Raw genomic sequence first — 199696 nt, 5'->3', positions numbered from 1 at the left:
GACCTGCGCGATCTGGCACAACCGCACCATCGGCGCACCCATCACCAGGTCACTGATCGCCTACGACCACTGAGCCACATCGGAACTACTCGTCTAGGAGTGCCCCAGCTCCGCCGACGACTCGTCCTCCGTCACCGGAACCGACCCCGAGTCCGACGCCGGCCGCAGCGGGAACGGGTCCACCCGCGTCTCGTCGATCACCGGCGGAGCCGGCTGCGGCGGCTTCGGCATGACCGCGGCCTCGGAGTGGCCGCCGCAGCCGTACGCCAGCGACACGACCCGTCCGTCGGCCGGGGAGTACTCGTTGGCGCAGACGCCGAAGGCCTGGCCGAGGGAGCCGCCGATGCGCAGCAGGAAGCCACAGCTCACGCAGGCCGCGGGGGCCGCCTGGGCCATGGGGGTCTTGGGGCCGAACGCCTCCTCCCAGCGGTCGGCCGCGGTGTGCAGGCCGTAGCGGGACAGCACGCGCGCGCGGCGCAGGCCCAGCTCCTCGGCCACCGCGGCGATCGTGCCGCGGGTCGGGGTGGCCGGGAGACGCGCCGGGGGTTCCGCGGTGACCTCCGCGTCCTCCGCCTCGGCCAGCTCGGCCATCTCCGCGGAGACGACGGAGTTCGGCAGGGGCTCGTCCTCGCCGGTGTAGCCCGGCTCCAGCCGCAGATCGTCGGCGTCGGTGGGCAGCAGGTCGCCGGGGCCCATGTCGCCGGGGCGCAGGCGCTCGCTCCACGGCACCCACTCGGGCGCGAGCAGCGCGTCGGGGCCGGGCAACAGCACGGCCTCGTCCACCGTGACGATCTTCGCGCGGGACGCCCGGGCCACCGTCACGGCCCAGCGCCAGCCCCGGTATCCGAGCTCCTTGCACTCGAAGAAGTGCGTGACGACGCGGTCGCCCTCGGACACCAGCCCCACGTGCTCGCCCACGACCCCCGGCGCGGCGGCCTCCTCGGCGGCGGCCCGGGCGAGGTCGACGGCCTCGGCGCACAGACGGTCGGGGGTGCGGCTTCGCGTTGTCGCTGCGCTCACAGGTATCGCTTCTCTCCATACGCCGTCTCACGAGTGCGCCACTCCCAGCGCGGGGGCGGACGGAGCGGACCGGGGGACCGCGTCGACGTCCGCGCCGAATCGTGCAAGGGCGCGCCTGCACCATCCATTTTGCGGGATGGCTGGGATACGCACGCTACCTTCTCGCGTGCGCTCGGCCTACACCGACGGAGCAGTCCGCCGCTGCGCGGCGCCGCTTCGCGCCCGGCCGGCCCGGCGGCCCGGCCGCGAAGCGCACCGCCATACGCGCGGTAACCGCACTAGCCACCGCCTTATCGGGGCACTATGACAGTCGTGGCAGCCGCGAGGACGCCCCAGGGCACCACCGGGACCGGTGGGCCGAAAGGGGCCAAGGGGAGCAGTCGCGGGCCGGGCCGGACGGGCGGCCCGCTCCGTGCGGTCGGCCGTGCCCTGCACCTGCCGGTGACCGGAACCGCCCGCGGGATCCGCAGAGCCACCCACGCGCACGGCGCCGGTGAGTCCGGCCTCGGCAAGCTGATCGAACTGCACGGCGTGAACGGCGCCGGCGACGTCATGATCACCGTCGCGCTGGCGTCCACCGTCTTCTTCTCCGTGCCGACCGACGAGGCCCGGGGCCGGGTCGCGCTGTACCTGGCGATCACCATGGCGCCCTTCACGCTTCTCGCGCCGGTGATCGGCCCGCTCCTGGACCGCATCCCGCACGGCCGCCGGGCGGCGATGGCCGGGGCGATGTTCGCCCGGGCGCTGCTCGCGCTCGTGCTGTCCGGCGCGGTCATCACCGGCGGCCTCGAGCTGTACCCGGCCGCGCTCGGCGTGCTCGTCGCGTCGAAGGCGTACGGGGTGGTCAGAAGCGCGGTCGTGCCCCGGCTGCTGCCGCCCAAGTTCTCCCTGGTGAAGGCCAACTCACGGGTCACGCTGGGCGGACTGCTGGCGACCGGGATCGCGGCGCCGATCGGCGCGGGTCTGCAGCAGGTCGGGCCGCGCTGGCCGCTATACGGGGCGTTCGTCATCTTCGTGGCCGGAACGTTCCTGTCGTTCTCCCTGCCGCCGAAGGTGGACTCGGCCAAGGGTGAGGACACGGCGCTGCTGGCGGCGGACGAGCAGCATCTGCACGGGCCGCACCTGAAGCCGATCAAGCGTCCGGGGCTGCGCACGGTCGGCCCGGCCGTCACGCACGCGCTGGCCGCCAACGCCGCCATCCGCTGCCAGTCCGGCTTCCTGATCTTCTTCCTGGCGTTCCTGCTGCGCGAGCACCCGATGTCCGGGCAGAGCGCCGCGGTGTCGCTGGGGATCGTGGCCGTCGCGGCGGGCGCGGGCAATGCGCTCGGGACGGCGGTCGGGGCGTGGCTCAGGTCCCGGGCGCCGGAGATCATCATCGTGACGGTGGTGGCCTGCGTGGCGGGCGCGGCGGTCACGGCCGCGGTGTTCTTCGGGGCGGCCCTGGTGGCGTGCCTGGCCGCGATCGCCGGGTTCGCGCAGGCGCTCGCGAAGCTGTCCCTGGACGCGCTGATCCAGCGGGACGTGCCCGAACTGGTCCGTACGTCGGCGTTCGCGCGGTCGGAGACGCTGCTGCAGATGTCCTGGGTGGTCGGCGGGGCGATCGGCATCGCGCTGCCACTGAACGGCACGCTCGGCCTGGCGGTGGGCGCCGGGATCGTCGGCACCGGCTGGCTGACGACCGTGCGCGGGCTGGTCGGCTCGGCCCGGCGCGGGGGCGCGACGCGGCCGCGCGTGGCGTAACGGTACGGGCACGCCGTACCCCACATGGGAGGGCGGCCAGGCCCGCCCGATAGCCTTCGGACATGACCTCCCAGCGTTCCCGCCGCGCCGCAGCCGCTCTCGGCGCCGTTTCCGCCGGACTCCTCGTCCTGTCGGCCTGTGAAAAGCCGACGCCGATGGCCACCGTCACGTTCGGCAAGAACTCGGTCAGCTCCGAGGCCGAGTGCTACGAGGACGACCTCAGCCGCGAGCAGGCGACCAAGTGCGCCATGAAGAAGGCCTCGGAGACGATCAAGGTGGAGCAGGGCGAGACCCTGCGCATCGGCGTCGACCCGGAGGTCGCGGACCAGGGCTGGGCCCTGTGGATCAACGGCCAGCAGGCGACCGACACGTTCAACAAGACGTACTACGCCTTCCAGGGCGCGGACCTCTTCGCCAGCCAGCAGGGCCAGGCCCCGCAGAAGAACCTGTACATCAGCATCGTCGAGCAGAACGACTCCGGCTCGAAGTTCAAGGGCGTGTGGAACTTCAAGCTCGAGAACGCCGACGCCTGATCCGCCCGACGCCGATGCGCATCCTCGTGGCCACCGCCGTCCCGGCCGAACGGGACGCGGTGGCACGGGCGTTTCCGGGACCCGCACGAGAGGTCGTGCTCCCCGGAGCGGCCGTCCACCGCATCACCGGCGGCGGTCCCGCCCATCGGCTCACCGGCGGCCCCGACCTTCTGGCCGCCGGTGTGGGCCCCGCCCGGGCCGCCGCCGCCACCGCCTCGGCGCTCACCGCGGCCGCTGTCGACGGCCATCCCTACGACCTCGTCGTCTCCGCCGGGATCGGCGGCGGCTTCCTGCCGCACGCCCCCGTCGGCTCCCTCGTCGTCGCCGACGAGATCACCGCGGCCGACCTGGGGGCCGAGACGCCGGACGGGTTCCTGCCGGTGACGGACCTCGGCTTCGGAACCGTCACCCACCGTCCGCCCGCCGCGCTCGTACGGCAGGCCGTCGCCGCGACCGGAGCGCGGGCCGGGGCCGTGCTCACCGTGTCGACCGTGACCGGCACGGCCGCCCGCGCCGACGAGCTCCGCTCCCGCCACCCCACCGCCCACGCCGAGGCCATGGAGGGCTTCGGCGTCGCCGAGGCGGCCGCCGCGCACGGCGTGCCCGTGCTGGAGGTGCGCGCGGTGTCCAATCCCGTCGGCCCGCGCGACCGCGCCGCCTGGCGCATCGGCGACGCCCTGGCGGCCCTGACCGAGGGTTTCGGGAAGCTCGCGCCCGTACTGGAGAGTTGGACCCCACATGACCGGTGAGAAGCTGCAGATCGCGTACTCCCCCTGCCCGAACGACACGTTCGTCTTCGACGCCCTCGCCCACGGCCGCGTCCCCGGCGCCCCCGCCCTCGACGTCACCTTCGCGGACATCGACGTCACCAACGGCATGGCCGAACGCGGCGCGTTCGACGTGCTGAAGGTGTCGTACGCCGTACTGCCCTACGTCCTCGACGACTACGCCCTGCTGCCCTGCGGGGGCGCGCTGGGGCGGGGCTGCGGGCCGCTGGTGCTCACGCGGGAGGCCGACGTCGACCTGACCGGCCGTACGGTCGCCGTGCCCGGCGAGAGGTCGACGGCGTATCTGCTGTTCCGGCTGTGGGCGGCGGACACGCTGCCCGGCGGGGTCGGCGAGATCGTCGTCATGCCGTTCCACGAGATCATGCCGGCCGTGCGGGACGGCAAGGTCGACGCGGGCCTCGTCATCCACGAGGCGCGCTTCACGTACCGGAGCTACGGCCTGCACAAGCTCGCCGACATGGGCGAGCACTGGGAGCACACCACCGGGCTGCCGATCCCGCTGGGCGCGATCATCGCCAAGCGGTCCCTCGGCGCGGACACGCTGCGGCTGCTCGCCGACTCCATCCGTACGTCCGTACGAGCGGCCTGGGACGACCCGGAGGTCACCCGCCCGTACGTCATGGCGCACGCCCAGGAGATGGACCCGGCCGTCGCCGACCAGCACATCGGGCTGTACGTCAACGAGTTCACCGCCGACCTCGGCGAGGACGGCTACGCGGCCGTACGGGGTCTGCTCACACGTGCGGCGGCCGAGGGGCTGGTGCCGCCCCTCGGCCCGAACGCGCTGAGTTTCCGCTGAGGCGTTATACGTCCAGCTGGTCGGCGACCGCGCGCAGCAGGCCGGCGATCTTCTTGCCGGACGCCTTGTCGGGGTAGCGGCCCTTCTCGAGCATCGGAGTGATGTTCTCCAGCAGGGTCGTCAGGTCCTGGACGATGGAGGCCAGCTCGTCCGGCTTCTTGCGCTGGGCGGCGGCGACCGACGGGGTCGGGTCCAGGATGGTCAGGGAGAGCGCCTGGTCGCCGCGCTGCCCGGCGACCACCCCGAACTCGACGCGCTGTCCCGGCTTGAGCGTCTCGACTCCGGCGGGGAGGACCGAGGAATGGACGAAGACGTCACCGCCGTCGTCGCGGGAGAGAAAGCCGAAGCCCTTCTCGCTGTTGAACCACTTGACCTTGCCGGTAGGCACGTCTGTCCTCGTCCTCGTACTCGTCGGAAAACTGCTACGGAAACGGCTCTTGATAGCACTCGGGCGGGCCGTCGGGACCCGCCGGTTCCAAGGCTAATGCTCTTCAGGCCGGTGACAAGACGTCACCCGGTTGTTCCTTCGCGCTGGGAACTACCCTGGTCGGGTGCGTGACAAAACCCAAACGAATTCCGCCGCGCCCGGTGACCGTCTGATCCGTGCCGGTGCCATCGTCTTCTTCATCGGTGCGGTGGCCACCCTGGTCACGGTGGCACCGCTGTTCCTCGGAACGACGCCCTTTCCGACGTACATGTTCGGATTGAGCATGCTCATGGCGGTCGGATTCCTGATGGCCGGTGCGGGCGTGCTGCGCTCGGTCGCGGCCGGACGGCGTCAGGCGCGCGCCGGACGCTAGTTCCAGCCGTCCAGGTGGTCCGAGAACCACTGCGGGAATTCGCTCAGGTCGGTGAGGACGACATCGGCACCGGCCGTACGCAGTTCCTCGGCCGGGCACGGGCCGGTGGCCACCGCGACCGACAGGGCGCCCGCGATCCGGGCGCCGCGCACATCCCCGACGTGGTCGCCGACGTAGACGCCCGCGTCGTGCTCGCGCAGCGCCTCCGCCTTCTGCTCGGCCCACAGGTCGCCTATGACGGCGTCGGGCTCGATGCCCAGGTGGGCCAGGTGCAGCTTGGCGTTCGGCTCGTACTTGGCGGTGACGACGATCGCGCGCCCACCGGCCTCCCGTACGGCCGCGATGGCCTCCCGGGCGCCGGGCAGCGCGGGCGTGGCGGCGATGGCGATGCCCGGATACATCGCCCGGTACAGGTCGGCCATGGCCTCCACCCGGTCCGCCGGGAACCAGTGGACCAGCTCCTGCACGAGCGGCGGACCGAGCCGCGTGACCGCCAGGTCGGCGTCGATGTACGTCCCCGTCCGCTCGGACAGCGCCCGGTAGCAGGCGCGGATGCCGGGGCGGGAGTCGATGAGGGTCATGTCCAGGTCGAAACCGACGGTGGGCGCGGGCGGGGTCGTGAAGGCCATATGGGCCATTGTGCCCAGCCGGTACGACAGCCAGGCCTGTCTCCCGTGTGAGCCACTTCTGCGTCCGCCGAGCTGCCGCCTCCGCCCCGGCCGGGCTACCGCTGCCGCTGCGAGCGCCACACCAGGAACAGCGCCGAGGCCACCGCCGCGCCCCGCACCACCCACGGCCACGTCTCGGCGAACGCGTCGTTCATGTGCCCCTCGGGAATGGGCGTGCCCCAGCGGCCGTCGGTACGGCCCCACAGCCACAGCACACCGGCCGCGACCACGAGCCCCGGCAGGACGATGACCGCCCCCTTCCGCTCCGCCGGGGTCAGCCGGCGCGAGGTGTAGGCGATGGCCCAGCCGATCAGCAGCGCGAACCAGTTCCCGAGCACCGCACCCACCACGAGCAGCCCGGCCGCGAGCAGCAGCAGGGGGTTGCTCCAGCCGCCGGCGGACAGGCGCGGGAGGCGCCGGCGACGGCCGGCCGGAACCTCCTCGACCGCCTCGACGACCGGCACGGCCTCCTCGATCGCCGCCGGCCGCTGCTTCTGCTCCCCTTCCGTGTCCTTCCGGGGCGGGGGCTTGAGCAGCTCCGGGACCTCCACGCCGCCCACGAAGCCGGGAACCTCGTCGCCGATCCCGAAGGGACTGCTGTCCACCCGCCACCAGTCCGGCTGCGTGGCGCTGTCCCCCAGCTCGTGCGCGCCCGCCAGGTGCGGCGGGGACGGGGCGCCGGCGGCGGGCGGCTGCTCGGCGGGCCGCTCCGGGCGGGCCGGACGGGGACGCGGTACGACGCGCCGCAGGACGCCCTTGGTCCGCTCGCCGAGGTCCTGCCCTTCGCGGTCGCGCTGGGCGGGGACGGAGGTGGTGGCGGATGCGGAGTCGGATGCGGGTGCGGCCGGGGAGGTGCCGCTGTCGCCCGTGCCCGTGCCTGTGCCGTCGGCGGCTGCGGCCACGACCTCGTCGGGCGTGCCGAGCCGGTTCAGGATGCGGCGGACGGCGGCGGGGCTGTCGACGGGCGTCCTCGCCCGCCGCCGGTCGATCTCGTTGCGCAGCTCCGCGACCAGGCGCATGCGGGCGGACGACGGCAGCTGCCGCTGCTGTGCCACGTCGCCGACGCGGCTCAGATACTCGTAAACGACCTGGTCGCTCTCGATCCCCACGAAGTGCCCTCCGGGGCGGGTGCGTTGGACAACCGCGTGGGACGACGGTACCGCGAGCCGGTTCAGCCGACGTAACGCGCAAGCCGCGGGCAGACGTGCCGCCAGGGTCGGCACGGGTGGGCGCGGCGGTACCCCGCGGCGCCGGGCCGCACGGCCCACCCCGCCCCGGCCCCGACGCCGAGCACCTCACAGCAGCGCCCACCCCACCGCCGTACCCACCCGCTACCGTGGACCGGATGAGCACCGAGGAGACCCCCGCGGCCGCCCCCCGTTCCCTCGCGGAAGCGCTCCGCGCGCGCGACGACGCAGCCCTGGCCGCCCTCCTGCGCAGCCGCCCCGACCTCATCACCCCCGTCCCCACCGACCTCACCCAGCTCGCCACCCGCGCCGGCACCCGTGCCTCGGTCGTGCGCGCCCTGGAGCGGCTGGACCGGTTCGCGCTGCAGACCGCGGAGGCGCTGGCCTTGGCGGCGGACCCGGCGTCGTACGACGAGCTGCTCGGTCTCATGGCGGGGGACGAGCGGGACCCGGCCGTCGTCGGCGCGCTGCCGCACGCCCTCGGCACACTGCGCGAGCAGGCCCTGGTGTGGGGCGGCGACGACCGGTTGCGGCTGGTCCGCACCGCGCGGGAACTGCTCTCGCCGTCGCCGCAGCACCCTTCGCCGACCGGGCTCGGCCCCACCGTGCAGGAGGCCACCGCCGGTATGTCCCCGGGGCGGATCCAGGAGATCGTCACCGCCGCCGGGCTGCCCTCGACGCACGACTCGGTCTCCGCCGTGGCCGCCCTGACCGCCCTGTTCACGGACCGGGAGCGGATGGCCGCGCTGCTGGCCGGGGCGCCCGCCGAGTCCCTCGAGGTACTGGAGCGCCTGGTGTGGGGGCCGCCGTACGGTCAGGTCACGGCCGATCCGGCGCCCCGGCTGCGGTGGCTGCTGGACCGCGGGCTGCTGCTGCCGACCGCGCCCGGGACGGTCGTGCTGCCCCGCGAGGTGGCGCTGCATCTGCGGCGCGGGCGGGCGCACCGGTCGCCCGAGCCGGTGCCGCCGCCCGTCGAGGCCGCCGCCACGCATCGTCCCCAGGTGGTGGACGCGACCGCGGCCGGGCAGGCGTACACCGCGCTGGCGACCGTCGAGGAGCTGCTGAAGGACTGGGACGAGGGCGGTCCGGCCGTGCTGCGGGCCGGTGGGCTGAGCGTGCGGGACCTGAAGCGGACCGCCGTCGCCCTCGACGTGTCCGAGCCGGTCGCCGCGTTCTGGGTGGAGCTGGCGTACGCGGCCGGGCTGATCGCCTCCGACGGGGCCGCCGACGAGCGGTACGCGGCGACCCCGGCGTACGACGAGTGGCTTCAGCTGCCCGCCGCCGAGCGCTGGGCGCGGCTGGCCACGGCGTGGCTGGGGGCGACGCGGACGGCCGGGCTGGTCGGCGGGCGGGACGCGAAGGACCGTACGTTGTCGGCACTGGGGCCGGGTCTGGACCGTTCGGCGGCGCCCGAGGTACGGCACCGGGTGCTGACGCTGCTGGCCGGGTTGCCGGAGGGTTCAGCGCCGGCCGCCGAGTCCGTGCTGGCCCGGCTGCGGTGGGAGCGGCCCCTGCGCGGGCCGCAGAAGGACGACGATCTGCGCACCCGGCTCGCCCGGTGGACGCTGTCCGAGGCGGAGCTGCTGGGGATCACCGGGCGGGGCGCGCTGTCGACGCACGGACGGGCGCTGTTCGGCGCGCCCGCGCCGCACAGGCACGAGGAACAGCCACAGCAGCGGGAGACACCACCGGAGGGCCCCGGCGACAAGCTCCCCGTCCACCACCGGCCCACCCCGCCGCTCGCCGCCCTCTCCCCCACCGAGCAGGCCACCGCCTCCGCCACCGCCGCCCGCCTGCTCGCGCCGCTGCTCCCCGAGCCGCTGGACCACGTCCTGCTCCAGGCGGACCTGACGGCCGTGGCACCCGGGCCGCTGCGACGGCCGCTGGCCGACACGCTGGGCGTGCTCGCGGACGTGGAGTCCAAGGGCGGGGCCACCGTCTACCGGTTCACGCCCGGCTCGGTGCGGCGCGCCCTGGACGCCGGGCAGACCGCCGCCGACCTGCACGCCTTCCTCGCCGCGCACTCCCGTACGCCGGTGCCGCAGCCGCTGACGTACCTGATCGACGACGTGGCCCGCCGGCACGGGCATCTGCGCGTGGGCGCGGCCTCGGCGTATGTGCGCTGCGACGACGAGGCGATGCTGAACGAGATCCTCGCCGACAAGCGCGCCGCCGGCCTCGGGCTGCGCCGGCTCGCGCCGACCGTGTTGGCCGCGCAGACCGACCCCGCCGGGCTGCTGGAGGGGCTGCGGGCGATGGGGTTCGCGCCGGCCGCCGAGTCGGCGGAGGGCGACGTGCTCATCGCCCGGGCGCACGCCCACCGCACCCCGCCCCGTACGCCTCCCGAGCCGGTCCCGGAGGGCCCGCCGGTCCCCGACGACATCCTCCTCGCCGCAGCGGTCCGCGCCATCCGGGCGGGGGACCTCGCCTCCACCACCCCGCGCAAGCAGCCGGAGAGCTCCGCCGTGGCGGGCGGCGAGCTGCCGCGCACGGCCGCCGCCGAGACCCTCGCCACCATGCAGGCCGCCGTCCTGACCGGCGAGACCCTGTGGATCGGCTACGTCAACGCCGAGGGCGCCGCCAGCCAGCGCGTCATCGCCCCGATCCGCGTGGAGGGCGGCTTCGTGACGGCGTACGACCACACCGCTGACGAGGTCCGCACGTACCCGCTGCACCGGATCACGGGGGTCGCGGAGCTGGCCGACGACGATCACTGACGCGGCACCTGTCCGGCTTCCTCGCCCGGCTCACTCGTCCGGGTGTACGCCGGGCTTCATGCACGCCACGCCGGACAGTTCCCACCCTTGGGCGACCCTGCCGGGCGTGTCGCATTGCGTCGGGTGCCCCGGGGCAGCCACCGGGTGTCCTGATCAGGCCCGGGCCCCCACGGACCCGGGCGAGTGCAGCAGAAAGGAAGTCCCACATGCGTGCTGCCCGTCGTGTGGCCGCCGTCCTGACCGCCACCGCCGTGATGATCGGCGCGTTCGCCACGCAGGCCGCGGCGATCAGCATCGATGCCGCCGGGTTCGCCCTCCAGGTTCCGGCGCTCTGACCCGTCCCCGTGCGCACTCGGGCCGGCCCCGGCGCCCTGGGGCCGGCCCGCCCGCCGTGCACCGAACCGCGCCGTGTACCGAACCGATCCGTGTCCCGACCCCCCACCGCTCAGTACGTGAAAGGCCCTGACGTCCCTATGCGCTCCAAGCTCCGCTCCCACGCCATCGCCGTCTCCGCCGCCGCGCTGGTGACCGCGACCGCCCTCGTCGCGGCGCTCGCGCCCGAGGCGTCGGCGGCCCCCTCCGCGCCGCCGGTGCCGCTCCCGGTCGCCGGGGCCGAGTCTTTGGTCACCGAGGGGGTCACCATCGAGGGACCGCTGATCAACAATCTCGGTCTGCCCACGCTGCGGTAGCCCGGCGCATCCGGTAGCTGTCCCCGTCGATCCGCACGATGTCGGCGTGGTGGGCCAGCCGGTCCACCATCGCCGCGGCGGACGGGCCGCCGAACACCTCGTCCCAGTGGCCGAGCGGGCGGTCGCCGGTCACGAGCAGCGAGGCCCGTTCGTAGCGGTGCGCGACCAGCTGGAAGAAGAGCCGCGAGGCGTCCGCGTCGAACGGGACATAGCCGACCTCGTCGACGATCAGCAGCGGGTAGGCGTCGAGGGCGGCCAGCTCCTTGGCGAGCCGGCCGGCCGCCTCGGCCTCGGCCAGCCGGTCGGCCCACTCGGCGGCGGTCGCGAACAGCACCCGGTGGCCGGCCTCGCAGGCGCGTACGCCGAGGCCGATCGCGAGGTGCGTCTTGCCGGTGCCGGGCGGGCCGACGAGCACCGCGTTGCGGCGTGCGGCGACGAAGTCCAGCTTGCCGAGCCGGGCCACGGCCTCCCGGTCGAAGGAGCGGGGGTGGTCGGCGTCGAACTCCTCCAGCAGCTTCCGGGACGGGAACCCGGCCTCGCGGATCCGCCCCTCGGCACCCGCCTCCAGGGCGGGCGGGTTCGCCTGGGCCGGGATGGGCGCAGGGGGCGAAGGGGGCGCCGATGCCGGGGACTCGGGCTCGTGGCTCGTCCTGGCGGGGGCGTGTTCGGTCCGCGCGACCATCGGGCCCGACATGTAGGCCAGGATCGCCGCCGACACGATGAAGGCCATGTGGATCACCGTGCCCCACAGCAGGGAGTGCCGGGAGGTGTGGTCCACGTCCACGAACATCTGGAGCAGGTGCACGGAGGAGATGCCCACGATGGCCGTGGCCAGCTTCACCTTCAGCACGTTCGGATTGACGTGCGAGAGCCATTCGGGCTGGTCGCGGTGGCCCTGCAGGCCGATGCGCGAGACGAAGGTCTCGTAGCCGCCGACGATCACCATGATCAGCAGGTTGGCGATCATGACGACGTCGACCAGCTTGAGCACGGCGAGCATGACGTACGTCTCGGTGGCCTGCCCGGTCACGCACCGGACGATTAACTTCCACAGCTCGTTGAAAAACTTGTAGACGTACACGCCCTGCACGGCCACCAGACCGAAGTACAGCGGTGCCTGGAGCCAGCGGGTGGCGAACAGGGCGTAGCCGAGCGTGGCGGGCGGGGGCGGGGTACGCGTGGTGTGCTGCACGTCGGCCATTCTTCGGAGGAAACCGCCGTGCAGCTCAATCCGGGCCACTCCCAGGGATGAATAGACATCCTGTACGACCGGTGGCGGCGTCCCGTGGGTCCTGCGGGTGGCGCACACCACCCCGGCCTCCGCAAGGATCAGGCACACTGGACGTTTGGCCGCGCCGTCTGGCCTACGAAAGGGTGCCGCGCGTGAATGGTCCGCTCATCGTCCAGTCCGACAAGACCCTGCTCCTGGAAGTCGACCACGAGCAGGCCGACGACTGCCGTCGGGCGATCGCGCCGTTCGCCGAGCTGGAGCGGGCGCCGGAGCACATCCACACCTACCGGGTGACGCCGCTGGGCCTGTGGAACGCGCGGGCGGCGGGGCACGACGCCGAGCAGGTCGTCGACGCGCTCGTGCAGTACAGCCGCTACCCGGTGCCGCACGCGCTGCTCGTCGACATCGCCGAGACGATGGACCGCTACGGCCGGCTGTCCCTGGTCAAGCACCCGGCGCACGGGCTGGTGCTGACGAGCACCGACCGGCCGGTGCTGGAGGAGGTGCTGCGCTCGAAGCGGGTCGCGCCGCTGGTCGGCGCCCGCATCGACCCGGACACCGTCGCCGTGCACCCCTCGGAGCGCGGGCAGATCAAGCAGACGCTGCTGAAGCTGGGCTGGCCCGCCGAGGACCTCGCGGGGTACGTCGACGGCGAGGCGCACCCGATCGAGCTGCGCGAGGACGGCTGGGCGCTGCGGCCCTACCAGAAGCAGGCCGTGGAGAACTTCTGGCACGGCGGGTCGGGCGTGGTCGTCCTCCCCTGCGGTGCGGGCAAGACCCTTGTCGGCGCCGGGTCCATGGCGCAGGCGAAGGCCACCACCCTGATCCTCGTGACGAACACCGTCTCGGCCCGGCAGTGGAAGCACGAGCTCGTGAAGCGCACGAGTCTGACCGAGGACGAGATCGGCGAGTACAGCGGGACGAAGAAGGAGATCCGGCCCGTCACCATCGCCACGTACCAGGTGCTGACGACGAAGCGGAAGGGGATCTATCCCCACCTGGAGCTGTTCGACTCCCGGGACTGGGGGCTCATCGTCTACGACGAGGTGCATCTGCTGCCCGCGCCGGTGTTCAAGTTCACCGCGGATCTGCAGGCGCGGCGGCGGCTCGGCCTGACCGCGACGCTGGTGCGGGAGGACGGCCGCGAGTCGGACGTGTTCTCCCTCATCGGGCCGAAGCGGTTCGACGCGCCGTGGAAGGAGATCGAGGCGCAGGGCTACATCGCGCCTGCCGACTGCGTGGAGGTACGGGTCAACCTGACCGACGCCGAGCGGCTCGCGTACGCCACCGCCGAGGCGGAGGAGAAGTACCGCTTCTGCGCGACGACGGAGACCAAGCGGAAGGTCACGGAGGCGATCGTCCGCCGCTTCGCGGGTCAGCAGATCCTGGTGATCGGGCAGTACATCGACCAGCTCGACGAGCTGGGTGAGCATCTGGACGCGCCCGTGATCAAGGGCGAGACGTCGAACACCCAGCGGGAGAAGCTCTTCGACGCCTTCCGGGAGGGTGAGATCAGCGTGCTGGTGGTGTCCAAGGTCGCGAACTTCTCGATCGACCTGCCGGAGGCGACGGTCGCCATCCAGGTGTCGGGCACGTTCGGGTCGCGGCAGGAGGAGGCCCAGCGCCTCGGCCGCGTGCTCCGCCCCAAGTCCGACGGCCACCAGGCGCACTTCTACTCGGTGGTGGCACGGGACACGATCGACCAGGACTTCGCCGCCCATCGCCAGCGGTTCCTGGCGGAGCAGGGGTACGCGTACCGGATCATGGACGCGGACGAGTTGCTGTCGGAGCGCTGACCCGTTCGGTCACGTGCTGCGGACGTGACGTGCGGCGGGCCTCACGTGCGGCGGACGTCGCTTGCCGCGGACGTCACTTGCCGCGGACGTCACTTGCGGCGGACGACGCCCGCCTCCGCGCCGTACTCACCGAGGATGATCACGTCGAAGGCCGCGCCGGCGAACACCTTGACGGCACGCAGGACTTGGCCGAGGGGGTGGCGGTGGCCGCTCTGGAGCGCGGTCGCTCCGGAGGGGCCCGCGGGGGCTGGGGAAATGGTCGCTGCACTCATGTATCCATGATGGGTTTGGGTGCATAAGGAGGGCATCGGCCCAAGGGCCGAACCTCCGTACCGCGCTCGTACACCTGCGGACCGACCCCTTCCCCTCAGGGATGAGGCCCGCATCCCCTAGGGGGACGAGAAAACCGTTGGCCCCCGCCTCCCCGGCCGTCCTAGAATCTCCGCCCTTGCCCGCCTCCCTCGCGGAGTGCCGCCGGCCGGACGGAAACCGGCCGGCATCTCACTCGACCTTCCACGCAGCAGGTCCCCCGGAGGCACCCCCTTGTCCACGCCCGTCGACGACCCCCTCTCCCGCGAGCGCGCGCACCTTGCCGCGTCCCGGGCCGCCCTGCGCGCCATGCGCGAGGACGTCGAGTCCCTCGACATCAGCGACGTCACCGCGAACTGGGTCAACGCCGAGGCACTGGCCCACCAGATCGAGGAGCGCATCAAGGCCCTGGCCGACCTCAGCGACACCCCGCTGTTCTTCGGCCGGCTCGACTACCTGCGCGCACCCGGCGCCGAACAGGGCGAGGGGGCCGAGGGCGAGCGCTTCTACATCGGGCGGCGGCACGTCCACGACGCCGACGGCGACCCGATGGTCATCGACTGGCGTGCGCCGGTCTCGCAGCCGTTCTACCGGGCGTCCAAGAAGGACCCGATGGACATCGCGCTGCGCCGCCGTTTCGGCTACACGGGCGGCGAGCTCACCGCGTACGAGGACGAGCACCTCTCCGACCCGGCCGAGGCGGCCAAGGCCAGCAAGCTGCTCCAGCAGGAGATCGAACGGCCGCGCGTCGGCCCGATGCGGGACATCGTGGCGACCATCCAGCCCGAGCAGGACGAGATCGTCCGGGCCGGACTGGGCGGGACCGTCTGCGTGCAGGGCGGCCCGGGCACCGGAAAGACGGCCGTCGGCCTGCACCGCGTCGCCTACCTCCTCTACGCCCACCGCGAGCGCCTGGCCCGCACCGGCACCCTGGTCATCGGACCGAACCGCTCCTTCCTGCACTACATCGAGCAAGTCCTGCCCGCACTGGGCGAGTTGACGGTCGGACAGGCGACCGTGGAGGACCTGGTGGCCCACGTGGAGGTGCGCGGCACGGACGACGCCACGGCCGCCGTCGTCAAGGGCGACGCGCGGATGGCGCAGGTGCTGCGCAGGGCCCTCTACTCGCACGTGACGCTGCCCACCGAACCGGTCGTGGTCGTGCGCGGCTCGCGCCGCTGGCGGGTACCGGCGTACGAACTCGAGGACATCGTCCGCGAGTTGCTGGACCGCGGCATCCGCTACGGCGCCGCCCGCGAGGCCCTTCCGCAGCGCATCGCGCACGCCGTGCTGGTGCGGATGGAGCGCTCGGGCGAGGCGCCGGACGACCGGGTGCAGGACGCGGTGGCCCGCAACAGCGCGGTGAAGGCGGCCGTGAAGACGATCTGGCCGGCCGTCGACCCCGCGAAGCTGGTACTGCGCCTGCTGTCGGACGCGGACTTCCTCGCCGAACACGCGGCGGGCCTCCTCACCGGGGAGGAGCAGAAGGCGATCCTGTGGGCGAAGCCGGCGCGGTCGGTGAAGTCGGCGAAGTGGTCACCGGCGGACGCGGTGCTGATCGACGAGGCCGCCGACCTGATCCAGCGCACGCCCTCCCTCGGGCACGTGGTCCTCGACGAGGCGCAGGACCTGTCCCCCATGCAGTACCGGGCGGTGGGCCGCCGCTGCACCACCGGCAGCGCGACCGTCCTCGGCGACCTCGCCCAGGGCACCACGCCGTGGGCGACCCGCAACTGGCAGGAGGCGCTGACCCACCTGGGCAAACCGGACGCGGTGGTCGAGGAGCTGACGGCCGGTTTCCGCGTGCCGACGGACGTCATCACGTACGCCTCCCGGCTGCTCCCGCACATCGCCCCGGGTCTGACCCCGGTCGCGTCGATCCGCGAGAACCCGGGCTTCTTCGAGGTCCGCTCGGTCGGCGGCACCGCCGAAGTGGTCGGTGCCTGCCGCGAGATGCTGCGCAACGAGGGCTCCATCGGCCTGATCGCGGCCGACGCCCGGATCCCGGAGCTGGCCGGGGCCCTGACGGCGGCCGGGATCCCCTCCATCGGGCCGGGCGAGGAAACCACGCACGACACCCGGCTGGCCCTGGTGCCGGCCTCCCTCGCCAAGGGTCTGGAGTACGACTACGTGGTCCTCGACGAGCCCCAGGCGGTGGTCGACGGCGAACCGGACGAACGCACCGGCCTGCGCCGCCTGTACGTGGCCCTGACCCGAGCGGTGTCGGGCCTGGTCGTGACACATGCGGCGCCGTTGCCGCCTCAGCTGGCGTGAACGGGGCGGGCGGCCGGAGTCCGCGGCGGCCCCCCGCAGCGCCGGGTTGCGCACCCCACCCCGCCCCGGCCACGACCCCCGCACCCGTCAACCGGCATCCAGCACAGCCCGCCACTCCGCCACGGCCCCCGCCGACACCGGCCCCGCCCAACCCCCCGGCCGAGCCGCCCCGCCGATATGAAACGCGTCCACCCCGGCGGCCCGCAGCACCGGAACATGGTCGAGCCGCAACCCGCCCCCCACCAGCAGCTGTTGCTCGTACCCCGGCTCCCCCCGCCGCCCCGCCTCGGCGAGCAGCGTGGGGAGCCCGTCGTCGACACCGCCCGCCGCCCCGGCCGTGAGGTACGTGTCGAGCCCGGGCAGCCCGTCGAGCTGCTTGCGCAGCGCGTCCCGGTCGGCGGCCCGGTCGATCGCCCGGTGGAAGGTCCAGCGGCAGCCGCCCAACGCACCGACGACCCGCTCCACCGCACCCAGGTCCACGCCCCCGTCCGCGTCGAGGAACCCGAGCACGAACTCCTCGGCCCCGGCCTCCCGCAGCTCACCGACGGCCCCCACGAGCCGGTCGACATCGCCAGGGCCTCCCGCCGCGAACCCGTCCGCCATCCGCAGCATCACCCGCAGCGAGAGGTCCACGGCCCCGCGGATCCCGGCGACGGTCCCGGCCGACGGGGTGAGCCCGTCGGCCGCCATGTCGGTGACCAGTTCGAGGCGGTCCGCGCCTCCCTCCTGGGCGGCGACCGCGTCCTCCACGTCGAGGGCGATCACCTCCAGGACCGCACGCTTGCTCATGGGACCCCATTCATCGGCATCGGTCGGCGTTCGTCGGCGTTCACACGACGACTATAGGTCTAGTCCAATTCAGCCTACGCCTCCACGCCCGCCGGGCCCCGCTCACCCGAAGAAGCTCACAAGAAGCTCACCCGAAGATGTTGAGCTCTCGTTCCTCCACACCCGCCAGCTCGTACGAGGCCCCGGTCACCGGCCGGCCCGCGTACAGCCGTACGAGCGTGGCGGCGTCCCCGATGTACCGTGCGGGCGGCCGGTCCCCCGTCGCGTCCCCCAGCCGCAGCGGCTCGTCCAGGTCGTCGAGGTCGGCGTGCAGCGGCAGGTGCCCCTTCTCGCGGGTGACCTGGGCGAGGAGCGTCAGCGCGTACGGCAGGCTGTCCCCCGCGTACGCCCCCGGCTCCCCGAACGCCTCGCGCACGTCACCGGCATGCACCCACTCACCCAGCGCGACCGCGTCCAGCACTCCGCCCGCCTTGGCGATCACCGGCCCCGCCTCGGCCATCCCGCGCTCGAGCTCGTCGACGACCTGCGCGTTCGTCCAGCCGGCCCGCGCGGCGATGTCCCGGTCGTTCGACTCGGGCGAGAACACGCCCTCCTCGAACCGGCTCTCCACCACCCGGGTCAGCGCGGCCGAGCAGTGCGCCAGCACATCCCGCACGGTCCAGCCCGGACACGCGGCGACCGGCCGCGCGAAGTCCTCGTCGGGCCTGGCCCGCAGCAGCGGGATCAGCGCGTCACGCTCGCTGGTCAGGAGCCGCCCGGGCAGCTCGGGGTCGCGTACCTCGTGCACATCAGCAGGAGTCGTCATGCCTCCACGCTAGTGCTGACCCACTATGCCGTCTGTGTAAAGCCACGTGCATCCGCGATGACCTACGCACCGAAACAGTGCGAGCCGCCGTCCTGATGACAACCCGACCCAGAACCACCGCTACGTGCTCGACAACTCGCCTCCGCCTACCTGTTGTGCGGGAATGACGAGGTTCTCCGCGGCGGGCTCCCCAAGTCCGAACATCAGGTTTGACGACTGTGCAGTTCGCCGGTCGGACACCACGATCCCGCCGCGCCACTTGCCCGCCGGGTCCTGGTACCGGAACTGCAGCTTCTTCAGCCGCCTCCCGAACTGCTCCCTCAGCGGGCGATACGCGTCGTCGCAGTGCACGTTCCACGTCACATCGCTCAGGTAGGCGTGACAGGCGATCGGAAACAGCAGGGAGGAGACGACGAGGTCGGAGAGCTGGAGCAGCGTGTGAGTGTCACTGTGCCCGAAGACCGGTGACTCGATAACGCCCTTGAGACTGTCACCGCCCGCACGGTACTTGCGCGTCGTGACGCAGTGGACATTCGGTGCGTTCTTCGACTTGGTACGGCTGTCCAGGACCATGACACCACGCGAGTGACAGTCCAGCAGCTGGGCCTGGAACGTCTCGGTCAGGCTCCCGACCGAGGTGCTGTACACGCCGGTCTCATTGAAGGCGCGCCCCTCTTCCTTCACCCAGACGCGGGCCAGAAGGCGGGCTCCGTACTGCTCCAGCATGGCAAGAGCCGAGTCCAGGAGGAGCATCGCGGCCCGGCGCTCGTCACGGTTCCCCGCACGGATGTCCTTGCGGACGTCGGAACCCTTGATCTCCGTGTGAATCACTTCGGAGAGGTGGACAGCGCGGCGCAGCTGCGGCCGGTACCTCTTCTTGAGGCTCAGGAAGTCCCAGGTCATCCGCTTGATGTGGGAGTCGTGCACGGTGAAGCCACCGACGACGAGGACCGGCGGGGCGTCCGGTCTGGCGGGATCGAGAGTCTGGCCGTTACCCGCTTCGTCGATGTAGCACAGGTACAACGATCCCTCCTGGAAAGCACTCGGGCCGCCCCCGAAGGAGCGGCCCCAGGACCTGGTGCAGCCATATGCACCTTGTTTTGATTGCTACGGCCGATGCTGCCAAGGCAGCCGGGTGGCGGTCAAGGCGACCGTCACGCCATGTTGACGTCGGTTTTCGGTTAGTGACGACGGCTGGTGTGGTCGACGAAGGCGGACCAGGAGTCGGAGGACACGGTGAGGGAGCCTCGGCCGGTGTCCTTGGAGTCGCGGATGTGGACGGAATGGGGGAGAGCGGCGACCTCGATGCACTCGCCGCCTGCGCCACCGCTGTAACTGGACTTGAAGCAGGTCGCGGTCTGTGGTTGGTGACCTGTCTGGCAAGCCGGCTGTCCGTCGAGCCGCGGGGTGGGGGCCGTCCTGGCAAGACGGTACGAGCCGAGGTGGATCTTCGCGGCGACGTGCACGCGGCCGAGGGAGTCTCGGGCTGACCGGATGACCGTACGGTGGTGACGTGAGCGGTGCGGGCCCGGACCGAGGACTTCCGGGTGTCCTCCGTTTCGTCGTCGCTGTCACTGGTGGGTCGTAGGATCCCTGATGTGATTACGGGCGAGCTGAAGAGCAAGGTGGACCGCGTCTGGGACGCGTTCTGGTCGGGCGGGATCTCCAACCCGCTGGAGGTCATCGAGCAGATCACGTATCTGCTCTTCATCCGCCGTCTCGACGAGCTGCAGACGGTCAAGGACAGGATGGCCCGCCGGGGCATCCCGGACACCGACCCGTTCTTTGGTCCTGATCAGCAGCACCTGCGGTGGCAGAACTTCAAGGACGCCGAGCCGGCGCAGATGTACCGGACGGTCGCCGAGGAGGTCTTCCCCTACCTGCGCGCGCTCGGCGGCGAGGACTCCACGTACTCGCACCACATGAAGGACGCCCGCTTCACGATCCCGACGCCGAACCTGCTGTCCAAGGTCGTCCTCCTTCTGGAGGGCATCCCTATGCAGGACAAGGACACCAAGGGCGATCTGTACGAGTACATGCTCAGCAAGATCGCCTCGGCGGGCCAGAACGGGCAGTTCCGCACGCCTCGGCACATCATTCAACTGATGGTCGAGATGACGGAGCCGAATCCGCGCGACGAGATCTGCGACCCGGCCTGCGGCACGGCCGGCTTCCTGGTGGCCGCCTCGGAGTACGTGCAGCGCGTCCACAAGGACGACCTGGTCGAGGCCGACAACCAGCGTCACTTCAACAACAGCATGTTCCACGGCTTCGACTTCGACTCGACGATGCTTCGCATCGGCTCGATGAACATGCTCCAGCACGACGTGGCCAGCCCGGACATCCGCTACCGCGACTCGCTGTCCGAGGATGCGGGCAAGGACACCGCTCGCTATTCCCTGATCCTCGCGAACCCGCCCTTCGCCGGCAGCCTCGACTACGAGACGACGTCCTCGGAGCTGCTGAAGGTCGTCAAGACCAAGAAGACCGAGCTTCTCTTCCTGGCCCTCTTCCTCAAGCTGCTCAAGCCGGGCGGCCGAGCAGCGGTGATCGTCCCGGACGGCGTCCTCTTCGGCTCGACGAAGGCGCACAAGGAGCTGCGCCGCATGCTGGTCGAGGAGCAGAAGCTCGACGCGGTGGTGAAGCTGCCGTCCGGCGTCTTCAAGCCGTACGCCGGTGTCTCGACCGCCATTCTCTTCTTCACGAAGACCGACTCCGGCGGTACGGATGAGGTCTGGTTCTACGACGTCCAAGCGGACGGCTTGAGCCTGGACGACAAGCGCATGCAGCTGTTGCCGGATGACCGACTGGGCCCCCGCGCCACCGGCCTTACAGCCGAGGAGCACGTGAAGAACAACCTCCCCGACGTCCTGGCCCGCTGGAAGCGCCGCACCACGGACGAGCGCTCGCGTGCCCGGACGGAGCAGAGCTTTTGCGTCCCAAAGTCTGACATCGCCGCCCAGGGATACGACCTTTCCCTGAATCGCTACAAGGAGATCATTCATGAGAAGGTCGTGACGCGGCCGCCGCTGGAGATCCTGGACGACCTGGAGCGGTTGAACAAGGAGATCGAAGCGGGCATCGTGATGCTGAAGGAAGGGCTGGAAAAGTGACTTGGGAGAGCGTCCCCTTCCTGGAAGCGGCCCAGGATGTCTCCTCGGGCAACGCCAAGGTGCCGAAGTCGGAATATCTCCCATCCGGCGCCCTTGCTGTGGTGGACCAAGGGCAAGGGCTGATCGCTGGCTTCACCGACGACGTGCACCTGGTGCACAGGAGCACGCCCCCGGTTATTGTCTTTGGTGATCACACCAGAGCCGTCAAGTTCGTGGACTTCCCGTTCGCCATGGGCGCCGACGGCGTCAAAGTGTTGTCAGCACAGCAAGGATTCGACCCCAAGTACCTGTACTGGTTTCTGTCATCCGTCGACATCCCCAGCGCCGGATATTCTCGCCACTTCAAGTTCCTTAAGGACATCACGGTGGTCAAGCCGCCCCTCCAGGAACAGCGACGCATCGCCGCGGTCCTGGACCAGGTGGACGCCCTCCGGACCAAGCGCCGCCAATCCATCGCCCTCCTCGAGGACCTCGCCCAGTCCATCTTTCTCAACATGTTCGACAGGCAACCCAGCGGGAAGGGTCGCATGGTCAACTTGGACATGGTTCTAGAGAGGAAGCTCAGCAATGGCATCTCGCCGTCATCGCGGGGTGACGTGGAAGCCAAAGTGCTCACACTCTCCGCGGTGACTGGCGGCTCCTTCAACAGCTCGGCCTGGAAAGTGGGAACCTTCACCCAGGATCCGACTTCCACTTATGCCGTCACCAAAAACCTTTTCATGGTGTGCCGCGGAAACGGGAACAAAAGACTGGTCGGGAAGGGAGTTTTCGCCGACGCCAATATGGCCGACACGGTATACCCCGACACAGTCCTTGCCGCCCCAATTCGCCCAGACATGATCACTAGGGAGTACTTGACTCATGTATGGTCGACACCGCAAGTCCGGCAGCAGATTGAAAGCGCGGCCCGGACGACCAACGGCACATACAAGGTGAATCAAAAGACGATGGGTGCCGTTACCTTCTGGCTCCCCCATTCCCAGGAGCAGCATGCCTTTGTGCGCAAGGTGCTCGCCATCCGACAGGCGAAACGGCACAACGAGAGCCATCTCGCCGTCCTTGACGACCTCTTCCTTTCTCTTCAGCACCGTGCCTTCTCCGGCACCCTCTGGGATCATGAAGCCGCCGCGTAGGGCCTGACACGCCCGCGTACCGCAGCACCGACCGCACCACACCCGGTCGCCGACCGCCCGGCAACCACCCACTGGCCGGTCGGCGTCCAACCACCATCACATCACGTCACACAGGCCACTCAGCGCGTAGCAGCCAGGGAGGCAGCACGCGCTCACAGGGGGAAGGGACACAACTCGGTCATGGCCATAGAGCGGCACGACAACGGACAGGAGCAGGGGAAGAGCCAGGCCGAGCGGAGCCTGAAGGAAGCCCGGGACACCGCCGCCGCTCGCAACATCGGTCAGCCGCAGAGCAACTTCCACTTCCTCCGCGACGAGTGGCCCGCCCTCTACGACGAAGCCCTCCGTGCCGAGCGTCTCGCCTACGCGGACCCCCGTACCTCCTGCTTCTACGCCCGCCGTGTCCTTGAGCTGGCCGTGCACTGGATGTACGACAAGGACTCCGCGCTGCGCCCTCCGTACCAGAACGACCTGAGCGCGATGCTCAACGAGCCGAGCATGCGCAACCTGGTCGGGCCGACACTCAGCGCGAAGATGGACCTCATCCGGCGCCAGGGCAATTACGCCGTGCACCGCCCCACCCCCGTTCAGGCAAGGGACGCCGTACGGACGGTCGGCGAGCTGTTCCACGTCTTCTACTGGTTCGCCCGGACCTACGCGCCCGACCCGGCCAAGGCTCCCGCCCCCGGCGTTCAGTTCGACACCCAGCGCATTCCGCGTCCCGTACCGGCAGAGGTCAAGAAGCGCCGCCAGGCCGAGCTGAAGAAGCAGGCCGAGGAGGACCAGGCACGCTGGGACGCCCAGGCCAAGGAACTGGCCGAGGCGCGGGCGAGAGGCGAGAAACTCGCATCCGAGGTGGCCGAGCTGCGTGCCCGTATCACCGAGCTGCGCAAGGCCAACGAAGCCCGCCCCGACACCCACGACTACGACGAGGCCGCCACCCGCGACCTCTTCATCGACCTCCTCCTGAAGGAGGCGGGCTGGGATCTCACCGAGGAGCGCGACCGCGAGTTCCCTGTCGACGGTGAGCCTGGGGTGATCAGCAAGTCCGGCAAGGGCTACGTGGACTACGTGCTGTGGGGAGACGACGACCGGCCCCTGGCTGTCGTCGAGGCGAAGCGCACCCGCACGGACGCGCGTGCTGGCCGCCAGCAGGCCCAGATCTACGCCGACGTACTCGAAGCCAAGTACAACCAGCGGCCGGTGATCTTCTACACCAACGGTTACGAGACTTACCTCTGGGACGAGGGCAACGGCTACCCGCCCCGCAAGGTCCAGGGCTTCCGCACCAAGGACGAACTGCACTGGATGATCCGTCAGCGAGCCGGCCGACTCGCCCTGAAGTCGTCCAACGTCAACCAGAACATCGCGGGCCGCCCGTACCAGCTGCAGGCCATCCAGCGCGTCAGCGAGAGCTTCGAGAAGGAGAAGCGCCGCCGTGCCTTGCTGGTCATGGCCACCGGTACCGGCAAGACCCGCACCACGGTGGCCTTCGTCGAGCTGCTGCAGCGGGCTGGCTGGGCGCGTCGCGTCCTCTTCCTCGCCGACCGCCAGGCCCTCGTCACCCAGGCCGTGCGCGCGTTCAAGGAGCACCTGCCGAACAGCGTCACGGTCAACCTCCTCACGGAGAAGAAGACCGACGCCCACGTCTACGTCTCGACGTATCCGACGATGATGAACCTGGTCAACGAGATCACGGAGGACGGCCGCCGTCGCTTCGGGCCGGGCTTCTTCGACCTGGTCGTCATCGACGAGGCCCACCGCTCGGTCTACGACAAGTACGGCGAACTCTTCGAGTACTTCGACAGCTTGCTGCTGGGCCTGACGGCCACGCCCAAGGACGACGTCGACCACAACACGTACCAGCTGTTCCAGCTGGAGGACGGTGTCCCCACCGACTCCTACAGCCTGGACCAGGCTGCCGAGGACGGCTTCCTGGTGAAGCCGAACGTCGTCGACGTGCCCTTCGAGTCGCTCCGGCGCGGCTTCCGGTACGACGACCTCACCGAGGAGCAGAAGGAAGCCTGGGACAACCTGGAGTGGACCGAGGACGGTCAGATCCCCGACACGGTCTCCGCGGATGAGATCAACCGTTTCCTGTTCAACGCTCCGACCGTCGACAAGGCGCTCGAGGTTCTGATGCGGCACGGGCTGCGCGTCGAAGGCGGGGACCGGATCGGCAAGACGATCATCTTCGCCAAGAACAACAAGCACGCCCTGTTCATCGAGGAGCGCTACAACCTCCACTACCCGCAGGGCGCGGGGCACGACGCCCGTGTCATCACCTACCAGGAGAAGAACCCCCAGCAGCTCATCGACGATTTCTCGGACCCGGCCAAGGCCCCGGACATCGCCATCTCCGTCGACATGCTGGACACCGGGATCGACGTCCCCGAGGTGCTGAACCTGGTCCTGTTCAAGCCGGTGTACTCCCGTACGAAGTTTTGGCAGATGATCGGCCGCGGCACCCGCTTGTGCGAGAACATCTACGGCCCCGGCCGCCACAAGGACGGCTTCAACGTCTTCGACCTGTGCGGCAACGCCGAGTTCTTCAACCAGGATCTTGATCGTGCCCCGGCCCGGCAGGCTCCGACGCTCACCGAGAAGCTCCTTCAGCGCCAGCTCGACCTCATCCGGGCCCTGGACCGGCGTCAGGCTCCCGACCCCGCGCAGGACGCCGGTCCGGACGCCGCCGACACCGAGGCGTCCCTGCGCTGGGCCGTGGCGCATCGTCTCCACGACACCGTTCGGGGGATGAACCTCGACAACTTCCTCGTACGGCCGCACCGCCGTCATGTAGAGACGTTCGGCGGAGACTTCTCCGCCTGGCACCGCATCGACGACGACGCGGCTCACCTGCTGACCGAGGACGTCCTCGGCCTGCCGTCCGACTACTGGCCCGAGGGCGAGGACAAGGGCGAGGAGGCCAAGCGGTTCGACCTCCTCGCCTACCGCCTCCAGCTCGCCGCCCTGGAGGGTGGCTCCGACTACCCGCGACTGCGCGGTCAGATCCAGGAACTCGCCCAGGATCTCCTCGGCAAGACCAACATCCCGGTCGTCCGTGACCAAGCCCCGCTGCTGGAGGCCGTCATCGACGACGCGTGGTGGGAGAACGTGACCGTACCGATGCTGGAGCAGGTGCGACGCCGCGTACGCGGCTTGGCTCATCTCGTCGACGCGCCGGCCGCCCGGAAGATCGTGTACACGGACATAGCGGAAGAGCCCGGGGAACTGACGGAGGTCGAACTCAAGGGCCTACCCGTCGGCACGAACGAGGAACGCTTCAAGCAGAAGGCCCGCGCCTACCTCCAGAGCCACCGCGAGCAGGAAGCGGTCCGAAAGCTCCGCGAGAACGAGCAGGTCACGGCCGACGACCTCGCCACCCTGGAGGAGGTATTCCTCGCCGAGGGCATCGCCTCCGCCGAAGACCTTGAAGAGAAGCGCACGGCTGACGGCGGGCTCGGTGTGTTCCTGCGCCGGATCGGCGGCCTGGACCAGACCGCGGCGCAGGAGGCCTTCTCCGGCTTCATCGCCGACCATGACCTCTCCGCCGACCAGATCGACCTGGTCGGCCTCATGGTCCGATACGTCGCTGCGAATGGCCTGATCAGCATCCGCGACCTGTACGAGAACGCCCTTTTCAGCAGTCGCGGCCTCATCGACAGCTACTTCACCGACGACGAGATTGACGCTTTGGAGGTCGTCTTCCGAACACTGCGTGCACGCGCCGTTCCGGATGCCGGACTCGCTGCCTAAGAAGGCTCTTCCGGAGACACGAAACCGCGCGCACCAGGGAGAATGACCCCATGCCCGATCTCGACGCCCTGCGTGCCCGCTTCGTCCGCACCCTGGAAGCAGCCCGGGGCGGCCCCGGCGCCGGCCCGGACCCGGCGTCGCACCCCGACCCGACGCCGTACGCCGACAACCTGCTGGCCCGCTGGCAGGAGCCGCAGCGGCGCTACCACACGCTCACCCACCTCACGGCGGTCCTCGACCACATCGACGTCCTGGAGCGGTACGCGGCCGACCCTGACGTCGTGCGCCTGGCCGCCTGGTTCCACGACGCCGTCTACCTGCCCGACCGCTCCGAGAACGAGGAGCGCTCGGCCCGCCTCGCCGAACGCGCCCTGCCCGAGGCCGGGCTCTCCGGCGAGAAGACCGCCGAGGTGGCCCGCCTGGTCCGCCTCACCGTCACCCACGACCCGGCCGACGACGCCCCCGACGGCCAGGTCCTGTGCGACGCCGACCTGGCGATCCTCGCCTCGCCCCCGTCGTCGTACGCGGCCTACACCGCCGCCGTCCGCGAGGAGTACCACTTCGTCCCGACCGACGCGTTCCGCGCGGGACGTGCCGCCGTCCTGCGCCAACTGCTCGACCTGCCCCGGCTGTTCCACACGCCGCACGGGCGGGAGAAATGGGAGCCGACCGCGCGCTACAACATCAGGGCCGAGCTGGAATTGCTGACGTCACGCCCCCCGGCGGAGTAGCGTCGGAGGACCGCCCCTCACAGGAAGGATCACGCTCCGTGAGTGAACAGCCCGTCCAGCCGGAAGCGCCCGTCGAGCCACCGCCCATGCGGACCCTCGGCGAGGTACGGGCCGCCCTCGCCGCGGGGCTGGGCTTCCCCGGCGATCTCGCGCGCCTCGAGGCCGAACTCGCGGCCACCCTGAACCGCGTCGACTTCACAGACCTGCACGAAGTGACGGAGCTGATCGCGACCTATCGCGGCCACGTACTGACCCGCTGCGCCCCGGACTTCGAGGCGTCCCTTGCCGAAGGCGTGGAGCTGGCCCGGACCCTCAAGCGGGAGAGCCGCCGTTGAGCGAGCCCGTGGCCATCGTCGAGATCACGCATGCGGCCCGCAAGCGGCTGGACCTGCTCGGACGACCCGGCGCCGCATCAGCCGTCGAGGAACTGCGCGCAGAGCTGGAGCGGACGCCGGGCCTCGGGCGCCGCGTCCGCATTCTCGACGCGACGCGGAGGTCTGGGTGACACGCATCGAAGCCCGCGCGGACTGCCCCGCCCTGTCCGTGACGTACGTCTACCTGCCGCACCCCGCACCGCCTACCGGCGCCGTCGTGTCTGCCGTTCCGGATGACACCCGGGGCGACGATGCCTGAGCCGTCCGGCCGGTACCACACGATCCGCATATCCGCCGAGCGACTCACCCTCCACGGCCTCACCCCCGCGGCCGCGGCCGACCTGCGCGCGGGCGGAGACGGCGGCTTCACCTGGCTCACCGGCGGGCCGATCGAGGGCACCCGGGAGGGCGCGGGGATGGTGGTGAAGCAGTACGAGAGCGGGGTGTTGCGCCCCAAGTGGGGCATGTACGCGCTGGTCCGCCGCGAGGACGGCCGCGCGATCGGCGCCATGGGCTTCCACGCGGCCCCCGACGAGGACGGGCGGGTCGAGATCGGCTACGACCTCGTCGAGGGCGCCCGCGGCCGGGGCTACGCCACCGAGGCGCTGCGCGCGCTGTCGTCGTGGGCGCTGGCGCAGGACGGCGTACGGGCCGTGACCGCGGTCGTCGACCGGGCCAACGTCCCCTCACAGAAGGTCGTCACACGCGCCGGCTTCGCCCAGGTCGGCGAGGACGAGGAGCAGTTCGTCTACGAGCTGCGCGCGTCCCGGGATTGACCCCGCCCCGCCGGCGAACGCGCCCCTCCAGCTGACCGCGCCCGTGGGCTAACCGCGCCCCTCCAGCTGACCGCGCCCCTTCGGTCTGCGCAGCCCGGCCCCGTGCAGCAGCCGCACCACCTCGCGGCTGCTGACCTCCACGGCCCCGGCGCGCACCGCGTCGGCGTAGCGCTGGGCGGGGATGTCGTAGTGGTCGCGTTCGAAGGCCCGCCGGGGCACGCCGAGCCGTTCGGCGAAGGAGTGCAGTTCGTCATACGAGACGTCGCTGACCAGGTGGGACCACATCCGGCCGTGGCCGGGCCAGGTCGGCGGGTCGATGTAGATCGTCACCGGGGCCTCACGAGGGGGTCATCCCCGGGGTGGCCTCTCCCAGCGCCCCGACCGCCGCGACCTTCACGCCCGCCTTGTGGCACACCCAGTGAGGGTCGGGGCCGAGTTCGGGCTCGACGTCCAGCGCGTGCGGGTCGCCCGAGCCGCACACCGGGCACAGCGGCCAGCGGCCGTACCGCTCCAGCAGGGCGTCCTGCACGTCCTGTGCGACCAGCCCGGCGAGGTAGGCCGCGCCGTCCGGCCACTGTTCGACCCACCATCGCCGCTGGGCGACGGACTCCTCGACCAGGGACACCACATCCGCCTCGGCGACCTCGCGCGCGACCAGGTCGGCGAGCACCAGGGCGCGCGCCGCGTGCAACGCCTGCTCCAGGGGGCTGACGGGGTTGCCGATGGGATCCATGCACCCATTGTGCGCACTCTTGACCACAGCGCCGAGCCGAAAATATCTTTCAGATGTGACCCAGCATGTGAAGGAAATTTTCGCGAGTGAGCGCGGCGGCCCGGGTGGCGCGGGCGGCACACCCCCCGCGCCCGCCGCCCTCGCGGCCAAAGTCCGCACGCTGGCCCCGTCGATGACCCGTTCCATGCAGCGGGTCGCCGAGGCCGTCGCGAGCGACCCGGCCGGCTGCGCGGCCCTCACGGTCACCGGCCTCGCCGAACGCACCGGCACCAGCGAGGCGACCGTCGTACGCACCGCCCGCCTGCTCGGCTATCCAGGCTACCGCGACCTGCGCCTCGCCCTCGCCGGGCTGGCCGCCCAGCAGCAGTCGGGCCGGGCGCCGGCGATCACGACGGACATCGCGGTCGACGACCCGATCGCCGATGTGGTGGCGAAGTTGGCGTACGACGAGCAGCAGACCCTCGCCGACACCGCCGCCGGCCTCGACACAGCCCAGCTGGGCGCGGCCGTCACCGCGGTGGCCGGCGCCCGCCGCACCGACGTGTACGGCATCGGGGCGTCCGGCCTGGTCGCCCAGGACCTCACGCAGAAACTGCTGCGCATAGGGCTGATAGCCCATGCCCACAGCGATCCGCACCTCGCCGTGACGAACGCCGTGCAGCTGCGCTCGGGTGATGTGGCCATCGCCATCACGCACTCCGGGTCGACCGGCGACGTCATCGAGCCGCTGCGCGTGGCCTTCGAGCACGGGGCGACGACCGTGGCGATCACGGGGCGGCCGGACGGCCCGGTCACGCAGTACGCCGACCACGTCCTGACCACCTCCACCGCCCGGGAGAGCGAACTGCGCCCGGCCGCGATGTCGTCCCGGACCAGCCAACTGCTGGTCGTGGACTGCCTGTTCGTGGGCGTGGCGCAGCGGACGTACGACACGGCGGCACCGGCGCTGTCGGCGTCGTACGAGGCGCTGGCGCACCGGCACCGCAGCGCCGGGCGGTAGGCCGGAAGGTCGGTCGCGCAGTTCCCGCGCCCCTGGGCACGTTGTCCTGCCCCGCACTGCACCGCACTGCACTGCACCGCACCGCACCGCACTGGAAAGAAACCCGAGAGAGCGCCCCATGACCTCCACGTCCGATCCCCGTCACCTCAGAAGCGAGTTGGAGACCCTGACCACCGAGGCGTTCCGTCCCGAGCTCGCGGACATCGACCGGCTGCCCACCCTCGACATCGCCCGGCTCATGAACGGCGAGGACGCCACCGTGGCCGGTGCGGTGGCCGAGCGGCTTGAGGAGATCGCCGCCGCCATCGACGCCGTGGCGGACCGGATGGCGCGCGGCGGCCGACTGGTCTACGCGGGCGCGGGCACGGCCGGCCGGCTCGGCGTCCTGGACGCCTCCGAGTGCCCGCCGACCTTCAACACGGACCCCGCGCAGGTCGTGGGCCTCATCGCGGGCGGCCGGGACGCCATGGTCACCTCCGTCGAGGGCGCGGAGGACTCCAAGGAGCTCGCGAAGGCGGACCTGGACGCGCTGGAGCTCACGCCCGACGACACGGTGGTCGGCATCTCCGCCTCCGGCCGCACCCCGTACGCCCTCGGCGCGGTGGAGTACGCCCGCGCCCACGGCGCCCTCACGATCGGCCTGGCCTGCAACCCGGACAGCGCGCTGGCGTCCTGCGCCGACCACGGCATCGAGATCGTCGTGGGCCCGGAACTGCTGACCGGCTCCACCCGCCTGAAGGCCGGTACGGCGCAGAAGCTGGTCCTCAACATGATCTCGACGATCACGATGATCCGGCTCGGCAAGACGTACGGGAACCTCATGGTCGACGTGCGCGCCTCGAACGAGAAACTGCGCGCCCGCTCCCGCCGTATCGTCGCCCTGGCCACCGGCGCCGACGACGAGGAGATCGAACGCGCCCTGGCCGCCACCGACGGCGAGGTCAAGAACGCGATCCTGACCATCCTCGCCGACGTGGACGGCCCGACGGCCGCCCGCCTCCTGGAGCAGTCCGACGGCCACCTGCGGGCGGCACTGGTGACGGCGAGGCACTGAGCGTACACACCCGCTGGTGTGTACAGTTTGTCCATGGAGACGTACCCACTCGTGGAAGCTCGCAACCAGCTCGGTCAACTGGTCGGCCGTGTTCGGCACGGCCACGAGCACATCCTGATCAGCGAGTACGGCAAACCCGCCGCCGCCCTCATCCCCATAAGCGAACTGGAAGAGCTTCAGCGGTTGCGCGACGAGGCCGACATCGCCGAAGCGCGCGCGCGTGAAGCAGCTCCGTCCGGGCCCTCCATGCTGCACGACGAGTTCATGGCGCAATTGGAGGAAGAGGACCGCCGGGAGGCAGCTTCGTGATCTCTGCGGTGGTGTGGGAGCACCACGCCATGAACGAGTTCCGGCGCCTGCGCGTCATTGACCCGGTGGGTGCCAAGGCGACCGCGGCAGCCGTGCGCGCACTCGCCGACGATCCTCGTCCCGAGGCGGCCCGCGCACTGGGCACCTCCGGCTACTACCGACTGCACGTGGGCACTTGGCGAGTGCTCTACCGGCCGGACGGCGACACCGTCACGGTCTACGTGCTCAAGGTCGGCCGCAGCACCTGACCGCCGATCGTCACTCCGGCCCAGACCGCACAGCCTCGGCCACGGCCTGCCGGTGATCGCCGGCGGCCATGGCCGGGCACTGGATCTACGCCCTCAACCCCCGCTCCCGGTTGACCTGCCGCACACGCGCCCTCAGCTCCTCCGTCACCGGCAGCGAGCGCAGTACTTCCGCCAGGTGCTCGGCCGTCCGTACGTTGCACCGCCCCAGTTCCACCAGGGCGAACGGCTCGCTGCTCGCGCCGGTCACCGGATCGACGCCCAGCGACGGCAGCACGACACCGACTCCCGCCAGCGCGTTCCGCAGCGACTCCACGATCTCTTCGGTCGAGCGCACCTTTCCTTACCTCCACGCTGAGTTTGCGATTCACCACACAGCGTGGCCGCCCGGTGCCTAATCTGGCCATACACGGCACCCCAACAACCCCAGGTGTGCGACAGGGAGTTGCCCATGCCCGGACCCAGGGATCTCGACCCGTCCTCCTCACCTCGGGCCCTCCTGGGCGCCGAACTCCGCCACGCCCGCGAGAAGGCCGGCCTGAGCCAGGAGGAACTCGGCCAGCGGCTGTTCGTCAGCGGCTCGTTCATCGGGCAGCTGGAGGCGGGGACTCGGCGGATGCAGCCGGAGTACGCGCGGTTGCTGGATGAGGTGTTGGGGACGGGGGACTTCTTCTTGCGGAACTGTGGGGCGGCGGCGAAGTCGAAGTATCCGGAGCATTTTGCGGAGGCGGCTGAGGCGGAGACACAGGCAACGGCCATCAGGGAGTACGCATCGATGCTGATCCCCGGATTGCTCCAGACACCCGCCTACGCACGGGCCGTGAGCCGCGCTTACCTGCCGACAGCGACGGAAAAGACCATCGAGGAGCTGGTGACAGGCCGGATGGAGCGGGCCCGGATCCTGGACGATCCAACAAATCCCCTGTTGTGGACGGTGATTGACGAGGCGGCACTGCGCCGGGTGACGGGCGGGCCAGAGGTGATGGCGGAAGCTCTCCGCCACCTCATCGGCCTGATCCGCCAGAGCCGTGTCATCGTTCAGGTTCTGCCGTTCGACGCAGGAGCCCACCCCGGGATGCAGGGTTGCGTCAGGCTGATGGACTTCGAGGACGCCCCTCCCCTCGTCTATCTCGAAGGAGTGGACACCGGACGACTGGAGGACGACCCCGCCACCGTCGCGCGTTACAGGCTCTACTACGAGCTCCTCACGGCCTCGGCACTCTCGCCGGAGAAGTCCCTGGCCCTTATCGAGGCGATGGCGCAGGATTACGCCCATGAGGAACATCGTTGAGTACGACCTGGACGCGGCGACCTGGTACAAGTCCAGCTACAGCGGTGGCACCGGCGACAACTGCCTGGAAATAGCCCGCTGGCGCAAGTCGACGTACAGCCGCGGCTCTGGCGGCGACTGCCTCGAAGTAGCCGACGGCCACCCCGCCCTCGTCCCCGTCCGCGACTCCAAGAACCCCCACGGCTCGAAGCTCGTGTTCCGGGCCGGGGCCTGGGCCGCGTTCGTCGCGAACCTCAAGGACGGGGCCGCCTGAGCTTCGGGAACCGAGCTCCGAGCCCTCTTTTCAAGGAACGGGTGGGGGCCTCAACCCGCCCTCCCGCCCCGTGAGTTGACTTGACGCGTTCGGCTTGCCACACACAGTGACGGACCTCTAACGTGCCTCCATAAAGCAACAGCCCCCGCCCGGTGCTGCAACACCTGCGGGGGCTTAACCAACGAGATCGAACGGACCGATCCCATGGCTGAGGCCAACTTTAGTGCGCCCGCGCTGCCCGCGCACCCGCCCTCCCACCCGATGGCCAACCCGGGCTACGGCAAGCGCTCCGCCCCCGACCAACTCCCCCGCACCAACCACGACTTCGCCCACCTCCCGCCCCGCGAAGCCGCCATCGCCGCCTACCTGGACCGCCTCCCCGACGGCGCCGACATCTCCGTGAAGACGCTGGCCAAGCAGCTGCCGTACGGGCAATGCGCACTCCGCACCGCCCTCAACCGCCTCCAGGACGCGGGCCATCTGCGCCGGGGCCGGGAGTGCGTGACGTCGGACGACGGAAGTTCACGATGGGTCACCCGAACGTGGTTCTCCCGCACGGCACGCGACGATGACTGGTGGGCGGCCTTCACACGCGGCGACGTGGCGGAGCAGCAGGAGCCGCAGCAGGAGCGGCCCCGCGCCACCCGCTCCCGCGCCCACCTCCTCCTGGTCGCCCTCGGCCGCACCGCACCCGTCCTGTCCCTCTCCCAGGCCGACTGCGCAGCGCTCGCCCCGCTGGTCACGGAGTGGTTCGCGCGGGGCGCCTCGGAGGAGGACGTACAGCGCGCGCTCACGGCAGGGCTGCCGAGCCCCGTCCACCACCCGGCCGCCCTGGTCCGCAACCGCCTGACCAGCAAACTCCCGCCCCCACCCGCCCCGCGTCCGCCCCTGCGGGTCCTGGAGTGCGCGACCTGCGGTGCTCCGGGCCGCCCGGAGGCCCTACCAGGCGGCCGTTGCAGCGCGTGCCGAGGCGAACGCGCCCCCGCCCGCTCCAGTGCGCCGCTGCCCGCCCCCACGGTCCACGCCCGCGCGGCCGAGATCCGCGCCGCGATGTCCCAACGACGCCGAGAGAAGGAATCCGTATGACGGCTCCTACGGTCCGACGCCACCGCCCCGGGGCACGATGGGGGGAGGAGGCAACACCATGACCCCTGGCACCGCTGAACGCCCGCAGATGCCCATCGAGGACTTCGAGGAACTGGAGCGCCGGGCACCGGAGACCGTCCGGCTTGAGTACTTCAACGGAAAACTAGAGGTCAAGGCCATGCCGGACGGCAACCACACGTCGATCTTCATGTGGCTGCTGCGTCAGTGCCTACTGCAGCGCCCCGACCTGAACCTCGTGCCCGAATCCGGTGTCATGGCCGAGGCTGGTCGCAAGGGCCGAGCCCGAACGGACGGGACGCTGGCGCCGGAGGGCCACTTCAAGGGACACGGCGAGTGGTCCGACCCCGACGGTGCCCTGATGGCCGTGGAGATCACCTCCCACGACCTTGACACCGACCAACGTGACCGCATCGACAAGCCCATCGGCTACGCAGAGGCCGACATCCCCGTCTACCTCCTCATCGACCGCGACGACCACACCGTCACCGTCTTCAGCGAACCGAAGGACGGCCGCTACCAGCAGTCCTCCTCCCACCCCTGGGGCGCCACCGTCGAACTGCCCTCCCCCGTGCACATCACACTGGACACCGAAAAGCTCAAGGACTACGCCGACTGACGACAATCGAGACCATGAACCACGCCCAGCTCACCGCCCTCGGCCGTGCCCTGCGCCTCCTCGGCGAGCACGGCGAGGCCCTCACCGCCGACACGCCGGACGCCAAGCTGCACGAGGTCAAGGCGGACCTGCGGCGTGCCCTGGACCTGCTGGAGGAGAGCGTCACGACGACGGCCCCCAGTACGCGCTGCCCCGAACACCCCACCGGGCCGGTCGACGAAAGCGCCCCTGACCTGTGCCTGCTGTGCGAGACACGGCGGCGGGCGGCCCGGCGCGCCGAGTTCAACGGCCCGTCCCCACAGCCCCAGCCCACCGGACCCACCCCGTCCCGCTACGGCGTGCGCGGCGACCGCCCCCAGCCCCAGCAGCGCTGGCTGCCGGAGCTGTGGAACGGCCAGGCGTGGCAGCTGTGCGGCACCCCGCGCCGGGACCGCCGCGAGGCCGAGCTGTACATCGCCGCCCAGCGGCGCGGCCCCCGGCCCGCCATGGCGTACCGGCTCGTGCACGAGTTCACCGACTACGAGGTGCTGCGCGTGTGGGGCACGCCCGTGCGGGTCGACATCGAGCCGATGGGCAACCTGTAGGGACTCAGAGCCAGGGACCGCAGAGACTCAGAGCAGCGGGAGCTCCGGGAAGTCGTGCCCCTCCCACAGACGGCGCGAGGTCTCCTCGGGATACGCCGTGACGACCGGCTCCGCGTCCAGCACCTGCACCAGCCGCCGTTCGGTGTCGTACGCCGGCCAGCCCGGGTCGCCGCCGCGCGCGAACGCCGTCCAGGACGCCCGGAAACGGGACGACAGCGCCTCCGCCTCCGGCGACGACTCGACACCGGCGAACAACAGGGCCCCGAGGTCGGCCTGGTACGTGCCGAACAGCAGGGGGACGTCCAGGCCGTGGCAAGCGCCGAAGGCGCCGCCGTGGGCCGGGGCGGGCCAGGTCAGTTCGTAGACGTACGCGCGGCCGCCGCCCGCGATCTGTGCCTCGGCCAGGTGCAGCGACGGCATGTTGAACAGCCAGTCCGTCTGGACGCGTTCGTACAGCTCGCCCGGTGTCGCCTCCGGATACGCGGCGCGATAGGCGCGCTCCCCTTCCGGGCCGCCCGGGGCGAACAGGCGCAGGGCCGAGGCCGCCTGCTCGTCGGTGATCCGGCCGAGACGGCCGGCCATGGCGAGGAAGAGGCGGTATTCGTCCCGGTTGTGGCCGACGACCAGGTCGATGTCCCGGGCCGACCCGGACGCCAGCGCCTGCCAGGGGGTGGTGGGCAGCACCTCGCCGTCGACGACGGGAGAGAAAGGGGTCACCGTGGGCGCGACCTGCCCCCAGCGGTCCACGTACTGCCCCATCTTCGCGCTCAACGCCTGGCCGGTCGAGGTCAGTTGACGCGGGTCCACGGTAGCCAGGTCGGCGACCGTCGGCCGCAGCCCCGCCTCGGCGGCCAGGGCGGCCGCGATGTCCCGGGCCAGGGCATCGGAGAAGTACGTGCCGGGCACGCTCTGCGCGATCGCCCGCCCGAACAGCCCGGCCGCACTCGGCATGGCCATCAGCGCGGCGACCGACCCGGCGCCCGCCGACTCGCCGAAGACGGTGACCTGAGCGGGGTCGCCGCCGAACCCCTCGATGTTGTCCCGCACCCACTCCAGCGCGGCGACCTGGTCGAGCAGGGCCCGGTTGGCGGGCGCCCCGCCGATCCGGGCGAAACCCTCCACACCGACGCGGTAGTTGAAGGTGACGACGACCAGGTCACCGTCGCGGGCGATGTGCTGGGCGTCGTAGCCGGGACTGCCGGAGTGGCCGAGCTTGTAGGCGCCGCCGTAGATCCACACCATCACGGACCGGCGGGCCGCCGGGTCCGGGTCGGGTGTCCAGACGTTGACGGTCAGCCAGTCGTCGCCCTCGGGGGCGGACAGGACGGCGGTCCTGCCCGCGATGCCCAGGTCCTGCGGGGGCGGCGGGCCGAAGGCGTGGGCGTCGCGTACGCCGTCCCAGGGGGCCGCCGGCCGCGGCGCCGCGAACCTGGCCTCCCCCACCGGCGGCTCCGCGAACGGGATACCGCGGAACACCGCCAGCCCGTCCTCCCTGCGCCCGCGCACCGCACCGGCGGCGGTACGCACCACGGGCTCGGCGGCGTCGTCGGCCTTCGGCGGGCGGGACTCGGTGGTCGTCATCGCGGGCTCCTCGCTACGGGACGTCGGCGTGCCGTGCCGGTCGTGCCATCCGGCCATAGTGGGAGCCCACCATAATTGAGTGACGCAATTAAGAGGAGGCGGTTCCGGCCCGTCACCCCGTGATCCCGGACACGCCCGAGGGCGGCACCCCCTGCTTCCAGGGGGTGCCGCCCTCGGCACGGAAAGGAACGTACCGATCCCAGAGAGGATCAGAAGTCCATGTCACCGCCCGGCATGCCGCCGCCGGCCGGGGCCGCGGCCTTCTCCGGCTTGTCGGCGATGACGGCCTCGGTGGTGAGGAACAGCGCGGCGATCGACGCGGCGTTCTGCAGCGCGGAGCGCGTCACCTTGGCCGGGTCGATGATGCCTTCCTTGACCAGGTCGACGTACTCGCCGGTCGCGGCGTTCAGGCCGTGGCCCGGGGTCAGGTTGCGCACCTTCTCCACCACGACGCCGCCCTCGAGGCCGGCGTTGATCGCGATCTGCTTCAGCGGGGCCTCCAGCGCGATGCGCACGGCGTTGGCGCCGGTCGCCTCGTCACCCTCGAGCTCCAGCTTCTCGAAGACCTGGGAGGCCTGGAGCAGGGCCACGCCACCACCGGCGACGATGCCCTCCTCGACGGCCGCCTTGGCGTTGCGGACGGCGTCCTCGATGCGGTGCTTGCGCTCCTTGAGCTCGACCTCGGTGGCGGCACCGGCCTTGATGACCGCGACACCACCGGCGAGCTTGGCCAGGCGCTCCTGGAGCTTCTCGCGGTCGTAGTCCGAGTCGCTGTTCTCGATCTCGGCGCGGATCTGGTTCACGCGGCCCTGGACCTGGTCAGCCGAGCCGGCACCGTCGACGATGGTGGTCTCGTCCTTGGTGATGACCACCTTGCGGGCCTTGCCCAGCAGGTCGAGGGTGGCGTTCTCCAGCTTGAGGCCGACCTCCTCGGAGATGACCTCGCCGCCCGTGAGGATGGCGATGTCGCCGAGCATGGCCTTGCGGCGGTCGCCGAAGCCCGGGGCCTTGACGGCGACGGACTTGAAGGTGCCGCGGATCTTGTTGACGACCAGGGTCGACAGGGCCTCGCCCTCGACGTCCTCGGCGATGATCAGCAGCGGCTTGCCCGACTGCATGACCTTCTCCAGGAGCGGGAGCAGGTCCTTGACGTTGGAGATCTTGGAGTTCGCGATCAGGATGTACGGGTCGTCGAGGACGGCCTCCATACGCTCCATGTCGGTCGCGAAGTACGCCGAGATGTAGCCCTTGTCGAAGCGCATACCCTCGGTGAGCTCAAGCTCCAGACCGAAGGTCTGGGACTCCTCGACGGTGATGACGCCTTCCTTGCCGACCTTGTCCATGGCCTCGGCGATGAGCTCGCCGATCTGGGTGTCGGCGGCGGAGATTGAGGCCGTGGAGGCGATCTGCTCCTTGGTCTCGACGTCCTTCGCCTGCTCCAGCAGGGCGGCGGAGACGGCCTCGACGGCCTTCTCGATACCGCGCTTCAGGGCCATCGGGTTGGCGCCGGCGGCGACGTTGCGCAGGCCTTCCTTGACCAGCGCCTGGGCCAGGACCGTAGCGGTCGTCGTACCGTCACCGGCGACGTCGTCCGTCTTCTTCGCTACTTCCTTGACCAGCTCGGCGCCGATCTTCTCGTACGGGTCCTCGAGCTCGATCTCCTTGGCGATGGAGACGCCGTCGTTGGTGATCGTGGGCGCGCCCCACTTCTTCTCGAGGACGACGTTGCGGCCCTTGGGGCCGAGCGTCACCTTCACGGCGTCCGCGAGCTGGTTCATGCCGCGCTCGAGGCCGCGCCGCGCCTCCTCGTCGAACGCGATGATCTTGGCCATGTGAAGTGGTCCCTCCAGGACTGGGGGTGATTACTTCGGACCGCGCCCGCGCCCGCGACGGACGGCCCCGACCGGTGGTTCCTTGCCCCACCTGGCCCGTGGCCTCACCGACCCGGTCCTTACGTTGTCACTCTCACCTTCAGAGTGCTAACGCCAATGATTAGCACTCGGCATAGGTGAGTGCAAGCGGCTCTCGGTGTTCGGGCGGGGCGCTCAGCCCCGGGCGAACAGGGCGCGTCCGGCTCGGCGCCCGTCCCCGCGCAGGTCAGGTCACGCGCGGACTCCGCGCAGGCCGAAGGGCCCGTGCCCCGGGAGGCACGGGCCCTTCAGAGAAGACCGTTCGCTTGCGTTGGTCGCTGGTTCAGGCGGTGACGCGAACCATGTCGGCCTGCGGGCCCTTCTGGCCCTGCGAGATCTCGAACTCGACCCGCTGGCCCTCTTCCAGGGTGCGGTACCCGTCCATCTGGATCGCGCTGTAGTGGACGAAAACATCCGCACCACCGTCGACCGCGATGAAGCCGTACCCCTTCTCCGCGTTGAACCACTTGACGGTGCCCTGAGCCATGCCTAACTCCCCTATTACTGGCCCTTGCACAGATCCACACTTCGCGGATCCGGGTCAGACCTCACCCCCCACGGATTGGGGGCGTGCGCCGGAACGCGTCGACCGCGGCCGAATGTATCTGCCCAACTGCCGTCTGCAACAGGTCAGTCGGACGAGAATTCTGGACGTGCCCGGTCCGGAATGTGGCAAGAATTCGCCGTAATTCAGGGCAAGTCGGGCCACACAAAAGGCACATAAGCCGCGAAAGACGCCCACACTTTGGCTACATCTAGTCGGGCGTACGGCAGGAATTCAGGGTGCGCGACCAGCGGATCGGCATCGCGTTCCCCAACTGTACCGCGCTCAACCACACTGAATTGCCCCCTCCGCTTCTCTCACGGAGGGGGCAATTCGATGAACGCTCCGTCATTGTCGTTACCCATGGTAACGACGATGTTCGGTCAGCCGCCGGCCACGGCCGGAATGATGGACACTCCCGCACCCGCGGGGGTGGGCGTCTGCAGACCCTGCTCGAAGCGCACGTCGTCGTCGTTGACGTAGACGTTGACGAACCGGCGCAGCTTGCCCTGGTCGTCCAGCACCCGGGCGGCGATGCCGGTGTGGTTCTTCTCCAGGTCGGCGATGACCTCGGCGAGGGTCGCGCCCTCGGCGCTCACCTCGGCCTGGCCGCCGGTGTAGGTGCGCAGGATGGTGGGGATGCGGACGGTCACGCTCATGCGAGGCCAGCCTCTCGGAAGGAGTCCAGGGTCGGGCGGATGGTGGCGGTCAGGCCGGTGCCGGCCACCGCGTCGAGGGTCTTCAGGCCGTCGCCGGTGTTGAGGACGACCGTCGTCAGGGTCGGGTCGAGCAGCCCGTTCTCGATCAGCTTGCGCGTCACGCCCACGGTCACACCGCCGGCGGTCTCCGCGAAGATGCCCTCGGTCCGGGCCAGCAGCTTGATCGCGTCCACCACCTGCTCGTCCGTCACGTCCTCCACGGCACCGCCCGTGCGGCGCGCGATGTCCAGGACGTACGGCCCGTCGGCCGGGTTGCCGATGGCCAGGGACTTGGCGATGGTGTTCGGCTTCTGGGGGCGGACCACGTCGTGGCCGGCCTTGAAGGCGGTCGACACCGGTGAGCAGCCCTCGGCCTGCGCGCCGAAGATCTTGTACGGCTTGTCCTCGACCAGCCCGAGCTTGATCAGCTCCTGCAGGCCCTTGTCGATCTTCGTGAGCTGGGAGCCGGAGGCGATCGGGACGACGATCTGGTCGGGCAGCCGCCAGCCGAGCTGCTCGCAGATCTCGTACGTCAGGGTCTTGGAGCCCTCCGCGTAGTACGGCCGCAGGTTGACGTTGACGAAGCCCCAGCCCTCGCCCGCCGGGTCGCCGATCAGCTCGGAGCAGAAGCGGTTCACGTCGTCGTAGTTGCCCTCGATGCCGACGAGCTCGCCGCCGTAGACGGCGGCCATGACGACCTTGCCCTGCTCCAGGTCGTGCGGGATGAACACGCAGGAGCGGAAGCCGGCGCGGGCGGCGGCGGCGCCGACGGCACCGGCCAGGTTGCCGGTGGAGGAGCAGGACAGGGTGGTGAAGCCGAAGGCGCGGGCGGCCTCCAGGGCCTGGGCGACGACGCGGTCCTTGAAGGAGTGCGTCGGGTTACCGGAGTCGTCCTTCACATACAACCCGCCGGTGACGCCGAGCTCGCGGGCCAGGTTGTCGGCCTGGACGAGCTTGGTCCAGCCGGGGTTGAGGTTCGGCTTGTCGGCCACGTCGGCCGGGACCGGCAGCAGCGGCGCGTAGCGCCAGATGTTCGCGGGGCCCGCCTCGATCCGCTTGCGGAGTTCCTCGGTGTCGGCCGCCGACGTCACCCCGAACTCGTAGGCGATCTCCAGCGGGCCGAAACACTCCTCGCACGCGAAGACCGGTCCAAGGGGTACCCGGTGACCGCACTCCCGGCAGGAGAGAGCTGCGGCGGGGCCCAGGTCGACGGTCCGGGCGGTGGAGTCGGTGGTGCTTGCAACAGTCTGCACAGCCATGTGAGGCGAGGCCCTTTCTCCTCATCTTCCTCACGACGCATCTCGCCGTGAGACGGATTTGGCACCTTCCCTAGCCGGGAGCCTCGCGGAGCGATCAACACTGATCTACGAGAACCGGCTGGAGGGTTGCCGGGGCTTCATCGGGCCGTGTCCCTCTGCCCCTCTGGATGAGCTGTATGCGGTTGTTAACAGCGGCTGACCTCGGACATGCGATGGTCATCCGCGTTGTTCAAGACTGTAACCGACGGCCAGGACAGTTGAGAGAGTCGTCCGAACCGCGAGATGGATCACAGAGCGATCCTCGTGATCCGACACAGTGAGGAGCCGCAGACCGTGCTGGAAGAAGTCGAGCGCTGGCTGAGGACACGCTCCTGGTCCGTGACCGATCGCCCGCTCCACAGGATCCTGGCCGCCAAGCAGCGCACCGGCCAGACGGTCAGCGTCGTGCTGCCCGCGCTGAACGAGGAGGAGACGGTCGGCGACATCGTCGCGATCATCCGTCACGACCTCATGCAGCAGGTTCCTCTGGTCGACGAGATCGTGGTCGTCGACTCGGGGTCGACCGACCGTACCTCCGAGGTGGCCGCCGCCGCGGGCGCGACGGTGGTGCACCGCGACGAGATACTCCCGCGCATCCCGACCGTGCCCGGCAAGGGGGAGGTGCTGTGGCGGTCCCTGCTCGTCACGAGCGGGGACATCGTCTGCTTCATCGACGCCGACCTGAAGGAGTTCTCCTCCGACTTCGTCTCCGGGATCGTGGGCCCGCTGCTCACCGACCCGGACGTCGACCTGGTGAAGGGAATGTACGACCGTCCGCTCGGCGGCACCGCCGGGCAGGGCGGCCGGGTCACCGAGCTGATGGCGCGCCCGCTGCTGAACATGCACTGGCCGCAGCTGGCCGGTTTCGTGCAGCCGCTGGGCGGCGAGTACGCGGCCCGCCGCTCGCTGCTGGAGCAGCTGCCGTTCCCCGTCGGGTACGGCGTGGAGCTGGGCATGCTGGTCGACGCCCTGCACCTGGTGGGGCTGGACGCCCTCGCCCAGGTGGACGTGGGCGTGCGCAAGCACCGGCACCAGGACGGGCAGGCCCTGGGCCGGATGTCCGCCGCGATCTACCGCACCGCCCAGCTGCGGCTGGCCCGCGGCCATCTGATCCGGCCGTCGCTCACCCAGTTCGAGCGGGGCGAGGACGGTTTCGAGCCGCGCACGTACTCCGTGGACACCGAGGAGCGTCCGCCGATGGTGGACATCGCGGAGTACCAGCAGCGCAGGGCGGCGTGAGACACCCGCGTCCGGCTGTCTCGGCGATATCGGCTGTAGGTGATATCGGCCGTATACGGGGGCTCGTACGTTTGAGCGTTTCCGGGCCGGGCTAGGTTGAGGCGTATGGCTTCAACGAACGGTGCTGCGCAGGTACTGGTGGCCTCCAACCGTGGCCCGGTCTCGTACGAGGTGCGCGAGGACGGTTCGCTGCGCGCCAAACGCGGCGGCGGCGGGCTGGTGTCCGGGCTGTCGGCGATCGGTCCGGACGCGGGCGCGCTGTGGGTGTGCTCGGCGCTGTCCGACGGCGACCGGGAGGCGATCCGGCGCGGGGTCGGCGAGGACGGCGTGCGGATGCTGGACATCCCGGCCGACGTGCACGCCGACGCGTACAACGGCATCGCCAACTCGGTGCTGTGGTTCGTGCACCACATGCTGTACCAGACGCCGCTGGAGCCGGTCTTCGACGCGGAGTTCCGGCGCCAGTGGGCGTCGTACGAGCGGTACAACCGGGCCTTCGCCGAGGCGCTGGCCGAGGAGGCGGGGCAGGGTGCGGCGGTGGTGGTGCAGGACTACCACCTGACGCTGGTGCCGGGCATGCTCCGCGAGCTGCGCCCGGATGTGCGGATCGGGCACTTCTCGCACACGCCGTGGGCGCCGCCGGAGTACTTCCGGATGCTGCCCGACGACATCGCCGGGCAGGTGCTGCGCGGCATGCTGGGCGCCGACCGGCTGGGCTTCCTCACCCGCCGCTGGGCCGACGCGTTCACCGCGTGCTGCGAGCAGTTCGCGGGCGGGCTCGGCGGCACGCGGATCGGTGTGCACGGGCTGGGCGCGGACGCGGACTTCCTGCGCCGCCGCGCGCACGAGGCGGACGTCGAGGAGCGGATGGCGGCGCTGCGGGAGGAGATCGGCGAGGGCCGCAGGACGATCGTCCGGGTCGACCGGACGGAGCTGTCGAAGAACATCGTGCGCGGGCTGCTGGCCTACCGGCAGCTGCTCGACGCGCACGCCGAGTGGCGCGAGCGGGTCGTGCACGTCGCCTTCGCCTACCCCTCCCGCCAGGATCTCGCCGTCTACCGCGACTACACGGCCGAGGTGCAGCGGCTGGCGGAGGAGATCAACGAGCAGTACGGGACGCCGGGCTGGCGGCCGGTCGTCCTGCACCTGAAGGACGACTTCGCGCGCTCGCTGGCCGCGTACCGCCTGGCGGACGTGGCCCTGGTCAACCCCGTCCGGGACGGCATGAACCTCGTCGCCAAGGAGGTGCCGGTCGTCTCCGACCGGGGCTGCGCGCTGGTGCTGTCGCGGGAGGCGGGGGCGTACGCGGAGCTGGGCGAGGACGCGATCACCGTCAACCCGTACGACATCATCGGGACGGCGAAGGCACTGCACGAGGCCTTGTCGATGCCGCCGGAGGAGCGGGCGGAGCGCGCGAAGCGGCTGGCCGCGGCGGCGACCGCGCTGCCCCCGGGGCAGTGGTTCCTGGACCAGCTGGACGCGCTGAGGGGCTGAGGGCGCATGGGCCCAGGGGCGTGCGCCGGTGATCCGCGCGTGCGCCCGCGCTGTCGTGGATAGGCTCGCCGTATGGGCAGCCACACGGAATCCACGGAAGCCACGGACGAGATGGACCCCCTGCCGACGCCCGCCACGCGGGCCGGGCGGGACGGGCTCGACGCCCTCCTCGCGCGGCCGGGGAAGGCGCTGATCGGCCTCGACTTCGACGGCACGCTCGCGCCGATCGTGGCCGACCCCGAACAGGCCCGGGCGCACCCCGACGCGGTGCCCGCGCTCGCCGCGCTGGCCCCGAAGGTGGCCGCCGTCGCGGTGATCACCGGCCGCCCGGCCGGGGTCGCCGTACGACACGGCGGCTTCGCGGGCGTCCCCGGCCTGGAGCACCTCACCGTCCTCGGCCACTACGGCGCCGAACGCTGGGAGGCTGCCACCGGCGAAGTCACCGCTCCCGCCCCGCACCCCGGCGTCGCCGCCGTCCGCGCCGAACTGCCCGGGTTCCTCGATGGGATCGGGGCCTGGCAGGGCACCTGGATCGAGGAGAAGGGCCGGGCGGTGGCCGTCCACACCCGCCGGGCCGCCGACCCGCAGGCCGCGTTCGAGGCCCTGCGCGATCCCCTCACCGACCTGGCCACCCGCCACGGCCTGATCGTCGAGCCCGGCCGCATGGTCCTCGAACTGCGCCCGCCGGGCATCGACAAGGGCGTCGCCCTCCTGGACTTCGCCCGCGAGATCGGCGCCGGTTCCGTCCTCTTCGCCGGCGACGACCTCGGTGACCTCCCCGCCTTCGCCGCCGTCGACAAGCTCCGCTCCGACGGCACACCCGGCCTGCTCGTGTGCAGCGGCAGCGACGAGGTGACCGAGCTGAGGGCCCGGGCGGACGCGGTGGTGAACGGCCCGGAGGGGGTCGCGCGACTGCTGCGGGGGCTGGCGGCGCGGCTCAGCTGAGGAACTCTCAGCGTTCCGCGCGCCGTGCCTCCCGTACCCGCCGCAGGCGGTTCACCGTCACCGGGTCGAGGGCCAGGGCCCGGGGGTCGTCCAGGAGGGCGTTGAGGAGCTGGTAGTAGCGGACGGGGGCCAGGCCCAGTTCCTCGCGTATGGCCCGTTCCTTCGCGCCGGGGCCGGGGAAGCCGCGGCGTTCCAGCGCGAGGATGTCCTGTTCCCGCCGGCCGAGCCCCTCGGGCTTCTGCTCCTGCTCCATGCCAGGAACCGTAGCCCCCGCCACTGACACCGGGGACTACTGCTGCGCGCTCTCCGCCCGGTTCGCCGTCGCCTGGATCTGGCCCAGGATGCCCGAGGGGCTGCCGCCGGGGGCGACGGCCTTGCCGATCTGCTTCTTGATCTGGGCGCTGACCTCGGCCCAGGAGGTCTTGCCGACCGGGTAGAGCTCGGAGGACAGCAGTTCGTCGAGGAACGGCTGGAGGTCCCGGTCCTCCTGGGCCGCGGCCATGGTCTTCGACGCGGAGCTGGTGACCGGCAGCAGGTCGTACTCGCGGGAGAAGGCGACCACGTTCTTCTCGCTGTAGACGAAGTCGAGGAAGTCACCGATCTGCTCGCTGTGGCCGTTCTTCTTGAACGCCAGCATCCAGTCGGCGACCCCGAGGGTCCGCCTGCTCTCGCCGTCGGCGCCCGGCATCGGCACCATGCCGAACTTCACGCCCTTCTTCGCGGCCATCTTCATCAGGGAGGGATGGCCGTTGAGCATGCCGACGTCACCGTCCGCGAACGCGGCGAAGGCGTCGGCGCGGTTGAGCTCGCCGGGGGCGACCGGGCCGGTCAGGCCCTTGCCGACCAGCTCGTCCTTCAGCCAGGTGAACGTCCGGACGTTCTGCGGGGAGTCGATGCCGTAGGTGCCGATGTCGTCGGTGTAACCGCCGCCGCCGCTGAGCAGCCACTGCAGGGTCTCCGCCTGCGCCTCCTCGGGCCCGAGCGGCAGGGCGTACGGGTACTTCACCCCCTCCGCCTTGAGCGCCTGGGCGTCGGCGGCGAGTTCCCTCCAGGTCTTCGGCGGGGTGAGACCGGCCTCGGCGAACAGCGTCTTGTTGTAGAAGAGCACGCGCGTGGAGGAGGCGAACGGCATGCCGTACTGCACCCCGTTCACCTCTCCCGCGGTGGCCAGCTGCGAGACGAAGTCGGCCTGCACGGGTATGGAGAGCAGCTCGTCGGCCCGGTAGAGCAGGTCCTTGGCCGCGTAGTCGGCGTACGCGCCGATCTGCGCCAGGTCCGGCGGGTCTCCGGCGTCGACCATCTCCTTGACCTTGCGGTCGACGTCGTTCCAGGAGTGGACGCTGACGTCGATCTTCACTCCGGGGTGGTCGGCCTCGTACTCCTCGACGAGTTCGCTCCAGTACTTCTCGGAGCTGTTGGCCGCGCTGTCGCCGTAGTCGGCCGCGACCAGCTTCAGAGTCACGTCGTCCGAGGCGCCGGTGAGGCCGCAGCCACCGAGAACCGCCGTCATGCCCAGGGCGGACACCACCGCGATCATTCCTGTCCTACGCCGCTGCACCTTGTTGCCCCACATCTCGCTGTGCGAAAACGTTTCGAATCATCAGACATATTGCCGGACAAGGTCTACACCACATAAGTGGACTAGACCTCTCATGGGTCCCCGGGCCACACTGTTCCCGTGAGACATGTCATCGCCCTGGACGTGGGCGGCACCGCGATGAAGGCCGCCCTCCTGGGGGCGCGGGGCGAACCGCTGCACCGGGCGCGCCGGGCCACGGGGCGCGAGCGCGGACCGGAGGCCGTCGTCGCCGGCCTCCTCGACTTCGCCGCCGAGCTGCGGGCCCATGGCACCGACCGCTTCGGCGAGAGCGCGTCCGCCGCCGGCGTCGCCGTCCCCGGCATCGTCGACGAGGCGCGCGGCACCGCCGCCTACGCGGCCAACCTCGGCTGGCGGGACGTACCGCTGCGCGACCTGCTGGCGAAGCGGCTCGGCGTACCGGTCGCCCTCGGGCACGACGTGCGCACCGGCGGGCTCGCCGAGGGCCGGGTCGGCGCGGGCAGCGGCGCCGACCGGTTCCTGTTCGTGGCGCTGGGCACCGGCATCGCGGGCGCCATCGGCGTCGACGGCCGGGTGGAGGCGGGCGCGCACGGCTTCGCGGGCGAGATCGGCCACATCGTCGTACGGCCCGAAGGCACGCCCTGCCCGTGCGGGCAGCGCGGCTGCCTGGAGCGGTACGCGTCCGCCGCCGCGGTCGGCCGGGCCTGGGCCGAGGCCTGCGGGGACCCGGAGGCGGACGCGGCCGGCTGCGCCGAGGCCGTCCGGTCGGGGAACCCAGAGGCCGTACGGGTCTGGCGGGAGGCCGTCGACGCGCTCGCCGACGGGCTGGTCACCGCGCTCACCCTGCTGGACCCGCGCACCCTGATCATCGGTGGCGGGCTCGCCGAGGCCGGGGAAACCTTGTTCACACCCCTGCGGGAGGCCGTCCGGCAGCGGATCACCTTCCAGAAGCAGCCGTCGATCGTCCCGGCGGCCCTCGGGGACACCGCCGGATGCCTGGGCGCGGGTCTGCTCGCCTGGGATCTGGTGCACGCCACTGACCGCAAGGAGGAAACGGCCTGATGGCAACCCCCTCAGGGGCGCGGGGAACTGCGCGACCGACCACACACGACCCACACCCCACGACGGGCGGAACCCCCCTGGTGCTGTCCGGCGCCCACGTGGTCCTCCCCACCGGAACCGTCGACAACGGCCAGCTGGTCGTCGACGGCACCCGCATCACCAGCACAGCCCCGCGAAACGCCCAGGTCATCGACGCGACCGGCCACTGGCTGGTCCCCGGCTTCGTAGACCTCCACAACCACGGCGGCGGCGGAGCCTCCTTCACCTCCGGGTCGGTCGAAGACGTACTGCGCGGCATCCACACCCACCGCCTGCACGGCACCACCACCCTGGTCGCCTCGACCGTCACCGGCGACATGGACTTCCTCGCCCAGCGCGCGGGCCTGCTGAGCGAGCTGGCCGAGCAGGGCGACATCGCCGGCATCCACTTCGAGGGGCCGTTCATCTCGCCGTGCCGCAAGGGCGCGCACTCCGAGGAGCTGCTGCGCGACCCGGACCCGGCGGAGGTCCGCAAGCTGATCGACGCGGCCCGCGGTCAGGCCAGGATGGTCACGCTCGCGACCGAACTGCCGGGCGGTGTCGACTCCGTGCGGCTGCTCGCCGAGCACGGCGTGATCGCGGCGGTCGGGCACACGGACGCCACCTACGAGCAGACGCTGGAGGCGATCGAGGCGGGCGCCACGGTCGCGACCCACCTCTTCAACGCGATGCCGCCGCTCGGCCACCGCGCCCCCGGCCCGATCGCCGCCCTGCTGGAGGACGAGCGGGTCACGGTCGAGCTGATCAACGACGGCACCCACCTGCATCCGGCCGCCCTCCGGCTGGCGTTCCACCACGCGGGCGCGGACCGGGTCGCGTTCATCACCGACGCCATGGACGCGGCCGGTTTCGGCGACGGCCGCTACATGCTCGGCCCGCTGGAGGTGGAGGTCGCGGACGGCGTGGCACGCCTGGTGGAGGGCGGCTCGATCGCCGGCTCGACCCTCACCCTGGACCGCGCCTTCCAGCGGGCGGTGACCGTCGACGGGCTGCCGGTCGAGGACGCGGTCGCGGCCCTGTCGGCCACTCCGGCCCGGCTGCTGGGCATGGACGACACGATCGGCTCACTGGAGCCGGGCAAGTACGCCGACCTGGTGCTCCTGGACCAGGACTTCCAGCTCAGGGGCGTGATGCGCCGGGGCGAATGGGTGGTCGATCCCCAACTGGGCTGATCCGTCCCGCAGTAGAGAGACGGTGGCCGACCCGAGGACTGGGCCGACCGCCGTCTCTTTGGCATGATCGGGCTTTCGGAACGTATGGCAAGCGCATCAATCGGGGGAGGTCGGCCCAGGTGATCCTCACGGTCACGCTGAACACCGCTCTCGACATCACCTACCGCGTACGGGCCCTGCGGCCGCACGCCTCCCACCGTGTCTCCGAGGTCACGGAACGCCCCGGCGGCAAGGGCGTCAACGTGGCCCGGGTCCTCGCGGCGCTCGGGCACGAGGTGACGGTGACCGGTTTCACGGGCGGCACCACTGGACGCGAGGTCCAGGACCGGCTCACCGCGACCCCCGGGCTGGTGGACGCCCTGGTCCCGGTCACCGGCGCCACCCGCCGCACCATCGCCGTCGTCGACGAGCGGACCGGCGACACCACCCAGCTCAACGAGCCGGGCCCGGCGATCACCCCCGCCGAGTGGTCCGCCTTCCAGGAGGCGTACGAGGACCTGCTGGCCTCGGCCTCCGTCGTGGCGCTGTGCGGCAGCCTGCCGCCGGGTGTGCCGGTGGGGGCGTACGCGGGCCTGGTCCGGACGGCCAGGGCGGCCGGTGTCCCGGTCCTCCTGGACACGAGCGGCGAAGCCCTGCGCCGGGGCGTCGCGGCCCGCCCGGACATCATCAAGCCGAACGCCGAGGAACTGGCCGAGCTGACCGGCTCCCACGAGCCGCTGCGGGCCACCCTGGACGCCCGCCGGCGCGGTGCCCGTACCGTGGTCGCCTCGCTCGGCGCGGAGGGCCTGCTCGCGGCGACCCCCGAGGGCCGCTGGCGCGCCACCCCGCCCGCCCACGTCCGGGGCAACCCGGCCGGCGCCGGCGACTCGGTGGTCGCGGGCCTGCTGGCGGGCCTGGTCGAGCGGCTGCCGTGGCCTGACCGGCTGGCCAGGGCGGCAGCGCTGTCCGCAGCGACGGTGGCGGCACCGGTGGCGGGCGAGTTCGACCGGAGGACGTACGAGGAGCTGCTGGGGCGGGTGGCGGTTTCCGGGGAGGTCAGTGCGGCGTAGCGCCCGCCGACCTCAGTCCTTGACCTGGCCGGCCTTCAGCCAGAGCTGGTCCAGCAGGACGTTGCACTTGTCGCCGGGCTGGCAGGAGACCGAGATGGTGTTGGTGCCCTTGCTGAGGGAGGGCCAGGCGTAGGTCTGCGTCCAGCCCTTGGCGAAGTCGCCGTCCTTGGCACCGGTGAAGTTACCCATGTTCAGCGGACTGCCGAACTTCTTGCCGTTGACGGTGAGCGTCATCGACTGGTCCTCGTCGGCCGTGCTGTAGCGGGCGAAGACGGTGTAGACGCCGTCCTTGGGGATGCCGTTGACGGTCCAGGTGACGGTGGAGCCGACCTGGTTGAGGTTCGCCACGTAGATGCCGCCGTCGGACTGGGCGCCCTTGACGTCGGAGGCGAGGGTGGCGCCGCCGTCCAGGCGCAGCGCCTTCGCGTCGATCGCCGGCAGCTCGACCTGGTCGCCGTCGCCGTTCTTGCTCGCCGACGGGCTCGGCTCCGAGCTCTGGGACTGGCCCGGCGTGGCGCCGCCGGCCTGGGTACTGGTGTCGTCCTTGTCCTTCCCGCCGCCCAGCATGGCCACGCCGATGCCGATCACGACGGCGGCGACCACCGCGACCGCGCCGATCAGCAGGCCCTTGGTGTTGGGGCCCCGGCCGCGTCCGCCGCCCGGGCCGCCACCGCTGTACGCCGACTGCTGCGGGGCGGTGGGCGCGCCGCCGGGGAACGTCTCCGGGGCCGCGTAGTGCGCGTTCGGCCGGCCGTGGGCGCCCTGCGGCTGCGGCACCTGGCCGTACGGGGCGGTGGTCTGGCCGGCCTGGGGCTGCTGGCCGTACTGGCGCGTGCCGACCGTCCGCACCCGGTTGACCGAGTTCGGGTAGCCGTAGCCACCGGACGGCGGCTGGGCTCCGTTGGCCTGCCCGTCGGCGTAGAGATAGCCGAACGGGTCGTCGTCCTCGGGCGTGCTCGCGCCGTTGTTGCCGGGCGTCATCCCTTGGTCTCCTCAGTCAGGTGCGGTGCGGATGCGGTACGGGTGGTGAGAGGGCGAGCCTACCCGTTCCACGTGACCCAAACGGGTGACTCAGACCGCATCAGCTCGCTGACCTGGGGTTCACCCGGCGCGTCTGTGCTGTTTGGGACGAGATCGTTTCTCGACGTACATCCGTTCGTCGGCGGACTTCAACACTTCGTCCGCAGTCATGCCACAGTGTGCCCACCCGATGCCGAAGCTGGCGCCCACGCGGACGGCCCGTCCCTCGGCCCGGATGGGCTGGATGATCTCGTTGCGCAACCGGACCGCGAGGTCCTGGGCGTCGGCCCGGCCGAGGCCGTCGGCGAGGATCACGAACTCGTCGCCGCCGAGCCGGGCGACGGTGTCGCCGTCGCGCACCCCGTTGCTCAGGCGCCGGGCGACCTCGATGAGGACGGCGTCGCCCGCGTTGTGCCCGAACCGGTCGTTGATCGACTTGAAGCCGTCGAGGTCGCAGAAGAGGACGGCCAGGCCCTTGGTGCCGTCGTCGCGGTCACCGGCGGGGGCGACGGTGTGCACGTGGTGGTCGTAGGCGTCGTACGCCTCGGCGCCCGGCGGGAAGTCGAAGCCGTGGCCGATCGAGTCGAAGGCGGGGTGGCCGAAGGCCGCGTCCTGGGACTCGGCCTCGGCGGGGTGCAGCGACGCGGGGCGCTGGCACAGCCGGGCGGAGAGCCGGGCGCGCAGTTCGGCGGAGTTCGGCAGGCCGGTGAGGGAGTCGTGGGAGGCGCGGTGCGCGAGCTGGAGCTCGCGGCGCTTGCGCTCCTCGATGTCCTCGACGTGGGTGAGCAGGAAGCGGGGCCCGTCGGCGGCGTCGGCGACGACGGAGTTGCGCAGGGACACCCACACGTACGTGCCGTCGCGGCGGCCGAGCCGCAGCTCCGCCCGCCCGCCCTCGGCGGAGGTGCGCAGCAGCGTGCCTATGTCCTCGGGATGGACGAGGTCGGAGAAGGAGTAGCGGCGCATCGCGGAGGCGGGCCGGCCCAGCAGGCGGCACAGGGCGTCGTTGGTGCGCAGGATCCGGCCGTGCTGCTCGCCGCCCATCTCGGCGATGGCCATGCCGGAGGGGGCGTACTCGAAGGCCTGCCTGAAGCTTTCCTCGCTGGCCCGCAGGGCCTGCTGTTCGCGCTCCAGGCGGACCAGGGCGCGCTGCATGTTGGCGCGCAGCCGGGCGTTGCTGATCGCGATCGCGGCCTGGAAGGCGTACATCTGGAGCGCCTCACGGCCCCACGCGCCGGGGCGGCGCCCGTTGCGCGGCCGGTCCACGGACAGCACGCCGATCAGCTCGCCGGACGAGCCGCCGCCCTGCGGGCCCGGCGCGTACATCGGCGCGAAGAGCCGGTCGGAGGGGTGCCACTCGTCCTCGAAGCGGGGCGCGGGCCCGTCGGTGTACCACTGCGGGACGTCGTCGTCGTCGAGAACCCAGCCCTCGGTGTGCGGTATGAACACCAGGTCGCCCCACTGCTCGCCCATGCTCAGGCGGCGCTCCCAGGACTCGCGCGAGCCGACGCGGCCGGTGATGAGGGCCTCGGCGGCGGGGTTGCCGGCGAAGGCGGCGACGACCAGGTCGCCGTCGGGGCGTACGAGGTTGACGCACGCCAGCTCGTACCCGAGGGCGGTGACGACGCCGTCGGCGACGGTCTGCAACGTGTCCGCCAGGCTGCGGGCCGTGTTCATGTCGGCCATGACCTGGTGCAGTTGTCGCAGGGACGCAAGACGGACGTAGGGTTCCGACTCGGTCTCCATGCTCGCCCTCCCCCCGAGACCTCGCAGCGAATCAAGGGTTCTCATCGGCGTATCGTCGTAGCAGCTTCCCCGCCACTGAATCACAGCGCGCTGCTCACTCGGTACACAGGGTCAACAATTCCTGCCCCTTGTGACTCAAGTCACAGCTGAACGTGAACAATTGAGTGGAGTTTCTGCGTTCTCCCGATGCGTTTACTGAACGCAATTTTGTGGTGGTGTGCGGTGTGCGCCTGCCGTGCCGTCCGCGCCGCCTGCTGCTCCGCGGTTTCTCCGCCGACTTCTCCGCCGCGAGTCCTAGGTCCCCGCTCGGGCCGAGGTCCGATGCGGGGCGCGCGGGGCGGGGACTAGCGTTTCGAATGTGCCGAACACTCCGCCTGCCACGTCCCCGATGATCCCTCCGCCCGCCGCCGGGCATGCTGAGGGGGTGAGCAACGACGAGTTCCGCGCCGCCATGTCCCGGCTGGCCGCCGGCGTGGTCCTGGTGACCGCGCAGGAGCCACCGCTCGACCCGGACGACCCGCAGGCGCCGGGCGGCGAGGACGTCGGCATGACCGCCACCGCGTTCATGTCGGTGTCCCTGGACCCGCCGCTGGTGCTGGTCAGCCTGCGCGAGGGCTCCCGCATGGACGAGCTGCTCGAGGAGCAGCCCCTGTGGGCGGTCTCCGTCCTCTCCGAGAGCCAGCGGCACATCGCCGGCCGCTTCGCCATGAAGGGCCGCCTCAGCGACCGGCTGCTGTTCCAGGACATCCCGTACGTCCGCGGCGAGTACACGGGCGCCCCGCTGGTGGGAGGCGCCCTCGCGACCCTGGAGTGCCGCACCGAGCAGCGGGTGACGGCCGGGGACCACACGCTGGTGATCGGTCGGGTGCTCACGGCCCGGGTGCCGAGCGCGGACGGGAGGCCGCTGACGTATTTCCGGGGGCGGTACCGGCAGTTGGGGTGATGCGCGGCAGGCTCCGCCGCCCCGGTCGTGAAGTCCCTCGCCAGAGGCCAGACGGTCGGGGTGCCGGAGCCGTCCTGGAAGGGGTCGGTCAGAAGGGGACGACCAGGGTCAGAAGGGGACGATGTCGAGCCGGGCCACCCGCGCGGGGTCGGCGACGATGTCGACCACGGCGATGCGGTCCCGTACGAACGTGAAGGCCAGGGCCCGCTCCGGGCGGCCGTCGGCCAGGACCACGAGACCCATGGCGCCGTCGACCAGGGCGGGGACGGCGGTGCGTGCCAGGTGGGCGAAGCTCGCCGCGCCGGACGCCACCGCCGCCGCACCCGTGGCCACCCCGGCCTCGGTGCGGGCCACCACGTCCGGGTCGAGCACGGCCAGCAGCCCGTCGAAATCGCCCTCCCGCGCGGCGGCGAGGAAGGCGTCGACGATCCGCCGCTCGCGGACCACCGTGTCGGGCGCCGGGGCGCCCCGCACCCGGCGCCGGGCCCGGCTGGCCAGCTGCCGGGCCGCTGCCGGTGTCCGGTCCACGATGACCGCGATCTCCTCGTACGGCACCGCGAACAGGTCGTGCAGCACGAAGGCCAGCCGCTCCGCGGGCGTCAGCATCTCCAGGACGACGAGCAGCGCGGCACCGACCGAGTCGGTCAGCAGCGCGTCCTGCTCGGGCTCGGGGGTCATGCCCGCGGCCGGCGCGGGCGTGGTGGCCTCCAGCGGCTCCTCCGCGCGGGACCTGCGGGTGCGCAGCATGTCGAGGCAGACCCGGCTCACGACGGTGGTCAGCCAGCCCCCGAGGTTGTCCACCTCGCGGGCGTCGGCACGGCTCAGCCGGAACCAGGCCTCCTGGACGGCGTCGTCGGCCTCGGCGAGCGAGCCGAGCATGCGGTGGGCGACGGCCCGCAGGTGGGGGCGGTGCGCCTCGAAGCGCCGGGCGAGGAAATCGGTGTCGGTCGTCTGGTCGCCGGTCATCTGTCACAACCCCTCGTCGCGGTCCGTCCTCGCTCACCTGACGGACGGCGGGGCATGAATGTGACAGGGCGATGAGTGTGACCGGGCGATGAGTGTGACCGGGGATGAATGTGACAGCGGGGCCCACGTCCCCGCACCGGCGTCGCTACGTCCAGTCCCGCGCGGAGCGCCCCCGCTTGGTCTGCGAGCGCTGCTTCTTCTCCCGCAGCCGGCGCTCGTTGATGCCGCGCGGGATCCGGGTCGGCCTGCGCGGCTTGGGCGGGGGCGCGGTGGCCTCGGCGAGGAGCGCGGCGAGGCGTACGGCGGCGGCCTCGCGGTTGCGCCACTGGGAGCGGTGCTCGGAGGCGCGGACGGTGACGACCCCGTCGGACAGGCGCCCGGCCAGCCGCTCCAGTGCCCGCTGCTTCCACACCTCGGGCAGCGCCTCGGTCCGCGCCAGGTCGAACCGCAGCTCGACCTGGGTGTCACTGGTGTTGACGTGCTGTCCGCCGGGCCCCGACGACCGCGAGAAACGCCACATGAGCTCGGCCTCGGGAAGCGAGACGGAGCCGCGGACGACATAGGGACCGGACATGCCGTCCATGTTCCCGCCCGTGACCGGTTCACGTCACCCGAATATCCCGTACCGTGTCGTGCCGCCACCGCGTGCCACTCGGTTCGGTAAAGAAAGTAAAGACACGGGGAACCTTGGACACCCTCCACGGCGTTCATTGGGGTAGCTGTAGCTTCGTGCCCGTACGCAACGAGGGAAGGGACTCCCAACAATGGCTGTAAGCCTGTCCAAGGGTGGCAACGTCTCGCTCACCAAGGAGGCTCCGGGCCTGACCGACGTCACCGTGGGCCTCGGCTGGGACGTCCGCACCACCACCGGCACGGACTTCGACCTCGACGCCTCCGCGATCGCGGTCAACGCTCAGGGCAAGGTCTACTCGGACGCCCACTTCGTCTTCTTCAACAACAAGCAGACCCCGGACAACACGATCGTCCACACCGGTGACAACCGCACCGGTGAGGGCGCCGGCGACGACGAGGCGATCAACGTCAACCTCGCCGCCCTCCCGGCCGACATCGACAAGATCGTCTTCCCGGTGTCGATCTACGACGCGGAGAACCGCGGCCAGAACTTCGGCCAGGTCCGCAACGCCTACATCCGCATCGTCAACCAGGCCGGCGGCGCCGAGATCGCCCGCTACGACCTCTCGGAGGACGCGGCCACCGAGACCGCCATGGTCTTCGGCGAGCTCTACCGCAACGGCGCCGAGTGGAAGTTCCGCGCGGTCGGCCAGGGCTACGCCTCGGGCCTGGTGGGCATCGCCCAGGACTTCGGCGTCAACGTCTGACGGACGCCTACGCCGTAACTGGAGCCCCCGGTCGCCGAAGGACCGGGGGCTTCGGCGTCGCGGGTCCCGGACCGTGACGAGTCAGCGGGCCTGCGGCTTTCCGTCGCCGTACAGCCAGTCGGCCCAGATACGGTCGAAGTCCCTGTCCGGGGCCTGCATCTCCACGTACGCCGTGAAGTCCTCGGTGTCCACGGTGCCGTGGCGGTGGGCGGACGCCCAGCCCCGGAGGATGCCGAAGAAGGCGTCGTCGCCGACCGTCCGGCGGATTGTGTGGAGGACCATCGCGCCGCGCTGGTAGACGGGAGTGCCGGAGATCTCCGCGGCGCTCGTCGGCCTGGCGGGCGGGAACGCCCAGAGCTCCTCGTTCGCCTCGTCGGTGTCGAAGTAGTCGCCGTCGTAGAGGGCGTCGAAGGTCTTCTGCGCGGTGTCGCCACCGTGGTCCTCCTGCCACAGCCACTCGGCGTACGTGGCGAAACCCTCGTTGAGCCACATGTCCCGCCAGGTCTTCGGTGTGACCGAGTCGCCGTACCACTGGTGGGCGATTTCGTGGACGAGGGTCTCGGTGGCGGGGGCGCCGGGGAAGAAGGGCCGGGTCTGGGTCTCCAGGGCGTAGCCGGCGTCGCCCGGGCGGTCGACGACCGCGCCGACGGAGGAGAAGGGATACGGGCCGAAGTTCCGCTCCGCCCAGGCCATGACCTCGGGGATCTTCGCGAGCACCGCCCGGCTCGCCTCCGCCTGCTCCGGGTCGACGGCCGTGTACACCGGCAAGCCGTCCGCGGTGGCGGTGCGGGTGACGGCGTAGTCGCCGATCGCGACCGTGGCGAGGTAGCTCGCCATCGGCTCGGCGGTGCGCCAGGTGAACGTCGTCCGGCCCTTCCGGGTCGTCGCGCCGGTCAACTCCCCGTTGGAGACGGCCTGGAGCCCCTCCGGCACGGTGACGGCGATGTCGTACGACGCCTTGTCGCTCGGGTGGTGGTTGCCGGGGAACCACACCATCGACCCCGTCGGCTCGCCGAGCGCGAGCGCCCCGTCCGCCGTGCGCAGCCAGCCCTCCTCGGAGCCGTCCGGGTCGGTGATCGTCTCCGGGGTGCCGGAGTAGCGGACGGTCACGCGGAACGTCTCGTCGGCGTCGAGCTCCTCGCGCGGGCGGACGGTCAGCTCCTGACCGGCGCGGTTCCAGCGCGCGGCCTCCCCCTCGACGGTGACCTTCCCGACGTCCAGACCCTGGAGGTCGAGGTTCAGCGCGGACAGGTCCTGGGTCGCGCGGGCGGTGATCGTCGCGGTGCCGGTGAGGTGGTGCGCGCCGGGGTCGTAGGCCAGCGTCAGGCCGTAGTGGGTGACGTCGTAGCCGCCGTTGCCGGCCTTCGGGAAGTACGGGTCGCGTACGCCGGAGCCGCCGGGGGTGCCGTGCACTCCGCCGCCGCACGCGGCCAGGACTGCGAGGACGGCGGTGGTAGCGGTGGCGGTAGCGGTGGCGGTGGCGGTGGTGACGAGCGAACGGTGGAGGCGCACCCAGCGATCCTATGAAGCCGTGGGACGCCCGGGGGCTGTCCGAACGGCCGTGACACGGGGCCCGACGGCCGTGACACCATCACCCCCGTGCTCGACATCGGCTACGCCCTCTCCAACCGCTTCCCCGACCCGCCGCAGACCGACTACCGCCGGGCGGACGTCCACGCCCTGCGCCACGACCTGTTCTGCGGTGACGTCTACCTCGCCGACACCGAGTCGGACCGGGAGATTTCCACAGCCTGGGGATGGGTGCCGGTGCTCGACTTCGCGTGGGCGCTGTGCGACATCGTGGAACGCCTGGACCGCGACCCGGCGGGCTCCCGCGCCGCCCGCCCCCAGCGGGCGGAACTGGACTTCACCGAGTCGACCGACCGGCTGCTGTTCGAGCGCCGCTTCGGCTGGGTCGACATCGAGTCCGACTGGATGCCCGCGGAGGAACCTCCGCTGACCTGCTCCCACGGCGAACTCCGCCGCGAGGCCCGGGACTTCCTGCACGACCTGATCGCCGACCTGTGCGACCTGCACGAGGACCTGGCGGAGAATCCGGCGATCTGGACGCTGCAGGCCCGCTTCCCCAGGGTCCCGTGACCGCTTCCGGGCAGCACGGTGGGACCATCGCCCCTGAAGTGACGTGACACGGGGAGAGAGGACGAGCGTGGCCCACGGGCGTGTGACCTTCGAGATGAACTACAGGGTGAATCCGCCGGCCGTCGTACGCGACGGCCTACCGGGCCCGGAGGGCCTGTCGGTCCGGCTCTCCCGCAACGCCGACGGCCCCGCCCGGGACCGCCTCGACTCGGTCCGCGGCTTCCATCTCCTCGCCGAGGACAGCACCTACCTCGCCCGGCTGATCACCGAGCAGCCCCTCGGCTCCCGCCTGAGCGGACGCCCCGCCGTCTACCACGTCCTGGACCCGTACGACGCGCCGCTCGGGCGGATCACGCTCCGGCGCCGCCGGGCCTTGCGGTGGGGCCGGACGCGGTGGACCGTGGAGCCGGTCGCGGGGCCCGTCCTCCACGGCTATGTGGGCCGGTTGGTGTGGTGGGCGCTGTACTGGCCCTTCGGCCTGCCCATCCGTCTGATGCTGCTGCTCTGGGCCCTCCTGGGAGACACCGCCGACGACGGCTTCGGCCCGCCCCGGCGCATCATCTGGCGCGATCCCTCACGCCGGGCCCACATCGTATTCCGCGCGATAGCCGAGAAGTACGAGGTGCTGACCCCCGACCTGGACCCCCGCCTGGTCAACGCCCTGATAGGCCTCCACCAGAGCTTCGACCCCGACGAGCAGGCACGCACCGCGTACGGCTGGTATTAGGCACCGCCCTGGGCACCGCCCGTCAACGGAGCCGGCGGGCGATCTCCAGCCGCTCCTCTTCCAGAGGCCGGCCGTCCTCGATCTCCCACAGGCAGTTCTGCAGGACCCGGCCGAGGCTCCAGGCCCTGGCCCGCTCCCGGTCCAGACCCAGCACTCCGGTCATCGCGTCGAAGCGCCAGGGGATCTCGTCGGGGTCGAAGCGGTTGTACAGGGCGGGCAGGAGGTCGAAGCCGGGGTCGCCGGCCAGGGGCTTGGGGTCGATGGCGAGCCAGGGGGCGCGGTCGGCGGCCAGGACGTTCTCGTAGTGCAGGTCCCAGTGCAGGAGCCGGTCGCCGGGCTCGTCCACGACCTCGCGTACGGCGGCCGCGCAGTCGGCGATCAGACGGCGGGCCTCGGCGTCGGGCACGCGGTCCAGGGCCCACGGGGTCTGGTCCAGCATGGCCCGGGCGATGTCGCCGAGGCGGCGCAGGTCACCGGGGGCGGGGAAGGAGGTGAGGTGGGCCAGCAGTTCGGCGATGACGAGGGCGGCCGCGCGGGAGTCCGGCAGGTGCGACAGCATCCGGGCCGGGTCGAGGCGCTCCAGGAGCATGGTGCCGGTGGCCTCGTCGTGGTCGAGCAGGCGTACGGCACCGTCGCCGTTCCAGGCGCGCAGGGCGATCGGTTCGCCTTCGCTCTCCTCGTCGAGGAGTTGGAGCTTCAGCACGGCCGGGGTGTGGTCGGTGCGGCGGACGACCGGGAGGATCAAGGCGCTCACGCCGGACATCGACGGGCCGTCGAGGCGGAGGTTCCAGCGGTCGAGGAAGTCGGCCGCCAGGGCGGGCAGCCGGGCGACGAAGGACCGGCCCCGCGCTCCGTTGTACTTCTCCTGTGACGCCGCCAGTTCCCGGGGGATGTCGATCACCTGGCGCACGGTACCGGCGGGGGTCCGCCGGGTCATGCGATTATCCCGGCCATGAGCAGCTCGACCAGCAGTGTCGTCAACGGCGGCATCTCCTTCTGGTATGCGGACGACGGCCTTCCGGCGGTGCGGGAGCCGCTTGCCGGGGACGCCGCGGCCGATGTCGCGATCGTGGGTGGCGGGTACACGGGGCTGTGGACCGCGTACTACCTGAAGAAGGCGGCCCCCTTCCTCCGTATCACCGTCCTGGAGCAGAAGTTCTGCGGTTATGGCGCCTCCGGCCGCAACGGCGGCTGGCTGTACAACGGGGTCGCCGGGCGCGACCGGTACGCGCGGTCACACGGGCACGAGGCGGCCGTGCGGCTGCAGCGGGCGATGAACGACACCGTGGACGAGGTGATCCGGGTCGCGGAGGCGGAGGGCTTCGACGCCGGCATCCACAAGGGCGGAGTGCTCGAAGTGGCGCGTACACCCGCGCAGTTGGCACGGCTCAAGGCCTTCCATGAGGCGGAGGTCGCGTTCGGGGAGAAGAACCGGGAGCTGTACGACGCCCAGGAGACCGCCGAGCGGATCCGGGTGGCGGACGCGGTGGGCTCGTCGTGGACACCGCACGGGGCGCGCGTGCACCCGGTCAAGCTGGTGAAGGGGCTCGCGGCGGCGGTGGAGGCGCTGGGGGTGACGATCCACGAGTCGACGCCGGTGACGGAGATCCGGCCCAAGCACGCGGTGACGCCGTACGGGACCGTCCGGGCGCCCTACGTGCTCCGTTGCACGGAGGGGTTCACCGCCTCCCTCAAGGGCCAGAAGCGGACCTGGCTGCCGATGAACTCCTCGATGATCGTGACCGAGCCGCTGAGCGAGGAGCAGTGGGAGGCGGTCGGCTGGGCGGGCCGGGAGACGCTGGGCGACATGGCGCACGCCTACATGTACGCGCAGCGCACCGCCGACGGGCGGATCGCGCTGGGCGGGCGCGGGGTGCCGTACCGCTTCGGGTCGCGGACCGACCACGACGGCCGGACGCGGGCGGCGACCGTCGAGGCGCTGCGGGAGATCCTGACCGGCTTCTTTCCCGCGCTGGCCGGGGTGCGCGTCGAGCACGCCTGGTCGGGTGTGCTGGGCGTGCCGCGCGACTGGTGCACGACGGTCACGCTGGACCGGTCGACGGGGCTCGGCTGGGCGGGCGGTTACGTCGGGTCGGGCGTCGCCACGGCGAACCTGGCCGCGCGGACACTGTGCGATCTGGTGCAGCTGGACTCGGGGCAGGGCGGGCGGACGGAGCTGACCGAGCTGCCCTGGGCCGGGCACCGGGTGCGCAGGTGGGAGCCGGAGCCGCTGCGGTGGCTGGGTGTGCACGGGCTGTACGCCGCCTATCGCGCCGCGGACCGGCGGGAGCGTACGACGCGGCGTGCGCAGTCGTCGCGGCTGGCGCGGGTGGCCGACCGGATCGCCGGGCGGCACTGAGCCAGGAGGGTCCAGGGCCAGGGGGTCCAGAGCCAGGAGGTCGGGGAGGGACCCCGCGGTCCCGAGCGGTCCGTCGAGGTCCTCCCCGCCCCCTCAGGCCACCGATTCCGGCACCGGCGCACTCGCCGGGGCGCCGTGTTTCGGGGCCCTGGCCGTCACCATCAGGCCCGCGACCAGGCCCGCCAGCAGCATGATGCCGGCGGCCCACCAGAGGGCGACTGTGTAGCCGTGCACAAGGCTCTCCCGTACGACCTCGGCCCGCCGGGCCGGGTCGCGCAGGTGGGCGGCGACGTAGGCCGTGCTGCTCGTGGTGGCGATCGTGTTCAGCAGGGCCGTACCGATGGACCCGCCCACCTGCTGCGAGGTGTTGACGGTCGCGGAGGTCACACCCGAGTCCTGCGGGGCGACACCGGCGGTCGCGGTGGAGAAGACCGGCATGAAGGTCAGGCCCATGCCCAGGCCGATCAGGATCAGGGCGGGCAGGATGTCGGTGGCGTACGAGGAGTCCACCGTCATCCGGGTCAGCAGCAGCATGCCGCTCGCGGCCAGGACCATGCCGGGGGCCAGCAGCATGCGCGGGGGCACGTGCTGGAGCAGCCGGGCGGAGATCTGGGTCGAGCCGACGAGGATCGACGCGGTCAGCGGGAGGAAGGCCAGGCCCGTCCGCACGGGCGAGTAGCCGAGCACGGCCTGCAGGTAGTACGTCATGAACAGGAACAGGCCGAACATGCTGATGACGGCGAGCATCATGGTCAGGAAGCAGCCGGCGCGGTTGCGGTCCCGCACGATGTGCAGCGGCAGCAGCGGCCTGGGCACACGGGACTGCCACCACACGAACACCGCGAGAAGCGCGACGCCCACCGCGAACAGGGTCAGCACGCGCACGTCGGCCCAGCCCCGCGACTCGGCCTCGCTGAAGCCGTGGACGACGGCGACCAGGCCGCCGCAGCCGAGCAGCACACCGGGCACGTCGAGGCGGGCACCGGCGTGGCCCGGGCGGTCGCGCAGCAGGGCGAGCGCGCCGAGGACGGCGACGACCGCGATCGGCACGTTGACGTACAGGCACCAGCGCCAGCTCAGGTACTCGGTGAGCAGGCCGCCGACGATGAAACCGATCGCCGAGCCGCTGCCCGCCAGGGCGCCGTAGATACCGAAGGCCTTCCCGCGCTCCCTCGGATCGGTGAACGTCGTGGTGAGCAGGCTCAGCGCCGAGGGAGCCAGCACGGCGGCGAAGACGCCCTGGAGGGCGCGGGCCCCGAACAGCAGGCCCGGGGAGGTGGCCGCACCGCCGAGCGCGGAGGCGGCGGCGAAACCGGCCAGCCCGATGACGAACGTCCGTTTACGGCCCACCAGGTCGGCGATCCGGCCGCCGAGCAGCAGCAGCCCGCCGAAGGCCAGGGTGTAGGCGGTGATCACCCACTGGCGGTTGCCGTCGGTCATGCCCAGATCGCGCTGGGCGGAGGGCAGCGCGATGTTCACGATCGTCGCGTCCAGGACGACCATCAACTGGGCGAGAGCGATGACCAACAGGCCCCACCAGCGGCGGGGGTCGGCGTCCGCCGACGCGGCGGCCTCACCTGTCCGGGTGCCACTCATTTCGCCAGAAGACCATGAAAAGGGGCGTATCGCATCCTCGGGCGGCGCGGGCTCGCCCTTCCCGGTCATGGTGCCCGGTCACGGCTCGAGGACCACCTTCCCGGTCGTACCACGGGTCTCCAGGGCCCGGTGCGCGGCGGCGGCCTCGGCCAGCGGGAAACGCTGCACGGCCGGGGTGAGCCGACCCTCGGCGGCCTCGGCGAGAGCGCGCAGTTCGAGGGTGCGCACGGGGTTGGGGCCGCCGGCCTTCCCCATCATCACGGGGCCGAGCACCTGCTCCGAGACACCGTCGACGAGGTAGGGCTCGCCGTCGTGCAGACCCTCACCGGACCAGCCGAACACGATGTGCTTGCCGCCGGGCCCGAGCAGGGCGACGGCCTCGCGGGCCACGGCGCCGCCGACGCCGTCGAAGACGACGGTGGCGGTACGGCCGCCCAGGAAGGCACGGACCTTGTCCGGCCAGGACGGGTCCTTGTAGTCCACGGCGACATCGGCGCCGTTCGCCTGCACGCGCGCGGTCTTCTCCGGCCCGCCAGCGAGCCCGACGACCGTGGCGCCGGCGTTCTTGGCGTACTGCACGAGCAGGGTGCCGATGCCGCCCGCCGCCGCCGGGACGACGGCCACCGACTCCGGGCCGAGCTCGGCGAACTGCAGGATCCCCATCGTCGTCCGGCCCGTGCCGATCATGGCGACGGCCTCGGCGAAGTCCAGGTTCTCCGGGATCCCGTGGAGGCGGTCGGCGTCGGTGACGGCCAGTTCCGCATAACCGCCGGGCGCGAAGCCGAGGTGGGCCACGACGCGCTTGCCCAGCCAGCCGTCCGGGGTGCCCTCGCCGAGGGCGTCGACGACCCCGGCGACCTCCCGGCCGGGGATGGTGGGCAGGACGGGCGGCTCGGGCAGCGGGCCCCGCATGCCCTCACGCAGGGCCGTGTCCAGGAGATGGACGCCCGCCGCCCGGACGGCGACACGGACCTGTCCCGGGCCCGGCCGGGGATCCTCGACCTCCTCGTAGATGAGGTTCTCGGCCGGGCCGAACGCGTGCAGGCGGATGGCGTGCATGTGGGGTCCCCCTTCGCTTCTGGTGCGCTGTCGCAGCCCCACTCTTCGACCTCAAGCGCGCTTGAGGTCAAGCTGCCGCCTGCCCAGCGCCAGGGACACCGCGGTCAGGGCGCTGTTGAAGGAGACCTCCGACAGCACGCCGGGGGCGGCGACCTGGTCACCGGCGAGGTAGACGCCGTCACCGCGGTCGACGGCGGGCCGGTCGCGCCAGCTGGTGCCGGGCAGGTCGACAGCACCGGTACGCCCGTTCGCCACGGCCTCGCGCCGCCAGGTCACGCGCTCGCGCCAGCCCTCGAAGGCCAGATCGAGCAGCTGCTCCGCGCGGGCTACACCGTCGGCCTTGGACTCCCTTGCAACCGATGGGGATCTGACCCTGGATCAGCTGCTCTCCGGTCGGGGCGAGGGTGCGGTCCTGGGCGGTGAACCGCTCCAGCCAGCCGGGCGAGTCCAGGTCGGACACGGCGAAGGCGTCCCCGCGCCGGGTGCGCACGGCCAGGTCCGTTGTCGTGGGTACGACCGGCCGGGGCCACCGGGATGTGACATCGTCGACGTCTTCGCAGGTCAGGGCGCGTTGTCAGTGGCGGGGTGCAGCATGGGGGACATGGCGAGGCGAGCGGCGGGCGGTACGGGTGGTACGGGCGTGAAGGCGGCCCGGCGACCGGAGGTGCGGCTGCCACCCCTGGAGCCGTACGAGGGAGGCGAACTCGAACCGGACGGCGACTACGACGGCCTGGAGTTCCGCGCGGCGGACCTCACCCGCCACGACGGGGCCGGAGCCCGCTTCATGGACTGCGCGCTGACGGGCTGCGCACTGGACGAGACACGGCTGGCGCACGCCCGCATCCTGGACTCGACCCTCACCGGCATACGCGGCGTCGGCACCGACCTCACCGAGGCCACCCTGCGCGACGTCGAGCTCACCGACCCCCGCCTCGGCGGCACCCAGCTGCACGGCGCCGTACTGGAACGCGTCCTGATCCGCGGCGGCAAGATCGACTACCTGAACCTGCGCTCGGCCCGGCTGAGGGATGTCCTCTTCGAGGGCTGCGTCCTGGTGGAGCCGGACTTCGGCGGCGCCCGCCTGGAGCGGGTGGAGTTCGTGGACTGCGCCCTGAAGGGGGCGGACCTCACCGCGGCGACCCTGACGGACGTGGACCTGCGCGGGGCCGCTTCGCTGGAGATCGCGCGGGGCGTGGACCGGCTGGCGGGGGCGGTGATCAGTACGGCGCAGCTGCTGGATCTGGCGCCGGTGCTGGCCGGTCAGATGGGGATCAGGGTGGAGGGGTGACTCCGGGGGAAACCCCCATAGCCCCCAATATCAGGGAGAAGCCCAGGTCAGAATGGGTCTGACCTGGGCTTTTACGAGCCCCCTGTCGGATTCGAACCGACGACCTACGCATAACAGTTTCCGTACCCCGTAGGCGCCAAGAGTCGCTGTCGGTGGTAACAGCTGGTCAGACGGGCTCTTACCCCTTGGCTGCCCGACCGAGGGCGAACCGCAACTAGGACTGCAACTGCTCGCGCTCCCCCGACTCCGCCTGTCTGCCCCCAGCCACGGCGGCGCCGCCGGATGCTCGCAACACCGGACGGCGCCTTGATCCAGATCCTTCCTGATCAAGGAGTCCCGAGCAGGCCGCCCTCGCCCGCGCCACCTGGCGCCCGGCCGAACCGGCCCCGGTGCCGGTCCTGTTCGCCTGCCTGCTCGCCGCGTACGCGGTTCGCGACCGCGCGGCATGCGGCTCTTCGCCCACGCCATCGCGAAGCGGGGTGAGGGGCAGTGAAGCGTGATCCGCTGCTGTGGGGCGCGCCGCTCGCGGTCCTGGTCGTCCTCGCGAGTGCCGAGTACCAGCTGACGCGCGCCTGTGGCTTCGGCCCGTGGGTCGCTGCCGGGGTGCCGGCCGCGCTCGACATCTACAAGACCAACCAACAGGGGTGGGAGAGGGTTTAGCTGCATGGCACCCCCTATCCCTGTCTTTACTACGGCCGTAGTTCTCCGCAAGTGAGAACGGCCCCCGGACGCGTCACTACCGTCTCGGGGGCCGCCTTCCGTCCAGCGCCGCACGAGCGACGCGCCGGACAGAGCCCGGCCCGGCCGCTGCGCCTGGGGAAGGCCGAGCGACCGGACCGGGGGCCTTGTTCGTCGGGGGCCGCGGACGCACATCACGCGGCCCCCGCGCCTCCAGCCGCGCCCACCAGCCGTGCCAGCAGGGCGCTGGAGTCTCACCGGACGGCCGCCCCTGCGGGGGACACAGGCGCGGCCACCCTCCCGTCACCGGCATCGGCGCGCCGGTGACGGGGGCCTAAGTCGCAGCTTGCCCCGCTCGGGGAACGAGGCAGTCGGGCCGCGACGTGCCTGCCGCAGCTCCTCGGAGAGCTGGTCGGCCTCCTCGCAGGGGAGGTGGGCGTTCGCGCCGGTCTCGTCCACGGCCCGGCAGGTCGGGCAGGAGGCGCAGTGCTCCCCCAGGCGGCGGAGCGCGGCCTGCTGTGGAGTCTCGTCGGATGCGGTGACGAGCTGCCCGTGTGCGGGGCTCGAAGCCTGGTCCTGCCACGGCCATTCGGTACCGCTCATGACCGCCTCCGCGTTCGGCGTGGCTCGTGGTGGTTGCGGATCTCGACGTTGATGTCCGAGACACGCGACAGGTCCCTTCGCTCAGCGGCCTGGGCACGCTGACGAACCAGTGCCTGGCACACCCCGCAGTCGGCCGGGGGCGTCGGATCGTCGATCGGGAGGCCCAGAGTGATGGGCGGGTCCATGGTCGTCTTCATCCGAGGGCCTCCGCTGGGCCCGCTGGCCTCGTTACGGGGGTGCCACTGCGGACAGACGACGAAGTCGGCTTCGCGGTGACGGCGAGGATGCGGGCGATACGGTCGGCGCACGCCGCTTCGCTTCCAGCCTCACCGATCTCGTCGTCGAATCCGGTGACGTACCGTTCGTCTTTGAGAAAAATCTCTTCAGAGAGTCGGTTGTTCAGGGGGTTCGCCACGTCCAGCCGCATAGCGCTGTCGTCCACGGTGACCCGAAGACCGCGTTCCTCCAGGTGACCGGCGAGTCGTTGCAGGTTGTTGTTATCCACACGGAGACGATCCAACGGCGACCGTCGATGCGCGATATGACAACCTATGACACGGAGTTGATCATGCGGACGGTGGCGATCACGGGCACACGGAACACGGGGCACCGCAGCCTCGACGAATACGCCCGGCTCTTCGCCGACTACCTTGGGCCGTTCGCCAGCAGCGCGCACTTTTACATCGGCGGCGCCAAGGGCATCGACAGCCTCAGCCTGCTGTGGCTCGCCGGGAACACGACCGCCGACCTGACGATCGTCGTGCCCGGCACTGTCGACCAGCAGCCCGCTGAGGCCCGACAGGCGATCGCCCGCACGCGCGACCGGATCAAGGAGATCGTCGAACTCAGGGCATCGGAGCTGAAGTCGCCCGCGTACCACGCCCGGAACCGGTGGATGGTCGACCACGCAGGCCTGACCGTCGGCTTCCCGCACAGTACCGAGTCGTCATTGGGGACGTGGCAAACCCTCAGCTACACAGCGGATCAGGGGAAACCTCGGCTGATCGTGCCCGTGTAGCCGCCGTCTGCTGCACCATGTGCGGTATGGACGGCAGAGCCGCGGGGGCGGCACGGCTGAAGGCACTGCGGCATCGGCGCGGCCTATCGCTCGCAGCGCTCGCCCGCGCGCTCATCTCCCTCGCTGAGGAACTGCACCAGCCTGCCCTGCCGTCCGTGGCCAGCGTGCAGCGATCCGTCGCCCGCTGGGAGTCCCCGAAGCCGACGATGCCCGACGAGCGGTACCAGCTGCTCCTCGCTCACCTCTACGCGCGCACGCCCGCGGGTGAACTCTCGCTCGGCGCGGGATCCGACTTCGCCGAGTACCTGCACGCCCTCGGCCTCCTGGGGGAGAGCGAGCGGCGGACTGCGGAGCTGCGTAGCCTCATCCTGCGTGCCGCCACCGACGCAGGCGGCGGCATACTCGCTCTCCTCGCTCCGACCGTCCAGGCCGGGCTCGCTGCTGCCCTCGAGGACCCGGAGCAGACAGAGGAGGAGACCATCACGGGGTTGGCCTCCGTGGTGTCGGAAGTCAACGCGGAGGTGGGCAGTCTGCCCATGGTGCGGCTGCAACTGCTCCTCACCCCCGCCGTCGAGACGTGCCGGCGCCTGCTCGACGGCCCCGTACCCGAGCCGCTCGTCCCGCAGCTGCGGGACGTGGCGGTCGCCGCGGCGGCACTGGCCGGTCGGCTGGCCTTCGAGACGCGTGACGATGCAGCTTCCCGTGCCCTGTACGTGGAGGCGACGCGCACGGCGGGTCTGCTGGGCGGGTCGTGGCGGCAGGCCAGCGTGCACATGAGCCACGCCCTGGTGACCCTGTATTCGACGCAGGGCCTCGACGAGGCGCGGCACCTGGTCGACCAAGCCGTACGCACGGCTCGCTCGGGAGAGAGCACGCTTGTACGGGCGCGGGCGCACGCGTTGCAGGCGGAAGTTGCTGCGCGAGCCGGGCAGGAGCGGCAGGCTCAGGCCGCGCTCGGACTCGCCTGGTACGACATCGAGGCCGACCACACTGACGACCCCGCGCCCACGTCGTTCTCGTCTGGGCACCTGCGGGGATTTGAGGGTGTGTGTGAGCTGTACGTGGGGGACGCGTCCGTCGCGCACGACCGGTTCGCCCGGTCCACGGAGACGTTGTTGGCGCCGCGTGAGCAGGTTCAGCGGGCGATCGTCACGACGGACCAGGCGCTTGCCCGGATCCGGCTCGGGGAGCCACAGGCGGCGGCCGAGCTGCTGCACAAGTGCGTGGCCGCCGCGTCGGCGACGGGCGGCCGGGTGCCGGCACTTCGACTCCGCCAGGCGCGGCGGGAGCTCCGGCCGTGGCGGCGGGAGGGCTGGGTGGCCGACCTCGACGACCACCTCATGGATGCGCTCGGCGCGTGACCGGCGGTGGCTGGCCTTGTTCACGACTTTCGAGGCGGATGTACGCGACTTTGAGCAGCACGCCGACGTGAAGATGTTCGATGTTCATGAGTAACGACAGCACACATCGACTCGGGGTCGCAGCAGTCAGGTGGGCTGAGGGATCCCCGTGGCAGGTGATGGTGGTCGGGCGGCGTTCGCCGAGGCGAATCGCTCCATGCGCATTCTGATCATCACCGCCGGTTCACGGGGGGACGTCGCGCCCTACACGGGCCTGGGGCGACGCCTGCTGGACGTGGGCCATCAGGTCGCCGTGGCTGCTCACCCATCCTTCGAAGCACTCGTCGGCGGGTGCGGTATCGACTACCGGCCTGTGCCGGGAGACCCGCAGGGGCTGATCCAGGACTGGGCCCGGGCGATGTCGCGGGAGGAGACCCAGGCACTGACGAGGGCGTACGCGGACGGACTCGCCGATGGGGTGGCGGAGGCCGTGGCGGGCGGAGCCGACCTGCTACTCACGGCCTTCGGTCCGGCACCGCTCAGCCGGACAGCCGGCGAAGCGTTCGGCGTCCCCGTCATCGGCACCTACCTCGTACCGGCGTTCGCCACCGGACAGTTCCCGCTGCCCAACGCACGGAGCACCGATGGCCTGGGACCGGAGGACAACCTTGCCGCGGGCCGGGATGTGCTGAGGCGCGCGGAAGGGGTTTTCGCGGGCGCCGTCACCCGGCTGCGCGCCCACCTCGGGCTGCCCGCAGGCGAGCCCTTGGCACCGGTGGACATCCGGCCGGTCTTCCACGGCTTCAGCCCGCTGGTGGTGCCGCGCCCCGAGGACTGGCCGCCCTGGGCCGAAGTGGCGGGCTAATGGTGGCCCGCGCGGCCGGACGGCTGGCAACCCCCGGCCGAACTGGTCGACTTCCTCCAGGCCGGTCCGCCCCCGGTGTTCATCGGGTTCGGCAGTATGGCGGCGGGGCAGGGGGAACGGCTCAGTGAGCTGGTGGCCGGGGCGGTGAAGCGGGCAGGCGAGCGCGCGGTGGTGCAGGCGGGGTGGGCCAATTTGAGCGGCTGCGGCGCCGACGTCCTGGCCATCGGCGACGTCCCGCACGACTGGCTGTTCCCTCGCGTCGCCGCCGTCGTCCACCATGCCGGGGCGGGCACCACCGGAGCCGGACTGCGCGCCGGTGTGCCCGCTGTGCCCATTCCCGTCATGGCCGACCAGCCGTTCTGGGCGTCTCGGCTGTGCGAGCTGGGAGTTGCCCCGCGGCCTGTGCCGTTCCAAGGCCTCACAGCCGCAGCCCTCGGCAACGCGATCACGGCCTGCCTGTCCGAGCCGGCCCACCGCAGCCGCGCGGCCGAACTCGCCCACGGGATCGCTGCAGAGGACGGCACCGCTTCGCTGCTCGCCCGCATCGGCTCAGAGAGCGCCGGGTAAAGCCGCATCGCCGTGCTGCTGTGCCAGGCTGCCCGAGGCACTCTGCCGCATCCGGTGCTGCCGAAACGCGTGGACAATTCGAACGTCGCCGCGCCCCCAGCCGCCTCCCAAAGTCGTGAGCAAACGCTGCCCGAGTCGTGAACGTAGCCACGCCTCGGTCCTCGCGAATGATGCGGCGAAGCGGATGGGGGATGCGCTGTGGGGGTGAACGCTTCTGTCGCAACCAGCACTGCAACCAGGCGGAAAACAGAACAGCGGCTCCCCGAAGGAAACCGCTGGTCAGAGGTGGAGCCCCCTGTCGGATTCGAACCGACGACCTGCTGTTTACAAGACAGCTGCTCTGACCATCTGAGCTAAGGAGGCATCACGCGGGACGACGCCACGCGTGAAGGCGGCTCCACTGTACACAGAGCCCGTTTCCCGAAGCCACGAAGTTCCGCGGTCCGAGCAGGGCCGCCGCACCTCAGTCCAGCGCGTAGTCGAAGTCGTACGCCACGGACTTCTCCCCGTGCCGGGCGGTGAAGCGCCCCGTCCCGCGCAGGCCCGTCAGCTCCCCACCACCCGACCCCGCCACGACCTCGAACGTGCAGTGCACGGTCCCGTCGGCGTCGAAGTGGCCGCGCTCCTCCACCACGAAGGTGCCCTCGCGCCCGTCGAGCCGGCCGGAGATCAGCTCCATGCCGGTGTAGGTGCCGGTCTTCTCGGTGAGGTAGGCGATCGTGTACGCGCAGATGGTCTCGGCGGCCTCGATGCCGCCGGTGAAGGTGTTGGTGACGGTGGCGCGGGCGAGGCGGGGGCTCGCGTCGTCGCCCGGGCCGAGGCCGTGCTCCTCCCAGTCGGCGAAGGTGAAGTGGCCGGTCGTACGGGTCGTGGTCATGGAAGGTCCTCCGTACAGCAGGAAGGCGCCCCGCACCTGCCGTGCGGAGCCGTGTGTGACCACCTTGGCGGCCGTACCTGACATCTCCTGTCAGGTACGGCGGATCCGCCGGGACAATGGCCCGCATGCGTGCCGACCGCCTCCTCTCCCTCCTCCTGCTCCTGCAGAGCCGCGGCCGGATGACCGCGCCGGAGCTCGCCGCCGAGCTGGAGGTGTCGGTCCGGACGGTCTACCGGGACATCGAGGCGCTGAGCGCGGCGGGCGTACCGGTGTGCGCCGATCGCGGGCCCGTCGGCGGGTACCGCCTGATGGACGGCTATCGCACACGGCTGACCGGGCTCACGGACGCGGAGGCCGGTTCGCTGTTCCTCGCCGGGGTGCCCGGTCCGGCGCGGGATCTGGGACTGGGGGCGGTGCTGGCGAGCGCCCAGCTGAAGGTGCAGGCCGCTCTGCCCGCCGAGCTGGCCGAGCAGGCGCGGCGGGTTCAGGAACGGTTCCATCTGGACGCGCCGGCGTGGTTCCGGGAGGCCGACCCGGTCCCGCATCTGGAGGCGGTCGCGCGGGCGGTGTGGGAGCACCGGGTGCTGCGGGTGCACTACCGGCGGTGGGGCGGTGAGGTGCACCGTGAGGTGCGTCCGCTGGGGCTCGTCCTGAAGGGCGGCATCTGGTACCTGGTGGCGCAGGCGGAGGAGACGGCCGTACGGACGTATCGGGTGTCGCGTGTGCTGTCGGCGGAGGACACCGGGGAGGTCTTCGAGCGTCCCGCCGGGTTCGATCTGGCCGCCTACTGGGAGGAGTCCTCCCGGCGTCTGGAGTCCGCTCTGCACCAGGGCACCGCCCGGCTGCGGATCTCGCCCCGCGCGCAGCGGCTGCTGCCCATGCAGTTCGGCGCGGCGGGCGTACGGGCCCTGGAGAGTGCGGGTCCGCCGGACGATGCGGGCTGGGTGGAGGTGGACATGCCCGTCGAGACGGAGGCGGTCGCGGTCGGCGACCTGCTCAGGCTCGGCACGGAGGCCGAGGTGCTCGGCCCTCCCGGGCTGCGGCGGGCCGTCGCCCGGGCCGTGACGGTGCTGGCGGACCGCTACGGCTGAACCGGCCTCGAAAGTTGCCGCGAAATTCACAGGGCCCGAGGTACTGACAGACCAGGTGAACGCCAGGTACCGTCCTGAGCCAGTTCACTGCGTGGACTACACCAAACAAAACCACACGGAATCACCCGTCGTGGCACCACCTTCCTACAACGGATCGTCCGGCACGTTCCTGCCGGTAGAAGGGGGCCCATTCACCATGGCCACTGTCTCGTTCGACAAGGCGACCCGGATCTACCCGGGTTCCGACAAGCCCGCCGTGGACGCGCTCGACATCGAGATCGAGGACGGCGAGTTCCTCGTTCTGGTCGGCCCGTCCGGCTGTGGAAAGTCCACCTCCCTCCGCATGCTGGCGGGGCTCGAGGACGTGAACTCCGGCGCCATCCGCATCGGCGACCGTGACGTCACCCACCTGCCGCCGAAGGACCGGGACATCGCCATGGTGTTCCAGAACTACGCCCTGTACCCGCACATGACGGTCGCCGACAACATGGGCTTCGCGCTCAAGATCGCCGGTGTGCCGAAGGCGGAGATCCGGCAGAAGGTCGAGGAGGCCGCGAAGATCCTCGACCTCAGCGAGTACCTGGACCGCAAGCCGAAGGCCCTGTCCGGTGGTCAGCGCCAGCGTGTCGCGATGGGCCGCGCCATCGTGCGTGAGCCGCAGGTGTTCCTCATGGACGAGCCGCTGTCCAACCTGGACGCCAAGCTCCGCGTCTCCACCCGTACGCAGATCGCGTCGCTGCAGCGCCGCCTCGGCATCACCACCGTCTACGTCACCCACGACCAGGTCGAGGCCATGACGATGGGCGACCGTGTGGCGGTCCTCAAGGACGGTCTGCTCCAGCAGATCGACACCCCGCGCAACATGTACGACAGGCCCGCCAACCTCTTCGTGGCCGGCTTCATCGGCTCCCCGGCGATGAACCTGGTCGAGGTGCCGATCACCGACGGCGGTATCAAGTTCGGCAAGTCGGTCGTGCCGGTGGACCGCGACGCGCTGTCCGCGACCACCGACAAGACGGTCACCGTCGGTGTCCGTCCCGAGCACTTCGACGTGGCCGGCGCGGACGCCGACCTGGGTCTGGCCATCACGGTGAACGTGGTCGAGGAGCTGGGCGCCGACGCGTACGTCTACGGCACCGCGAAGCTCGGCGACGAGGCCAAGGACCTGGTCGTGCGGGTCAGCGGCCGGGACGTCCCGGAGAAGGGCTCCACGCTGCACGTCGTGCCGCGCTCCGGCGAGACCCACGTGTTCTCGACCTCCACGGGCGAGCGCCTCTCCGACTGACTCCGGGTAATTCACCCAGGTTGACGAATCGGGCCCCGCGGACCAACTGCGGGGCCCTTCTCGTTGTCGACAAATACCCCGGCACATCGGTCATTTCGAGCAGTGTGCGTCAACGCCTTACCCACAATCAGGGACTGTCTCATCCCCCGAACCGGTGACTAAATGTCTACAAACCATCACTGCACGCTACCCTCACACGCGTGAAGCACTCCACTACCCCACAGACGCGACGCGGCCGGGGCCCCGCCCGCCGGATCGGCCGCTCCCTCGCCCTCGTCCTGCCCGTCGTCCTGGTGCTCTCCGGGACCCTCGCGGTCACCCACGTCAACTGGTCGGGGAACTCCTCGGGCCCGGTGCTGACCGCCGCGGACACCACCACGTCCTCAGCCTCGTCGCGGGCCGCCGAGCGCGCGCCGCAGGACGTGCTGCGGGACCAGCTGCTGACCGAGCTGCAGGAGGAGGACCCGGGCACCGTCCTCACCCACCTCCAGCAGGCCGTCAACGGCCGCCCCTCGCTGGCCGAGCACTGCACCTCGATCGCCCGCGCCCTCGGCCGCGCCGCGGTCAAGGTGTACGGCCCGACCCGCGCGCAGTCGTACGCGCGGCCCGTCTGCGACACCTCCTTCGCCTCGGGCGTCGCCGCCGCGCACGGCTGAGCGCGGAGGTTCGTCACAGCGGGTAACAGCTGGTCAAGGAAACGGTCGCCTGCGGGATGCGAGCGCGGGGCGCCACGTACAGTTCGGTCATGACCGATCCGAGTGCCGCGTCCCGCCCCGTTCAAGCCGTCGTTCTCGCCGGCGGCCAAGGCTCCCGGCTGCGTCCCTACACCGACGACCGGCCCAAGCCGATGGTCGAGATCCCCGGCACGGGGACGCCGATCATCGGCCATCAGCTGTCCTGGCTCGCCGAGGAGGGCGTCACGGACGTCGTGATCTCCTGCGGCCATCTCGCCGAGGTCCTGCAGAAGTGGCTGGACTCCGCCGACCTGCCCGTGTCCGTCACGACCGTCGTCGAGTCGGAACCCCTCGGCCGGGGCGGCGGCCTCAAGTACGCCGCCGCGCACCTCCCCCACCCGGACCAGCCCTGGTACGCCACGAACGGCGACATCTGGACCCGTTTCTCGCTGCGCGACATGGCGGACTTCCACACCGAGCGCGACGCCGTCGCGACGGTCGCCCTGGCCCGCCCGCGCATCCCGTGGGGCGCGGTGAAGACCGACGGCTTCGGCCACATCACCGACTTCATCGAGTCCCCGCCGTCCACCTTCGAGATCAACGCGGGTGTGTACGTCTTCTCCCCCGAGTTCGCCGCCATGCTCCCGGCGCGCGGCGACCACGAGCGCACCACGTTCCCGCACCTGGCCCGCGTACGCCGCCTGGCCGGCTTCCCGATCCCGCAGGGCTCCTACTGGCGCGCCATCGACACCGCGAAGGACCTGACGGAGGCGGCGAAAGAGCTGGCGGCGCAGGGCCGCTGACGCCCCGTCCGTCGCCTACGTCCGCCGACTTCCGCCACGCCGAAACACATCCCCTCTGCCATGCCGAAGAGGTCCCGCACGTCGTCCGTGCGGGACCCCTTTTGTCGTACGCGTACGGCCTCTACGGGCCTATCCCAGCAGGCCGCCCACCAGCCCCGGCTGTCCGGACGACGAGGAGCCGCCGCCGCTGCTGTCGGAGCCGCCGGTCGAGCCGCCGCTGCCGCTGGTGGCACTGCCGCCGGAGGTCGGCCCGGAGCTGGTGCTCGGTGCCTCTCCGGCCGGGGAGGACTGCTGCGGCGGGGCCTGGCCCGCGCTGCCCTGGGTCTGGCTGGGCACGCCGCCGCCGGTGGCGGTGCCGCTCTCCCGGGCCGCGCCCGGGGTGGTCGCGGCGTCCGTGGACGGGCTGGCCGTACCCGAGGTGGCGCCCTGGGTCGGCGAGACGGAGGCCGACGGCGTCCTCTTCTGCCGTTTGCCGGGCTCCTGCGGGAGCGGGGAGCCGGGCAGTTCGTTGCGCGGGGCCTCGCCGGGACCGGGGACGACCACGCGGTCGGTGTCCCGGACGGCACCGCCGAGCAGCGAACCGACCAGGAGCGTGATCCCGGTGACGACGGCGGTGACGAGGGCGCCGCGGCGCAGCACGTAGCGGCGCAGGTCCCAGATGTGGGCGCGGGGTCCGAGGCGGCGCCAGGCGCTGCCCGCGAGGCGGCCGTCGACGGAGTAGACGGGGGCGCCGGCGGTGATCAGCGGGGACCAGGCGGCGAGGTAGATGATGTCGGGCGTCTCGTAGGCGGGGACGCTCGTCCAGCTGACGGTGACCAGCAGCGCGGCCGACAGCATCGCACCGCCGACGGCGGCGAGGCGCTGCCAGCAGCCCAGGACCGTCAGGACGCCGACGATGACCTGGGCGAAGGCGATGACGAGACCGGAGCCGACCGGGTGCTGGAGGGCGAACTGGCGCAGCGGTTCGGCGACTTCCCAGGGGTGCAGGGTGTTGAGCCACTTGACCATGGAGCCGCGCTCGCCGCCGTCGAAGTAGACGGGGTCGCACAGCTTGCCCATCCCGGCGTAGATGGAGATGCAGCCGAGGAAGACGCGCAGCGGCAGCAGGACGACGCCGAGGTTCATACGGCGGCCCGGGTAGTAGGCGTGCCGTGCGGGGTCGTCGCCGTGCCGCTTGCCCGGCCGCTCGGTCTCGTCGTCGTCCGCTGCCTGGTAGGCGCCGGTGTCCTCGAACTCGTCGTCGCCGTAGGCCGTCTCGTCGTAGGCGGGTTCGTCGTAGGCGGGTTCGTCGTAGGCGCTGCCGACGGTGCGCATGGGCGGCAGCACGCGCGTCTCACCGGAAGGGGGGGTGCGCTGGGCGCCGACGACGGGCGTTTCGACGGTCTGGGCGAACTCGTCCTGGGGGTTGTCGCCGCCGTACCCGGTGTCGACGCGGGGAATGACCTGGGTGGCCCCGGCGTCGGAGGTCTGCTCGTCGGCGTGGCGGACGCTTTCGCTCCGCACAGCCTGCAGGAGCCGGTGGGCGCCGGTGTCGTCCGGGGCGGACCTGCCGCTCCAGACGACGGGCCGACGGCGGGCGGCGGTCGCGTCCGCCCGGCCCTCGGCACCCATGACGGGGATGCGGGCGGTGTCCTCGGCGGCGCTCATGTGCCGTGCGATCCGAGGGGATTGGATGCGCCGCGTCGAGGCGCCCAGCTGCACGCGGAAACTCGCGTGGTTGACGATGACCTGCGCCGGATCGCTCGGCACCTTCACCATGCTCAGCGCGGGAGCGTCGTCGTGTCCCGACGAGCGGTCCCCCGTGGGTGTGCGGGGTGTTCTGGTGTCCACACTCATCTAACCGAGTGACGCCGAGTTAGGACACTGCTTTGACCCGCCGGATCTGTCCGGACAGCGTCAAGCTTGTCCGGGCCGCCCCGAATCCCCTGAATGAGTGGAGATGCCGAACATGCGTTCAGGCGCGGCGGCGCGCCGCCTCGTACAGCACGACGCCCGCCGCGACACCGGCGTTGAGCGACTCCGCGCCGCCGGGCATCGGGATCCGCACCCGGAAGTCGCACGTCTCGCCGACCAGCCGCGACAGCCCCTTGCCCTCGCTGCCGACGACGATGACGACGGGCCCCTCCAGCGCCTCCAGCTCACCGAGTTCGACGTCCCCGTCGGCGGCGAGCCCGACCACGATGAGCCCGGCCTTCTTGTACGCCTCGAGAGCCCGCGTCAGATTCGTGGCACGGGCGACGGGCGTACGGGCGGCGGTACCGGCGGACGTCTTCCAGGCACCGGCGGTCATACCGGCGGCCCGCCGCTCGGGTACGACGACACCGTGCCCGCCGAAGGCGGCGACGGACCGCACGACGGCACCGAGGTTGCGCGGGTCGGTCACTCCGTCGAGGGCGACGATCAGCGGGTCCTCACCCGCGTCGGCGGCGGCGTCGGCGAGGTCCTGCGGATGGGCGTACTCGTACGGCGGGACCTGGAGCACCAGCCCCTGGTGGTTCAGCCCGTTGGTCATCCGGTCGAGCTCGGGCCGGGGCGCCTCCATGAGGTTGATCCCCCCGCGCTCGGCGGCCAGCTGAAGGGCCTCTCGCACCCGCTCGTCGTTGTCGATGAACTGCTGGACGTACAGCGTGGTGGCGGGTACGCCCTCGCGCAGCGCCTCGACGACGGGGTTGCGGCCGACGACGAGCTCGGAGGTGCCCTTGGAGCGGGGACCCTTGGCGCGGCTCTGGGCGCGCCGGGCCTTGGCCTGGGCGGCGCGCTGCTTGGCGTGCCCCTTGCGCATCTCGGCGGGCGGGGTCGGCCCCTTGCCCTCCAGGCTCCGGCGCCGCTTGCCGCCACTGCCGACCTGCGCGCCCTTCTTGCCGGACATGCGGCGGTTGTTCGCGGCCATGATCTACCTGTCTCTGTCTGCGTGCGTACGTACGTCTGTGAAGTGTGCCGCCCGGAGGCCCGGGCGGCACAGTCGATCAAGCAGGGCGCTAGCGCGGGCCGAGGCTCCAGCGCGGACCCTGCGGGCTGTCCTCGATGACCAGCCCGGACTGGCCCAGCTGGTCCCGGATGGCGTCCGCCGTGGCCCAGTCCTTCCGCGCCCGGGCGGCTTCGCGCTGGTCCAGGACCATCCGCACGAGGCTGTCGACGACGCCGTGCAGATCCTCGCCCCGGTCGTTCTCCCCGACCCAGTGCGCATCGAGCGGGTCGAGGCCGAGGACGCCCAGCATGGCCCGCACCTCGGCGAGCCGCGCCACGGCGGCCTCCTTGTCGTCGGCGGCCAGCGCGGAGTTGCCCTGCCGCACCGTCGTGTGCACGACGGCGAGCGCCTGCGGCACCCCCAGGTCGTCGTCCATCGCCTCGGCGAAGGCGAGCGGCACCTCGGGGGCCGGCTCGACGACTCCGGCCTTCTCCACCACGCGCTGCACGAACCCCTCGATCCGCGCGAACGCGGACTCGGCCTCGCGCAGGGCCTCCTCGCTGTACTCGATGGTCGAGCGGTAGTGCGGAGTGCCCAGGTAGTACCGGAGCACGATGGGCCGCCACTGCTTGACCATCTCCGACACGAGCACGGAGTTGCCGAGCGACTTGGACATCTTCTCGCCGCTCATCGTCACCCAGGCGTTGTGCACCCAGTACTGGGCGAAGTCGTCGCCGTAGGCCTTGGCCTGGGCGATCTCGTTCTCGTGGTGCGGGAAGACCAGGTCGAGCCCGCCACCGTGGATGTCGAAGGCGGAGCCCAGATACTTGTGCGCCATGGCGGAGCACTCCAGGTGCCACCCCGGACGCCCACGCCCCCACGGCGTCTCCCAGTCGGGCTCACCGGGCTTGGTCGCCTTCCACATGGCGAAGTCCCGCGGATCCCGCTTGCCGGTGATGCCCTCCTCGGCGGGCTGGCGCATCTCCTCCAGGTCCTGCCCCGACAGTTCCAGGTAGGAGGGCCAGGACCGGACGTCGAAGTACACACTGCCGTCGGCCTCATAGGCGTGCCCGCGCTCGATGAGCGTGCGCATCATCTCGACCATCTCGGTGACATGACCGGTGGCACGCGGCTCGTACGTGGGCGGAAGGCAGCCGAGCACGCTGTACCCGTCGTTGAAGGCACGCTCGTTCTCGTAGCCGATGGCCCACCAGGGGCGGCCCTGGTCGGCCGACTTGGCGATGATCTTGTCGTCGATGTCCGTGACGTTCCGGACGAACGTCACGTCATAGCCGCGGTACTCGAACCAGCGGCGCATGATGTCGAAGTTCAGCCCCGACCGGATGTGCCCGATGTGCGGAGCCGCCTGCACGGTGGCGCCACACAGGTAGATCGAGACACAACCCGGCTTGAGCGGGGTGAAGTCACGGATCTGCCGGGCGCTGGTGTCGTACAGGCGAATAGTCACCACTCCAGGGTAGTGGGCCGCACGGAGTGCCATGCGACCATCGGCTCGAGGGGGATGCATTCGTGACGTAGCCGTTGGAGGGCTCCGGGGCGGAGCGCCGGTGGGCAGGAAGGTCAGGACCGGACCACCAGGGCCGTGGCGATGGCCATGAGTCCCTCACCGCGCCCGGGGAAACCCAGCCCGTCCGTCGTCGCCCCCGACACGGACACCGGCGCCCCCACCGCCTCCGACAGAATCTTCTGGGCCTCCTCCCGGCGCTTACCGATCTTCGGCCGGGGCCCGACGACCTGCACCGCGACGTTGCCGATCCGGAACCCCGCCGCGCGCACGATCCGCGCGGCCTCCGTCAGCAGCACCACCCCCGACGCCCCCGACCACTCGGGCCGCCCGGTGCCGAAATGCTGCCCCAGATCACCGAGCCCGGCGGCGGAGAACAGCGCGTTGCAGGCCGCGTGGGCGACGACGTCCGCGTCGGAGTGCCCGGCCAGCCCGGGCCCCTCTCCCTCCCACTTCAGCCCCGCGCACCACAGCTCCCGCCCTTCCTCGAAGGCATGGATGTCGGTCCCGATGCCGACCTGCGGCAGAGGCACCCCCGCGAACTCCTCGAGCCCCTCAGAACCCATCGGTCAGCCTCCTGCGCGCCAGCACCGCCTCGGCCAGCACCATGTCCAAGGGGCGCGTGACCTTGAACGCCTCCTCGTGCCCGGGCACCGCCACCACCGTCAGCCCGAGCCGCTCGACCATCCCGGCGTCATCGGTCACCTCACCGGTCACCACCTCGTGCGCCCGTACGAGCGTCGCCCGCTCGAACCCCTGCGGCGTCTGCACCGCCCGCAGCCGCGCCCGCTCGGGCGTGGCGACGACCGGCTCGGGCTCACCCGGGGTCGCGGCCGGCTCGACCTCCTTGACCGTGTCGGCGAGCGGCAGCGCCGGAACCACCGCCGGCGCGCCCTCGCGCACCGCCTCGATCACACCGTCCACCGTGTCCACCGGGACCAGCGGCCGCGCCGCGTCGTGCACCAGCACGATGTCGTAGTCGGCCGGCAGCGCGTCCAGGCCGAGCCTCACGGACTCCTGCCGCGTCGCTCCGCCCGGCACCACGAGAAAGTCCGTGCGCTCGGGCAGCGCGTGCGCGTCGAGCAGCGACCTGACCTCGCCCGCACCGTCGGGCGGGGCCACGACGATCACGAGGGAGACATGGCGGGACGCGGCCATCGCGCGCACCGCGTGGATGAGCATGGGAGTGCCGCCCAGCGCGCGGAGCGCCTTGGGGGCGCCCGGACCGAGGCGTACACCTCGGCCGGCGGCCGGGATCACGGCTGCCGTACGGACCCCCGTACGGGCTGCCGACGGCGAAGGGCGCGAATCGTCAGACATCGGTTCCTGTCAGGTTTGTGCGCTTGGCCTACGTGGGTATGGCCCTGGGGGTACCCCCTGCTCCAAGAGCTCGGGGGAGTGCCGGGCGCGACGCCTTGACCGGACCCTTCCGTGACACTGGTCGAGCCAGCTGCCCGGGCCCGGCACGTCAGGTACGGGGGACACCCCCGGCGTACGACATGTGCGTACGAACATGCCGCAGCGCCCGGCGACAGGAGATACGTCATCGGGCACCGCGGCATTTCAATGTGCTGGCGAAGTGCTGAACGAACGGGCTTCGCCTCGGGTCAGGAGGCGAGAACCTCGTCGAGCAGGGCCTCGGCCTTGTCCTCGTTGGTGTTCTCCGCGAGGGCGAGTTCGCTCACCAGGATCTGGCGGGCCTTGGCGAGCATGCGCTTCTCACCGGCGGAGAGTCCGCGCTCGCGCTCACGACGCCACAGGTCACGCACGACTTCCGCGACCTTGATGACATCACCCGAGGCGAGCTTCTCCAGGTTTGCCTTGTAGCGACGGGACCAGTTCGTGGGCTCCTCGGCATACGGCGCGCGCAGCACCTCGAAGACCCGGTCCAGCCCGTCCTGACCGACCACATCACGCACGCCGACGAACTCCGCATTGTCCGCTGGCACACGTACCGTCAGGTCACCCTGGGCGACCTTCAGCACCAAGTAGGTCTTGTCCACGCCTTTGATCTGGCGAGTTTCGATGGCCTCGATCAGCGCGGCCCCGTGATGGGGATAGACCACGGTGTCGCCAACCTTGAACGTCATGTGACAGGTACCCCTTCCGTGGCTATCCAGGGTAACACGGATACGGCGGCTTCTGAATGGCGTTTTCGCAGGTCAGGGCATATCTCGGGGCTTGACAACAGCGACAGGAACGTGCTTCGCGGGGGCAGCGGAAGAAAGTATTCGCAGGTCGGAGCGGCTGTCCGGGGCGACTGAAACGCGTACGTTACACGCATCCGGAGGCCCCTCCGAGCGACCGAACATCCCGATATGTCCGGTTCCAGGTGCCCGACTTCCGCTACTCCGTTCGGTGGCCCGAGCCGGGTTCCGGCCGAATCCGGAATTGATCATTGAGCGACGGGCCGAGCGGGCGGTGATCAATTCTGCGGGGCTCCGCGCATTCGTTCACGGAAATTTCGCGGTACTCCCGGGGCTGCTTATGTGAATGGCGGACGAGCCGGCCCAATGTGACCTCGGAGGCCCTGGGGACGGAGCGGGATCGGGGGTGCCGGGGGGTCGGGTGCGGCCGCCTGGGACCGGCTCGGTAACCTAAGGCCGCTGACAGCCACTTAGGGCGGCTTTACACCTCGCCGCCGCCTCGCTCGAGTCAAGGAGTTGCCGCCGCCGTGAGCAGCAGCCTTCGACGCGGCGCCCTCGCCGCCGCCGCCATCGCGTTCTCGATCGCCTCGCTCGCCGCGTGCGGCGCCGGCCACAACGCTCAGACCCTGCAGGTCAGGCCGGACAACGCGGCAACGACCGTGGGCGACATCAAGGTCCAGAACGCGATCGTCATCACGCAGCCGGACCGGGAGTCGACGGGCCCGGCGGTGATCTCCGCCACCCTGTTCAACTCCGGCACCACCGACCAGAGGCTGGAGTCGGTCACCCTCCCCGGCACCGGCAAGACCGCCGAGCTCACCCCGGCCAAGGGCGGGAGCCTGACCGTCCCGGCCGGCGGTTCGCTGATCCTGGGCGGCAAGGACAATGCCTCGGCGGTCCTGCCGAGCAGCCGCGAGGCCGTCCAGGACGGCAACGCCCAGAAGGTCACCTTCACCTTCAGCAAGACCGGTGACGTGAGCCTGGAGGCGTTCGTCGTCCCGGCCGAGGGCTACTTCTCCTCCTGGGGCCCGACCGAGGTCCCCGCCGCGCCGGGCGCCTCGGCCGATCCGACGGGCAGTCCGTCCGGCAGCCCCTCCGAGGGCGCGTCGGCCTCGCCGGGCGAGACCCCGGCCACGCCGTCCACCCCGACCGACTCCGCGTCGGCGAGCGCGTCGGCCGGCGAGTCGCCGGAGGGCGGGTCGGCCGCCGGCCACTGAGCAGCGGCACCTCGGCTGCCGTACCTCAGCTGCCGTACCTCAGTCGTACGAGAAGGTACGAGAAGGTACGAGAAGGGCGGGACCTCCTGGAGAGGTCCCGCCCTTCGTGTCGTACAGGCGGTGTACGGATCCGCCGTACGGCCGGTTCCGGTTTACGGCTCGAACTTGTAGCCGAGGCCGCGGACCGTCACCAGGTAGCGCGGCGCGCCCGGGTCCGGCTCGATCTTGGCGCGCAGGCGCTTGACGTGGACGTCGAGGGTCTTGGTGTCACCGACGTAGTCGGCGCCCCAGACGCGGTCGATGAGCTGCATGCGGGTCAGCACGCGGCCGGCGTTGCGCAGCAGCATCTCCAGGAGATCGAACTCCTTCAGCGGAAGGTCGATCTTGGTGCCGCCCACAGTGACGACGTGCCGGTCGACGTCCATGCGGACCGGACCGGCCTCCAGGGCGGCCGGTGCCACCTCCTCCGGCTCGCCGCGGCGGCGCAGCACGGCGCGGATCCGGGCGACCAGCTCGCGCGAGGAGAACGGCTTGGTGACATAGTCGTCGGCACCTATTTCCAGGCCGACCACCTTGTCGATCTCGCTGTCCTTGGCCGTCACCATGATCACGGGGACGTTGGACTTGCCGCGCAGCTGGCGGCAGACCTCGGTGCCCGGCAGGCCGGGCAGCATCAGGTCGAGGAGGACGAGGTCGGCGCCGTTGCGCTCGAACTCGTCGAGTCCGTCGGGCCCGGTGGTCGCGACGGCGACCTCGAAGCCCTCCTTGCGGAGCATGTACGACAGGGCGTCGGAGAAGGACTCCTCGTCCTCGACGACGAGCACACGGGTCACGGAAGGACCTCCGGGGCGGAAAGCGTTTCGTACGCGGTGGTGTTCGGGGATGAGTCGGCGGATGTGTGGGATGTGGGGGATGTGGCAGATGAGGGGGTGGACCGGTCGGCCTCTTCGTCTTCGTCGAGGTCTGCGCGATCGTCGCGGGTGGGCCGCTGTCCCGCGCGGTCGCGGGCAGCACCGGCCTCCGGCAGCCGCAGGGTGAAGGTGGAGCCCTGGCCTTCGGCGCTCCACACCGTGACCTCCCCGCCGTGCGAGGCGACCACGTGCTTCACGATCGCGAGGCCCAGTCCCGTGCCGCCGGTGGCACGGGAGCGGGCGGGGTCGACGCGGTAGAAGCGCTCGAAGATGCGCTCCTTGTCCCGGTCGGAGATGCCGATGCCCTGGTCGGTGACGGCGATCTCGATCAGGTCCCCGCTCGGCTGGCTCACCCTGCGGGCGGCTATGCCGACGCGGGTGCGGGCCGGGGAGTAGTTGACGGCGTTCTCGACGAGGTTGCCGAGGGCGGCGGCGAGCTGGCCGCGGTTGCCCCACACGGCCAGGTCCGCGGTGCCCGTCCGTCGCCCACCACCACCCTCAGCGGAAGGCTCTTCGGGCCCCTTGATCGAGGCGGCCATGGTGATCTGCTTGGTGCCGGCCTGGTGGCGGCAGCGGTCGATGGCCTCGGCGACCAGTTCGTCGACGCGGACCGGCTCGGCGTCCTCCAGCGGATCGTCGTTCTGCACCCGGGACAGGTCGATGAGCTCCTGGACCAGGTTGGTGAGCCGGGTCGCCTCGATCTGCATCCGTCCGGCGAAGCGCTGCACGGCCTCCGGGTCGTCGGAGGCGTCCATGACGGCCTCCGAGAGGAGGGAGAGCGCACCGACGGGTGTCTTGAGCTCGTGGCTGACGTTCGCGACGAAGTCGCGCCGGACCGCCTCGATACGGCGGGCCTCGGTGAGGTCCTCGACGAGCAGCAGCACCAGCCGGGAGCCGAGGGGCGCCACGCGCGCGGAGACGGCGAGGGCCTCGCCCCGCCCGGTCCCGCGCCGCGGGAGATCCAGCTCGACCTGGCGTATCTCCCCGTCCCGCCGGGTGTCCCGGGCCATCTGCAGCATGGGCTCGACGGCGAGCTTGCCGCCGCGGACCAGTCCGAGGGCGTACGCGGCGGAGCTGGCCTTGACCACGGCGTCCGCCTCGTCGAGGACGACGGCGGAGGAGCGCAGCACGGACAGGACCGTGTCCACGCCCGGCGGAAGCACCGGGTCCGTGTGCAGGGAGGTGCGGGTCGGGCGCTTCTGCTCGCGCTCGCTCCAGCGGAACGCGAGCATGGCGATGACGCCGGTGAGCACTCCGGCGATCGCTGCCGCTGCGGCGACCGCCGCGTTCACGTCCATGCATCCAGGTTAGGCATGGGGGAAGACATCCCCACAGCCGTCGGAGGCCGAGCTCGAACACTCGTCGCCCAGAGTTCACCTTGGAGCCAGTAATGGTTCATTTGGGATGACGGAAACGGACGCGTACGGGGCGGAACGTGGGAGCGTGGGGTGCGAGCCCCCCGAAATTGACGTACGAGAGGGAACCCTGATGCGGGACGCGTACCACGAGGAACTGGATTCGATCGGCGACGGTCTGGTGGAGATGGCCAGGCTGGTCGGGTCGGCGATCGGGCGCGCCACGACCGCCATCCTCGACTCCGACCTGAAGCTGGCCGAGAGCGTGATCGAGGCCGACGCGAAGGTCGACGAACTCCAGCACGACCTGGAGGCCCGGGCGATAGCCCTGCTGGCGCGGCAGCAGCCGGTGGCGACGGACCTGCGTATCGTCGTCACCTCCCTGCGCATGTCGGCCGACCTGGAGCGCTCCGGCGACCTCGCCCAGCACGTGGCGAAGCTCGCCCGGCTGCGTTACCCGGACCGTGCGGTCCCCCACGACCTGCACGCCACCATCCTGGAGATGGGCCAGCTCGCCCAGCGCCTGATGGCGAAGGCGGCCGAGGTGATCATCACGAAGGACGTCGACCTGGCGCTCCAGCTGGAGCAGGACGACGACGCGATGGACCTGCTGCACCGCACCCTCTTCCAGCACCTGATGGACGACCGCTGGAAGCACGGCATCGAGACGGCCGTCGACGTCACCCTCGTCGGCCGCTACTACGAGCGCTTCGCCGACCACGCGGTCTCCGTCGCCAAGCGGGTGGTGTACCTGGTGACCGGCGAGCACGCCGACGAGCTCCAGGCGGACAAGCCGGAGATCCAGCCGGTGGCGGGCGCCGAGAGCGCCTGATCAGGCGCGAAAGGGGTCGGCCGGGGATTCCCCGGGGCGCGCAAGCCTCTATGCGCCGTTGATGCGCCCAGCCGAACGGGCGTCCAATGGGCACCAGGCACCAGCCTTGAGGAGGGACCATGGCCGAATCCCCCAGCACGACACCCGACCCCACGCAGGAGCGCGAGACCGAGCAGCCCGCCGAGGTCAGGAACCTGACCCTGATAGCCGCCTGCGGCTGCGGCTCGGGCTGCGGCTGCGGCTGCCAGTCGGGCAGTCCCTGCCAGTGCGGTTGAGACGTACTCGTACGACAGTGAAGGGCCCCGGCGCCGACGCCGGGGCCTTCGCCATGCGGGCGGCATCGCGATGGCATGCGGGCGGTGCCCGCGCGGTCGCCCCTCCGGTGCAGCGGGCGCAGCATGGAAGGAGAGGAGCAGGCGAGCGCACGCGGACGAAGGAGGTGCGTGGCCATGGCCAAGTTCATGGATGTCCACCACGGCATGAAGGGCATCACGGAGGAACAGCTGCGGCAGGCCCACAACGCCGACCTCGCGATAGAGAAGGAGGAGGGCGTCCACTTCGAGAAGGCGTGGGCGGACCCCGACACCGGCGTCATCTACTGCCTGTCCGAGGCTCCCTCCGCCGACGCGGTCCAGCGCATCCACGAGCGCGCCGGCCACAAGGCCGACGAGATCCACGCGGTGCCGCTCACCGTTTGACCGGTTTCTGCTGATGGGGCCCGTGGGGGTCCCGAGGGGTTCGGAGGGGATCGCCCCTCGGGACTTCCTCGGGCCCCCTGGCATCGTTCACGCACGGAGTGAGGCACCCGCGTATTGACGTGTGCAAGACAAGTCGTCGACGTTGGGGAAAGCGCCCGCCGGCCTCCTGGGCCTGCTGAGTCTCCTGCTCGTCGCGTGACCCGGCAGCGCGGCGCACGCCGCGACCACACGCCATGAGGCCGAGAGCTCCCCGGCGGTCTGCACCGGCTCCGTCGACTCCAACTACTCCGGCTTCTCCGGCGGCGGCTTCTGCAACGGCGACCACGCGGTCGGGGCGTACGCGCAGTTCACCGTGCAGGTGCCGACCGCGGGCACGGCGACGCTGCGGGTCCGGTTCGCCAACGGCACGACGACGGCCCGCACGGCCGCCCTGATCGTCAACGGAGCCACGGTCCAGACACCGTCGTACGAGGGCACGGGCGCCTGGTCGGCATGGGCCACCAAGACGCTGACCGTCCCGCTGAACGCGGGCGGCAACACCATCCGCCTGAACCCGACCACCGCGGCCGGCCTGCCCAACATCGACCACCTCGACGTCGAGACCGCCGGACCGCCGGCCGGCCTGCCGACGCGCTTCCAGTGGCGCTCCAGCGGCCAGCTGATCGGCCCCAAGTCGGACGCGACGCACAGCATCCGCGCGGTGAAGGACCCGTCGGTCGTGTACCACAGCGGCCGCTACCACGTGTTCGCCACGACCACGAACACCAGCGGCGCGTACAGCATGGTGTACCTCAACTTCACCGACTGGTCGCAGGCGAACGCGGCCCAGCACCACTACCTGGACCAGACCGCGATCGGCACCGGCTACAAGGCGGCCCCGCAGGTCTTCTACTTCGCGCCGCAGAAGCTCTGGTACCTCGTCTTCCAGACCGGGGACAACGCGGCGTACTCGACCACGGCGGACATCGCCGACCCGCGGTCGTGGAGCGCGCCGAAGAAGTTCTACGCCGACGGCATGCCGCAGATCATCAGGGACAACATCGGCAACGGCCACTGGGTCGACTTCTGGGTGATCTGCGACAGCGCGAAGTGCCACCTGTTCTCCTCCGACGACAACGGCCACCTGTACCGCTCGGAGACGACGACGCGAACTTCCCGAACGGCATGGGCAACACCGTCATCGCGATGCAGGACGCCAACAAGTTCCGCCTGTTCGAGGCGCCCAACGTGTACAGGATCGCGGCAGCGACACGTACCTGCTGCTGGTCGAGGCCATCGGCAGCGACGGCAAGCGGATGTTCCGGTCGTGGACCGCCCCGGCCGTCACCGGACCCTGGCGGCCCCTCGCCGACACCGAGTCCAACCCCTCCGCCCGCGCCGACAACGTCACCTTCGACGGCACACCCTGGACCCGGGACATCAGCCACGGCGAACTGATCCGCAACGGCGTCGACCAGACCCTGACCATCAGCCCGTGCAACCTGCGCTTCCTGTACCAGGGCATGGACCCGGGCGCGACGGACCCGTACAACCTGCTGCCGTGGCGGCTGGGACTGCTGACGCAGACGAACTCGACCTGCTGAGCGGGGAGCCCGGTGCGGCGGGCCACCTGTGTTTTTCATAAAACGATATGTATGGAATCGATACCTAGGGAAGCGATGCATATAGGGCTCGAACAGCACCAACAAATGACACTTTCCAGAAAATCATCCGGAAAATAACTCATGAAATCCTTCACCCATTTGCCGCGCATCCGCCGGAGGGCACACGCGTTAGTCGGGATACGACCGAGGCAAGTAAAAATAGAACATCCGCGTGGTCGTGAGCAGTGAGCGAGAGGACTCGACAGTGGGACGCACGGTAAAGATGGGCTCCTACACCTACATCCCTGCACCGGTGCGCTCATCGACAACCGCCGACGGAACTCTCACCAAAGACGGATGTCTTATCGCACTGAGAGCGACAGAACCCCTTCTACGGGAATTCCTCGACGCCATGAGAGCGCTCCAAGACGATCTCGACCGGCGGTGGATGAGTACGACAGGCTGGCCGACGTTCGTGCGAGCGGAATGATCAGGCTCCGTCATGTACGACGAACGAATCAACCGTCGCCCCCGGCAGTCCTCCGGATCCTCCGCCCCTGCCCTGGGCACGTTCAGCGAGGCAGGCACCGGACGGCATCGAGCGCCTGCCGACGCCTCCCAGGAGCCTCTGGTCCCACCGGACTCGGGTTGGGATCCGGCCGAGGAGCTGGCGTTCATGCTCCAGGAAAGTTTGCTCCAGGAAAGCCAGGGGCAATGGTTCCCGAGGATTCCCCCGCCACGTGACGACGTGCCCGGTGCCGACCGGGCTCCTGACGCGTCCGGTGGTGATCCGGTTCCGGGAACCCACCTGAGGAATCTGCAGGACATCACGGCGGAACTGCCACCTCTGAAGTCGGCTCCCCGAGGTCACCGCAAGGTACGCGAACGCCCGAACCTGCTCCGAACGGTCAGCTGCCTCATCGCCGCCGTGGTGGCTCTGATCGCCTCCGCGGTGAGTTTCATCGGCGGAGTGGCTGCCTACATTCCCCTGCGCCACGCCGCGGTGTCCGGCACACAGAACAGCATCGCCTCATGGTGGCCCCTGCTGGTGTACGGCCCCTGGCTCGCGGCATCCCTTTCGGTTCTCCGGGCCGCACTGCACCAACGCCGTGCCGTTCACTCCTGGTGCGTGGTCCTGATCTTCTCGGCGATCGCCATTCTGCTGTCCGTCGCGCAGGCGCCCAGAACCGCCGTCGACATTTCGGCGACCGCCTTGCCCAGTCTCGCGTCCCTCGCTTGCTTCCAGCAGCTCGTACGCCAGATCACCCTGACGCGCCCGCCGCAGCGCGCGGTGCCACGCCATCGGCTGCGTCCCTCCGGAACGCGGCCTTGCCCCGGTGCGGGAGGGGCCCGGGACGTGGCCGACGGGCGGGGTTCGTCGGGCTCGGGGTAGGGCGCGGGCGTCCCGCGGTGACTCCTCAGTCGTCGCTCGGTGGGGTCAGTCTGTCCAGGAGTCCTGCGGTGGTGAGGGTGTCGGGGTGGTCCTCGCCCAGCACCCGCCGCTGCCGGTTCAGCGTGTCCTGGCCCAGTTCGCGCGCCTCCTCCACCCGACCCAGCCCCGCCAGCCAGATGGCGAGGATGGACGCGGTGGACAGGGTGGCGGGGTGGTCCTCGCCCAGCACCCGCCGCTGCCGGTTCCAGGTGTCCTCGGCCAGCTCCCGCGCCTCCTCCGACCGGCCCAGCCCGGCCAGATCGACTGCCAGGTTGCACGCGGTGGTGAGGGTGTCGGGGTGGTCCTCGCCCAGCACCCGCCGCTGCCGGTTCCAGGTGTCCTGGCCCAGTTCGCGCGCCTCCTCCACCCGGCCCAGCCCCGCCAGCCAGATGGCCAGGTTGGACGCGGTGAGCAGGGCGCCGGGGTGGTCCTCGCCCAGCACCCGCCGCTGCCGGTTCAGCGTGTCCTGGCCCAGTTCGCGCGCCTCCTCCACCCGGCCCAACGCCGCCAACCAGATGGCCAGGTAGCACTCGGTGGCCAGGGTGTGGCCGTGGTCCTCGCCCAGCACCCGCCGCTGCCGGTCGAAAAGGTCATTGTGCAACGCGTGGGCCTGGTCGGGCTCGCCGACTGCGGCGTAGGCCTGGGCCAGGTAGTTGACGGCCCACCAGGTGTGCTCGTGGTCGGGCCCCAACAGTGCGGTCCAGGCCTGGTGGAGGGCTTCAAGGCGGGGCAGGACCGCAGGAGCGCTGCCGCGGTCTACGAGGTAGCGGCACGCTTCGCATGCCGCATAGCGGGCGGCGGCTGTGACCAGGTCGGTCGGGTCGATCGCCAGCAGGTGGGGCAGCAGGTCGGGCCAACGGGGCCACGTAGCAGGATCCGACGCACGGCCTGGGCAGGCCGCGGCCAGCAGGAGGCTGGCATCGTGCGCCGCGGAGGCACATTCCTCGGAGGAGAGCTGGTCTCTCAGAACGGCCTGGGTGAGACGGTGCAGGTGCAGGCTGCCGCCGGCGACCCGGGCCAGCCCATGCCGGTTCACCTCCGACAGCACACGGTTCCTCGTGCGCCGATCCACCAGGGTCCGGTCCACGCTTGACGCACTGTCGGCCTCGTGCGCGGTGGCCGCGAACAGAGGGAACGGCTCGGGGGCCAACAGCGCACAGGCCCTCAAGACAGCGGCCGCCTCCGGATCCTGCGCCTGCAGACGCTCCATGCTCAACCGGATCTGGGCGGCCAGGGACCACGGATAATCCAGCGGCCGGCCCTCGTCGGTCACCTCGCTGGCGCTGCTCGCCAGCAACGCCAGATACTCGTCCACGGTCGTCGTCGTCAGCACCTCGGCGGCCTGGACCAGGGCCAGCGGCAGATCGTCCAGCGCCTCGGCGAGCCGCTCCGCGTCAGCCTCCGACAGCCATGACGTCCGGCTGCGCAGCAGGGTCACCGATTCGCGGCGCGCGAGCACGTCGATGTCCAGGGGCGAGGCCACGCCGTGCCAGCGCGGGTTGCGTGAGGTGATCAGGACATGCCCTGTACCCGACGGCAGATACTCGGCAAGCCGCTCCGGATCTTCGGCATTGTCGAAGACGATCAACCACCGCGCCCGCGACCGCAGCTCCTCCCGCAGCGCCGCCACCGCTTCCATGGAGTGCATGTCCCGGTTTCCGGCCCCGGTCGCCACGGCCAGCAACGCCAATTGGTCCGGAATCAGTGCCGGGTCCTCCGCCCGCACCCACCACACCAGCTCGTACTCGCCGCAGAAGCGGTGCGCATACTCAGCGGCCAGCTGGGTTTTTCCCACCCCGCCCCGCCCGTCCAGCGCCAGCACCGCCACCGTGCGCCCGCCCGCCAGGCGGGTACGGACCTCGACGAGCAGGTCGTCGCGGCCGACGAACCCGGCATTGCGCGCCGGCACGTTCCACACCCGCGGCAGCGTCCCCGGCAGCCGCGGCCCCGTCGCCCCCAGACTCCGTAACCGCCCGGCCCCGCCACCGCCGGGAAACCCCGGCCGCACCCGCGGCGGCCCCACCGGGCCCTTCACCGCGCCCAGCAGCACCTCCCGCGCCTCCTGCTCGCCCAGCCCGAACAGCGCCGGCGCCTTCAACGCACGCAGCATGGGCGGAGCGACAGCGTCCTCGATCCGTACGGGAATCAGCCGCTCCCGGCCCGCCACCACCGCCGTCCACTCCTCGGTGGTCCACCGCTGGGGGTCGAAGTACGCGGCGGAGAACAATGCCACCATCCGCCGCTGCTCGATGGCCTGGTTCATCCGCAGGATGACGTTCTCCCCGGCCTCCCAGTGCCAGGAGTCCAACTCCACCTCGTACCCGGCGTCCTGCAGTTGCCAGGCCACCCACTCCGCCCACGCGAGGTCGGCCCCCGCATGACTGACGAACAACCGCCCCACGGCATCACCGTTACCCGCCACCCCGACCCCCCGTGCCTGCCTCACGCCGCCTGCCCCACCGAGGCTAGAACCCACCCGGGGGCCCACGCCTCCACTTGCGGACAATCCGCCTCGGGAAGTGCACGCGGGCGACCCGGCCCGCCTGCCCTCTCCAGGGGGTGATCGGCTTGTTTCACACCTGGATGGCTTGACCGACGCCTACCACACTCACTGCGATAAAGGGGATGCCACCTATTGCTGCTATTTGGCCACGGCGGGTTTATTCGTTGCAAAACAGGGACGGAACCCACTGTGATACTTCTACGCAGCAAGACAGGAGAGACATCCAGGTCACTGTTCCCCACCACGAAGGAAATATTCAATGCCTTTCTGGGCGCAGGCGGGTTGAATGCCGCCGCAGTGGCGGCCAAGCAGCCACAGCCATGGTCGGCAACTCAGTCGGTCGCGTGGGGCTGTTCAGCGTCGTGCGAGGTGTGACTGTTCGACTCCGCCTGGCCATGGGTCTCCCGGTGGACGGCACGGAACTCGTCGAGCAGGTCGAAGAACATCTCCATGGCGGGCCTGCCGGCCTGCTCCGCTACACGCTCGATCTCCGCTGCCCATCCCAAGGAACTGCGATAACCCAGGCGTTTCCACAGCCACTCGGAGAAGGGGCTGGAGCTCCCTGGAGTCCAGAAGTCGAACGGCTCAGCGATGTCGTGCACCCCCAGGGCGACGCGGTAACCGATGAGCATGGAGTCCAGGTGCTGCAATGAACTGCGGCGAACCCACATTCCCGGACGCAGCCGCACTTCCTCCAGGAAGTCGTACACATTGGCAAGTTCGCTTAACTGCCTAGGTGTTCGCCTTGCCTTTCCTTCCTCCGTCATGCGAACACCTTAACGAGGATCATGGGCCGTTGAGGCAACAACAGATGATCCAGCTTCTTCTGTATCGGGGAGGAGCGCCCTCGGTTGAGCGCGGAGCCCAGGCATACTCTGCCCATCACCCGAATCGCACTCGCATAACGCTTCGCCCGATCCGTCGACGCACTGTGCACCACCACGAGAACCAAGACCATCGGCGCCCGAACGCCCGATCGGGTCGTGCACCTGCACCCGCGCTCCGGGCCCATGCAGAAGCCCCCTACCAGCGGAGAACCCGCGGGCAGGGGGCTGACAGCTGTTGTGGGCTACTTCTTCTTGCCCTGGGTCTTGCCGGGGATCTTGGTGAGCTGCCTTTCCGCTGCTCAGAGCAGCGCTCATGAGTGACTGAGCGGTCGCCATTGGTCGTCGTTGGCCGCTGTCGAGTGACCTCGGACGGCCCAGAGACGGCCCAGACACCGGCTCGGAGGCCTACGAGCTGATGGGCAATTCCCGAGCTCGCTGGCGTGCCTGGGCCCGTAGTTCCTTCAGACGACTGTGGAACCCGTTGTGGCGGTTCTGGTCAAGGTTCAGCGGGAGGTCGAGTTGGGAGATGAGCTGTGACTCCAGGTCCCACGGTTCGCTCTGCTCGATCCAGCACACCCGCGCGTTGCCCGCCATCCACTGACTCAGGGTGGCTTCGCCGACCTTGCCGAAGGTCATCCGTTTACCGCTGCCCACGCGGCGCAGCTCAAGCCCGAGCAGACATCCGAGGGTGAGTCGCAGCGTCGAGCCGGCTGCGTTGCCCCGGTAGTGGTAGGGCACCCGCTTGCGCAGGTTCTGGGTACTGGTCCGGTTCGCCATGTACCGCGGGGCTATCCCGACGTAGAGCAGGCGTCCGGCGTCCAGGTCCGGGTGGGGCGACTGCTCGAAGTGCCACCCGTAGACCCCTGCCGCCGCCGGGACAGGGCTCGGACGTACCAAGACCTCCTGCGCCGACCACAACCGATTGGGACTGATGAGAGCAGCTTCCATGAAGCCTCCTGACGCGCCATGGCCGATCGTCGCAGGCTACTGGTCGCCGCTGGCGGAACGTCCCTGACCTACGTAGCTACGTGACATCAGCTTGGGAAGCTGCGAGCATCTGCCTCCGATCGTGCTAGGGCGTGGAGCGACACATCCAAGCGTCGTGGCTGGTTCGCGCTCTACTTGTGATGCCTGGTGGTCGCTACCCTGCACCGTCATGAGGGGGATTCGCGCCTACTGGGGCTACTTGGCCATAGCTGCTCTCATCGTCGCCTGGGAGCGGGGAGCCGCAACGTCTGTGATTCTAATTCTTTCACTTGCTGTGTTCGCCTACTCTTCCTTCCAAGTCCCTGTTTGGTGCGGGGCCGTCAACCGTGATGGCGTCACATACTGCAGAAACAACGCTCACGGAATCTTGATGGGCTGCAGCAAGCGTCAACATAGGTGGCAGAAACTCAAGATGATCGTTCTACGTAGTAAGGTTGGGGATTTTTCCAGGGCTGTCTTTCCCACGGCTAAAGAGAAGTTCAACGCCTTCCTGGCTGTCGGCGGATTACTGTCAGCCGTTGCGGCAGTCGTCGTTCCTGTCATCACGGGCTAGAACGCCGCAAATGATCAACGACGTGACGCGGGCTAGACCTCTTTCGGGGATGGCGGCGGCTATCTTCCCTTGGCGGAGTCGAACCTGCGCCCGACCCCCGCTTTAGGAGTTCGATCTACGTCCGCCCCTGGTGCCGTCGTCGGCTGGTCCGACGATCGTCCAGGGGCGTTGCTGTATGTTGCCGTCCGGCCTCGTTGATGTCAGCCGTGGATGTCAGGATCCTTCCGAGGCTGAACGCGGCATGTGCCTGCCCGGTTAACGGTGAACACGGGCGGCAGCGCACACTACCTCTCACCGACCAGCAGAAGTTATGGCTAGTAAGGGGGACGGGGGACGGGAACGGGGAGCCTGCTGCGACCGTAGTCGCTCAACCACTTGGCCATGGCCTCGCAACCCTCCACAAAGTCCGCTGCTGCCTCTGCGCTAGGAGTACGTCCCTGTCCATGAGTGACCTCGTTCCGGATTCTCCGCAAGTTGTGGAGAGACCGCTCGATGTCAGCAGGAAGCCCCAGGCTGTGTATGAGGTCCGGTAGGGACCGGATAGATCCGGGCAGACTCGGCGACAGCTTCCTGAGCTGAATTTCGACTTGCCGCCAAGCGGCCAAAATGGCTCCCGCCGGGGACACGTAAGCCATTGCCAAGCTCGGCGAGGCTGCCTCTGCCTCTGGCATCGACGTTCCCGCTGCCGACGTTCCGCCGATACCGGGCCGGAGCGCATTCCGATCCGGCAGCGGGGGCGGCGGAGGAAACGGATAGCTTGGACCAGGGCGTGGCGCCGACGAAGAGGACCTGCCCTGTGGCTGTGGGGGCATTGGCGGCTGCGGGGCCGAGGGCGCCTCGTCTTCCTGACTCCCACGTGTACCAGGTGGGGAAGTCGCTGAGGCGTCGTCGCGGTCGGCATACCAACTTGGCGGATCGACGATGAACTCGTCGTCGCCCTCGCTGGGAACTGGTGGCTGAGGACCAGGTGCCGCCGGTCCGGGTTGTCCGTTAGTGTCCGAAGGAGGGGGCGGTGGCCATCCGTACGCCCACGGTGGCCTTGACTCTCGCTCATCGTCCACAGGAGGTCGCGGCCCAGGGAACGGCGGACCTTGCTGCGCTGCTTCTTCGCCGCCGAGCGGTGGTTGCGCCGCCCCTCGAATGGCTGCCTCAGCCTCTGCGCTTGCCTCGGTGATCTCCTCGGAGAACTCTGCATCGAAACCTGGAGCGCTAAGGGCGCGGACCCTCTTGATCAGGTTTCTGATGTCTCCCCGGAAGCCGTAGGCGACAGCCAAGGTCACCAGAGGCCACGCAAGCACCTTTAAGTAGTCGAGGACGAGGCGGGCTATCTGCACGCGGACATCATGGCGGAGGTTGACACGGCGCGCACATCGGCACTCCGATGGGCCAACTGCCTTGCATGCAAAGCCCGGTGCTCTTGAAGCATGGTCAGTAGACGGATCAGGGTCGGCTCACAGCCTGCGGCTTCGATGTAACTAGGCAGGCGACTTCTTCGTCCCGAAGCAACTTGGGCGGGCGCTCAACCTGGAGCTGATATAGGCTTTCACCTGCGGCGACTGTCCACGGGCGTCCGCGGTTGTCCGCCGCCGTGCGTGGGCGTTGTCACGCAGCTAAACACTCACCGACGACCCACGAAGCGGTGCCGTAGGGGTCGGCTAGGTTGCACGGATGACTGACATGGATCCGCTCGTGCCGGCGCTCACGGGACTGCTCGTCGACGTCGTTTGGTGGCTGGAGAGCTGCGGGGACGAGGATGTGGATCCCGACTCCGCGGTGAAGATGATGGAGAGCGTGGGCTGGGTGCTGCTGCGGCTGCCCTCAGGCCAAAGGGAACGACTCTTGCAGGTGCTCACGGACTTGGCAGCAGCGGAGCAAGATCCTGCGCGGCGCAAGTTCCTGGAGTCATTCCCCTTCGCCATTGGCACGGTCGAGGACCAAGAGAGCTGAGCGCGGGGGGCTGGCTGGTAGGCGCCAGTTCAGCCACAACTGATCACCGGCGGCCGTGACCTGCGGCCGCCTTATAGATCAACGTCCTGACCTGCTGCTGAGCTGTCAACAGTTGTCGACGTTGGTCAACATCGAGCGCCCTTCCACGGCCCAGGGCGGCCCGGGAGGGCGCTCGTGTGCTGTCCCGCCTTCTTGTCTCGGAGATCTGCGCCATGACGCTACCAAGTCATCTTCGTTGCCCCTGCAACCAGCAGCTTTTGCGCCAAATATTTCACGAGCTCAATGTCCCAGCTCAGTTGATCGGCCTCCTTAGAGAAAGGCATCAAAAGCTCTTTCGATGCCTCACCGCCCTCTTCTTTCGTATGGACGATACGGCATCGAATATCGTAGACGCGGTTAGCGACTTGACTGATTAAGTCACTGTTTTTGTCGGCCAAATTAACACAGGCAACATCGCGAATTGCTTTTTTATCTTTTACTTGCTCGTGGAGATCCTCGTTGCCTTCGATAAATTCTTTCAGGGTATCCTCGGGAACGCATGCGCGAAGAGTTGCCTTTAGTTGCTCTCGTTCTGTCCCGAACCCCTTTCCGGATCTGCTGGCGAGAGCGAGGATTCTGGCCAGTTGTGCGTCGTCGTCTGGTTCGAATCGCGGATCTCGCAGCTCCTGCCGAAGTCGGTCCAGTGCGTCGCGGCGACTGTAGGCCGGGAAATAGAATTCGAGAACTTGGTAGTACGCAAGGTACTCCAGCAAGGGTAGTCGCGCGGAAGATCTCCCGTACCAATAGAGGCTCATGGGCTTTTCGTCATACTGCGCCTTTGGGGTTCGCAGGGCTGGCGCACTCTGCCCTCTAGTTCGTCCTGCCATGAAGCGGCGTCGATTGATGCCGCGACCGGAATCGGTGAGGCGCAGACCTACGTCATACCTCGTATCCAGCTCAAAGAAGACGGAGTCTGACACCTTCTGTAGCACGCGGACAAGGTCATCATGACGACTTAGGGAAACGTTCATGATGTTCAATGTGATATTGCCGGTTCCTCTGGGGGCGCGACAGAAAACCCTGTATCGATCCGTTACCGTTCCGATTTGGATTGAGTAGCCATTCGAAAGGTCGTCTGGAAACTCTAGGTACCAGGCATCGGCGTGATCTGCGCTGCGCTCCACCTGAAATAAGGCTGTTTCGTCCAACTCCTCCTCGTTGATGTCGATTACGGCACTGGATGCAAGTCGGACTCCGGGAAGCTCTTGTACCCGCCGCAATCCGTAATCGCCAGGGAATCCAACGATTCCTGCTTCGATTCTGCCTTCGTCTTCGAAGTAGCAAGCTTCCCATGATGCCAAGTACTTGACGGAAGTGTATGAGTGGTTCAAGAACTTTTGGCAACTGTCTTTGTCGAGGACTCTACGCCTCTTCTCCCGACCGTTGGGCAAGTCGAGAATTAGATACAACTGTTCCTGAATCATGAACCATTCGTGATGAACACCGGAGTTGGCCGCATCATCCGCTAGCAATACGCGGGGGTCATCGGGCAGTAGACGCTGCCTTGCGGCGCTAATTGGGTCGTTCGCATTGCTGTTTTCTGTGCTCATATCGCCTCCCCAGAGGCGATAGGTTACCGGTGTGATGAGTCGTACGTCTTCGTTACCTCAAGGTCGGCGGAGCGGGTTTGGCCGGTGGCCTGCCCGGTCTGGGGTCGAGCATGATCAGGGGGCCGTACGCTGGTTGGCAACTCGGGCAGGCTTTGGACCTGCCCGCAATGTGCACGAGTGGCCCCCTGGTCTTGCTCGACGCGGGACCCGGACCGGGGAGGTGGCTAAAGCCGTGGAGCCGACCGGCCCCAGCCACAGAGGGTTTGCTACGTCCGCCCGCATGCACGCAGCGCGCCGCCGGGCGCGGCCAGCCGGGGCGAAGACAGGAGGCAGGCCGCGCCGCAGAGGCGGCGCGCGCCCGCGCCGTGCGCGGGCCTTGAACCCGTAGAGAAAGTTGTAACTCACTGGCTGGTGGCGGTGTTGCTGTCCGGTCCTGGGCTTCGAGTGTCAGCGATACGGCGGCCGCATTCGGCGGCTTGTAGGAGGGCCTGGGCCACACGCTCGGCGTCATCCGGGGTCAGATGGATCTCATCGGTCCACAGCACTGACAGCCGCACCGTGCCCTTGAGCAAGTTGGTCGCTACGTCCACCTCGACGCCGTTCCCGGTGGCGTCGGTGACGTTCAAGTCCGGGTTGCTGCTGTAGGCGCTCATGTGGCTGAGCATGCCTGAGGCCTGGCCTGGAGAGGAATCCTGATGGTTTCTTCCCTCGGCCAGGCGGCAGGCCTCAGTTGAACTTATGCGGATTGAAGTTGTCGGCACAGGGCGGCAGTTCCATGCCTTGCCGCTCGGCAAGCGGTAGGAAGATCACCGGTCGGACAGTCCACGTGATGCGGGTGCTGGCGTGCGTGACCGTCACCGTGCAGGGCTCGGAGCGTAAGAGGGCCCTTCGCGTCTCGGCGCGGCCGTCGTAGAGCCACAGCCATGCCTCGTCTGAGGCGTCGGAGTCGAGTGCCGGTGTGATCGTGCGGAGTGCGACCGCTACCCATCTGTCTGCCTGGGCTGCCGAGTACGCGTCGAACGACGCTCGTAAGGCCGGCCTCGCCTTTGTGTCGCCGAAGCTTTCTGTCCAGCACTCGCACCAGTAGCCGCGCTGCGGCTTGTCCATCAGCACGGGTGGGCTCCCGGTCGGGCGTCTGTGAAGAGCTCTGCGGTGACGGTGTGACCGCCCTGGCTGTTGTGGACAACCACCCGGTGAGCGATCGCGCTGACCATGCCGAGCCCTCGGCCGTGCTCCGCCTCCTGGTCCTGGTGCTCGACCTTCGGTGCCGTGCCCGTGCCTCCGTCGTCAGTGACCGACAGGGCGATCACTTGCGGGGAGACCGCAAGGGCCAGGTGGAAGCTGCCGGACTCCTGGCCGCTGGTCGTGTGGAGGATCGCGTTCGCGCTCAGCTCGCTCACGATCAGTTCGGCGTCCTCCGCTAAGGGCGAGCCGCGCAGGATGTCCCGCGTCCATCGGCGGGCTCTGCTGACCTCTTCCGGAAATCCTGGGCAAGACAGTCCCCAGACCCGTGCTGTACTCGTATACTCGTGCATACAAGTTCCTTCGTGCTGGTAGGCCGCCATGTGCAGCGGGTTCGGGCTAGACGAGTTTCACGCCGTCGTGGGCGCGGATGGCCGGCGGGGACGCCGCGTCGAGTGCGTCCAGGACGCGGATCGCGTACGCCTCGTCGGCGAGTTCGATGACTTCTTCGCGGGTGGCCCAGCGCAGTGCGCGGGTCTCGTCCCCTGTGGTAGGGGTGCCGTCGGCTGCCTGGCAGCGGAAGACCAGGGAGACGATCAAGCCCTTCATGTTCTTGTAGATCCCGGTCAGGGTCGCGGGAAGTGCGATCTTGATACCGGTTTCTTCGAGGACTTCGCGCTGGAGGGCCTCGGGGATGGTTTCCTCGCGTTCGAGGACGCCGCCCGGGGGTTCCCAGTGGCCGTTGTCGCGGCGCTTGATCAAGAGGGCTCGGCCTTGGTCGTCGACGACGACCCCGGCGACGCTCACGGAGTGCGGGCGTTCTGTGCTCACGTTCCTCGTCCCTCTCGGCTGGCTAGGCTCTCCACCGTAGCAACAACACTCGCCCACTCGTCTAGATACCTAAAGGAGTACGCGTGACGTCTCTACCGAGCATTCTCGGCGGCCTCGACCCCACGAGTGATCGTGCGGTCTTCAGGCAGATCGCAGACCAGCTGCGCGAGGCCATCGACCGTGGGCGATTCAAGGAAGGCGAGAAGCTGCCCTCGGAAGCCGAGCTTGTCGAGCACTACGGCGTTTCCCGGATGACGGTCCGGAACTCCTTCTCCATCCTCCAGGGCGAGGGCCTGGTGCACGCCGAGCACGGCAAGGGCGTGTTCGTCCGACCCCGGCCGCCCGTGCGGCGCCTCGCTTCCGACCGGTTCGCCCGACGCCACCGCGAGCAGGGGAAGTCCGCGTTCATCGTGGAGGCCGACGCCGCCGGCAGTCACCCGCAGGTCGACAGCCTGGAGGTCAAGGAGGAGAAGGCGAGCCAGGACATCTCCACGCGGCTCGGTTCTGTGCGGCGAGTGCTCGCCCGGCGTCGCCGGTACCTGCTCGACGGACGTCCGGTCGAGTTCGCCACGTCGTACCTCCCGCTCGACATCGCTCGAGGCACGCAGATCGCCGAGCCCAATCCCGGCCCCGGCGGCATCTACGCCCGACTCGAGGAGCTGGGCCACCACCTCGACCACTTCGAGGAGGAGATCCGGGCCCGGATGCCCTCTCCTTCCGAGGTCAAGACGCTGCGGCTGGCTTCCGGTGTGCCCGTGATCCACCTGATCCGTACCGCCTACGACACCGAGGGGCGGGCCGTGGAGGTCTGCGACACGGTGATGGCGGCGGATGCGTACGTCCTCTCCTACCAGCTTCCGGCGACCTGATCGGGGGTGCGCGAGGCCACTTCTCCGGACTCGTACACCTCAACACGCATACTCGTATAGACGAGTGGGCAAGTTGTGTGGCAAGGTGGTCCCCGTTCCCGGCGAAGTCGGGTTCGAAGACTGCATCTTGTCTAGACGAGTAGATGGGAAGAAACCTTGCGCACCATCCGCGTGGAGACCTCGGCCGCGACGATCCTGCTGACCGAGGCGCCCGAGCCGGAGGTCCGGGACCGGCAGACGGGCGAGATCGCAAAGGACGCTGTCAGCGGTGAGGCGCTGATGACCATCGGCGTCGTGTACATCGAGGAGGGGGAGTCGTCCCTGATCAAGGTGACCGTTCCGGAGAGCGGGGTGTCGGAAGGGCTCACGCTCGGCTCGCCGGTCTCGCTGCCGGGTCTGGTGGCTCGGCCGTGGGAGAGCGTGTTCAACGGCCAGCAGCGGCACGGCATCGCCTACCGGGCCGCCGCCGTCACTCCGGCCGCCTTCCCGGCCGCCATGGAGGCCACGGCCTGATGACCGACCTGACGACGCTTCTGGAGGTGGGTGGTCCCGTCGCCGCACTCGGCGGTGGGGCCGCCTACGCCCGGGCGCAACACCCGGGTGTCTACTGGTCCACAGTGGGTCTGCCGATATCCGCGGCCCGGCTGCTCGGCTCATACGGCTCGGTCATGGAGGCGTGCGGGCTGACCGTGGCTCCGTCCCGGCTGCGGGTCTTGGCGGTCAAGGCCACCACCCGCCGTGAGGTCCGTCCCGTGCCACCGCGCCGGGGGATCATCCGGCCGACCACGACCGGGCTGCGGCTTCGGCTGCGACTTGCCCCGGGGCAGGAACCCGCCGACGTGGCCGCTTCCGCTGAACGACTGCGGCACGCCTGGGGAGTCCACGCCGTCTACGTGACCACGGTCAAGCCGGGCGTGGTCGACCTGCGGCTCGTCGGCTTCGACGTACTGAAGCGGGTCCGCATGCCGCGCAAAATCCAGTCCGGGCTCCTCCGAGTGCCGGTCGCTCTGCGAGAGGACGCAACTCCCTTCGTACGCGATTACCGCACCATCCCGCACCAACTCACCCTCGGTGCAACGCTGTCGGGCAAGTCCATGTACCTGCGGCACCTTGTCGCCGGACTCGCGCGCCAACCCGTCGCTCTCGTCGGCATCGACTGCAAGCGGGGCGTGGAGCTGGCGCCCTTCGCTCCGCGACTTTCGGCGCTTGCCACCGACCCTGAGCAGGCGGCCGAACTGCTGCCCGTGCTCATCAAGGAAATGGAGGACCGGTACGACCTGATCAAGTCCCGGCAGGGCGTCGCGCCGAGCACGCCGGATGAGGAGATCACCTCCGACATCTGGGGCCTGCCCGAGCATGAACGCCCGGTGCCTCTCGTGTTGTTCGTCGACGAGGTGGCCGAGCTCTTCCTCGTCGCCACGAAGAAGGACGAGGAACGCCGGGACGAAATGGTCACCCAGCTCATCAGGCTCGCCCAGCTCGGCCGTGCCGCCGGCATCTACCTGGAGGTGTGCGGTCAGCGCTTCGGCGCCGAACTGGGCAAGGGCGCGACCATGCTGCGGGCTCAGTTGACCGGTCGCGTTTGCCACCGCGTCAACGACGAAGCCTCCGCCAAGATGGCACTCGGCGACATCGCCCCCGAGGCGGTCTCCGCTGCCTGCGCCATCGCTCCCGAACGGCCCGGCCTCGCCGTGGCCGGTGACACGTCCGGCGGCTGGTCCCGCATCCGTACGCCGTACCTCTCCCTCGGCGACGCCGCCGAGACCTGCCATGCGTCGGCCCATCTGGTCCCCGACCTGCCCGCACTCAAGCCCTTCCGGCCCGACGTGCCCGTACGCCCGGTCGAGTCCCCGACCCTTGTCGTGCGGCCGCGCCAGGTGACCGACTGAGCCGCCGCCTCTCCTATCCCCGGTCGGCGTGACCGCCTCGCGCCATGTCCCTACCCCTGCCATGCCCGAACCCGGAAGGAGCCGCAGCATGCGCGCCCATCTGGCCCGCGTCGACGCGGTGCTCGTCCAAGCGGTCATCGCCGCCGCGCTGTCCTTCGCCCACCTGCACGACGTCGCCTCGGCGGCCGGGCAGGACGGGTGGAAGGCATGGGCGTATCCCGTCTCGGTCGACCTGCTGCTCGTCGCCGCCTGGCGCCGACTGCGGTCCGGTGACGCGAAAGCGGCCGGGTGGTGCTGGTTCGTGATCGCGTTGGTCGCGTCCCTGGGGGCGAACGTGGCCACCGCCGGACTGCTCGACTTGGACCAGGTGCCGGCTTGGCTGCGCATCCTCGTCGCGGGCTGGCCCGCGGTCGCCTTCCTCGGCGGCACGCTCCTCGCCCACTCGGCGCCGACCTCGAACGACGAGACCGAGATCGAGGACAAGGGCGAGGAGGAGCGCGAGGAAATCCAAGACCAGAAGCCCGAGGAGATCGACGACCAGGAGGACGCGCCCGATCCCGTACCGGAGCTTCCGGCGCCCCCCGCTGCCGAGCCGACGCCCGCTCGGCCTGCCGTCCCCGTACCGGCCGCCCTGGTCGAGCACGCCCGGAAAGTCGCCGCCGAGCACCAGACCCGCACCGGAACGGCCATCGACACCCCGACCCTGCGTGCCCGACTCGGCGTCCCTCAGCCCATGGCCGACGCCATCGCCGCCCGCCTCACCACAACAGGGAGTTGAACCGTGCCTCTCACCTTCAACACCGCCGCCGACTACCTCTCAGCGGCCCGACAGATGGCTGTCACCGGCCGGACGGCACTGGCCAGGCTCCTTGCCGAAGAAGCCGCCGACCGCGTCTCGGACCCCGACGAAGCCGCCCGCATCCTGCGTGAATTCCCCGGCCCGGGTCTTCGAAAGGAGAACTGACCGTGTCCGCTCCGAACCGCTTCCGCAACGTGATCCGCATCGGCCCCGTCCAGGTCGGCACGTCCTACGACGGTCGCGGCCGGGAGAAGCACACCGCCGCCTGCACGGCCCCGCGCTGCGGCTTCTCCGCCGACTACGACAGCCGTGCCGCCGCCGAACTGGCCGCCCGTACCCACCGCTGCCCCGTGCGCTGAAAGGACCCCGCCTCCGTGACCGTCAGCCTGCCGCTTGTCGTCGTCCTCGGCCTCTTCGCCTGGGGTGCGGTCAAGTTCCTCGGCGTCCGCACGTGGATCGTCGTCCTGATCGCCCTCTTCGGCTTCTGGCTCTCTCACACGTTCATGGCCCCCGCCATCGAGTCCGGTACGCGCTCCGGCGTGGACATCGTCAACGGCTCACATGACTAGACGAGTAGGTAAGGAGAGCTTCGCCGTGTTCCTGCCCAAGTACCCCGACAGCCCGACGCCGCCGCCCGCGCACACCCACACGGTGACCGACCAAGTCTCCACACGACGGCCGGCACCTCAGATCTCCATCAGCACCGGAGCAGTCGCGGCCGTCCTCGTCGGCGGCGTCGTACTGACCGCGCTCCTGGCCGCCGTCGCCGTCACGGCCATCTCCGTCGCCGTCGCCGCCGTGGTCCTGCGCTCGATGCTCCGCGACCAGCACCGCCGCTGACACACCAGACCCCCGGGACGGCCTCGATACCGCCAAGCATCCGCCGCCCCGGAGGCCCTGTCCCTCCTAGCCGAAGCCAGAAGGAGCAAGCCCATCATCACCCGCGCCACTCCGCCCCCGCTCAATGAACTCGGCGAACTGGCCGCACTCGGCACCATGCCCGCCCTCCTGCGCCAGCTCTCCAGCCTGGGCGGCTGCACCCACCCGATCCGCCTCGACGGCCACCGCACCGAGTACGACGTGAACACCCGCACCGGCGAGATCGGCAACGTCCTCCACCACCTCGACTCCTCCAACCTTCCGGCCGGTCACCTCCTGGTCCGCTGCAACAACCGCCGTACGACCCGCTGTGAGCCCTGCGCCGAGGTGTACCGCCGCGACACCTTCCACCTGATCACCTCCGGACTGCGCGGCGGCAAAGGCGTCCCGGAACGCGTCGCCGCCCACCCGCGCGTCTTCGCCACCTTCACCGCGCCGAGCTTCGGACCGGTCCACAACCGCCCGACCGGCGCGGCCGGTTCGGTCCGCCGCTGTCGCTGTGGCACGCTCCACGACCAGGACGACGACGCACTCGGGACCCCGCTCGACCCGGACACCTACGACTACGAAGCGGCCGTGCTCTGGAACGCGCACGCCGGTCTCTTGTGGCGGCGCTTCTCGATTTACCTGCGCCGGGAGGTCGCGAAGCGAGCTGGGCTCACGCAGCGTGCGTTCCGCGAGTACGCCCGGGTGTCCTTTGCCAAGGTCGCCGAGTACCAGAAGCGCGGGGCCGTCCACTTCCATGCCGTCATCCGTATCGACGGGCCCGAGGGCGGCGACACCCCGCCTCCTGCCTGGGCCACCGCCGAGCTGATCACCGACGCCATCCGGGCCGCCGCCACTGCCGCCCGCGTGGACGGCCCGGTCATCGACGGCCGGTCGCACACTTTCGCCTTCGGACGTCAGCTCGACGTACGCACCATCCGCTCGGCCGACTTCGACGGCGGCCAGGAGCTGACCGAGCGGGCCGTCGCCGCGTACATCGCCAAGTACGCCACCAAGGGCGCCGAGACCGCCACGGGAGCTCTCGACCGCCCGCTGAAATTCCTCGCCGAACTCGCCCAGCTCGACATCAGCGACCACGCCCGCCAGCTGGTCCGTACGGCCTGGACCCTTGGTGCCCGCAAGGAACTGGAATACCTCCGCCTGCGGGCCTGGGCCCACATGCTCGGCTTCCGCGGCCACTTCTCCACCAAGTCCCGCCGCTACTCGACCACCCTCGGCGCCCTCCGTGACGCCCGAGCCGACTGGCGCCGCGCCCAAGCCGCAGCAGCGACCGAGACCGACCCGGACACGACCCTCGTCCTCGCGCACTGGGTCTACGCCGGAACCGGCCTCACTGACGCCGAAGCCTGGCTCGCCGAAACCCTCGAACCCGCCCCCGGAACAGAAGGAGAGCCCACCCATGGCTAGCCGACGCCTCGCTGTCGCAGAAGTGGCCGCCGAGCCGCGCGCCTTGCCGTCCCGGTACCTGACTCCTGACGACCTGGTGGCGATGTTCGACCTGCCCAGCGTTGAGACGGTCTACCAGTGGCGCCGCAAGCGCACCGGTCCGCGCGGCTTCCGGATCGGCCGGCACCTGCGCTACGACCCCAAGGACGTTCAGGCCTGGGTCGAGTCCCTGCAGGAAGGGGCTGCCGCCTGATGGCCGGGCATATCCAAGACCGTTGGTACAGAACCGAAACCGGCCCGGACGGGAAGGTTCTCAAGGTCAAGACAGAGCGCTACGGATCGGGGCTCCGTTACCGCGCTCGCTACGTGGGCCCGGACGGCACGGAGAAGTCCAAGAGTTTCCCCGACCGTCAGAAGCGGCTCGCTAATCAGTGGCTGGCGCACATCGAGGCGGACATGGCGCGCGGGCAGTACATCGACCCACGCGCCGCCCGGATCACGTTCCAGCAGTACGCCGAACGCTGGGTGAGCACCCAGGGAGCCGACCCGAACACGCAGGCCTCCATGGAGTCACAACTCCGGTTGCATGCCTTCCCGTACCTGGGCACGCGTCCGCTCGGCTCCTTCCAGCCTGCCCACATCCGGGACTGGGTGCGCCAGCTACAGGAGAACGGTGTCCGGGGGTCGTACGCGCGGACGATCTACTCCAACGTGCGTGCTGCCCTGAGCGCAGCCGTGGACGACGGACATCTCCCACGGAACCCGTGCGCTGCCCGCTCGGTCCGGCCGCCGACCGTCGACACGAAGCGTGTGATCCCGTGGACGCCGGAACGTCTCTTCGCCGTCCGGGCTGCATTGCCCGAGCGCTATCAGGCCATGGTCGACCTGGGCGGCGGATGTGGACTCCGTCAGGGCGAGATCCTGGGCGTGGCCGTCGACGCGATCGACTTCGAGTCGGACACGCTCCATGTGGTCCAGCAACTCAAACTGAGCCGCAGCAAGGCTGTGTTCGCCCCACCCAAGGGCGGCAAGCTCCGAGACGTGCCGCTGCCCGGACCAGTCGCCGACGCGCTCAGGGCGCACATGAAGCGGTTCCCGCCGGTCGAGATCACCTTGCCGTGGAAGGTGGCCGACGGTCCACCGGTGACCAAGCGGCTGATCTTCACCGGGCCCCGTGGCGGGCACGTCTGGCGTACGTCGCTCAACGAGGAGGCATGGAAACCGGCGCTGGCCACCGCCGGGGTCATCCCGGTGCCCGAGCGGGGCCAGCCGTACGCGGAGTCCCGCGAGAACGGCATGCATGCTCTGCGCCACTTCTACGCCTCGGTGCTCCTGGACGCCGGGGAGAACATCAAGGCCCTCGCCGAGTACCTCGGCCACTCGGACCCGGGGCTGACGCTTCGTGTGTACGCGCACTTGATGCCGTCCAGCCAGGAGCGCACCCGCAAAGCGGTGGCCGCCGTCTTCGACACGGCCCGCTCTGGACCGTCTCGCACCTGACGGCCCAGAGACGGCCCCAGCCCAGCAACAAGCCCCCTACTCGCGGGAAAACCGCAGGTAGGGGGCCTGTTCGTGCGGGCTTACTTCTTCTTGCCCTGGTTCTTGACCGCCTCGATCGCCGCCGCCGCGGCCTCGGGGTCCAGGTAGCGGCCCCCGGTCGTGACCGGCTTGAAGTCGGTGTCGAGTTCGTAGTAGAGGGGGATGCCCGTCGGGATGTTCAGGCCCGCGATGTCGGCGTCCGAGATGCCGTCCAGGTGCTTGACCAGGGCGCGGAGGCTGTTGCCGTGGGCGGCTACCAGGACCGTGCGGCCGGCCAGGAGGTCGGGGACGATGCCGTCGTACCAGTACGGGAGCATGCGGATGACGACGTCCTTCAGGCACTCCGTGCGGGGGCGGAGCTCCGGGGGGATCGTCGCGTAGCGCGGGTCGTCCGCCTGGGAGAACTCGGCGCCGTCCTCCAGCGGGGGCGGCGGGGTGTCGTAGGAGCGGCGCCACAGCATGAACTGCTCCTCGCCGAACTCCGCGAGGGTCTGCGCCTTGTCCTTGCCCTGCAGGGCGCCGTAGTGGCGCTCGTTCAGGCGCCAGCTGCGGTGGACCGGGATCCAGAGGCGGTCGGCGGCCTCGAGGGCGATCTGCGCGGTGCGGATCGCGCGCTTCTGGAGGGACGTGTGGACCACGTCGGGCAGCAGGCCGGCGTCCTTGAGCAGCTCACCGCCGCGGAGCGCCTCCTTCTCGCCCTTCTCGTTCAGGTTCACGTCCACCCAGCCGGTGAACAGGTTCTTCGCGTTCCATTCGCTCTCGCCGTGGCGGAGGAGGATCAGCTTGTACGGTGCGTCGGCCATGGCCCCGAGCGTAATCGAACCCTCTGATCGCTCGCGCGCCCCGCCCGCAGGGCGGACGGTTGACGGGATCTGTTAATTGAGTGGCCCCCGCAGAGAGGCTCCTCGTAAGTTGTGCTCGCCGCTAGAGCCACTTACAGGGGGACCCATGCCATACGTCCGTGTCAGACGCGCCGTCCGGGAGTCCGTCTCCGGGCTGCCCCGCGCGTTCTGGTGGCTGTGGGCCAGCACGCTCGTCAACCGGCTCGGCGGCTTCGTCGCCACCTTCATGGCGCTGTACCTCACCCTCGACCGCGGCTACTCCGCCTCGTACGCCGGTCTCGTCGCCGCCCTGCACGGCCTCGGCGGGGTGATCTCCTCGCTGGGTGCCGGGGTGATGACCGACCGGCTGGGGCGGCGGCCGACCCTGCTCGTCGCGCAGGCGTCCACCGCCGTGTCCATCGCGCTGCTGGGGTTCGTGCACGACCCGGTCGCCATCGCGGCCGTCGCCTTCCTGGTCGGCATGGCGAGCAACGCCTCCCGGCCCGCCGTCCAGGCGATGATGGCCGACATCGTCCGGCCGGAGGACCGTATCCGGGCCTTCTCGCTCAACTACTGGGCCATCAATCTCGGCTTCGCCGTGTCGTCGATGGCCGCGGGGTTCATCGCCGAGGTCAGTTACCTCGCCGGGTTCCTGATCGAGGCGGGGATGACGATGGCCTGTGCGGTTCTCGTCTTCCTGAAGTTGCCGGAGTCGCGTCCGACCGGGACGGCGTCCGAGGAGGCCCCGGGCGACGACACCGTCGGTCTCGGCACCGTCCTGCGGGACGGGCGGTTCATGGGCGTCGTCGGGTTGTCCTTCCTCATCGCGCTGATCTTCCAGCAGGGGTCCGTCGGGCTGCCCGTGGCCATGGGTGAGGCCGGGTTCAGTCCGGCCGACTACGGCATGGTGATCGCCGTCAACGGCGTACTGATCGTCGCTCTGCAGATCCCGGTCACCCGTTTCATCGAGCACCGGGATGCCCGGCGGCTGCTCGTGGTGTCGTCCCTGCTCGCCGGGTACGGCTTCGGGCTCACCGCCTTCGCCGGGTCGGTCGGCGTCTTCGCGCTCACGGTGTGCGTGTGGACGCTGGCCGAGATCGTGAACGCCCCGACGCAGACCGGCCTCGTCGTCCGCCTGTCCCCGCTGCACGGCCGCGGGCGCTACCAGGGCATGTACACCATGTCCTGGTCCGTCGCCTCCCTCGTCGCCCCGCTGATGTCCGGCTTCGTCATCGACCGGTTCGGGGCGGAGTGGCTGTGGGGGCTGTGCGCTGTCGTCGGTACGGTGGCCGGGCTCGGGTACGGGGTGCTGATGCGCGGGCTGTCGGAGGAGGAGCCGGGCGGCGCGGTTCCGGAGTCGGGCGGGACGAAGGCCGGGGTCGGTGCGGCATGAGGCGGGTGGCGAGCGGCGAGCGGCGAGCGGCGAGCGCAGTGGTCACTGGGGCCCGTAACGTTCCCGCCATGGTGACTGCGACTGTCCGTGAGTGGCGCGAGGAGGAAGGGTGGGGCGTCCTCGACTGCCCTGAGACGCCCGGTGGCTGCTGGGGTCACTACTCCACCATCGAGATGGCGGGGTTCCGCACCTTGGCGCCTGGACAGCGCGTCGACATCGAATGGGAGGCGCCCGGCTTCCAGCAGGACGGGTACGACTGTCGCGCGGTGCGGATCGTTCCTCGGTCTGGGCCCGACGGTTGAGCCTTCTCATTCGATGACCTTTGCTGCGGCTCGCAGGATGTGGGGCCGGCAGAGCAGGTCGGTGCTGTCCGCCCACTGGTCCGCGTTTCCCACCAGCGGCAGCGTGCGAAGGTCGGGGTCCGTGACGGTCCGGGCGAGCGCCTGTGCGAAGCGCTCGGCGTGGAGGACGAGGAAGGGGCGCGAATGGTAGGGCCGGCGCTTGGGGTCGACCGGGGTGGTCAGGCCGGACGCGTTCTGCAGCGCGGCGACGGTCTCGTAGGCGTCGCAGAGGTGCGCTTCCCGGGTGGGGTGGTCCGTCGCCGTCAGCGCGCCGTGCAGCGACGGGGTCAGCGGCCCGGCCGCCGGCAGTCGGGCGAACGCGCTGCCGAGCCACTTGCTGTAGGGGGCGTGGCGGCGCTCCAGCAGCAGGCACAGCCGCATCAGGTCCCGCACCAGCCGGGCCGCCACGACGGCCGAGCCGATGTCGTCGCCGACCTCCGCGCAGCGCCCCACGAACGCCTCTTCCTGTGAGAGGCGCTGCCACTGGCAGGCCAGCAGGTAGCGCCACACCTGCTCGGGGTACCACTCCAGCCTGCTCCGGACGGCGGTGAGGGTGCCGGGCTCGTCGTGGAAGACGGCACCGCCGGTGGTCTCGGCGAGCCGCTGCTGGGGCATCGCCAGCCACTCGCGCACGCTCGGCTCCCGGTCGGCCGAGCGCAGGCCGAGCTGCCCGGCCAGCCATCCGTCCAGGTCGTACACGTCCACACGGTGGTTGACCGGGCCCTCAGTCGATTCCATCAGCCCGGAGGGATCCAGCGGGTCGTCGCTCTCCCGGAAGTGGGTGGGCCAGCCGCGCACCTGGTGCGGCAGCCGCTCGGACAGGACGCGACGGATGTCCTCGGCGTGCCGGGCATGGTCCTCGGCTGTCAGGAAGATCTGCAGCCGAGGCCCCCACTCGTGGTCCGCGGACCGCGGTGTGTCGAAGCCCAGCACCTCGGAACCGCTGCCGACCCGTGCGGCCGCGTACCGCAGGTGGGGGAAGGCCTCCCGCAGGATCGGCCGTACCGACTCCTCGTAGAGGATCCGGGACAGTTCGAGGCCGGGCAGGAAGGCGGCGTCCGAGGTCGTCATGGCTTCACTGTGCTGGGCGGCCTCTCGCCGGGGCCACCGGTTATTGACGCGTCCGGGTGTCCCGTTCACGGGTGCATCCGCGCCCCCTTCACCGCCTTGTCCACCACGTTCCTCGGCCCGTACACCGCCAGCCCCACCAGATCCAGCTCCGCCGTGCGGACGGCCCGTACCGCCGCGCGGTTGTCGCGGTCGTTGCCCGTCGTGAACAGGTCGGAGGTGAAGACGGCCCGGGGCAGGGCGCGGGACAGCACGCGCGCGTGGGCCGTCGTCAGGGTCTCCTTGGTGGCCTCGAAGACCAGGACCGGCTGACGGAACATCGGCAGGTACGGCACGCCGTCCGCGTCCTCGTACGGTTCGCCGATCACCTCGGGGAGCTGGGTGCCGAGGCCGCTGACCAGGAAGGCGGTGACGTTGAGCTGCTGCCAGGGTTCCAGGTCCTCGCGCAGCAGGACGGCGATCTTGGTGTCGAAGCGGATGGGTTCGGTGGTCATGGACCCAGGCTGCCGACCGGCCCACCGGGCCGTCTTGTACGTTCTTTGCATGGGCCCGCAGGGGAACGACTCCCAGCAGAACGTCTCCGCGTGGCGCCCCCGTATCCCGGGCGTCGTCGAGGTGTTCCACGCGCGGTTCACGCAGTACGCCTATCCGATGCACGTCCACGAGGCGTGGACGTTGCTGATCGTCGACGACGGGGCCGTACGGTACGACCTCGACCGGCACGAGCACGGCACCCCGCACGACACCGTGTCCCTGCTACCGCCGCACGTCCCGCACAACGGCTCGCCCGCCACGCCCGACGGTTTCCGCAAGCGGGTGCTGTATCTCGACGGCACACATCTCCCGCATGAGCTGATCGGCGCCGCCGTCGACGGGCCGGATCTGCGCGATCCCCTGTTGCGGCGGCGCGTGGGGCAGTTGCACGGCGCACTGGTGCGGCCCGGTGACGAGTTGGAGGCCGAGAGCCGGCTGGCGTTCGTCGGGGAGCGGTTGCGGGCCCATCTGCGGCCCAGGAGCAGCCCCGGCGCCGTGCGTCGCGACCCCGTGCTCGCCCGTCGGTTGCGCGAGCTGCTCGACGAGCGGGTCGTTCAGGGGCTCACCCTGGAGGAGGCCACCGCGCTCCTCCACGCCCATCCCGCCCATCTCGTACGGGCGTTCAGCAGCGCGTACGGCATCGCCCCGCACCAGTACCTGATGTCGCGCCGCGTGGGGCGTGCCCGGCGGCTGCTGCTCGACGGGCGGTCACCGAGCCAGGTCGCCGCCGACACGGGCTTCTACGACCAGGCCCATCTCACCCGGCACTTCCGGAAGCTGGTGGGGGTGACGCCGGGGCGGTACCGGGCCAGTGGGCCCTGAGGGTCGTACGGGACAGCCGCTCAGCCGTTCAGCCGCTGAGCCGTTCAGCCGTTTGGTCCCGGCGCCGTTCAGTCGGACGGGCGCTCCAGCAGGTGCGAGAACGCCTCCAGGTTGCGCGTCGGCTCGCCGCGTGAGACCCGCCAGGCGTACTCCTTGCGGATCGCTGAGGCGAAGCCGAGTTCCAGGAGGGTGTTGAAGCTGCCGTCGGCGGCCTCCAGGACCTGGCCGAGGAGGCGGTCGACCTCGTCCGCGGTGACGGCGGGCAGGGGGAGGCGGGAGGTGACGTAGATGTCGCCGTGCTGGTCGACGGCGTAACTCACGCCGTACAGCTTGAGGTTGCGCTCCAGGAGCCAGCGGTGGACGGCGGGCTCGTTCTCGTCGGGGTGGCGGATGACGAAGGCGTTCAGCGACAGGGAGTGGCGTCCGACGATCAGGGAGACCGTCGTGGACAGTTTGCGCGTGCCGGGGAGCTTGACGACGTAGGTGCCGTTCTCGGGGCTCTCCCACTCCAGCTCGGCGTCCTTCAGGACGCCCTCGATGACCTGTGCCGCCTGCTGCTCTGCTTCAGCCATGGTGGGAGCGTACGCGACGCCGGTGCGCCTGCAAGGCGGCCGTGTAGACGTCGGCCGTGGCGGCGGCCGACGTGTCCCAGCCGAAGGACTGGGCGTGCCGGGTGGCGGCCGCGCCCATCCGGGCCGTCAGGGCCGGGTCGTCGGCGAAGTCGCGCAGCACGCGCGCGTAGTCGGCCGGGTCGTGGCCTCGTACCAGGAAGCCGGTCTGGCCGTCGCGTACGGCGACGGGGAGGCCGCCGACCGCGGCCGCCAGCACCGGGGTGCCCGCCGCCTGGGCCTCTATGGCGACCAGGCCGAAGGACTCGCTGTAGGAGGGCATGACCAGCAGGGAGGCCGCGCGGAACCAGTCCGCCAGCTGGTCCTGGCCCACCGGCGGGTGGAACCGTACGACGTCGGCGATGCCCAGACGGGCGGCGAGCTTCTGCAGGCCCTCCGGCTTGGCGAGGCCGCTGCCGCTCGGGCCGCCCACGACCGGCACGACCATGCGGGGGCGCAGCTCCGGGCGCTCGTCCAGCAGCACGGCCACCGCGCGCAGCAACACGTCGGGGGCCTTGAGGGGCTGGATGCGGCCCGCGAAGAGCGGGATCAGGGCGTCCTGCGGCAGGCCCAGACGGGCACGGGCGGCGGCGCGGCCGTCGGCGGGCGAGAAGCGGGCGAGGTTCACGCCGGGGTGGACCACGGCGACCTTGGCGGGGTCGGCGGCGTAGTGCCGGACGAGCTCGTCGGCCTCCTCGGCGGTGTTGGCGATGAGACGGTCGGCGGCGGACACGATCTGGGTCTCGCCGATGACGCGGGCGGCCGGCTCGGGGGTGTCGCCGTCGGCCAGGTTGGCGTTCTTGACCTTGGCCATGGTGTGCATGGCGTGCACCAGGGGCACGCCCCAGCGCTGGGCGGCGAGCCAGCCGACGTGGCCGGAGAGCCAGTAGTGGGAGTGGACCAGGTCGTAGTGGCCGGGGCGGTGGCCGGCCCAGGCCTGCATCACGCCGTGTGTGAAGGCGCACAGCTGGGCCGGGAGGTCTTCCTTGGCGAGGCCCTCGTAGGGGCCCGCGTCGACGTGCCGGACGAGGACGCCCGGGGCGAGCTGGACGGTCGGCGGGAGCGCGGCGGTGGTGGCGCGCGTGAAGATCTCGACCTCGATGCCCTGCGCGGCCAGGCGCTGGGCGAGCTCCACGATGTAGACGTTCATGCCGCCGGCGTCGCCGGTGCCCGGCTGGTGCAGCGGGGAGGTGTGCACGGAGAGCATGGCGACGCGGCGGGGCCTGCGGTGCAGCCTGAGGCGCGAGGGGGCGGCCGGGGAGCGCCGCCCGAGCCTGCCGATGTACTGGCTCACGTGGCGTTCCTCCTCGCTCCGGGCATGCCTTCCGCAGGGCGCACGGGGCCCTCCGAAGAGGTGCAACACCGGAGGGGGCTGCTCCATTTCCGGGCGGCGGGTCTTTGCTCAATCATTACCGGGAGTCGCTCAACCGTTCGATGTTGGTGTGCGTGGGCGGTCGATCGCGGCGTGTGTTGGCGTTGATGGCGGTGCGCGTGGGCGGTCGATGGCGGCATGCGTTGCGTTGATGGCGGCTTGCGTGGCCGGTCGATGCCGGAGTGCGCAGCCGGTCAACGCCGGAGTGCGTGGCGCCCCGCGGGGCCGGGGTGCCGCCGCTCGGTCGCCGCGTGCGTGGCTGTGCGTGGCCATGCGTGGCGATGCGTGACGCAGGCATCCCGACGCCTGCGGGTGCGTGGCGCCCGGCGGGTCCGATGGCACCGCCGCTTCCGGTCGCCACGTGCGCGGCCGTGCGCAGGCGGGCGCGGCCCAGGCCTCCCGACGCCCGCGGGTGCGTGGCATCCGACGGGTCCGAAGGCGCCGCCGCTTCCGGTCACCGCGGACGTGCTCCCGGCGGGGCGCGTGGCCGTGCGGCGGCACGGGCCTCCGGGGCGCCTGGCCGTGGGCGGCACAGGCGGTGGGCGCGTGGCCGTGGGCGGCACAGGCCTCCGGTGGGCGCGTGGCCGTGCGCCGCACAGACCTCCCGGCGCCCCCGCATACCCTCGTACGCATGACATCCCGCGCCGCTTCCCGCCCCGTGGGAACGGTGACGCGCGGGACGACCAACCCCAACCGGCTGCGCCGCATGGACCGCTGGATCGCGGCCACGCACGGCGCCGAGCTGCGGCGCAGCGCGGAGCCCGTCGCGGTCGACCTCGGGTACGGGGCCGCTCCCTGGACGGCCGTCGAGCTGCTCGGCCGCCTGCGTACCGTCGCGCCACGCGCGCGCGTGGTCGGCATCGAGATCGAACCGGCCCGGGTCGCGGCGGCGCGGCCCTACGAACGCGAGGGTCTCGTCTTCCGCCACGGCGGCTTCGAGATCCCGATCCCCCAGCGCCCCCTGCTCATCCGTGCCGCCAACGTCCTGCGGCAGTACGAGGAGGGCGAGGTCGCCGCCGTCTGGCAGGGGCTGTGCGCCCGTCTGGCCCCGGCGACGGCCAACTCGCGCGGCGGGCTGCTGGTGGAGGGGACCTGCGACGAGATCGGGCGCCGGCACGTGTGGGTCGCCCTCGGCCCGCAGGGGCCCCGCACGGTCACCTTCGCGACCCGGCTCGGCTCCCTGGAGCGCCCCTCGGACCTGGCGGAACGCCTGCCGAAGGCGCTCATCCACCGCAACGTCCCCGGCGAGCCGGTGCACGCCTTCCTGCGGGACTTCGACCGCGCCTGGGCGGCCGCCGCGCCCTACGCCTCCTACGGCGCCCGGCAGCGCTGGATCCGGGCGGTGCGGGACCTGACGGCCGACTGGCCGGTGACGGACGGGCCGGTGCGGTGGCGGCAGGGTGAAGTGACGGTGAAGTGGGAGGCGTTGGCGCCGCGTCACTGAGCCGTGCGGGGGCGTGACCTGCGGGGAACGATCTCTGTGAGTCGTTCGTCACAAAGGCGCGGGGATCGTCATGCCGGGGACGGGAGGGAGGAAGTACTCCCTCTGTCGCTTTGCGCGCCGACGTGGCAGCATCCCCCAGGCGACCGGAAGTTACTGACGGTTAATAAGTTGGGGGCTGAGGTATGGGAACGGGCAAGCGCGGCCTGATCACGGCGGCCGTGACCGTGGTCTGCGCGATCACCGTGCTGGCGGCACCGGGCACGGCGTTCGCGAGTCCGAGCCCGAGCCCCGCGCCGCCCCCGAGCACGGCCCCGACCGCCGCGCCCGACCAGGACCTCGAGGCCGTGCGCAAGAAGCTCGACAAGCTCTACCGTGCGGCGGCCGTCGCCACCGACGAGTACAACGCCGCCGAGGGGAAGGCGAAGCAGCAGTCCGCCGAGATCGTCCGGCTGACGAAGAAGATCGCCAAGGGCCGGGAGAAGCTGGCCGAGTTGAAGGACCGCGCGGGCGCCGCGGCCCGCGCCCAGTACCGCACGGGCGGGCTGCCGCCCGAGGCGCATCTGATGCTGAGCGACGACCCTCAGGACTTCCTCGACGGCACGCGCCGGGTCCGCCAGGGCGAGCACGCCACCAAGGGCCTGCTGGGGCAACTTGCCCGTGCCCAGGAGGACTTGGAGCAGTACGCGAAGGACGCCACCGCCCAGTGGAAGAAGCTGGAGGCGGGCCGCAAGGCCAAGGCCGCGGCACAGCGCAAGATCGAGAAGCAGATCGCGGCGGCCGAGAAGCTCGAGTCGGAGCTGAAGGCGGAGGAGAAGGAGCGCCTCGCCGAGCTGCAGCGCAGGGCCGCACAGCAGGCGCAGACCGCCTGGCTCGACTCCGGCATCCTCGACGAGATCACGGGCAAGGCCTCCGAGCGGGGCAAGAAGGCCGTCGAGTACGCCACCGCCCAGCTCGGCAAGCCCTACCAGTGGGGCGCCGAGGGCCCGAAGGCCTACGACTGCTCCGGACTGACCTCACAGGCCTGGGCCTCGGCCGGGCAGGGCATTCCGCGCACCTCGCAGGAGCAGTGGAAGCGACTGGAACGCGTCGACATCGAGGACATGCGCCCCGGCGACCTCGTCATCTACTTCGACGACGCCAGCCATGTCGCGCTGTACATCGGCGACGGCTCGATCGTCCACGCCCCTCGGCCGGGGCGGCCGGTGACCGTCGCGGGGGCGGGGACGATGCCGATCCTCGGGGTGGTGCGGCCGGACGCGTGAGCGTCGCTCCTCGGGGAGGGTTCAGCGCACGCGTGCGTCCCACTCCTGGGCTCAGCGCACGCGCGAATCCCACTCCTCTCGCTTCCGCGCACGCGTGAGTCCCACTCCTCGGTTCCGCTCAGTTCAGCACACGCGTGAATCCCACTCCGCGGGTCCCTGGCCGACCGGTGAACCCGTCGGCACCGTGCCCCAGGACACGTGACCCCGCCCACGTGACCCAGCCCACGCCCAACGCCCCACCAAACCCCCCACGGACGTGACGTTCGTCATCCTCGCAGCACAGACACCCTGTCCAACTGCGGTACATATCGCGGCATATGACACTGGCCGATGGCGTAGCGGCGTGCCTCACACCATTCCAATGCGGTGTCGACACCCGCTATGGTCCCCGTCGGTGGGTCGAGGTCCCTCGCCCCGCCGTGCCCTCGGGGGGAGGGAAGGACTCAGGACAATGCCCGTACCCATACCGCGGCAGAGAGCGATCCCGGCCGTGGAGAGTGGTCAGGCGCAGGCCGCGTCCCAGGGCGTCGGCACCTCCAAGGACTCCTTGGCGGCTGCCCCGCGCGAGGAGGCCAAGGTCGAGAACACCACGGACAAGGTCGAGAACAACACCGCCCACACCAACCTGACGCTGCTGCTGATCGAGGACGATCCGGCCGGTTCGCCGATCGTGCCCGACCTGCTCGACCAGGCCGGTAAGCCGATCCGCGTCCGCACCGCGCGCAACCTCACGGAGGCCGAGCGGCTGCTCACCGACGACGTCCACTGCATCCTGCTGGACCTGGCGCTGCCGGCGCCGGGCCGGGCCGGTGACGGTGACGACGAGCTCGCCGTGCTCAAGCACGTCCTGGAGCTCGCGCCCCGGCACGCAGTTCTCGCGCTCACCGCGTCCGGCGACGCCGAGCGCGGCGCCGAGGCCGTACGGGTGGGCGCCCAGGACTACCTCTTCCGCGACGAGCTGGACGGCCGGCTGCTGAGCCGGGCGATCCGCTACGCGGTGGAGCGCAAGCGGTCCGAGTCGGCCGAGCGGCGGCTCGCCGAGGGGCGGATGCGCGCCCAGGAGAACCGCCGCCTGGAGCGCGGCCTGCTGCCCACCCCGCTGCTGGAGGGCTCCTCGCTGCGCTTCGCCGCCCGCTACCGTCCGGGCCGCTCGCGCGCGCTGCTCGGCGGCGACTTCTACGACGTCGTCCGCACCCCGGACGGCACCGTGCACGCCATGATCGGTGACGTCTGCGGCCACGGCCCGGACGAGGCCGCGCTCGGCGTGGAGCTGCGCATCGCCTGGCGCGCGCTGACCCTGGCGGGCCTGTGCGGCGACCAGCTGCTGGGCACGCTGCAGCAGGTGCTGGAGCACGAGCGCGCCGACGACGAGATCTTCGCGACCCTCTGCACGGTCGACATCGCGCCGGACGGCCGCCGAGCGGGCCTGTGCCTGGCCGGCCACCCGTCACCGCTGCTGGTCCGCCCGGGCCGGCCCGCGCGGCTGCTGCCGTACGACAACAACGGCCCGGCCCTCGGACTGCTGCCGGGTGCCCGCTGGCCGCGGATGCAGGTGGAGCTGGGCGCCGAGTGGAGCCTGATGCTGTACACCGACGGCCTGATCGAGGGCCATGTCGGCGAGGGCCGGGAGCGGCTCGGCCAGGACGGCATGGTGGAGATGGTCCGCCGCCAGCTCTCCGAGGGGCTGCGCGGGGAGGATCTGCTGCGGGCGGCGGTGAACGAGGTCCGTGACCTCAATGGCGGCGATCTGACGGACGACGTGGCGGTACTGCTGCTGGACCGGAACGGGCTGACGGGCTGAGCGGAATCCCGCCGTCGTCCTGGGCGCCGTCCTGGGTAGACAGCCCCGCGCCCCTTGCGGGCGCCTCCCTTACGGGCGTATCAGCGGCCGCCGTTCCAGGGGCCGTACGGGCCGTCGCTGCTGGAACCCCGCCTGCTGCGGCCCCCGCCCGGCAGGCTGCGGATCGCGGGCCGTACGTCGACCATGTACACGATCGTCGCGATGAGGCCGATGATCGGCAAGAACGACAGGATCGGGAAGAGCAGGTTCACCACGAAGGCGAGCCCGAGGATGATCAGCCAGAACGGCTTGGTCTTCTTGTCCGCCGCGCGGTAGGCGTCCTCGCGGCGCGTGGCGGCGTCGATCAGCGCGAAGCCGCTGAAAACGATCAGAGCCATGCTCAGCAGCCACATGAGTCCTGCGAAGCCCTGCATCAGCACAACGTCCACCACCCGACTCGGATCGTCCTTACGCGGTCACCGTACCCGTAGAACGGGCCGGGCACCCCAAGGGTGCCCGGCCCGCGCGAATACCACCGCCTACTTGGCGGGCGGCGTCGTCTTCTTGGCGGTGGTCTTGCGCGCCGCCGGGGCCTTCTTGGCGGTCGTCTTCTTCTCCGCGGCGGGCTGGGCGGCCGTGGCCTCGGCGGGCTTGGCCTCCTCCTTGACCTCGACCGGCTCGGCCTTCGGCTCGACGGCCACGGCCAGCTCCTCGATCTCCTCGGCGGCCTCGCCGCGCCAGGTCCGCACGGCCTGCTCGCCGTGCTCGGCGACCTTCTCGTAGGCCTCCCGGGCCTTCACGGCGTACTCGGCGGCGACGCCGACGCCGCGCAGGGCGATGTCCTGGGCGGTCTCGCCGAACTTCTTCAGATCCTTGTCGAGGGTGCTGCCGAACTTCTTGAAATCGGCGTCGAGGGAGCCGAGGAACTCGCCGACCTTGGTCTGGAGGGTCTCCTGCGTCTCCTTCACCCGGGCGGTCGCCTTCTCCTGGACGGCCTTCGGGTCGGTGTTGCGCACGGCGTCGATCCGGGCCGGGGCCTCGGTGCGCAGCTGCTCCACCAGGGCCGGCACCTTCTTGGCCTGCTGCAGGGCGAGGTCGGCGGTGCCGGCGGCGAAGTAGAGCGGGGTCGGGTTGCTCAGGGTCTTGCGCAGGTCGTCGGTGATGGCCATGGTGATGGTCCTCCCGGATTCTTTGTCGCTTGAGGGTTCGGCTGAGGGTCGGGTGGTCCGCAGTCGGACGGCCGGTGCCCTGGTCCGGCTCAACTGGCCGTCTGCTGCGGGCCGTTGTCGCTGCCACCGACCTTGCGGGGCCGGCGTCCGGCAGCCTTGCCGCCGTCGCCGGTGCGGGGGCGGCGTACGGCGGTGTCGGCACGGTCGCCCGTGCGGGTACGTCCTACGGCGGTGTCGCCGCCGTCGCCACGGTCCGGAGTGTCCGCCGCACCCTCGCTGTCCTCGACGGCCTCGGCGGTCCCGGTGACGTCACTGACGCCGGTGGCGTCGGTGGCGTCGGTGGCCTCCGTGGGTTCGCCGTCCTCGCCCGCCGTGGCGATCCCGAACCCGTTCTCCTTGCGGAAGGACTCGTAGATCTGCAGCAGCACCTGCTTCTGCCGCCCGGTCAGCGTGGGATCGGCGAGGATGACGGCCCGCGTCTCCACCTCGTCCCGGTCCCGCTCGGCGTCGAGGATCCCGGCACGGACGTACAGCGTCTCCGCGGAGATCCGCAGCGCCTTGGCGACCTGCTGCAACACCTCCGCGCTCGGCTTGCGCAGCCCGCGCTCGATCTGGCTCAGATACGGATTGGACACCCCGGCGGCATCGGCGAGCTGCCGCAGCGACAGCTGCGCGTTGCGCCGCTGTTCGCGCAGATACTCACCGAGATTGCCGACGTTGAGCGATGCCATGCCTCCACGATGCCGCACCCCGCTAACTGTTGCAAGCACCTGCTTGCAATAGTGCGCCGCGCCACGTTGCCAGTGGTACGCCGCGCCACGCTGTCAGTGGCGATCCGTACGCTGCCACGCATCGCCGGCGATCAAGGGGAGGCTCGCGTGAGCACCGAGGAGTTCAAGGGCGTCAAGGACATCACCATGCAGCGCATCGAGGAGGCGATGGCGCTGCAGCACGCCGGTGACGCCGATGGGGCCCGGCGGCGGTTCGCCGAGATCTGGGCGGAGATCGCGCCGGACGGCGATCCCTTCCACCGCTGCGTTCTCGCCCACTACATGGCCGACCTCCAGTCGGATCCGCGGGACGAACTCGCCTGGGACCTCAAGGCCCTCGAAGCCGCCGCCTCCGTTACCGACGACCGGGTCAGGCAGCACCACGCGTCGTTGGCGATCCGGGGCTTCCACCCGTCCCTGCACCTCAACCTCGCCGCGGACTACCGGAAGCTGGGGGACGACGACAGCGCCCGCGCCCACCTTGGCCAGGCCCAGCAGTACGTCGACGCCCTCGGCGACGACGGCTACGGGCAGGGGATCCGGTCGGCACTGCGCCGCCTGGCCGCACAGCTCGGCACTCAATAAGCACCTGCCATTTACCTAACTAGCCATTTGCCTAAAGCTATTAGGCAAACACATAATTCCTTCTGGCAGCTGGAAGGAAGTTTATGGCACGGCTAGGACTCACTCCGGAGCGTCTGACCCGGGCGGGAGCGGAGCTCGCCGACGAGGTGGGCTTCGACCAGGTGACCGTCTCGGCGCTCGCCCGGCGGTTCGACGTCAAGGTCGCGAGCCTGTACTCGCATCTGAAGAACTCCCAGGACCTGAAGACCAGGATCGCCCTGCTCGCCCTGGAGGAGCTCGCCGACCGGGCCGCCGACGCCCTGGCCGGTCGGGCCGGCAAGGACGCGCTGACCGCCCTCGCAAACGTCTACCGCGACTACGCCCGGGAGCATCCCGGCCGCTACGCCGCGGCCCAGCTCAGGCTCGACCCGCGGACGGCGGCGGCCAGTGCCGGTGTCCGGCACGCGCAGCTGACGCGGGCGCTCCTGCGGGGCTACGACCTGACGGAACCGGACCAGACGCACGCGGTCCGGCTGCTGGGCAGCGTCTTCCACGGCTACGTGAGCCTGGAGATGGGGGGCGGGTTCAGCCACAGCGCCCCCGACACCGAGGAGACCTGGTCCCGGATCCTGGACGTCCTGGACGCCCTGCTGCGGAACTGGCCCCACACAGCGACAGGTTGAGCATGCACACCACACCGAGCTGGATCACCACCCCCCTCACCGCCGACCTCCTGCGCGGCGCCCTCGACCTGGAGCGCACCGAGCACGGCGTGCTGCCGCACCGGCTGCCCGCCCGGGCCCGCGCGCAGTGCGCCGACGCGCAGCTGGCCATGGCCGAGTCCCAGCCCTCCGGCGTACGGCTGGTCTTCCGCACCCGGGCCACCGCCGTCGAACTGGAGACGCTGCCGACCAAGCGCGTCTACGTGGGCGCCCCGCCCCGCCCGGACGGCCTGTACGACCTGCTCGTCGACGGTCGCCTGGCAGGTCAGGCCAGTGTGACCGGCGGCCACACCGTGACCATCGACATGACCACCGGGACCGCCGAGCACCGCTCCGGCCGGCCCGGCACCCTCCGCTTCACCGATCTGCCGGACCGCGCGAAGGACGTCGAGATCTGGCTGCCGCACAACGAGACCACCGAGCTCGTCGCCCTGCGCACCGACGCGCCCGTCGAGCCCGTACCGGACCGGGGCCGCAGGGTGTGGCTGCACCACGGCAGTTCCATCAGCCACGGCTCCGACGCGGCGAGCCCGACGGCCATCTGGCCCGCGCTCGCCGCCTCCCTCGGCGGTGTGGAGCTCATCAACCTGGGCCTGGGCGGCAGCGCCCTGCTCGACCCCTTCACCGCCCGTGCCATCCGGGACACTCCCGCCGACCTGATCAGCCTCAAGCTCGGCATCAACGTGGTCAACCAGGACCTGATGCGGCTGCGCGCCTTCACCCCGGCCGTCCACGGCTTCCTCGACACGATCCGTGAGGGCCACCCCACCACACCGCTCCTGCTCGTCTCCCCCATCCTGTGCCCCATCCACGAGGACACGCCCGGCCCCAGCGCCCCGGACCTCGGCGGGCTCCGCGCCGGGCAGTTGCGGTTCGCCGCCATGGGCGATCCCGCGGAACGGGCCGGCGGGAAACTCACGCTCAACGTCGTCCGCGAGGAGCTGTCCCGCGTCGTACGACAGCGCGCCGCCGACGATCCCCACCTCCACTACCTCGACGGCCGCGCCCTGTACGGCGAGTCCGACTTCGCCGAACTCCCCCTGCCCGACCAGCTCCACCCGGACGCCGCCACCCACCGCCGCATGGGCGAACGCTTCGCCGAGCTGGCCTTCGCCCCGGACGGGCCCTTCGCGGCGGCCGGCTGAGCATGGGCGCCTCCCCAGGGCCCGAAAGGGCCGCGTGGACCCCCTACCAGGACGAACTGGTGGAACGCGTCGACGATCAGGACCGTGTCCTGGGGGTGGTCACCGCCGGCAGGCCGTCCGGGAGGGCTGGCTGCACCGGATCGCCGCGACGGTGTGCCGTGACGGGCGAGGGCGGTTCCTCGTCCACCGGCGCCCGGAGCGGGTGTCGCGCTTCCCGGGCCACTACGAGGCCGTGGTCGGGGGCGCGGTGGCCGTCGGCGAGTCCTACGAACGGGCCGCGGCCCGGGAACTGGCCGAGGAACTCGGCGTCCGCGTACCGGTGCGCCTGCTGGGCACCTTCGTCAGCTGCGGCGGCCTCAGCCCGCACTGGCTCGGGCTGCACGAGGCCGTACTGCCCGACGCCGTGGCTCCCGACCCCGCCGAGGTCGCCTGGCACGGCCGGCTGACCGAGCCGGAGCTGCGGCGGGCGCTGCGGGAGTGGCGGTTCACTCCGGACAGCCATGAGATCTTCGGCCGGTATCGCGCGTTCCGGGCGGAGTGACGGGCCTGTTCCGGCAACGCGACCGGCTGTCCCGACAACGCGACCGGCTGTTGCGGCAACGCGACCGGCTGTTGCGGCAACGCGAGCGGATTGACCGGCCAAGGCAGCGGACAGCTTCGCCCTATGGCTCACGAAGAGTTCCGGCACCCGCGGCTCGCCGCGCTCTACGATCCGCTCGACCCCGATCGCCGCGACCTGGAGGTCTATCTGGGCCTCGTGGCGGAGTTCGGGGCGCGGCGGGTGCTCGACATCGGGTGCGGTACGGGCGTGTTCGCGTTGCTGCTGGCCGAGCGCGGGACCGAGGTCGTCGGTGTGGATCCCGCCCAGGCGTCCCTTGATGTGGCCCGGGCCAAGCCGGGCGGCGACCGGGTGCGCTGGGTCCACGGTGACGCGACGGCACTTCCGCGGCTCCGGGTGGACCTCGCGACCATGACCGCGAACGTCGCCCAGGTGATCACTGCGCCCGAGGCATGGCAGACGACTCTGGAGCGGGCCTACGCGGCGCTGCGTCCGGGTGGGCACCTGGTGTTCGAGACCCGGGATCCGGCCCGGCGCGCCTGGGAAGAGTGGCACCGCGACGCCACCTACCGGGTCACGGACGTCCCCGGTGCCGGCGCGGTGGAGAGCTGGCTGGAGGTGACCGAGGTGGACGGGCCGCTCGTGACGTGCCGTTGGACGTATGTGTTCGCCGCGGACGGGCAGGTGCTGACGTCGGACCTGACTCTCAGGTTCCGTGAGCGGGAGGAGGTGGAGGCGGATCTGGCCGCGCAGGGGTATGTCGTCGAGGACGTACGCGACGCCCCTGACCGGCCGGGCCGGGAGTTCGTCTTCGTGGCTCGCCGGCCTGTGACCTGATCGCCGCCCGCTCCCGAGGCTCGGCCGGCCCCCGCACCGAGCGGAACATCCGGCCGGTGAGCGGGCTGGTCGCCGCGCTGACCGCGCTCGACCCCGCGCCGCTGCGCCTGCCCCGGCCACCCGGGAAGAGGGTGGTGGGGACCTGCCGGCACTTCGCCGTCCTCGCCTGCGGGCTGCCGCGCGCGCGGGGCGTTCCGGCCCGGGCCCGGTGCGGCTTCGGGACGTACTTCCAGGCGGGGCGCAGTGTCGACCACTGGATCACCGAGTACCGGCGGGCCGGTGCAGGGCGCTGGGTGCGCGTCGACACCGAGCATCTCGGCAAGGGGTACGTCGAACGCCCCGACGACCTCGCCCCGGGCGAGTTCCTGACCGGCGGCGAGGCGTGGGCCCGGTGCCGCTCGGGCCGGGTCGACCCGCGCCTGTTCGGCGTGGCCGGCACCGACCACGCCTGGGGGCCCACGAGATCAGCGGCAACGCCGTCCGCGACCTCGCCGCCCTCGCCCGTCTGTTCGCACACCCGGACCTCGCGGTTCCGCGGCACATGGTCACCTGACGGGCGGCCGAACACCCACTTTTTTGTGGGTACTTGGCACAGCACGGACCTGGGGCGAACCTGGTCGCGGGCGGTCGGTGAGGCGCCGGACGCGGTCGGCGGAACAGGGGACGGAGGTGACGTACGCGCTTCAGGAGGCCGGCCGGGAGGCCTCCGCCTCGGCCAGTTTCTCCAGGCGGCGGTGGCCCCACTCGGAGAGCGGCTCCAGCGCCTCGGCGAGTTCACGGCCGAAGGGGGTCAGGGAGTAGACCGTCTTCGGCGGCAGCACGTCATGCACCTCCCGGTGCACCAGCCCGTCCGCCTCCATCTCCCGCAGCGCCTGCGTCAGCACCTTCTCGGTGAGGTCCGGCAGCCGCCGGCGCAGCTGCCCCGGCCGGTGCGGGCCCGACTCCAGCAGCCAGAGCAGGGACGTCTTCCACTTGCCGTCGATCACGTCGATCGCGACGGTCACTCCGCAGACGTTCGGATCCTGGCGGCGGCGCGTCATCGTCATCCCCTTCGTCCTCAATGACCCCTCATCTCGAGCGTCACCAATCGACGCCTCTTATCAAGGAGTTCAAGCGTGTCCACGTACAGCACCACATCGCCCTCCGCGCATTCCGGCCCCGCCGCCGTCACCGTCCTCGGGCTCGGCCCGATGGGCCGGGCGCTGGCCGGTGCCTTCCTGGACGCCGGGCTGCGCACCACGGTCTGGAACCGCACGCCGGGCAGAGACCGCGAGCTCCTCGACCGGGGAGCGGTGGGCGCCCGGTCCGCGGCCGAGGCGGTCGCCGCGAGTGAGGTGGTCGTCGTCTGCGTGGTGAACTACGACGCCGTCGACGCCGTCCTGCGCCCGGACGAGGTCGCCGCCGCCCTGAAGGGCCGTACGGTCGTGAATCTGACCGCCGACACCCCGGCCCGGGCCCGGGACACGGCCGCGTGGGCCGCCGCGCACGGCGTCCGCTACCTGGACGGCGCGATCATGACACCGACGACCACCATCGGGACGGCCGACGCGGTGTTCCTGTACAGCGGGCCCGAGGACCTCTACGGCGAAGTCCGGCCCGTGCGGGACGCGCTGGGTGGCACCCACACCCACCTCGGTGAGGAGATCGGCCGGGCCGCCGCCTACGACATAGCCCTGCTCGACATCTTCTGGACGGCGATGGCCGGTTACGCGCACGCCCTCGCGGTGGCGCGGGCCGAGGGCGTCACGGCACGGGAACTGGCCCCCTTCGCCCAGGGCATCGGAGCGATCCTGCCGCCGATCTTCGCGGAGACCGCGCAGGAGGCCGACGCCGGCACCTTCTCCGGCGAGGACAACCCGATCACCTCGGCGGTGTCGTCCATGGCCCACATCGTCGACGTCTCCGAGTCCCACGGCATCGACGCCGGTGTGATGCGCGCGGCGGAGGGCCTGGCCCGCCGCACGATCGGCCTCGGGCACGGCACGGACGGGTTCATCCGGGTCGCCGAGGTCCTCGGACGCCGCTGAGGCCGCTTCCGGGGCCGGGGCCCGCGCTCCCGGCCCCGGGGAGGTCACGCCTCCGAGCCGTCGAATCCGTTCTCCGCGAGGATCCTGTCGACACGCGCCCGGTGCGCCCGCTCCCACGCGTCCAGGGACTCCCCGGCCTCTTTCGCCAGCTTGTCCCGTGCGGCCGCGAGGACCTCCTCCCGGCGGGCACCCGGCACGACGACGGCCCCCTCCTCGTCGGCCACGACGACGTCCCCCGCATCGACGGACACCCCACCACACCGCACCCGCTCATTGAGCGGCCGTACGGCGGACTTGCCGCCCGGAATCGGACGCCCCGCGCGAACACGGGGAACCGCAGCTCCCTCACCTCACCCAGGTCCCGGATCAGCCCGTCGGCGACGAACGCGGCGATGCCCCGGCGCTGCGCCACCGCGCAGACGTTGCCGCCGGCCAGCGCGTAGTCCAGGTCGCCCGACTCCACGACGACGACCGAGCCCGGCGCGGCCCGGTGGATGGCGGCGTGCAGCATCAGGTGGTCCCCGGGCGGGCACCGTACGGTGAAGGCAGGCCCGGCCACCCGCGGCACCGGTCCCCACAGCGGACGGATCCCGATGTCCATGACCTGCGCGCGGCCCAGCAGGTCGGCGAGGGTGGTCGTGGGGATGTCCGTGAACTCGTCGACGTCAGCCATGACATGGACCCTACGGCGTGTGGAACGGCAGCGGCCGTCCGTGCACCACTTCCAGCCGCGACACCGCACGCGTCAGCACCACGTACAGCCGGTGCAGTCCCCGTTCCTCCGCCTCCGCGATCGCGGCCGGCTCGACGGCCACGACGTGGTCGTACTCCAGCCCCTTGACCGCACTCGCCGGCACCACGGCCACCCGCGCGCCCAGGTCCTCCGGGCCCGCCACCGCCACCCCCGCCGAGGCGAGGGCCTGCCGTACGCGAGACACGTCCGCGTCCGCCGCGACGACCCCGACGGAGCCCTCCCGGGTGAGCGCATCCCGTACGGCGTCCACGACCCCGGCGAGCACCTGACCCGTCCGACGGATGCGCAACTCCCCGCCCCCGCGCAGGGACCGGGCCGCCGGGACGTCGACGTCCAGCCGGTCCAGGAGCCGGTTGGCGAGCGCGACGACCGCCTGCGGCACCCGGAAGCCGCTGGTCAGCGGCACCACGGCCGCGTCCGGTTTCCCCAGGTGCGCCAGGACCGTACGCCATGACCGCGCGGCCCACGGCGTGGTGCCCTGCGCCAGGTCGCCGAGGACCGTGAGCGAGCCGAAGGCGGACCGGCGGGCGATGGCCCGGCACTCCATCGGGGAGAGGTCCTGCGCCTCGTCGACGACGACATGGCCGTAGCCGTCCGGGTGTTCGATGAGCCCGGCGACCTCGTCGAGGAGGACCAGGTCGGCGGCCGACCAGCGCGCCGATTTCCAGGTGCGCGGCGGCCTCGCCCACAGCAGCGCCTTGCGCTCGTCGGCGTCCAGCAGCCCCTCGGCGGCCGACTCCAACACCCCTGGATCACCGAGCAGTTCGGCCACGACCTCCTCGGGCCGCACCCGGGGCCAGACGGCGTCGACGTACGCGGACAGCGGCCGCGCCCGCTCGATCCGGCGCACCCAGGCGTGGGTGCGCGGCCCGCCCCGCCGCTCGGCCTGGTCCCGCAGGCACCGCACGATCCGGCTGCGCACCCGCTCCCGCCCGACGCCGTACGGCGGTTGCTCGGCCCGTACGTCCGCCACGATCCGTGCCAGCTCCTCGGCCCCGACCCGCCAGCGGTACGAACCGTCCGGCACGGCAAGGGAGTCGGTGCCGTCGACGCGCACGCGCGCGTACAGCGCCCGGCGCAGCACCTCGGCCATCCGGGCGTCGTGCTTGACGACGGCGGCCCGCTCGTCGTCCACCCCGGTGACCGGGTGCCGGGCGATCTCGTCGGCGAGGGTGGACTGGCGTACGCCGGTCTCGCCGAGGGCCGGCAGGACCTCCGAGATGTACGACAGGAAGGTGCGGTTGGGGCCGAGGATCAGCAGTCCGCCGCGCCGGATGCGCTGCGGGTGGGTGTAGAGCAGGTAGGCGGCCCGGTGCAGCCCGACGGCCGTCTTGCCGGTGCCCGGCGCGCCCTGCACGCACACCGACACGGCCAGGTCCTCGCGTACGAGGTCGTCCTGCTCGGGCTGGATGGTCGCGGCGATGTCCCGCATGGGCCCCACGCGGGGCCGCTCGATCTCCCGGGTGACGATGTCGCCGGCCCGCGACTCGCCCCGCGCCAGGTGTTCGTCCTCCAGGCCGGTGAGGTCGGCGGAGTCGCCCCGGCTGCCGGGCGCCCAGCCGAAGCGGCGGCGGACGGCGACGCCCTGTGGATCGCGGGCGGAGGCCTGGTAGAAGGCCCGGGAGACGGGGGCGCGCCAGTCGACGACGAGGGGTGGGGCGGCCGGGTCCTCGGTGATCCGCAGGCGTCCGATGTGGTAGCTCAGCCCGGCGTGTTCTCCCCCGCCGAAGTCCAGCCGCCCGAAGAACAACGGCCCTTCGGGCAGCTCGCGCAGCTCCTTGGCCTGGCTGCGCAGCCGGTGGCCGAGGACCTCGGCGTCGGCACCGGAGGCGGAGACGTCCTCGCCGGTGACGACCTGTTCCTGGGCGTCGTCGACCAGCGCGGCGAGGGCGGCACGGCAGCGGTCGTGATGGGCGCGTTCGAGAGCGAGGGCTTGCCGGAGGGCAGGGTCGGGTGACGTCATTCCACCGAGCGTACCGAAATAACGTAACCGAGTTAAATTTCTTACCGAGTCGCAGATGGCTGGGCGAGGTGCGGCAGTCCGTCCGCCAGCAGCCCGAACGCCCGCTCCGCCGCCGCCACCGCGTCCGCCCGTACGTCCGCCACCCGCTCCCCCGCCGCGATCCGCCGCCAGTTCTCCTGCGCGAGGATCCGCCGGACGGCGACGATCTGCCCGGCGGCGAGCCGGGCGTCCAGGTCGCCGCCGAGGGCCTCGGCGAGCGCGGCCTCGGACCGCTCCAGGTGGGCGTACAGCCGCGCGACCAGCGCGGGCGTCCCGTACAGCAGCCCGTGGAAGGCGAGCACGTCGGGATCGTCGTTCAGCCCGGTCACCGGATCGCACCGCTGAAGCCCGCGCAGGAAGTGCCGCCGCAGCGCCTCGACCGGCGAGGGCCCCTCCGCCACCACCCGCGCGGCCTCGCCCTCGTGGTCGGCGATCCGGTACAGGACCAGGTCCTCCTTGGCCGGGAAGTACCGGAAGAGCGTCGGCTTGGAGATCTCGGCCGCGGCGGCCACCTCGGCGACGGACACCGTGTCGAAGCCCCGCTCCACAAAGAGCCGGATGGCGATGTCCGACACGACCTGGTACATCCGCTGCTTCTTGCGCTCCCGCAGCCCGGTCTCACTCATGCCGGTGAGCCTACGCACCACCGGCCCACCGGCCCACCGGCCCACCGACGCCGATGCCGTCCGGGTCAGCAGGCCAGGGACGGGGCGGTCGACAGGGCGGGCGCCGACGGAACCGGGCGCCTGCGCAGCCCCAGGGACGCCGTGGCGGCCGCCAGGGTCATCTCGTACGCGTCGACGGCCCGGCGCACGTTCGGCGTGTCCAGGGCCGCCCCCGTCACCAGCCGGTCCAGATCGACGTAGGCCGAGCGGACCTGCTCGATCCACCGGTAGACCTGCCAGTCCCGCTCCCACCCCGTGACGCACCGCGGAGGAAGCGTCCTGCTCCAGCGCTCGAACATGCGCTCCCGCATGCCCGCCCGGGCCGGTGTCAGATGCAGATGCCGTACGACGTCGTAGAGCGGGTCGCCGATCATCGCCATCTCCCAGTCGATGATCGTCAACCCGGCGCCGCGCCCGTCGCGCACCAGGTTCCAGGGATTGAGGTCGCCGTGCAGCAGGACGGGGGCGCGTTCGGTCACCTTGCACCGGCCGAGGATCCGCCGCAGGACCGTGCCGTCGGGCAGGCCCCGGCGCCGGGCGGCCTGGCGGGTCGCGTCGGGCAGCTCGTCGACGAGCTCCACGAGCCGTCCGCTCAGCCAGGCGTAGAAGTCCGCTTCCGGCGGCCCGGACGGCAAGGCCGAGTGATCCACCCGTGCCAGGGCGGCGAGCTGGTCGACGAGCTGGTCGGCCTCGTGGGGCAGCAGACCGTGCACGGGGTGGTCGGGGGCCTGTGCCGTGGGGCCCTCGTAGGTGTGGATCGCGAAGTGGCGTCCGTGGTCGTCGTAGCCCAGCGCCAGGATCCTCGGCGCCCGGACCTGCGGACCGGACTTCTCGATCACCTGCAGGACGGCGTGCTCGTGGAGGAAGCCCTTCTCGCGGCGGGGCGCGGAGGTCGTCTCGCGCCGGACCACGACGGGGTCCGGATAGCCCGGCACGGACACGACGGAGTTGAGATGCGCCGTGCCCCGGAACACCCGGTCGGCGGCCGCGGCCCCCTCCTCGGCCAGGGCGCGCCGCACCAGCTCCTGCGGGAAGTCGTCGCGCTCCGGGACCCGCGGGTCGCGCCTCCACCCGAACACCGTGGCCGGCAGCCGGCCGCCCCGCCGCGCGACACGCGCCGCCTGCCACCGGAACAGGGCGCCCTCGATCTCCCGCTCCGTCGGGACCTGCGCCATCCCGAGCGGCTCCGCCGCGTGCTCCAGGGCTCTTGTGACCTCGCCCGCGGCCGCGGCCAGGAGGGCGTCGTCGAACGAGTCGCCGAGCGACCGGGCGGCCCGGACCACCTCGGCGTACCCGGCGTGGATGCGCTCGAAGTCGACGTAGTGCCGGTAGTCCCGGCTGACACCGCTGACCGCCATCGGCCTGATCCGCCGCGTCTCGCGCACCCACACGTGGATCACCTCGTCCACCTGGTGCTCGGGATAGCGCATCCGCACCAGATGGCTGACGAGCCCGTGCAAGGGATCCCCGTACGACGCCCCGCCCCAGTCCGCACAGGCCACCGCCGGCTCCTCCCCGTCCAGCACGAGCACCTTGTCCCGGCCGAGGTCGGTGTGCAGCAGGCCGTAGGGGCGGCGGGCCATGGAGGGCAGCCGGGAGGCGAACCGGACCAGCGCGTCCGCGGGCACGCCGAGCACGGCGAACAGGCCACCGGTATCAGCCCAGTCGGACCGGTTCAGCCATCGCTGGGCACGCCGCACGAGCAGGTCCAGATACGCCCTGCTGTCCTTCTGGTTGCCCGGCCACTCGGCCGGCAGCGGGGGCAGCGTCTCCTTGCGGACCGTGGTCAGGCGGGCGAGGAACCGGGCGAGCTCCGCGATGACCCAGGAGTCGACCGGCTTGTCGCCGGGACACCGGCTCTCCAGAACGGTGCCGGCCGGCCCGGCGGGGAAGACCTCCTGGACGGCAGCCAGGACTGCGGCCCCGTCGTCAGGCCAGGCCCCGATCGCCACCTCTGCTCCTGAGAAGCTCGCTTCAAACCCGGAAAGGGATACGCGTTCAAGAAAATTGATGCACACGATATCCGGGCGCGCGCCCCGGGGTGACGACAATGCGCCCGTCCGGGCGAGACCTGCCCGACATGTCCGGTCCGCGCTGACGTCAGAAGTCGCTCACGCCCGGTCCCGCACCACGCGCAACAGCGGCTCCAGCGAGTTGACGACCACATCCGCCCCCGCGGTCCTCAGTTCCTTCTCCTTGTCCGCGTTACGCGCGTAGCCGAGGAAGCGCACCCCGGCCTGTTCGGCGGCTCTGAGGTCCGAAGGGGCGTCGCCGATCATCAGAGTGGCGGAGGTGTCGGCTCCCAGGGCTCGCAACCCCTTGAGCAGGCAGTGCGGGTCCGGCTTCATCTTGTCCAGGTCCTGGGTGCGCCCGTAGATGTGAGGGAAACAGCCGGTCAGGCCACGGGAGCGGATGTAGGCCTCCGCCGCGACCGCCGAGTTGTTCGTGGTGATGGCGTACCGGACCCCGCGAGACCACCACGTCCTGATGAGCGGATCGGCATAAGGGGTGGGGAGCGCCTTGGGGACGGCCTCCAGTTCATGGCGGGTGAGCCACTCTTCCAGGGCGATCATCAGGTCGCTCCCCGGATGGCGCTGGTTGATTCCGAGCAGCGCCACGTGGGGGTCCGGGTCGGTCCGTTCCGCCTCGGTGAGTAAACCGCTCAGCCCCAGTCTGTCGATCAACTCCACCAGCCCACGGGCCACTTGGTGCGCCGGATGACCCGCGAACAGCCGGCATATCGGTCCGTCCAGGTCCCACAGCACGAAGCGGACAGGCGTGATCAGCTCTCGCAGGATCTCTGGGTCCGCTGCCACCGGGTCGGTCTGCGTCGCATCAGAAGTCACTAGGAGAGTGTCAGGTCCGACGTGATGGTTTCCCAGAGGGCGTCGAACCACTTCTGCGACTCCTCCACGAACGCCGCGTCCCGCTGGCCGGCCCGCCTCTCGAAGGAGAAGAGGAGGGACTCCGTGCCCAGGACGTCGTACATGTCCATCATGCCGCTGTCCGTGAACTCCTCGCGGCGCGTGACCATGTAGTACGCGATCAGGGCCTCCTGCTGGTTGAGGAGGTACAGCTTCACCGGCGGTGTGAACGGCAGCGCGCGGAACGTCACGCGGACGTCGATGCCGTGGGTGGAGCGCAGGGCGTACAGGTTGTGCCGCAGGACGTGACCCTGGGCGTTGCGCTGGAGCAGCCAGCGTTCGTGGACCGGGTCGTCGTCGCCGTGCCCCTCGACGGAGATGGGGAAGGCCAGGTTGATCTCCCGGGAGGGCAGCAGGACCCGGACGTCGATCGACTCGGGGCGTATGCGGCCCTCGTGGATCAGCCGGAGCGGTTCGCCGAGGGCCAGCATGAGCGTTTCGGCGGTCAGGCACGCCGCGTCGACATGCACCCGCGGCACCTTGAACGCCTCCGTGAGCCGCGGTGCCAGCCCCACCATGGTCGGCTGCGGCTCACCGCGCGCCGGAGCCGGCTCGGCGATCCGCGGCGGGCTGCCCTTGCTCACGTTGGTCAGCAGACCGTCCTCCTGCAGTGCCCGCAGGGCCTGGCGCACGGCGCCGCGCTCCACGCCGAACTCCTCGGCGAGTTCGGCCTGGGTGGGCAGGCGCTCGCCCGCTTTGAGCTCGCCTGCGCGGATGCGTTCCCGCAGGATGTCGGCGATCTCCTGGGGCGTGAGCCTTCTGCTGCCGTTCACTGCCACGTTCTCCTGGGTCACGACCAAACGCTACAACTCCGACCCATCTAAGGGGAGTTGCTTGAAAGTTGTTTATAACTAGGGGCCAACTGGGGACAACTTAGTCATAGTTGGTTGCCAACTTGGTTGAGTTGGCGGAAGTTTTACTTCCGGAGTTCGCCGCCCCTCACCGAGGTTCACCCCCACGACCGTCCCGCCCAGCAGCCCGAAGGGGGAAAGACCATGCCCGTCCTCGCTCTCCTCTCCGCCGTCTTCGTCGTCGGCTTCGAGCAGCTCGTCCAGTGGAAGTACGGTGCCGCCGGCATCGTCGGCCTGCTCCTGCTCACCATAGGCATCAAGGCCAAGAGCCCGGCGGTCAGCTCCGCCGGGGCGGTGGTGCTCGCACTCCTGATGGCGCAACCCGCCCTGTGAGTGACGGCTCCGCCGCGGATCAGCCGCTGTGGGAGACCTCAGGTCGTGAGCTTCAGCTCCGAACTGATCGTCTCCCACAGTGCGTTGAACCACAGGTGGGACTGCTCCACGAACGTCGTGTCGCGCAGGCCGGTGCCCTGCGAGAAGGAGAACAGCATCTGCCGGATGCCCTGCGCGTCGTACATCTCCAGGTGCTCGTGGTCGATCTCCTCCGCGCGGCGCGTGAGCGTGTAGTACGCGAACAGCGCCTCCGTGCCGTTGAGCAGGTACAGCTTCACCGGGGGCGTGAAGGGCAGGGCGCGGAACGTCACGTGGACGTCGATGCCGTGCGTGGAGCGCAGGGCCTGCAGGTTGTGCTGGAGCACCTGGCCCTGGGCGTTGCGCTGGGCCAGCCACCGCTCATGGACCGGATCGTCGTCGCCGCCCCGGCGCTCGACCGGCACGGGGAAGGCGAGGTCGATGTTCCGGGACGGCAGCAGGACGCGGACGTCGACCTTGGCCGGTTTCAGCTGTCCGGCGTGGATCCGGCGCAGCGGTTCGCCGATGGCGAGCCCGAGGGAGACCGAGGTCAGGCACACGGCGTCGATCTCGACGTGTTCGGCCGCGAAGGCGGCCGCGATCCGGGGCGCGAGGGCCACTGTGGTGGGCAGGGGCGGGGCGGACGGGCCGGTCAGCGCCCTGACGGGGTCGGGGGCGACGGTCGCCGGGCTGCCCTTGGACACGTTGGTGAGCAGCTGCTCCGACTGCAGGATGCGCAGCGCCTGGCGTACGGCGCCGCGCTCTACGCCGAACTCGTGGGCCAGCTGGGCCTGGGTGGGCATGCGCTGCCCCGGCCGCAGCGCTCCGGACCTGATCCGGGCGCGCAGCTCGTCGGCCACCTCGCGATGGGTTCTCTGTGGCCGCTGCGACCTCTTCCGCCCATGGGGGGAGTCGTGTTCCGGGTCCACAACCAAACACTACAACTTCCCGCCATCTTTGGGCAGTTCAGCGGAAGGTGGTTATGAGCCGCTTCCAAGCGGAGATAAGGACAGTGAAGTTGGTCGCCAACTTGAGCGACATGGTCACACTTCTCAAGGGTTGGCCGGGCTCCCTTCCGGAGGGGAGCCGGGAGCCTGGTCGGTCGGTACAGCCACAACTCCACATCGACAACCGAACAGCGACCGCACAGCCACAACCGAACAACAACCACAACTCAACAGCTCGCTACGGATGAGCGTTCCTGTCGTCGGCGGAAAGGAGCACGCCTCAGAAGATGTCCGGGCACCACGGTCGCCTGGGCGTACGCAGCAGGGCGTCGGCCTGACGGGCGGCGCCCGCTCGTTCTTCCCGGACCCGGCCCAGCGCCGCGAGCCGCACGGCCGACTCGTCACCGAGCCACAGCGTCGACAACTCGCCCACCTGGAGGCTGAGTTCAGCACTCTCGGTGGTCGGCGTGCAGGAGGCCCCGTCCGCCGCCGTCTCCAGCCGGTACCGACCGCCCGCGAGACCGTCCCGGTCCACGACCTCCAGCACCAGCGAGCCCTCCCCCTCGTACGTCCGCGCCTCCATCGCCCGTACGACGTCCAGGATCCGCACCCACAGCCAGTCCGCCTGCGTGGTGATGGCGGCCGCGCGCGGGTCCGGCAGGAAGAACGGGAGCAGGTCGTCGGGGGCCCGCCAGCCGCTCTTCACCCGCGCGACCCAGTCGATCGAGCACAGGTAGCGCCACAGGGCACGCTCGGCGGCCGGACTCACGCCGATCAGCCAGTTGACGGTCGCCGTGTTCAGCGGCTGCTTGGCGTCCCCCCACTTGTCGTCCGCCGCGTACGAGACCATGCCCTCGACCTCGCCGTCCGCCGAGCGGTAAACGGCGTAGAAGGGTTCGGTCCACGACGCCCAGAAGCGCACGGCCCCGGTGGTGATCTTCCACCACAGCTCGTCCCGGCTGACGGCACCCGGCTGGGCGCGGCGCAGCCGCTCGTGCAGTTCGGGGCCGAGCTTGCGGACGTCCTCGCCGTCCACGAGATCGATACGGCCGCCGTCCTCCGGGGCCGCCCAGCGGGGGTCGAGGCCGGTGCGCGGTACGTCGATCGTCCACTGGGACGCCCAGGTGGCGGGGCCGAAGCCGTACCGTCCGTAGATCGGGTACTCGGCGGCGATCAGCGTCGCGACGACGTCCCCGCGGTCCTTCGCGGCCGCCAGGTCCTGGGCCATCATCCGGGTCAGCAGGCCGCGGCGGCGGTGGGTGGCGGTGACGGTGACGTTCGAGATGGCGTCGGCGGGGACGGGGGTGCCACCGACGGCGGTGAGTTCCTGGGCGAAGGAACGGAAGGTCGCGACACAGCGGCCGCCGTCGAAGGCGCCGAGCAGACGGCCGGGGACGAACTGGGCACGGCGGGCGTCGAGGATGTCCTGGCTCACGGTGGGTTCACGCAGGAAGCCGGTGCTCAGGGCACGGGTCCAGTCGGCGAACTCGGGCTCGGTGATGGGGCGTACGTCGATGGCGTGGGTGGGCGCGGTCATGGGGCCACGGTAGGAGGACGGGGGTGGGGGTGTCGCACGCTTTTTTCGGCGACGGGCGTGGGTTCTGGGCGGGGCCCGGACCTTCTGGGCGGGGCCCGGACCTTCTGGGCGGGGCCCGGACCTTCTGGGCGGGGCCCGGACCTTCTGGGGCCCGGCGCAGCCCGGCGCTGCGAGGCGCTGCGGGGCGCTGCGGGGTGCGACCACGCACAGCTGCGTTCCTCAGAACGCCGCCCGTATCTCCCCCACCTCCCGGCCCCCGCCCAGCAACGGCGCGCGGCCGATGCGTTCCAGCACCGGGGCGTTCACTCCCATCAGGTGCAGGGCGCGGGCGAGGACCGACCCCAGTGCCCGGCCGGCGTCGTCCTCCACCTTGAAGGCCAGCGCGCGGCCGTCCGGAAGGGCCACCGCTGGGACCGCCTCGGCGCCCCGGCCGGTGAGGCTGATCGCCATGAGCGGGGCCCCGCAGCCGTCCGTGCCGACGGCGGCGACCCGCTCGCCCGCCGCTTCCTCCACAACCCTGTGGATGAGCTGCTGGAGCGGATGGTCCGGGTCCAGACAGGTCCGCGTCGGCCAGTCCCGCAGCGCGCAGGCCGCCGGCATGGCCGTGTGCTTGCCGGAGCAGTTCATCGTCACCCGGTCGCACACCCCGCCGGCCGCCAGCTACGTCTCCTTCTCCTCGGCGTCCAGCGGCAGGTCCGGCGGGCACCGCAGCTGCTCCGCGCTCAGGCGGTGCTCGTCGAGCATCTTCTGCACCAGGTCGCGGTGGAAGGACTCGCCATGGGGGTCCCCCCTGTTCGAGCGAAGTCGAGAACGTGGGGGAGGCTGGCGCCGGCGAGCGCCAGCCGTTCGCCCGACAGGTCCCGGCCCGCCCGCAGCACGCCCGCCGCCTGCATCGGCTTGTTGGCGGAGCGCGGGAAGACGGGGGCGGTCACGTCCCCGAGGGCCAGCTCCACCGCCCCGTCCGCGTCCAGCACCACGAGACTCCCCCGGTGCCGCCCCTCGACGAAACCGGAACGGACGACCTCGGCGAGGACGGGCGGTATCGCGGGCAGGGGCGCTGCGACATCGGCGGTGGCCTTCCGGACGGAGAGTGACCCGTTCCGGCGAACGGCCCGGGGTCACCGGGCCGTGGGCGTCACACGAGCAGGTCGTCGACTTGGGCTTCTCCTTCACGGTACCTGCGTGCGATCTCCGCGCTGCAGTCGTCGGCCGTGCGCTGCAGCCGCTGCCGCCGCCGGGAGACCTGCTGCTCGTACCGTACGAGCCGGCCCATCGCGGCGTTCAGCTCCACGTCCGTGCGCGCGCCCAGGTCCGACAGCTCCACCTCGGCGAGCATCTCGGCGGCCAGTTTCCGGTACTCCTCGCCGTGCGGGGTGCCCAGGGTCACATGGCGGGCGGAGGAGCGGTGCCGGGCCGGGGCGTCCCGCAGGATCTCCGGCAGCCGCTCGACCACGGACGCCTGAGCCGGTGCGGAGACCGAGGCCGCGGTGTCCGGTGTGCGCCGCGCGAGCTCGGCCCGCAGGATGTCGATCCGCCCCTGCAGCAGCCTTCGTACGTAGCTGAGGTCGGCCTCGTCGCGCTGGGCCTCGCGGCGCAGGGTGCGCAGCTCGGCCAGGCTCAGCGCCGTCAGGTCACGCTCGGGCGGATCGGCGGGCATCGGCGGGCTGTCCGTGCGCTGGGTGGGCGGGCGGTGGTACTCCAGGCCCGCGACCCCCGCGTGGGTCAACGAGACAGCTCCAGGCGGCTGCCCGGTACTCGGTGTGCTCATGTCTCTACCGTCCCCTCAACCGGCGTGTGGGAAGCATCGTGCCACCCCAAGTGGCCGCTATGTGACCGAGTGCCCACGATCCGCCCCAGATGGGGGTTAAGGAGGAATAATCGGCCGACTGGGGACCACCCGGCGGACCCGGCCTACGGCACCCACCCGACGGGCCGCCCACCGACCGCACACCGGACCGCCCACCGACCGCCCGCGGGCCGTGTTCCGCCGCCCGGCATGATGGTCGTATGCGTGCAGTGGTGCAGAGGGTGGACGGCGCGAGCGTCGTCGTGGACGGCGAGACGGTGGGGGCGATCGAGGGCGAGGGGTTGTGCGTCCTCGTCGGCGTCACCCACGAGGACACCAAGGAGAAGGCGGCGCAGCTCGCCCGCAAGCTGTGGTCGATCCGCATGCTGCACGACGAGAAGTCGTGCAGCGACGTCGACGCCCCGCTGCTCGTGATCAGTCAGTTCACCCTTTACGGCGATGCCCGCAAGGGCCGCCGCCCCACCTGGAACGCGGCCGCCCCCGGCGATGTCGCCGAGCCGCTCGTCGACGAGGTCGTCGCCCAGCTGCGCTCGCTGGGCGCGACGGTGGCGACGGGCCGCTTCGGCGCGCGGATGCGGGTGTCGCTGACGAACGACGGCCCGTTCACGGTCCTGCTGGAGATCTGAGCCCTAAGGCTCCACGACGACTTCCTGGGCGGCGGCCGTGTCGCCCGCCACCAGGCGCGCGTCCACCGGCACGTTCCGCTTCACCAGGGCGAGCGCGACCGGGCCGAGCTCGTGGTGGCGTACGGACGTGGTGATGAAGCCGATCCTGCGGCCGTCGGGTCCGTCGTCCGCGAGGCGGATCTCGGTGCCGGGCGGCGGCAGGTGGACCTCGCTGCCGTCCAGGTGCAGGAAGACCAGCCGGCGCGGCGGCTTGCCCAGGTTGTGGACGCGGGCGACGGTCTCCTGGCCCCGGTAGCAGCCCTTCTGCAGGTGCACCGCCGAGCCGATCCAGCCCAGTTCGTGCGGGATGGTGCGGTGGTCGGTCTCGAAGCCGAGGCGTGGCCGGTGGTGCTCGACGCGCAGCGCCTCGTAGGCGAGCAGCCCGGCCGCGGGACCGGCCTTCTCGGCGTACGACTCCAGCTCCGCGCGGGGCAGGAACAGGTCACGGCCGTACGGCGTCTCCCGTACGACGACTCCCTCGGGCACCTCGGCGATCGAACCGGCCGGCAGGTGCACGACGCCCAAGTCGGCGGTGCGGTCGGCGACCTCGACCCGGTAGAAGAACTTCATCGACTCCAGGTACGCGATCAGGGCGTCCTGGGTGCCGGGCTCCACGTGGGCCCAGACCGTCTGGCCGTCGTCCACCAGGTACAGCGCGTGCTCGATGTGGCCGTGCGCGGAGAGGATCAGCGCCTCGGTGGCCCGGCCCGGTGGGAGCTCGCTGACGTGCTGGGTGAGCAGCAGGTGCAGCCAGCTGAGCCGGTCCTCGCCGGAGACGGTGACGACCCCGCGGTGGGAGAGGTCGACGAAACCGGTGCCGTCGGCGAGGGCGCGCTGCTCGCGGAACAGGTCGCCGTAGTGGGCGGCGACGCCTTCGTCCACGCCCTCGGCGGGGACGGCGCCGGGCAGGGACAGCAGAGGGCTCTTCATATGCCCAAGCCTACGACTCGGTAGTTGAACTCTTGCCGGTCGAGGCCTTGAGCGAACAGTCCTTGCACCGGCCGAAGATCGCGAAGTGCTTCAGGTCCGTGTCGAAGCCGAACTGCTCGCGCAGCTTCGCGGTGAACTCGGCGGCCACCGACAGGTCCGCCTCGATGACGTTGGTGCAGTCGCGGCAGACCAGGTGGATGTGGTGGTGCCGGTCGGCGAGGTGGTAGGTGGGGGCGCCGTGCCCGAGGTGGGCGTGGCTGACCAGCCCGAGCTCCTCCAGGAGCTCCAGGGTCCGGTAGACGGTGGAAATATTGACCCCCGACGCCGTCTTCCTCACCTCGCTGAGGATGTCGTCGGGGGTCGCGTGCTCCAGGGTGTCCACGGCTTCGAGCACGAGTTGCCGCTGCGGGGTCAGCCGGTAACCGCGCTGCCGCAGATCGCTCTTCCAGTCGGTGCTCACCACACCAGAGAGTCTAGGACTCTTTCCCGAAGGGCTTGGAAGGGCTTGGGGCTCGGAAGGGCTTACTTGAAGAAGGCGATCCCGTCGTCCGGCAGGTCGTCGGGGAGGGCCTTGGCCCAGCGCTCGACCTCCTCCGGAGTGACGACCTTCTTCAGGTGCGCCGACATGTAGGGGCGCAGCTCGACCTCGGGGGTCTGCTTCTCGCCGACCCACATCAGGTCGCTCTTGACGTAGCCGTACAGCCGCTTGCCGCCGCTGTAGGGGCGGGAGACGGCGGTGCGGGCCACCGCGTCCGTCACCAGGTCGATCTGCGGCTTCTTGTCGGCCAGCTCGCCGTACCAGATCTCGACGACGCCGTCGTCGCGGGTCATCGTCACCTCGACCTTGCGGTCGGCGTCGATGCGCCAGTAGCCGTGCTCGGACTCCAGCGGCCGGACCTTGTTGCCGTCGTTGTCGAGCACCCAGGTGTGGGAGTGGTACTCCAGGAAGTCCCGGCCGTCGTGCGTGAAGGTGACCTCCTGACCGAAGTTGCACTTCTCGGCGCCGGGGAAGTCGTGCACGCCCGCGCCCGCCCAGTTGCCGAGCAGGAAGGCGAGGGGGACGAGGTCCTTGTGGAGGTCGGACGGGATCTCGATCATGAGCAGCAGTTCCTAGAGGTGGGTCAGCGCTGGCCCTGGTACAGCTTCTTCACGGTCAGTCCGGCGAAGGCGAGGACGCCGACGGCGACCAGGACCAGCAGGATTTCGAAGAAGAGTTCCACGGGATGCTCCTCGGTGAGCGGAGGGGGTGTGCAGTACACAACAGGGCCGGGCCCCAGCTTACGCGGCCGGAACCCGGTACTCCTTGTGAGGTACGTCAGCGCAGCGGCCGGCTTCGCAGGATGACCGTCCGGGACGTTGATTACGATTCGGCCATGGCGAAGAATCTCGTGATCAAGGTGACGGCGGGGGCCGATGCCCCTGAGCGCTGCTCCCAGGCGTTCACGGTGGCGGCGGTGGCCGTGGCCAGCGGCGTCGACGTGTCCCTGTGGCTGACCGGCGAGTCCTCCTGGTTCGCGCTCCCCGGCCGCGCCGCCGAGTTCGAGCTGCCGCACGCGGCCCCGCTGCCCGACCTGCTGGACTCGATCCTCGCGGGCGGCCGGATCACCCTGTGCACGCAGTGCGCGGCCCGCCGCGAGATCACGGAGAAGGACGTCATCGAGGGCGTACGGATCGCGGGGGCGCAGGTCTTCGTGCAGGAGGCGCTGGGGGACGACACGCAGGCGCTCGTCTACTGATCGCCTACTAACTGCTTGGTTGCCTACTCAGCGCCGGGTGAGTGCCTGCTCAGCACCTACTGATCTCCGGGCCGCTTCTCCACCGTCCGGCGGCCGGATGTGCACCCAGTCCGGCCCCTCCTCCCCTCGCCAGACCCGCCAGCCGGGCAGCAGCCGCAGTGAGAACGCCACCAGGAACGACGCCGGCCACCGGGGAGCCGGTCACCGGGGGCGTTTTCTGCCGTCCAGCTCGTCCCACCACTCGTCGGAGACCGGATCGCCGGACGGGTCGTCCCACCAGCGGTCGTCCGGCCCGCGCCGGTTGGCGACCATCGCGGCGATCGGCGGAAGGACCATGGCCACGACACACATGCCGACGGCCACGGGCACCGACCAGAGCCGCACCACGCCCCAGGCCAGGACGAACAGCCCGATGCACGTGCCCATCATGGCGAAGTAGGCATGCCGCCTCCGCGCGTACATACCTCCAGCGTAGGCCCGCGCAAGCGGCCCCGGGCGCGCCGAAGGGCCGCACCCCGGGTGTCCAACCCGAGGGGTGCGGCCCTTCAGTCGTTGCGCGTGCCGTCAGACGGCGATCGCGACCTCCGCCAGGCCGCCCTGCTGGGCGACGACCGTGCGGTCGGCGGTGGCGCCGGGCACGAGGGCGCGGACGGTCCAGGTGCCTTCGGCCGCGTAGAAGCGGAACTGTCCGGTCGCCGAGGTCGGCACCTCGGCGGTGAACTCGCCGGTCGAGTCGAGCAGCCGCACGTAGCCCTGCACCGGCTCGCCGTCGCGGGTCACCTGGCCCTGGATCGTGGTCTCACCGGGCTTGATCGTCGAGGCGTCCGGCCCGCCGGCCTTCGCTCCACACATGTCGTACTCCTGAAGGGGTCGGATTAGGTCGGTCGGGGGGGACTACTTGTTGGCGCCGAGCTCGATCGGCACACCCACCAGGGAGCCGTACTCGGTCCAGGAGCCGTCGTAGTTCTTGACGTTCTCCACGCCGAGCAGCTCGTGCAGCACGAACCAGGTCAGCGCGGAGCGCTCACCGATGCGGCAGTAGGCGATGGTGTCCTTGGCGAGGTCGACGTTCTCCTCGGCGTAGAGGGCCTTGAGCTCCTCGTCCGACTTGAACGTGCCGTCGTCGTTGGCGTTCTTCGACCACGGGATGTTGCGGGCGGTCGGGACGTGGCCCGGGCGCTGCGACTGCTCCTGCGGCAGGTGGGCCGGGGCGAGCAGCTTGCCGGAGAACTCGTCGGGCGAACGGACGTCGACCAGGTTCTGCGAGCCGATCGCGGCGACGACGTCGTCCCGGAAGGCACGGATCGACGTGTCCTGCGGCTTGGCCTTGTACTCGGTCTTCGGGCGCTCCGGCACCTCATCGCCGGGGACCAGCTCGCGGGCGTCGAGCTCCCACTTCTTGCGGCCGCCGTCGAGGAGCTTGACGTTCTCGTGGCCGTACAGCTTGAAGTACCAGTAGGCGTAGGACGCGAACCAGTTGTTGTTGCCGCCGTACAGGACCACCGTGTGGTCGTTGGCGATGCCCTTCTCCGACAGGAGCTTCTCGAAGCCCTCCTGGTCGATGAAGTCGCGGCGGACCGGGTCCTGCAGGTCCTTCGTCCAGTCGATCCGGATCGCGTTCTTGATGTGGTTCTTTTCGTACGCGGACGTGTCTTCGTCCACCTCGACGATGGCGATGTTCGGGTCGTCCAGGTGGTCCTGAAGCCAGTCGGCGTCGACCAGGACGTCGCTGCGGCTCATGCTCTTTCTCCTCCGGGGCAGTTACGGCGGGGCGTGCGAGGTAAGAGGGCGCGCGCCCATACCGAGGGCGGCGCACGGGTGCCCTGGGCAGGGCGGTGGGGGATACGGAAGCCGGTGCTTCCGCTCAGAAGGTGCGACAGAGCATGGCGGCAACGCGGCACAGGTCTACTGCCCGCCGCTTCGTGAGATCCGCCTGTCGCTTCATGGCGTCGATCGTAGGGACGGTACGGCGGACATGTCACCGGCGTGTCGCATGCTGAGACACGATCGTCCGTAGTTCGGGACGAGTAGGCAGCCGGACCCGCCTCCGCCGCCCTGCCGGCACAGGCATCCACGGCCACATCTACGCTACGGACACGCCCGTCTCACCTTCCGGACACCACCCGCTTGCCGAACGCCTTCCTACCCGGCCAGCCTGACGTCCGAACCCTTCACCGTGATCTCCACGCCGTTCTGCGCGGCCTCGACCTTGTCCAGCTTGATCCCGCCGGGGAGTCCGTCGATCTTCTGCTCGAAGTCGGTGATCGCCCGGACCCGGTTCTCGGCCAGATCGACGCCGCCGAAGCTGGGCAGGGAGTCGGCGTGCACCCGCACCGTGTCGCCCTCGACCGCGACCGAGCTGAGCACATGGACCGGCTCCGGCAGCTTGGTGCCGAGCACGGTCGCCTCCAACTCGACCTTGATCTTGCCGTTGCCGCCGTCGGAGAGGCCGACGACCTCGGCGGTGACGCCGGGGGCGACCTGGGTGACATCGGACTTGGCGGTCTTGAGCAGCTCGTCGTAGGAGATGAACGCGGTGCCGGTGGCCGTGGCGGCGACGGCGGAGCTGTAGTCGCCCGAGAACTCGACGCCCTTCATGTCGGCGCGAAGGTCCTCGATACGGATCTTCTGGCCGCCGTTGCCGGTGCTCGCCTCGTAGTCCTGGATGCCGACCTGGACGTCGTCCAGCGCGCCACTGGCGACCTGGGTCAGGAAGGGGAAGCCCTTGATCGACACGTCGGGGGTGGTGGAGAGGTTCTCGGTGCTCTTCAGCCGGTCCGCGGCCTCGCCCTCGGCGAAGTTGACGGCGAGGCGGTCGACGAGCACGAAGAGGCCGCCCAGGATCACGACGACGATCAGCAGTATTCGCAGTGCGCGCATGCGGTTCTTTTCCCCCACCTGGGCGGTCGACGACGGTCCCTGACGACCGGGTGGCCGTCCACAGCGCGAGGGTAACCCTGCCGGGAGATCGGGCCGGGGGATTGTCGATCAGCTGTGACAGGGGCCGACGGTGCTGCCGGTGCTGCCGGTGCTGAGCCGGATACCCACCAAGCTCTCGGCTTCGCTTGGCCCCGCTACGGGATCAAAGAGTTGTAGATCGGTGGCCGGCGGAAGACCACCCCTGCTGCCGCAGTCTCTCGAACCCGTCCAGGAGGAGATCCAGCGCGAACTCGAACTCGAACTGATCGTCACAACCCTGACCCACCACCGACCCCTCGTCATGAGCCACCTCGCCGGCCAGCTCCATTACGTACGGGTACTCCCCCGCGTCCTCCTGGGAGGCGGCCGTCTGCGCTCGCGGGTCGGGGGCGGGCGAAGCGTCGAACAGCTCCTGCGTGATGCCCATCATGCGGCTGCCCAGAGCGTGCGTCACATCGTGCGTCAGATCGACGGAGGAGCCACCGGTTCGGAACATGCCGATCACAGAGTCCATGTACGCGAGCAAGACCGGTGTCGGGCTGCTCCTCGACTGGATCACCTGGGCGCCCAAGGATGTCCGAGGAGCGCGCGTCGCGCCGAGAGGATCCTGTGGCGTACCGCGCTCTTCCAGTCGGATCCCGGGGCCGGCGGCTCGATCTCGCCCATGACGACATCAACCATGCCGTCCAGGAGCTGCCCCTTGTTCGAGACGTGCTTGTAGAGCGCCATCGGCACCACGCCCAGCTCCTTCGCGAGCCTGCGCATGCTCAGCGCTTCGATCCCGATGTCATCGGCGAGCGCAACAGCCGCCCGCAGCACCCGGTCCCTGGTCCAACCGCGGTCGTCGCAGGTGTGCTCTTCCTCGTCACCGAGGTAGCCGCGATCGCCGGGCTCGCGCTGTACGGCCCTGTCCTGCGGGACGCGGGCTACGTTGTCGGTCCCGGTGCCGACACGCGGGTGTTCCTCGGCGCACTGTTCGAGATCGTCCTGGCGGCGGCCGTCATCGGCACCGGAGTCGTGCTGTTTCCGGTCCTCAAGAAGCAGAACGAGGGGGCCGCGCTGGGCTATGTGTGCGCCCGCCTTCTCGAAGCCGCCGTCATCATCGTCGGCATCATCAGCGTTCTGTCGGTCGTGAAGCTGCGCAGGGAGTTCGAGGGAGCGGCGGACAGCGATGCCGCCTCGCTCGTCACAGCCGGCAAGACCCTGGTGACCATTTATGACTGGACGTTCCTCATGGGGCCCAACTTCATCTTGGGAGCGAACTCCCTGGTACTTGCGTGGCTGATGTACCGCGCCGGGCTCGTCCCACGGTTCATCGCCGTATTGGGGCTCGTAGGGGGCGCGTTGATCTGCGCTTCGGCGACCGCAGTGATGTTCGGGCTGTACGAGCAGGTCTCCGTGGCGGGTTCGATCGCGGCGATCCCGGTGTTCACGTGGGAAGTGAGTCTCGCCGTCTGGCTCATCGCCAAGGGCTTCAAACCGGCTGTCCTCCTCGACGAGGGCAGCGAAGGGAACAGAGCGCTTCACCCCGTAGCCGGGTGACGGATCATCGCCCCAAGGGCGGGTCTCGTCGATCACGTCCAGGGCCGGTTGCCCCTTCTCCACGTGTCCGAGCCGGGCGGGGATACCGCAACGCTCGCGGCGGGCGAGCTTGGCCGGATCCACCTCCGGCGAGGCGGGGTCCCAGGTGGCGGGCAGGAACAGCCGCCAGTGCACGAGCAGCCGCCGCACCAGCCACCACCCCACCCGCACAGGCCGCCGCAGGCCGCCTCAGGCTCAGGCCAGCGCACGCCCCAGCACGTACACCGCCGGCGCAGCCGCCGCCAGCGGCAGGGCCACGCCCGCCGTGAAGTGGACGAAACGGGACGGGTAGTCGTAACTGGCCACCCGGTGGCCGATCAGCGCGCACACCGCCGCGCCCGCGCCGAGCAGCGCGCCCGACGTGCCCAGGCCCGTCATCGCCCCGGCAGCGAGTCCCGCTCCCGCCGCCGCGAGCAGCGCGACGACCACCGACGCCGGTGTCGGCAACGGCAGTGCGCGGGCCAGGACCGCCACACCCACCGACACCGCTCCCACCGTCACCGCGTCCGCCTCGGCCGCGAGATACCCTCCCGCCACGATCGCCAGGGCCGCCGCGGCGACGGTCGCCATCAGTCCGTACATGCGTTCGTCCGGGTCGGCGTGCGAGCGCAGCTGCAGGACGAGGGCGAAAAGCACCCACACCCCGAGCGTGCCGAGGATCGCCGCCGGTGACCGGCCGGACACCAGCAGCGCCGCGTCCGCGACCAGCGCCCCCGCGAACCCCAGCGCGATGCCCTGCCGGGCGGGCCACATGCCGTTCAGCCGGAACCACCCCGCGGCGGTCACCCCCTGGAGGAACACCAGCGGCAGCACCAGCGCGTACGTACCGACCGCCGCCGCACCAGCGAGCAGCAGCCCCAGCAGCGCCGTCAGCGCGGCCGGCTGCATCCCCGGCTCGATGATCGGCGAACGCCCCTCCGCCCGGGCCCGCTGCGCATCGGTGATCCGCGCGTTGCCGACGAGGGTGGCCGGACCGTACTCCGGAGCGTCGCCGCCCTGGGGGGCCTGGGGTTCAGGAGCCGACGCGTACGGGGCGGCGGGCTGTCCGTACTCCCCGTACCCGGCGTAGGCAGCCTGCCCCGCCTGCTGCGGCGGCAGGTACGCCGTCTCGGCCGCCGACACCGGTGCGCTCAGCGGCGGCTGCGTCTGCGTCTCCCACGTCTGGCCCTGCCACTGCTGCGTGTACTGCTGGGCGGCGTAAGGGTCGTCGTACCCCGGCTGGTGCTGCCCGGGCCAGGCCTGTGGCTGCGGCTGCGGCTGCCCGTAGGGGTCGTACCCCTCGTAGGAACCACCGTTCCCGTCGTAGGAACCACCGTTCCCGCCGTGCCCGCCGTGCCCATACGACTGGTCGCTCATGCTCATCCTCCTGCGAACGGCGGGAGCACCTCGACCGTGCCGCCGTCGGCCAGCCGTACCGTCTCATGTCCGCGGGTGCCCACGGGGTCACCGTCGACGAGGAACGAGCAGCGCCGCAGGACGCGCACGAGTTCGCCGGGGTGTCGCTCGCGCACGGCGTCGAGCGCCTCGGCGAGCGTGGCCGCCTCGTACGGCTCCTCGGCCACCCCGGCCGCGGCCTTGGCGGCGGCCCAGTATCGGACCGTGACCTCTGGCATCTGCTTCCTCTATCGCTTGACGGTGAACACCGTCAGGCTAGCCCGCCCGGGCCACCGCCCAGTCCCCGATCCGGCGCAGCAGTTCGTCCCCGGCCGCGTGCTCGGCGTGCCCCATGCCGGGCTCGACCCAGAGTTCGCCGTGGTCACCGGCGGCCGTGGCCAGCATGCGGGGATGATCGAGGGGGAAATAGCCGTCCTGGTCACCGTGCACGATCAGCAGCGGTGTCGGCGCGATGCGCGGGACCGCCTCGACCGGGGACAGCGGGACCGGGTCCCACTCGCGGTGGTGGATGCGGGTACGGAAGCCGTACCGGCCCACCACGCGGCCCTCGGGGCGCGTCACCAGCCAGTGCAGCCGCCGCATGGGGGCCGTGCCCCGGTAGTACCAGCGCGCCGGCGCACTGACCGACACCGCCGCGTCCGTGTGCGCATCCGCACGCCCCTCGTGCCCCCGCTCACCCTCCGGGGGGTTCTTCCCGTACAGCGCGGCGTGCCGCAGCACCACCGACCCGCCCATCGAGAACCCGACGGTCGCCACGTGCGCGTGCCCCAGTTCCCGCGCCCACCGCACCGCGGCCGCGAGGTCGAGCACCTCCCGGTCCCCGACCGTGGACCGTCCGCCGGACATCCCGTGACCGCGGAACGAGAACGTCACCACGGCCCCGTACCGGGCGAACGCCTGCGCCACCCGCCGTACGTGCGGCCGGTGCGCGTCGCCCGTGAAACCGTGCGCGACCACGAACACGAGGTCACGGGAGAGTGGCCGGGAGCTGTCGGAACCGTCGTTCACGACTGCGGACCGGTCGTATACGACGGCGGGCGGGTCGTATACGGAATCGATCCGCACGCCGTCGGCGGTGTGCAGAAACGTCCGCAATGGTGCCCTTCTGTTCGTCTCGCGATACGGACGAACGGTGGATCGCGCCACATGACCTGCCGAACCCGTGCTCATGTCGGCTATTCTGCTGGGCAGAGGACTCGGGCAGCGTAGCCCCCGGGTCCTTTTGTGCTTTCGGAAGCGTTGTATACGACGCGGGAAACCGCTGGTGTACGGGGCCCCGGGATCGCAGAGCAGGCTGTGCCGCAAACGTCCTCGCAGGGACCGAGGAGGAACCAGACGTATGAGTTCTCTGCTGCTCCTGACCAATGCCCTCCAGCCGTCGACGGAGGTGCTCCCCGCCCTCGGCCTGCTGCTGCACAACGTGCGCGTGGCTCCGGCTGAGGGACCCGCCCTGGTGGACACCCCGGGTGCCGACGTCATCCTGATCGACGGGCGGCGTGACCTTCCACAGGTCCGCAGCCTGTGCCAGCTGCTGCGCTCCACGGGGCCCGGCTGCCCGCTCATCCTCGTCGTGACGGAGGGCGGCCTCGCCGCCGTCACCGCGGACTGGGGCATCGACGACGTCCTCCTGGACACCGCCGGCCCGGCGGAGGTCGAGGCGCGGCTGCGTCTGGCCATGGGCCGCCAGCAGATCGTCAGCGACGACTCCCCCATGGAGATCCGCAACGGCGACCTGTCGGTGGACGAGGCGACCTACAGCGCCAAGCTCAAGGGCCGCGTCCTGGACCTGACCTTCAAGGAGTTCGAGCTCCTGAAGTACCTCGCGCAGCACCCCGGCCGCGTCTTCACGCGCGCCCAGCTGCTCCAGGAGGTCTGGGGCTACGACTACTTCGGCGGCACCCGGACCGTCGACGTCCACGTACGGCGGCTGCGCGCCAAGCTCGGCCCCGAGCACGAGTCGCTGATCGGCACCGTCCGGAACGTCGGTTATCGATTCGTTACGCCGGAGAAGGTCGACCGCGCCGCCGAGGAAGCGAAGGCCAAGGCCGCGGCAAAGGCGGAGGATGCGGACGACACGACCGCCCTGGACGCCACCGAGGTCCGGGCCGAGGCATAACCGGTGCCCGAGTGGGCAGGGAAGCTCCCGTACGCCCTGCCCAGAGCGGGTATATCCGCGTAGACTCCGCGCGTGGCCAAGGTGACTCGGGATGATGTGGCGCGACTTGCGGGGACTTCCACCGCCGTCGTCAGCTATGTCATCAACAACGGACCCCGGCCGGTCGCCCCGGCCACGCGCGAGCGTGTCCTCGCCGCGATCAAGGAGCTGGGCTACCGTCCCGACCGGGTCGCCCAGGCGATGGCGTCGCGGCGTACGGATCTCATAGGCCTGATCGTGCCGGACGCGCGCCAGCCCTTCTTCGGGGAGATGGCGCACGCGGTCGAACAGGCCGCGTCCGAGCGCGGCAAGATGGTGCTCGTCGGCAACTCCGACTACATCGGCGAGCGCGAGGTCCACTACCTGCGGGCCTTCCTGGGCATGCGCGTCTCGGGACTCATCCTCGTCAGCCACGCCCTCAACGACCTGGCCGCCGCCGAGATCGAGGCCTGGGACGCCCGGGTCGTCCTCCTCCACGAGCGGCCCGAGGCCATCGACGACGTCGCCGTCGTCACCGACGACCTGGGCGGCGCCCAGCTCGCCGTCCGCCATCTGCTGGAGCACGGCTACCCGTACGTCGCCTGTATGGGCGGTACGGCCGAGACCCCGGCCGTCGGCGACCCCGTCTCCGACCACGTCGAGGGCTGGCGGCGCGCGATGGGGGAGGCCGGGATCCCCACGGAGGGCCGGCTCTTCGAGGCGCCGTACAACCGCTACGACGCCTACCAGGTGGCGCTGCGGATCCTCTCCGGGCCCGATCGCCCGCCCGCGATCTTCTGCTCGACCGACGACCAGGCGATCGGCCTGCTGCGCGCGGCGCGCGAGCTGCGCATCGACGTGCCCGGCGAGCTGGCGGTGGCCGGGTTCGACGACATCAAGGAGGCCGCGCTCGCCGACCCGCCGCTGACGACGGTCGCCTCCGACCGCTCGGCGATGGCCCGCGCGGCCGTGGACCTCGTCCTCGACGACGGGCTGCGGGTGGCCGGGGCGCGGCGCGAGCGGCTGAAGGTGTTCCCGTCGCGGCTGGTGATGCGGCAGTCCTGCGGCTGCGCGTAGCCGTTTCTGAACCGTTCCTGAACCGTTCCTGAGAGGCCGCGCCGACCTCCGAGGAGCGCCTTTATATCGGGCATACGAGGTTCTGTCGGGCTTCTCAGGGAGCACTCAGGGAGCTCTCATGGTCGGGCGACAAGCTCGGTGACATGACCGAGAGCATGTACTCCGAGCAGTCCTCCTCTCCTGTGAACCCCGAGTGGCCGCCCCCGCCGGCGCACGCCCCGGCCGACGCTCCGGCTCCGAAGAAGCGCAACCGCGGCCCCGTCGCCCTGCTCGCCGCCGTGGCGATCGTCGCCGCGGCCATCGGTGGCGGCACCGCGTACGGCATCCAGGAGCTGACCGGCAACGACACGACGGTCGCCTCGAGCTCCACCAGCACCACCGTGGTGCCCTCCAGCCAGAAGGGCACGGTCGCCGGGGTCGCCAAGGCCGTCAGCCCGAGCATCGTCGAGATCAACGCCGACTCCAACGCCGGGTCCTCCACCGGCTCCGGCGTGATCATCACCGGCGACGGCGAGATCATCACCAACAACCACGTCATCTCCGGCGCCTCGCATATCAAGGTGACGACGAGCGACGGGAAGTCGTACACCGCCCAGGTCGTCGGCACCGACAGCAAGAAGGACCTCGCGCTGATCAAGCTGGAGGGCGCCTCCGGGCTGAAGGCGGCGACCCTCGGCGACTCCGACGGCGTGCAGGTCGGCGACGAGGTCGTGGCGATCGGCTCCCCCGAGGGCCTGACCGGCACCGTCACCAGCGGCATCGTCTCCGCGCTCCACCGGGACGTGACCGTCTCCACGGACGAGGGGCAGCAGCAGCCGGACGGCGGCTGGCCGTTCGAGTTCGGCGGCCGGCAGTTCAACGGCGACACCGGCTCGGACACCACGACGTACAAGGCGATCCAGACGGACGCCTCCCTCAACCCCGGCAACTCCGGCGGCGCGCTGATCGACATGAACGGCAACATCATCGGGATCAACTCCGCGATGTACTCGGCGGCCGGTGCCTCCTCCGCCGACGCCGGCAGTGTCGGCCTCGGCTTCGCCATCCCGATCAACACCGTCAAGGCCGACCTCGCCAAGCTGCGGGCCGGTTCGAACAGCTAGGAGCCCGACATGATCAAGCAGGTCGCGCACGCGCTGCCCGGCGCCGATCCGGCCGGTCTGGCCCTCGCCCTGGCGGTCGCGGCCGAGCTGCACGCTCCGCCGGCCCGGGCCCCGGAGGTGGCGGCCGCCCGCTCCTCCCGGCGGGCCCGCACCCGCCGTCGTACCGCCACCGCACGCGGCTGATCCGTCCCCGCGCCCCCTGGGAAACGTGCGAGGCTGAGAGCCGGAAAACCAGCCGGTGAAGGTGCCGGAGCAGGTGCCGCGGCAGGCCCCGGAGAAGGCGCCGGACAGTGATCCGGAAACCCAGCCCACGTCCCCCGCACACGAGGAATCCCACACCCATGAGCCCCGCAGAAGGCGACCGTGACCCCCAGCGCATCCTGATCGTCGACGACGAGCCGGCGGTGCGCGAAGCACTCCAGCGCAGCCTCGCCTTCGAGGGGTACGACACCGAGGTCGCCGTCGACGGTGCGGACGCCCTGGAGAAGGCGGCGGCGTACCGGCCCGACCTGGTCGTCCTCGACATCCAGATGCCCCGCATGGACGGCCTGACCGCCGCGCGCCGCATCCGGGGCGCCGGCGACACGACGCCCATCCTGATGCTGACGGCCCGCGACACGGTCGGCGACCGGGTGACCGGGCTCGACGCGGGCGCCGACGACTACCTGGTCAAGCCCTTCGAACTGGACGAGCTGTTCGCCCGGATCCGCGCCCTGCTGCGCCGCAGCTCCTACGCGGCGGCCGTCGGGGCGGGCACCCCCGAGGACGAGGACGTGCTCACCTTCGCCGACCTGCGCATGGACCTGGCGACCCGCGAGGTCACGCGCGGCGGGCGGCCGGTGGAGCTGACCCGTACGGAGTTCACGCTGCTGGAGATGTTCATGGCCTACCCGCGCCAGGTGCTGACCCGTGAGCAGATCCTGAAGGCGGTGTGGGGCTTCGACTTCGAGCCCTCCTCCAACTCCCTGGACGTGTACGTGATGTACCTGCGCCGCAAGACCGAGGCGGGCGGCGAGCCGCGCCTCGTGCACACGGTGCGCGGTGTCGGGTACGTGTTGCGGCAGGGCGGCGCGGAGTGAACAAGGTCCTGCGCCGCTTCCGCTCGCTGCCGATCCGGTCGCGTCTGGCGCTGCTGGTGGCGGCGGCGGTGGCGTTCGCGGTGGCGGCGGTTTCGGTGACGTGCTGGTTCATCGTGCAGGGGAAGCTGTACGACCAGGTCGACAACCAGCTCAGCAGCGCCAGTGTGAAGCTGGACGAGGAGATGGTCACGGCCCTGCTGGCCGCCTGCCCGAAGACCGCGAGCGAGTCGTCCGGCAGCATGCGGCCCAGGGACTACTACGTGCAGGTGGTGCAGCCGGACGGCACGGTCTGTGTCTTCAGCGATTCCGCGGGGGTCATCAAGGCGACGGCCAAGGACAGGGAAATCGCGGCGGACCCCCGCCTGGGCGTGCGCATCCTCCACAGCGGCACCGACACCGACGGGAAGGACGTACGGGTACGGACCACCCCCGTCATGCTGGGCTTCGGCCCCGGCGCCCAGGCCTATCCCGGCGCCGCGCTGATGGTCGGCGTACCCCTCAAGGAGACCCAGAACACCCTCAACGAGCTGGCCCTCATCCTCCTCCTCGTCTCCGGCGTCGGAGTCCTCGGTGCCGGAGCCGCCGGCCTCGCGGTCGCCCGCGCGGGCCTGCGCCCCGTCGACAAGCTCACCGAGGCCGTGGAACACGTGGCGCGCACGGAGGACCTGGGCATCCGCATCCCCGTGGAGGACGACAGCGAGGACGAGATCGCCCGCCTCTCCCGCTCCTTCAACTCGATGACGTCGGCCCTGGCCAGCTCCCGCGACCTGCAGCAGCAGCTGATCGCGGACGCAGGCCACGAACTCCGTACGCCGTTGACCTCTCTCCGCACGAACATCGAACTGCTCTCCCGCAGCGAGGAGACCGGCCGCCCGCTCCCGGAGGCGGACCGCAAGGCGCTGCTGGCCTCCGTCAAGGCACAGATGACCGAACTGGCCGCGCTCATCGGCGACTTGCAGGAGCTCTCCCGGCCGGACACCGGCCAGCACACCGGAAGGACGGAGATCGTCGCCTGGCAGGACATCGTCGAGTCCGCCCTGCGCCGCGCCCGACTGCGCGGCCCTGAGCTGACGATCACGGCGGACGTACAGCCCTGGTACGTGCGGGCGGAGCCGTCCGCGCTGGAGCGGGCGGTGGTCAACATCCTGGACAACGCGGTGAAGTTCAGCCCGGACGGCGGCACGATCGAGGTGCGGCTCACCGAGGGCGTGCTCACCGTCCGCGACCACGGCCCGGGCATCCCCGCCGACGAACTCCCCCACGTCTTCGACCGCTTCTGGCGCTCGCCGAGCGCACGGGCGCTGCCGGGCTCGGGGCTGGGCCTGTCGATCGTGGCGCGTACCGTCCAGCAGGCGGGCGGCGAGGTGACACTGTCCCCCGCGGAAGGCGGTGGCACGGTGGCGACGGTGCGGTTGCCGGGGGCGCCTACGGCTCCGCCGGCGGTGCCTTAGCTGGTTCGGCCGACCCGGTGGCGAATCTTCGCCGCCTCTTCCAGGAGGGCTTTCGCTTCGGCGAGGTCGGTGGATTCCGCGGCCCGGAGTTCCAGATCGTGCACGTGTGCGTCCAGCTCGGGGTCCCGGGCCAGGGCGTACTCGCCCCACCAAAAGGCCACGAACGCAGGCACAGGGCCTACGTCGTAGGCGTCGGCAATCGCCTTCTTCCAGTGCTTGTCGAAGTCGGGAAGGAGCTTGGGCGCGTGCTGGGCGATGGCTCTGCGCAGGGCCTTCGGGGTCCGCTCAGGCATGGGAGGGACGACCGAATCGCGCTTCGCAGCGTGGGCAGTCATGCTCGCTGTCCTCCTTCGACGTGCCGTGTCTACGACCATAACCGCCTCGCACCTCTTGCATCCGTAGTTCGTGACCTGGCCGTACTCTCGGCCGCGAGATCCACGATGGGGGAGGCACAGCTCCGCAAGCGGAGCTTCTGGCAGAGGTCACCCGAAGGCGTGCACACCCGCCTCCGCCTTGAGCCCTGCCACGAACGCGGACCAGGAGGCGGCCGAGAAGACCAGCGGACGGTTCGCCGGGATCTTGCTGTCGCGGACGGGGACTGTGCCGGGGTGGTTGTCGGCGACCTCGAGGCAGTCGTTGGCTCCGCCTTCGCTGTAGCTGGACTTGCGCCAGACAGCGGTGCCCTTCGCCTCCTGCGTCACCGCAGTCCGCCCTTGATCTGCTCCAGGAACGGCGCCCAGGAGGCCGCGCCGAACACGAGCACCGGGCCGCCCGACAGTTTGCTGTCACGGACCGGGACTATGCCGGGGCAGTTGTCGGCGACCTCGATGCAGTTGTTGTCTCCCCCGTCGCTGTAGCTCGACTTGCGCCACACAGCGGTGCTGAGGTCGGGGGTGTTCGTCATGATCTGTGCTCCTCCAGTACGTCCCGGATGAACGCGAGCGAGCGACGGGGACAACGCCAGGTCGCGAAGCCGATCGTAGGACGATCGCTCCCGAAGAACCTCGTCCGGATCCTCGATCAGTCGACCGCTGCTGTTGCCTTCCGTGTAGGCAACGGCGCTTCCATCCCTCTGCCAGAGCAGCGTCAGCGAACCGTTCATATGGTGGTGCGCTCCCGCCGAGAACGGCAGTACCTGGAGAGCCACGTTGGGCCACAGCGCGGCGGTCTCAAGATGCAGCAGCTGGTCCTGCCAGGTCTTGCCCCGGGCAGCGGGTCGTCGGAATGCGAACTCGTCCATGATGATCCGGACCTCGGGCTCCGGCTTCTGGCGCAGCAGATACTGACGTCCGAGCCGTGCCGCCACCTGCTCCTCGACGGCCTCCTCACCGGCAGCCGTTGTCTGAGCCCCAGACAACACCCCCCGGGCGAAATCCTCGGTCTGTAGCAGCCCTGGAATGCCCAGCGAGAACTTCCACATGATCCGCGCCGTGGCCTCCAGCGCCATGAACTCCTTGTACTGGTCCTTGAACGCGTCCAGCCGAGCGCCTTCCAGTGGCTCAAGAGCAGGTCACCGGTGCCGTAGTACCCGTCCAGGTCCTCCATGACCGTCACCTTGGACAGCCGCTCCCCCGACTCCAGGCGGCTCAGATAGCTCTTCTCGTACCCGGTCTCGTCGGCCAACTGCCCCAGTGACTTCCCGGCCTTCTCCCGCAGGACCCTGAGCGTCTGCCCGAGCATGGCCCGCCCGGAAACCGGCTGAGCGTCAACCTTCTCGCCCACGTCACCCCTCCCCGTTGCCTGCGCGCCAGACAACACCGAACCTCTTCCGCAGCGTACGCGCGATCAGTGACCATCGAGGCACGAACGGTAATCACCGCTCGTCAGATCCCGCCTCCTCCCTGAAAGGGCATCGCCATGCCTCTGCGCCTGCGCCTGCGCCTCGCCGAACTCTGCGAGACAGCCCTGCTCGCCCTCGTACGGCTCCTGCTGCCCGCCGAGGGACGCCACCGAGCCACGGTGCCGCCCCAGCCACCATTGGTCTCCACCCACTCTCCACCCCTGGCCATCGAGCGCGTCTGGCTCGACACCCCGCTCGGACGCCCGTACCTGCCGGCCGCCGAAGCGATGGAGGTGTCCGCGTGAGGCTGCTCCCCTGGACGGGTGCCGACGGCAAACCCTGTTACCTCAGCACCGACAACCCGCACAGCCTGCTCTCGCGTCTCGCCGACGACGTCGAGGCGGCCCAACTGGCCTCCGCGGAGCAGGTACTCGCAGGCGCCAGGGCCGTACTCGCCGACCCGAAGGCGGGTGAGCGGGCGATGCGCTTCGCGCTGACGAGGGCGCTGGAGTCCCTCGGGGACGTGCTGCGCATCGCGGTCAGCCGAGGAGAACGCCTCTCCTGAGAGCACGCGGCCACCTCTACGCGCATCGCCCAGCGAAGTAAGCCCGTTCAGGGCCGCTGAGCGGCAACCTTTCCGTGCGGGGCGGCGACTGGTCCACCGAGCAGGACCAAATCCCCCCGCACGGAACGGATTCGCCGCATGACTGAGCCGCGCAGCAAGGCCCGCAAACCCCGGCACCGCAGAAGCAGGACGGCCCTGGCGGTCGGGGTCCCCCTCGCCCTGACCGCCGCCGGGACCCTGGCCTACGGCACGGACACCGGCCTCCTCGGGTCCGGAACAGCCCGGCAGGCCTCCGCCGCGACCGCCGCCGCCCCCGCCTGGGCGACCGCCACCGCCGACGGCTTCGCCTCCGTCAACGCCCTCGGCCAGAACGGCACGTACGGCGGACGGGACGGCAAGACCGTCACGGTCAGGACGCAAGCCGAGCTGGAGAAGTACGCCACCGCCGCCGAGCCGTACGTCATCGTCGTCGCCGGGACGATCAAGATGAACCCGGTCGGCAAGGAGATCAAGGTCCAGTCGGACAAGACCATCGTCGGCGCCGGGACCTCCGGGCAGATCGTCGGCGGTGGCTTCTTCCTCGGCCAGGGCGTGCACAACGTCATCATCCGCAACCTGACGATCCGGGACTCGTACCAGGGCATCTGGAACGACAAGGACCACGACTTCGACGCGATCCAGATGGACGGCGCGCATCACGTCTGGATCGACCACAACGACCTCAGGCACATGGCCGACGGGCTGATCGACGTCCGCAAGGACAGCACGTACGTGACGGTCTCCTGGAACAAACTGAGCGACAACAACAAGACCTTCGGCATCGGCTGGACCGAGAACGTCACCACCGACATCACGATCCACCACAACTGGTTCCGCGAGACCGAGCAGCGCAACCCGTCCACCGACAACGCCGCCCACGCGCACCTCTACAACAACTACCTGGAGGACGTCGCGGGCACCGCCATCAAGTCCTCGTACGGCAACTACGCGCGCGGCAGGACGAAGATGGTCCTGGAGTACAGTTACTTCCAAGGCGTCAACAACCCCGTCATCAAGGACGGCACCGCCTCGCTCGTCCAGCGCGGCAACGTCTTCTCGGGCACCTCCGGCCGCAACGAGAGCGGAGGCACCGCCTTCGACCCGAAGGCGTACTACGGCTACAGCCTGGACAAGGCGGCAGACGTGCCGTCGCTGCTCAAGGCGGGCGCCGGACCGCGCAGTTCCATCGGTACGACGGCGACGACGAAGGCGGCCGCGGCCACCACGCTCACCGTCGCCAAGGACGGCAGCGGCCAGTACACGACCGTGCAGGCGGCCGTGAACGCCGTACCGGCGAACAACTCCTCCCGGGTCGTCATCGCCGTCAAGCCGGGCACGTACCGCGAGACGGTCAAGATCCCGTCGAACAAACCGCACGTCACCCTCCAGGGCACGGGCGGCAGCCGCAAGGACACGGTGATCGTCTACAACAACGCCTCCGGCACTCCCAAGCCCGGCGGCGGCACATACGGCACCGGCGGCAGCGCGACCGTCGCCGTCGAGGCCGACGACTTCCAGGCCCGCAACCTGACCATCTCCAACGACTTCGACGAGGCCGCCAACCAGAACATCGCCCAGCAGGCCGTCGCCCTGCGCACCGCCGCCGACAAGGTGTTCCTGGACGGGATCATCGTCACCGGCGACCAGGACACCCTGCTGCTGGACACGGCGTCGAAGGACAAGCTCGGCCGGGTCTACATGGCGAACTCCTACGTCGTCGGCAACGTCGACTTCATCTTCGGCCGGGCCACGGCCGTGCTCGACAAGTCCGTCATCACGCTGAAGAAGCGCTGGAACGGCACCTCGGCCGGCTACGTCACGGCCCCCAGCACGGCCGCGGGCCGCAAGGGCATCCTCATCGCCAACTCGACGGTCAACGGGGACGTCGCCGACCGCAGCTTCTACCTGGGCCGCCCCTGGCACGCGGGCGGCGACGCGACCCTCGACCCGCAGACGACGGTCCGCAACACGACGCTGAGCGCGGCCATCAAGACCACGCCCTGGACCGACATGAGCGGCTTCTCCTGGAAGGACGACCGCTTCGCCGAGTACCGGAACACCGGCCCCGGCGCGGGTACGGCGAGCGCCAACCGCCCGCACCTGACGGATGCCCAGGCCGCGAACCAGGAGGTCGCGGACTGGCTGGGGGACTGGAGGCCTACGGCGTCCTGACGTCCCGCTCGTCGGCCTGCCGCCCCAGGTACCCGACGAGCTCCCGGAGCAGGCCCCACGCCTTCGCGCGCGTACCGTCCCCCAGCCGGTAGTGCAGGGCGGATTCGGTGCTCCGCCCGAGCCGCGTGGGCGTGGGGCCCTGGGGCGGGTCACCGGCTCCTTCTGGTCCTGCGGCCGCGCGTCATGTGGGGGCGCGGACGGCCTTGAAGAGCAAGGAACCGCATGAGAAAGCCAAGAACGCACCAACGTCCGATCACGAGTTCCCCCCCAACCGACCATGATTCAGCAACGTGACCGACTGCCGTGCGACTCGGACGTACGTTCCCTTCCGTGAACTCTGACAGACCCGTCGGCCACGAGCCGACCACATCCGCCGGCCCCCGGTTCTCCGTTTCCTCGCTCGCCCGCCGCGCACTCCTGCGGACCGGGCTGACCGGGGCCGCAGCGCTGGGGGCCGGTGTGGCCCTCGGCACAACTCCCGCCTCCGCGACCACCCTTGGCGCACGTCCCCGGCCCAGCACACCTCAGGAAGCCCTGCGGGAGCTGACCGCAGGCAACCTGCGCTGGCGCACCTTCCGCGAGCGGCATCCGGACGAGACACCGGACGTGCGGCAGAGCCTGACGTCCGGGCAGCACCCCTTCGCCGTCATCCTCGGCTGCGTCGACTCCCGGGTGCCCCCGGAGCTCGTCTTCGACCAGGGCCTGGGTGACCTGCTCACCGTCCGCTCCGCCGGGGAGGTCCTGGACGAGGCCGTGCTCGGCAGCGTCGCGTACGGGGTGCTCGAACTCGGGATACCGCTGATCGTGGTGCTCGGGCACCAGTCGTGCGGAGCCGTGCGCGCCGCCGTCGAGGCGGACGAGTCCGGCAAGCGGCTGCCCGCCCACATCCAGTACCTGGCCGACCAGATCAGCCCGAACATCGACCGCAGCGCGCGGAGCGACGCCCGCGTCGACGCGACCATCGACGCCAACGTACGGGCCGTCCGCTCACGCCTCGCCGCGGAGCCCGACCTCGCCGCGAAGGTGGCCGCCGGGCAGCTGGCCGTTGTCGGTGCCCGCTACGAACTGACGAGTCAGCGCGTTCACCGCCTCGTCTGACCGGACGGGACTCGGCATGCTCGGCGTCCGTGGAAGCCGAGCATGCCGGGGGAGTCGATGTCGACGGTGAGGGCGCCGGGCGGGGCGGCGAGGCGGCGACCGAGTCGAGGCCGGCCGTGGGTTCGTCCAGGACCAGGACCAGGACGGGGGCCGGGGGCCGGGGGCCGGGGGCCGGGCGGAGCATCGCGCGGGCGATGGTGAGGCGCTTGAGCCGGCCGCCGGAGCGGGTGGCCGTGCCGGGGGCGAGGACCGCGTCCGGGGCTCACCGGCCGCCGACGGCCAGCCCCGAGCCCTCCATCCGCACCCGGATCCCGTCCTCCTCCACCCGTACGTCCCGCAACCGCACATCCCCCTGCTCCGGCTCCGGCAGGTCGAACGCCAGCGACAGCCGGTCGGCCAGGACCGGGCGGGTTAGCCCGGAGAGGGCGTCGAGGAGGTTCGGGTCGAGGCCCAGGCGGCGCAGCACCTCGGGGTGGGCCAGGGCCAGGTCGATGAGGTTGAGCCGGACGGCCTGGCGGGCGAAGCGCGGGGAGCCGGTCAGGTCGGCGAGCCTGCCGTCGTCGCTCAGGGCTGCGCGTACATCCGAGTCGGGCACGCCCATCCGCCGCGTGATCGCCGGGACGGACAGCAGCGCCTTCGCCTTGCGGGTCTCGCGGGCCAGGTCGGCGGCGCCCTTCGGCGTCAGGTGCAGGCCCTCCGAGGCGCGGGTGCCGGGGCGGTACGTCGCCAAATCGCCGATGTCCAGGCGCATGCCGCCGATCCGGGTGGCGATGCCCCGTTCGCCCTGCCGCTGGATACGGGCCTCGGCGCGCACGCGCAGGTCGTGCCCGGCGACCGGGAGGGTGCCACGGGCCCGGACCCGGTCCCGGCCCTCGCCGGTGAACGTCACCTGGGAGGCGCCGAGTTCGCGGTTCAGGTCCGCGAAGGACAGCAGGACGTCACCGTCGAACCGGGGCACGCGGGCGCCGCGTATCGCGGTGAGGCCGTCGGCGTCCAGCCGTATGTCATGGGCCGTCGCCGACACCCTCGCCAGCGACACCCGGTCGGCCGCGACGTCCGGCACGGTCACTCGCACCGACTCCAGCCGTTTGCCGGCGAGTTGGGTGAGGAAGGGGAAGCCGCCGATCTCCACCTCGGGCGCCGCGGCCAGATCGAGCCGGTCCTTGAGGGCGTCCGCGGCCCTGTGCTCCGCGTACAGCACGGCCCAGCGGTCGGCGAGCGTGAGGAAGGCGGCGAGGGCCAGCAGGCCCACCACCGCCTTCAGCGCGGACGGCAGCCCGGCGAAGCGGCCCCGCCGACGCCGGCGGCGGCCACCGCGGCGGTGGTTGGGCGGGGTCCAGGGCTCGTCCTCGTCTCGCCCGGACACGACGTAGGTGTCCGTCTCGGGCACGACGCACGTGCCTTCGGGGGGATGCGTCTCGGTGTGGTGGGGGGTACGCATCACTCAATGCGACCATGCGCACCGGCCCCACCAGCAACCTCTACCAGGGGTATGCGATCTACTTCACGGCATCCTCACTGCACGACCGTGATCCTCTCCGCCTTCGGCGGCGCGATCGGGTTCGCCGGCGAGGAGTTGGCCAGGAGGTACTTCTCCAGCGCGGTCAGGTCGTCGCCGCCCACCAGGTCGTTCGTGCCCTGGCCCAGCGTCGGGAAGCCGTCGCCGCCGCCCGCGAGGAAGCTGTTCGTCGCGACGCGGTAGGTGGCGGCCGGGTCGATCGGGGCGCCGTTCAGCTTCACCGAATCAGTGACCACACGGTCCGCGCCCGTCTTCGTCAGGTCCAGGGTGTACGTCAGGCCCGACGAGATCTGGAGGATCTTCGGCGCGGCGGCGTTGGAGCCGCTCACCTGCTCCTTCAGCACCTGGATCAGCTGGGCGCCCGTGAAGTTCTGGAGATTCACGGTGTTGGCGAAGGGCTGGACCGTGAAGCCCTCGGCGTACGTCACCACGCCGTCGCCCTCACCGGCCTTGGCCACGTAGGTCAGCGGTGCGCGGATGCCGCCGGGGTTCATCAGCGCCAGGTCGGTCTCCGGGTCGAGCTCCTTGCCGTACGCGAGTTGGGCGTCCGCGATCAGATCGCCGAGCGGGGACTCCGTGCCGGTGTTGCCGATGTCGGCGGAGATGTAGCCGATCGGGCGGTTGCCGATGGGGGCGGCGAGGGCGTTCCACTTGCTGATCAGCTCGGTCATGTCGGTCGCCTTGGGGACGTCCCGGGTGACCACACGGTTCGCCGAGGTGACCGCCGTACGGGCGATGTCACCGGTCCACCGGTCGTACGTCAGCGTGGTGTCCGTGTAGAGGCGGCCGAAGGACGCGGCGGAGGTGACCATGCGGGGCTTGCCCGCCGGGTCGGGGATCGTGCACACGTACGCGTTGTGGGTGTGGCCGGTGACCAGCGCGTCGACCTGCGGGGTGATGTTCTTGGCGATGTCGACGATCGGGCCGGAGACGCCGTCGCCCGCGCCCGGGGAGTCGCAGTCGTAGTTGTACGCCGTCGAGGCCGGGAAGCCGCCCTCGTGGATGAGGGCGACGATCGACTTCACGCCCTGCGCCTGAAGCACGCGCGCGTACTTGTTGATGGTCTCGACCTCGTCCTTGAAGACGAGGCCCTTCACGCCCTCGGCGGAGACGATGTCCGGGGTGGCCTCCAGGGTCACGCCGATGAAGCCGACCTTGACGTCCTTCTTCTTCCACACCCAGTACGGCTTGAGGATGGGCTTGTTCGTCTTCTCGTCGAGGACGTTGGCGGCCAGGTAGGGGAAGTCGGCGCCCGCGAACTCCTCGTCCGTGTAGCAGCCGTCCTTCGGGTGGCAGCCGCCGTTCTGGAGGCGGGCCAGCTCGCGCGCGCCCTCGTCGAACTCGTGGTTGCCGACGGAAGTGACGTCCAGGTCGAGCTTGTTCAGCGCCTCGATGGTCGGCTCGTCGTGGAAGAGCCCGGATATCAGCGGGGAGGCGCCGACCATGTCGCCGCCGGCCGCGGTGATCGAGTACTTCTCGCCCTCGCGTGCCTTGCGCAGGTGGGTCGCCAGGTACTCGATGCCGCCCGCGGTGAACTGCTCGGTGGTGCCGTCCTCGTGGACGTGCGTGACCCGGCCGGAGGAACCGGCCGGCGGCTCCAGGTTGCCGTGCAGGTCGTTGAAGGACAGCAGCTGCACGTCCTGGTAGCGGCCCGGGAGATGACCGCCCGGGTGACGGCTCTCGCCCGCGCTCGCCGACCCCGGCAGCGCGGCCGCGGCCAGTGCGCCGACGGTGGCGGCACCGGCCGCGAGAGCGACAAGGCGGTTCGTACGGCGTCTGCGGCGCTGGTGGTGCGCCGGAGAAGCCGGAGAAGTGGCTGGCATACGCCCCCCTGTGAATCTGCTGAGGTGGTGTCCCCGTCCGGCGCAGCCTAGAGTCAACGCGCGTAGCGCAACAGAGCCTTCGTGGTTACATCCTGGTTGCTTCTCCGCCCGCGCCCTTACCAGCTCCGCTGCCGCCACTTTGTCGGTGCCTCCCCGTACCCTCGTACGCATGACCAGCGACGACACCGCACGCCCCGGCCGCCCCCGCTCGCTCTCGACGTACTCCGCGCTCACCCCGGAGCAGACCGAGGCCGTCCTCGGACTCCTCGCCGAGGCCGCCCGGAGCGACGGTCAGCAGGCGGTGTCCGAACAGGGCCGGTTGCAGCTGCGCGGCGGCGAGCGCCCGGGGGTGTCGCACTACCTGCTGACCGTCGACGGCGAACTCGTCGGCTACGCCCAGCTGGAGGACACCGACCCGGTGGAGCCGCCGGCCGCCGAGCTGGTCGTCCACCCCGCGCACCGCGGGCAGGGCCACGGCCGGGCGCTCGGCGCGGCGCTGCTCGCCGCCTCGGGGAAGCGGCTGCGGGTCTGGGCGCACGGCGGCCACTCCGCCGCCCGGCACCTCTCCCAGGTCCTCGGGCTCACCCTGTTCCGCGAACTGCGCCAGATGCGGCGCCCGTTGACGGACTTCGAGGCGCCGGAGCCGACCCTGCCGCCGGGCGTGACCGTCCGCACCTTCGTACCCGGCCAGGACGACGCGGCCTGGCTCGCCGTCAACGCCGCCGCCTTCGCCCACCATCCCGAGCAGGGCTCCCTCACCCAGCGCGACCTCGACGACCGCAAGGCGGAGCCGTGGTTCGACCCGGCGGGCTTCTTCCTCGCCTTCCGCGGCGACCAACTGGTCGGCTTCCACTGGACCAAGGTCCACGCGGCCGAGCACCTCGGCGAGGTGTACGTCCTCGGCGTCAGCCCCGAGGCCCAGGGCACCGGCCTCGGCAAGGCCCTGACGACGATCGGCCTGCGGCATCTGAAGGGGCAGGGACTGCCCACGGCGATGCTGTACGTCGACGCCGACAACAAGGCGGCGGTGTCGGTGTACGAGCGGCTGGGGTTCACGACGTACGAGACGGACCTGATGTACCGGACGGAGACGTGACAGGCACCTGAGCAGAGGAAAGCGGAAGAGGAAAGCGGAAGACGCAAGCGGTAGAGGAGAGCGGTAGAGGAAAGCGCCTGAGCGGAGGCCGTCACCGCACGACCGGCCGGGCCCGCACCACGAGAACGTCCAACCCGAGCTCGTCGTCCTGGATGTCCAGCCCCGCCCACACGGCCTGCGCCGCCAGCAGGTTGAACGCCCGGTGCGGAGCGCACACCACATCGGTCCCGCCCCCGCTGCCCAGCCGCTCGGCCACCGCGCGGGCCGCCGCCTCCGCGTCGGCGGCGTGCTGCCCCAGGACGGTGGCCACGGGCTTCCCGGCCCCTGACACGAAGGCCTCCACGAGCAGCAGCCGAGCGGCACCCCGCCCCTCGGCCCCCCAGCGCCGCAGCTGCGTCGTGACCGCCGGCCCGGTCACCGCCCGGCCGAGTTCGGACAGCATCCACGCCCCTTGTACGAGCCCCGTCCCCAGAGCCCCGGCCCCCGCGCTCGCCGACCAGGGCCGGTTTCCCTCCCCCGCACGCCCTCTGCCCAGCAGCGCCCAGTCCCCCGGCACGGGCACCGACATCGGCGCCTCCAGCGCCAGCACCGCACACCCGCCTCCCGCCAGCACCTCGGCAACCGCCTCGACCGCCGTCGCCGGGTCGGCCCCGTACCCGGCGAGCGTCTCCGGCAGCGGCCCCACCCCCGGCACGTCGACGGCCGCCCAGGCGAAGGACCCTGTCCGCACGGACCCCACGTCGACGGCGACCACCCGCACATTCCGCATGCCATCACCCCATGGGCAGGGCCCGGGACCGGCCTCCGCCATGGCCGACCGCAAGCGAGCGTTCAAGGCTCCCGTCGAGGACATCTGGGCCGTCTCAACGACCGTATCCGCAAAGCGCGGGGCGTGGACAGCACGAGGACGACGATGGACGCACCTCCGCACGCTTGACTTTCCGGGTCCCATTCCACCACCCTTTCACTACTCAATTAGTGAAAGGGTGGTTGTCGAGTGGTCGAGTACCGCATCGACCGGCACAGCGGCGTGGCCACCTACGTCCAGATCGTCCAGCAGACGAAACAGGCCCTCCGCCTGGGCCTGCTGCGCCCCGGCGACAAGCTGCCCACGGCCCGCGAGGTCGTCGAGGCCACCGCCATCAACCCGAACACCGTCCTCAAGGCCTACCGGGAGCTGGAACGCGAGGGCCTGGTGGAGGCGCGGCGCGGACTGGGCACCTTCGTACGGCGCTCCCTGGGCACCGCACCGGCCGACTCCCCGCTGCGCGCGGAGCTGGAGGAGTGGGCGGAGCGGGCCCGGGCGGCGGGGCTGGAGCGGGAGGACGTGGCCGCACTCTTCACTGCCGTACTCGAAAAGCACTTCCAGGGAGACCCGTCATGACCGACACGGCCATAGAGGCAGCGGCGCTGGGCAAGCGCTTCGGCCGGCGCGGGGGCTGGGCGCTGCGCGACTGTTCCTTCCGGCTGCCCGCCGGCCGCGTCTGCGCGATCGCCGGCCCCAACGGCGCGGGCAAGTCCACGCTGCTCGCCCTCGCCGCCGGGCTGCTGGCCTCGACCGAGGGCTCGGTCACCGTCCTCGGGACGACCCCGGGCGAGGCACGCGCGCGTGTGGGTTTCGTCGGCCAGGACAAGCCGCTGTACCCGCAGCTCACCGTCGCCCAGACCCTGCGCATGGGCGCCGACCTCAACCCGGCCCGCTGGGACGCGCCCGCCGCCGAGCGGATCGTGGCCGCCGGCGACTTGCATCCGGGGGCGAAGGTCCGCTCGCTCTCCGGCGGCCAGCGCACGCGCGTGGCGCTCGCCCTCGCCCTGGGCAAGCGCCCCGACCTGCTCCTCCTCGACGAGCCGATGGCCGACCTCGACCCCCTGGCCCGCCACGAACTGATGGGCGTCCTGATGGGACAGGCCGCCGGGCACGGCACGACGATCGTGATGTCCTCGCACGTCGTCGCCGAACTGGAGGACTCCTGCGACCACCTCCTCCTCATCGGCGGCGGCCGCATCCGGCTGGCGGGCGAGATCGACGAGCTGCTCGACGCCCACGCGCGCGTGTCCGGCCCGGCGGACAGCACCGACCTGGCCCCGCACACCGTCGTCGAGTCCCGCACCACCGGCCGCCAGCTCAGCGCCCTTATCCGCCCGGCGGCCCCGCTGCCCGGCGACTGGCGCACCAGCACTCCCTCCCTGGAGGAGCTCGTCCTGTCCTATCTGCGCAACCCCGAGGCACCGGCCCTGACCCGCACACCCCACAAGACCCCGGAGGCCGCCGCGTGACCACCGCGCTGACCTCCCCCGCCCGGGCCGCCACCGGGCGTCCGGCCCCCGCCCCGCGCCAGCTCCGCTGGCTGCTGCGGCTGCACCGCCCGGCCCTGTACCTGTGGACGGCTCTCGTGCTCGTCACCGGCGCCGCCCTGCTGTGGCTGCACGGCCCGCTCACCGACGCGGCCGCCGCGGCCTGGACGCAGTACGACGCCTGCGGCTTCGCCTCGTCCGAGCCCTGCGCCTACGACCAGGACGCGATCCTGCGCTACAAGGACGTCTACACGTACACGACCGCCGCCGTCCTGGCCGTGCCGTTCCTGGTCGCCGCCTGGGCGGGCGGCGTGCTGTCCGGCCGCGAGCTGGAGTCCGGCACCGCCCGGCTGGCCTGGACGCAGTCCGTCTCCCCGGCCCGCTGGCTGGCCGCCCGGCTCGCCCTCCCGGCGGCCCTGGTCACCGCCGGCAGCGGCCTGCTGGTCCTGCTGCACCACCTGGCGTGGACGGCGGGCGAGGGCCGTATCGACACCGCCAAGCCCTGGTACGACTCCCCCACCTTCCACGCGAACGGCCCGACCACCGTCGCCCTGGCCCTGGCCGGCCTGTTCGCCGGCGCCCTCGCGGGCCTGGTGCTGCGCCGCACGCTGGCCGCGCTCGCCACGGCCGCCGTGGCCGTCGCCGCACTGTGGACGGCCGTGCACCTGTCACTGCCCCGCCTGTGGCCCACGGTCACCCACGTCAGCAGCCTGAAGCACGGCCCGTCCGGCACCGGCATCACCGTCGCCGAGGGCCTGGTGACCTCCACCGGCGCCCGGCTGCCCGACGCGTCCTGCGGCAGCGGCCTCATCCCGGAGTGCGACGCCGCCTACGCCAGGATGGACGCCGTCGGCTTCTACCGCGAGTACCACCCGCAGTCCCACTACTGGCCCCTGCACCTGATGGCGACCGGCGTCCTCCTCGCCGTCACCGCCCTGCTGGCCCTGGCCGCGTTCCGCCTGCTGCGGCACCGCACCACCGCGCCGGTCCGCACCCGCGAGAAGGCCGCCGTATGAGCGCGCCCGCCCTGCCGGGACTGCCCCGGACGGTACTGCGCCTGCACCGCACCGCCCTGCTCGTGTGGGGGCTCTTCGTCGCGGGCGTGATCGGCTGGCTGGTGTGGCTGACCCAGGTCTCCGCGGCCCGCATCCAGCACCTCAAGGCGACCTGCGACCCCGAGCACGACCTGTGCGACATCCCCTACCTCGGCTGGGTCCACGGCGAGCGCCTCGGTTACGTCGCCTGGCTCGTCTGCTACGGCTTCCTCGCCGTCGCCGCCTTCGCCGGCAGCGCGCTGATCGCCCGCGAGCTGGAGTCCGGCACCGCCCGGCTGGCCTGGAGCCAGGGCGTCACCCCGGCCCGCTGGCTGGCCGCCAAGCTCGCTGTGCCCGCTGCGGTGCTGGTCGTCGGTGACAGCGCCCTGGTGCTGGCGTTCCGCTGGGGCTGGGCGCCCCACCGCGACCTGAGGCCGGGCGACGACTGGGCCTTCACCGACGTCTTCGTGGCCCGCGGCCCGGCCACGGTGGCCTACGCCCTGTGCGCCCTCGCGGTCGGCACGCTCGCCGCGCTCCTGCTGCGCCGCACGCTGCCCGCGCTGGGCGTGTCCTGCGCGGCGATGTGGCTGCTCAACCTCGTTCTGGAGCTCAACCGCGAGTCCCTGTGGCCGACGGTCACCCGGACCGCGGCGACGAGGTTCGAGCTGCCCAACAGCGTCTGGCAGGTGGAATGGGGCAGGACCGGCACCGGCGGCCACTACGCCACCTACCACCCTCCGTCCCATTTCTGGCCGCTCCACCTGGTGGAGACCGGCATCGTCCTGACCGTCGCCGCCCTGGCCACCACCACCGCCTTCACGCTGCTGCGCCGCCGCACGGCCTGAACCAGGACGTCCGTCCCACGTCCCTCCACGGGGGAGGGACGTGGGACGGACCCGGCCCCGGGGACATACCGCCCGGCCTGTCGACCCCCGTGAGCCGCCCCCCGCTATCCCGGACGTCATGTCTCCGTAACCATCGATTCAGACGACCTTGCGACGCTCGGCCAATGACTCCCGCTGTGCCAGAGCCTTCACCGCCCCGAGAGGGTCCCGGGAGGAACGGGGACACCCCGGCCGTGCCCCCGCTCCCGCCCGCGCTTTCCGACGCGCCCGTGATGCTGGCGACGCGGAAGAATGGATCCATGAGCCAGCCGAACACCCAGGCACAGGTCCAGCACCCGCAGCCCTCCGTGGGCTCCATCGCCGCGCACCGCCCGCACACCGTGGCCGCGACGGTCTCCGACCTGGAACCCGACCTCGACGCCGACCTCGACGCGTACGAGGAGTCACCGGTCGACGGCGTACAGCTGCCGCAGGGCCGTTTCCTCGACCGGGAGCGCAGCTGGCTCGCGTTCAACGAGCGCGTCCTCGAACTCGCCGAGGATCCGAACACGCCCCTGCTGGAGCGCGCCAACTTCCTCGCGATCTTCGCCAGCAACCTCGACGAGTTCTTCATGGTCCGGGTCGCCGGCCTGAAGCGCCGTATCGCCACCGGCGTCGCGACCCGCTCCGCGTCCGGGCTCCAGCCCCGCGAGGTCCTGGAGATGATCTGGGCCCGCTCGCGCGAGCTGATGGCCCGGCACGCCGCCTGCTTCCATGAGGACGTCGCCCCCGCCCTCGCGGAGGAGGGCATCCACCTGGTCCGCTGGAACGAGCTGGCCGAGAAGGAGCAGGCCCGGCTCTTCACCCTCTTCCGGCACCAGATCTTCCCGGTCCTGACCCCGCTGGCGGTCGACCCGGCGCACCCCTTCCCGTACATCTCCGGCCTGTCCCTGAACCTGGCCGTCATCGTGCGCAACCCGGTCAACGGCCACCGCCACTTCGCCCGGGTCAAGGTGCCCCCGCTGCTGTCCCGCTTCCTGGAGGCCTCCCCGGGCCGGTACGTCCCCCTGGAGGACGTCATCGCGGCCCACCTGGAGGAGCTCTTCCCGGGCATGGAGGTCCTGGAGCACCACACCTTCCGGGTCACCCGCAACGAGGACCTGGAGGTCGAGGAGGACGACGCCGAGAACCTGCTCCAGGCCCTGGAGAAGGAGCTCATGCGGCGCCGCTTCGGGCCGCCGGTGCGCCTGGAGGTCGAGGAGTCCATCGACCGCGAGGTGCTGGACCTCCTCGTACGCGAGCTGAAGATCAGCGAGGCCGAGGTCTACCCGCTCCCCGGTCCCCTCGACCTCACCGGCCTCTTCCGCATCCACAGCCTCGACCGGCCGGAGCTGAAGTACCCGAAGTTCGTCGCCGGCACCCACCGCGACCTGGCCGAGGTCGAGTCGGCGTCCGCGCCGGACATCTTCGCGGCCCTGCGCAGCCGGGACGTGCTCCTGCACCACCCGTACGACTCCTTCTCCACCTCCGTGCAGGCGTTCCTGGAGCAGGCGGCCGGCGACCCGGACGTCCTCGCCATCAAGCAGACCCTGTACCGGACCTCCGGCGACTCCCCGATAGTCGACGCGCTCATCGACGCCGCCGAGTCCGGCAAGCAGGTCCTCGTCCTGGTCGAGATCAAGGCCCGCTTCGACGAGCACGCCAACATCAAGTGGGCCCGCAAGCTGGAGGAGGCCGGCTGCCACGTCGTCTACGGCCTGGTCGGCCTGAAGACGCACTGCAAGCTGTCCCTGGTCGTCCGCCAGGAGGGCGAGACGCTACGGCGCTACAGCCACGTCGGCACCGGCAACTACCACCCGAAGACGGCCCGCCTCTACGAGGACCTCGGCCTGCTGACGGCCGACCCCCAGGTCGGCGCGGACCTCTCGGACCTCTTCAACCGCCTCTCCGGCTACTCGCGCCGCGAGACCTACCGGCGCCTGCTGGTCGCCCCCAAGTCCCTGCGCGACGGGCTCATCGCGCGGATCAACAAGGAGGTCCAGCACCACCGTGCCGGGCGTCCCGCCTACGTCCGCGTCAAGGTCAACTCGATCGTCGACGAGGCCGTCATCGACGCCCTGTACCGCGCGTCCCAGGCGGGCGTGCCGATCGACGTGTGGGTGCGCGGCATCTGCGCGATCCGGCCGGGCGTGACGGGCCTGTCGGAGAACATCCGGGTCCGGTCCGTGCTCGGCCGCTTCCTCGAACACTCCCGGCTCTTCGCCTTCTGCAACGGCGGCGAGCCGGAGGTGTGGATCGGCAGCGCCGACATGATGCACCGCAACCTCGACCGCCGTATCGAGGCCCTGGTCCGGGTCACCGACCCCGCCCACCGCGCGGCCCTCAACCGGCTGCTGGAGACCGGCATGTCCGACACCACCGCCTCCTGGCACCTCGGCCCGGACGGCGAGTGGACCCGGCACGCCACCGACGGGGACGGCGGGCCCCTGCGCAACATCCAGGAGATGCTCATAGACGCCCGGAGGCGCCGGCGTGGCAACGCAACACCATGACCCGACGACGGACCCCGCGGCCGGCACGGTGACGGGGGACGCCCTCGCGGCATACCTGCGGGCCCAGGCCACGGAGTTCCTCCGCGCACTGCGCCTGCACCGGGAGACGGGTGCGGGCGTGGGCGGCTCGGAGGAGTCCGTGGAAGCGGCCCGCGCCCTGCGCCGCTCGGCCCGCCGCATCAGCGGCAGCCTGCACACCTTCCAGCCCCTCCTCGACAGCGACTGGTCCGAGAGCATGCGCCCCGAACTGGCCTGGGTGTCGGGCACGTTGGCGATGGAACACGCGTACGCGTCGCGTCTGGAGCGGCTGCTGGCGGCTCTGCACAGGCTGTCGGGCTCGGGGGCGCTCCCCGCCGAGAGGGCGGGGGCCACTGTGGGCAGCCGGGCCGACGCAGCCGTGGGCAGTCGTTCCGCTGGGGCGGAACCCGTCCCGCAGAAGGCGGCACCCGGCAACGCCGGTCCCTCGACCGCTGCTCCGGAACGCGGCAACCTGACAGTCGGCGCGGCCAAGGCAGGCGCCCTTCTGGAGCGCCAGCTCACCCTCGCCCGCACCCGGGCCCACTCCACAGCGCTCCAGGCCCTCGGCAGCAGCCGTTTCCACGCGGTCGCGGACAAGGTGGCGTTACTGGCCAGCGAGGTCCCCCTGACCCGCCCGGCCGCCACGGCCGACCTCCGCCCGCTCGCCGCGGCGGCGGAGGAGCGCCTCGCCGACGCCGTGACCGCGCTCCCCCTGCTCACCGCGGGCAGCCCGTACAACGCGGAGGCGCTGATCCACGGCCTGTCGCCGGACCCGGCCCCGCACCCGCAGGACGCCCCCTGGCACCAGGTCCGCCTGCTGCTGCGCCTGCACCGCTACGCCCGCGAGGTGGTACTCGGCGAGCAGGCAGCGGTCGACGTACGGCTGCTGGCCGCCGGTGAGGCCCTCGACCGGCACCGCGACGCCTCGGAGGCGGCGGCCGCCGCGGCCCAGGCCGCCCGCACGCCCCGCATCGCCCCGGCCACGGCGTACGCCCTCGGCGTGCTCCACGCCGACCAGCGGCATGAGGTGGAAGCGGCCCGGTACGCGTTCCAGCGCTGCTGGCAGAGGGAAGCCGTCGGCAGGTCGTAAAGGCAGCAGGCCGTAAGGCAGCACGTCGCAAAGGCAGCACGCGTAAGGCAGTCAGTACCCGAGGAGGCGGTGAGCACCCGGTGAGCTCTCCCGACGACACCACCGTTCAGGCGGCCGGCTGCGTCCTGTGGCGCCGCTCCCCCGTGGACGGCGAGGTGGAGATCTGTCTCGTGCACCGGCCGAAGTACGACGACTGGTCGCATCCCAAGGGCAAGCTGAAGCACGACGAGGAGCCGCTCGCCGGCGCCCTGCGCGAAGTGGCGGAGGAGACGGGCTACAGCGCCGCACCCGGCGCCGAGCTGCCCACCCTGCGCTATGAGGCGAACGGCCGCCCCAAACAGGTCCGTTACTGGGCGGCCGAGACCACCGGCGGCACCTTCCTGCCCACCGACGAGGTGGACCGCATCCTGTGGCTCACGCCCGACACGGCCCGCCTGCGCCTGACCCAGCCCCGGGACCGCGAGCTGGTCGACGCCCTGCTCGCCGCCCTGCACCTCGCATAGGCCCGGAACCGGGTTCAGCGGGACGCGGCGTGCTCCGCCGCGTCCGTTCTGGCCAGGCTCCGGGCCCGGCGGGCCGGCCCGCTCCAGCCGCAGGTGCAGCGGGCCACGCAGAAGGGTCCCCGTTCGATGGTGGTCGTGCGGTGTTCCGGATGGTCCGAGGAGGGCGCGAACCGGGCCTGCTCAGTCACGCCGACAACGTTACCCAGCCCGGGTGAACGGCTCGTATACCCCGCCCGTTCCTCCCCCGCGTCCCCGTGCGCGCGTGACGGCCCTACCTACCCGTCGTTAACCGGTTCGACAGGGGGCCCGTGACTCAACGCAGCGGCTGGGGGTAGGCAGGCGATGACCAGGCGGCAACGGCAGCACAGAACGGGCGAGGCGGTCGTCGCGGCCGGGGTCGTGGCCTGCGTGTGCCTCGGCACCGGCGGCTGCTCCGGCAGCGACGCCGCCGCCGGGGACGCCCGCGCGGGCGACTCCGTCGAGGTCCTGCACCGGGCCGCCGACCGGCTGGTGGACGCCGGCAGTTCCAAGGCCCGTACGTCGATGGAGATGGCCACCGGCGGAACCCGGGTGACCATCCGCGGCGAGGGCGTGTACGACTACCGCGAGCGCCTCGGGCGGCTGAAGGTGCTGCTCCCGCAGGACCCGGCGGGCGCCACCGAGCGCCGGCCCATCACCGAACTCCTCGCGCCCGGCGCCCTGTTCATGAAGAACCGGGGTGCCGGTGTACCCGCCGACAAGTGGGTGCGGGTGGACACCGGGACGCTCTCCGACGGCAATCTCGTCACCGGCGGCGCCACCGACCCGTTCGCGGCCGCCGAGGTGCTGCGCGGCACGCGCACGGCGACGTACGTGGGCCGCACCGAGGTCGCGGGCACCGAGGTACGGCACTACCGGGGCACGGCGGACCTCGGACGGGCCGCGAAGAGCGCCTCCGCCGCCAACAGGGGCCCCCTCGCGGCGGCGGCGAAAGGGTTCGCCACGGCCGAAGTACCGTTCGACGCCTACCTCGACGACCAGGGCCGCATCCGCAAGGTCCGGCACCGCTTCAGCTTCGTCAACGGCCAGGACAAGAACCCCGTGGCGGTCGCCTCGACGACGCTGCTGTACGACTTCGGGGCCCCCGTCCGCGTCCGGCTCCCGGACGACGACGACATCTACGCGGGCAAGATCGCCGAGGAGTGACCGGCGTGAACTAGCCCGTCCGTGCCATGCGCGCCTCGTGGACCGCTCCCTAATCTAGGAAGTCGATGACGGCAGAGATGAGGTGACGCACGTGGCTCCGGTCGGCGGTACGGCAGTTCAGGACCACGTGGCCCTCGCCGAGATCGAACTGTGCGGTGACCTGATCATCGCGGCCTCGGCCGCCGACGAGGACCGGCTCAGCCTGGAGAGCATCGACGAGGTGCTGAAAGTGGCCGAAGCGCGCGCGGAGGCCGCGGGCGGCTGAACCGGCCCGGCGCTCAGGTCCGCAGCATGCGGGCGATCGCCTGGGTCGCCTCCTTCACCTTCGCGTCGATCTCGTCGCCGCCCTTGACGGCCGCGTCGGCGACGCAGTGCCGCAGGTGCTCCTCCAGCAGCTGCAGGGCGAAGGACTGCAGGGCCTTGGTGGAGGCGGACACCTGGGTGAGTATGTCGATGCAGTAGACGTCCTCGTCGACCATGCGCTGCAGGCCGCGGATCTGCCCCTCGATACGGCGCAGACGCTTGAGGTGTTCGTCCTTCTGCTTGTGGTACCCGTGCACGCCCCGGTCATGATCGGTCACAACGCCCGCCGCGACCGGCGCATCGGTGACGTCGGTGACTCCAGTGACGTTCGTTACCTCCGTTACGTCCGTCGTGTCCGGAGAGGAGGGCGCGCCCGCGCCGGCCTCGGTGGTCGTCATAGCGTCCTCCTGTTGCACAGACAGCCGACATATACCCCTACTGGGTATATGGTACCGAACTTTGCTGGGTATAGGCATGTTGGCCAACGCGGTGTGCGGCGGCCGGATTCGACCCTCGAACCGCCCCCCTGCTCATCACTCTGCTTGATGGGCGACACTGGTGGGCGGCCCGATAGCCGTGGCCGGATGATGCGCCTAGCATCAGCCTGACCGAAACCGATGCATCCTGAGGACCCCACGTGCGCTTTCGTCTGACCCCCAGGGAGACGAGCTTCTACGACATGTTCGCCGCCTCCGCGGACAACATCGTCACGGGCTCGAAACTCCTGATGGAACTGCTCGGGGCGGACGCCTCCGCCCGGGCCGAGATCGCAGAGCGTATGCGGGCAGCGGAACACGCAGGTGACGACGCCACGCACGCGATCTTCCACCAGTTGAACTCCTCGTTCATCACGCCATTCGACCGCGAGGACATCTACCGCCTCGCCTCGTCCCTCGACGACATCATGGACTTCATGGAGGAGGCCGTCGACCTGGTCGTCCTCTACAACGTCGAGGAACTGCCCAAGGGCGTCGAGCAGCAGATCGAGGTCCTGGCGCGCGCGGCCGAACTGACGGCCGAGGCGATGCCGCACCTGCGCACCATGGAGAACCTGACCGAGTACTGGATCGAGGTCAACCGCCTGGAGAACCAGGCGGACCAGATCCACCGCAAGCTCCTCGCGCACCTCTTCAACGGCAAGTACGACGCCATCGAGGTCCTCAAGCTCAAGCAGATCGTGGACGTACTGGAAGAAGCGGCCGACGCGTTCGAGCACGTGGCGAACACGGTGGAGACCATCGCCGTCAAGGAGTCCTGAGGCCCGTCCATGGACACCTTCGCCCTGGTCGTGACCATCGCGGTCGCGCTCTTCTTCACGTACACCAACGGCTTCCACGACTCGGCGAACGCGATCGCGACCTCCGTGTCGACGCGCGCGCTGACACCGAGGGCCGCGCTCGCGATGGCCGCGGTGATGAACCTCGCCGGCGCGTTCCTGGGCTCCGGCGTCGCCAAGACCGTCAGTGAGGGCCTGATCCAGACCCCCGAGGGCTCCACAGGCATGGGGATCCTCTTCTCCGCCCTCGTCGGCGCGATCACCTGGAACCTCATCACCTGGTACTTCGGCCTGCCCTCGTCCTCCTCGCACGCGCTGTTCGGCGGCATGGTGGGCGCGGCGCTCGCGGGTGGCACGACGGTCTACTGGCACGGCGTGCTGGAGAAGATCGTCATCCCGATGTTCGTCTCCCCGGTGGTGGGCCTGCTGGCCGGCTACCTGGTGATGACGGCGATCATGTGGATCTTCCGCCGGACCAACCCCCACAAGGCCAAGCGCGGCTTCCGCATCGCGCAGACCGTCTCGGCGGCGGGCATGGCACTGGGCCACGGCCTCCAGGACGCCCAGAAGACGATGGGCATCGTGGTGATGGCCCTGGTCATCGCCGACGTCGAGGACTACGGCGACCCGATCCCGATCTGGGTCAAGATCGCCTGCGCGGTGATGCTCTCCCTCGGCACGTACGCCGGCGGCTGGCGCATCATGCGCACCCTCGGCCGGAAGATCATCGAACTGGACCCCCCGCAGGGCTTCGCGGCCGAAACCACCGGCGCGACGATCATGTTCACCACGGCGTTCCTCTTCAAGGCGCCGATCTCCACGACCCACGTCATCACCTCGGCGATCATGGGTGTCGGCGCGACGAAGCGCGTGAACGCGGTCCGCTGGGGTGTCGCCAAGAACATCATTCTGGGCTGGTTCATCACGATGCCGGCAGCGGCAACGGTGGCAGCGGCGGCCTTTGGACTGGTCCACCTGGCGTTTCTGTAGCACCGCGGCCGGGGCGAGGAGCCGCGCAACCCAGCGCCGCGGGGTGCCGCGCCGCAACCCCCACCCACCCGCACAGGCCGCCGCAGGCACCCACCACACAGCCCCAGCCTGCCCAGCCACGACGACGGGCCCGCCCCCCGAGAGCCAGGGGGCGGGCCCTTTTTCGTCCTCGCGGTGGCACCGCCATGCAGCACCGCGAGGAGTTTGATCCAGACCGTCGGCTCAGCCGAAGCGGCCGGAGATGTAGTCCTCCGTCGCCTGGACCGACGGGTTGGAGAAGATCCGCTCCGTGTCGTCGATCTCGATCAGCTTGCCGGGCTGCCCGACGGCAGCCAGGTTGAAGAACGCCGTACGGTCCGAGACACGCGCCGCCTGCTGCATGTTGTGCGTCACGATCACGATCGTGAACCGTTCCTTCAGCTCACCGATCAGGTCCTCGATCGCCAGCGTCGAGATCGGGTCCAGCGCCGAGCAGGGCTCGTCCATCAGCAGCACGTTCGGCTCGACCGCGATCGCCCGAGCGATGCACAGCCGCTGCTGCTGACCACCCGAGAGCCCGGACCCCGGCTTGTTCAGCCGGTCCTTCACCTCGTTCCAGAGGTTCGCGCCCTTGAGGGACTTCTCGACGACGTCGTCCAGCTCGGACTTCTTGTACTTGCCGTTCAGCCGCAGCCCCGCCGCCACGTTGTCGTACACCGACATCGTCGGGAACGGGTTCGGCCGCTGGAAGACCATGCCGACCTCACGCCGCACGGCCACCGGGTCGACCCCGGCCCCGTACAGGTTCTCGTCGTCGAGCATGACCTTGCCCTCGACCCGGCCGCCCGGCGTCACCTCGTGCATCCGGTTGAGCGTGCGCAGGAACGTGGACTTGCCGCAGCCGGACGGGCCGATGAAGGCCGTCACGGACCGGGGCTCGATGGTCATCGAGATGTCCTCGATGGCCAGGAAGGAACCGTAGTAGGCGTTGAGGCCGCTGACATCGATGCGCTTGGCCATGTGAATCACTGCTTCTTTCGAGTCGCTGACTAATTCGCTCGTGGCCGCGTCAGCGACCGGTCTTCGGGGCCTTCCAGCGGGCGATGCCACGGGCCACCAGGTTCAGGATCATGATGAAGGCGATGAGCACCAGTGCCGCCGCCCAGGCACGGTCGTACGCCGCACCGGCGCCGCCGCTCTGCGAGTACTGCAGGTAGATGTACACCGGCAGCGAGGCCTGCGGGTCGGAGAACGGGTTCGCGTTGATGAAGCTGGTGACCCACACCAGCAGCAGCACGGGCGCCGTCTCACCGGTGATACGCGCGATCGCGAGCATCACACCGGTGGTGATGCCGCCGATGGCGGTCGGCAGAACCACCTTGAGGATGGTCCGCCACTTCGGCACGCCCAGCGCCAGCGAGGCCTCGCGCAGCTCGTTCGGGACGAGCTTGAGCATCTCCTCGGTGGAGCGGACGACGACCGGCAGCATTAGGATGGTCAGGGCCATCGAGCCGGCGAAGCCGGAGTAGCCCATGCCCAGGATCACGATCCACCAGCTGAGGATGAACAGACCCGCGACGATCGACGGGATGCCCGTCATGACGTCGACGAAGAAGGTGACCGCCTTGGCGAGCTTGCCCCGGCCGTACTCGACCAGGTAGATCGCGGTCAGCACACCGATCGGCACGGAGATCAGGGTGGCGAGGCCGACCTGCTCCAGGGTGCCGAGGATGGCGTGGTAGATGCCGCCGCCGGGCTCGGAGTCGGCGACCACGCCCATCGAGTGGGTGAGGAAGTAGCCGTCGAGGACCTTCACGCCGCGCTTGAGGGTCTCCCACACCAGGGAGGCCAGCGGGACGACGGCGAGGATGAAGGAGACCCAGACCAGGCTGGTCGCCAGCCGGTCCTTGGCCTGCCGGCTGCCCTCGATCCTGGCGGAGATGCCGTACGAGGCGACGACGAACAGCAGTGCGGCGATCAGGCCCCACTGGATGTTGCTGTGCAGCCCGGCCGCGGCGCTGATGCCCAGGCCGGCCGCGATCGAGCCCGCGGCGACCGCCCACGGGGTCCACTTGGGGAGGGTCGCGCCCTGCAGGCTGTGCTTGGCGTTCACCGTCTGGCTCATGCGTTGGCCCCCGAGTACTCCTTGCGGCGGTTGATGATGATGCGGGCGCCGCCGTTGACCAGCAGGGTGATCACGAAGAGGACGAGACCGGAGGCGATGAGCGCGTCCCGTCCCATCTCGGTGGCCTCGTTGAACTTGCTGGCGATGTTCTGCGCGAAGGTGCCGCCGCCCGGGTCGAGCAGGCTGGCGCTGATGTCGAAGCTCGGCGAGAGGACCATGGCGACGGCCATCGTCTCGCCGAGCGCGCGGCCGAGGCCGAGCATCGAGGCGGAGATCACGCCGGAGCGGCCGAACGGCAGGACGGCCATGCGGATGACCTCCCAGCGCGTGGCGCCGAGGGCCAGGGCGGCCTCCTCGTGCATCTGCGGGACCTGCCGGAAGACCTCACGGCTCACGTTCGTGATGATCGGCAGGATCATGACCGCGAGCAGGATGCCCACGGTGAACAGCGAGCGGGGGGCTCCGCCGTTCCACTCGAAGACGCCGGTCCAGCCGAGGTACTCGTCCAGCCAGCCGTACAGGCCCTCCATGTTCGGCACGAGGACGAGGGCGCCCCACAGGCCGTAGACGATCGACGGCACGGCGGCGAGCAGGTCGATCACGTAGGCGATCGCGCCGCTGAGCTTGCGGGGGGCGTAGTGGGTGAGGAAGAGGGCGATGCCGACCGCGATCGGGACCGCGATGACCATCGCGATGATCGACGAGACGACGGTGCCGAAGACCAGGACGGCGATGCCGAAGACCGGCGGGTCACCGGTCGGATTCCACTCGAAGGTGGTGAAGAAGTTGCCCTCGTCCTTGCTGATCGCGATCGCCGCGCGGTAGCTGAGGAAGACCGCGATGGCGGCCATGAGCACCAGCAGGAAGATGCCGGAACCGCGGGAGAACCCGAGGAAGATCCGGTCTCCGGGGCGGGTGGCGCCGCGCGAGGCCCTCTTCTGCTCGGTGACGGAGGGCTGGGGTACGGGGGGTGCGTCGTTTGGCTGTGTCGATATGTCCATCGAGTTCTCCGGTCTGCGGGGCCTCCCGTGGGTGGAAGATCCCCTGGCGGCGGTGCACCGGACGGTGCGGCCCGCCCCTGTTCGGGGCCGGGCCGCACACTCAGGTCAGCTCAGGCCCTTGATGGTGTCGCGGACCTTGGTGATGATCTCGTCGGGGATCGGGGCGTAGCCGGCCTCGGTCAGCTGCGCCTGGCCGTCCTCGGAGGCGATGTAGCCGAGGAAGGACTTGACGGCGGGCAGGGTGTCCGACTTGTTGCCCTTGTCACAGATGATCTCGTAGGTGACCAGGGTGATCGGGTAGGCGCCCTCGGCGCTCGGCGTGTAGTTCAGCTCCAGGGCGAGGTCCTTGCCGGTGCCGGTGATCTTGGCCTCGGAGATGGACTTCGTGGCGTTCTCGGTGGTGGCCTTGACGGGCTCGGCGGCCTTGGTCTTGATGTCGACCGTCTTGATGCCGTCCTTGGCGTACGAGAGCTCGAAGTACGAGATCGCACCCGAGGTCTGCTTCACCTGCTGGGCGACGCCGGAGGAGCCGTTGGCGGACTGGCCGCCCTCGGCCTGCCAGGACTTCTCGGGCTCGTACTTCCAGTCGTTCGGAGCCGCGGCCTGCAGGTACTTGGTGAAGTTCTGCGTCGTGCCGGACTCGTCGGAGCGGTGGAACGCCTGGATCTTGAGGTTGGGAAGCTTCGCCTCGGGGTTCAGCTTCGCGATCGCCGGGTCATTCCAGTTCTTGATCTTGTTGTCGAAGATCTTGGCGAGGGTGGACGCGTCCAGGACGAGGCTGTCGACACCCGGCACGTTGAAGCCGACGGCGATCGGGCCGACGACCATCGGCAGGTCGACGCCCTGGCCACCGGAGCAGACCTTCTTGGAGTCCTCGATCTCCTTGGAGTCCAGCGGCGAGTCCGAACCGGCGAAGGCCGTCTGCCCCTGGAGGAACGCGGTGATACCGGCGCCCGAACCGGTCGGGTTGTAGTTGATCTGGACGTCCCGACAGGCGGCCGTGTACGCCTTGACCCAGGCGTCGATCGCGTTCTTCTGCGCGGTGGAGCCGGAGGCCTGCAGCTGACCCTTGGCGTCACCGCAGTCGATGTTGCTGGCGTTGGCCGTGCTGCCGCCGGCGCCGCCGGTGTTCCCGCCGGTGTCGTCGGAGCCGCACGCCGTGAGGGCCAGGGCGCCGGAGACGGCGAGAGCACCGAGAGCGAGGGCCCGCCGGTTCATGCGCTGAAGCTTCACTTGAGGGAGTTCCTTCCAGGAGCCGCCGTCCTGATTCGGCGGCGTGCGAAGTGTGAGTGATGCGGACGCGTTCCCGAGATGCGGCTCGCATCGCGTAAGGCCGAAATTAGGCACATCAGGTGAAGGCACCGAAGGGCGTAAATGAACGGGGGGTGAACCCCTGTAGACAGTGCGGTTAGGTAACGGAATGCTCACGGGGAGAGCACGTGAAGGTTCCAGCCCCGGGTGGGAGACCGAGGGACCGGGAGAAGGCCGCACGATACGGAGGGCAGGGACGCCCCGCGGAACGGATCCGGAGCCCCCAGGGGGCCCTGCGGAACGGATCCGGGCGCCCTGTGGACCCCGAGGAACGGTACAGGAGCCCTGCGCGACGGCGGCTCCAGTCATCCTGCCGAACGGTTCCGGGCGTCTTTGGAACCCGCGCCCCACGGGACCCGTCTCGTTCCACGGAACCACCCACGGGAGGCACACATGGACCGGCGTACGTTCATCGGGGGCGGCGCGGCCGCGCTCGCGGCAGTGGCGACGGCCGCCTGCGAGGGCGCCGGCCCGGCCGACCGGACGCGGTCCGCCACGACCTCCCGCACCTCCCTGCGCCCCACCGGCGCCACCGCCGCCGCCGACTGGACGGCCCTGGCCCGCGACCTCGACGGCCCCCTGATCCGCCCGGGCGACGCCCAGTGGAAGACGGCCCGGCAGCTCTACAACACCCGCTTCGACACCCTCACACCGGCCGCCGTCGCGTACGTCGCCCACCCGGACGACATCCGCACGGCGCTGACCTACGCCCGCGCCCACGACCTGCGCGTGGCGATCCGCAACGGCGGCCACTCGTACGCCGGCTGGTCCTCCGGCAACGGCCGCCTGATCATCGACGTCTCGAAACTCGACCGGGTCCGGGCGAGCGGTGACACGGCCGTCGTCGGCGCCGGCGCCAAGCTGATCGACGTCTACCGCGCCCTCACCGCGAAGGGCGTGACGATCCCCGCCGGCTCCTGCCCGACCGTCGGCGTCTCCGGTCTCACCCTCGGCGGCGGCCACGGCGTGGTCTCCCGCGCCTACGGCCTGACCTGCGACAGCCTCACCCGGGCCACCCTGATCACGGCGGACGGCAAGCAGCTGACCGCCGACACGCGCGAGAACAAGGACCTCTTCTGGGCCCTGCGCGGCGCGGGCAACGGCAACTTCGGCGTCGTCACAGAGCTCCACTTCAAGACCCACCCGGCCCCGCAGGGCGTGTCGGCGTACCTCACCTGGCCCTGGTCGAAGGCCGCGGCGGTCGTGAAGGCCTGGCAGGAGTGGGGCCCGTCCCAGCCCGACGAGATCTGGTCGGCCCTGCACCTGGCGAACGCCGCGGGCGGCACCCCCACGGTCTCCGTCGCCGCCTTCTCCCTCGGCACCCACCGCGAACTGCAGAACGCGGTGGACCGGCTCGCCGACCGCGTCGGCGCCCCGGCGAGCCACGTCTCACTGAAGCGCCGCTCGTACGAGGAGTCGATGGAGGTGTACGCCGGCTGCTCGTCCTTCCCGACGGACGCCCAGTGCCACCTGCCGGGCTCGACGCCGGGCCGCTCCCCGCAGGGCGCGCTCGGCCGCGAGACGTACGCGGCCCGGTCGGACTTCTTCGACCGCTCCCTGTCACCGGCGGGCATCCGCACCCTGCTGTCCGGGATCCGCTCGGTCCGCGGCGGCGCGGGCAGCATCCAGCTCACCGCCCTCGGCGGAGCGGTCAACCGCGTCTCCCCGACGGCCACGGCCTTCGTCCACCGCCGCTCACGCATGCTGGCCCAGTACATCGCCTCCTGGCGAGCGGGCACCACCGGCTCCACGGCCCAGTCCTGGCTGACCTCGACCCACCAGTCCATGCGCCCCCACGCCTCGGGCGCGGCCTACCAGAACTACACGGACCCGACCCTGACGAACTGGCGCACGGCGTACTACGGCGATGCGGCCCCCCGCCTGACCAAACTGAAGAACCAGTACGACCCGAACCGCTTCTTCACGTATCCCCAGGCGCTGTGAGCCGCCCCGCTGCGGGCAGCCGAGTCCGCAGTCCGCGGGCAGCGCCGGGTCGCGCACCCCGCCCCCGGCCGGCACCGACGCCGCTCACCTACGCGGCAAGGTCCCGCTCCTCCGCCCCGGAGGCCTCCCGCCGCGCCCCAGGAATCACCGCGTCCTGCCCGACGTACCCTCTCCCCCGCCCCCTGATCAGCCACCCCACCCGGGGCGACCGCTCGACAGCCTTCGTCACCGGCGTCAGCAACGCCATCGCCAGCGGCGACAGCAGCAGCGCCACGGCCGTACCGAGCGCGAACCCGCCCACCACGTCCGTCGGGTAGTGCACGCCCATGTAGACCCGGCAGAACCCCTCGAGCAGCCCCAGCCCGATCCCCACGAGCCCGAACTTCCGGTTCGCGACGAACAGCCCGACCCCCATGGCCATGGTGATCGTCGCGTGATCGCTGACGAACGAATAGTCGGTCTTGCCGGAGACGAGGACCTCCAGCCCCTGGTGGTCGAGGAAGGGCCGGGGCCGCTCCACGAACCCCCGGATCGGTACGTTCACCAGCACCGCGACGCCGGCCGCGAGCGGGGCCCACACCAGCGCCGCGACGGAGGACGCCGCGTCCTCGGCGCCGCGCCGCCGCACGGACCACCAGCACCACAGCACGAGCAGCACCATGGCGAACAGCAGCCCGTACTCCCCGACGTACTCCATGATCCGGTCGAACCACGGCGGCGCGTCCTTGGCCAGGCCGTTGATGTCGTAGAGCAGGTCGACGTCGGGGTTCGACCCGGATGCGGCGAGTCCAGCCATGGTGCTGCGGCCCCTTCGTCGTGTAGTTCGGGCACACCCGTGCGTGCGCCGCTTCTGCCACCCCCGTGGTTTGTAGATCCGCTTCCGTCGCACACGTGCACACACCCGTGACACGTGCCGACTGACGTCTGCTCGGCTACGCCAACAGGAACGCACGGTCTCCGTTGATACGTTCCACACTCCACCGAATGATCACGCAGACGTTATCGAAGAGAGACCCATCGCCGCAGTTCAGGGGGTGGTTTCACGCTCGGTTCACACCGTCGTGGGCAGTGCTTTCGCGCCATCTTCGGTGACCCGGGTGGCCCCGAAGTAGTCGGGGGTGTCGATCGGGTCGAACCGAATGACAGCCCCCGTCCGGGGCGCGTCGATCATGTACCCCCCGCCGACATAAATCCCCACATGCCGGATGGCCCGTGGATTGGTCAGGTCGTCCGAGAAGAACACCAGGTCGCCGGGGAGCAGTTCGTCCCGCTTGGGGTGCGGCCCCGCGTTGTACTGGTCGTTGGCGACGCGCGGCAGCTTGATCCCCACACTGGCGTACGCGGCCTGGGTCAGACCCGAGCAGTCGAAGCGTCCGCCCTGCTCAGGGGTCCCGGTGCCGCCCCACAGGTAGAGCGTGCCGAGCTTCTTCTGCGCGTAGGCGATGGCGCCGGCGGCCTGCTCGGAGGGGTCGACCCGGCCGACGGGCGCGGCGAAGCTCTTCTCCAGCGTCGTGATCGTCTTGACGTAGTTCTGCGTCTCCTTGTACGGCGGCACACCCCCGTACTTGATCACCGCGTAGGCCCCCGCGTTGTAGGAGGCCAGCATGTTTTCGGTCAGATTCCCGGGCACGTCCTTCACGTACGACGCGAGTGTGCAGTCGTACGAGGCCGCCGACGGGATCGCATCGTTCGGGTCCCACACGTCCCGGTCCCCGTCGCCGTCGCCGTCGATGCCGTGCGTGGCCCAGGTGCCGGGGATGAACTGCGCTATCCCCTGCGCCGCCGCATGGCTCTGGGCCCTGGGGTTGAATCCGCTCTCCTGGTAGAGCTGGGCGGCGAGCAGCGCCGGGTTGATGGCGGGACACAGGGTGCCCCACTTCTGCACGAGGGCGGAGTACGCGGCGGGCACGGTCCCCTTGGCCAGCGTCCTGGCCGTACCGCCCACCCCGTTGACCACGTTTCCGGCGACGACGTAGACGCCCACGACGAGCAGCATCACGAAGGCGACCGCGGAACCCGTCACCGCGGTCGCCACGATCCATGCCTTACGCACCGTCAACCGCCCCTCGCCGCCCAGGAGTCCGTCGCCGAGTCAGTCTAGGGGCGCTTGCCGTGCCGCGGAATGATCACACGGCAGGAGAGGGGGCGTCAGAAGCAGACGGGTGGTCACGGGTCGCTCGCCGCGTCCCGGTACAACTCCGCCGCCTCCGCGCCGAGCACCACGCTGTAGGAGACGTCCGCGGTGGTCCCGCCCTCCTCGTGCCCGCCGAGAACGCCGACGACCTGCCCGTCACCGTTCACCCAGGGGCTGCCGCTCGTGCCGCCGGTGAAGCCGGGGCACTCGATGCGCTGCTGGGTGGAACTGTGCGCGGTCGGCTTGTTGGTGCAGCTGATGGGGGTGTCCCGGGAGTCGGGATACCCGGTGACGGTCACCGCCGTCGCCCCCGTCGCCGTACCGACGGTGAACCGGTCGGCGCCGACGACGTCCTCGACTCCCTTGCCGTCCCGGCCGGCGAGGACCGCGAACGCCACGTCGCTGTCCTCGTCCTGCCCCTTGGCCCACCCGTCGGGCAGGAACCGCCGCTTCACCCTCCACACCCCGTACGGCGCCCGGCCGTCGCGGTACCCGGGCACGAAGACGAGCTGCCCGGTGCCGTCCAGACAGTGCGCCGCGGTGACGATGAGGTTCCGGTACGGCCCGTGCACCACCGAGGCGGTGCAGAAGTGCCCGCCGGCCGGCCCGGCACCCCGGTCGGCGGGGAACAGCGCCCCGACCCGCGCGCTCCGCGCGGTCGCCACCGCCGTGACGGTCACTCCGAAGGGGCCGGTCCCGTCGTCGGCCGCGGCGACGGAGGCCGTGGTGAGGGCCAGCAGCACCAGCGCGCCGATCAGCGCGGGCCATCGGGTGCCGAGGAGGCGGTGGGTGCGCTTCATCGGGCCCACTGTGGAACACGAAGGTGAGAGAAGCGTCAAAGTGCCGAGCCTCGGCCCACGACGACCCCTTCACCACCCTCGGGCGGGCGGCCGTTCCGGCCCTGCATCCCAGCGGCCCGCCCCTTCCCCTGCCGCTCGCTCACCCCCGCCCCACCGACTCCACCCCCGCCAACGGAAACCGCGCCCCCGTCAGTTCCTCCGACACCCGCCACAGCCGCCGGGCCGCGGCCGGATCGCTGGCCGCCCGGGTGCGCCCCACCAGAGTCGGCCTGCCCCGCATCTCCCCGAAGCCGTCCGGCCCCACGTAGCTCGCACCGGGCAGGTCCTGCGTCGCCGCGTAGAGGGTCGGCAGGGCGCCCGCCCTGTCGTCCTGCGCGACGACCCGGTTGCCGAACCGCATGAACGCCCGCAGCACAGGGTTCGCCGCGTGGCTCTGCAGGTTCGTGGCCGCGTAGCCGGGGTGGGCCGCAAGGGCGCGGACGGACGAGCCGGCCTCCGTCAGGCGGCGCTGGAGTTCCAGGGTGAACAGCAGGTTCGCCAGCTTGGACTGGGCGTACGCGCGCTGCGGGGTGTACCCGGACGTCAGGTCCAGGTCGTCGAAGTCGATCGTGACGCCGCCCCACCGGTGGGCACCCGAGGACACGGTCACGACGCGGTCGGTGATGTGCGGCAGCAGCAGGTTCGTCAGGGCGAAGTGGCCCAGGTGGTTGGTGCCGAACTGCATCTCGAAGCCGTCCCGGGTCCGCTGCCTCGGGATCATCATCACGCCCGCGTTGTTGATCAGCACGTGCAACGGGCCCTGCCAGTCCTCGGCGAACTCCCGTACGGAGGACAGGTCGGCCAGGTCCAGCCGGCGCACCTCCGTACTGCCGTGCACGGTCGCCGCAGCGGCCCGCCCCCGCTCCACGTCCCGTACGGCGAGGACGACGTGCGCCCCGGCCCGGGCGAGGGCGTCGGCGGTCGTGCGGCCGATGCCGCTGTTGGCGCCGGTGACGACGACGGTCCGCCCGGCGAGGTCGGGAAGCCGGCTCGCGTTCCGCTTCGTATCGCTCTTCTCAGCCATGAACCGAATGTAGACGCCGCCAACAATGCTGTCAATGACAACAATGCTGACGCCATCAACATCCGGCTACGATGGTGCCCATGCCCGAGAGCCGCCCCTACCACCACGGAGACCTGCGCTCCGCCCTGCTGACCAGCGCCGAGCGCACCCTGCGGGAAAAGGGGGCCGGCGCGCTCTCGCTGCGCGAACTCGCCCGCGAGGTCGGCGTGAGCCACGCCGCACCCGGCCGCCACTTCAAGGACAAGCAGGCCCTGCTCAACGCCCTGGCACTGAGCGGATACGACCGCCTGGCCCAGGCCCTGAACGCCGCCGACGACCCCGCGCTCCCGCTCGAACCGCGCCTCACCGCCCTCGCCCGGGCCTACCTGCGCTTCGCGATCGACAACGCCGAGTTGCTGGAGCTCATGTACGCCCGCAAGCACGACCCGGACGCCTCCGAGCAGATGGCCGCCGCCGTCGACCGCGCGATCGGCCCCCTCTCCCGAGTCCTGGCCGACGCACAGCGCCGCGGCGAGATCATCGAGGGCGACCCCGAACGGCTGAACCTCGTCACAGGCGCCGGCCTGCACGGCCTCGCCGCCTTCACGGCCGCCGGCATGCTCGCCCCGGAGGAGGCCCTCACCGCCATCGAGGACCTGGTCCGCACCCTCCTCCACGGCCTCAAGCCCCGCTGAGCACTCGCCCGCCCGGGCACGGGATAGCCTTCACCCGGAGAACATCGTGACGACCCGTCACCCGACCAACCGTCGGAAAGTGCCAAAGGTCTGAAAAAGCCTCAACGACAGAACCACACCACAGGTTCCGCTCAGGCCTCGTTGCCCGGCGTAACATGCCGTGATACACAGAGTGACCATACGACTCTTCGTACACCGTCCTGCGCCCCCCTTAGGGGCCGGCGTGGACCGGTGGCAAGCTATTCGTACGAAACCCGCCAATCAATGACGCCAAGTCGACATACGACAGCGTCATTGTCGGCGAGAATGAGGCCTGACCTCTGCACGACCGCAGAGGATGCGGAACTACCCAACAGGGGCGGTGACTTACATGCTCTTTGCGGCCGACAAGGGAGACATCAACACCATCATCGGCGGGATCGCTCCGGACTGGGGCCCCTTCGGCAGCCTGGGCAACGAGGCCAAGGTGATGATCGAGGTGGTGATGGCGGTCGCCATCCTGATCTGCCTGGGCATCGCCATCTGGGGCGCCGCGAAGCAGCGCATCGGCGCCACGGCCCTGCGGGACACCTTCAGCGCGGAACAGGGCAAAGGCCTCATCATCGCGGGTCTGACGGGAGTCTTCATCATCGGCTCGCTGGGCACGCTCTTCACCATCGTGTACGGCATGGCCGTGTAGGCCGGGCCCTCATCGCTCCCGTCCGGGCACGCCCGGCCCCCCTCCACCCCACCCGCCCGTCGTGCCCACCGGCTGAGGTTGCGTTTCCCTGATGTCGAGTCACCACACCGCGTCCGCGCGGGAACCAGCACGGCTACCGTCGTACGAGGAGTACGAGGAGTACGACCGACACGAGGAGTATCCGCACGACGTCGAGGGGGCGTACGCGGCATGAGTTTCGGGGACGGACAGGAGCCCTCCGGCGGCTTCGGCGGCACCGGTCAGACCCGCACGCGGCTGCCCGACGGCGGCGGCGACCCGTACGGCGGCGCCCGACGCGGCCGGTCGTCCTCCCGCAGCCTCGTGACGGTGGTCGGCGTGGTGGTCCTCCTCATCGCCGCGATCGCCTTCGCGAACCGTGGAGGAGACGATTCCTCTTCGGACGACGGCGCCAGCGACCAGCCGCAGGCAGCGGTGACAGCACCCTCCGGGCAACGTCCGGTGCAGTCGAAGACGGGCGGAATCCCGTCGGGCTTCGCGCGGGATCGGCAGGGGGCGGAGAGTGCGGCGGCGAACTATGCCGTCGCACTGGGCTCGGCTGAGATGTTCTACAAGGCCAAGCGTGACGCCATTCTGCAGGCGATCATCGTGCCTTCCCGGGTCGCCGACTTCGAAGCGACGCTGGACAAGGCGTACACGAGCGAATTCAACAAGAACGTAGGCCTGAACGAGGACGGCTCCACACCTCGGGGCTACACGTTCGTATCCCGTACGAGCCCGATCGGCACCAAGGTCACCGAGGAATCCGCCGACAGCGCGACGGTTGAGGTCTGGTGCAGCGGCCTCCTGGGCCTCGCAGGCGAGAACTCCACGACCCCGGTCACGAACAGCTGGTTCACCATCACCATGAAGCTCCAGTGGGCCGATGGCGACTGGAAGATCGTGACGCACTCTCAGAAGGATGGCCCCACGCCCGTGCCCGGCGACGAAAGGGCCTCCAGCGCCGACGAGATGGCAAAGGCCGTCGAGGAGTACGGAGGGTTCACGTATGCCCGCTAATCACCGCGTACTCAAGGTGGTCGGCATTGTCACCGCGCTGCAAACGGCAGCGGTCCTCACGGCCACGCGTGCCCTCGCAGCACCGACGCCCACCCCCACACCTTCGCCCACAGCGAGCAATGACCCCTGTGATCTGATCCACGGCCCCGCCAAGGACTACTGCGAACGCGACAACGGCGGAGCCAACCGCACCGGCGGCAGCACCTCCTACGACCCCAGCGTCACAGTCGACCCCCTCTCCTCCCTCGCCAAGGGCTGCGCCAAAGCCGCCTCCTGGACCATCGAAAAGCTCAGCGCGGCCGTGCAGGACACCGCGAAAGTCGACTTCACGAACCCCAAGTTCCTGCAGCAGTACGCCGTGGTCTTCGCCGCGTCGACCATCCTCACACTCCTGCTCTGGCTGCTGGCCGTCGCCAAGCGAGCCGTCCGCGGCGTGCCCCTGACCACCGCGCTGTCCGAAGCCATCGGGTTCCTCTGGCTCACCGTCCTGGCCTCCGCCTTCACCCCGCTGATCCTCTACACCGTCGTATCCGCCACCGACGGCATCGCCGAGGTCCTGGCCAAAGCCACCGGCGACCAGACGGACACCTTCTTCGGCAACTTCGCCGCCGCCCTGGAAAAGGGCGAGGACATCGGCGGCGGCCCGATCATGCTGATCGTCGTGTCCCTGGTCAGCATCCTCGCCGCCGGCGTCCTGTGGCTGGAGCTGGTCATCCGCGCCGCCCTGCTGTACGTCGGCGCCCTGCTCGGCACCGTCGTCTACGCGGGCCTGGTCGACAAGAACCTGTGGGGGCACGTCCGCCGCTGGGCGGGCATCATGATCGCCGTCATCCTGGTCAAGCCCGTCATCGTCATCGTCCTCGGCCTGGCCGGCGCACTCTCCGCCGAAGACGGCCCGGACGCCTTCTCCGCCGTCGTCTCCGGCCTCGCCATCATCCTGCTCGCCATCTTCGCGAGCGCGATGATCTACCGCTTCGTCCCCGGCTTCGGCGACGAGATCGCAGGCTCCCGCAGCAACCGCATCATGCAGGGCGCCGAGAGCAAGGCCGCCGCCGTCATCAGCTCCCCGGCGACCCTGGTCGCCCAGGGCATCAAGACCCACAGCTCCCGCGCCGACCACAACGGCGGAGGCGGCCAGTCCTCCGCCCCCCGCCAGGCCAACCCCGCCTCCGGCGGAGTCGCCGCGCACAGCTCGCGCACCTCGAACGGCGGCGGATCAGTCCCCTCCGCCGCACCCGCACCCCGCTCGGGCAGCCCGGTGAACACTCCGCACGCCAGCAACACCCGCAACAGCAGTACCAACCGCACGGGAGGTGAAGGGCGTTGACGACCGAGTCCCACGTGTCCCATCCGGTCACGCCCCGCCGTACATATCTGATCGGCCGCGCCCGGCCGAACGCGATCATCGGCCGCAACCGCGAGACCGGCGAGATCGCACTGATCATCGGCGGCGCGTTCCTCGGCATGATGTGCGGGCTCCTCGTCCCCGTCCTGTCCCTGCGCATCGTGCTGCTGATGGGCTTTCCGCTGGTGGCGCTGGCCGCGGTGTACGTGCCGTACAAGCACCGCACGTTCTACAAGTGGTTCGAGATCAACCGCAGCTACAAGCGGACCCTGAAGCAGGGCGCCACCTACCGCTCCGGTGTGATGGAGGCCGGCACCCGGCTCGACGGCCGGGAGATCGAGGTCGGTCCCCCGCCCGGCATCGGACGCATCACCTGGCTGTCGGCCCCCTTCGGCCCGGACGAGATCGCCGTCCTGCTGCACGCCGACCGCAAGACCGTCACCGCGGCCATCGAGATCGAGGGCCCCGGCGTCGGCCTGCGCGACTCCGAGGACCAGGAGGCCCTCGTCGACCGCTTCGGCACCCTGCTGAAGCATGTCGCGAACGGCGACGGTTTCGTGACCCGGCTCCAGATGCTGGCCCGTACCCTCCCCGCCGACCCGGACGCCCACGCCAAGGACGTCGCCGTCCGCGGCGACGAGCGCTCGCCCGGGTGGCTCCAGGAGTCGTACGACCAGCTGCTGTCGATGGTGTCCACCAGCAGCGAGCAGCACCGCGCCTATCTCGTCGCCTGCATGCACTACACGCGCGAGCTCGCCGCCGAGGCCCACGCCATGGCCCGGGCGGCCCGGGCGCACGGCGCCAAGGTCGACCGGGACGCCGGTCTCGCGGTCGTCATGGCCCGTGAGCTGACCGACATCTGCTCCCGGCTGCAGGAGGCCGACATCCGCGTACGCCAGCCGCTCGGTCAGGGACGGCTGGCCTCGCTGATCCACTCCATGTACGACCCGGACCACCCCATCGACCACATCCAGGCGATGACGAAACGTAATGCCTGGCCGGCCGAGCTGGACGCCACGGAGCCCACCTACCTCCAGGCCAAGACCCGCGAGTCCTCCACCCGCGCCCCCTGGTGCCACGCCACCGCCTGGGTCAAGGAGTGGCCGATGACCCCGGTGGGAGTCAATTTCCTGGCGCCGTTGCTCGTCCACACTCCGGACGTCATCCGAACGGTCGCCGTGACGATGGATCTCGAGCCCACCGAGGTAGCCATCGAACGCATGCTGACCGAGAAGACCAACGACGAGGCCGAGGCCTCCCGCGCCGCCAAGATGAACCGCACCGTCGACCCCCGCGACATCGCCGCGCACAACCGTCTCGACCAGCGCGGCGAAGACCTCGCGAGCGGCGCGGCGGGCGTCAACCTGGTCGGCTACATCACCGTCTCCTCCCGCTCCCCCGAGGCCCTGGCCCGCGACAAGCGGACCATAAGGGCCTCGGCCGGAAAGTCGTACCTGAAGCTGGAGTGGTGCGACCGCGAGCACCACCGCGCCTTCGTGAACACACTGCCGTTCGCCACCGGAATCCGAAGGTAGGGGTTGAGCGCTGATGCGGGACCCGCTGTCCGTCGTCACCGACGCCTTCACGTCCTTCCTGTTCGGGAAGGTCGAGACGACCCGGCTGCCGGTGCGCACGTCGACGGGCCAGGCCCAGGCGGTCTACCTGCCGACCGCCGCGCCCGGCCTCGGCGACTCCGGCGTCATCATCGGCCGCGAGGTGTACTCCGGGAAGGGCTACATCTACGACCCCTTCCAGCTGTACGGCCAGCAGCTCCCCGCCCCGCACTGGCTGGTCCTCGGCGAGTCCGGCAACGGCAAGTCGGCACTGGAGAAGACGTACGTCCTGCGCCAGCTCCGCTTCCGCGACCGCCAGGTCGTCGTCCTGGACGCGCAGGGCGAGGACGGGGTCGGCGAGTGGAACCTCATCGCGCAGGAGCTGGGGATAACTCCCATCCGCCTGGACCCGATGGCCGCCCTGGACCACGGCATCCGCCTCAACCCCCTCGACCCGGCGATCACGACGACCGGCCAGCTCGCCCTGCTCCGGACGATCATCGAGGTCGCCATGGGCCACGGCCTGGACGAACGCTCCGGCTTCGCCCTCAAGGTCGCGCACGCCTACGTCAACGAGACCATCGTCGACCGCCAGCCCGTGCTCTCCGACATCGTCGAGCAGCTACGGCACCCCGAGCCGGAGTCGGCCGAGGCGATGAACGTCGACATAGACGACGTACGGGCGTGGGGCCTGGACGTCGCGCTGGTCCTGGACCGGCTGGTCGACGGTGACCTGCGCGGCATGTTCGACGGCCCGACCACCGTCGGCATCGACCTGGACGCCCCGCTGATCGTCTTCGACCTGTCCCACATCGACCGCAACTCCATCGCCATGCCCATCCTCATGGCGATCGTCGGCGTGTGGCTGGAGCACACGTGGATCCGCCCCGACCGCAAGAAGCGCATCTTCCTGGTCGAGGAGGCCTGGCACATCATCAACAGCCCGTTCGTGGCGCAGCTGTTCCAGCGGCTGCTGAAGTTCGGGCGGCGGCTCGGTCTGTCGTTCGTGGCGGTGGTCCACCACCTGTCGGACGTCGTCGACGGGGCGGCGGCGAAGGAGGCGGCGGCGATCCTGAAGATGGCCTCGACCAGGACCATCTACGCCCAGAAGGCCGACGAGGCACGGGCGACGGGCCGCGTACTGGGCCTGCCGCGCTGGGCCGTGGAGATCATCCCGACCCTGACCCCCGGCATCGCCGTCTGGGACGTCAACGGCAACGTCCAGGTCGTCAAACACCTGGTCACGGAGACGGAACGCCCGCTGGTCTTCACCGACCGCGCGATGACCGAGTCCTCCGCCGACCTCGCGGACGACGCCCTGCGCGCCGCCGAGCTGGAGGCGGAGGAGCGGGCGGCGGCCTTCATGGAGCAGCACATGGACCCGCATGGGGATCAACACCTGGAACAACAGCGCCTTGGCGGCTCCGAATCGACGGTGGCGTAGGGGGACAGCGTGAGACCGGACGACCGCCGCGACCACCGGGCCGGCCAGGGCGGCATCCCCGACGGCCTGCTGATCGGCATCCTCGCGTTCCTCCTCGGCATGACCCTGCTGGTGTGGACGGCCACGGGCCTGGCCGCCCGCTTCGCCCACGGCTCCTGGCCCCAGGGCGTCACCTTCACCCGCACCCCCCTGGCCATGCGCCACCTCATCGCCCAGCCGCACGACATCACGGGCGCCTGGCCGGGCACCCCACCGGCCCAGCTCTCCGGCTACGGCCTGTTCTGGGGCCTGTTCATCGGCCAGCTGATGGTGCTGGTCGTCCTGACGGTGTTCGTGATGGGGACGGTGGCACGCTGGAGGGCGGGTCGCTTGAAGCGCCGGGCGGAGAGGGCGGCAGCGCTGGAACGGCCGGCCGCGGCACCGGTACCGGATCCGGCACAGGATCCGGTACCGGTCCAGCATGAGGTGCCGACCCCGCGAACAGCCCCGGAGCTGACGTACCCGTCACCGCCCACAGCACCGCCGGAGCCGGTGCGACCCGCCCCTCACCCCCCGGTTTCCCGGTTCGGCCAGGAACGGATGAGCGGCTGGGAAAGGATCCTCGTAGCCCCAAGGGAAGGCCGCCGAACCACCGCAACCCAAGCGGTACACGACGCGGAAGGCCCCACCCTCGTCGTCACCTCGAACCCCACCCTCTGGCAGGACACCAAGGACGCCCGCGCCAAACTCGGCCCCGTCCTCCTCTACGACCCCACCCACCTCTGCGACACACCGTCCCGCCTCCACTGGTCCCCCACGGCCGGATGCGAGGACAAACAGACAGCGACACAACGAGCGGCCGCGCTCCTCACCCCCGTACGCCCGACCGCCAAACTCGACCAGGCGGTCAGCGACACCGCGGAACTCCTCCTGCGCAGCTACCTGCACGCCGCCGCCATAGACGGCCGCACCATCCGCCACGTCCACCGCTGGTCCCAGGGCACCCAGATCCAGGACGCCGTGCGCACCCTGCGTACGAACCCCAAAGCCGCCCCCGGCGCCGCCGGCGAACTCGAAGCCGCCCTCACCGCGCACCCCGAACGCCGGGACATGGCCCAGCAGCTGACCACCCGCGCCCTGTCGGCCCTCTTCACGATCAACGTCCGAGAAGCCTGCACTCCCAACCGAAGTGATGCCCTCGCCCTGGATTCCTTCGTCCACGAAGGGGGCACGCTTTATGTGGTCGGTGAATCCATCGAGGACCCCAGGACCAACCCGGGCGCGATGCCCCTCCTGACGGCCCTCGTCTCCAGCGTGGTCGAGCACGGCCGGCGCATGGCCGCACGGTCATCCTCCGGTCGGCTCGACCCACCACTGACGCTCGTCCTGGACGACGTCGCGGCCGTGGCTCCCCTGCCCCAGCTGCCGGAGCTGCTGGCCACCGGAGCGGACCGGGGCATGCCGACCCTGGCCCTGCTCCGGTCCCGCGAACAGGGCCGCGCACGCTGGCCGGACACCGAACTGCCGGTCTGACCGCCCTCAGCCGCGCTCGACGACGAACTCACGCTCAAGAACGAACTCCAGCTCACGCGCTCCCGTGTCCCCCACCGGCACGGTCACCCCGCTCGGCGCGAACCCCACCCTGCGGTAGAACCGCTGCGCCCGCCCGTTCTCCTCGTGCACGATGAGCCGAACCCGCTCCACCCCCCGCGCCCAGGACCACTCCAGAGCCGCGTCGAACAGCACCTCGGTCAGCCCGCTCCCCCGCTCCTCGGGCCGTACGTACACACCGACCAGGTGCCCCTGCTTCCGCTCCACCGGAAACCCGGCCCAGTCCGTCGTCCCCGGCTCCTCCACCAGCACGGTCAGCGTCCCCACCCACCGCCCGTCCGGCCCCTCGGCGATGATCTGCTGCGCCCGGTCCGCCCCTGCGGCGGCCCCCGCCGTCCGTTCCTGCCAGAAGGAGTCCGGCTTGGCCGCCAGCTCCTCGTACGTCTCCGCGAAGGCGAGGTGCGCCACCGGGTCCCGCAGCGCCGCAAGCCGCAGCTCCTTCACCGCGGGCCACTCATCGGCACGCACGGACCGGATCAGGTAGTTCATACCGGCCACCGTAGTACCCGGGTACGACGCCCCTCACCCCGAATACCACCGCCGGTCCGACGCCCGCCGCCCCCGCGCGGACGAGCATAGAAGCATGATTACGGCACAGGAACTGACCAAACGCTACGGCGACCGGACCGTCGTCACCGACCTGTCCTTCACGGTCCGCCCGGGCACCGTCACCGGCTTCCTCGGCCCCAACGGCGCCGGCAAGTCCACGACCATGCGGATGATCCTCGGCCTGGACGCCCCCACCCGCGGCCACGCCACCGTGGGCGGACGCTCGTACGCCGCCCATCCCGCGCCCCTGACGGAGGTCGGCGCCCTGCTGGAGGCCCGCTCGGTCCACCCGGGCCGCACCGCCTACCACCACCTGCGCGCCCTGGCCCTCACCCACGGCATCCCGCGCTCCCGGGTCGAACACGTCCTGGGCCTCACCGGCCTCACGGACGTGGCCCACCGCCGGGTCAAGGGTTTCTCCCTCGGCATGGGCCAGCGCCTCGGTATCGCCGCGGCCCTGCTGGGCGACCCGGCCACCGTCATCCTCGACGAGCCGGTCAACGGCCTCGACCCGGAGGGCGTCCTGTGGATCCGCAACCTGCTGAAGTCCCTGGCCGCCGAGGGCCGTACCGTCTTCGTCTCCTCCCACCTGATGAGCGAGATGGCCCTCACCGCGGACCACCTGGTCATCATCGGCCGCGGCCGCCTCCTGGCCGACACCACGGTCGACGCCTTCGTACGGGACTCCGGAGCCGGCACGGTCAAGGTCGTCACCCCGCAGGCAGCCGACCTCGCACGCCTCCTCGCCGCCCCCGGCATCCACATCACCGGCGACACCCCTGGCACCCTCGAGGTCCGCGGCACGGACGCCGAACACATCGGCCGCACGGCCGCCGCCCACGGCATCCCCCTGTTCGAACTGACCCCCGACACGGCCTCCCTGGAGGAGGCCTTCATGGACCTCACGCGCGACGCGGTGGAGTACGCCGCGACCCTGGAAGGAGCCGCGGCATGACCACCGCGACCGTCGTCTATCGCGTGACCCCGGCCCGGGTCCTGCACTCCGAATGGCACAAACTGTGGACCCTGCGCTCCACCTGGATCACCCTCGTCGCGACGAGCATCCTGACAATCGCCATGGGCCTGGGCCTCGCCGCCGCCTACGACGGCAGCGGCGAAGGGCAGCTGGACACGGTCGTCTTCGTCCTCCTCGGCACCCAGTTCGCCCAGGTCAACCTCGGCGTGCTGGGCATCCTGGCCACGGCCGGCGAGTACTCCACGGGCCAGGTCAAGGCCACCATGACCGCGGTCCCGCGCCGCCTGCCCGTCCTGTGGTCCAAGGCCGCCGTCCTGGCCGCGATCACCCTGCCCCTGTGTCTGTGGACGAACCTGCTCACCTTCCCCCTCGCCCAGTCCTTCCTCTCCGGCACCGACCAGTCCGCCTCCCTCGGCGACCCGGGCGTGCTGCGCGCCCTCGCCGGCAACGCGGCCGGCCTGACCCTGCTCACCGTCCTGGCCCTCGGCATCGGCGCCCTGGCCCGTTCGGTCCCCATGGCCACCGGCGCGTTCATCGGCCTGGTCATGGTCCTCCCGGAGGTGCTGGCCATGCTCCCGTACGACATCGCCGACGACGCCGTCCGCTACTTCCCGTCCAAGGCCCTGGAGGCCCTGACCACCGCCGAGCCGATGCCGGGCACGGCCTCACCGGGCGCGGCACTGCTCGCCATGTCCCTGTGGACGGCGGCGACGCTCGCGGCAGCCGCCACCACCCTGAAGCGACGGGACGTATGACCGCATGACGCCCACCGTGTTCCGCACGACCGAGGCACGCTCCACCATGGAGCCCGTGACGGAAGAACGGGCGGCCGAACCCCTCACCGAGTACGTCCAGCGCCTCAACCAGCGGGTGCGCGCCTTCGACCGGCGCCACCCGCTGCTGTGGGATCTGCACTTCACCGGCTTCTGGGTGACGGCCGCCCTCATCGACTACAGCGGCGGCTGGCGCAACAACGCCCACAACGTCGACGTCCCCGGCTGGCTCGTCCTCGCCATGAGCCTCGGCTTCTCCGTCCCGCTGCTCTGGCGGCGCAGCCACCCCAGGGCCGCCCTCCTCGCCATCGCCCCGGTCGCCTTCGTCAACGCCTGGACGGGCGCCGTCCTCCAGGCGGCCCTGCTCCAGCTGGTCCTCGTCTACCACATCGCCGTGCGCCTGCCCCTGCGCATCCTGTGGTGGGTGACGCCGCTGGTGACCGCCCCGGTGCTGGTCACGGCGTTCCGCCACGGCGAGGGCGACTGGCACCAGCAGGTCGGCTCCCATCTGACGTCGATCGCCGTGGCGGCCCTCATCGGCATCACGGTCCGCACCCGCCGCAACTGCACGGAAGCCCTGGAGGACCGCGCCCGTCGCCTGGAGATCGAACGCGACCAGCAGGCCCGCCTGTCCGCCGCCGCCGAACGCGCCCGCATCGCCCGCGAGATGCACGACATCATCGGCCACAACCTCTCCGTCATCACCGGCCTCGCCGACGGCGGCAAGTACGCCGCCGCCAAGTCTCCCGAACGCGCCGCCGAGGCCCTCCACGCCATCGGCACCACCAGCCGCCAGGCCTTGGGGGAACTGCGCCGCCTGCTCGACGTCCTACGCGAAGAGGACAAGAACGAGGACACCGCCGAACTGACCCCCCAGCCCACCCTCACCGACCTCGACCACCTCATCGACGGCGTACGCGCCGCCGGCCTCCCGGTCCGCACCACCGTCCACGGCAGCCCCACGCTCCCCCCGGGCCGCCAGCTCACCGTGTACCGCGTCATCCAGGAAGCCCTCACCAACACCCTCAAACACGGCGGCCCCGACGCCACCGCGGAGATCGAGCTCTCCTACGAAGACAAGGGCGCCGTCACCGTCACCGTCACCGACACGGGCCACGGCAGCCGATCCCCCGACGCCGGCGGCGGCCGCGGCCTTCCCGGAATGCGCGAGCGAACCGCCTTGTACGGAGGCACACTTGAGGCCGGCCCCCGCCCGCATCCGGAACGGGGCTGGCGCGTCCATGCCCACCTCCCGGAGGAAACCCCGCAGTGACCACGGTCCTCATCGCCGACGATCAGCCCCTCCAGCGCTTCGGCTTCCGGATGCTCCTGGAGAGCCAGGACGACATGACGGTGCTCGGCGAAGCGGCCAACGGCAGCGAGGCGGTCCGCATGACGGCGGAAACGCACCCCGACGTGGTCCTCATGGACGTCCGCATGCCCGGCCTGGACGGCATCGAGGCCACCCGCCGCATCGTCGCCGCCGGCGCCCGCACCCGCGTCCTGATCCTCACCACCTTCGACCTGGACGAGTACGCCTACGCCGGCCTCCGCGCAGGCGCGTCCGGCTTCCTGGTCAAGGACGCCCAGCCGGAAGAACTCCTGTCAGGCGTACGAGCCGTCGCCTCCGGAGACGCGGTCGTGGCCCCCGGCCTGACCCGCCGCCTCCTCGACGCATACGCCCACCACCTGCCGACGACCGGAACCACCTCGGCGGAAACCCCAGCACCGGAGGACCCACGCCTGGCATCCCTCACGGAACGCGAACGCGAGATCCTCACGGTCATCGGCAAGGGCTGGACCAACACCGAGATATCCACCCGCCTCCACCTGGCCGAGTCCACAGTGAAAACCCACGTCGGCCGCATCCTCGCGAAGACCGGTTCACGGGACCGGATCCAGGCGGTGATCCTGGCGTACGACACGAGACTGGTGCAGCCGTCGTGAAAAACAAGGAGAGAAAAAGCCGGGAAAAACAAAAAGGCCCACGCCTTGCGGCGGGGGCCTTTTTCAAGAATTGTTCGGCGGCGTCCTACTCTCCCACAGGGTCCCCCCTGCAGTACCATCGCCGCTGTAAGGCTTAGCTTCCGGGTTCGGAATGTAACCGGGCGTTTCCCTCACGCTATGACCACCGAAACACTATGAAACTGACAACCGGCACCACGCCGCCAGGCATGGGGTTGTTCGTGGTTTCAGAACCAACACAGTGGACGCGAGCATCTATGGACAAGCCCTCGGCCTATTAGTACCGGTCAACTCCACACC

Annotated in this window: 209 protein-coding genes, 1 tRNA gene, 1 rRNA gene, 10 pseudogenes and 1 riboswitch; of the genes and pseudogenes, 119 read left to right on the top strand and 102 right to left on the bottom strand. The window is 70.7% G+C overall.

Annotated elements, in window-relative coordinates; all coding sequences use genetic code 11:
- Positions 1–93 precede the first annotated feature (93 nt).
- Positions 94–1020, bottom strand: coding sequence for a DUF3027 domain-containing protein (locus ACYVMZ_RS21635; protein ID WP_461082071.1), 927 nt, complete (start codon positions 1018–1020; stop codon positions 94–96).
- Positions 1021–1332: 312 nt separating this feature from the next.
- Between ACYVMZ_RS21635 and ACYVMZ_RS21630 the strand changes: the two genes are divergently transcribed.
- The 4 genes from ACYVMZ_RS21630 to ACYVMZ_RS21615 all read left to right on the top strand — a co-directional run bounded on the left by ACYVMZ_RS21630 (position 1333) and on the right by ACYVMZ_RS21615 (position 4880).
- Complete coding sequence (locus ACYVMZ_RS21630; protein WP_461082069.1) at positions 1333–2760, top strand: MFS transporter; 1428 nt, start codon at positions 1333–1335, stop codon at positions 2758–2760.
- Positions 2761–2822: 62 nt separating this feature from the next.
- Complete coding sequence (locus ACYVMZ_RS21625; RefSeq protein ID WP_461082067.1) at positions 2823–3293, top strand: hypothetical protein; 471 nt, start codon at positions 2823–2825, stop codon at positions 3291–3293.
- 14 nt (positions 3294–3307) lie between these two features.
- Positions 3308–4042, top strand: a complete 735-nt coding sequence (locus ACYVMZ_RS21620; protein ID WP_461082065.1) for a futalosine hydrolase — start codon at positions 3308–3310, stop codon at positions 4040–4042.
- On the top strand, positions 4032–4880 hold the full coding sequence (locus ACYVMZ_RS21615) for a 1,4-dihydroxy-6-naphthoate synthase (RefSeq protein ID WP_461082062.1): 849 nt from the start codon (positions 4032–4034) through the stop codon (positions 4878–4880). The genes ACYVMZ_RS21620 and ACYVMZ_RS21615 overlap by 11 nt, the downstream gene beginning before the upstream one ends.
- Before the next feature lie 4 nt (positions 4881–4884).
- Here ACYVMZ_RS21615 and ACYVMZ_RS21610 read toward each other — a convergent pair whose 3' ends face one another.
- Complete coding sequence (locus ACYVMZ_RS21610) at positions 4885–5268, bottom strand: cold-shock protein (RefSeq protein ID WP_461082060.1); 384 nt, start codon at positions 5266–5268, stop codon at positions 4885–4887.
- A 163-nt stretch (positions 5269–5431) separates the two neighbouring features.
- Between ACYVMZ_RS21610 and ACYVMZ_RS21605 the strand changes: the two genes are divergently transcribed.
- On the top strand, positions 5432–5680 hold the full coding sequence (locus tag ACYVMZ_RS21605) for a hypothetical protein (protein ID WP_461082058.1): 249 nt from the start codon (positions 5432–5434) through the stop codon (positions 5678–5680).
- Here ACYVMZ_RS21605 and ACYVMZ_RS21600 read toward each other — a convergent pair.
- Together ACYVMZ_RS21600 and ACYVMZ_RS21595 are read right to left on the bottom strand one after the other, a co-directional pair.
- Positions 5677–6309 (bottom strand): HAD family hydrolase, encoded by a 633-nt coding sequence (locus tag ACYVMZ_RS21600; protein WP_461082056.1) that lies wholly within the window; start codon positions 6307–6309, stop codon positions 5677–5679. The genes ACYVMZ_RS21605 and ACYVMZ_RS21600 overlap by 4 nt on opposite strands.
- A 95-nt stretch (positions 6310–6404) precedes the next feature.
- Positions 6405–7457 (bottom strand): hypothetical protein, encoded by a 1053-nt coding sequence (locus tag ACYVMZ_RS21595; RefSeq protein ID WP_461082054.1) that lies wholly within the window; start codon positions 7455–7457, stop codon positions 6405–6407.
- A gap of 236 nt (positions 7458–7693) precedes the next feature.
- Here ACYVMZ_RS21595 and ACYVMZ_RS21590 point away from each other — a divergent pair, with 236 nt between their 5' ends.
- The 3 genes from ACYVMZ_RS21590 to ACYVMZ_RS21580 all read left to right on the top strand — a co-directional run bounded on the left by ACYVMZ_RS21590 (position 7694) and on the right by ACYVMZ_RS21580 (position 10941).
- Positions 7694–10252 (top strand): helicase-associated domain-containing protein, encoded by a 2559-nt coding sequence (locus ACYVMZ_RS21590; protein WP_461082052.1) that lies wholly within the window; start codon positions 7694–7696, stop codon positions 10250–10252.
- Between the two features lie 206 nt (positions 10253–10458).
- Complete coding sequence (locus tag ACYVMZ_RS21585) at positions 10459–10587, top strand: hypothetical protein (RefSeq protein WP_461082050.1); 129 nt, start codon at positions 10459–10461, stop codon at positions 10585–10587.
- Between the two features lie 138 nt (positions 10588–10725).
- Positions 10726–10941, top strand: coding sequence for a hypothetical protein (locus tag ACYVMZ_RS21580; RefSeq protein WP_461082048.1), 216 nt, complete (start codon positions 10726–10728; stop codon positions 10939–10941).
- On the opposite strand, the gene istB is transcribed toward ACYVMZ_RS21580, so the two are convergent.
- Complete coding sequence (gene istB / locus ACYVMZ_RS21575) at positions 10910–12142, bottom strand: IS21-like element helper ATPase IstB (RefSeq protein WP_461082046.1); 1233 nt, start codon at positions 12140–12142, stop codon at positions 10910–10912. The two genes, ACYVMZ_RS21580 and istB, sit on opposite strands and share 32 nt — an antisense overlap.
- Positions 12143–12324: 182 nt before the next feature.
- Between istB and ACYVMZ_RS21570 the strand changes: the two genes are divergently transcribed.
- Complete coding sequence (locus ACYVMZ_RS21570) at positions 12325–13968, top strand: DNA repair helicase XPB (protein ID WP_461082044.1); 1644 nt, start codon at positions 12325–12327, stop codon at positions 13966–13968.
- Positions 13969–14057: 89 nt separating this feature from the next.
- Here ACYVMZ_RS21570 and ACYVMZ_RS21565 read toward each other — a convergent pair whose 3' ends face one another.
- Entirely contained in the window at positions 14058–14240 is a 183-nt protein-coding gene (locus ACYVMZ_RS21565; protein ID WP_461082042.1) for a hypothetical protein, read from the bottom strand.
- 271 nt (positions 14241–14511) lie between these two features.
- On the opposite strand from ACYVMZ_RS21565, the gene ACYVMZ_RS21560 reads away from it, so the two are divergent.
- A complete protein-coding gene (locus ACYVMZ_RS21560; protein WP_461082040.1) occupies positions 14512–16551 on the top strand; it encodes a HelD family protein in 2040 nt (679 codons plus the stop codon).
- Positions 16552–16638: 87 nt separating this feature from the next.
- On the opposite strand, the gene ACYVMZ_RS21555 is transcribed toward ACYVMZ_RS21560, so the two are convergent.
- The 4 genes from ACYVMZ_RS21555 to ACYVMZ_RS21540 form a co-directional block, all read right to left on the bottom strand.
- Entirely contained in the window at positions 16639–17340 is a 702-nt protein-coding gene (locus ACYVMZ_RS21555; protein WP_461082038.1) for a copper homeostasis protein CutC, read from the bottom strand.
- Positions 17341–17467: 127 nt separating this feature from the next.
- A complete protein-coding gene (locus ACYVMZ_RS21550; protein ID WP_461082036.1) occupies positions 17468–18145 on the bottom strand; it encodes a maleylpyruvate isomerase family mycothiol-dependent enzyme in 678 nt (225 codons plus the stop codon).
- A gap of 120 nt (positions 18146–18265) precedes the next feature.
- Positions 18266–19168: a DUF3800 domain-containing protein gene (locus ACYVMZ_RS21545; protein WP_461082034.1), complete on the bottom strand. Its 903-nt coding sequence runs from the start codon at positions 19166–19168 to the stop codon at positions 18266–18268.
- A 158-nt stretch (positions 19169–19326) separates the two neighbouring features.
- Complete coding sequence (locus ACYVMZ_RS21540; RefSeq protein ID WP_461082032.1) at positions 19327–19611, bottom strand: DUF397 domain-containing protein; 285 nt, start codon at positions 19609–19611, stop codon at positions 19327–19329.
- Positions 19612–19692: 81 nt separating this feature from the next.
- Between ACYVMZ_RS21540 and ACYVMZ_RS21535 the strand changes: the two genes are divergently transcribed.
- From ACYVMZ_RS21535 to ACYVMZ_RS21500, 8 genes and pseudogenes are all read left to right on the top strand, one after another.
- Complete coding sequence (locus tag ACYVMZ_RS21535; RefSeq protein WP_461082030.1) at positions 19693–21258, top strand: type I restriction-modification system subunit M; 1566 nt, start codon at positions 19693–19695, stop codon at positions 21256–21258.
- A complete protein-coding gene (locus ACYVMZ_RS21530; RefSeq protein ID WP_461082028.1) occupies positions 21255–22391 on the top strand; it encodes a restriction endonuclease subunit S domain-containing protein in 1137 nt (378 codons plus the stop codon). The genes ACYVMZ_RS21535 and ACYVMZ_RS21530 overlap by 4 nt, the downstream gene beginning before the upstream one ends.
- 180 nt (positions 22392–22571) lie before the next feature.
- On the top strand, positions 22572–26147 hold the full coding sequence (locus tag ACYVMZ_RS21525; RefSeq protein ID WP_461082026.1) for a DEAD/DEAH box helicase family protein: 3576 nt from the start codon (positions 22572–22574) through the stop codon (positions 26145–26147).
- A gap of 50 nt (positions 26148–26197) precedes the next feature.
- Complete coding sequence (locus tag ACYVMZ_RS21520; RefSeq protein WP_461082024.1) at positions 26198–26878, top strand: HD domain-containing protein; 681 nt, start codon at positions 26198–26200, stop codon at positions 26876–26878.
- A gap of 38 nt (positions 26879–26916) precedes the next feature.
- Positions 26917–27213 (top strand): hypothetical protein, encoded by a 297-nt coding sequence (locus ACYVMZ_RS21515; RefSeq protein WP_461082022.1) that lies wholly within the window; start codon positions 26917–26919, stop codon positions 27211–27213.
- Positions 27210–27383 carry a hypothetical protein gene (locus ACYVMZ_RS21510; protein WP_461082020.1) on the top strand — a complete coding sequence of 58 codons (174 nt, stop codon included), beginning with the start codon at positions 27210–27212 and terminating at the stop codon, positions 27381–27383. Before ACYVMZ_RS21515 ends, ACYVMZ_RS21510 begins: the two co-directional genes overlap by 4 nt.
- Positions 27380–27511, top strand: a complete 132-nt coding sequence (locus tag ACYVMZ_RS21505; protein ID WP_461082018.1) for a hypothetical protein — start codon at positions 27380–27382, stop codon at positions 27509–27511. Before ACYVMZ_RS21510 ends, ACYVMZ_RS21505 begins: the two co-directional genes overlap by 4 nt.
- Positions 27512–27539: 28 nt before the next feature.
- Positions 27540–28028, top strand: a pseudogene (locus ACYVMZ_RS21500) (GNAT family N-acetyltransferase); the annotation flags it as partial.
- A 48-nt stretch (positions 28029–28076) separates the two neighbouring features.
- Here ACYVMZ_RS21500 and ACYVMZ_RS21495 read toward each other — a convergent pair.
- Both ACYVMZ_RS21495 and ACYVMZ_RS21490 read right to left on the bottom strand, forming a co-directional pair.
- Positions 28077–28358, bottom strand: coding sequence for a DUF4031 domain-containing protein (locus ACYVMZ_RS21495; protein WP_461082016.1), 282 nt, complete (start codon positions 28356–28358; stop codon positions 28077–28079).
- A gap of 7 nt (positions 28359–28365) precedes the next feature.
- Complete coding sequence (locus tag ACYVMZ_RS21490) at positions 28366–28761, bottom strand: hypothetical protein (protein ID WP_461082014.1); 396 nt, start codon at positions 28759–28761, stop codon at positions 28366–28368.
- 55 nt (positions 28762–28816) lie between these two features.
- Between ACYVMZ_RS21490 and ACYVMZ_RS21485 the strand changes: the two genes are divergently transcribed.
- The 4 genes from ACYVMZ_RS21485 to ACYVMZ_RS21470 all read left to right on the top strand — a co-directional run bounded on the left by ACYVMZ_RS21485 (position 28817) and on the right by ACYVMZ_RS21470 (position 31372).
- The gene (locus ACYVMZ_RS21485; protein ID WP_461082012.1) at positions 28817–29761 is read left to right on the top strand and encodes a MurR/RpiR family transcriptional regulator; all 945 of its coding nucleotides are present in this window, start codon (positions 28817–28819) and stop codon (positions 29759–29761) included.
- A gap of 118 nt (positions 29762–29879) precedes the next feature.
- On the top strand, positions 29880–30815 hold the full coding sequence (murQ, locus tag ACYVMZ_RS21480) for an N-acetylmuramic acid 6-phosphate etherase (RefSeq protein ID WP_461082010.1): 936 nt from the start codon (positions 29880–29882) through the stop codon (positions 30813–30815).
- Between the two features lie 33 nt (positions 30816–30848).
- A complete protein-coding gene (locus ACYVMZ_RS21475; protein ID WP_461082008.1) occupies positions 30849–31124 on the top strand; it encodes a type II toxin-antitoxin system prevent-host-death family antitoxin in 276 nt (91 codons plus the stop codon).
- On the top strand, positions 31121–31372 hold the full coding sequence (locus ACYVMZ_RS21470) for a type II toxin-antitoxin system RelE family toxin (protein ID WP_461082006.1): 252 nt from the start codon (positions 31121–31123) through the stop codon (positions 31370–31372). Before ACYVMZ_RS21475 ends, ACYVMZ_RS21470 begins: the two co-directional genes overlap by 4 nt.
- A gap of 85 nt (positions 31373–31457) precedes the next feature.
- Here the strand turns inward: ACYVMZ_RS21470 and ACYVMZ_RS21465 are convergent, their stop codons facing one another.
- Positions 31458–31706 carry a hypothetical protein gene (locus ACYVMZ_RS21465; protein ID WP_461082095.1) on the bottom strand — a complete coding sequence of 83 codons (249 nt, stop codon included), beginning with the start codon at positions 31704–31706 and terminating at the stop codon, positions 31458–31460.
- Between the two features lie 114 nt (positions 31707–31820).
- Here ACYVMZ_RS21465 and ACYVMZ_RS21460 point away from each other — a divergent pair, with 114 nt between their 5' ends.
- From ACYVMZ_RS21460 to ACYVMZ_RS21440, 5 genes are all read left to right on the top strand, one after another.
- Positions 31821–32660, top strand: a complete 840-nt coding sequence (locus ACYVMZ_RS21460; RefSeq protein ID WP_461082005.1) for a helix-turn-helix domain-containing protein — start codon at positions 31821–31823, stop codon at positions 32658–32660.
- On the top strand, positions 32644–32913 hold the full coding sequence (locus ACYVMZ_RS21455; protein ID WP_461082003.1) for a DUF397 domain-containing protein: 270 nt from the start codon (positions 32644–32646) through the stop codon (positions 32911–32913). The genes ACYVMZ_RS21460 and ACYVMZ_RS21455 overlap by 17 nt, the downstream gene beginning before the upstream one ends.
- Positions 32914–33117: 204 nt before the next feature.
- Positions 33118–33999 carry a hypothetical protein gene (locus ACYVMZ_RS21450; RefSeq protein ID WP_461082001.1) on the top strand — a complete coding sequence of 294 codons (882 nt, stop codon included), beginning with the start codon at positions 33118–33120 and terminating at the stop codon, positions 33997–33999.
- A 58-nt stretch (positions 34000–34057) separates the two neighbouring features.
- Positions 34058–34636, top strand: coding sequence for a Uma2 family endonuclease (locus ACYVMZ_RS21445; RefSeq protein ID WP_461081999.1), 579 nt, complete (start codon positions 34058–34060; stop codon positions 34634–34636).
- 14 nt (positions 34637–34650) lie between these two features.
- Positions 34651–35220 carry a hypothetical protein gene (locus ACYVMZ_RS21440; protein WP_461081997.1) on the top strand — a complete coding sequence of 190 codons (570 nt, stop codon included), beginning with the start codon at positions 34651–34653 and terminating at the stop codon, positions 35218–35220.
- A gap of 27 nt (positions 35221–35247) precedes the next feature.
- Here the strand turns inward: ACYVMZ_RS21440 and ACYVMZ_RS21435 are convergent, their stop codons facing one another.
- The 5 genes from ACYVMZ_RS21435 to thrC all read right to left on the bottom strand — a co-directional run bounded on the left by ACYVMZ_RS21435 (position 35248) and on the right by thrC (position 41212).
- The gene (locus ACYVMZ_RS21435; protein WP_461081995.1) at positions 35248–36801 is read right to left on the bottom strand and encodes a carboxylesterase/lipase family protein; all 1554 of its coding nucleotides are present in this window, start codon (positions 36799–36801) and stop codon (positions 35248–35250) included.
- A 209-nt stretch (positions 36802–37010) separates the two neighbouring features.
- The gene (gene groL, locus ACYVMZ_RS21430) at positions 37011–38633 is read right to left on the bottom strand and encodes a chaperonin GroEL (protein ID WP_461081993.1); all 1623 of its coding nucleotides are present in this window, start codon (positions 38631–38633) and stop codon (positions 37011–37013) included.
- 361 nt (positions 38634–38994) lie between these two features.
- The gene (locus ACYVMZ_RS21425) at positions 38995–39198 is read right to left on the bottom strand and encodes a cold-shock protein (RefSeq protein WP_004986573.1); all 204 of its coding nucleotides are present in this window, start codon (positions 39196–39198) and stop codon (positions 38995–38997) included.
- Positions 39199–39638: 440 nt separating this feature from the next.
- Entirely contained in the window at positions 39639–39914 is a 276-nt protein-coding gene (locus tag ACYVMZ_RS21420) for a MoaD/ThiS family protein (RefSeq protein ID WP_461081991.1), read from the bottom strand.
- Positions 39911–41212: a threonine synthase gene (gene thrC / locus ACYVMZ_RS21415; protein ID WP_461081989.1), complete on the bottom strand. Its 1302-nt coding sequence runs from the start codon at positions 41210–41212 to the stop codon at positions 39911–39913. The genes ACYVMZ_RS21420 and thrC overlap by 4 nt, the downstream gene beginning before the upstream one ends.
- Before the next feature lie 18 nt (positions 41213–41230).
- A riboswitch (SAM riboswitch) is annotated at positions 41231–41386 on the bottom strand.
- A 159-nt stretch (positions 41387–41545) separates the two neighbouring features.
- On the opposite strand from thrC, the gene ACYVMZ_RS21410 reads away from it, so the two are divergent.
- The 3 genes from ACYVMZ_RS21410 (at position 41546) to otsB (ending at position 44929) form a co-directional block, all read left to right on the top strand.
- Positions 41546–42490 carry a glucosyl-3-phosphoglycerate synthase gene (locus ACYVMZ_RS21410; RefSeq protein ID WP_461082093.1) on the top strand — a complete coding sequence of 315 codons (945 nt, stop codon included), beginning with the start codon at positions 41546–41548 and terminating at the stop codon, positions 42488–42490.
- Between the two features lie 105 nt (positions 42491–42595).
- Positions 42596–43984, top strand: a complete 1389-nt coding sequence (locus tag ACYVMZ_RS21405; RefSeq protein WP_461081987.1) for an alpha,alpha-trehalose-phosphate synthase (UDP-forming) — start codon at positions 42596–42598, stop codon at positions 43982–43984.
- A 72-nt stretch (positions 43985–44056) separates the two neighbouring features.
- Entirely contained in the window at positions 44057–44929 is an 873-nt protein-coding gene (gene otsB, locus ACYVMZ_RS21400) for a trehalose-phosphatase (protein ID WP_461081985.1), read from the top strand.
- 7 nt (positions 44930–44936) lie between these two features.
- Here the strand turns inward: otsB and ACYVMZ_RS21395 are convergent, their stop codons facing one another.
- Both ACYVMZ_RS21395 and ACYVMZ_RS21390 read right to left on the bottom strand, forming a co-directional pair.
- On the bottom strand, positions 44937–45182 hold the full coding sequence (locus tag ACYVMZ_RS21395; RefSeq protein WP_461081983.1) for a DUF3263 domain-containing protein: 246 nt from the start codon (positions 45180–45182) through the stop codon (positions 44937–44939).
- A gap of 36 nt (positions 45183–45218) precedes the next feature.
- On the bottom strand, positions 45219–46487 hold the full coding sequence (locus tag ACYVMZ_RS21390) for an ABC transporter substrate-binding protein (RefSeq protein WP_461082091.1): 1269 nt from the start codon (positions 46485–46487) through the stop codon (positions 45219–45221).
- 120 nt (positions 46488–46607) lie between these two features.
- Here ACYVMZ_RS21390 and ACYVMZ_RS21385 point away from each other — a divergent pair, with 120 nt between their 5' ends.
- The 3 genes from ACYVMZ_RS21385 to ACYVMZ_RS21375 all read left to right on the top strand — a co-directional run bounded on the left by ACYVMZ_RS21385 (position 46608) and on the right by ACYVMZ_RS21375 (position 49809).
- Positions 46608–47549 carry an ROK family protein gene (locus ACYVMZ_RS21385; RefSeq protein WP_461081980.1) on the top strand — a complete coding sequence of 314 codons (942 nt, stop codon included), beginning with the start codon at positions 46608–46610 and terminating at the stop codon, positions 47547–47549.
- Positions 47549–48760: an N-acetylglucosamine-6-phosphate deacetylase gene (gene nagA, locus ACYVMZ_RS21380; protein ID WP_461081978.1), complete on the top strand. Its 1212-nt coding sequence runs from the start codon at positions 47549–47551 to the stop codon at positions 48758–48760. The genes ACYVMZ_RS21385 and nagA overlap by 1 nt, the downstream gene beginning before the upstream one ends.
- A 119-nt stretch (positions 48761–48879) precedes the next feature.
- Positions 48880–49809, top strand: coding sequence for a 1-phosphofructokinase family hexose kinase (locus ACYVMZ_RS21375; RefSeq protein ID WP_461081976.1), 930 nt, complete (start codon positions 48880–48882; stop codon positions 49807–49809).
- Positions 49810–49821: 12 nt separating this feature from the next.
- Here ACYVMZ_RS21375 and ACYVMZ_RS21370 read toward each other — a convergent pair whose 3' ends face one another.
- Positions 49822–50790, bottom strand: a complete 969-nt coding sequence (locus tag ACYVMZ_RS21370) for a carbohydrate-binding protein (RefSeq protein WP_461081974.1) — start codon at positions 50788–50790, stop codon at positions 49822–49824.
- A 120-nt stretch (positions 50791–50910) separates the two neighbouring features.
- Complete coding sequence (gene cdgB, locus ACYVMZ_RS21365; RefSeq protein WP_461081972.1) at positions 50911–52572, bottom strand: diguanylate cyclase CdgB; 1662 nt, start codon at positions 52570–52572, stop codon at positions 50911–50913.
- 358 nt (positions 52573–52930) lie between these two features.
- Between cdgB and ACYVMZ_RS21360 the strand changes: the two genes are divergently transcribed.
- On the top strand, positions 52931–53515 hold the full coding sequence (locus ACYVMZ_RS21360; RefSeq protein WP_461081970.1) for a flavin reductase family protein: 585 nt from the start codon (positions 52931–52933) through the stop codon (positions 53513–53515).
- Positions 53516–53623: 108 nt separating this feature from the next.
- On the opposite strand, the gene ACYVMZ_RS21355 is transcribed toward ACYVMZ_RS21360, so the two are convergent.
- Together ACYVMZ_RS21355 and arfB are read right to left on the bottom strand one after the other, a co-directional pair.
- Positions 53624–54481, bottom strand: coding sequence for a sigma-70 family RNA polymerase sigma factor (locus ACYVMZ_RS21355; protein WP_461081968.1), 858 nt, complete (start codon positions 54479–54481; stop codon positions 53624–53626).
- Between the two features lie 145 nt (positions 54482–54626).
- The gene (gene arfB / locus ACYVMZ_RS21350) at positions 54627–55064 is read right to left on the bottom strand and encodes an alternative ribosome rescue aminoacyl-tRNA hydrolase ArfB (RefSeq protein ID WP_461081966.1); all 438 of its coding nucleotides are present in this window, start codon (positions 55062–55064) and stop codon (positions 54627–54629) included.
- A gap of 181 nt (positions 55065–55245) precedes the next feature.
- On the opposite strand from arfB, the gene ACYVMZ_RS21345 reads away from it, so the two are divergent.
- Positions 55246–55821 (top strand): TerD family protein, encoded by a 576-nt coding sequence (locus tag ACYVMZ_RS21345; RefSeq protein WP_461081964.1) that lies wholly within the window; start codon positions 55246–55248, stop codon positions 55819–55821.
- A gap of 81 nt (positions 55822–55902) precedes the next feature.
- Here ACYVMZ_RS21345 and ACYVMZ_RS21340 read toward each other — a convergent pair whose 3' ends face one another.
- Positions 55903–57333, bottom strand: a complete 1431-nt coding sequence (locus tag ACYVMZ_RS21340) for a M1 family metallopeptidase (protein WP_461081962.1) — start codon at positions 57331–57333, stop codon at positions 55903–55905.
- A gap of 87 nt (positions 57334–57420) precedes the next feature.
- On the opposite strand from ACYVMZ_RS21340, the gene ACYVMZ_RS21335 reads away from it, so the two are divergent.
- Both ACYVMZ_RS21335 and ACYVMZ_RS21330 read left to right on the top strand, forming a co-directional pair.
- Entirely contained in the window at positions 57421–57921 is a 501-nt protein-coding gene (locus ACYVMZ_RS21335; RefSeq protein WP_461081960.1) for a hypothetical protein, read from the top strand.
- A gap of 67 nt (positions 57922–57988) precedes the next feature.
- Complete coding sequence (locus ACYVMZ_RS21330; RefSeq protein WP_461081958.1) at positions 57989–58648, top strand: hypothetical protein; 660 nt, start codon at positions 57989–57991, stop codon at positions 58646–58648.
- Positions 58649–58670: 22 nt separating this feature from the next.
- Here the strand turns inward: ACYVMZ_RS21330 and ACYVMZ_RS21325 are convergent, their stop codons facing one another.
- Positions 58671–59585: an aminoglycoside phosphotransferase family protein gene (locus ACYVMZ_RS21325; RefSeq protein WP_461081956.1), complete on the bottom strand. Its 915-nt coding sequence runs from the start codon at positions 59583–59585 to the stop codon at positions 58671–58673.
- A gap of 15 nt (positions 59586–59600) precedes the next feature.
- Here ACYVMZ_RS21325 and ACYVMZ_RS21320 point away from each other — a divergent pair, with 15 nt between their 5' ends.
- Complete coding sequence (locus tag ACYVMZ_RS21320; protein ID WP_461081954.1) at positions 59601–61007, top strand: NAD(P)/FAD-dependent oxidoreductase; 1407 nt, start codon at positions 59601–59603, stop codon at positions 61005–61007.
- 93 nt (positions 61008–61100) lie between these two features.
- Here ACYVMZ_RS21320 and ACYVMZ_RS21315 read toward each other — a convergent pair whose 3' ends face one another.
- The 3 genes and pseudogenes from ACYVMZ_RS21315 to ACYVMZ_RS21305 form a co-directional block, all read right to left on the bottom strand.
- Positions 61101–62603: an MFS transporter gene (locus tag ACYVMZ_RS21315; protein WP_461081952.1), complete on the bottom strand. Its 1503-nt coding sequence runs from the start codon at positions 62601–62603 to the stop codon at positions 61101–61103.
- 78 nt (positions 62604–62681) lie between these two features.
- Entirely contained in the window at positions 62682–63662 is a 981-nt protein-coding gene (locus tag ACYVMZ_RS21310) for a zinc-binding dehydrogenase (protein ID WP_461081950.1), read from the bottom strand.
- A 51-nt stretch (positions 63663–63713) separates the two neighbouring features.
- Positions 63714–64164: pseudogene (locus tag ACYVMZ_RS21305) on the bottom strand (FAD-dependent oxidoreductase); the annotation flags it as partial.
- Positions 64165–64263: 99 nt separating this feature from the next.
- On the opposite strand from ACYVMZ_RS21305, the gene ACYVMZ_RS21300 reads away from it, so the two are divergent.
- Positions 64264–64950, top strand: a complete 687-nt coding sequence (locus tag ACYVMZ_RS21300) for a pentapeptide repeat-containing protein (protein WP_461081948.1) — start codon at positions 64264–64266, stop codon at positions 64948–64950.
- Positions 64951–65439: 489 nt separating this feature from the next.
- The gene (locus ACYVMZ_RS21295; protein ID WP_461081946.1) at positions 65440–65610 is read left to right on the top strand and encodes a hypothetical protein; all 171 of its coding nucleotides are present in this window, start codon (positions 65440–65442) and stop codon (positions 65608–65610) included.
- 321 nt (positions 65611–65931) lie between these two features.
- Here ACYVMZ_RS21295 and ACYVMZ_RS21290 read toward each other — a convergent pair whose 3' ends face one another.
- Both ACYVMZ_RS21290 and ACYVMZ_RS21285 read right to left on the bottom strand, forming a co-directional pair.
- A complete protein-coding gene (locus tag ACYVMZ_RS21290) occupies positions 65932–66231 on the bottom strand; it encodes a hypothetical protein (RefSeq protein ID WP_461081944.1) in 300 nt (99 codons plus the stop codon).
- 193 nt (positions 66232–66424) lie between these two features.
- Positions 66425–66736 (bottom strand): hypothetical protein, encoded by a 312-nt coding sequence (locus tag ACYVMZ_RS21285; RefSeq protein WP_461081942.1) that lies wholly within the window; start codon positions 66734–66736, stop codon positions 66425–66427.
- 63 nt (positions 66737–66799) lie between these two features.
- Between ACYVMZ_RS21285 and ACYVMZ_RS21280 the strand changes: the two genes are divergently transcribed.
- From ACYVMZ_RS21280 to ACYVMZ_RS21265, 4 genes are all read left to right on the top strand, one after another.
- A complete protein-coding gene (locus ACYVMZ_RS21280; protein WP_461081940.1) occupies positions 66800–67249 on the top strand; it encodes an LOG family protein in 450 nt (149 codons plus the stop codon).
- Between the two features lie 26 nt (positions 67250–67275).
- On the top strand, positions 67276–68610 hold the full coding sequence (locus ACYVMZ_RS21275; protein WP_461081938.1) for a hypothetical protein: 1335 nt from the start codon (positions 67276–67278) through the stop codon (positions 68608–68610).
- A gap of 196 nt (positions 68611–68806) precedes the next feature.
- On the top strand, positions 68807–69454 hold the full coding sequence (locus ACYVMZ_RS21270) for a glycosyltransferase (protein ID WP_461081936.1): 648 nt from the start codon (positions 68807–68809) through the stop codon (positions 69452–69454).
- A gap of 42 nt (positions 69455–69496) precedes the next feature.
- Positions 69497–70021, top strand: coding sequence for a glycosyltransferase (locus ACYVMZ_RS21265; RefSeq protein WP_461082089.1), 525 nt, complete (start codon positions 69497–69499; stop codon positions 70019–70021).
- A 286-nt stretch (positions 70022–70307) separates the two neighbouring features.
- Here ACYVMZ_RS21265 and ACYVMZ_RS21260 read toward each other — a convergent pair.
- Positions 70308–70384, bottom strand: a tRNA-Thr gene (locus tag ACYVMZ_RS21260).
- 100 nt (positions 70385–70484) lie between these two features.
- Positions 70485–70898, bottom strand: a complete 414-nt coding sequence (locus ACYVMZ_RS21255) for a DUF3224 domain-containing protein (protein ID WP_461081934.1) — start codon at positions 70896–70898, stop codon at positions 70485–70487.
- 125 nt (positions 70899–71023) lie between these two features.
- Here ACYVMZ_RS21255 and ACYVMZ_RS21250 point away from each other — a divergent pair, with 125 nt between their 5' ends.
- The 4 genes from ACYVMZ_RS21250 to ACYVMZ_RS21235 all read left to right on the top strand — a co-directional run bounded on the left by ACYVMZ_RS21250 (position 71024) and on the right by ACYVMZ_RS21235 (position 74751).
- Entirely contained in the window at positions 71024–71989 is a 966-nt protein-coding gene (locus ACYVMZ_RS21250) for a helix-turn-helix transcriptional regulator (protein ID WP_461081932.1), read from the top strand.
- Between the two features lie 196 nt (positions 71990–72185).
- Positions 72186–73274 (top strand): ABC transporter ATP-binding protein, encoded by a 1089-nt coding sequence (locus ACYVMZ_RS21245; RefSeq protein ID WP_461081930.1) that lies wholly within the window; start codon positions 72186–72188, stop codon positions 73272–73274.
- Positions 73275–73474: 200 nt separating this feature from the next.
- The gene (locus tag ACYVMZ_RS21240) at positions 73475–73930 is read left to right on the top strand and encodes a hypothetical protein (protein ID WP_461081928.1); all 456 of its coding nucleotides are present in this window, start codon (positions 73475–73477) and stop codon (positions 73928–73930) included.
- An 89-nt stretch (positions 73931–74019) separates the two neighbouring features.
- Positions 74020–74751 (top strand): nucleotidyltransferase family protein, encoded by a 732-nt coding sequence (locus ACYVMZ_RS21235; protein ID WP_461081926.1) that lies wholly within the window; start codon positions 74020–74022, stop codon positions 74749–74751.
- 129 nt (positions 74752–74880) lie between these two features.
- Here the strand turns inward: ACYVMZ_RS21235 and ACYVMZ_RS21230 are convergent, their stop codons facing one another.
- The 6 genes from ACYVMZ_RS21230 to ACYVMZ_RS21205 all read right to left on the bottom strand — a co-directional run bounded on the left by ACYVMZ_RS21230 (position 74881) and on the right by ACYVMZ_RS21205 (position 81274).
- The gene (locus ACYVMZ_RS21230; RefSeq protein ID WP_461081924.1) at positions 74881–76587 is read right to left on the bottom strand and encodes a DoxX family protein; all 1707 of its coding nucleotides are present in this window, start codon (positions 76585–76587) and stop codon (positions 74881–74883) included.
- A 118-nt stretch (positions 76588–76705) separates the two neighbouring features.
- Positions 76706–77641: a 23S rRNA (guanosine(2251)-2'-O)-methyltransferase RlmB gene (gene rlmB, locus ACYVMZ_RS21225; protein WP_461081922.1), complete on the bottom strand. Its 936-nt coding sequence runs from the start codon at positions 77639–77641 to the stop codon at positions 76706–76708.
- Between the two features lie 88 nt (positions 77642–77729).
- Positions 77730–79127 (bottom strand): cysteine--tRNA ligase, encoded by a 1398-nt coding sequence (cysS, locus tag ACYVMZ_RS21220; protein ID WP_461081920.1) that lies wholly within the window; start codon positions 79125–79127, stop codon positions 77730–77732.
- Between the two features lie 113 nt (positions 79128–79240).
- The gene (gene ispF, locus ACYVMZ_RS21215; RefSeq protein ID WP_461081918.1) at positions 79241–79750 is read right to left on the bottom strand and encodes a 2-C-methyl-D-erythritol 2,4-cyclodiphosphate synthase; all 510 of its coding nucleotides are present in this window, start codon (positions 79748–79750) and stop codon (positions 79241–79243) included.
- Positions 79740–80504 (bottom strand): 2-C-methyl-D-erythritol 4-phosphate cytidylyltransferase, encoded by a 765-nt coding sequence (gene ispD / locus ACYVMZ_RS21210; RefSeq protein ID WP_461081916.1) that lies wholly within the window; start codon positions 80502–80504, stop codon positions 79740–79742. The genes ispF and ispD overlap by 11 nt, the downstream gene beginning before the upstream one ends.
- Before the next feature lie 287 nt (positions 80505–80791).
- The gene (locus tag ACYVMZ_RS21205; protein WP_003953493.1) at positions 80792–81274 is read right to left on the bottom strand and encodes a CarD family transcriptional regulator; all 483 of its coding nucleotides are present in this window, start codon (positions 81272–81274) and stop codon (positions 80792–80794) included.
- Positions 81275–81858: 584 nt separating this feature from the next.
- Between ACYVMZ_RS21205 and ACYVMZ_RS21200 the strand changes: the two genes are divergently transcribed.
- The gene (locus ACYVMZ_RS21200; RefSeq protein WP_461081914.1) at positions 81859–82548 is read left to right on the top strand and encodes a copper chaperone PCu(A)C; all 690 of its coding nucleotides are present in this window, start codon (positions 81859–81861) and stop codon (positions 82546–82548) included.
- Between the two features lie 152 nt (positions 82549–82700).
- On the opposite strand, the gene ACYVMZ_RS21195 is transcribed toward ACYVMZ_RS21200, so the two are convergent.
- Both ACYVMZ_RS21195 and ACYVMZ_RS21190 read right to left on the bottom strand, forming a co-directional pair.
- Positions 82701–83381 carry a response regulator gene (locus ACYVMZ_RS21195; protein WP_461081912.1) on the bottom strand — a complete coding sequence of 227 codons (681 nt, stop codon included), beginning with the start codon at positions 83379–83381 and terminating at the stop codon, positions 82701–82703.
- Positions 83378–84757 carry a sensor histidine kinase gene (locus ACYVMZ_RS21190; protein WP_461081910.1) on the bottom strand — a complete coding sequence of 460 codons (1380 nt, stop codon included), beginning with the start codon at positions 84755–84757 and terminating at the stop codon, positions 83378–83380. The genes ACYVMZ_RS21195 and ACYVMZ_RS21190 overlap by 4 nt, the downstream gene beginning before the upstream one ends.
- 190 nt (positions 84758–84947) lie before the next feature.
- Between ACYVMZ_RS21190 and phoU the strand changes: the two genes are divergently transcribed.
- The 5 genes and pseudogenes from phoU (at position 84948) to ACYVMZ_RS21165 (ending at position 89320) form a co-directional block, all read left to right on the top strand.
- Positions 84948–85646, top strand: a complete 699-nt coding sequence (gene phoU / locus ACYVMZ_RS21185; RefSeq protein ID WP_461081908.1) for a phosphate signaling complex protein PhoU — start codon at positions 84948–84950, stop codon at positions 85644–85646.
- A 119-nt stretch (positions 85647–85765) separates the two neighbouring features.
- A complete protein-coding gene (locus ACYVMZ_RS21180) occupies positions 85766–85921 on the top strand; it encodes a hypothetical protein (protein ID WP_461081906.1) in 156 nt (51 codons plus the stop codon).
- Positions 85922–86095: 174 nt separating this feature from the next.
- Positions 86096–86344: an SCO4226 family nickel-binding protein gene (locus ACYVMZ_RS21175; protein ID WP_461081904.1), complete on the top strand. Its 249-nt coding sequence runs from the start codon at positions 86096–86098 to the stop codon at positions 86342–86344.
- A gap of 205 nt (positions 86345–86549) precedes the next feature.
- Positions 86550–87927: pseudogene (locus ACYVMZ_RS21170) on the top strand (non-reducing end alpha-L-arabinofuranosidase family hydrolase); the annotation flags it as partial.
- A 928-nt stretch (positions 87928–88855) separates the two neighbouring features.
- The gene (locus ACYVMZ_RS21165) at positions 88856–89320 is read left to right on the top strand and encodes a DUF2637 domain-containing protein (RefSeq protein WP_461081902.1); all 465 of its coding nucleotides are present in this window, start codon (positions 88856–88858) and stop codon (positions 89318–89320) included.
- Between the two features lie 25 nt (positions 89321–89345).
- Here ACYVMZ_RS21165 and fxsT read toward each other — a convergent pair whose 3' ends face one another.
- From fxsT to ACYVMZ_RS21150, 3 genes are all read right to left on the bottom strand, one after another.
- Positions 89346–91760: an FxSxx-COOH system tetratricopeptide repeat protein gene (fxsT, locus tag ACYVMZ_RS21160; protein WP_461081900.1), complete on the bottom strand. Its 2415-nt coding sequence runs from the start codon at positions 91758–91760 to the stop codon at positions 89346–89348.
- 434 nt (positions 91761–92194) lie between these two features.
- Positions 92195–92629 (bottom strand): hypothetical protein, encoded by a 435-nt coding sequence (locus ACYVMZ_RS21155; RefSeq protein ID WP_461081898.1) that lies wholly within the window; start codon positions 92627–92629, stop codon positions 92195–92197.
- A 465-nt stretch (positions 92630–93094) separates the two neighbouring features.
- Positions 93095–93637 carry a GIY-YIG nuclease family protein gene (locus tag ACYVMZ_RS21150; RefSeq protein WP_461081896.1) on the bottom strand — a complete coding sequence of 181 codons (543 nt, stop codon included), beginning with the start codon at positions 93635–93637 and terminating at the stop codon, positions 93095–93097.
- Between the two features lie 208 nt (positions 93638–93845).
- On the opposite strand from ACYVMZ_RS21150, the gene ACYVMZ_RS21145 reads away from it, so the two are divergent.
- Positions 93846–94229, top strand: coding sequence for a hypothetical protein (locus ACYVMZ_RS21145; RefSeq protein ID WP_461081894.1), 384 nt, complete (start codon positions 93846–93848; stop codon positions 94227–94229).
- A gap of 1668 nt (positions 94230–95897) precedes the next feature.
- On the top strand, positions 95898–96176 hold the full coding sequence (locus tag ACYVMZ_RS21140; RefSeq protein ID WP_461081892.1) for a hypothetical protein: 279 nt from the start codon (positions 95898–95900) through the stop codon (positions 96174–96176).
- A gap of 218 nt (positions 96177–96394) precedes the next feature.
- On the opposite strand, the gene ACYVMZ_RS21135 is transcribed toward ACYVMZ_RS21140, so the two are convergent.
- The 5 genes from ACYVMZ_RS21135 to ACYVMZ_RS21115 all read right to left on the bottom strand — a co-directional run bounded on the left by ACYVMZ_RS21135 (position 96395) and on the right by ACYVMZ_RS21115 (position 99754).
- The gene (locus ACYVMZ_RS21135) at positions 96395–97765 is read right to left on the bottom strand and encodes a hypothetical protein (RefSeq protein WP_461081890.1); all 1371 of its coding nucleotides are present in this window, start codon (positions 97763–97765) and stop codon (positions 96395–96397) included.
- Between the two features lie 401 nt (positions 97766–98166).
- On the bottom strand, positions 98167–98418 hold the full coding sequence (locus ACYVMZ_RS21130) for a hypothetical protein (RefSeq protein ID WP_461081889.1): 252 nt from the start codon (positions 98416–98418) through the stop codon (positions 98167–98169).
- Between the two features lie 73 nt (positions 98419–98491).
- A complete protein-coding gene (locus ACYVMZ_RS21125) occupies positions 98492–98872 on the bottom strand; it encodes a hypothetical protein (RefSeq protein ID WP_461082087.1) in 381 nt (126 codons plus the stop codon).
- A complete protein-coding gene (locus tag ACYVMZ_RS21120) occupies positions 98872–99300 on the bottom strand; it encodes an ATP-binding protein (RefSeq protein ID WP_461082085.1) in 429 nt (142 codons plus the stop codon). Before ACYVMZ_RS21120 ends, ACYVMZ_RS21125 begins: the two co-directional genes overlap by 1 nt.
- A 46-nt stretch (positions 99301–99346) precedes the next feature.
- The gene (locus ACYVMZ_RS21115; protein WP_461082083.1) at positions 99347–99754 is read right to left on the bottom strand and encodes an NUDIX hydrolase; all 408 of its coding nucleotides are present in this window, start codon (positions 99752–99754) and stop codon (positions 99347–99349) included.
- 107 nt (positions 99755–99861) lie between these two features.
- On the opposite strand from ACYVMZ_RS21115, the gene ACYVMZ_RS21110 reads away from it, so the two are divergent.
- From ACYVMZ_RS21110 to ACYVMZ_RS21060, 11 genes are all read left to right on the top strand, one after another.
- Complete coding sequence (locus ACYVMZ_RS21110) at positions 99862–100647, top strand: GntR family transcriptional regulator (RefSeq protein WP_461081887.1); 786 nt, start codon at positions 99862–99864, stop codon at positions 100645–100647.
- A 156-nt stretch (positions 100648–100803) separates the two neighbouring features.
- Positions 100804–101160: an SCO3933 family regulatory protein gene (locus ACYVMZ_RS21105; protein ID WP_461081885.1), complete on the top strand. Its 357-nt coding sequence runs from the start codon at positions 100804–100806 to the stop codon at positions 101158–101160.
- Positions 101160–102536, top strand: a complete 1377-nt coding sequence (locus ACYVMZ_RS21100; protein ID WP_461081883.1) for an FtsK/SpoIIIE domain-containing protein — start codon at positions 101160–101162, stop codon at positions 102534–102536. Before ACYVMZ_RS21105 ends, ACYVMZ_RS21100 begins: the two co-directional genes overlap by 1 nt.
- Positions 102537–102624: 88 nt before the next feature.
- Positions 102625–103314: a DUF2637 domain-containing protein gene (locus tag ACYVMZ_RS21095; RefSeq protein WP_461081881.1), complete on the top strand. Its 690-nt coding sequence runs from the start codon at positions 102625–102627 to the stop codon at positions 103312–103314.
- 3 nt (positions 103315–103317) lie between these two features.
- Entirely contained in the window at positions 103318–103500 is a 183-nt protein-coding gene (locus tag ACYVMZ_RS21090) for a hypothetical protein (RefSeq protein ID WP_461081879.1), read from the top strand.
- A 2-nt stretch (positions 103501–103502) separates the two neighbouring features.
- On the top strand, positions 103503–103694 hold the full coding sequence (locus ACYVMZ_RS21085; RefSeq protein ID WP_461081877.1) for a mobile element transfer protein: 192 nt from the start codon (positions 103503–103505) through the stop codon (positions 103692–103694).
- A 15-nt stretch (positions 103695–103709) separates the two neighbouring features.
- Positions 103710–103904: a hypothetical protein gene (locus tag ACYVMZ_RS21080; protein WP_461081875.1), complete on the top strand. Its 195-nt coding sequence runs from the start codon at positions 103710–103712 to the stop codon at positions 103902–103904.
- Positions 103905–103929: 25 nt separating this feature from the next.
- Complete coding sequence (locus ACYVMZ_RS21075; RefSeq protein ID WP_461081873.1) at positions 103930–104175, top strand: SpdD protein; 246 nt, start codon at positions 103930–103932, stop codon at positions 104173–104175.
- Positions 104176–104331: 156 nt separating this feature from the next.
- Positions 104332–105627 (top strand): replication initiator, encoded by a 1296-nt coding sequence (locus ACYVMZ_RS21070; protein ID WP_461081871.1) that lies wholly within the window; start codon positions 104332–104334, stop codon positions 105625–105627.
- Positions 105620–105859: a helix-turn-helix transcriptional regulator gene (locus ACYVMZ_RS21065; RefSeq protein ID WP_461081869.1), complete on the top strand. Its 240-nt coding sequence runs from the start codon at positions 105620–105622 to the stop codon at positions 105857–105859. The genes ACYVMZ_RS21070 and ACYVMZ_RS21065 overlap by 8 nt, the downstream gene beginning before the upstream one ends.
- Entirely contained in the window at positions 105859–107106 is a 1248-nt protein-coding gene (locus tag ACYVMZ_RS21060) for a tyrosine-type recombinase/integrase (protein ID WP_461081867.1), read from the top strand. The genes ACYVMZ_RS21065 and ACYVMZ_RS21060 overlap by 1 nt, the downstream gene beginning before the upstream one ends.
- A gap of 80 nt (positions 107107–107186) precedes the next feature.
- Here the strand turns inward: ACYVMZ_RS21060 and ACYVMZ_RS21055 are convergent, their stop codons facing one another.
- A complete protein-coding gene (locus ACYVMZ_RS21055) occupies positions 107187–107948 on the bottom strand; it encodes a phosphoglyceromutase (RefSeq protein WP_461081865.1) in 762 nt (253 codons plus the stop codon).
- A gap of 145 nt (positions 107949–108093) precedes the next feature.
- Here ACYVMZ_RS21055 and ACYVMZ_RS21050 point away from each other — a divergent pair, with 145 nt between their 5' ends.
- Both ACYVMZ_RS21050 and ACYVMZ_RS21045 read left to right on the top strand, forming a co-directional pair.
- Positions 108094–109359: an MDR family MFS transporter gene (locus ACYVMZ_RS21050; RefSeq protein ID WP_461081863.1), complete on the top strand. Its 1266-nt coding sequence runs from the start codon at positions 108094–108096 to the stop codon at positions 109357–109359.
- A gap of 68 nt (positions 109360–109427) precedes the next feature.
- Positions 109428–109661, top strand: coding sequence for a cold-shock protein (locus tag ACYVMZ_RS21045; protein ID WP_461081861.1), 234 nt, complete (start codon positions 109428–109430; stop codon positions 109659–109661).
- Between the two features lie 6 nt (positions 109662–109667).
- Here ACYVMZ_RS21045 and ACYVMZ_RS21040 read toward each other — a convergent pair whose 3' ends face one another.
- Together ACYVMZ_RS21040 and ACYVMZ_RS21035 are read right to left on the bottom strand one after the other, a co-directional pair.
- On the bottom strand, positions 109668–110771 hold the full coding sequence (locus ACYVMZ_RS21040; protein ID WP_461081859.1) for a DUF4037 domain-containing protein: 1104 nt from the start codon (positions 110769–110771) through the stop codon (positions 109668–109670).
- Positions 110772–110836: 65 nt separating this feature from the next.
- Positions 110837–111262, bottom strand: coding sequence for a DUF2000 family protein (locus ACYVMZ_RS21035; protein ID WP_461081857.1), 426 nt, complete (start codon positions 111260–111262; stop codon positions 110837–110839).
- A 49-nt stretch (positions 111263–111311) separates the two neighbouring features.
- Here ACYVMZ_RS21035 and ACYVMZ_RS21030 point away from each other — a divergent pair, with 49 nt between their 5' ends.
- Positions 111312–112124 carry a helix-turn-helix transcriptional regulator gene (locus ACYVMZ_RS21030; protein WP_461081855.1) on the top strand — a complete coding sequence of 271 codons (813 nt, stop codon included), beginning with the start codon at positions 111312–111314 and terminating at the stop codon, positions 112122–112124.
- 68 nt (positions 112125–112192) lie between these two features.
- Here ACYVMZ_RS21030 and ACYVMZ_RS21025 read toward each other — a convergent pair whose 3' ends face one another.
- Together ACYVMZ_RS21025 and mshA are read right to left on the bottom strand one after the other, a co-directional pair.
- A complete protein-coding gene (locus ACYVMZ_RS21025; protein WP_461081853.1) occupies positions 112193–112696 on the bottom strand; it encodes a type III secretion system chaperone family protein in 504 nt (167 codons plus the stop codon).
- Positions 112689–114026, bottom strand: a complete 1338-nt coding sequence (mshA, locus tag ACYVMZ_RS21020) for a D-inositol-3-phosphate glycosyltransferase (RefSeq protein WP_461081851.1) — start codon at positions 114024–114026, stop codon at positions 112689–112691. Before mshA ends, ACYVMZ_RS21025 begins: the two co-directional genes overlap by 8 nt.
- Positions 114027–114735: 709 nt before the next feature.
- Between mshA and ACYVMZ_RS21015 the strand changes: the two genes are divergently transcribed.
- The 3 genes from ACYVMZ_RS21015 (at position 114736) to ACYVMZ_RS21005 (ending at position 118611) form a co-directional block, all read left to right on the top strand.
- Positions 114736–115548 carry a class I SAM-dependent methyltransferase gene (locus ACYVMZ_RS21015; protein WP_461081849.1) on the top strand — a complete coding sequence of 271 codons (813 nt, stop codon included), beginning with the start codon at positions 114736–114738 and terminating at the stop codon, positions 115546–115548.
- A 182-nt stretch (positions 115549–115730) separates the two neighbouring features.
- On the top strand, positions 115731–116810 hold the full coding sequence (locus ACYVMZ_RS21010) for a C40 family peptidase (RefSeq protein WP_461081847.1): 1080 nt from the start codon (positions 115731–115733) through the stop codon (positions 116808–116810).
- Positions 116811–117261: 451 nt separating this feature from the next.
- Entirely contained in the window at positions 117262–118611 is a 1350-nt protein-coding gene (locus ACYVMZ_RS21005; RefSeq protein WP_461081845.1) for a PP2C family protein-serine/threonine phosphatase, read from the top strand.
- Positions 118612–118691: 80 nt separating this feature from the next.
- Here ACYVMZ_RS21005 and ACYVMZ_RS21000 read toward each other — a convergent pair whose 3' ends face one another.
- The 3 genes from ACYVMZ_RS21000 to ACYVMZ_RS20990 all read right to left on the bottom strand — a co-directional run bounded on the left by ACYVMZ_RS21000 (position 118692) and on the right by ACYVMZ_RS20990 (position 120490).
- Positions 118692–119024: a DUF2516 family protein gene (locus tag ACYVMZ_RS21000; protein WP_461082082.1), complete on the bottom strand. Its 333-nt coding sequence runs from the start codon at positions 119022–119024 to the stop codon at positions 118692–118694.
- 105 nt (positions 119025–119129) lie between these two features.
- Complete coding sequence (locus ACYVMZ_RS20995; RefSeq protein ID WP_461081843.1) at positions 119130–119759, bottom strand: hypothetical protein; 630 nt, start codon at positions 119757–119759, stop codon at positions 119130–119132.
- Between the two features lie 89 nt (positions 119760–119848).
- Positions 119849–120490 carry a helix-turn-helix domain-containing protein gene (locus ACYVMZ_RS20990; RefSeq protein WP_461081841.1) on the bottom strand — a complete coding sequence of 214 codons (642 nt, stop codon included), beginning with the start codon at positions 120488–120490 and terminating at the stop codon, positions 119849–119851.
- Positions 120491–120676: 186 nt separating this feature from the next.
- Here ACYVMZ_RS20990 and ACYVMZ_RS20985 point away from each other — a divergent pair, with 186 nt between their 5' ends.
- The 6 genes and pseudogenes from ACYVMZ_RS20985 to ACYVMZ_RS20960 form a co-directional block, all read left to right on the top strand.
- Positions 120677–121114 carry a hypothetical protein gene (locus ACYVMZ_RS20985; RefSeq protein WP_461082080.1) on the top strand — a complete coding sequence of 146 codons (438 nt, stop codon included), beginning with the start codon at positions 120677–120679 and terminating at the stop codon, positions 121112–121114.
- An 83-nt stretch (positions 121115–121197) separates the two neighbouring features.
- Positions 121198–121776, top strand: a complete 579-nt coding sequence (locus ACYVMZ_RS20980) for a TetR/AcrR family transcriptional regulator (RefSeq protein WP_461081839.1) — start codon at positions 121198–121200, stop codon at positions 121774–121776.
- Between the two features lie 2 nt (positions 121777–121778).
- A complete protein-coding gene (locus tag ACYVMZ_RS20975; RefSeq protein ID WP_461081837.1) occupies positions 121779–122960 on the top strand; it encodes a GDSL-type esterase/lipase family protein in 1182 nt (393 codons plus the stop codon).
- Between the two features lie 2 nt (positions 122961–122962).
- A pseudogene (locus ACYVMZ_RS20970) lies at positions 122963–123501 on the top strand (NUDIX domain-containing protein).
- Positions 123502–123624: 123 nt separating this feature from the next.
- Positions 123625–124356: a class I SAM-dependent methyltransferase gene (locus ACYVMZ_RS20965; RefSeq protein WP_461081836.1), complete on the top strand. Its 732-nt coding sequence runs from the start codon at positions 123625–123627 to the stop codon at positions 124354–124356.
- Between the two features lie 56 nt (positions 124357–124412).
- Positions 124413–124601: pseudogene (locus tag ACYVMZ_RS20960) on the top strand (transglutaminase); the annotation flags it as partial.
- A gap of 438 nt (positions 124602–125039) precedes the next feature.
- Here ACYVMZ_RS20960 and ACYVMZ_RS20955 read toward each other — a convergent pair.
- The gene (locus tag ACYVMZ_RS20955) at positions 125040–125396 is read right to left on the bottom strand and encodes a winged helix-turn-helix transcriptional regulator (protein WP_461082078.1); all 357 of its coding nucleotides are present in this window, start codon (positions 125394–125396) and stop codon (positions 125040–125042) included.
- A 75-nt stretch (positions 125397–125471) separates the two neighbouring features.
- Between ACYVMZ_RS20955 and ACYVMZ_RS20950 the strand changes: the two genes are divergently transcribed.
- Positions 125472–126383 (top strand): NAD(P)-dependent oxidoreductase, encoded by a 912-nt coding sequence (locus ACYVMZ_RS20950; protein ID WP_461081834.1) that lies wholly within the window; start codon positions 125472–125474, stop codon positions 126381–126383.
- A gap of 44 nt (positions 126384–126427) precedes the next feature.
- On the opposite strand, the pseudogene ACYVMZ_RS20945 reads toward ACYVMZ_RS20950, so the two are convergent.
- From ACYVMZ_RS20945 to ACYVMZ_RS20920, 6 genes and pseudogenes are all read right to left on the bottom strand, one after another.
- Positions 126428–127056, bottom strand: a pseudogene (locus ACYVMZ_RS20945) (RraA family protein).
- Between the two features lie 10 nt (positions 127057–127066).
- Entirely contained in the window at positions 127067–129100 is a 2034-nt protein-coding gene (locus ACYVMZ_RS20940) for a HelD family protein (RefSeq protein WP_461081832.1), read from the bottom strand.
- A gap of 41 nt (positions 129101–129141) precedes the next feature.
- The gene (locus tag ACYVMZ_RS20935; protein ID WP_461081830.1) at positions 129142–129765 is read right to left on the bottom strand and encodes a TetR/AcrR family transcriptional regulator; all 624 of its coding nucleotides are present in this window, start codon (positions 129763–129765) and stop codon (positions 129142–129144) included.
- Positions 129766–129830: 65 nt separating this feature from the next.
- Positions 129831–131756 carry an aminoglycoside phosphotransferase family protein gene (locus ACYVMZ_RS20930; RefSeq protein ID WP_461081828.1) on the bottom strand — a complete coding sequence of 642 codons (1926 nt, stop codon included), beginning with the start codon at positions 131754–131756 and terminating at the stop codon, positions 129831–129833.
- Between the two features lie 159 nt (positions 131757–131915).
- Positions 131916–132650 carry an HAD family hydrolase gene (locus ACYVMZ_RS20925; protein WP_461081826.1) on the bottom strand — a complete coding sequence of 245 codons (735 nt, stop codon included), beginning with the start codon at positions 132648–132650 and terminating at the stop codon, positions 131916–131918.
- Positions 132650–133528, bottom strand: coding sequence for a GntR family transcriptional regulator (locus ACYVMZ_RS20920; protein WP_461081824.1), 879 nt, complete (start codon positions 133526–133528; stop codon positions 132650–132652). Before ACYVMZ_RS20920 ends, ACYVMZ_RS20925 begins: the two co-directional genes overlap by 1 nt.
- A gap of 195 nt (positions 133529–133723) precedes the next feature.
- Between ACYVMZ_RS20920 and ACYVMZ_RS20915 the strand changes: the two genes are divergently transcribed.
- Positions 133724–133912: a hypothetical protein gene (locus ACYVMZ_RS20915; protein ID WP_461081822.1), complete on the top strand. Its 189-nt coding sequence runs from the start codon at positions 133724–133726 to the stop codon at positions 133910–133912.
- Positions 133913–133950: 38 nt separating this feature from the next.
- On the opposite strand, the gene ACYVMZ_RS20910 is transcribed toward ACYVMZ_RS20915, so the two are convergent.
- The 4 genes and pseudogenes from ACYVMZ_RS20910 to ACYVMZ_RS20895 all read right to left on the bottom strand — a co-directional run bounded on the left by ACYVMZ_RS20910 (position 133951) and on the right by ACYVMZ_RS20895 (position 138182).
- Positions 133951–134865, bottom strand: a complete 915-nt coding sequence (locus tag ACYVMZ_RS20910) for a FadR/GntR family transcriptional regulator (protein ID WP_461081820.1) — start codon at positions 134863–134865, stop codon at positions 133951–133953.
- 292 nt (positions 134866–135157) lie between these two features.
- The gene (locus ACYVMZ_RS20905; RefSeq protein ID WP_461081818.1) at positions 135158–136414 is read right to left on the bottom strand and encodes a GNAT family N-acetyltransferase; all 1257 of its coding nucleotides are present in this window, start codon (positions 136412–136414) and stop codon (positions 135158–135160) included.
- Between the two features lie 219 nt (positions 136415–136633).
- A pseudogene (locus ACYVMZ_RS20900) lies at positions 136634–137466 on the bottom strand (asparaginase).
- An 83-nt stretch (positions 137467–137549) separates the two neighbouring features.
- Positions 137550–138182: an RsiG family protein gene (locus tag ACYVMZ_RS20895; RefSeq protein ID WP_461081816.1), complete on the bottom strand. Its 633-nt coding sequence runs from the start codon at positions 138180–138182 to the stop codon at positions 137550–137552.
- A 239-nt stretch (positions 138183–138421) separates the two neighbouring features.
- On the opposite strand from ACYVMZ_RS20895, the gene dtd reads away from it, so the two are divergent.
- Positions 138422–138847 (top strand): D-aminoacyl-tRNA deacylase, encoded by a 426-nt coding sequence (gene dtd / locus ACYVMZ_RS20890; protein ID WP_461081814.1) that lies wholly within the window; start codon positions 138422–138424, stop codon positions 138845–138847.
- A gap of 3 nt (positions 138848–138850) precedes the next feature.
- On the opposite strand, the gene ygfZ is transcribed toward dtd, so the two are convergent.
- Genes ygfZ through ACYVMZ_RS20875 form a run of 3 tightly spaced genes read right to left on the bottom strand, consistent with a single transcriptional unit; the run spans position 138851 to position 140914 of the window.
- Positions 138851–139816, bottom strand: coding sequence for a CAF17-like 4Fe-4S cluster assembly/insertion protein YgfZ (ygfZ, locus tag ACYVMZ_RS20885; protein WP_461081812.1), 966 nt, complete (start codon positions 139814–139816; stop codon positions 138851–138853).
- Between the two features lie 10 nt (positions 139817–139826).
- Positions 139827–140279: a Fur family transcriptional regulator gene (locus tag ACYVMZ_RS20880; protein ID WP_461081810.1), complete on the bottom strand. Its 453-nt coding sequence runs from the start codon at positions 140277–140279 to the stop codon at positions 139827–139829.
- A gap of 59 nt (positions 140280–140338) precedes the next feature.
- Positions 140339–140914 (bottom strand): heme-binding beta-barrel domain-containing protein, encoded by a 576-nt coding sequence (locus tag ACYVMZ_RS20875; RefSeq protein ID WP_461081808.1) that lies wholly within the window; start codon positions 140912–140914, stop codon positions 140339–140341.
- A 275-nt stretch (positions 140915–141189) separates the two neighbouring features.
- Between ACYVMZ_RS20875 and ACYVMZ_RS20870 the strand changes: the two genes are divergently transcribed.
- Positions 141190–141552 carry a DsrE family protein gene (locus ACYVMZ_RS20870; RefSeq protein ID WP_461081806.1) on the top strand — a complete coding sequence of 121 codons (363 nt, stop codon included), beginning with the start codon at positions 141190–141192 and terminating at the stop codon, positions 141550–141552.
- 201 nt (positions 141553–141753) lie between these two features.
- On the opposite strand, the gene ACYVMZ_RS20865 is transcribed toward ACYVMZ_RS20870, so the two are convergent.
- The 7 genes from ACYVMZ_RS20865 to ACYVMZ_RS20835 form a co-directional block, all read right to left on the bottom strand.
- Positions 141754–142014, bottom strand: coding sequence for a DUF3099 domain-containing protein (locus ACYVMZ_RS20865; RefSeq protein ID WP_461081804.1), 261 nt, complete (start codon positions 142012–142014; stop codon positions 141754–141756).
- 102 nt (positions 142015–142116) lie between these two features.
- Positions 142117–142404 (bottom strand): DUF1416 domain-containing protein, encoded by a 288-nt coding sequence (locus tag ACYVMZ_RS20860; protein ID WP_187825660.1) that lies wholly within the window; start codon positions 142402–142404, stop codon positions 142117–142119.
- 42 nt (positions 142405–142446) lie between these two features.
- Entirely contained in the window at positions 142447–143292 is an 846-nt protein-coding gene (locus ACYVMZ_RS20855) for a sulfurtransferase (RefSeq protein WP_461081802.1), read from the bottom strand.
- 124 nt (positions 143293–143416) lie between these two features.
- Positions 143417–143497, bottom strand: coding sequence for a putative leader peptide (locus ACYVMZ_RS20850; RefSeq protein ID WP_350310325.1), 81 nt, complete (start codon positions 143495–143497; stop codon positions 143417–143419).
- A gap of 197 nt (positions 143498–143694) precedes the next feature.
- On the bottom strand, positions 143695–144432 hold the full coding sequence (locus ACYVMZ_RS20845; protein WP_461081800.1) for an LmeA family phospholipid-binding protein: 738 nt from the start codon (positions 144430–144432) through the stop codon (positions 143695–143697).
- Positions 144433–144634: 202 nt separating this feature from the next.
- Positions 144635–144985 carry a hypothetical protein gene (locus ACYVMZ_RS20840; protein ID WP_461081798.1) on the bottom strand — a complete coding sequence of 117 codons (351 nt, stop codon included), beginning with the start codon at positions 144983–144985 and terminating at the stop codon, positions 144635–144637.
- Positions 144986–145026: 41 nt separating this feature from the next.
- Positions 145027–145236, bottom strand: coding sequence for a hypothetical protein (locus tag ACYVMZ_RS20835; RefSeq protein ID WP_461082075.1), 210 nt, complete (start codon positions 145234–145236; stop codon positions 145027–145029).
- An 87-nt stretch (positions 145237–145323) separates the two neighbouring features.
- Between ACYVMZ_RS20835 and ACYVMZ_RS20830 the strand changes: the two genes are divergently transcribed.
- Positions 145324–146013 carry a DUF4386 domain-containing protein gene (locus ACYVMZ_RS20830; protein ID WP_461082073.1) on the top strand — a complete coding sequence of 230 codons (690 nt, stop codon included), beginning with the start codon at positions 145324–145326 and terminating at the stop codon, positions 146011–146013.
- Here the strand turns inward: ACYVMZ_RS20830 and ACYVMZ_RS20825 are convergent.
- The 4 genes and pseudogenes from ACYVMZ_RS20825 to ACYVMZ_RS20810 form a co-directional block, all read right to left on the bottom strand.
- Positions 145999–146187 (bottom strand): annotated as a pseudogene (locus ACYVMZ_RS20825) (transposase); the annotation flags it as partial. The gene ACYVMZ_RS20830 and the pseudogene ACYVMZ_RS20825 sit on opposite strands and share 15 nt — an antisense overlap.
- Positions 146188–146247: 60 nt before the next feature.
- Positions 146248–147408: a hypothetical protein gene (locus ACYVMZ_RS20820; protein WP_461081796.1), complete on the bottom strand. Its 1161-nt coding sequence runs from the start codon at positions 147406–147408 to the stop codon at positions 146248–146250.
- A 2-nt stretch (positions 147409–147410) separates the two neighbouring features.
- A complete protein-coding gene (locus ACYVMZ_RS20815) occupies positions 147411–147665 on the bottom strand; it encodes a MoaD/ThiS family protein (protein ID WP_461081794.1) in 255 nt (84 codons plus the stop codon).
- Between the two features lie 37 nt (positions 147666–147702).
- Positions 147703–148617 carry an alpha/beta hydrolase gene (locus ACYVMZ_RS20810; protein WP_461081792.1) on the bottom strand — a complete coding sequence of 305 codons (915 nt, stop codon included), beginning with the start codon at positions 148615–148617 and terminating at the stop codon, positions 147703–147705.
- 169 nt (positions 148618–148786) lie between these two features.
- On the opposite strand from ACYVMZ_RS20810, the gene ACYVMZ_RS20805 reads away from it, so the two are divergent.
- The 6 genes from ACYVMZ_RS20805 (at position 148787) to ACYVMZ_RS20780 (ending at position 154291) form a co-directional block, all read left to right on the top strand.
- Entirely contained in the window at positions 148787–149563 is a 777-nt protein-coding gene (locus tag ACYVMZ_RS20805; protein WP_461081790.1) for a response regulator transcription factor, read from the top strand.
- Between the two features lie 72 nt (positions 149564–149635).
- Positions 149636–150658, top strand: coding sequence for a LacI family DNA-binding transcriptional regulator (locus tag ACYVMZ_RS20800; RefSeq protein WP_461081788.1), 1023 nt, complete (start codon positions 149636–149638; stop codon positions 150656–150658).
- Positions 150659–150801: 143 nt separating this feature from the next.
- Positions 150802–151761, top strand: a complete 960-nt coding sequence (locus ACYVMZ_RS20795) for a S1C family serine protease (RefSeq protein ID WP_461081786.1) — start codon at positions 150802–150804, stop codon at positions 151759–151761.
- 9 nt (positions 151762–151770) lie between these two features.
- Positions 151771–151944 (top strand): hypothetical protein, encoded by a 174-nt coding sequence (locus ACYVMZ_RS20790; protein ID WP_461081784.1) that lies wholly within the window; start codon positions 151771–151773, stop codon positions 151942–151944.
- A 158-nt stretch (positions 151945–152102) separates the two neighbouring features.
- Positions 152103–152840 (top strand): response regulator transcription factor, encoded by a 738-nt coding sequence (locus tag ACYVMZ_RS20785; RefSeq protein ID WP_461081782.1) that lies wholly within the window; start codon positions 152103–152105, stop codon positions 152838–152840.
- Positions 152837–154291, top strand: coding sequence for a sensor histidine kinase (locus tag ACYVMZ_RS20780; RefSeq protein ID WP_461081780.1), 1455 nt, complete (start codon positions 152837–152839; stop codon positions 154289–154291). Before ACYVMZ_RS20785 ends, ACYVMZ_RS20780 begins: the two co-directional genes overlap by 4 nt.
- Here ACYVMZ_RS20780 and ACYVMZ_RS20775 read toward each other — a convergent pair.
- From ACYVMZ_RS20775 to ACYVMZ_RS20760, 4 genes and pseudogenes are all read right to left on the bottom strand, one after another.
- Complete coding sequence (locus ACYVMZ_RS20775; protein WP_461081778.1) at positions 154288–154626, bottom strand: DUF6247 family protein; 339 nt, start codon at positions 154624–154626, stop codon at positions 154288–154290. The two genes, ACYVMZ_RS20780 and ACYVMZ_RS20775, sit on opposite strands and share 4 nt — an antisense overlap.
- A gap of 147 nt (positions 154627–154773) precedes the next feature.
- Positions 154774–154992, bottom strand: coding sequence for a DUF397 domain-containing protein (locus ACYVMZ_RS20770; protein WP_461081776.1), 219 nt, complete (start codon positions 154990–154992; stop codon positions 154774–154776).
- Positions 154989–155738, bottom strand: coding sequence for a Scr1 family TA system antitoxin-like transcriptional regulator (locus tag ACYVMZ_RS20765; RefSeq protein ID WP_461081775.1), 750 nt, complete (start codon positions 155736–155738; stop codon positions 154989–154991). The genes ACYVMZ_RS20770 and ACYVMZ_RS20765 overlap by 4 nt, the downstream gene beginning before the upstream one ends.
- Before the next feature lie 104 nt (positions 155739–155842).
- Positions 155843–155971: pseudogene (locus ACYVMZ_RS20760) on the bottom strand (helix-turn-helix domain-containing protein); the annotation flags it as partial.
- A gap of 177 nt (positions 155972–156148) precedes the next feature.
- On the opposite strand from ACYVMZ_RS20760, the gene ACYVMZ_RS20755 reads away from it, so the two are divergent.
- From ACYVMZ_RS20755 to ACYVMZ_RS20745, 3 genes are all read left to right on the top strand, one after another.
- Positions 156149–156376: a hypothetical protein gene (locus ACYVMZ_RS20755; RefSeq protein WP_461081773.1), complete on the top strand. Its 228-nt coding sequence runs from the start codon at positions 156149–156151 to the stop codon at positions 156374–156376.
- Positions 156373–156636 (top strand): hypothetical protein, encoded by a 264-nt coding sequence (locus ACYVMZ_RS20750; protein WP_461081772.1) that lies wholly within the window; start codon positions 156373–156375, stop codon positions 156634–156636. The genes ACYVMZ_RS20755 and ACYVMZ_RS20750 overlap by 4 nt, the downstream gene beginning before the upstream one ends.
- 138 nt (positions 156637–156774) lie before the next feature.
- Positions 156775–158847 carry a pectinesterase family protein gene (locus ACYVMZ_RS20745; protein ID WP_461081770.1) on the top strand — a complete coding sequence of 691 codons (2073 nt, stop codon included), beginning with the start codon at positions 156775–156777 and terminating at the stop codon, positions 158845–158847.
- Here ACYVMZ_RS20745 and ACYVMZ_RS20740 read toward each other — a convergent pair.
- Positions 158834–159007 (bottom strand): annotated as a pseudogene (locus tag ACYVMZ_RS20740) (DUF6177 family protein); the annotation flags it as partial. The gene ACYVMZ_RS20745 and the pseudogene ACYVMZ_RS20740 overlap by 14 nt on opposite strands.
- Before the next feature lie 170 nt (positions 159008–159177).
- Between ACYVMZ_RS20740 and ACYVMZ_RS20735 the strand changes: the two are divergent.
- The gene (locus ACYVMZ_RS20735; protein WP_461081768.1) at positions 159178–159945 is read left to right on the top strand and encodes a carbonic anhydrase; all 768 of its coding nucleotides are present in this window, start codon (positions 159178–159180) and stop codon (positions 159943–159945) included.
- Between the two features lie 262 nt (positions 159946–160207).
- Here ACYVMZ_RS20735 and ACYVMZ_RS20730 read toward each other — a convergent pair whose 3' ends face one another.
- Together ACYVMZ_RS20730 and ACYVMZ_RS20725 are read right to left on the bottom strand one after the other, a co-directional pair.
- Positions 160208–161386, bottom strand: a complete 1179-nt coding sequence (locus ACYVMZ_RS20730) for an LmeA family phospholipid-binding protein (RefSeq protein ID WP_461081766.1) — start codon at positions 161384–161386, stop codon at positions 160208–160210.
- Positions 161387–161460: 74 nt separating this feature from the next.
- Positions 161461–163287: a bifunctional metallophosphatase/5'-nucleotidase gene (locus tag ACYVMZ_RS20725; RefSeq protein ID WP_461081764.1), complete on the bottom strand. Its 1827-nt coding sequence runs from the start codon at positions 163285–163287 to the stop codon at positions 161461–161463.
- Between the two features lie 169 nt (positions 163288–163456).
- On the opposite strand from ACYVMZ_RS20725, the gene mshD reads away from it, so the two are divergent.
- Positions 163457–164383 carry a mycothiol synthase gene (gene mshD / locus ACYVMZ_RS20720; RefSeq protein WP_461081762.1) on the top strand — a complete coding sequence of 309 codons (927 nt, stop codon included), beginning with the start codon at positions 163457–163459 and terminating at the stop codon, positions 164381–164383.
- Between the two features lie 91 nt (positions 164384–164474).
- Here the strand turns inward: mshD and ACYVMZ_RS20715 are convergent, their stop codons facing one another.
- Positions 164475–165152 carry a hypothetical protein gene (locus ACYVMZ_RS20715; RefSeq protein WP_461081760.1) on the bottom strand — a complete coding sequence of 226 codons (678 nt, stop codon included), beginning with the start codon at positions 165150–165152 and terminating at the stop codon, positions 164475–164477.
- A gap of 228 nt (positions 165153–165380) precedes the next feature.
- On the opposite strand from ACYVMZ_RS20715, the gene ACYVMZ_RS20710 reads away from it, so the two are divergent.
- The 7 genes from ACYVMZ_RS20710 to ACYVMZ_RS20680 all read left to right on the top strand — a co-directional run bounded on the left by ACYVMZ_RS20710 (position 165381) and on the right by ACYVMZ_RS20680 (position 172699).
- Entirely contained in the window at positions 165381–165767 is a 387-nt protein-coding gene (locus ACYVMZ_RS20710) for a GntR family transcriptional regulator (RefSeq protein WP_461081758.1), read from the top strand.
- A complete protein-coding gene (locus ACYVMZ_RS20705; protein ID WP_461081756.1) occupies positions 165764–166660 on the top strand; it encodes an ABC transporter ATP-binding protein in 897 nt (298 codons plus the stop codon). The genes ACYVMZ_RS20710 and ACYVMZ_RS20705 overlap by 4 nt, the downstream gene beginning before the upstream one ends.
- Positions 166657–167694, top strand: a complete 1038-nt coding sequence (locus tag ACYVMZ_RS20700; RefSeq protein ID WP_461081754.1) for an ABC transporter permease — start codon at positions 166657–166659, stop codon at positions 167692–167694. Before ACYVMZ_RS20705 ends, ACYVMZ_RS20700 begins: the two co-directional genes overlap by 4 nt.
- Positions 167691–168557, top strand: a complete 867-nt coding sequence (locus ACYVMZ_RS20695) for a hypothetical protein (protein WP_461081752.1) — start codon at positions 167691–167693, stop codon at positions 168555–168557. Before ACYVMZ_RS20700 ends, ACYVMZ_RS20695 begins: the two co-directional genes overlap by 4 nt.
- A 164-nt stretch (positions 168558–168721) precedes the next feature.
- A complete protein-coding gene (locus ACYVMZ_RS20690) occupies positions 168722–171088 on the top strand; it encodes an RNA degradosome polyphosphate kinase (protein ID WP_461081750.1) in 2367 nt (788 codons plus the stop codon).
- Complete coding sequence (locus ACYVMZ_RS20685; RefSeq protein ID WP_461081748.1) at positions 171069–172196, top strand: CHAD domain-containing protein; 1128 nt, start codon at positions 171069–171071, stop codon at positions 172194–172196. The genes ACYVMZ_RS20690 and ACYVMZ_RS20685 overlap by 20 nt, the downstream gene beginning before the upstream one ends.
- A gap of 80 nt (positions 172197–172276) precedes the next feature.
- Complete coding sequence (locus ACYVMZ_RS20680; RefSeq protein WP_461081746.1) at positions 172277–172699, top strand: NUDIX hydrolase; 423 nt, start codon at positions 172277–172279, stop codon at positions 172697–172699.
- A gap of 14 nt (positions 172700–172713) precedes the next feature.
- Here the strand turns inward: ACYVMZ_RS20680 and ACYVMZ_RS20675 are convergent, their stop codons facing one another.
- Positions 172714–172887, bottom strand: a complete 174-nt coding sequence (locus tag ACYVMZ_RS20675) for a hypothetical protein (protein WP_461081744.1) — start codon at positions 172885–172887, stop codon at positions 172714–172716.
- A 154-nt stretch (positions 172888–173041) separates the two neighbouring features.
- Here ACYVMZ_RS20675 and ACYVMZ_RS20670 point away from each other — a divergent pair, with 154 nt between their 5' ends.
- Both ACYVMZ_RS20670 and ACYVMZ_RS20665 read left to right on the top strand, forming a co-directional pair.
- A complete protein-coding gene (locus ACYVMZ_RS20670) occupies positions 173042–173884 on the top strand; it encodes a hypothetical protein (RefSeq protein ID WP_461081742.1) in 843 nt (280 codons plus the stop codon).
- An 82-nt stretch (positions 173885–173966) separates the two neighbouring features.
- Entirely contained in the window at positions 173967–174149 is a 183-nt protein-coding gene (locus ACYVMZ_RS20665) for a hypothetical protein (RefSeq protein WP_461081740.1), read from the top strand.
- 13 nt (positions 174150–174162) lie between these two features.
- On the opposite strand, the gene ACYVMZ_RS20660 is transcribed toward ACYVMZ_RS20665, so the two are convergent.
- The gene (locus ACYVMZ_RS20660; protein ID WP_461081738.1) at positions 174163–174585 is read right to left on the bottom strand and encodes a metal-sensitive transcriptional regulator; all 423 of its coding nucleotides are present in this window, start codon (positions 174583–174585) and stop codon (positions 174163–174165) included.
- Positions 174586–174824: 239 nt separating this feature from the next.
- Between ACYVMZ_RS20660 and ACYVMZ_RS20655 the strand changes: the two genes are divergently transcribed.
- Both ACYVMZ_RS20655 and ACYVMZ_RS20650 read left to right on the top strand, forming a co-directional pair.
- On the top strand, positions 174825–175445 hold the full coding sequence (locus ACYVMZ_RS20655) for a DUF47 domain-containing protein (RefSeq protein ID WP_461081736.1): 621 nt from the start codon (positions 174825–174827) through the stop codon (positions 175443–175445).
- A 9-nt stretch (positions 175446–175454) separates the two neighbouring features.
- Positions 175455–176453, top strand: coding sequence for an inorganic phosphate transporter (locus tag ACYVMZ_RS20650; RefSeq protein ID WP_461081734.1), 999 nt, complete (start codon positions 175455–175457; stop codon positions 176451–176453).
- Positions 176454–176675: 222 nt separating this feature from the next.
- On the opposite strand, the gene pstB is transcribed toward ACYVMZ_RS20650, so the two are convergent.
- The 4 genes from pstB to pstS form a co-directional block, all read right to left on the bottom strand.
- Complete coding sequence (gene pstB, locus ACYVMZ_RS20645; protein WP_461081732.1) at positions 176676–177452, bottom strand: phosphate ABC transporter ATP-binding protein PstB; 777 nt, start codon at positions 177450–177452, stop codon at positions 176676–176678.
- Positions 177453–177501: 49 nt separating this feature from the next.
- Complete coding sequence (gene pstA, locus ACYVMZ_RS20640) at positions 177502–178557, bottom strand: phosphate ABC transporter permease PstA (RefSeq protein ID WP_461081730.1); 1056 nt, start codon at positions 178555–178557, stop codon at positions 177502–177504.
- Positions 178554–179558 carry a phosphate ABC transporter permease subunit PstC gene (gene pstC, locus ACYVMZ_RS20635; protein WP_461081728.1) on the bottom strand — a complete coding sequence of 335 codons (1005 nt, stop codon included), beginning with the start codon at positions 179556–179558 and terminating at the stop codon, positions 178554–178556. Before pstC ends, pstA begins: the two co-directional genes overlap by 4 nt.
- A 105-nt stretch (positions 179559–179663) precedes the next feature.
- Positions 179664–180791 (bottom strand): phosphate ABC transporter substrate-binding protein PstS, encoded by a 1128-nt coding sequence (gene pstS, locus ACYVMZ_RS20630; protein WP_461081726.1) that lies wholly within the window; start codon positions 180789–180791, stop codon positions 179664–179666.
- Between the two features lie 471 nt (positions 180792–181262).
- Here pstS and ACYVMZ_RS20625 point away from each other — a divergent pair, with 471 nt between their 5' ends.
- Positions 181263–182813 carry an FAD-dependent oxidoreductase gene (locus tag ACYVMZ_RS20625; RefSeq protein WP_461081724.1) on the top strand — a complete coding sequence of 517 codons (1551 nt, stop codon included), beginning with the start codon at positions 181263–181265 and terminating at the stop codon, positions 182811–182813.
- A gap of 88 nt (positions 182814–182901) precedes the next feature.
- On the opposite strand, the gene ACYVMZ_RS20620 is transcribed toward ACYVMZ_RS20625, so the two are convergent.
- The 4 genes from ACYVMZ_RS20620 to ACYVMZ_RS20605 form a co-directional block, all read right to left on the bottom strand.
- On the bottom strand, positions 182902–183609 hold the full coding sequence (locus ACYVMZ_RS20620) for a phosphatase PAP2 family protein (RefSeq protein WP_461081722.1): 708 nt from the start codon (positions 183607–183609) through the stop codon (positions 182902–182904).
- 255 nt (positions 183610–183864) lie between these two features.
- Positions 183865–184872: a C40 family peptidase gene (locus ACYVMZ_RS20615; protein ID WP_461081720.1), complete on the bottom strand. Its 1008-nt coding sequence runs from the start codon at positions 184870–184872 to the stop codon at positions 183865–183867.
- A 107-nt stretch (positions 184873–184979) separates the two neighbouring features.
- Positions 184980–185747: a trypsin-like serine peptidase gene (locus ACYVMZ_RS20610; protein WP_461081718.1), complete on the bottom strand. Its 768-nt coding sequence runs from the start codon at positions 185745–185747 to the stop codon at positions 184980–184982.
- A gap of 139 nt (positions 185748–185886) precedes the next feature.
- Positions 185887–186810: an oxidoreductase gene (locus tag ACYVMZ_RS20605; protein ID WP_461081716.1), complete on the bottom strand. Its 924-nt coding sequence runs from the start codon at positions 186808–186810 to the stop codon at positions 185887–185889.
- Between the two features lie 71 nt (positions 186811–186881).
- On the opposite strand from ACYVMZ_RS20605, the gene ACYVMZ_RS20600 reads away from it, so the two are divergent.
- The 8 genes from ACYVMZ_RS20600 to ACYVMZ_RS20565 all read left to right on the top strand — a co-directional run bounded on the left by ACYVMZ_RS20600 (position 186882) and on the right by ACYVMZ_RS20565 (position 195055).
- Positions 186882–187484, top strand: a complete 603-nt coding sequence (locus ACYVMZ_RS20600) for a TetR/AcrR family transcriptional regulator (RefSeq protein ID WP_461081714.1) — start codon at positions 186882–186884, stop codon at positions 187482–187484.
- A gap of 370 nt (positions 187485–187854) precedes the next feature.
- On the top strand, positions 187855–188163 hold the full coding sequence (locus ACYVMZ_RS20595; RefSeq protein WP_004000049.1) for a hypothetical protein: 309 nt from the start codon (positions 187855–187857) through the stop codon (positions 188161–188163).
- Between the two features lie 91 nt (positions 188164–188254).
- Positions 188255–188377: a hypothetical protein gene (locus ACYVMZ_RS20590; RefSeq protein WP_461081712.1), complete on the top strand. Its 123-nt coding sequence runs from the start codon at positions 188255–188257 to the stop codon at positions 188375–188377.
- On the top strand, positions 188374–189201 hold the full coding sequence (locus tag ACYVMZ_RS20585; protein WP_461081710.1) for a hypothetical protein: 828 nt from the start codon (positions 188374–188376) through the stop codon (positions 189199–189201). Before ACYVMZ_RS20590 ends, ACYVMZ_RS20585 begins: the two co-directional genes overlap by 4 nt.
- The gene (locus ACYVMZ_RS20580) at positions 189191–190528 is read left to right on the top strand and encodes a hypothetical protein (protein ID WP_461081708.1); all 1338 of its coding nucleotides are present in this window, start codon (positions 189191–189193) and stop codon (positions 190526–190528) included. The genes ACYVMZ_RS20585 and ACYVMZ_RS20580 overlap by 11 nt, the downstream gene beginning before the upstream one ends.
- Positions 190525–192081, top strand: coding sequence for an SCO6880 family protein (locus ACYVMZ_RS20575; protein WP_461081706.1), 1557 nt, complete (start codon positions 190525–190527; stop codon positions 192079–192081). Before ACYVMZ_RS20580 ends, ACYVMZ_RS20575 begins: the two co-directional genes overlap by 4 nt.
- Before the next feature lie 13 nt (positions 192082–192094).
- Complete coding sequence (locus ACYVMZ_RS20570) at positions 192095–193543, top strand: ATP-binding protein (protein ID WP_461081704.1); 1449 nt, start codon at positions 192095–192097, stop codon at positions 193541–193543.
- A 9-nt stretch (positions 193544–193552) separates the two neighbouring features.
- Positions 193553–195055, top strand: coding sequence for a type IV secretory system conjugative DNA transfer family protein (locus tag ACYVMZ_RS20565; protein ID WP_461081702.1), 1503 nt, complete (start codon positions 193553–193555; stop codon positions 195053–195055).
- A gap of 6 nt (positions 195056–195061) precedes the next feature.
- Here the strand turns inward: ACYVMZ_RS20565 and ACYVMZ_RS20560 are convergent, their stop codons facing one another.
- Positions 195062–195622, bottom strand: coding sequence for a GNAT family N-acetyltransferase (locus ACYVMZ_RS20560; protein ID WP_461081700.1), 561 nt, complete (start codon positions 195620–195622; stop codon positions 195062–195064).
- A gap of 94 nt (positions 195623–195716) precedes the next feature.
- Between ACYVMZ_RS20560 and ACYVMZ_RS20555 the strand changes: the two genes are divergently transcribed.
- From ACYVMZ_RS20555 to ACYVMZ_RS20540, 4 genes are read left to right on the top strand one after another with little or no spacing between them, the layout of a single operon-like run.
- Positions 195717–196637, top strand: a complete 921-nt coding sequence (locus ACYVMZ_RS20555; RefSeq protein WP_461081698.1) for an ABC transporter ATP-binding protein — start codon at positions 195717–195719, stop codon at positions 196635–196637.
- Entirely contained in the window at positions 196634–197413 is a 780-nt protein-coding gene (locus tag ACYVMZ_RS20550) for an ABC transporter permease (protein WP_461081696.1), read from the top strand. The genes ACYVMZ_RS20555 and ACYVMZ_RS20550 overlap by 4 nt, the downstream gene beginning before the upstream one ends.
- A 4-nt stretch (positions 197414–197417) precedes the next feature.
- Positions 197418–198704, top strand: coding sequence for a sensor histidine kinase (locus ACYVMZ_RS20545; protein ID WP_461081694.1), 1287 nt, complete (start codon positions 197418–197420; stop codon positions 198702–198704).
- Positions 198701–199378, top strand: coding sequence for a response regulator (locus ACYVMZ_RS20540; protein ID WP_461081692.1), 678 nt, complete (start codon positions 198701–198703; stop codon positions 199376–199378). Before ACYVMZ_RS20545 ends, ACYVMZ_RS20540 begins: the two co-directional genes overlap by 4 nt.
- Before the next feature lie 72 nt (positions 199379–199450).
- Here ACYVMZ_RS20540 and rrf read toward each other — a convergent pair.
- A 5S ribosomal RNA gene (gene rrf / locus ACYVMZ_RS20535) occupies positions 199451–199567 on the bottom strand.
- Positions 199568–199696: the final 129 nt, after the last annotated feature.

The organism is Streptomyces deserti (assembly GCF_054782695.1).
This window is presented reverse-complemented; position numbering and strand designations above follow the sequence as displayed.

Coding starts and splice junctions, on each gene's coding strand:
- ispD (WP_461081916.1), bottom strand. CDS start 80,504: ATGTCTGACGATTCGCGCCCTTCGCCGTCGGCAGCCCGTACGGGGGTC.
- ACYVMZ_RS20580 (WP_461081708.1), top strand. CDS start 189,191: ATGCCCGCTAATCACCGCGTACTCAAGGTGGTCGGCATTGTCACCGCG.
- mshD (WP_461081762.1), top strand. CDS start 163,457: ATGACCAGCGACGACACCGCACGCCCCGGCCGCCCCCGCTCGCTCTCG.
- ACYVMZ_RS21270 (WP_461081936.1), top strand. CDS start 68,807: ATGCGCATTCTGATCATCACCGCCGGTTCACGGGGGGACGTCGCGCCC.
- ACYVMZ_RS21585 (WP_461082050.1), top strand. CDS start 10,459: ATGCGTGCTGCCCGTCGTGTGGCCGCCGTCCTGACCGCCACCGCCGTG.
- ACYVMZ_RS20755 (WP_461081773.1), top strand. CDS start 156,149: ATGCCTCTGCGCCTGCGCCTGCGCCTCGCCGAACTCTGCGAGACAGCC.
- ACYVMZ_RS21155 (WP_461081898.1), bottom strand. CDS start 92,629: ATGACGGAGGAAGGAAAGGCAAGGCGAACACCTAGGCAGTTAAGCGAA.
- ACYVMZ_RS21000 (WP_461082082.1), bottom strand. CDS start 119,024: ATGCAGGGCTTCGCAGGACTCATGTGGCTGCTGAGCATGGCTCTGATC.
- ACYVMZ_RS21345 (WP_461081964.1), top strand. CDS start 55,246: ATGGCTGTAAGCCTGTCCAAGGGTGGCAACGTCTCGCTCACCAAGGAG.
- ACYVMZ_RS20765 (WP_461081775.1), bottom strand. CDS start 155,738: ATGGCGCTGGAGGCCACGGCGCGGATCATGTGGAAGTTCTCGCTGGGC.
- groL (WP_461081993.1), bottom strand. CDS start 38,633: ATGGCCAAGATCATCGCGTTCGACGAGGAGGCGCGGCGCGGCCTCGAG.
- ACYVMZ_RS21010 (WP_461081847.1), top strand. CDS start 115,731: ATGGGAACGGGCAAGCGCGGCCTGATCACGGCGGCCGTGACCGTGGTC.
- ACYVMZ_RS20550 (WP_461081696.1), top strand. CDS start 196,634: ATGACCACCGCGACCGTCGTCTATCGCGTGACCCCGGCCCGGGTCCTG.
- ACYVMZ_RS20605 (WP_461081716.1), bottom strand. CDS start 186,810: ATGGCTGAGAAGAGCGATACGAAGCGGAACGCGAGCCGGCTTCCCGAC.
- pstB (WP_461081732.1), bottom strand. CDS start 177,452: ATGGCCAAGCGCATCGATGTCAGCGGCCTCAACGCCTACTACGGTTCC.
- ACYVMZ_RS21290 (WP_461081944.1), bottom strand. CDS start 66,231: ATGAGCGGTACCGAATGGCCGTGGCAGGACCAGGCTTCGAGCCCCGCA.
- ACYVMZ_RS21395 (WP_461081983.1), bottom strand. CDS start 45,182: ATGGAGCAGGAGCAGAAGCCCGAGGGGCTCGGCCGGCGGGAACAGGAC.
- ACYVMZ_RS21525 (WP_461082026.1), top strand. CDS start 22,572: ATGGCCATAGAGCGGCACGACAACGGACAGGAGCAGGGGAAGAGCCAG.
- ACYVMZ_RS21455 (WP_461082003.1), top strand. CDS start 32,644: ATGAGGAACATCGTTGAGTACGACCTGGACGCGGCGACCTGGTACAAG.
- murQ (WP_461082010.1), top strand. CDS start 29,880: ATGACCTCCACGTCCGATCCCCGTCACCTCAGAAGCGAGTTGGAGACC.
- ACYVMZ_RS20940 (WP_461081832.1), bottom strand. CDS start 129,100: ATGACGTCACCCGACCCTGCCCTCCGGCAAGCCCTCGCTCTCGAACGC.
- ACYVMZ_RS20990 (WP_461081841.1), bottom strand. CDS start 120,490: ATGGCATCGCTCAACGTCGGCAATCTCGGTGAGTATCTGCGCGAACAG.
- ygfZ (WP_461081812.1), bottom strand. CDS start 139,816: ATGAAGAGCCCTCTGCTGTCCCTGCCCGGCGCCGTCCCCGCCGAGGGC.
- ACYVMZ_RS21025 (WP_461081853.1), bottom strand. CDS start 112,696: ATGGCTGAAGCAGAGCAGCAGGCGGCACAGGTCATCGAGGGCGTCCTG.
- ACYVMZ_RS21095 (WP_461081881.1), top strand. CDS start 102,625: ATGCGCGCCCATCTGGCCCGCGTCGACGCGGTGCTCGTCCAAGCGGTC.
- ACYVMZ_RS20980 (WP_461081839.1), top strand. CDS start 121,198: ATGGCACGGCTAGGACTCACTCCGGAGCGTCTGACCCGGGCGGGAGCG.
- ACYVMZ_RS21620 (WP_461082065.1), top strand. CDS start 3,308: ATGCGCATCCTCGTGGCCACCGCCGTCCCGGCCGAACGGGACGCGGTG.
- ACYVMZ_RS21315 (WP_461081952.1), bottom strand. CDS start 62,603: ATGAGTGGCACCCGGACAGGTGAGGCCGCCGCGTCGGCGGACGCCGAC.
- ACYVMZ_RS21490 (WP_461082014.1), bottom strand. CDS start 28,761: ATGGATCCCATCGGCAACCCCGTCAGCCCCCTGGAGCAGGCGTTGCAC.
- ACYVMZ_RS21405 (WP_461081987.1), top strand. CDS start 42,596: ATGGCTTCAACGAACGGTGCTGCGCAGGTACTGGTGGCCTCCAACCGT.
- ACYVMZ_RS20870 (WP_461081806.1), top strand. CDS start 141,190: ATGGCGAAGAATCTCGTGATCAAGGTGACGGCGGGGGCCGATGCCCCT.
- ACYVMZ_RS21040 (WP_461081859.1), bottom strand. CDS start 110,771: ATGACGACCTCGGACGCCGCCTTCCTGCCCGGCCTCGAACTGTCCCGG.
- ispF (WP_461081918.1), bottom strand. CDS start 79,750: ATGGGTTCTGAGGGGCTCGAGGAGTTCGCGGGGGTGCCTCTGCCGCAG.
- ACYVMZ_RS21180 (WP_461081906.1), top strand. CDS start 85,766: ATGGCCGAATCCCCCAGCACGACACCCGACCCCACGCAGGAGCGCGAG.
- ACYVMZ_RS20805 (WP_461081790.1), top strand. CDS start 148,787: ATGAGTTCTCTGCTGCTCCTGACCAATGCCCTCCAGCCGTCGACGGAG.
- phoU (WP_461081908.1), top strand. CDS start 84,948: ATGCGGGACGCGTACCACGAGGAACTGGATTCGATCGGCGACGGTCTG.
- otsB (WP_461081985.1), top strand. CDS start 44,057: ATGGGCAGCCACACGGAATCCACGGAAGCCACGGACGAGATGGACCCC.
- rlmB (WP_461081922.1), bottom strand. CDS start 77,641: ATGGCCGCGAACAACCGCCGCATGTCCGGCAAGAAGGGCGCGCAGGTC.
- ACYVMZ_RS20790 (WP_461081784.1), top strand. CDS start 151,771: ATGATCAAGCAGGTCGCGCACGCGCTGCCCGGCGCCGATCCGGCCGGT.
- ACYVMZ_RS21130 (WP_461081889.1), bottom strand. CDS start 98,418: ATGAGCGCCTACAGCAGCAACCCGGACTTGAACGTCACCGACGCCACC.
- ACYVMZ_RS20545 (WP_461081694.1), top strand. CDS start 197,418: ATGACGCCCACCGTGTTCCGCACGACCGAGGCACGCTCCACCATGGAG.
- ACYVMZ_RS20555 (WP_461081698.1), top strand. CDS start 195,717: ATGATTACGGCACAGGAACTGACCAAACGCTACGGCGACCGGACCGTC.
- ACYVMZ_RS21120 (WP_461082085.1), bottom strand. CDS start 99,300: ATGCACGAGTATACGAGTACAGCACGGGTCTGGGGACTGTCTTGCCCA.
- ACYVMZ_RS20775 (WP_461081778.1), bottom strand. CDS start 154,626: ATGACTGCCCACGCTGCGAAGCGCGATTCGGTCGTCCCTCCCATGCCT.
- ACYVMZ_RS21175 (WP_461081904.1), top strand. CDS start 86,096: ATGGCCAAGTTCATGGATGTCCACCACGGCATGAAGGGCATCACGGAG.
- ACYVMZ_RS20975 (WP_461081837.1), top strand. CDS start 121,779: ATGCACACCACACCGAGCTGGATCACCACCCCCCTCACCGCCGACCTC.
- ACYVMZ_RS20865 (WP_461081804.1), bottom strand. CDS start 142,014: ATGTACGCGCGGAGGCGGCATGCCTACTTCGCCATGATGGGCACGTGC.
- ACYVMZ_RS21015 (WP_461081849.1), top strand. CDS start 114,736: ATGACATCCCGCGCCGCTTCCCGCCCCGTGGGAACGGTGACGCGCGGG.
- ACYVMZ_RS21255 (WP_461081934.1), bottom strand. CDS start 70,898: ATGACCACGACCCGTACGACCGGCCACTTCACCTTCGCCGACTGGGAG.
- ACYVMZ_RS21065 (WP_461081869.1), top strand. CDS start 105,620: ATGGCTAGCCGACGCCTCGCTGTCGCAGAAGTGGCCGCCGAGCCGCGC.
- ACYVMZ_RS21565 (WP_461082042.1), bottom strand. CDS start 14,240: ATGAGTGCAGCGACCATTTCCCCAGCCCCCGCGGGCCCCTCCGGAGCG.
- ACYVMZ_RS20690 (WP_461081750.1), top strand. CDS start 168,722: ATGACTCCCGCTGTGCCAGAGCCTTCACCGCCCCGAGAGGGTCCCGGG.
- ACYVMZ_RS20935 (WP_461081830.1), bottom strand. CDS start 129,765: ATGAGTGAGACCGGGCTGCGGGAGCGCAAGAAGCAGCGGATGTACCAG.
- ACYVMZ_RS20985 (WP_461082080.1), top strand. CDS start 120,677: ATGCAGCGCATCGAGGAGGCGATGGCGCTGCAGCACGCCGGTGACGCC.
- ACYVMZ_RS21420 (WP_461081991.1), bottom strand. CDS start 39,914: ATGAGCGTGACCGTCCGCATCCCCACCATCCTGCGCACCTACACCGGC.
- ACYVMZ_RS21205 (WP_003953493.1), bottom strand. CDS start 81,274: ATGACGTTCAAGGTTGGCGACACCGTGGTCTATCCCCATCACGGGGCC.
- ACYVMZ_RS21250 (WP_461081932.1), top strand. CDS start 71,024: ATGCGTGCCGACCGCCTCCTCTCCCTCCTCCTGCTCCTGCAGAGCCGC.
- ACYVMZ_RS21590 (WP_461082052.1), top strand. CDS start 7,694: ATGAGCACCGAGGAGACCCCCGCGGCCGCCCCCCGTTCCCTCGCGGAA.
- cdgB (WP_461081972.1), bottom strand. CDS start 52,572: ATGGAGACCGAGTCGGAACCCTACGTCCGTCTTGCGTCCCTGCGACAA.
- ACYVMZ_RS20915 (WP_461081822.1), top strand. CDS start 133,724: ATGCCCGTCCTCGCTCTCCTCTCCGCCGTCTTCGTCGTCGGCTTCGAG.
- ACYVMZ_RS20595 (WP_004000049.1), top strand. CDS start 187,855: ATGCTCTTTGCGGCCGACAAGGGAGACATCAACACCATCATCGGCGGG.
- ACYVMZ_RS20730 (WP_461081766.1), bottom strand. CDS start 161,386: ATGCGTACCCCCCACCACACCGAGACGCATCCCCCCGAAGGCACGTGC.
- ACYVMZ_RS21325 (WP_461081956.1), bottom strand. CDS start 59,585: ATGACCCGGCGGACCCCCGCCGGTACCGTGCGCCAGGTGATCGACATC.
- ACYVMZ_RS20625 (WP_461081724.1), top strand. CDS start 181,263: ATGGACCGGCGTACGTTCATCGGGGGCGGCGCGGCCGCGCTCGCGGCA.
- ACYVMZ_RS21030 (WP_461081855.1), top strand. CDS start 111,312: ATGGGCCCGCAGGGGAACGACTCCCAGCAGAACGTCTCCGCGTGGCGC.
- istB (WP_461082046.1), bottom strand. CDS start 12,142: ATGGCCGACGTGCAGCACACCACGCGTACCCCGCCCCCGCCCGCCACG.
- ACYVMZ_RS21520 (WP_461082024.1), top strand. CDS start 26,198: ATGCCCGATCTCGACGCCCTGCGTGCCCGCTTCGTCCGCACCCTGGAA.
- ACYVMZ_RS21245 (WP_461081930.1), top strand. CDS start 72,186: ATGGCCACTGTCTCGTTCGACAAGGCGACCCGGATCTACCCGGGTTCC.
- ACYVMZ_RS21550 (WP_461082036.1), bottom strand. CDS start 18,145: ATGACGACTCCTGCTGATGTGCACGAGGTACGCGACCCCGAGCTGCCC.
- thrC (WP_461081989.1), bottom strand. CDS start 41,212: ATGGCTGTGCAGACTGTTGCAAGCACCACCGACTCCACCGCCCGGACC.
- ACYVMZ_RS21460 (WP_461082005.1), top strand. CDS start 31,821: ATGCCCGGACCCAGGGATCTCGACCCGTCCTCCTCACCTCGGGCCCTC.
- ACYVMZ_RS20845 (WP_461081800.1), bottom strand. CDS start 144,432: ATGCGCGCACTGCGAATACTGCTGATCGTCGTCGTGATCCTGGGCGGC.
- ACYVMZ_RS21190 (WP_461081910.1), bottom strand. CDS start 84,757: ATGGACGTGAACGCGGCGGTCGCCGCAGCGGCAGCGATCGCCGGAGTG.
- ACYVMZ_RS20650 (WP_461081734.1), top strand. CDS start 175,455: ATGGACACCTTCGCCCTGGTCGTGACCATCGCGGTCGCGCTCTTCTTC.
- ACYVMZ_RS21300 (WP_461081948.1), top strand. CDS start 64,264: ATGGCGAGGCGAGCGGCGGGCGGTACGGGTGGTACGGGCGTGAAGGCG.
- ACYVMZ_RS20955 (WP_461082078.1), bottom strand. CDS start 125,396: ATGACGCGCCGCCGCCAGGATCCGAACGTCTGCGGAGTGACCGTCGCG.
- ACYVMZ_RS20715 (WP_461081760.1), bottom strand. CDS start 165,152: ATGCGGAATGTGCGGGTGGTCGCCGTCGACGTGGGGTCCGTGCGGACA.
- ACYVMZ_RS21275 (WP_461081938.1), top strand. CDS start 67,276: ATGGACGGCAGAGCCGCGGGGGCGGCACGGCTGAAGGCACTGCGGCAT.
- ACYVMZ_RS21440 (WP_461081997.1), top strand. CDS start 34,651: ATGAACCACGCCCAGCTCACCGCCCTCGGCCGTGCCCTGCGCCTCCTC.
- ACYVMZ_RS21310 (WP_461081950.1), bottom strand. CDS start 63,662: ATGCACGCCATCCGCCTGCACGCGTTCGGCCCGGCCGAGAACCTCATC.
- ACYVMZ_RS21055 (WP_461081865.1), bottom strand. CDS start 107,948: ATGGCCGACGCACCGTACAAGCTGATCCTCCTCCGCCACGGCGAGAGC.
- ACYVMZ_RS20995 (WP_461081843.1), bottom strand. CDS start 119,759: ATGGCCATCACCGACGACCTGCGCAAGACCCTGAGCAACCCGACCCCG.
- ACYVMZ_RS20670 (WP_461081742.1), top strand. CDS start 173,042: ATGACCAGGCGGCAACGGCAGCACAGAACGGGCGAGGCGGTCGTCGCG.
- ACYVMZ_RS21450 (WP_461082001.1), top strand. CDS start 33,118: ATGGCTGAGGCCAACTTTAGTGCGCCCGCGCTGCCCGCGCACCCGCCC.
- ACYVMZ_RS21150 (WP_461081896.1), bottom strand. CDS start 93,637: ATGGAAGCTGCTCTCATCAGTCCCAATCGGTTGTGGTCGGCGCAGGAG.
- ACYVMZ_RS20875 (WP_461081808.1), bottom strand. CDS start 140,914: ATGATCGAGATCCCGTCCGACCTCCACAAGGACCTCGTCCCCCTCGCC.
- ACYVMZ_RS20815 (WP_461081794.1), bottom strand. CDS start 147,665: ATGCCAGAGGTCACGGTCCGATACTGGGCCGCCGCCAAGGCCGCGGCC.
- ACYVMZ_RS21145 (WP_461081894.1), top strand. CDS start 93,846: ATGAGGGGGATTCGCGCCTACTGGGGCTACTTGGCCATAGCTGCTCTC.
- ACYVMZ_RS20560 (WP_461081700.1), bottom strand. CDS start 195,622: ATGAACTACCTGATCCGGTCCGTGCGTGCCGATGAGTGGCCCGCGGTG.
- ACYVMZ_RS21280 (WP_461081940.1), top strand. CDS start 66,800: ATGCGGACGGTGGCGATCACGGGCACACGGAACACGGGGCACCGCAGC.
- ACYVMZ_RS20785 (WP_461081782.1), top strand. CDS start 152,103: ATGAGCCCCGCAGAAGGCGACCGTGACCCCCAGCGCATCCTGATCGTC.
- ACYVMZ_RS21235 (WP_461081926.1), top strand. CDS start 74,020: ATGACCGATCCGAGTGCCGCGTCCCGCCCCGTTCAAGCCGTCGTTCTC.
- ACYVMZ_RS20570 (WP_461081704.1), top strand. CDS start 192,095: ATGCGGGACCCGCTGTCCGTCGTCACCGACGCCTTCACGTCCTTCCTG.
- ACYVMZ_RS20725 (WP_461081764.1), bottom strand. CDS start 163,287: ATGCCAGCCACTTCTCCGGCTTCTCCGGCGCACCACCAGCGCCGCAGA.
- ACYVMZ_RS20965 (WP_461081836.1), top strand. CDS start 123,625: ATGGCTCACGAAGAGTTCCGGCACCCGCGGCTCGCCGCGCTCTACGAT.
- ACYVMZ_RS21135 (WP_461081890.1), bottom strand. CDS start 97,765: ATGAGCACAGAAAACAGCAATGCGAACGACCCAATTAGCGCCGCAAGG.
- ACYVMZ_RS20835 (WP_461082075.1), bottom strand. CDS start 145,236: ATGCGCAGGCTCGCGAAGGAGCTGGGCGTGGTGCCGATGGCGCTCTAC.
- ACYVMZ_RS20860 (WP_187825660.1), bottom strand. CDS start 142,404: ATGTGTGGAGCGAAGGCCGGCGGGCCGGACGCCTCGACGATCAAGCCC.
- ACYVMZ_RS21045 (WP_461081861.1), top strand. CDS start 109,428: ATGGTGACTGCGACTGTCCGTGAGTGGCGCGAGGAGGAAGGGTGGGGC.
- ACYVMZ_RS20745 (WP_461081770.1), top strand. CDS start 156,775: ATGACTGAGCCGCGCAGCAAGGCCCGCAAACCCCGGCACCGCAGAAGC.
- nagA (WP_461081978.1), top strand. CDS start 47,549: ATGGCAACCCCCTCAGGGGCGCGGGGAACTGCGCGACCGACCACACAC.
- ACYVMZ_RS21425 (WP_004986573.1), bottom strand. CDS start 39,198: ATGGCTCAGGGCACCGTCAAGTGGTTCAACGCGGAGAAGGGGTACGGC.
- ACYVMZ_RS20840 (WP_461081798.1), bottom strand. CDS start 144,985: ATGGACTCTGTGATCGGCATGTTCCGAACCGGTGGCTCCTCCGTCGAT.
- ACYVMZ_RS20590 (WP_461081712.1), top strand. CDS start 188,255: ATGTCGAGTCACCACACCGCGTCCGCGCGGGAACCAGCACGGCTACCG.
- ACYVMZ_RS20905 (WP_461081818.1), bottom strand. CDS start 136,414: ATGACCGCGCCCACCCACGCCATCGACGTACGCCCCATCACCGAGCCC.
- ACYVMZ_RS20795 (WP_461081786.1), top strand. CDS start 150,802: ATGACCGAGAGCATGTACTCCGAGCAGTCCTCCTCTCCTGTGAACCCC.
- ACYVMZ_RS21555 (WP_461082038.1), bottom strand. CDS start 17,340: ATGAGCAAGCGTGCGGTCCTGGAGGTGATCGCCCTCGACGTGGAGGAC.
- ACYVMZ_RS21035 (WP_461081857.1), bottom strand. CDS start 111,262: ATGACCACCGAACCCATCCGCTTCGACACCAAGATCGCCGTCCTGCTG.
- ACYVMZ_RS21435 (WP_461081995.1), bottom strand. CDS start 36,801: ATGACGACCACCGAGTCCCGCCCGCCGAAGGCCGACGACGCCGCCGAG.
- ACYVMZ_RS20855 (WP_461081802.1), bottom strand. CDS start 143,292: ATGAGCCGCAGCGACGTCCTGGTCGACGCCGACTGGCTTCAGGACCAC.
- ACYVMZ_RS21230 (WP_461081924.1), bottom strand. CDS start 76,587: ATGAGTGTGGACACCAGAACACCCCGCACACCCACGGGGGACCGCTCG.
- ACYVMZ_RS21580 (WP_461082048.1), top strand. CDS start 10,726: ATGCGCTCCAAGCTCCGCTCCCACGCCATCGCCGTCTCCGCCGCCGCG.
- dtd (WP_461081814.1), top strand. CDS start 138,422: ATGCGTGCAGTGGTGCAGAGGGTGGACGGCGCGAGCGTCGTCGTGGAC.
- ACYVMZ_RS20850 (WP_350310325.1), bottom strand. CDS start 143,497: ATGAAGCGACAGGCGGATCTCACGAAGCGGCGGGCAGTAGACCTGTGC.
- ACYVMZ_RS21615 (WP_461082062.1), top strand. CDS start 4,032: ATGACCGGTGAGAAGCTGCAGATCGCGTACTCCCCCTGCCCGAACGAC.
- arfB (WP_461081966.1), bottom strand. CDS start 55,064: ATGGACGGCATGTCCGGTCCCTATGTCGTCCGCGGCTCCGTCTCGCTT.
- pstC (WP_461081728.1), bottom strand. CDS start 179,558: ATGGACATATCGACACAGCCAAACGACGCACCCCCCGTACCCCAGCCC.
- ACYVMZ_RS21625 (WP_461082067.1), top strand. CDS start 2,823: ATGACCTCCCAGCGTTCCCGCCGCGCCGCAGCCGCTCTCGGCGCCGTT.
- ACYVMZ_RS20895 (WP_461081816.1), bottom strand. CDS start 138,182: ATGAGCACACCGAGTACCGGGCAGCCGCCTGGAGCTGTCTCGTTGACC.
- ACYVMZ_RS20610 (WP_461081718.1), bottom strand. CDS start 185,747: ATGAAGCGCACCCACCGCCTCCTCGGCACCCGATGGCCCGCGCTGATC.
- ACYVMZ_RS21070 (WP_461081871.1), top strand. CDS start 104,332: ATGCCCGCCCTCCTGCGCCAGCTCTCCAGCCTGGGCGGCTGCACCCAC.
- ACYVMZ_RS21100 (WP_461081883.1), top strand. CDS start 101,160: ATGACCGACCTGACGACGCTTCTGGAGGTGGGTGGTCCCGTCGCCGCA.
- ACYVMZ_RS21320 (WP_461081954.1), top strand. CDS start 59,601: ATGAGCAGCTCGACCAGCAGTGTCGTCAACGGCGGCATCTCCTTCTGG.
- ACYVMZ_RS20660 (WP_461081738.1), bottom strand. CDS start 174,585: ATGACGACCACCGAGGCCGGCGCGGGCGCGCCCTCCTCTCCGGACACG.
- pstA (WP_461081730.1), bottom strand. CDS start 178,557: ATGAGCCAGACGGTGAACGCCAAGCACAGCCTGCAGGGCGCGACCCTC.
- ACYVMZ_RS20585 (WP_461081710.1), top strand. CDS start 188,374: ATGAGTTTCGGGGACGGACAGGAGCCCTCCGGCGGCTTCGGCGGCACC.
- ACYVMZ_RS20695 (WP_461081752.1), top strand. CDS start 167,691: ATGAGCGCGCCCGCCCTGCCGGGACTGCCCCGGACGGTACTGCGCCTG.
- ACYVMZ_RS21005 (WP_461081845.1), top strand. CDS start 117,262: ATGCCCGTACCCATACCGCGGCAGAGAGCGATCCCGGCCGTGGAGAGT.
- ACYVMZ_RS21370 (WP_461081974.1), bottom strand. CDS start 50,790: ATGACGCCCGGCAACAACGGCGCGAGCACGCCCGAGGACGACGACCCG.
- ACYVMZ_RS21475 (WP_461082008.1), top strand. CDS start 30,849: ATGGAGACGTACCCACTCGTGGAAGCTCGCAACCAGCTCGGTCAACTG.
- ACYVMZ_RS21060 (WP_461081867.1), top strand. CDS start 105,859: ATGGCCGGGCATATCCAAGACCGTTGGTACAGAACCGAAACCGGCCCG.
- ACYVMZ_RS20820 (WP_461081796.1), bottom strand. CDS start 147,408: ATGAGCGACCAGTCGTATGGGCACGGCGGGCACGGCGGGAACGGTGGT.
- ACYVMZ_RS20620 (WP_461081722.1), bottom strand. CDS start 183,609: ATGGCTGGACTCGCCGCATCCGGGTCGAACCCCGACGTCGACCTGCTC.
- ACYVMZ_RS21050 (WP_461081863.1), top strand. CDS start 108,094: ATGCCATACGTCCGTGTCAGACGCGCCGTCCGGGAGTCCGTCTCCGGG.
- ACYVMZ_RS21600 (WP_461082056.1), bottom strand. CDS start 6,309: ATGGCCTTCACGACCCCGCCCGCGCCCACCGTCGGTTTCGACCTGGAC.
- ACYVMZ_RS20705 (WP_461081756.1), top strand. CDS start 165,764: ATGACCGACACGGCCATAGAGGCAGCGGCGCTGGGCAAGCGCTTCGGC.
- ACYVMZ_RS21445 (WP_461081999.1), top strand. CDS start 34,058: ATGACCCCTGGCACCGCTGAACGCCCGCAGATGCCCATCGAGGACTTC.
- ACYVMZ_RS20810 (WP_461081792.1), bottom strand. CDS start 148,617: ATGAGCACGGGTTCGGCAGGTCATGTGGCGCGATCCACCGTTCGTCCG.
- ACYVMZ_RS20600 (WP_461081714.1), top strand. CDS start 186,882: ATGGTGCCCATGCCCGAGAGCCGCCCCTACCACCACGGAGACCTGCGC.
- ACYVMZ_RS21355 (WP_461081968.1), bottom strand. CDS start 54,481: ATGACCGGCGACCAGACGACCGACACCGATTTCCTCGCCCGGCGCTTC.
- ACYVMZ_RS21140 (WP_461081892.1), top strand. CDS start 95,898: ATGACTGACATGGATCCGCTCGTGCCGGCGCTCACGGGACTGCTCGTC.
- ACYVMZ_RS21125 (WP_461082087.1), bottom strand. CDS start 98,872: ATGGACAAGCCGCAGCGCGGCTACTGGTGCGAGTGCTGGACAGAAAGC.